The sequence below is a fragment of the Streptomyces atratus genome, assembly GCF_900119365.1.
In the GTDB taxonomy this organism is placed as follows: Bacteria; Actinomycetota; Actinomycetes; order Streptomycetales; family Streptomycetaceae; genus Streptomyces; species Streptomyces atratus_B.
Genome location: NZ_FPJO01000006.1, coordinates 1 through 230,686, shown reverse-complemented (window position 1 = coordinate 230,686; position 230,686 = coordinate 1). Strand labels below are relative to the sequence as shown.

General features: G+C 69.0%; 184 protein-coding genes and 17 pseudogenes (1 of these 201 cut by a window edge). 87 read left to right on the top strand and 114 right to left on the bottom strand.

Going from position 1 to position 230,686, the window contains the following annotated elements; genetic code table 11:
• Positions 1–5,942: the 5' portion of a type I polyketide synthase gene (locus tag BT364_RS13645; RefSeq protein ID WP_072485412.1), read on the bottom strand. Its footprint begins 2,425 nt before the window's first position; 5,942 of the gene's 8,367 nt are visible here — the first part of the coding sequence; its start codon is at positions 5,940–5,942; the stop codon falls past the left edge of the window.
• A 276-nt stretch (positions 5,943–6,218) separates the two neighbouring features.
• On the opposite strand from BT364_RS13645, the gene BT364_RS13640 reads away from it, so the two are divergent.
• The gene (locus tag BT364_RS13640) at positions 6,219–6,629 is read left to right on the top strand and encodes a RidA family protein (protein ID WP_107408234.1); all 411 of its coding nucleotides are present in this window, start codon (positions 6,219–6,221) and stop codon (positions 6,627–6,629) included.
• Between the two features lie 292 nt (positions 6,630–6,921).
• Positions 6,922–7,194 carry a hypothetical protein gene (locus BT364_RS42255; protein WP_218172429.1) on the top strand — a complete coding sequence of 91 codons (273 nt, stop codon included), beginning with the start codon at positions 6,922–6,924 and terminating at the stop codon, positions 7,192–7,194.
• Positions 7,195–7,312: 118 nt separating this feature from the next.
• Here the strand turns inward: BT364_RS42255 and BT364_RS13630 are convergent.
• The 3 genes and pseudogenes from BT364_RS13630 to BT364_RS13620 form a co-directional block, all read right to left on the bottom strand.
• Positions 7,313–7,749 (bottom strand): annotated as a pseudogene (locus tag BT364_RS13630) (hypothetical protein); the annotation flags it as partial.
• 111 nt (positions 7,750–7,860) lie between these two features.
• Positions 7,861–8,859 carry a type I glyceraldehyde-3-phosphate dehydrogenase gene (gap, locus tag BT364_RS13625; protein WP_072485409.1) on the bottom strand — a complete coding sequence of 333 codons (999 nt, stop codon included), beginning with the start codon at positions 8,857–8,859 and terminating at the stop codon, positions 7,861–7,863.
• A gap of 102 nt (positions 8,860–8,961) precedes the next feature.
• Positions 8,962–9,918 carry a GlxA family transcriptional regulator gene (locus tag BT364_RS13620; RefSeq protein WP_072485519.1) on the bottom strand — a complete coding sequence of 319 codons (957 nt, stop codon included), beginning with the start codon at positions 9,916–9,918 and terminating at the stop codon, positions 8,962–8,964.
• A gap of 245 nt (positions 9,919–10,163) precedes the next feature.
• Between BT364_RS13620 and BT364_RS13615 the strand changes: the two genes are divergently transcribed.
• A complete protein-coding gene (locus BT364_RS13615) occupies positions 10,164–10,622 on the top strand; it encodes a hypothetical protein (protein ID WP_072485408.1) in 459 nt (152 codons plus the stop codon).
• Between the two features lie 192 nt (positions 10,623–10,814).
• On the opposite strand, the gene BT364_RS13610 is transcribed toward BT364_RS13615, so the two are convergent.
• Both BT364_RS13610 and BT364_RS13605 read right to left on the bottom strand, forming a co-directional pair.
• A complete protein-coding gene (locus tag BT364_RS13610; RefSeq protein WP_072485407.1) occupies positions 10,815–11,840 on the bottom strand; it encodes an alpha/beta fold hydrolase in 1,026 nt (341 codons plus the stop codon).
• A gap of 10 nt (positions 11,841–11,850) precedes the next feature.
• Complete coding sequence (locus BT364_RS13605; protein WP_072485406.1) at positions 11,851–13,140, bottom strand: esterase/lipase family protein; 1,290 nt, start codon at positions 13,138–13,140, stop codon at positions 11,851–11,853.
• A gap of 223 nt (positions 13,141–13,363) precedes the next feature.
• Between BT364_RS13605 and BT364_RS13600 the strand changes: the two genes are divergently transcribed.
• Both BT364_RS13600 and BT364_RS13595 read left to right on the top strand, forming a co-directional pair.
• Positions 13,364–13,573, top strand: a complete 210-nt coding sequence (locus BT364_RS13600) for a hypothetical protein (protein WP_072485405.1) — start codon at positions 13,364–13,366, stop codon at positions 13,571–13,573.
• A gap of 166 nt (positions 13,574–13,739) precedes the next feature.
• Positions 13,740–14,045: pseudogene (locus tag BT364_RS13595) on the top strand (MMPL family transporter); the annotation flags it as partial.
• A gap of 186 nt (positions 14,046–14,231) precedes the next feature.
• Here BT364_RS13595 and BT364_RS13590 read toward each other — a convergent pair.
• From BT364_RS13590 to BT364_RS13580, 3 genes are all read right to left on the bottom strand, one after another.
• Positions 14,232–14,678 carry an SRPBCC family protein gene (locus tag BT364_RS13590; RefSeq protein WP_107408227.1) on the bottom strand — a complete coding sequence of 149 codons (447 nt, stop codon included), beginning with the start codon at positions 14,676–14,678 and terminating at the stop codon, positions 14,232–14,234.
• A 398-nt stretch (positions 14,679–15,076) separates the two neighbouring features.
• The gene (locus tag BT364_RS13585; RefSeq protein ID WP_072485404.1) at positions 15,077–15,319 is read right to left on the bottom strand and encodes a hypothetical protein; all 243 of its coding nucleotides are present in this window, start codon (positions 15,317–15,319) and stop codon (positions 15,077–15,079) included.
• Between the two features lie 190 nt (positions 15,320–15,509).
• Positions 15,510–16,079, bottom strand: a complete 570-nt coding sequence (locus BT364_RS13580; RefSeq protein WP_256259749.1) for an Lrp/AsnC family transcriptional regulator — start codon at positions 16,077–16,079, stop codon at positions 15,510–15,512.
• A 93-nt stretch (positions 16,080–16,172) separates the two neighbouring features.
• On the opposite strand from BT364_RS13580, the gene BT364_RS42895 reads away from it, so the two are divergent.
• Positions 16,173–17,039: an amidase family protein gene (locus BT364_RS42895; RefSeq protein WP_256259748.1), complete on the top strand. Its 867-nt coding sequence runs from the start codon at positions 16,173–16,175 to the stop codon at positions 17,037–17,039.
• A 234-nt stretch (positions 17,040–17,273) separates the two neighbouring features.
• Positions 17,274–17,837: a GNAT family N-acetyltransferase gene (locus BT364_RS13565; protein WP_072485403.1), complete on the top strand. Its 564-nt coding sequence runs from the start codon at positions 17,274–17,276 to the stop codon at positions 17,835–17,837.
• 615 nt (positions 17,838–18,452) lie between these two features.
• Here the strand turns inward: BT364_RS13565 and BT364_RS13560 are convergent.
• The 9 genes from BT364_RS13560 to BT364_RS13520 form a co-directional block, all read right to left on the bottom strand.
• On the bottom strand, positions 18,453–19,442 hold the full coding sequence (locus BT364_RS13560) for a terpene synthase family protein (RefSeq protein WP_072485402.1): 990 nt from the start codon (positions 19,440–19,442) through the stop codon (positions 18,453–18,455).
• Entirely contained in the window at positions 19,439–20,818 is a 1,380-nt protein-coding gene (locus BT364_RS13555) for a cytochrome P450 (RefSeq protein ID WP_177328117.1), read from the bottom strand. Before BT364_RS13555 ends, BT364_RS13560 begins: the two co-directional genes overlap by 4 nt.
• Positions 20,815–22,413, bottom strand: a complete 1,599-nt coding sequence (locus tag BT364_RS13550) for a prenyltransferase/squalene oxidase repeat-containing protein (protein ID WP_079179448.1) — start codon at positions 22,411–22,413, stop codon at positions 20,815–20,817. Before BT364_RS13550 ends, BT364_RS13555 begins: the two co-directional genes overlap by 4 nt.
• Positions 22,414–22,461: 48 nt before the next feature.
• Positions 22,462–23,487, bottom strand: a complete 1,026-nt coding sequence (locus tag BT364_RS13545) for a polyprenyl synthetase family protein (RefSeq protein WP_256259772.1) — start codon at positions 23,485–23,487, stop codon at positions 22,462–22,464.
• Positions 23,488–23,706: 219 nt separating this feature from the next.
• On the bottom strand, positions 23,707–24,999 hold the full coding sequence (locus tag BT364_RS13540; protein ID WP_072485400.1) for a cytochrome P450 family protein: 1,293 nt from the start codon (positions 24,997–24,999) through the stop codon (positions 23,707–23,709).
• Complete coding sequence (locus BT364_RS13535; protein ID WP_371268588.1) at positions 24,996–25,616, bottom strand: GTP-binding protein; 621 nt, start codon at positions 25,614–25,616, stop codon at positions 24,996–24,998. The genes BT364_RS13540 and BT364_RS13535 overlap by 4 nt, the downstream gene beginning before the upstream one ends.
• Positions 25,588–25,971, bottom strand: coding sequence for a DUF742 domain-containing protein (locus tag BT364_RS13530; protein ID WP_072485399.1), 384 nt, complete (start codon positions 25,969–25,971; stop codon positions 25,588–25,590). Before BT364_RS13530 ends, BT364_RS13535 begins: the two co-directional genes overlap by 29 nt.
• Positions 25,968–26,399 carry a roadblock/LC7 domain-containing protein gene (locus BT364_RS13525; protein ID WP_072485398.1) on the bottom strand — a complete coding sequence of 144 codons (432 nt, stop codon included), beginning with the start codon at positions 26,397–26,399 and terminating at the stop codon, positions 25,968–25,970. Before BT364_RS13525 ends, BT364_RS13530 begins: the two co-directional genes overlap by 4 nt.
• 2 nt (positions 26,400–26,401) lie before the next feature.
• Complete coding sequence (locus BT364_RS13520) at positions 26,402–27,688, bottom strand: ATP-binding protein (RefSeq protein WP_072485397.1); 1,287 nt, start codon at positions 27,686–27,688, stop codon at positions 26,402–26,404.
• Positions 27,689–28,462: 774 nt separating this feature from the next.
• Here BT364_RS13520 and BT364_RS39115 point away from each other — a divergent pair.
• Positions 28,463–28,978 (top strand): recombinase family protein, encoded by a 516-nt coding sequence (locus tag BT364_RS39115; protein ID WP_256259747.1) that lies wholly within the window; start codon positions 28,463–28,465, stop codon positions 28,976–28,978.
• Between the two features lie 6 nt (positions 28,979–28,984).
• Here the strand turns inward: BT364_RS39115 and BT364_RS13510 are convergent, their stop codons facing one another.
• The 7 genes from BT364_RS13510 to BT364_RS13480 all read right to left on the bottom strand — a co-directional run bounded on the left by BT364_RS13510 (position 28,985) and on the right by BT364_RS13480 (position 37,039).
• Positions 28,985–30,631 carry a pyruvate, phosphate dikinase gene (locus BT364_RS13510; RefSeq protein WP_072485396.1) on the bottom strand — a complete coding sequence of 549 codons (1,647 nt, stop codon included), beginning with the start codon at positions 30,629–30,631 and terminating at the stop codon, positions 28,985–28,987.
• A 77-nt stretch (positions 30,632–30,708) separates the two neighbouring features.
• Positions 30,709–31,341 carry a transcriptional regulator gene (locus tag BT364_RS13505; protein ID WP_072485395.1) on the bottom strand — a complete coding sequence of 211 codons (633 nt, stop codon included), beginning with the start codon at positions 31,339–31,341 and terminating at the stop codon, positions 30,709–30,711.
• Entirely contained in the window at positions 31,338–31,826 is a 489-nt protein-coding gene (locus BT364_RS13500) for a hypothetical protein (RefSeq protein WP_072485394.1), read from the bottom strand. Before BT364_RS13500 ends, BT364_RS13505 begins: the two co-directional genes overlap by 4 nt.
• A gap of 442 nt (positions 31,827–32,268) precedes the next feature.
• The gene (locus BT364_RS13495; RefSeq protein ID WP_072485393.1) at positions 32,269–34,089 is read right to left on the bottom strand and encodes a glycoside hydrolase family 15 protein; all 1,821 of its coding nucleotides are present in this window, start codon (positions 34,087–34,089) and stop codon (positions 32,269–32,271) included.
• A 103-nt stretch (positions 34,090–34,192) separates the two neighbouring features.
• Positions 34,193–35,410 carry a cytochrome P450 gene (locus BT364_RS13490; RefSeq protein ID WP_072485392.1) on the bottom strand — a complete coding sequence of 406 codons (1,218 nt, stop codon included), beginning with the start codon at positions 35,408–35,410 and terminating at the stop codon, positions 34,193–34,195.
• Positions 35,411–35,423: 13 nt separating this feature from the next.
• The gene (locus BT364_RS13485) at positions 35,424–36,815 is read right to left on the bottom strand and encodes an NAD(P)/FAD-dependent oxidoreductase (protein WP_072485391.1); all 1,392 of its coding nucleotides are present in this window, start codon (positions 36,813–36,815) and stop codon (positions 35,424–35,426) included.
• Positions 36,812–37,039 (bottom strand): ferredoxin, encoded by a 228-nt coding sequence (locus tag BT364_RS13480; protein ID WP_072485514.1) that lies wholly within the window; start codon positions 37,037–37,039, stop codon positions 36,812–36,814. The genes BT364_RS13485 and BT364_RS13480 overlap by 4 nt, the downstream gene beginning before the upstream one ends.
• A gap of 735 nt (positions 37,040–37,774) precedes the next feature.
• Between BT364_RS13480 and BT364_RS13475 the strand changes: the two genes are divergently transcribed.
• Positions 37,775–38,128, top strand: coding sequence for a hypothetical protein (locus tag BT364_RS13475; protein ID WP_177328105.1), 354 nt, complete (start codon positions 37,775–37,777; stop codon positions 38,126–38,128).
• Here BT364_RS13475 and BT364_RS13470 read toward each other — a convergent pair.
• From BT364_RS13470 to BT364_RS13460, 3 genes are all read right to left on the bottom strand, one after another.
• Positions 38,077–38,883, bottom strand: a complete 807-nt coding sequence (locus tag BT364_RS13470; protein ID WP_072485513.1) for an SDR family oxidoreductase — start codon at positions 38,881–38,883, stop codon at positions 38,077–38,079. The genes BT364_RS13475 and BT364_RS13470 overlap by 52 nt on opposite strands.
• Positions 38,884–39,395: 512 nt before the next feature.
• Positions 39,396–40,928 carry an alpha/beta hydrolase gene (locus BT364_RS13465; RefSeq protein ID WP_072485389.1) on the bottom strand — a complete coding sequence of 511 codons (1,533 nt, stop codon included), beginning with the start codon at positions 40,926–40,928 and terminating at the stop codon, positions 39,396–39,398.
• Positions 40,929–41,183: 255 nt separating this feature from the next.
• Complete coding sequence (locus tag BT364_RS13460; protein ID WP_079179447.1) at positions 41,184–43,139, bottom strand: carbohydrate-binding protein; 1,956 nt, start codon at positions 43,137–43,139, stop codon at positions 41,184–41,186.
• 237 nt (positions 43,140–43,376) lie between these two features.
• Here BT364_RS13460 and BT364_RS13455 point away from each other — a divergent pair, with 237 nt between their 5' ends.
• From BT364_RS13455 to BT364_RS42885, 6 genes and pseudogenes are all read left to right on the top strand, one after another.
• Positions 43,377–44,696: an ABC transporter substrate-binding protein gene (locus BT364_RS13455; RefSeq protein WP_256259744.1), complete on the top strand. Its 1,320-nt coding sequence runs from the start codon at positions 43,377–43,379 to the stop codon at positions 44,694–44,696.
• On the top strand, positions 44,693–45,619 hold the full coding sequence (locus BT364_RS13450; RefSeq protein WP_072485387.1) for a carbohydrate ABC transporter permease: 927 nt from the start codon (positions 44,693–44,695) through the stop codon (positions 45,617–45,619). The genes BT364_RS13455 and BT364_RS13450 overlap by 4 nt, the downstream gene beginning before the upstream one ends.
• Positions 45,616–46,482 (top strand): carbohydrate ABC transporter permease, encoded by an 867-nt coding sequence (locus BT364_RS13445; RefSeq protein WP_072485386.1) that lies wholly within the window; start codon positions 45,616–45,618, stop codon positions 46,480–46,482. The genes BT364_RS13450 and BT364_RS13445 overlap by 4 nt, the downstream gene beginning before the upstream one ends.
• 2 nt (positions 46,483–46,484) lie before the next feature.
• Positions 46,485–48,242: an alpha-galactosidase gene (locus BT364_RS13440; RefSeq protein ID WP_256259743.1), complete on the top strand. Its 1,758-nt coding sequence runs from the start codon at positions 46,485–46,487 to the stop codon at positions 48,240–48,242.
• Between the two features lie 23 nt (positions 48,243–48,265).
• Entirely contained in the window at positions 48,266–49,264 is a 999-nt protein-coding gene (locus tag BT364_RS13435; protein ID WP_072485384.1) for a LacI family DNA-binding transcriptional regulator, read from the top strand.
• Positions 49,265–49,458: 194 nt separating this feature from the next.
• Positions 49,459–49,608: pseudogene (locus BT364_RS42885) on the top strand (RacP protein); the annotation flags it as partial.
• A gap of 322 nt (positions 49,609–49,930) precedes the next feature.
• Here the strand turns inward: BT364_RS42885 and BT364_RS13425 are convergent.
• From BT364_RS13425 to BT364_RS13400, 6 genes are all read right to left on the bottom strand, one after another.
• Positions 49,931–51,232, bottom strand: coding sequence for an MFS transporter (locus BT364_RS13425; RefSeq protein WP_218172428.1), 1,302 nt, complete (start codon positions 51,230–51,232; stop codon positions 49,931–49,933).
• A gap of 246 nt (positions 51,233–51,478) precedes the next feature.
• Positions 51,479–52,210, bottom strand: a complete 732-nt coding sequence (locus tag BT364_RS13420; RefSeq protein ID WP_072485382.1) for an IclR family transcriptional regulator — start codon at positions 52,208–52,210, stop codon at positions 51,479–51,481.
• 169 nt (positions 52,211–52,379) lie between these two features.
• Positions 52,380–52,826 carry a MarR family winged helix-turn-helix transcriptional regulator gene (locus tag BT364_RS13415; protein ID WP_072485381.1) on the bottom strand — a complete coding sequence of 149 codons (447 nt, stop codon included), beginning with the start codon at positions 52,824–52,826 and terminating at the stop codon, positions 52,380–52,382.
• Between the two features lie 107 nt (positions 52,827–52,933).
• The gene (locus BT364_RS13410; RefSeq protein ID WP_072485380.1) at positions 52,934–53,800 is read right to left on the bottom strand and encodes a fumarylacetoacetate hydrolase family protein; all 867 of its coding nucleotides are present in this window, start codon (positions 53,798–53,800) and stop codon (positions 52,934–52,936) included.
• A gap of 42 nt (positions 53,801–53,842) precedes the next feature.
• A complete protein-coding gene (locus BT364_RS13405; RefSeq protein ID WP_072485511.1) occupies positions 53,843–54,880 on the bottom strand; it encodes a cupin domain-containing protein in 1,038 nt (345 codons plus the stop codon).
• Positions 54,881–54,900: 20 nt separating this feature from the next.
• Complete coding sequence (locus tag BT364_RS13400; protein WP_072485379.1) at positions 54,901–56,115, bottom strand: FAD-dependent monooxygenase; 1,215 nt, start codon at positions 56,113–56,115, stop codon at positions 54,901–54,903.
• 157 nt (positions 56,116–56,272) lie between these two features.
• Between BT364_RS13400 and BT364_RS13395 the strand changes: the two are divergent.
• Positions 56,273–56,794, top strand: a pseudogene (locus BT364_RS13395) (IS701 family transposase); the annotation flags it as partial.
• Between the two features lie 106 nt (positions 56,795–56,900).
• Here the strand turns inward: BT364_RS13395 and BT364_RS13390 are convergent.
• Entirely contained in the window at positions 56,901–58,100 is a 1,200-nt protein-coding gene (locus BT364_RS13390) for a sensor histidine kinase (protein ID WP_143166488.1), read from the bottom strand.
• A gap of 65 nt (positions 58,101–58,165) precedes the next feature.
• Positions 58,166–58,822, bottom strand: a complete 657-nt coding sequence (locus BT364_RS13385) for a response regulator transcription factor (RefSeq protein WP_072485377.1) — start codon at positions 58,820–58,822, stop codon at positions 58,166–58,168.
• A 167-nt stretch (positions 58,823–58,989) separates the two neighbouring features.
• Between BT364_RS13385 and BT364_RS13380 the strand changes: the two genes are divergently transcribed.
• From BT364_RS13380 to BT364_RS13360, 6 genes are all read left to right on the top strand, one after another.
• A complete protein-coding gene (locus BT364_RS13380; RefSeq protein ID WP_072485376.1) occupies positions 58,990–59,523 on the top strand; it encodes a hypothetical protein in 534 nt (177 codons plus the stop codon).
• Positions 59,524–59,525: 2 nt separating this feature from the next.
• Positions 59,526–60,662, top strand: a complete 1,137-nt coding sequence (locus tag BT364_RS13375) for a peptidoglycan-binding domain-containing protein (RefSeq protein WP_177328116.1) — start codon at positions 59,526–59,528, stop codon at positions 60,660–60,662.
• Entirely contained in the window at positions 60,662–61,387 is a 726-nt protein-coding gene (locus tag BT364_RS13370; protein WP_072485375.1) for an ABC transporter ATP-binding protein, read from the top strand. The genes BT364_RS13375 and BT364_RS13370 overlap by 1 nt, the downstream gene beginning before the upstream one ends.
• Positions 61,384–62,577 (top strand): ABC transporter permease, encoded by a 1,194-nt coding sequence (locus BT364_RS13365; protein WP_072485374.1) that lies wholly within the window; start codon positions 61,384–61,386, stop codon positions 62,575–62,577. The genes BT364_RS13370 and BT364_RS13365 overlap by 4 nt, the downstream gene beginning before the upstream one ends.
• A 352-nt stretch (positions 62,578–62,929) precedes the next feature.
• Complete coding sequence (locus tag BT364_RS44160; protein ID WP_331765610.1) at positions 62,930–63,421, top strand: helix-turn-helix domain-containing protein; 492 nt, start codon at positions 62,930–62,932, stop codon at positions 63,419–63,421.
• A complete protein-coding gene (locus BT364_RS13360) occupies positions 63,418–64,053 on the top strand; it encodes a hypothetical protein (RefSeq protein ID WP_072485373.1) in 636 nt (211 codons plus the stop codon). Before BT364_RS44160 ends, BT364_RS13360 begins: the two co-directional genes overlap by 4 nt.
• Positions 64,054–64,708: 655 nt before the next feature.
• Here the strand turns inward: BT364_RS13360 and BT364_RS13355 are convergent.
• Entirely contained in the window at positions 64,709–67,591 is a 2,883-nt protein-coding gene (locus tag BT364_RS13355) for a CHAT domain-containing protein (protein ID WP_143166487.1), read from the bottom strand.
• A gap of 243 nt (positions 67,592–67,834) precedes the next feature.
• Here BT364_RS13355 and BT364_RS13345 point away from each other — a divergent pair, with 243 nt between their 5' ends.
• The gene (locus BT364_RS13345) at positions 67,835–68,398 is read left to right on the top strand and encodes an RNA polymerase sigma factor (RefSeq protein WP_072485370.1); all 564 of its coding nucleotides are present in this window, start codon (positions 67,835–67,837) and stop codon (positions 68,396–68,398) included.
• Positions 68,395–69,540 (top strand): CU044_5270 family protein, encoded by a 1,146-nt coding sequence (locus tag BT364_RS13340; protein WP_072485369.1) that lies wholly within the window; start codon positions 68,395–68,397, stop codon positions 69,538–69,540. The genes BT364_RS13345 and BT364_RS13340 overlap by 4 nt, the downstream gene beginning before the upstream one ends.
• A 946-nt stretch (positions 69,541–70,486) precedes the next feature.
• On the opposite strand, the gene BT364_RS13330 is transcribed toward BT364_RS13340, so the two are convergent.
• Entirely contained in the window at positions 70,487–72,283 is a 1,797-nt protein-coding gene (locus tag BT364_RS13330) for a S8 family serine peptidase (RefSeq protein WP_072485367.1), read from the bottom strand.
• Between the two features lie 582 nt (positions 72,284–72,865).
• Positions 72,866–73,138, bottom strand: a pseudogene (locus BT364_RS13325) (transposase); the annotation flags it as partial.
• A 746-nt stretch (positions 73,139–73,884) separates the two neighbouring features.
• On the opposite strand from BT364_RS13325, the gene BT364_RS13315 reads away from it, so the two are divergent.
• The 3 genes and pseudogenes from BT364_RS13315 to BT364_RS42880 all read left to right on the top strand — a co-directional run.
• Positions 73,885–74,589, top strand: a complete 705-nt coding sequence (locus tag BT364_RS13315; RefSeq protein ID WP_072485364.1) for a hypothetical protein — start codon at positions 73,885–73,887, stop codon at positions 74,587–74,589.
• Positions 74,586–74,975, top strand: coding sequence for a GntR family transcriptional regulator (locus BT364_RS13310; protein ID WP_072485363.1), 390 nt, complete (start codon positions 74,586–74,588; stop codon positions 74,973–74,975). Before BT364_RS13315 ends, BT364_RS13310 begins: the two co-directional genes overlap by 4 nt.
• Positions 74,976–75,178: 203 nt before the next feature.
• Positions 75,179–75,518 (top strand): annotated as a pseudogene (locus BT364_RS42880) (hypothetical protein); the annotation flags it as partial.
• A 13-nt stretch (positions 75,519–75,531) separates the two neighbouring features.
• On the opposite strand, the gene BT364_RS13300 reads toward BT364_RS42880, so the two are convergent.
• The 9 genes and pseudogenes from BT364_RS13300 to BT364_RS41495 all read right to left on the bottom strand — a co-directional run bounded on the left by BT364_RS13300 (position 75,532) and on the right by BT364_RS41495 (position 84,495).
• Positions 75,532–76,218 (bottom strand): GNAT family N-acetyltransferase, encoded by a 687-nt coding sequence (locus tag BT364_RS13300; RefSeq protein ID WP_072485362.1) that lies wholly within the window; start codon positions 76,216–76,218, stop codon positions 75,532–75,534.
• A 207-nt stretch (positions 76,219–76,425) separates the two neighbouring features.
• Complete coding sequence (locus BT364_RS13295; protein ID WP_072485509.1) at positions 76,426–77,400, bottom strand: LLM class flavin-dependent oxidoreductase; 975 nt, start codon at positions 77,398–77,400, stop codon at positions 76,426–76,428.
• Positions 77,401–77,455: 55 nt separating this feature from the next.
• Positions 77,456–77,989: a hypothetical protein gene (locus BT364_RS13290; protein WP_072485361.1), complete on the bottom strand. Its 534-nt coding sequence runs from the start codon at positions 77,987–77,989 to the stop codon at positions 77,456–77,458.
• Positions 77,986–78,975, bottom strand: a complete 990-nt coding sequence (locus BT364_RS13285) for an alpha/beta fold hydrolase (RefSeq protein WP_072485360.1) — start codon at positions 78,973–78,975, stop codon at positions 77,986–77,988. Before BT364_RS13285 ends, BT364_RS13290 begins: the two co-directional genes overlap by 4 nt.
• Positions 78,959–79,804, bottom strand: a complete 846-nt coding sequence (locus tag BT364_RS13280) for an HTTM domain-containing protein (RefSeq protein WP_072485359.1) — start codon at positions 79,802–79,804, stop codon at positions 78,959–78,961. Before BT364_RS13280 ends, BT364_RS13285 begins: the two co-directional genes overlap by 17 nt.
• Before the next feature lie 65 nt (positions 79,805–79,869).
• A complete protein-coding gene (locus BT364_RS13275; RefSeq protein WP_072485358.1) occupies positions 79,870–81,171 on the bottom strand; it encodes a lanthionine synthetase C family protein in 1,302 nt (433 codons plus the stop codon).
• Positions 81,168–82,109 carry a thiopeptide-type bacteriocin biosynthesis protein gene (locus BT364_RS42875; RefSeq protein ID WP_256259771.1) on the bottom strand — a complete coding sequence of 314 codons (942 nt, stop codon included), beginning with the start codon at positions 82,107–82,109 and terminating at the stop codon, positions 81,168–81,170. The genes BT364_RS13275 and BT364_RS42875 overlap by 4 nt, the downstream gene beginning before the upstream one ends.
• A 108-nt stretch (positions 82,110–82,217) precedes the next feature.
• Positions 82,218–84,111: pseudogene (locus BT364_RS42870) on the bottom strand (lantibiotic dehydratase family protein); the annotation flags it as partial.
• A 213-nt stretch (positions 84,112–84,324) separates the two neighbouring features.
• Positions 84,325–84,495: a hypothetical protein gene (locus BT364_RS41495; RefSeq protein ID WP_177328114.1), complete on the bottom strand. Its 171-nt coding sequence runs from the start codon at positions 84,493–84,495 to the stop codon at positions 84,325–84,327.
• Between the two features lie 532 nt (positions 84,496–85,027).
• Between BT364_RS41495 and BT364_RS42865 the strand changes: the two are divergent.
• Positions 85,028–85,303, top strand: a pseudogene (locus BT364_RS42865) (IS5/IS1182 family transposase); the annotation flags it as partial.
• Positions 85,304–85,373: 70 nt separating this feature from the next.
• On the opposite strand, the gene dnaE reads toward BT364_RS42865, so the two are convergent.
• Positions 85,374–88,970 carry a DNA polymerase III subunit alpha gene (dnaE, locus tag BT364_RS13255; protein WP_072485356.1) on the bottom strand — a complete coding sequence of 1,199 codons (3,597 nt, stop codon included), beginning with the start codon at positions 88,968–88,970 and terminating at the stop codon, positions 85,374–85,376.
• Between the two features lie 353 nt (positions 88,971–89,323).
• Here dnaE and BT364_RS13250 point away from each other — a divergent pair, with 353 nt between their 5' ends.
• Complete coding sequence (locus tag BT364_RS13250) at positions 89,324–90,271, top strand: LysR family transcriptional regulator (protein WP_072485355.1); 948 nt, start codon at positions 89,324–89,326, stop codon at positions 90,269–90,271.
• 456 nt (positions 90,272–90,727) lie between these two features.
• The gene (locus BT364_RS42860) at positions 90,728–90,862 is read left to right on the top strand and encodes a hypothetical protein (RefSeq protein ID WP_256259740.1); all 135 of its coding nucleotides are present in this window, start codon (positions 90,728–90,730) and stop codon (positions 90,860–90,862) included.
• Between the two features lie 107 nt (positions 90,863–90,969).
• Here BT364_RS42860 and BT364_RS13240 read toward each other — a convergent pair whose 3' ends face one another.
• From BT364_RS13240 to BT364_RS13230, 3 genes are all read right to left on the bottom strand, one after another.
• Positions 90,970–91,866 (bottom strand): PaaX family transcriptional regulator C-terminal domain-containing protein, encoded by an 897-nt coding sequence (locus tag BT364_RS13240; protein WP_072485353.1) that lies wholly within the window; start codon positions 91,864–91,866, stop codon positions 90,970–90,972.
• A 309-nt stretch (positions 91,867–92,175) separates the two neighbouring features.
• Positions 92,176–93,024, bottom strand: coding sequence for an alpha/beta fold hydrolase (locus BT364_RS13235; protein ID WP_079179440.1), 849 nt, complete (start codon positions 93,022–93,024; stop codon positions 92,176–92,178).
• A gap of 20 nt (positions 93,025–93,044) precedes the next feature.
• The gene (locus BT364_RS13230) at positions 93,045–94,274 is read right to left on the bottom strand and encodes a saccharopine dehydrogenase family protein (RefSeq protein WP_072485352.1); all 1,230 of its coding nucleotides are present in this window, start codon (positions 94,272–94,274) and stop codon (positions 93,045–93,047) included.
• A gap of 86 nt (positions 94,275–94,360) precedes the next feature.
• On the opposite strand from BT364_RS13230, the pseudogene BT364_RS42855 reads away from it, so the two are divergent.
• From BT364_RS42855 to BT364_RS13215, 3 genes and pseudogenes are all read left to right on the top strand, one after another.
• A pseudogene (locus BT364_RS42855) lies at positions 94,361–95,047 on the top strand (flavin-containing monooxygenase); the annotation flags it as partial.
• Positions 95,048–95,707: 660 nt separating this feature from the next.
• Positions 95,708–97,027 (top strand): annotated as a pseudogene (locus tag BT364_RS13220) (IS630 family transposase); the annotation flags it as partial.
• A 404-nt stretch (positions 97,028–97,431) separates the two neighbouring features.
• Positions 97,432–97,917 carry a hypothetical protein gene (locus BT364_RS13215; protein ID WP_072485351.1) on the top strand — a complete coding sequence of 162 codons (486 nt, stop codon included), beginning with the start codon at positions 97,432–97,434 and terminating at the stop codon, positions 97,915–97,917.
• Between the two features lie 556 nt (positions 97,918–98,473).
• Here the strand turns inward: BT364_RS13215 and BT364_RS13210 are convergent.
• Positions 98,474–99,247 (bottom strand): annotated as a pseudogene (locus tag BT364_RS13210) (IS256 family transposase); the annotation flags it as partial.
• A gap of 122 nt (positions 99,248–99,369) precedes the next feature.
• Positions 99,370–100,608 carry an IS110 family RNA-guided transposase gene (locus tag BT364_RS13205; protein ID WP_072485350.1) on the bottom strand — a complete coding sequence of 413 codons (1,239 nt, stop codon included), beginning with the start codon at positions 100,606–100,608 and terminating at the stop codon, positions 99,370–99,372.
• A gap of 777 nt (positions 100,609–101,385) precedes the next feature.
• Between BT364_RS13205 and BT364_RS13195 the strand changes: the two genes are divergently transcribed.
• Complete coding sequence (locus tag BT364_RS13195) at positions 101,386–102,669, top strand: phosphatase PAP2 family protein (RefSeq protein ID WP_072485348.1); 1,284 nt, start codon at positions 101,386–101,388, stop codon at positions 102,667–102,669.
• 307 nt (positions 102,670–102,976) lie between these two features.
• On the opposite strand, the gene BT364_RS13190 is transcribed toward BT364_RS13195, so the two are convergent.
• Positions 102,977–104,713 carry an immunity 49 family protein gene (locus BT364_RS13190; RefSeq protein WP_072485347.1) on the bottom strand — a complete coding sequence of 579 codons (1,737 nt, stop codon included), beginning with the start codon at positions 104,711–104,713 and terminating at the stop codon, positions 102,977–102,979.
• A gap of 362 nt (positions 104,714–105,075) precedes the next feature.
• Between BT364_RS13190 and BT364_RS13185 the strand changes: the two genes are divergently transcribed.
• Positions 105,076–105,588: a DinB family protein gene (locus BT364_RS13185; protein ID WP_072485346.1), complete on the top strand. Its 513-nt coding sequence runs from the start codon at positions 105,076–105,078 to the stop codon at positions 105,586–105,588.
• On the opposite strand, the gene BT364_RS44155 is transcribed toward BT364_RS13185, so the two are convergent.
• Positions 105,501–105,914 (bottom strand): tetratricopeptide repeat protein, encoded by a 414-nt coding sequence (locus tag BT364_RS44155; protein WP_331734681.1) that lies wholly within the window; start codon positions 105,912–105,914, stop codon positions 105,501–105,503. The genes BT364_RS13185 and BT364_RS44155 overlap by 88 nt on opposite strands.
• Positions 105,915–105,979: 65 nt before the next feature.
• Positions 105,980–107,455 carry an ISL3 family transposase gene (locus BT364_RS13175; RefSeq protein WP_371268587.1) on the bottom strand — a complete coding sequence of 492 codons (1,476 nt, stop codon included), beginning with the start codon at positions 107,453–107,455 and terminating at the stop codon, positions 105,980–105,982.
• A 176-nt stretch (positions 107,456–107,631) separates the two neighbouring features.
• Here BT364_RS13175 and BT364_RS13170 point away from each other — a divergent pair, with 176 nt between their 5' ends.
• A complete protein-coding gene (locus BT364_RS13170) occupies positions 107,632–108,156 on the top strand; it encodes a P-loop nucleotide/nucleoside kinase family protein (RefSeq protein ID WP_072485344.1) in 525 nt (174 codons plus the stop codon).
• 222 nt (positions 108,157–108,378) lie between these two features.
• Entirely contained in the window at positions 108,379–109,050 is a 672-nt protein-coding gene (locus BT364_RS44150) for an IS3 family transposase (protein ID WP_177328113.1), read from the top strand.
• 153 nt (positions 109,051–109,203) lie between these two features.
• Here BT364_RS44150 and BT364_RS13160 read toward each other — a convergent pair whose 3' ends face one another.
• Together BT364_RS13160 and BT364_RS13155 are read right to left on the bottom strand one after the other, a co-directional pair.
• Positions 109,204–109,725 carry an LmbU family transcriptional regulator gene (locus BT364_RS13160; protein WP_072485507.1) on the bottom strand — a complete coding sequence of 174 codons (522 nt, stop codon included), beginning with the start codon at positions 109,723–109,725 and terminating at the stop codon, positions 109,204–109,206.
• A 278-nt stretch (positions 109,726–110,003) separates the two neighbouring features.
• Positions 110,004–110,726 (bottom strand): class I SAM-dependent methyltransferase, encoded by a 723-nt coding sequence (locus tag BT364_RS13155; protein ID WP_072485343.1) that lies wholly within the window; start codon positions 110,724–110,726, stop codon positions 110,004–110,006.
• A gap of 196 nt (positions 110,727–110,922) precedes the next feature.
• Here BT364_RS13155 and BT364_RS13150 point away from each other — a divergent pair, with 196 nt between their 5' ends.
• On the top strand, positions 110,923–111,126 hold the full coding sequence (locus BT364_RS13150; RefSeq protein WP_143166484.1) for a hypothetical protein: 204 nt from the start codon (positions 110,923–110,925) through the stop codon (positions 111,124–111,126).
• 51 nt (positions 111,127–111,177) lie between these two features.
• On the opposite strand, the gene BT364_RS13145 is transcribed toward BT364_RS13150, so the two are convergent.
• The 6 genes from BT364_RS13145 to BT364_RS13120 form a co-directional block, all read right to left on the bottom strand.
• Positions 111,178–112,098, bottom strand: a complete 921-nt coding sequence (locus tag BT364_RS13145) for an ornithine carbamoyltransferase (RefSeq protein WP_072485341.1) — start codon at positions 112,096–112,098, stop codon at positions 111,178–111,180.
• A gap of 4 nt (positions 112,099–112,102) precedes the next feature.
• Positions 112,103–119,224, bottom strand: coding sequence for a non-ribosomal peptide synthetase (locus tag BT364_RS13140; RefSeq protein ID WP_218172425.1), 7,122 nt, complete (start codon positions 119,222–119,224; stop codon positions 112,103–112,105).
• A gap of 118 nt (positions 119,225–119,342) precedes the next feature.
• The gene (locus BT364_RS13135; RefSeq protein WP_072485339.1) at positions 119,343–124,322 is read right to left on the bottom strand and encodes a non-ribosomal peptide synthetase; all 4,980 of its coding nucleotides are present in this window, start codon (positions 124,320–124,322) and stop codon (positions 119,343–119,345) included.
• A gap of 28 nt (positions 124,323–124,350) precedes the next feature.
• Positions 124,351–124,554, bottom strand: a complete 204-nt coding sequence (locus BT364_RS13130; RefSeq protein WP_072485338.1) for an MbtH family protein — start codon at positions 124,552–124,554, stop codon at positions 124,351–124,353.
• A 236-nt stretch (positions 124,555–124,790) separates the two neighbouring features.
• A complete protein-coding gene (gene sbnA / locus BT364_RS13125) occupies positions 124,791–125,804 on the bottom strand; it encodes a 2,3-diaminopropionate biosynthesis protein SbnA (RefSeq protein WP_072485337.1) in 1,014 nt (337 codons plus the stop codon).
• Positions 125,805–125,819: 15 nt separating this feature from the next.
• On the bottom strand, positions 125,820–126,194 hold the full coding sequence (locus tag BT364_RS13120; RefSeq protein ID WP_143166483.1) for a hypothetical protein: 375 nt from the start codon (positions 126,192–126,194) through the stop codon (positions 125,820–125,822).
• A gap of 296 nt (positions 126,195–126,490) precedes the next feature.
• Here BT364_RS13120 and BT364_RS13115 point away from each other — a divergent pair, with 296 nt between their 5' ends.
• The 5 genes from BT364_RS13115 (at position 126,491) to BT364_RS13095 (ending at position 131,344) form a co-directional block, all read left to right on the top strand.
• A complete protein-coding gene (locus tag BT364_RS13115; RefSeq protein ID WP_072485335.1) occupies positions 126,491–127,027 on the top strand; it encodes a GNAT family N-acetyltransferase in 537 nt (178 codons plus the stop codon).
• 35 nt (positions 127,028–127,062) lie between these two features.
• Complete coding sequence (locus tag BT364_RS13110; protein WP_072485334.1) at positions 127,063–128,172, top strand: DegT/DnrJ/EryC1/StrS family aminotransferase; 1,110 nt, start codon at positions 127,063–127,065, stop codon at positions 128,170–128,172.
• 85 nt (positions 128,173–128,257) lie between these two features.
• On the top strand, positions 128,258–129,652 hold the full coding sequence (locus BT364_RS13105) for an NDP-hexose 2,3-dehydratase family protein (RefSeq protein ID WP_072485333.1): 1,395 nt from the start codon (positions 128,258–128,260) through the stop codon (positions 129,650–129,652).
• Between the two features lie 39 nt (positions 129,653–129,691).
• On the top strand, positions 129,692–130,300 hold the full coding sequence (locus tag BT364_RS13100; RefSeq protein ID WP_072485332.1) for a dTDP-4-dehydrorhamnose 3,5-epimerase family protein: 609 nt from the start codon (positions 129,692–129,694) through the stop codon (positions 130,298–130,300).
• A 51-nt stretch (positions 130,301–130,351) separates the two neighbouring features.
• The gene (locus tag BT364_RS13095; protein WP_072485331.1) at positions 130,352–131,344 is read left to right on the top strand and encodes a Gfo/Idh/MocA family protein; all 993 of its coding nucleotides are present in this window, start codon (positions 130,352–130,354) and stop codon (positions 131,342–131,344) included.
• Between the two features lie 43 nt (positions 131,345–131,387).
• On the opposite strand, the gene BT364_RS13090 is transcribed toward BT364_RS13095, so the two are convergent.
• On the bottom strand, positions 131,388–132,869 hold the full coding sequence (locus tag BT364_RS13090; RefSeq protein WP_072485330.1) for an SDR family oxidoreductase: 1,482 nt from the start codon (positions 132,867–132,869) through the stop codon (positions 131,388–131,390).
• 147 nt (positions 132,870–133,016) lie between these two features.
• Here BT364_RS13090 and BT364_RS13085 point away from each other — a divergent pair, with 147 nt between their 5' ends.
• Genes BT364_RS13085 through BT364_RS13075 form a run of 3 tightly spaced genes read left to right on the top strand, consistent with a single transcriptional unit; the run spans position 133,017 to position 136,342 of the window.
• A complete protein-coding gene (locus BT364_RS13085) occupies positions 133,017–133,730 on the top strand; it encodes a class I SAM-dependent methyltransferase (protein ID WP_072485329.1) in 714 nt (237 codons plus the stop codon).
• Between the two features lie 48 nt (positions 133,731–133,778).
• Positions 133,779–135,089, top strand: coding sequence for an activator-dependent family glycosyltransferase (locus BT364_RS13080; protein ID WP_072485328.1), 1,311 nt, complete (start codon positions 133,779–133,781; stop codon positions 135,087–135,089).
• 8 nt (positions 135,090–135,097) lie between these two features.
• Positions 135,098–136,342, top strand: coding sequence for a flavin-dependent oxidoreductase (locus tag BT364_RS13075; protein ID WP_072485327.1), 1,245 nt, complete (start codon positions 135,098–135,100; stop codon positions 136,340–136,342).
• 91 nt (positions 136,343–136,433) lie between these two features.
• On the opposite strand, the gene BT364_RS13070 is transcribed toward BT364_RS13075, so the two are convergent.
• The 4 genes from BT364_RS13070 to BT364_RS13055 form a co-directional block, all read right to left on the bottom strand.
• Positions 136,434–138,161 (bottom strand): ABC transporter ATP-binding protein, encoded by a 1,728-nt coding sequence (locus tag BT364_RS13070; protein ID WP_079179459.1) that lies wholly within the window; start codon positions 138,159–138,161, stop codon positions 136,434–136,436.
• A 92-nt stretch (positions 138,162–138,253) separates the two neighbouring features.
• The gene (locus BT364_RS13065) at positions 138,254–139,798 is read right to left on the bottom strand and encodes an aromatic amino acid ammonia-lyase (RefSeq protein WP_107408223.1); all 1,545 of its coding nucleotides are present in this window, start codon (positions 139,796–139,798) and stop codon (positions 138,254–138,256) included.
• On the bottom strand, positions 139,795–140,928 hold the full coding sequence (locus tag BT364_RS13060; protein ID WP_072485325.1) for a class I adenylate-forming enzyme family protein: 1,134 nt from the start codon (positions 140,926–140,928) through the stop codon (positions 139,795–139,797). The genes BT364_RS13065 and BT364_RS13060 overlap by 4 nt, the downstream gene beginning before the upstream one ends.
• 108 nt (positions 140,929–141,036) lie before the next feature.
• Positions 141,037–141,555, bottom strand: coding sequence for a GNAT family N-acetyltransferase (locus BT364_RS13055; protein WP_072485324.1), 519 nt, complete (start codon positions 141,553–141,555; stop codon positions 141,037–141,039).
• 71 nt (positions 141,556–141,626) lie between these two features.
• Here BT364_RS13055 and BT364_RS13050 point away from each other — a divergent pair, with 71 nt between their 5' ends.
• Entirely contained in the window at positions 141,627–142,124 is a 498-nt protein-coding gene (locus BT364_RS13050) for a PH domain-containing protein (RefSeq protein WP_072485323.1), read from the top strand.
• Between the two features lie 116 nt (positions 142,125–142,240).
• Here the strand turns inward: BT364_RS13050 and ltrA are convergent, their stop codons facing one another.
• The 8 genes from ltrA to BT364_RS13010 form a co-directional block, all read right to left on the bottom strand.
• Complete coding sequence (gene ltrA / locus BT364_RS13045; RefSeq protein ID WP_107408222.1) at positions 142,241–143,605, bottom strand: group II intron reverse transcriptase/maturase; 1,365 nt, start codon at positions 143,603–143,605, stop codon at positions 142,241–142,243.
• A gap of 117 nt (positions 143,606–143,722) precedes the next feature.
• Positions 143,723–144,952, bottom strand: a complete 1,230-nt coding sequence (locus BT364_RS13040; protein WP_072485322.1) for a class I SAM-dependent methyltransferase — start codon at positions 144,950–144,952, stop codon at positions 143,723–143,725.
• A gap of 108 nt (positions 144,953–145,060) precedes the next feature.
• Positions 145,061–145,672 carry a dTDP-4-dehydrorhamnose 3,5-epimerase family protein gene (locus BT364_RS13035; protein ID WP_072485321.1) on the bottom strand — a complete coding sequence of 204 codons (612 nt, stop codon included), beginning with the start codon at positions 145,670–145,672 and terminating at the stop codon, positions 145,061–145,063.
• A gap of 62 nt (positions 145,673–145,734) precedes the next feature.
• Positions 145,735–147,606: an AfsR/SARP family transcriptional regulator gene (locus tag BT364_RS13030; RefSeq protein WP_079179437.1), complete on the bottom strand. Its 1,872-nt coding sequence runs from the start codon at positions 147,604–147,606 to the stop codon at positions 145,735–145,737.
• A 312-nt stretch (positions 147,607–147,918) separates the two neighbouring features.
• The gene (locus tag BT364_RS13025) at positions 147,919–149,001 is read right to left on the bottom strand and encodes an aminotransferase class I/II-fold pyridoxal phosphate-dependent enzyme (protein ID WP_072485319.1); all 1,083 of its coding nucleotides are present in this window, start codon (positions 148,999–149,001) and stop codon (positions 147,919–147,921) included.
• A 112-nt stretch (positions 149,002–149,113) separates the two neighbouring features.
• Positions 149,114–149,965, bottom strand: a complete 852-nt coding sequence (locus BT364_RS13020) for a class I SAM-dependent methyltransferase (protein ID WP_072485318.1) — start codon at positions 149,963–149,965, stop codon at positions 149,114–149,116.
• Between the two features lie 352 nt (positions 149,966–150,317).
• On the bottom strand, positions 150,318–151,610 hold the full coding sequence (locus BT364_RS13015; protein WP_072485317.1) for an activator-dependent family glycosyltransferase: 1,293 nt from the start codon (positions 151,608–151,610) through the stop codon (positions 150,318–150,320).
• Between the two features lie 18 nt (positions 151,611–151,628).
• Positions 151,629–153,128: an activator-dependent family glycosyltransferase gene (locus BT364_RS13010; RefSeq protein ID WP_218172423.1), complete on the bottom strand. Its 1,500-nt coding sequence runs from the start codon at positions 153,126–153,128 to the stop codon at positions 151,629–151,631.
• On the opposite strand from BT364_RS13010, the gene BT364_RS13005 reads away from it, so the two are divergent.
• Genes BT364_RS13005 through BT364_RS12995 form a run of 3 tightly spaced genes read left to right on the top strand, consistent with a single transcriptional unit; the run spans position 153,041 to position 156,543 of the window.
• The gene (locus BT364_RS13005; protein ID WP_371268586.1) at positions 153,041–154,114 is read left to right on the top strand and encodes an aldo/keto reductase; all 1,074 of its coding nucleotides are present in this window, start codon (positions 153,041–153,043) and stop codon (positions 154,112–154,114) included. The genes BT364_RS13010 and BT364_RS13005 overlap by 88 nt on opposite strands.
• 44 nt (positions 154,115–154,158) lie before the next feature.
• The gene (locus BT364_RS13000) at positions 154,159–155,163 is read left to right on the top strand and encodes an NAD-dependent epimerase/dehydratase family protein (protein ID WP_072485314.1); all 1,005 of its coding nucleotides are present in this window, start codon (positions 154,159–154,161) and stop codon (positions 155,161–155,163) included.
• A 42-nt stretch (positions 155,164–155,205) separates the two neighbouring features.
• On the top strand, positions 155,206–156,543 hold the full coding sequence (locus BT364_RS12995) for an activator-dependent family glycosyltransferase (protein ID WP_072485313.1): 1,338 nt from the start codon (positions 155,206–155,208) through the stop codon (positions 156,541–156,543).
• On the opposite strand, the gene BT364_RS12990 is transcribed toward BT364_RS12995, so the two are convergent.
• From BT364_RS12990 to BT364_RS39110, 3 genes are all read right to left on the bottom strand, one after another.
• Positions 156,519–158,042 carry a PH domain-containing protein gene (locus tag BT364_RS12990; RefSeq protein ID WP_072485312.1) on the bottom strand — a complete coding sequence of 508 codons (1,524 nt, stop codon included), beginning with the start codon at positions 158,040–158,042 and terminating at the stop codon, positions 156,519–156,521. The genes BT364_RS12995 and BT364_RS12990 overlap by 25 nt on opposite strands.
• On the bottom strand, positions 158,039–158,542 hold the full coding sequence (locus tag BT364_RS12985) for a PH domain-containing protein (protein WP_072485311.1): 504 nt from the start codon (positions 158,540–158,542) through the stop codon (positions 158,039–158,041). The genes BT364_RS12990 and BT364_RS12985 overlap by 4 nt, the downstream gene beginning before the upstream one ends.
• A 346-nt stretch (positions 158,543–158,888) precedes the next feature.
• Positions 158,889–159,113 carry a hypothetical protein gene (locus BT364_RS39110; RefSeq protein WP_079179435.1) on the bottom strand — a complete coding sequence of 75 codons (225 nt, stop codon included), beginning with the start codon at positions 159,111–159,113 and terminating at the stop codon, positions 158,889–158,891.
• 352 nt (positions 159,114–159,465) lie between these two features.
• Here BT364_RS39110 and BT364_RS12975 point away from each other — a divergent pair, with 352 nt between their 5' ends.
• Both BT364_RS12975 and BT364_RS12970 read left to right on the top strand, forming a co-directional pair.
• Positions 159,466–161,247: a pyridoxal phosphate-dependent aminotransferase gene (locus BT364_RS12975; protein WP_072485310.1), complete on the top strand. Its 1,782-nt coding sequence runs from the start codon at positions 159,466–159,468 to the stop codon at positions 161,245–161,247.
• Complete coding sequence (locus BT364_RS12970) at positions 161,244–162,047, top strand: phosphatidate cytidylyltransferase (RefSeq protein ID WP_177328111.1); 804 nt, start codon at positions 161,244–161,246, stop codon at positions 162,045–162,047. Before BT364_RS12975 ends, BT364_RS12970 begins: the two co-directional genes overlap by 4 nt.
• Before the next feature lie 298 nt (positions 162,048–162,345).
• On the opposite strand, the gene BT364_RS12965 is transcribed toward BT364_RS12970, so the two are convergent.
• Entirely contained in the window at positions 162,346–162,786 is a 441-nt protein-coding gene (locus tag BT364_RS12965) for a transposase (RefSeq protein WP_072485309.1), read from the bottom strand.
• An 84-nt stretch (positions 162,787–162,870) separates the two neighbouring features.
• Positions 162,871–163,158, bottom strand: coding sequence for an antibiotic biosynthesis monooxygenase (locus tag BT364_RS12960; RefSeq protein WP_072485308.1), 288 nt, complete (start codon positions 163,156–163,158; stop codon positions 162,871–162,873).
• A gap of 95 nt (positions 163,159–163,253) precedes the next feature.
• Between BT364_RS12960 and BT364_RS12955 the strand changes: the two genes are divergently transcribed.
• The 4 genes from BT364_RS12955 (at position 163,254) to BT364_RS12940 (ending at position 167,185) form a co-directional block, all read left to right on the top strand.
• Positions 163,254–163,823 (top strand): TetR/AcrR family transcriptional regulator, encoded by a 570-nt coding sequence (locus BT364_RS12955; RefSeq protein ID WP_072485307.1) that lies wholly within the window; start codon positions 163,254–163,256, stop codon positions 163,821–163,823.
• Between the two features lie 335 nt (positions 163,824–164,158).
• The gene (locus BT364_RS12950) at positions 164,159–165,433 is read left to right on the top strand and encodes a sulfite oxidase (RefSeq protein ID WP_072485306.1); all 1,275 of its coding nucleotides are present in this window, start codon (positions 164,159–164,161) and stop codon (positions 165,431–165,433) included.
• A 332-nt stretch (positions 165,434–165,765) separates the two neighbouring features.
• On the top strand, positions 165,766–166,218 hold the full coding sequence (locus BT364_RS12945) for a DUF5707 domain-containing protein (protein WP_072485305.1): 453 nt from the start codon (positions 165,766–165,768) through the stop codon (positions 166,216–166,218).
• Positions 166,219–166,768: 550 nt separating this feature from the next.
• On the top strand, positions 166,769–167,185 hold the full coding sequence (locus tag BT364_RS12940) for a hypothetical protein (RefSeq protein ID WP_072485304.1): 417 nt from the start codon (positions 166,769–166,771) through the stop codon (positions 167,183–167,185).
• A gap of 45 nt (positions 167,186–167,230) precedes the next feature.
• Here BT364_RS12940 and BT364_RS12935 read toward each other — a convergent pair whose 3' ends face one another.
• Complete coding sequence (locus BT364_RS12935; RefSeq protein WP_177328110.1) at positions 167,231–167,521, bottom strand: hypothetical protein; 291 nt, start codon at positions 167,519–167,521, stop codon at positions 167,231–167,233.
• Positions 167,522–167,855: 334 nt separating this feature from the next.
• On the opposite strand from BT364_RS12935, the gene BT364_RS12930 reads away from it, so the two are divergent.
• The gene (locus BT364_RS12930) at positions 167,856–168,272 is read left to right on the top strand and encodes a hypothetical protein (RefSeq protein ID WP_256259737.1); all 417 of its coding nucleotides are present in this window, start codon (positions 167,856–167,858) and stop codon (positions 168,270–168,272) included.
• 78 nt (positions 168,273–168,350) lie between these two features.
• Here the strand turns inward: BT364_RS12930 and BT364_RS40055 are convergent, their stop codons facing one another.
• Entirely contained in the window at positions 168,351–168,518 is a 168-nt protein-coding gene (locus BT364_RS40055; RefSeq protein WP_218172422.1) for a hypothetical protein, read from the bottom strand.
• A gap of 222 nt (positions 168,519–168,740) precedes the next feature.
• Between BT364_RS40055 and BT364_RS12925 the strand changes: the two genes are divergently transcribed.
• The 4 genes and pseudogenes from BT364_RS12925 to BT364_RS41490 form a co-directional block, all read left to right on the top strand.
• On the top strand, positions 168,741–169,547 hold the full coding sequence (locus BT364_RS12925) for a hypothetical protein (protein ID WP_072485303.1): 807 nt from the start codon (positions 168,741–168,743) through the stop codon (positions 169,545–169,547).
• A gap of 220 nt (positions 169,548–169,767) precedes the next feature.
• Positions 169,768–170,217, top strand: coding sequence for a hypothetical protein (locus tag BT364_RS12920; RefSeq protein WP_218172421.1), 450 nt, complete (start codon positions 169,768–169,770; stop codon positions 170,215–170,217).
• Between the two features lie 200 nt (positions 170,218–170,417).
• The gene (locus BT364_RS12915) at positions 170,418–170,750 is read left to right on the top strand and encodes a glyoxalase superfamily protein (protein ID WP_072485301.1); all 333 of its coding nucleotides are present in this window, start codon (positions 170,418–170,420) and stop codon (positions 170,748–170,750) included.
• Positions 170,751–170,776: 26 nt separating this feature from the next.
• Positions 170,777–170,890 (top strand): annotated as a pseudogene (locus BT364_RS41490) (IS630 family transposase); the annotation flags it as partial.
• Between the two features lie 77 nt (positions 170,891–170,967).
• Here the strand turns inward: BT364_RS41490 and BT364_RS12905 are convergent.
• The gene (locus BT364_RS12905) at positions 170,968–172,020 is read right to left on the bottom strand and encodes a carbon-nitrogen hydrolase family protein (protein WP_079179434.1); all 1,053 of its coding nucleotides are present in this window, start codon (positions 172,018–172,020) and stop codon (positions 170,968–170,970) included.
• Positions 172,021–172,949: 929 nt separating this feature from the next.
• On the opposite strand from BT364_RS12905, the gene BT364_RS12900 reads away from it, so the two are divergent.
• Together BT364_RS12900 and BT364_RS12895 are read left to right on the top strand one after the other, a co-directional pair.
• Positions 172,950–174,557 carry an FGGY family carbohydrate kinase gene (locus tag BT364_RS12900; protein ID WP_079179433.1) on the top strand — a complete coding sequence of 536 codons (1,608 nt, stop codon included), beginning with the start codon at positions 172,950–172,952 and terminating at the stop codon, positions 174,555–174,557.
• A gap of 42 nt (positions 174,558–174,599) precedes the next feature.
• A complete protein-coding gene (locus BT364_RS12895; protein WP_177328109.1) occupies positions 174,600–175,607 on the top strand; it encodes an NAD(P)-dependent oxidoreductase in 1,008 nt (335 codons plus the stop codon).
• A 79-nt stretch (positions 175,608–175,686) separates the two neighbouring features.
• Here BT364_RS12895 and BT364_RS12890 read toward each other — a convergent pair whose 3' ends face one another.
• Positions 175,687–176,322: a class II aldolase/adducin family protein gene (locus BT364_RS12890; protein WP_072485297.1), complete on the bottom strand. Its 636-nt coding sequence runs from the start codon at positions 176,320–176,322 to the stop codon at positions 175,687–175,689.
• Between the two features lie 67 nt (positions 176,323–176,389).
• A complete protein-coding gene (locus BT364_RS12885; RefSeq protein WP_072485296.1) occupies positions 176,390–177,361 on the bottom strand; it encodes a sugar-binding transcriptional regulator in 972 nt (323 codons plus the stop codon).
• A gap of 176 nt (positions 177,362–177,537) precedes the next feature.
• Between BT364_RS12885 and BT364_RS12880 the strand changes: the two genes are divergently transcribed.
• Positions 177,538–178,887: an MFS transporter gene (locus tag BT364_RS12880; RefSeq protein ID WP_072485295.1), complete on the top strand. Its 1,350-nt coding sequence runs from the start codon at positions 177,538–177,540 to the stop codon at positions 178,885–178,887.
• Between the two features lie 80 nt (positions 178,888–178,967).
• On the opposite strand, the gene BT364_RS12875 is transcribed toward BT364_RS12880, so the two are convergent.
• From BT364_RS12875 to BT364_RS42845, 4 genes are all read right to left on the bottom strand, one after another.
• On the bottom strand, positions 178,968–179,918 hold the full coding sequence (locus BT364_RS12875; protein ID WP_072485294.1) for an SDR family NAD(P)-dependent oxidoreductase: 951 nt from the start codon (positions 179,916–179,918) through the stop codon (positions 178,968–178,970).
• Positions 179,919–180,125: 207 nt separating this feature from the next.
• Complete coding sequence (locus BT364_RS12870; protein WP_072485293.1) at positions 180,126–181,457, bottom strand: alpha/beta fold hydrolase domain-containing protein; 1,332 nt, start codon at positions 181,455–181,457, stop codon at positions 180,126–180,128.
• A gap of 236 nt (positions 181,458–181,693) precedes the next feature.
• Positions 181,694–181,828 carry a hypothetical protein gene (locus tag BT364_RS42850; RefSeq protein WP_256259736.1) on the bottom strand — a complete coding sequence of 45 codons (135 nt, stop codon included), beginning with the start codon at positions 181,826–181,828 and terminating at the stop codon, positions 181,694–181,696.
• Complete coding sequence (locus tag BT364_RS42845) at positions 181,825–182,157, bottom strand: hypothetical protein (protein ID WP_256259735.1); 333 nt, start codon at positions 182,155–182,157, stop codon at positions 181,825–181,827. The genes BT364_RS42850 and BT364_RS42845 overlap by 4 nt, the downstream gene beginning before the upstream one ends.
• A 177-nt stretch (positions 182,158–182,334) precedes the next feature.
• Here BT364_RS42845 and BT364_RS42840 point away from each other — a divergent pair, with 177 nt between their 5' ends.
• The gene (locus tag BT364_RS42840) at positions 182,335–182,499 is read left to right on the top strand and encodes a hypothetical protein (protein WP_256259734.1); all 165 of its coding nucleotides are present in this window, start codon (positions 182,335–182,337) and stop codon (positions 182,497–182,499) included.
• 4 nt (positions 182,500–182,503) lie between these two features.
• Here BT364_RS42840 and BT364_RS12860 read toward each other — a convergent pair whose 3' ends face one another.
• Entirely contained in the window at positions 182,504–182,785 is a 282-nt protein-coding gene (locus BT364_RS12860) for an HIT family protein (protein ID WP_256259733.1), read from the bottom strand.
• Positions 182,786–183,031: 246 nt separating this feature from the next.
• Here BT364_RS12860 and BT364_RS12855 point away from each other — a divergent pair, with 246 nt between their 5' ends.
• Positions 183,032–183,691 carry a class I SAM-dependent methyltransferase gene (locus tag BT364_RS12855; protein WP_072485292.1) on the top strand — a complete coding sequence of 220 codons (660 nt, stop codon included), beginning with the start codon at positions 183,032–183,034 and terminating at the stop codon, positions 183,689–183,691.
• Between the two features lie 544 nt (positions 183,692–184,235).
• Here BT364_RS12855 and BT364_RS12845 read toward each other — a convergent pair.
• A complete protein-coding gene (locus BT364_RS12845; RefSeq protein WP_256259732.1) occupies positions 184,236–184,946 on the bottom strand; it encodes a poly(ethylene terephthalate) hydrolase family protein in 711 nt (236 codons plus the stop codon).
• 835 nt (positions 184,947–185,781) lie between these two features.
• Positions 185,782–186,429 carry a TetR/AcrR family transcriptional regulator gene (locus BT364_RS12835; RefSeq protein WP_072485288.1) on the bottom strand — a complete coding sequence of 216 codons (648 nt, stop codon included), beginning with the start codon at positions 186,427–186,429 and terminating at the stop codon, positions 185,782–185,784.
• Positions 186,430–186,542: 113 nt separating this feature from the next.
• Here BT364_RS12835 and BT364_RS12830 point away from each other — a divergent pair, with 113 nt between their 5' ends.
• The gene (locus tag BT364_RS12830; RefSeq protein ID WP_072485287.1) at positions 186,543–187,208 is read left to right on the top strand and encodes a hypothetical protein; all 666 of its coding nucleotides are present in this window, start codon (positions 186,543–186,545) and stop codon (positions 187,206–187,208) included.
• An 899-nt stretch (positions 187,209–188,107) separates the two neighbouring features.
• Complete coding sequence (locus BT364_RS12820; RefSeq protein WP_072485286.1) at positions 188,108–189,220, top strand: serine hydrolase domain-containing protein; 1,113 nt, start codon at positions 188,108–188,110, stop codon at positions 189,218–189,220.
• Here BT364_RS12820 and BT364_RS40935 read toward each other — a convergent pair.
• Positions 189,170–189,550: a hypothetical protein gene (locus BT364_RS40935; RefSeq protein ID WP_143166481.1), complete on the bottom strand. Its 381-nt coding sequence runs from the start codon at positions 189,548–189,550 to the stop codon at positions 189,170–189,172. The two genes, BT364_RS12820 and BT364_RS40935, sit on opposite strands and share 51 nt — an antisense overlap.
• A 409-nt stretch (positions 189,551–189,959) precedes the next feature.
• Positions 189,960–190,817 carry a class I SAM-dependent methyltransferase gene (locus tag BT364_RS12815; protein WP_072485285.1) on the bottom strand — a complete coding sequence of 286 codons (858 nt, stop codon included), beginning with the start codon at positions 190,815–190,817 and terminating at the stop codon, positions 189,960–189,962.
• A gap of 684 nt (positions 190,818–191,501) precedes the next feature.
• On the opposite strand from BT364_RS12815, the gene BT364_RS12810 reads away from it, so the two are divergent.
• From BT364_RS12810 to BT364_RS12800, 3 genes are all read left to right on the top strand, one after another.
• Positions 191,502–192,023 (top strand): MarR family winged helix-turn-helix transcriptional regulator, encoded by a 522-nt coding sequence (locus BT364_RS12810; protein WP_072485284.1) that lies wholly within the window; start codon positions 191,502–191,504, stop codon positions 192,021–192,023.
• A 96-nt stretch (positions 192,024–192,119) separates the two neighbouring features.
• Positions 192,120–192,584, top strand: a complete 465-nt coding sequence (locus BT364_RS12805; RefSeq protein WP_072485283.1) for a hypothetical protein — start codon at positions 192,120–192,122, stop codon at positions 192,582–192,584.
• Positions 192,585–192,639: 55 nt separating this feature from the next.
• Positions 192,640–193,506: an NmrA family NAD(P)-binding protein gene (locus BT364_RS12800; protein WP_072485282.1), complete on the top strand. Its 867-nt coding sequence runs from the start codon at positions 192,640–192,642 to the stop codon at positions 193,504–193,506.
• Positions 193,507–193,542: 36 nt separating this feature from the next.
• On the opposite strand, the gene BT364_RS41485 is transcribed toward BT364_RS12800, so the two are convergent.
• Entirely contained in the window at positions 193,543–193,695 is a 153-nt protein-coding gene (locus tag BT364_RS41485) for a hypothetical protein (protein ID WP_177328108.1), read from the bottom strand.
• Positions 193,696–193,736: 41 nt separating this feature from the next.
• On the opposite strand from BT364_RS41485, the gene BT364_RS12795 reads away from it, so the two are divergent.
• From BT364_RS12795 to BT364_RS12785, 3 genes are all read left to right on the top strand, one after another.
• Positions 193,737–194,042, top strand: coding sequence for a transposase (locus BT364_RS12795; protein WP_072485281.1), 306 nt, complete (start codon positions 193,737–193,739; stop codon positions 194,040–194,042).
• The gene (locus BT364_RS12790) at positions 194,039–194,236 is read left to right on the top strand and encodes a hypothetical protein (RefSeq protein WP_079179431.1); all 198 of its coding nucleotides are present in this window, start codon (positions 194,039–194,041) and stop codon (positions 194,234–194,236) included. Before BT364_RS12795 ends, BT364_RS12790 begins: the two co-directional genes overlap by 4 nt.
• A 246-nt stretch (positions 194,237–194,482) precedes the next feature.
• Positions 194,483–195,856, top strand: a complete 1,374-nt coding sequence (locus BT364_RS12785) for an alpha/beta hydrolase family protein (RefSeq protein WP_143166480.1) — start codon at positions 194,483–194,485, stop codon at positions 195,854–195,856.
• A gap of 421 nt (positions 195,857–196,277) precedes the next feature.
• On the opposite strand, the pseudogene BT364_RS12780 reads toward BT364_RS12785, so the two are convergent.
• Positions 196,278–196,397, bottom strand: a pseudogene (locus BT364_RS12780) (ATP-binding cassette domain-containing protein); the annotation flags it as partial.
• 23 nt (positions 196,398–196,420) lie between these two features.
• Between BT364_RS12780 and BT364_RS12775 the strand changes: the two are divergent.
• On the top strand, positions 196,421–197,050 hold the full coding sequence (locus BT364_RS12775) for a TetR/AcrR family transcriptional regulator (RefSeq protein ID WP_371268584.1): 630 nt from the start codon (positions 196,421–196,423) through the stop codon (positions 197,048–197,050).
• 3 nt (positions 197,051–197,053) lie between these two features.
• On the opposite strand, the gene BT364_RS12770 is transcribed toward BT364_RS12775, so the two are convergent.
• Positions 197,054–198,202 (bottom strand): SMP-30/gluconolactonase/LRE family protein, encoded by a 1,149-nt coding sequence (locus BT364_RS12770; protein ID WP_107408219.1) that lies wholly within the window; start codon positions 198,200–198,202, stop codon positions 197,054–197,056.
• A gap of 179 nt (positions 198,203–198,381) precedes the next feature.
• Between BT364_RS12770 and BT364_RS12765 the strand changes: the two genes are divergently transcribed.
• The 5 genes and pseudogenes from BT364_RS12765 to BT364_RS12745 all read left to right on the top strand — a co-directional run bounded on the left by BT364_RS12765 (position 198,382) and on the right by BT364_RS12745 (position 206,453).
• On the top strand, positions 198,382–200,196 hold the full coding sequence (locus BT364_RS12765) for a flavin-containing monooxygenase (protein WP_072485278.1): 1,815 nt from the start codon (positions 198,382–198,384) through the stop codon (positions 200,194–200,196).
• A gap of 165 nt (positions 200,197–200,361) precedes the next feature.
• Positions 200,362–200,448, top strand: a pseudogene (locus tag BT364_RS42830) (3-ketoacyl-ACP reductase); the annotation flags it as partial.
• A 536-nt stretch (positions 200,449–200,984) separates the two neighbouring features.
• Entirely contained in the window at positions 200,985–202,475 is a 1,491-nt protein-coding gene (locus BT364_RS12755; protein ID WP_218172420.1) for a Dyp-type peroxidase, read from the top strand.
• Between the two features lie 16 nt (positions 202,476–202,491).
• Positions 202,492–204,612 carry a flavin monoamine oxidase family protein gene (locus BT364_RS12750; protein WP_079179430.1) on the top strand — a complete coding sequence of 707 codons (2,121 nt, stop codon included), beginning with the start codon at positions 202,492–202,494 and terminating at the stop codon, positions 204,610–204,612.
• On the top strand, positions 204,609–206,453 hold the full coding sequence (locus BT364_RS12745) for an alpha-keto acid decarboxylase family protein (protein ID WP_072485277.1): 1,845 nt from the start codon (positions 204,609–204,611) through the stop codon (positions 206,451–206,453). Before BT364_RS12750 ends, BT364_RS12745 begins: the two co-directional genes overlap by 4 nt.
• A gap of 128 nt (positions 206,454–206,581) precedes the next feature.
• On the opposite strand, the gene BT364_RS12740 is transcribed toward BT364_RS12745, so the two are convergent.
• From BT364_RS12740 to BT364_RS12720, 5 genes and pseudogenes are all read right to left on the bottom strand, one after another.
• Entirely contained in the window at positions 206,582–206,767 is a 186-nt protein-coding gene (locus BT364_RS12740; protein ID WP_143166479.1) for a hypothetical protein, read from the bottom strand.
• A gap of 84 nt (positions 206,768–206,851) precedes the next feature.
• A pseudogene (locus tag BT364_RS12735) lies at positions 206,852–207,001 on the bottom strand (IS110 family transposase); the annotation flags it as partial.
• A 65-nt stretch (positions 207,002–207,066) separates the two neighbouring features.
• Positions 207,067–207,846: a hypothetical protein gene (locus BT364_RS12730; RefSeq protein WP_072485274.1), complete on the bottom strand. Its 780-nt coding sequence runs from the start codon at positions 207,844–207,846 to the stop codon at positions 207,067–207,069.
• 566 nt (positions 207,847–208,412) lie between these two features.
• Positions 208,413–210,605, bottom strand: a complete 2,193-nt coding sequence (locus BT364_RS12725) for an NACHT domain-containing protein (RefSeq protein ID WP_079179429.1) — start codon at positions 210,603–210,605, stop codon at positions 208,413–208,415.
• An 8-nt stretch (positions 210,606–210,613) separates the two neighbouring features.
• The gene (locus BT364_RS12720) at positions 210,614–211,402 is read right to left on the bottom strand and encodes a DUF6801 domain-containing protein (RefSeq protein WP_143166478.1); all 789 of its coding nucleotides are present in this window, start codon (positions 211,400–211,402) and stop codon (positions 210,614–210,616) included.
• 588 nt (positions 211,403–211,990) lie between these two features.
• Here BT364_RS12720 and BT364_RS12715 point away from each other — a divergent pair.
• Positions 211,991–212,869, top strand: a complete 879-nt coding sequence (locus BT364_RS12715) for an AraC-like ligand-binding domain-containing protein (protein ID WP_371268583.1) — start codon at positions 211,991–211,993, stop codon at positions 212,867–212,869.
• 381 nt (positions 212,870–213,250) lie between these two features.
• Here BT364_RS12715 and BT364_RS42825 read toward each other — a convergent pair.
• Together BT364_RS42825 and BT364_RS12705 are read right to left on the bottom strand one after the other, a co-directional pair.
• Positions 213,251–213,588 (bottom strand): annotated as a pseudogene (locus tag BT364_RS42825) (glycosyltransferase family 2 protein); the annotation flags it as partial.
• A 32-nt stretch (positions 213,589–213,620) separates the two neighbouring features.
• Positions 213,621–213,867, bottom strand: a pseudogene (locus BT364_RS12705) (IS6 family transposase); the annotation flags it as partial.
• Between the two features lie 441 nt (positions 213,868–214,308).
• On the opposite strand from BT364_RS12705, the gene BT364_RS12700 reads away from it, so the two are divergent.
• Positions 214,309–214,572 (top strand): DUF3761 domain-containing protein, encoded by a 264-nt coding sequence (locus BT364_RS12700; RefSeq protein ID WP_072485271.1) that lies wholly within the window; start codon positions 214,309–214,311, stop codon positions 214,570–214,572.
• Between the two features lie 316 nt (positions 214,573–214,888).
• Here BT364_RS12700 and BT364_RS12695 read toward each other — a convergent pair whose 3' ends face one another.
• The gene (locus BT364_RS12695) at positions 214,889–217,825 is read right to left on the bottom strand and encodes a SpoIIE family protein phosphatase (protein ID WP_256259731.1); all 2,937 of its coding nucleotides are present in this window, start codon (positions 217,823–217,825) and stop codon (positions 214,889–214,891) included.
• A gap of 540 nt (positions 217,826–218,365) precedes the next feature.
• Between BT364_RS12695 and BT364_RS44145 the strand changes: the two genes are divergently transcribed.
• Together BT364_RS44145 and BT364_RS44140 are read left to right on the top strand one after the other, a co-directional pair.
• Entirely contained in the window at positions 218,366–218,602 is a 237-nt protein-coding gene (locus tag BT364_RS44145) for a hypothetical protein (RefSeq protein ID WP_072485269.1), read from the top strand.
• Positions 218,603–218,620: 18 nt separating this feature from the next.
• A complete protein-coding gene (locus tag BT364_RS44140; RefSeq protein WP_072485268.1) occupies positions 218,621–219,058 on the top strand; it encodes an integrase core domain-containing protein in 438 nt (145 codons plus the stop codon).
• A 53-nt stretch (positions 219,059–219,111) separates the two neighbouring features.
• On the opposite strand, the gene BT364_RS12675 is transcribed toward BT364_RS44140, so the two are convergent.
• The gene (locus tag BT364_RS12675; RefSeq protein WP_072485267.1) at positions 219,112–220,446 is read right to left on the bottom strand and encodes a GH1 family beta-glucosidase; all 1,335 of its coding nucleotides are present in this window, start codon (positions 220,444–220,446) and stop codon (positions 219,112–219,114) included.
• A gap of 61 nt (positions 220,447–220,507) precedes the next feature.
• Between BT364_RS12675 and BT364_RS12670 the strand changes: the two genes are divergently transcribed.
• Positions 220,508–221,131: a TetR/AcrR family transcriptional regulator gene (locus BT364_RS12670; protein ID WP_177328107.1), complete on the top strand. Its 624-nt coding sequence runs from the start codon at positions 220,508–220,510 to the stop codon at positions 221,129–221,131.
• Positions 221,132–221,263: 132 nt separating this feature from the next.
• Here BT364_RS12670 and BT364_RS12665 read toward each other — a convergent pair whose 3' ends face one another.
• The 3 genes from BT364_RS12665 to BT364_RS12655 form a co-directional block, all read right to left on the bottom strand.
• Positions 221,264–222,517, bottom strand: a complete 1,254-nt coding sequence (locus tag BT364_RS12665; protein ID WP_072485265.1) for an MFS transporter — start codon at positions 222,515–222,517, stop codon at positions 221,264–221,266.
• Entirely contained in the window at positions 222,514–224,574 is a 2,061-nt protein-coding gene (locus BT364_RS12660) for an alpha-galactosidase (protein WP_079179427.1), read from the bottom strand. The genes BT364_RS12665 and BT364_RS12660 overlap by 4 nt, the downstream gene beginning before the upstream one ends.
• Positions 224,575–224,896: 322 nt before the next feature.
• Complete coding sequence (locus BT364_RS12655) at positions 224,897–225,277, bottom strand: hypothetical protein (RefSeq protein WP_072485264.1); 381 nt, start codon at positions 225,275–225,277, stop codon at positions 224,897–224,899.
• 66 nt (positions 225,278–225,343) lie between these two features.
• Here BT364_RS12655 and BT364_RS39100 point away from each other — a divergent pair, with 66 nt between their 5' ends.
• Positions 225,344–226,180, top strand: coding sequence for a UvrD-helicase domain-containing protein (locus tag BT364_RS39100; protein ID WP_256259730.1), 837 nt, complete (start codon positions 225,344–225,346; stop codon positions 226,178–226,180).
• A gap of 254 nt (positions 226,181–226,434) precedes the next feature.
• Here the strand turns inward: BT364_RS39100 and BT364_RS12645 are convergent, their stop codons facing one another.
• Entirely contained in the window at positions 226,435–226,671 is a 237-nt protein-coding gene (locus tag BT364_RS12645) for a hypothetical protein (protein WP_072485263.1), read from the bottom strand.
• A 199-nt stretch (positions 226,672–226,870) separates the two neighbouring features.
• Between BT364_RS12645 and BT364_RS12640 the strand changes: the two genes are divergently transcribed.
• Complete coding sequence (locus tag BT364_RS12640; protein WP_072485262.1) at positions 226,871–230,239, top strand: WD40 repeat domain-containing serine/threonine protein kinase; 3,369 nt, start codon at positions 226,871–226,873, stop codon at positions 230,237–230,239.
• A 155-nt stretch (positions 230,240–230,394) separates the two neighbouring features.
• On the opposite strand, the gene BT364_RS40930 is transcribed toward BT364_RS12640, so the two are convergent.
• Positions 230,395–230,686 (bottom strand): transposase (locus BT364_RS40930; RefSeq protein ID WP_143166477.1); only part of this gene is annotated, 292 nt, incomplete at its 5' end.

Sequence of the window (230,686 nt, the reverse complement as noted above, 5' to 3'; positions counted from 1 at the left end):
TGAACGAGCCTCAGCGCCCGGTCCGCTGCCCGCAGCAACCAGGCTGCCTGGTCCTCCTGCCCGCCGCCGGTCGTGTCCGGCGGCGGGCACGGTGCCACGACGACGGCCGACGACGCGTCGCACGCCGCCGGGCCGGGGTACACCGGGACGCCGGAACCCGGCGGCGCCAGAGCATCCACCAGCCGTGTGCCCGCCTCGCCCAGAACCCCCCAGCAGGGCATCACCACGGGTGCGGACGGCTCGGCCGTCGCCACCCAGTCCGTCCGGTGGAGAGCACCGGTGACCGCGTCCACCGTCGTCGATCCGGTACGCGGAAGAGGCCGGAGCACCAGCGAACGGACCGTCGCCACCGGTGAGCCCGTCTCGTCGGCCAGCTCCACCCCGGCCTGACCTTCCGGCCCGGGGGCCACCCGTACCCGCAAGCGCCGCACACCAGCGGTGTGCACACGCACCCCGCTGAAGGCGAACGGCAGGGACAGGCCGCCGTGCGCCGGACCGGCTGCCCCGGAACCGTTCGCGACAAGGCCGTCCAGGGCCAGGGCGTGCAGCGCCGCGTCGAGCAGTGCGGGATGCAGGACGAACTCCGGGCCGTCCGCCTCCCGGCGCGCAGTGCGGGCCGCTTCGGGCAGCGCGACGTCCGCGTACAGCTCCTCCCCGTGCCTCCAGGCAGCACGCATGCCCCGGAAGGCGGGGCCGTAACGCAGCCCGTCGGCGGCCAGTTGCTCATACGGTCCGGTGCCCGGACCATCGGCATGCAGGGGCATCGCCGCCTCCGGCGGCCAGGACGCGTCCGGCCGGGGCACGCCGCCGGTCCCGCCCGCGGCCGCTTCCCGGTCCGCGGGCGGCTGCGCCGGCGAAAGAGTGCCGGTGGCGTTCCGGAGCCAGGGCTCGTCACCCGCCGGAGTATGCGGCCGGGAGTGGAAGAGCACAGCCCGCCGCCCGGCCTCGTCCGCCCCCGCCACCCTCACCTGCACGGCGACGGCACCGGCGGAGGGCAGCGGCAGCGGCGCGGTCAGCACGAGCTCGTCCAGGACGGCTGCACCCGCCAACTTGCCTGCGTGGAGGGCCATTTCGACGAACGCAGTCGCCGGCAGCAAGATCTCCCCAGCCACCACATGGTCGGCAAGCCACGGCTGGTCCTGCACCGACAGCAACCCGCTCAGCAGCAGCCCGTCGTCGTCGGCCGTGCGGGTGCCCGACCGCAGGAACGGATGGGCGGGCCCGGCCGTCGGCGATACGGGCGGATGCTCCGGGTCGGCCTCCAGCCAGTACCGGCGGCGCTGGAAGGCGTACGTGGGCAGTGCGACGCGCCGCCCGCCGCACCCGGCGAAGACGGCCCGCCAGTCGACGGGGACGCCATGGGTGTGCAACGCGGCCAGCGTGTCGAGCAGGGCGTCCGCCTCCGGCCGCTTCCCGCGCAGTGTCGGCAGAACCAGCGGAACCGGGCCCCGCTCACCACCGCCCGCTTCGCCCGCGTCCGGGCCGTCCGCGTCCGGCTTGGACAGGGCGAGGCAATCGCGTACCAGGCCGGTGAGCACCCCGTCCGGCCCCAGTTCGACGTAGTGTGCCGCGCCCTGTTCACCCAGGTACGCCACCGAATCGGCGAAGCGGACCGGACGGCGGACATGGTCCACCCAGAACTCCGGCGTGCACACCTCCTCGGCGGTGGCCGCCCGGCCCGCCACAGCGGTGATCAGAGGCAGCCGCGGCGCGGCGAAGGACAGTCGCCGCACGACATCCGCGAACTCGGCCGGCACGGGCTCCATCCGAGCGGAATGGAAGGCATGACCGACCCGCAGCGGCGTCACCGAACGGCCCCGCTCCCGGAAGTACGCGGTCACCTCCCGCACCGCCGTCTCGTCGCCGGAGACAACCACCGAGGCAGGCCCGTTGACCGCGGCGATCTCCACCGCACCCCCGGTCCCGTAGAGGTGGGCAGCCACCTCGTCCGCGCCGGCGGCCACGGCCGCCATCGCGCCGCCCGAAGGCAGCGCGTCCATCAGCCGGCCCCGGGCCGCCACCAACGTGCACGCGTCCGCGAGGGACAGCACCCCGGCGACATGCGCCGCCGCCACCTCGCCCACCGAGTGCCCGGCCACCAGGGCGGGGCGTACCCCCCACGCCTCGAACTGCCGGAACAACGCCGTCTCCAGGGCGAAGAGCGCCGGCTGCGCGAACCGGGTCGTATCCAGCAACGCGCCCGTGTCCGTACCGGGCCCGGCGAACATGACGTCCCGCAGCGGCACCGGCAGCAGCGGGTCGAGGAGGGCACAGCATTCGTCCAGCGCACCGGCGAAGGCCGGATGCAGATCCCGCGACTCGTACAATTCGCGGCCCATGCCGACACGTTGACTGCCCTGACCGGTGAAGAGAAAGGCCGGCGAGCCGTGATGGCGGGACATGCCCGTGTGCACCCCGGACCGGCCGCCGCCCTCCGCCACGGCCCGCAGGGAGCCGAGCAGTCCGGCACGGTCCCGGGCCACCACCACGGCCCGGTGTTCCAGGGCCGCACGCGTGGTGGCGAGCGAGTACCCGATGTCCACCAGGGACGCGTCAGGAGCGGCGGCCACATGGTCGTACAGCCGTCGCGCCTGGGCCCGCAGCCCCGGCACGCTCCTCGCCGACACGGGAAAGGCCACCGCGGTCCGCCCGGGACGCGCCGCACACTCCGGCTCCACCCCTGGCCCGACAGCGCCCCTCGCCGCCCCGCCGTCCGCCGGGGCGCCCAGCGATGCGGCCTCCCCGTCACCCGGAGCCTCTTCGAGCACCACATGGGCGTTGGTGCCACTGATCCCGAACGACGACACCCCCGCCCGGCGCGGACGATCCGTCGCGGGCCACCCCACCGGCCGGGTCAGCAGCGCGATCCGCCCCGACGACCAGTCGACCCGGGGCGTCGGTTCGTCGGCGTGCAACGTACGCGGCAGCACACCATGCCGCATCGCCTGCACCATCTTGATCACACCGGCCACTCCGGCAGCGGCCTGGGTATGACCGATGTTCGACTTCACCGAGCCCAACAGGAGGGGACGTTGCCGCTCCTGCCGCCCGTACGTCGCGAAGAAGGCCTCCGCCTCGATGACATCGCCCAGCCGGGTGCCGGTGCCGTGCGCCTCCACGGCGTCGATGTCCTCGGGAGTCAGCCCCGCGTCAGTGAGCGTCTGCCGGATCACCCGCTGCTGCGCCGGTCCGTGCGGTGCGGTCAGTCCGTTGCTCGCCCCGTCCTGGTTCACCGCCGAGCCGCGCACCACGGCCAGCACCGGAAGCCCGGCGCGGCGCGCCTCGGACAACCGGCTCAGCAGCAGCATGCCGGCGCCCTCGGCCCACCCCGTGCCGTCGGCGGACGCACCGAACGCCTTGCAGCGGCCGTCCGGCGCCAGCGCCCGCTGGCGGCTGAACTCCACGAACGACGTGGGCCCCGACATCACCGTGGCGCCACCGGCCAACGCGAAGGCACACTCGCCCCGGCGCAGTGCCTGGGCCGCCAGATGCAGGGCCACCAGGGACGAGGAACACGCCGTGTCCACGGTGAGGGCCGGGCCTTCGAGGCCGAAGGCGTACGCGATACGGCCCGAGGCGACGCTTCCGGCGTTGCCGAGGCCGAGGTACCCCTCGACATGCTCGGGCGTCCTCGCCAGGCCGCGCGCGTAGTCGCTGTACATCAGCCCGACGTACACCCCGGTCGCCGAGCCGCGCAGAGTGCCGGGGACGAGACCGGCGTACTCGAAGGCCTCCCACGCCACTTCGAGCAGCAGCCGGTGCTGCGGGTCCATGGCCAGCGCCTCGCGGGGCGAGATACCGAAGAAGGCGGGGTCGAAGCGGTCCGCACCGGAGAGGAACCCTCCCTCACGCACATACGTCCGTCCGGACCGCCCGGGGTCCGGGTCGTACAGAGCCCGGACGTCCCAGCCCCGGTCGGTGGGGAAGGGGCCGATGGCGTCCTTCCCGTCGGCCACCAGCCGCCACAGCTCATCGGGAGAGGCCACCTCTCCGGGATAGCGGCAGGCCATTCCCACGATCACCACGGGATCGTCGTCCGACCGGGCCGCACTCCGGTCCACCGGCCCGGCGCCGCCCGGCGCGGCGGCGTTCCGTTCCCCGAGGTGGGCGGCGAGCGCAGCGGCCGTGGGGAAGTCGAAGGCGACGGCCTCGGAGAGCGGCAGACCGGTCACCGCCGACAAGCGCTCCCGCAGCACCGTCGCCGTCAGGGAGTCCATGCCCAGGTCCCGCAGCGCCGTGCTCGGCTCCACCGCCTCGGCCGTACAGCCGAGCACGGCCGCCGCCTCGCCCCGCACCAGGGCCAGCAGGTCCTGAGACGGCTTCCCGGCGGCCTCCGCGCCCAGCGCCCGGGCCGGCAGGCCGGCGAGGTCCCGCCGCAGGGTCTTCCCGGAGGCGGTACGGGGAATGCCCTCCACCTCGAACAGCTCGGCGGGCACCTTGAAGCCGGACAGCTCCGCACGGCAGGCGGCGAGGATGCGCCCCCTGTCCAGTACGACGCCGGGCTCGGCAACGAGGTAGCCGGCCGGCACCTCGCCGAAGGCGGGGTGCGGGCGTCCGGCCACGGCGGCGTCCGCCACCCCCGGCAACCGCCGCAGCACCGCCTCCACCTCCGAAGGATGGATGTTCACCCCGCCCCGGATGATCAGATCACTCGCCCGGCCGGTGATCGCCAGTCCACCGAAGGCATCGATCCTGGCCAGGTCACCCGTGCGGAACCAGCCGTCGCGCACGACCTCCGCGGTGGCCTCCGGCCTGCCGTGGTAACCGGCCATCACCCCGGGCCCGCTGACCCACAGCTCGCCCTCGCCCGTGTCCCGGCCGTCGGGCCCTCCGCCGACCCGGACCCGGACGCCGGGCAGCACCCGGCCGCACGCCCCGGACGCCGTCGCCTCGCCCGGCGCCGGCATGGTGACCGGTCCCACCTCCGTGCTGCCGTAGTGCTCCAGATAGGGCACCCCGCAGATCGCCTCGAAGGACTCGTGGAACCCGGGCCCCGCCGCCGCGCCACCACTGACACAACCCCGCAGCGCGGGGCCGCCGAGACCGCCGCCGGCCTTGCCGCTCTCCTCGCCCCGGACCGCGTCCAGCAGCGCCGAATACGTGGTCGGAACCCCGCCGAGCAAGGTGAACGAGGTGTCCCCACGGCGCAGTTCGCCGAGCACCCCCGCCACCGAGAACCGGGGCAGCAGCACCGCGCTCGCCCCCACCGCGGTCACCCCGAGGAAACACACGATCTGGCTCATCGCGTGATGGAGGGGCAACGGCCACAGCACACGGTCCCGTTCGGACAGGCCCAGGACACCGACCAGGCCCGTCGCGACCGGCGAGAGCCGGTTGCGCTGGGTGGACAGGACGCCCTTGGGCACACCGGAGGAGCCCGAGGTGTAGAGCAGCCAGGCCACTTCGTCCAGTGCGAGATCGTCCCGGGCCGACGTCCGCGGCTCCGTACCCGCCAACTCCTCGAACCGCAGAACCCCGCCCGCGACCTCGCCCGCGACCCCGGCGGGCCGGTCCCCGGCCTCGTCCTCGGCGCCGCCCTCGGCCACCACCACGGTCAGCCCGGGGCGCAGCGGCAGCGTTCGCCGTCGCGTCAGGCAGGCGTCGTCGGTGATGAGCACCCGTGCCCCGCTGTCGTCCAGCAGGCGGGTCAGCTCCTCCTCCGAGTTCCCGGGGTCCAGAGGCACGCCCACGCCGCTCGCCCGGGTGACGGCGAGCAGGCTCTCGACCGCCTCGACCCGGTTGCCGAGCAGTACGGCCACCCGGTCACCGCGCGCCACGCCGAGTCCGGCCAGGTGACCGGCCAGCCGTGCGGTCCTGCGTTCCAGCTCCCGGTAGGTCACCCGCCTGAGCCGGTCCTCGAAACAGACCTTGTCCCCGAGGCGCAGGGCGTGGTGCCCGAGCAGTTCCGGCAGTGGTGTGACGATGCCGGCGTGCCTACCCACCGCATGACCTCCTAGAGACGACCCGCCGTTGAGGACGACGGCGTGGTGCACCAGGTTGCCTCCCGGCGACGGGTCGACACCGACGGGGTACGACGGGCGCGCCGGGCGAGCGGTACGAGTGGGCAGGGGCACGCTCCCGTCACACCAGGACCGTGCCGGGGATCAGGGGCGCCCGTGGCGTTTCAAGTTTCAGGGAGCGCACAGACCGCGTCCACAGGGCCGGAGGAGAGGCGAATCGTGATGCGCGTCGGCGGCATTGCGACCAGACTTGCGGGCATGACAGCGAGGATCACCCGCATCAACCCCGAGCAGTTGCACGAAACGCCCGGCTACCACCACATCACCGTGGTGGAGACCGGCCGGACGGCCTACCTGGCGGGCCAGTGCCCGCTCGATCGGAACGGGTCACTCGTCGGCCCGGGCTCCGTCGAACTGCAGGTCGATCAGGTCGTCGTGAACGCGCTCGCTGCCCTGGGAGCGGTGGATGCCCAGCCGCGGCACGTGGTGCGTTCGGTGATCTACGTACGGAGTGACGACAGGGATGTCCTGGGCATCGCATGGCGCCGGCTCACCAGCTCGGCCCTCGGGCCGGCCTTCGCATCCGCCAGCACGCTCCTGGGTGTCGCACAGCTGGGTTTCGCAGGGCAGCTGGTCGAGGTGGACCTCACCGTCGCACTGCCTGACTGAGCCGCTCTGCCGGTCATCGTCGTGACCGGGCCTGGTCTAGGCTGAGCCAATGTCCGAAATCGGTGCGCCATCGAGCGGCTCGGGTGTTGAAGACCCCGGCGCTGACGCGGGGTTGCCCGCAACCTTGCATGTTGCCGGGCTTGCGTTGAGGCGGACGGAGAGTCCTCCGTCACTGGCCTGCTGGACCGGCTGCTTCCCGCGGCCGGCAGGCACGGACCCGGCCGGGGTAAGCCTGGTGATCGAGCCGGCCGCCCCGCCGGAAGAGTCCACCCTCCGACTCGCTCATGACGTTGTGAGCCGTTTCGACGTCTTCGTCGAACAAGCCCTGGAGTACTGCCGCACCCGACTCCGGGAACGACACTTCGAACTCACCGCCGAGGAACTGAGCTGGCTGGACCTTCCGGAGTTGCCACTGGCAGTTCCCGAAGCAACGGTGTGGGCGGACCAGACCTGGGCAGTCCGCTTCGCCGAGAGCAGGTTCCGACTGGCGGACCCCTACGGAATTCTCGTGACCTTCGACGGAGCACAGCCTGTCGACGTCCAGGGCCTCGACGACGAGCAGTGATCCGCTCGTTGCACCCTCGTGAACTCGGGCGTACCTGGGGCGGGGACACGGCGGCACCTGGCTGTGACCGAGTGCTTCAGCCGGCCGGGCCGAGCGCTTCAGCCGACGGGCAGAGCAGTCACAGCCGGGGCACCAGATCCGACATCACGGCAAGCGGCAGCGACGGGTTGGCGGCCGCGGCTTCCGCCACTGCCGGTCGGTGTCGGTGAGCAGCTCCGCGACGACTCGCGGCCAAAGGGCCGGATGGCGGGCGGCCAGGGGCCGCGCCTGCTTGTCCGCCAAGCAGTTGTGCAGTGCCGGACCCGTCGCATTGCGGTGCCGGGCGACCTCGCGGAACGCTTTCCGTACCGGGGGTTCGTGCCGGGTCAGGTCCTCCAGCAGCGCCGGAGTCGCGTCCGGGTTGGCCGCCACCTTGGCGATGACACGGACTCCGTGCCGGTCGACCATGGTGCGCAATTGTGCTTCGGAGAGGCCCGGGTGCGAAGCGATGGACTTGACCGCTTTCGCGTCGGGGTCGGTGGCCGGCGCGTCGCGGATCCCGGCCGGCAGATCGCGTACCGAATGGCTCGCGGATTTCGGAGCCACCGAGTTGTCGGCGGCACCCGGACACGTCCTGAGCGCCGACTGGAGCGCTCACAGGAGGTGGGGTGCCGCCCTGACGTCCGGTCAGCGGGTGGCGAGCAGCTGGAGCGTATCGATCACGCGGTTCGAGAAGCCCCACTCGTTGTCGTACCAGGCGACCACCTTGACGTGGCGCCCGTCGACGCGGGTAAGGGCCGAGTCGAAGATCGACGAAGCCGGATTGCCCGTGATGTCGGACGACACGAGCGGATCGTCCGAGTACTCGAGTACGCCGGCGAGCGGCCCCTCCGCTGCGGCGCGGTATGCGGCCAGGATCTCGTCGCGCGTCACGTCTCGGGAGACAGTTGTGTTGAGTTCGACGATCGAGCCCACCGGAACCGGCACGCGGATCGAGTCACCCGACAGCTTGCCGTCGAGGTTCGGCAGCACGAGGCCGATCGCCTTGGCGGCGCCCGTCGTGGTCGGCACGATGTTGACGGCGGCGGCACGGGCCCGGCGGGCGTCACGGTGCGGACCGTCCTGCAGGTTCTGCTCCTGCGTGTAGGCGTGCACCGTCGTCATGAAGCCGTGCTCGATGCCGGCGAGGTCGTCGAGCACCGCGGCGAGCGGCGCCAGCGCGTTGGTCGTGCACGAGGCGTTCGAGACGACGGTGTGCACGTCCGGGTCGTACGCGTCCGTGTTGACCCCGAACGCGAGCGTGACGTCGGCGCCGTCCGACGGAGCACTGACGAGCACCTTCTTCGCGCCCGCGTCGAGGTGGCCGCGGGCGGCCTCGGCCGACGTGAAGCGGCCGGTCGCCTCGAGCACGATGTCCACGCCGAGCTCGGCCCACGGCAGCTGCGCCGGTTCGCGCCCGGCGAGCACCGTGATGCGACGGCCGTCCACGACGAGGGTGTCCCCGTCGACGGTCACCGGGCGACCGAGCCGGCCGGCCGTCGTGTCGTAGGAGAGCAGCCGCGCGAGGGTGACGGGCTCCGTGAGGTCGTTGACGGCGACGACATCGAGGTCGGTGTCGCGCTCGAGCAGTGCCCGGAACACGTTCCGTCCGATGCGGCCGAATCCGTTGATGGCGATGCGAGTCATGAATGGTGTCCCTTCGTTCGCCATCAATTTCGCGTGCCGCGCCCGCCCGCGACAGCGGCATGATCGCCACGGTTCAAAAGGATCTCGCCACGTGGCAGCGGGCTACTCACCCCGGGTGAAGGTGCGCCGGTACTCGCTCGGTGTCGTGCCGAGGATCCGCTGGAAGTGCAACCGCAGATTGGCACCGGTGCCGAGACCGACATCGGTGGCGATCTGCTCGACGCTCCGCTCCGAACGTTCGAGCAGTTCGCGGGCCAGATCGACGCGGGCGCGCATGACCCACTGCATCGGCGTGTATCCCGTGTCCTCGGCGAAACGCCGCGAGAACGTGCGTGGCGACACCGCCGCGTGCCGGGCGAGCGCTTCGAGGGTGAGGGGCTCGCCGAGCCGGTGGAGCGCCCACTCGCGGGTGGCGGCGAACCGCTCGCCGAGTGGTTCGGGCACGCTGCGTGGCACATACTGCGCCTGACCGCCGCTGCGGTAGGGGGCCGCGACGAGGCGCCGGGCCGCGTGGTTCGACGCGGCCACTCCGAGGTCGCCGCGCAGGATGTGCAGGCACAGGTCGATGCCCGAGGCGGCGCCGGCCGACGTCAGCACGCTGCCCTCGTCGACGAACAGGACGTTCTCGTCGACCTGAACGAGCGGGTGCCGTGCCATCAGCGCCCGCGTGTAGTGCCAGTGCGTCGTGGCGCGCTTGCCGTCGAGCAGGCCCGTGGCGGCGAGTGCGAAGGCGCCCGTCGAGATGGCGGCGAGCCGAGCGCCCCGGGCATGGGCGGCGATCAGTGCGTCGAGGACGGCCTGCGGGGGGTCGTCGCGGTCCGGGAACCGGTAGCCGGGGACGAAGACGGTGTCGGCCCACTCAAGCGCGTCGAGGCCGTGGGCGACGCCGTACGACAGGCCGTCGCCGCCGGTCACGAGACCGGGTGCCGGCCCGCACACCCGTACCTCGTACGGCATGCTCGCGCGGGTCGCGAAAACCTGCGCGGGAATTCCGACATCGAGCGGCTTCGCACCTTCGAGCACAAGTACGGCGACGCGATTCAGGCGTGAGGATGGCACGGGAGAGAGGCTACGTGGGGTGTGCCTGCGATACGCCACCGCGTGGACCGGGCAGATGACACCGGCCGGTCGACGGCCCGCCAGTCCGCCGCGGTACGCGATCCCGGCCGGCTCGAAGGCGGACGACAACCGACTTGGCCGGTGAGCGGTCCAGTCGGCCGGGGCGCGGGTCGAGGAGTGGACGGGGCGTACGGCAGAATCCTGCTGTGGCGTCTTTGGGGGGCTCGGCGGAGCTGGAAGCGGGCATGGCAGAGCTGTCCACGCCGATGCGGGTGTACGTGGAGGCCGGGCGGTTCACCGAGCCGGAACCCGACTTGCCGGAGCTGGCGGCCCGTATCCGTGGGCTGCTGGCCGCGGTCGCGGCGGACGAGCCCTGGCGGCGCTTCCTGCCCGGATACACCCCGCCGTCCGTTCCGGAAATCTGTGCGGCGCTGGAGCCGGTGGAAACGCATGGTGCCGCCTCGTTCCTGGCCCGGGTCGCGGCCGTCGACCTGGTCTGGCCCAGCCACCGGCACCTGCCCGCCGAGGCCGCCGAGCGCGCGGCGGGCAGGGTGGTATCCCTGCTGGGACCGGAGGCCAGCTGGTGGACCAACCACGACATCGGCTGCGGCGCCGTGAACGGGCTCACCCCGCTGTTCGACAGCCTGATCGCAGGGACGAACGGTGAACACTTCGCGCTGGCCCTGCAGATCGCCGACGACTGAGAACTCCGACTCGCAGGAACGGCCACCGGTACCTCCGCGTACCGGCCTCCCACCCGGGCACAGCCCGGAGGGAGGCGGGGGAGGGCGGTGGCCGGGTGGTTGACGGCGTCGGGCAGTCCGGCCGATCGTGAGCCCGGGCGGAGGCGAGCATCCGGGCCCATGCCGGGGCGCCCGGACGCGTGGTGCACACTGTTATGCAGACAGGATCCCCAACAGTGCTGCGCCGAACTCCTCGGGGCGTTCCAGGTGTACCGAATGCCCCGCTCCGGGCACGGCGACCTCTCTCACCGAGCCGCCGGCCGCCGCGTACTGGTCCAGGACATGACGGGTCTGCGCCACCATCGGCTGGGCGGGGGTCCCGTCCCAGCCCGGCACCGCGCCGATCGCGCCCAGGTGTGCCAGGTCGAACATCGAGGTGTCGGAGACGATGACGTCGTCCTCGCCGCGTACCCACAACACCGGCGGTTTGGGATCGATCATGTGCAGGTCGCCGATGCGGAAGTACGTCGGCGCAAGGCAGTTGAGCACTCCTCGGGTGCCTGGCGCGATTCCCGGCCAGGCGGAGGACGGCGCGCTGTCGCCCGGGTAGTGGTCGTCACCGGTCCGTGTCGTGAGCATGGACTCGACGTACTCGTCCTCGTGCTCGGGGCGCATCGGCGGCTTGACGTAGCAGGTCGCCAGGACGGTGCGGGGCGAGAGCGGCGAGTCCTCGCCGCGGTCGCCCTCGGCGAGCCGTTGGACGAACTCGGGGTTGGCCGTGCCGCCGCCCGAGCCGGCCCCGTCGGGGGAGTTGAGGGTGCCGTCCGGCCCGTGCGTACCGCCGAAGCCGTACGGTGAGACGGGGCTGACCAGGGTCAGTGAACGCACCGCGGCCGGGTGGTCCCGCAGGTACTGCATGACCACCCCTCCGCCCATGGACCAGCCCACCAGATGTGCCCGGTCGACTTCGAGGGCGGCGAGCAGCGCGGCGAGATCGTCGGTGTGGTCGAGCAGTCCGCGCGTCGCGTCGACCGGCAGCGGGTCCGTGCCGCCGAAGCCGCGCAGGTCCACGGCGATGGGGCGGTAGCGCTGCGGGAGAGTGAGCAGGGCGGTGCGCCAGAAGGCGGAGGAGGAGACGTTGCCGTGGACGAAGACGACCGGTTCGCCCTGGTCCCGGACGTCGAGGATCTGGACGGTCAGCCGGCCCGTGGAGACGCGGCGGGTGCGGAGTGAGGCCATGTCGGTTCCTTCAGGAGAGCCAGGTGGCGACCTGGGAGGTGGCCGCGTTGTGCCAGCCCAGTTCGAGGTGGTTGGCGGTCGTGATGGTGGCCTTGCCGCCGACCGTGGGGATGCCGGTGGTGTCGAGCGCACTGGAGATGAAGACGACGCCGTCGCTGGGTCCGCGGTTCTCGTTGAAGATGCCGACGACGTCGGGGGATCCGCCGGCCAGCAGATAGGTGGTGACGGAGGCGGGTACTCCGGCGCTGTGCAGCGGTGCGATCAGCGATCCGGCGTCGATGGCGGCCTGGATGCCGCTGCCCGCGGTGTAGAAGCCCTGGCCGCCGTAGTAGGTCGTGTACCAGTCCTGTGCGGCGCCGTCGACTCCGTACGCGCCGTCCCAGCGTGCCAGCATCTGGCGCTGGCCGGGATAGTTGTCGTATCCGCCGGAGGGCGTCATCGAGAACTCGGGGTGCGCGGTGTACTGGCCGTAGCAGGTCATGTGGGAGTGCGGGGAGGGGGCGTTGATCTTTCCTCCGCACTCGGGCCAGATGGAGAAGTCGTGGGCCCAGCCGTGGGCGTACGGGTAGTCGTAGCCGCCGTTCGGACCACCGAGCGTGATCAGCTTCCGTACGTCGCCGGCGTACGCCCGCCCCCAGCTCGGCTTCACGGACGACACATACGCGCGGGTCGACATCTGGCCCTTGCTCCAGCCGACCAGATCGACCTTGCTCACGCCCAGCTTCGCCTTGATGACGGCGATGGCGTCGCCGACGATCTGCGCCTGCATCAGGTTGTCGCCCTGCTTGTGCGCGAAGCCGACGGCGAAGACGCGGTGGCCGCGCGCGGACAGGGACTGCATCAGCCCGGTGGACGGGCAGGACAGGGCTCCGCAGCCGTAGCCGCCCGACTCGCCCGGGTTGGCCCAGGCACGGTCCGCGGTGTCGTTCGCGCCGTGGACGAGGAGGACGGGCGTGGTGCGGGACCCGGTGTTCCAGCCGGGGGCGGAGTAGAGGAGGAAGCGGTCCGAGGACGGGCGGGAGACGCCGCCGAAGTAGGTGACTCGCTTGCCGTCCTGGTCGCCACGGCCGTCCGAGGGGTAGCCCTCGGCGCGGAAGCCGCTGGTGGTGTCGAGATAGCGGTCGACACGCTCCCAGCCGTTGGTGACGGTGCCGGCTCCGTAGCTCGCCTCAAGGGTGAGATACGCGGGTTGTTCGGCGGCCGCCGCGCTTCCGCCGGTGGCCGGCAGCCCGGCCACCACTGCCAGGAGCAGGGCGGGCAGCAGCCGCCACCGGCTTCCAGCATTCCGTCTGTACCGCATGTCCCTGCCTCCTTGGCCACGATGCCGATGCGACGCACACGCTAGGGAAGGGGGGACCGGGGAGGGGATGTGTGTGGGCCACACAAGGGGAGCGGTCCGTATAGGGGTCAGGTGTTGGACGAGGGCGATCCCCGGAAATGGACACCAGGGTTCATGAACGGGTGACTGCGCACGTGGCGTGATCAGCCGATACGCGAAATCTGTCGGGGTGAGGTGGCCGGACGTGGAGTGGCGGCGTTCGCCTGTCGTGCGGCATCCAGGCGAGCACCGCTTCCTGCGCGAGCACTGCAGCCAGGACGGCGCGGCATACCTCGGCGGTGACAACACCTTCGTCGCCGGGCCACGCAGCACCGTGGTGGCGTTCGACCCATCCGTCGACCCCGGCCCCCTCATCGACGGCCTGGTCGATCTGGTCCGGCACTACCTCGCATAGACCGGGTGCGGACGTGAAGGCCGCGCTCGCACAGCACGAGGAGGCCGAAGCCGCCGCGCCCGCCGGCCAGCGCGTCGGGCACACACAGACAACGTCGGCCCAGACCGGGCCGGGGGCCGTCTCACGCCGGGCGGCTCCGCCCCGTCCGCGCATGGACCGGGGCGGAGCCTGTTTCATGATCAGCGTCTTCGCCGGCTTCGTCGGCTCCCACGACGCCATGATCAAGGCCCTGGGCTTCGGACTCGCCATCGCCGTCCTCTTCGACGCCTTCGTCGTCCGCATGACGATCGTCCCGGCAACCCTCGCCCTCGTCGGCAAGCGCGCTTGGTCCCTGCCCGCCTGGATCGACCGCATCCTCCCCGACGTCGACATCGAAGGAGAGAACCTGGCCCGGCAGGCGGCGCCCCCGCTGCCCGCCCAGGAACAGCCCGAGCCCGTCGCCCCCGCGCACGACCACAGCGGACACCGCTGACACACCACCGGGGAGGCAGTACGCCCGTTGCGCGTACTGCCTCCCCGGCCGTCCCGCCGCGGCCCCCAGAATCCAGTCATGCTGGGAGTGCGGTGATGTGTCGGGACGCCGTGGCGGCGCCGGCGGACTGCCTGCCCGCCCGTCCGTACGGACGGGCCCTCAACCATGCCGGAAGTGCGGAGAGCCTCAGGCGTTCCCGCCATGCTCGCGCACCGCGATCCGGGCCAGCTTCGTCAGCATCCATCCGTTGCGGACCCCGACGACGTAATCCACCGGGAGTCCGTGCATCCGGGTGCCGGGGCCCCGCAGGGGGTGCCAGTCGAGAACGAAGAGGGTGTGCTCGCCCCAGGGGATCAAGTTCATGGCGATGCGGGCCGCGCCGAATGGACCTGCCTTCGCTTCCAGTTCGAGGCGGTGCTGCGGTTCACAGATGCGGACGACGCAGGTGTCGTCGAGGGTCAGGTGACCGGCTCCGACCCGGACTTTCAGGCGGGCGCCTACTTCGGGCCAGTGCGGGTCCGCGGCGAGGACCTGCTGGGTACCTGTCACCCACTCCCCGTAGCGGTGGCTGTCGGACAGCAGGCCCCAGACTTCGGACGGCGAGCTCAGGATCAGACGGCGGCTCCGGGCCATCCTGATCACGCTCCTTTTGGAGTACGAGGGATACGCGAGATGTGTAGAGACCCATGCCTGCTTCGTCCACATCCAGCGGCCCCGCTCCGTGCGGCTCGTCAGCGTGCTGTGCGGGCCGGGGGAGGCTGGGCCGTTCACTCGCCCCCTCTTCCGTGTTCACTGTTTCGGCGTGGGGGCAAGGGATGGCGCGCGGGGCGCGGGAATTGCCTCCCGGACTGCCGCGGCGCGCGTCGGCCTGAACAGCGACATCAAGGGAGGCGCTCGATGTCGCCAGGAATTGTTGTCGCGATCATTGTCGCGACTACCGCGCCGCCCACGAAGTCAATGCACGAGCCGGTGGTCAGCGGACGACCACCGAGGAAGGGTGCATCGCAGTCGGCTCCAGCGACCCGAGAGGTTCAGGCGTGATCCACGAGCTGGGACTGGGAAAGACCCGCCACACGCGCACAATGCGCGCAGCAGAAGAACTGCCCGTCGGCCTGCATGCCGTGGCCGAGGATGCGGCACTGGCAGTTGACACAGGTCGGGGCGATCTTCTGGGCGGCGCACTCGATGCTGTCGAAGACGTGGACCGCCCCGCCTGCGGCACGCACCTCGAACGCCAGCTCGTAGTCATTGTGGCAGACCTCGCACACGGCCATGGACGATCATCCCTTGCTGCTGGATTCGATGAGCTGGGGCTTCTGCGCGTTCGCTCGCCCGCGAAGGCCCGGTGCCCAGGACACTAGCGAAACAGCGCACCGATCCTCCGGCAGCGCGGGCACTGCGACCCGACCGATTTGTCGGAATCACTCACACAGCGTCCTCGCGCCCACGCTCGGGATCCCGGGGTCAGACCTGTGGCAGGGAGAAGGGGACGTGCCCGATGGCACGGCCGGTGGCGTCGAGGAGTCGGCCCATGCGTTTGCGGGAGTGGAGGAAGACGGTGCGGTCGTTGACCGTCAGATTCGGGAAGCGTTCCGCGAGGTGCGCTTCGAAGGGGTCGATGGCGTGCAGGCCGCGCAGCCGGACCATCACGAGCAGGTTGTCGGAACCACTGATGGACACGGCCAGGCGAACCTCTTCCATCCGGGCCAGCGCGTTGCCCGTGCCTTCGAGATGGGTGTGCGGGACCGCGGCGCGGTAGAGCACGACCGTCGAGAGCCCGGCGACGGGGTGGGCCAGGTCGCAGCGGAAGGTGATGTCTCTGTCCCGGATCATCCGCTGAAGCCGGCGTCGGGCGGTGTGTTCGCTCATGCCTGTCGCGGCGCCCAGGTCGGTGTAGCCGAGGCGCCCGTCGCGGCCGAGGGCTTCCAGGAGAGCCCGGTCCCCGGGCGGCGGCCGGTGATGCATGTGGGCGCTGTACACGGTCGGGCGTGAGGCGCGCGGGGTGGAGAGCTCCGCGTGGCCGGAGGGCTCCATGGCCCGCATCCGCCAGTCGCCGCCCTCGCTGTACAGCGTGATGCCGGGCCGCGTACGGGTGGACCGTACACCTTTCAGACCGCCGATCAGGCCATGGACCGAGCGGCCGAGGGCGGGCAGGTCGGCCGCGACGACCGACGCCAGGAGATCGAAGTCACCGGCAGCGAGGACTTCGGTGCCTTCGGCACGGCCCTCGGTGTCCCCTCGGTCTTCTGGCACTTCGGCGGCGCCGACCCGGCACTGTTCCAGCACATCGACCCCGGAACCCTGCTGACGGACGGTCTGCCCGACACGATCCCCGCCAACCACTCCCCGTACTTCGCCCCCGTTCCGGAGCCCACGATCCGGACCGGTGTGACGGCGCTGCTCGCGGCGGCCGCCCACTGGCTCGCCGGGCGCTCCCTCACCGAGGGCTCGCTCGTCGATGTCGGCAGCACAGCGACCGAGAACGCCCCGGTGATCGACCGCATCCTGGACGCCGGCGGCATCATCCACGCCCGCACCGCCACCCCCGAGTTCTCCATCGCCACCTTCACCCACAGCCGCCTGTGGGGCGTTACGCGCAATCCGTGGAACCCCGAGTTCACCCCCGGCGGCTCGTCCGGCGGCGCGGGCGCCTCCCTCGCGGCCGGCACCGCACTGCTCACCTCCGCCTCCGACATCGGCGGCTCCACCCGCATCCCCGCCGCCTTCACCGGCACCGTCGGCTACAAAGCCCCCTACGGCCGGATCCCCGGCGTCGCACCGCCTGCCGCGCCTCGGTCAGCACGCCCGCACTGGAAGGGACGGCAAGGCCGGCCTGCTGCCGCTGCGCGATCTGATCCGCGGTCCGTGCGGCGAATCGGAGATTCTTGGCCCAGGTGCCAATGGGGTATCCGCGTTCGCCGATTGGGGTGGCAGGCGGCAGGAGGTGGCCGTGCACGTTGGCCCAGGCGCGGGCGGCTGCGAGTCCTTCCGTGATAGCGGCATCGCCGTAGGCCGAAGACCCGAACGCCTTGGGAGATCGTGCCTTCGACACCGGCCCGGTGTGCGTACTGCTCCGTGAAGATCACCTCTTCGTTCGCCCTGTGTCGACCCGTGGCACGTCTTCCGCGGATCGGTTCCTCTTGTCGGCGTTCCGTTGATTGTGCGACCGCACGGATCACAGCTCACGGGATGAGAGATGATCAGGGGAACCGTTCGGGGAGGACCTTGATGAACGTCACCTTGCAGGTGGACGCGACGCCGTCTGCCTCTGCGCTCTTCTTACGCCCTTGGAATGATGGCGACGTCGAGCCGCTGGTGGAGGCGTATCGCGATCCCACGTTGCGTCGTTGGGCGGGGCCTCCTGTAGAGAGCATCGAGGATGCTGTGGAGTGGCTGGAGCTTCAGAGATGTGGCTGGGCGACCGGAGAACGGCTGAGCTTCGCCGTGCATGAAGGTCACTCCGGCACAGTCGAAGGTCGGCTGGCCGGCAACGTGGTCATGAAGCGGACCGGTCCCAGCCACGAATCCGCAGAAGTCGGCTACTGGACGGCAGCCCACGCCCGAGGCCAGGGGGTGGCCCCTCGTGCCCTCGAAGCCCTCACCAGCTGGGCCTTCGACGTCTTCGCGGGCGTAGGTCTGAAACGTCTCGACTTGCTGCATCAGGTGGACAACCTCGCCTCGTGCCGGGTTGCGGAGAAGGCCAGATACGGGTTTCACCAGGTCCTTCCGGCTCGGCCGCCTTTCCCCAGAGACGGCCATCTGCATATACGACGTGCCGACACTCCAGCCTGAGGCCGCGGAGTCGCTGCCTGCCCGCGTTGTCAGCTGCATGTTCCGATCACTGTGGTGCGGGCGCCAGGAAACCGAGTCACGGATGGCCGCGAGTAGTTTGTGCAGGCGCTCGGCTGGGGTTTCCCAGTCGAGCGTTTTGCGTGGGCGGCTGTTCAGCTCTGCGGCGCGCCGAGTCCGTCCAGCAGAACACCTCGAGCATGACCCTCGTCGAACCGGAGAACCCCGGCCGCCCGTACCGCACGCCGACCTGCGAGCACGCCGCGACGAGCTGCTGGACGAACTGGCCATCATCAACCAGCTGCTGAAGGATGGCCAGGGGCCGGGCGAGTCGGCCACCCGACCACGCTGCGGCACGGCGGGTCGACGCTCGTGCCCGCGGCGGCTTCGTCATCGATACCGGCACCGGTCATCACAGAGGTGCCGTCCCTGAGAAGCGCGCCGTCGGTGTCCCGACGGCGCGGTAGGCGTATAGAGAAGTGAGGACGAACCAGGTGGTTGACGAACGGTCGGCAGGGCTGACGAGCGAGGCCCGAGCCAAACCGCAAGTTCCACACCTGGCTCCACCGCACCGAGGGACAGCGCCCCCGTTGGCATCAACACCACGACCTTGACGACCTACTGCATGGCACCGACCTCGCCGAAGGAGTCGTAGCGGGCGTGTCCTATGTGCCACACGTAGGAGGCTGCGACGGCCTCCATGGCGCGAGCGTGATCCGCGAGGGCGTTCCCGCTGTTGGCGGCGAGTTCGGTGATGCGAAGGCGTGCGGTGGAGGCTTGGCCTTCACACATGCGGGAGGCCAGGCGGAACGCCTCTTCGAGGTCGCACTCGCGGTGTCGGATCAGCAGTGTTGGCAGGCTCGGAGGAGTCGGGCCACCGCGATCCGTCTCCTTCGCGTACGAGGCAAGGTCGTTGATCCACCCGGCAAGGTCGGCAACGGCCTTCTCTAGTTCCCGCACCGCTGTCGAGGTTCGCTGATCCTCTGTCAGTTCGTATCCGAGCGCGACTTCCGCGGTCGCCATGACGGTCCGGACGAAGACCGTGTGGGGGCGCATCGCGCAATAGTCGCTCAGGGTGACCTGGTCGGGTCTGTCGAGGTGATGGGCCTCCCAGAGGATGCCGAAGAGGTTGTCCCGCAGGTGTGCGGTGAGCCGCAGGTACTGCGCGGGCGTGGCCCGTTCCCGGAACCGGTGCAGAAGGTCCCGCAGGGCGGCGATGTAGGCGTCGTCATCGGCCGCCGGCTCGTCGTGGCCGGCCAGCAGATGGACACAGTGACTGATGCGGCGGACCAGACGGGCGGTGTCACGGCCTCCTTCGGCCTCGCCGTGTACGTCGTCGAACGCGGTGAGCCACAGAAAGAGATCGGCGCACAGGAACACGCCGTCCCGGTCCGCCGCGGGCAACACACGAGCCACCCCGTGGGCCGTGATGTTGCAGAGGGCCTTCGCCTCGCCGGGTGAACCGATCAAGGGGAAGGCCCGGAGCCAGTGGGCGGTCTGCTCCTCGATGGCGTCGGCATACGGGCTGGTGGCGAAGGGGCCGGGGAAAGAGCCTCGGAGGTCGGGCATCGGCAGGGTACGCGCGTCCGAGCTGCGGGTGTGGCTCATACGGCTGTCCTCGCGACGGCCCGCTGCCTGGTCTCGGCGACCATACGGGGGTCCGACGGGTGCACGGTGAGCAGCCCGATCGGCTTCACGGTGGCGCCGGGAACGGGCCGCAGCCGCCAGCGGGACGCGATGAACGCCGTGATGACGATCCCCTCCGTCCAGGCGAACGCGTCGCCGATGCACATGCGCTTTCCTGACCCGAAGGGGATGAAGGCTCCCCTCGGCGGCTGGGGGCGCTCCGGCAGCCAGCGGTCGGGGTCGAAGCGCAGCGGGTCGGGGTACAGGGCCGGGTCCCGGTGCAGTGCGTAGGGACTCCATAGCACTTGCTCCCCCGCCGGCAGGCTGACCTGCCCGAGGCGTACGGGCTTGGTGGCCTGCCGGGTCACCAGCCAGCCGGCGTGGTGCAGGCGGAGGGTCTCACTGACCAGTCTGCGGGTGAAGGAGAGTTGGGGGACGTGCTCGGCGGTGATCGGGCCCTCTCCGACCACGGAGTCGACCTCCTCGTGCAGCCTGCGCTCCAGCTCGGGGTCGCGGCCCAGCTCGTGGAACAGCCAGGCCAGCATGACTCCCGTCGTCTCGGAGCCTGCGGCCAGCAGCCCGATGATCTCCGACAGGATCTCGTTGTCGGGCAGTGGCGCACCGGTTTCGTCCCGGGCCTCCAGGAGCAGCGTCACGAGGTCGTCATGGGCGTCGGGGGCCGCCCGGCGCTCCGCGATGATGTCCGCCACCTCGCTGCGCAGCAGGCTGCGGGCGGCCTTGAGCCGCCGGTTGCTGCGGGTGGGGAGCCGTTCCAGCGAGGACACGGGCACCATGGTGCGCCAGATGGCGGCCGTGAAGACTGTGTCGACGGCGTCGAGGATCGCGCGCGCCCGCTCTTGTTCCGCGCGGAAGGAGCACAGCACCGACATGGCCACGTCCTGGGCCATGAGCCCCATTTCGGTCTTCAGGTCGAGCAGTTCCCCCTCACGCCAGCCCGTGATGGACGGCTCCACCGTTTCCCGCATCGTGTTGACGTACCCGCTGATCCGCTCGCGGTGGAAGGCGGGCTGGAGCAGGCGGCGCCGACGCAGGTGGGGCTCGCCTTCCGCGACCGGCAGGGCCGACTGACCGAAAAGCTTGAGCTTCTCGCCCAGCAACCCCTTGGAGAAGGAGCCGGACTTGCTGGTGAGCATCTCGTGGATCAGCTCATGCGAGTTGACCACGGTCACCTTCTTGGGGCCGACCGACATACGGACGATCGGCCCGTACGTGCGCAGGCGTTCGACGAACTCCAGGCGGTCCTTGATCAGGGGTACAACGTGTCCGATGAGCGGCAGCCGCCCCGGAGCGGTCGGCGGAACGTCCATGTCGGCAGTCACATCTATGTCGGCAGTCACGCGTCCGTCCTTTCCACATCTGCTTCTGTACATGCGGCTGCGCGACGTGCCCGCAGCAACTCCCGCGCAGCGAGCACCTCCGCTTCGATCACTGCGGTGGGCGCGTACAGGGTTTTGTCGTGCCACAGGGCGGGGTGCTGGTGGCTGGGGTGCGAGGCGGTGCGCAGGTATGTCTCGGCGAGGTCCAGGGCCCGGGTGTGCTGTGGCTGCGGTGTGGGGGTGGCGGCGCTCAGCAGGATTTTGACGGCGTATGCGGTCTCTTCGACGGTGCTGCCCCACACACCCCAGGAGCCGTCGGCGCGCTGAGTCTCAGTGGTCCACGCGGCGGCCCTCCGGACGGCCCTGGACGCTTGGTGGCCGCCGTACTGTGCGAGCGCGGTGACGCTCCGCGCGGTGGCGTAGTAGGGGGAGGCGTGCCACTTGTCGGTCCAGTGCCCTTCGGGCCGCTGCTGGCCGGTCAGCCAGTCGCACAGCTTCGCCGCTCGGGGGCCGTACGTATGCTCTGCCGTCGGGCAGCGCCGCAGGTAGCTCACCAGGGCCTGGAGGGCGTGGGCGTTCGCGGTGACCGATCCGGTGTCCTCGCCGATGTAGCAGTCGTAGTGGCTGCCGTTGTGGAACAGGTCCAGCGGTGCCGGGTCGTACGGCAGGCCGACGAGCGAGGCAACCAGCACCGCCATGGCGGTGTCGTCGGCATCGGTCATGAGGCCGGGCGCACCGCGCACACCCTGAGAGTCGTAGATCTCCTCGGCCCACCCGCGGACAGTGGGAAGAGCGGCAACGGGCAGGTGGGCGCGCGCCAGCGCGGCGGCGACCCATAGCCGTTCGACCACGCGGAGGGGCGCGGCCTCAGGGAAGAGACCGCCGTAGCGCTGCGCCACTGCTGTGAGATCGGCGACGGCCTTAGCGGTAGTATCAGGTGACCGCATTGCCCGCGCCGCGGTGGCGGCCGGCGAGCTGCCCAGCAGGCCTTCGACGTCAGGGACGAGAGCCGGCGGTATGTAGCTGTCTATGCCTTCGAACGTGTGGTGAAACTTGATGGGCAGGCTGCCCGCCGACTCGTACCGTCTGGCCACGGAAGCAGGTGCCGACTCATGAAAGCCGCCCGGAACCGCGAGCCGACGGCCACCGAAGCTTGGCATGTCCTCGCCGGTGGCCGGGGAGCCCAACTTCTCGTTGATCTTGGCTATCAGGCTGGGTACGAGTATTTCCGCTGCAGCCGTGTCCGGCCACGGGCCCACCGGTGGCAGTGATCGCAGTACGTCGAGGCCCCTGTTCACCGCGGTCGTGAGCCGGCCGGTACCCTCTGCGGACGCGGTGCCCCTTCGCAGGACCGCCAGTGCGGCCTCCACGCCGCTGAGTGTCGGCAGGAGCCGGTAGGGCAGCGGTCCCTCCCCCCAACTGCCGTCGGGTGCCTGCTGTTCCAGCAGGTACGTGATCCGCTGTGGCTCCCCGGGCAACCACGGTGCCGCCGAGAGGACGCGGGCCGTCTCGTACAGGGAAGGACGGACGCTTCCCCATCGGTCCTGGTCTGCCCTCGCGACCAGGCTGGTCGCTCGCTCGGTGTAGGACGTGCCGATGGGTGTGCTGATGCTCATGGGGCGACTTCCTCCTCGGGGTTCTGACTAGCGGAGTGCGGCGATGCCTTATGCCTGCCTGGCCGTTGCGTCCAGGGCGAGCCGGCGCAGGGAGGCTGTGGTACTTCCCGGGAAGGGGGCGTTGTCCAGGGCGGCGAGGGCGGCCGCCCGTCGCGTGGTGATCATTTCCTCCACGGTCTGCCGGGCGCCGGTGGAGTTCAGGATCGTGCGGACCGCGGCGGCATGTTCCTCGTTGAGGTCGCTTCGGCCGACGAGTTCGCGCAGTGTTTTCAGTTCGGCCGTGGAGGCTCGCTGGACCGCGAGTGCCATCAGGACGGTGGCCTTGCCCTCGCGCAGGTCGTCCAGTATTGGTTTGCCTGTCTTGGCGGGATCGCCGAAGACCCCGAGCAGGTCGTCCCGCAGCTGAAACGCTTCTCCTAGTGGTATGCCGAAGGCGGTGCATGCATCGAGTACGGGTGGGGTGGCTCCGGCCACAGCCGCCCCTATGTGCAGGGGCCGTTCTATGGTGTATTTGGCCGTCTTGTATCGAATGACGTGCAGTGCCGTATCCACGTCGCCGGTAAGACGGCCGGTGGTCTGCAAGTCCAGGAGCTGGCCGTACATGACCTCGCTCCGCATTTCGGCCACCAGGGGCAGCACCTGTGCCAGCCGCCCCGGGCTGAGGTCCGCTGTGCGGAGAAGTTCATCGGACCACACCAGGGCCAGGTCTCCGAGAAGGACGGCCGCGCCCAGACCATGCGCCTGGGCCCTGCTGCCGGGGCCGCCGCTGTCGGTATACGCGGTGGCCAGTGCACGGTGGGCGGACGGCCGGCCGCGGCGGATATCGCTGTCATCCATCACGTCGTCGTGTACCAGGGCGAACACCTGGAAGAGTTCGAGACTGGCGGCAGCGCGAACGGCAGCAGTCATGTCGCCTGTTGCTCCGGCGGCTTGCCATCCGTACAGACACAGCAGGGACCGAAGTCGTTTTCCGCCGGTCAGAAGTCCGCGCAGGGCGGTGGTCAGGTGGAGCAGCTCGATTCCTGGCGCAGCACGTTCCTTGGTGTCCAGGAATCCGGTCAGAGCCGCGCCCACCTTCTGTCGTAGGGAAGAGAGGTCGGGCAGTTTTGTGGGAAGGGCTTGTGTCACCGGCGGTTGATCCTCTTTCGTTCGAGAACCGTCGTTGCGGTTCCGTTCTTGCAGAGGACGGGGCCAACGGACCCGCGTCTCCTTCCTAAGGCTGTCGCGGTGGTGCCGGCCGGCTCCCGGGCGGCACCACCGCGACGCGACGATCGACGGCAGGTGATTCGGCTTCTACGCCTCAGACCTGCCTGACGTCGAGGCCGACGGCGTGTCCCGCTCGGGGCGGGAGGGGCTCCGGCTCCAGGGGGTGGCCCCCTCGGCGTCGGGGGTCAGCGGGGTGAATCGGGCCGGGAGCGTGGTGAGCGTCCGGTGGACAGCCCCGGGGCGGTAGGTCAGCCTGCCGGCGGGAACGTCCAGTTCGATGTCCGGCAGATAGGTCAGGAGCCTCTCGATGGCGGCCGTGGCGATCAGTGTGGCGACGTCACGGGCAGGACATGTATGGGGACCTGCGGCGAAGGCCAGGTGGGCCTTGTTCCCGGAGCGGTAGCCGTCCGCCGGAATGCCCGAGTGGGGACAGGTGTTGGCGGCTGCGTACGACACCATGACGGGCGAGCCCGCGGGGATGCGAGCGCCGTGGAAGGTCACGTCCTTCTTGGGGAAGTGGACGCTGTAGTTGGCCAGCGGCGCGTCGTGCCACAGCGCGTCGTCGATGGCGTTCTGGATGGGCAGGCTCCCGGTGGTCAGGGTGCCGAAATAGCGGTCGTCGCTGAGCATGCGGACGAGCGTGTTGGCGATGAGGTTGCCCAGCGGCTCGTTCCCGGCCCCGAGGGTGATGAGGATCTGGTTGACGGCCTCTTCCTGGCTCAGCCCATTGGGATGATCGATGAACCAGGAGGTCAGATCGTGGCCGCGCTGTGCCGCCTTGGTCGCGTAGAGCGTTTCGAGGTAGGCGCCGAACGACTGCCCGCCCGCTGCTTGCGTCTCCGGATCGCTGTCCATCATCGCCCCGAGCGCCCACACAAGCCGCCGGCCCTCCTCGTCCGGCATGCCGAACAGAGCGTTGAAGACCATCAGGGGCAGCTGCTGCGCGTACTGGCGGACGAGGTCGACCGTCCCGGTATCGGCGAATTCCTGGAGCAGCGTGTCGGCGAAGCGGAATGTCAGGGTGCGCACATCATGGGGATCCAGGAGACCGAAGCTGTCCGTGATCACACGTCGCAGGTGCGCGTGTGCCTCGCCGTCGGCGAAGAACAGACTCGGCCGCCACTCCACCAGGGGCCGGATCGGGCTGTCCTCCGGCACCTGCGGCAGCCAGCTCCGGGTGTCCTTGGTCCACGTATCGGTGTCCTGGAGGAGGTCGAGGGCGGCCCGGTAGTCGGTGACCAGGTTGACCACGACACCGGGGGCCACCTCGGCTACGCCGACCGGTCCCTGTCTGCGCAGCAGTTCATAGCTGCGCTGCGGGTTCGCGGCGTGTTCGGCCCCGTGCAGGGACACGGGGGCTTCGGCTGGTGTGAGCGTCACGAGGTTTTGACTCCGGCAACGGATATGGAATGGGCGGTCAGTTGGGCGAGGGCGTGCAGGCCGCTGTTCTTCTCTCGTGCGTCACAGGTGACCAGTGGTGTCTCCGGGGCGAGGTCGAGCTTCGAACGGATGAGCGCCAAGTCGTACTTGGGTGAGTCAGGGAAGACATTGACAGCGACGGCGTACGGCAAACCGCGCTCCTCGATGAGTTCCATCACTTCCCAGGAGTCCTTGAGCCGCCGGGTGTCGACCAGGATGAGGGCACCGAGTGCTCCGAACGCGATGCCTTCCCACAGCGGAAGGAAGCGGCGCTGCCCCGGAGTTCCGTACAGGTACAGAACGATCTTGTCGCCTGGCAGCGTCAGACGGCCGAAGTCGATGGCGACCGTGGTGGTGGTTTTGTCGCGCAGGACATCGTGGCTGAGGTCATCGGTAGCGACCGCCGCGTTCGTCATGACCTCGTCGGTGTGCAGTGTCGGAATCTGCGACAGCGACTTGACCACGGTCGTCTTGCCGATACCGAGCGGGCCGGCAACGAGGATCTTGATCCTTCGGTGTTCCCCCTCGGGCAGGTAGACGGGGGGCGAGCTAGGCGGCAAGGAGAGCGTGGAGTCCACTCAGAACCTCCTCCAGGACTTCTTTCGACGGTCGGCCATCGTTCGACGCGCGGAGGGCGTCCGGAAGCGGGACGGTGGCCTTTAACTGACCGTCACTGACAAGTTGTTCGGCGAGCACCAGAGTCACGCTGACCGGGAGGCCGAGGTAGCCGGCCAGTTCGACGACGCTGAGCGATCCGTCGGTGAGGAGCTCGATCACGCGCTGGTGCACCGCTGTGTGGTACCTCGCGAGGGGCAGACCACTGGCACGCAGAGCGGCCAGCGAATCGAGGGTGCCCGAGAGGCCGGCGCCGGGGCTGGTCCCGGTCGCGAGGTAGGCCGGCAGCAGCCGTCGCTGTTCCTGGCCCCGGCTCATGACGCCCCGTCGCCGGTACGGGCGGGAACGGACATTATCTGTTCCCCGAGTTTCATTGCCTGGCGGGCCATGGTGGCCGCGACCACTCCCATGGGCATGTCCTCGTCGCCCGCCGCCGCGATCAGGGTGTTGGTTCCCTCGCCGACCGGCATGACCATGTAGATGCCCCGGTCGTTGTGCGAGGTGACGGTCTTGAGCGGAGTGCTTCGAGGGGCTCCCAGAACGGCGTTGGTGGCGGCGCGGGAGGCGGAGTGCAGCGCTGCGGTCATCGCACCGATGCCGTCTGCCTCGTCCTTGGTGAGATCCTCGGAGATGGCCTGGACCATCCCGTCGAGAGTCATGGTCAGGGCGTGCCGGACACCACGGATTTCGGTGATGGGCTTCAGGACCCAGGCGGACGGGCCGGTCTCTTCGTGGGCTTCAGACATGGTCACAGTGTTGACTCCGAATCGGTGACGGACCGGTCGCTGGTGAGGCCACTTTGGAAATCGCTCCACATGGCACCGGTGTCTTCCGGGTTCAAGGGGCGGGGCGCTGCGGCGGCCTCATCATTGGTGGCTGTCGCCGAGAAACGGCGGCGGCGCTGCGGCAGCGCGGCCGCGCCGGTCGGCGCGGGCGAGTGCGCGGGCGAGTCGGCAGCGGCGGGCCGCTTGTGGGCCTGTGGCGCCACGGCAGGTTGGGGAGCCATGACCGACGGAGGTGTGGCGTATTCGTCGATCGAGGTCAACAAGTTCTCGGGAACGGACACCACAGCGCGCACCCCGCCATAGGGAGAGGAAGTGTCGATGGAGACATGGAGGCCGTAGTCGGCGACGAGACGGCCGATGGCGGCGAAGCCCATGGACGGCGGGTCGCCGAGCTCGAGGAGCATCACCTCCTGCTGTTCACCCGATATCAGACTTCGGCCGCGGGCGAGCGCTTCTGAGGTCATGCCCTTGCCGGCGTCGTCGATCGTGATGCACACACTGCCGTTGCCGGTCTGGATCAAGCCGACGTCCACCATGAGGTCGTCACGGGAGTGCTCCAGCGCGTTGGCCATCAGCTCGGCGCAGACCACGGCAACGGGCTCGGCCGCACGCCCGACCACGCCGATGTTGGAAAGGCCCAGCCGAGAAACGATGTTGATGCGGTCGAAGCCGCGCAGCCGGGAGGAGGCGCCACTGACGACCTCGCTCACATAGGTGTCCTTGCGGACGTGACCCGGCCAGCCTCCGCACACGATGGCGGATCTCTGCGTGAGGCGCAGGTTCTGCTCATTGATGTGGTCGGACTCAAGCAGACTCTGCGTCAGACGGGGCGGCGCGCTGAACTCGTGCTGTAGACCCACGATATTCGTCTGCAACCGGTAGGAGAGGGCCTGGGACTCCTGAGTTGCGCCACGCAGGGCAGCCCGGGCAGCGGCGTCGATGCGGCGCCTTTCCTTGAGGACGATGCCAGAAACCGCTTCGGGCAGGGCGTCGAGGAGCTGTGCAGCCTCGGACCCCGCGAGGTGCTTGTGCAGGAGTCCGGGGACGGGGTGATGAGAGCTGATCAGGTGCAGTGCGAGAGCGGGAAGCCGATCGGAGACGAGGTGACGCACTTCGTCGAGAAGCTCCGCCTCGCGGGTATTGAGCTCCGTCGTGCGGGACTCTGCGGCCTGCCTGTTCTGCACCTCGGTTCGGGCGCGACCCTCGGCAGCCTGCGCACGGGAATTGGCGGCCTGCGCCTCCGCGGACAACTCTCGCCCCTGTCGTACGTGTTTGCGGCGCGAGCGTGCCAGGAGCAGCGCCCAGACTGCTAGGAGGAGAGACAAGACGCCAAGGGCAACGGCGATTTTTGAGGACAAGGTCACGGAGGGTGGTCCTAGAGGTCGATCGAGCCTTCGAAGAACAGCGCAGCGGTTCACTCCCCCGTAGGGGGGTGCGCGCGGTCTCCGGAGAGCTGGCGGACAGGAGAAACAATGTGGCAAGTGAGCAGTGCATGGACCGTTCGTGCGGCGGAGAAGTGCCACCGCAGACAAACGACTGCCATGCCGAGGCGAGGTCCGGTGAATCGCCCGAGCCGGCCAAGGCCCCAGCGCCGCGATCCCCACAGGCGGCGACGGTCGCCCGGCCGGCCCTCGCGCAACTCCAGCCCCCGGAAACGATCGCAGGACGGGGGCGGAGCCTGCTGAACGCAAATGGACAAGTTCATCAGAGCTCCGTTGAAGACTGCGAACGTCGGCTACATCGGGTGCTTCCCGCTATCGCACGCAGTCGACTCGCGGCCTTGCCACTTCCTAAAACACGGTCAGCTTACTGGAGTTGATCAGTACACGCGGCCTTGGTGCCCCGCGCAGTTACGAACCGGACGAGGGTGGTGCTGGTGGCCGGGCAGGCTGTACAGCAGCAGCCCGACGCGGAGGCGGTACCTCGACAGCCGGGCGCGCAGGTCGACACATCGCAGCAGCAGCCGGTGGCGAAAGCCGTACCGAAGGAGCAGCGGGACGGGCCGACGGAGGGGATGTCCCTGGGTGGACCAGGTCGTCGCCGTCACCGGATGGACACGGGAGCGGGGCGACGCCGCTGTCGACTGGGCGACAGTCGAGTCCCGGCTCGGGACAGCGTTGCCCAGAGACTACAAGGAACTGGTCGAGCGGTTCGGCTACGGCGACTTCGACGACTACCTCGGCCTCCTGGTTCCCGACGGCCCGCCCGGCAGCCTCGACCTCGTCGAGTTCAACGAGTTCTGGGCCCGGGCGGCCGCAGAGGACGGCGGCGGGCCATGGGAGCCGTCCCGCCCCCGCGCGCTCGCCGTCGTGCCCGCACCATGCACCGAGCGGCCGATCCGGATCGGGTACGCGAGGACGTCGACCGCCCGGCAGGAGCTGGCGAGTCAGCTCGCAGCCCTTCGGTGGGCGGAGTGCCACAAGGATTTCTCCGAGCAGATCAGCACCCGGATCAAGGTACGGCCCGAACTTGAGAAGGCGCTCGCGCCGGCCCGCCGGTTCAAGGGTTCACGCCGACCGAGTCTCGCGCGCCCCGCATGAACGCCGTCAGCTCTCCGGTCCGTCGCCGGTCCGCCGGAGGGCGGCCTGTGCCGAGGTGAGGCGTTCGGATTCGCTGCGGCCCGTGGTCCTGTCGCCCGCGACGTCGTCGGCCCAGCTCAGCAGCCGGTGCAGCTGTGGATCGGTCGAGGACGCGGCGATGCGGGGCTCGCCGACGACGACCTCTCCGCCCGTTCCGTCAACGGCGATGAGGGTGCCTTCGGGCAGGGTGCGTCCGCCTGCCCGGACGCAGCCGTCGGCGGCGTCGACGGTGAGGTTCGCGGCCCCCACGACGGCGGGTTTCCCCATCGACCGCGCTACCACGGCCGCATGACTCGTCGGGCCGCCGCGAGCGGTGACCACCCCGGCGGCGGCGGCCAGGCCGTGCATGTCGAGCGGGGAGGTTTCGGGGCGCAGCAGGACGACCGGCCCTCCCGCGGCGAGCCGGGCCGCGCTGTCGGCGGTGGTCGCCACCTGGCCGACAGCGACTCCCGGGGAGGCGCCCAGCCCTCGGGTGAACAGGTCGCGGGGTTCGATCGCCGTGATCCGAGGCGTACGTATGTGGGTGAGGTGCTGCGGTGAAACGCGGAGCAGCGCCTCGTCGCGCCCGATCGTTCCCGCGTCGGCCAGGTCGACCGCGACCCGGACTGCGGCGCGCCCGACGAACCGCCCCCGGCGGACCTGCAGGATCCACAGTTCGCCCGCCTCGAAGGTGAACTCGACGTAGCACGCGTCGCGGTAGTTCTCCTCGAGCCGGGTCAGGGCGGACAGCAGGCGGGTCCACACCTCGGGTTCCCGGTCGGCCAGTTCGCTCAGGGGCTCGGTCAGTGACGATCCCGAGACGACGTCTTCGCCTTGTCGGCCGAACAGGGCCTCACCGAAGGGGACATGCTCGCCGGTGTTGGGATCACGGCTGAACGCGACGCCCGTTCCGCTGCGTTGGTCACGATTGCCGAACACCATCGCCTGTACGGTCACGGCGGTGCCGAGGTCGTGCGGGATGCCGTGCAGTTCGCGGTAGGTCTTCGCGCGCGGTGTGTTCCACGACGAGAACACGGCCTCGACAGCGAGCTCCAACTGGCGGGTGGCGTTCTCGGGCACGCTGTCGCCGCTGCGTTCTGCGATGAGCTGCTCGACGTCCCGGATCGCCTCGGCGAGGCGGCTCGTGTCGGTGTCCTGTCCGGCGAGCGCACGGTCGATGGCCGCCAGGCTCTCCGGGCCCACGCCGGCGACCTCGGAGGCGAAGCCGGTCAGAAACCTCAGCCGCGAGTCGAGTGCGAACCGCAGGTCGCCCGTCTCGTCGGCCAGGGTGGTGGTCGCCTCGGTGGTGAGCCCGAGGTTGAGGACGGTGCTCATCATGCCGGGCATCGAAACGCTGCCGCCGGAGCGGACGGACACCGCAAGCGGCCGCCGTGGACCGCCGAGCCTGCGGTGCGTGGCGGCTTCGAGGCCGGCGACGGCGGCCGCCAGTTCGGTGTCAAGGCCGCTGGGCAGCCGTCCGGTGCGGAGGAAGGCGCGGCACGCCTCCGTGCTGATGACGAAGCCCGGCGGCACGGGCAGTCCCAGACGGCGGAGCACGACGAGACCGAGTGCCTTGCCGCCGAGGACTTCCGCCGTCTCCTCGACCTCAGCCGAAATGGGGTGAATCCAGGTCATCGCGTGGTCATCTCTGCGTCGCCCTTGCTGATTCGGCTGCGGGTCCTGCGCCGTGCGCGGGGTGGCGGGCGGGGGATTCAATGGCGCGGGATACCGAGGGTGGCCAGCAGGTCCTCGTGCAGCTGGAACCACACGGTGTGATACGAGGACGTGCTGTCCGTCACGTACTCCAGAGCGCCGGCCCTCGCCCGGGCGAGCGCGTCGGCGAGCCGGACGGGGTAGCGCCGGAAGCGGAGCAGCGCCGCGGACAGCTCGGCGCAGAGGGGCTCGGCACGCTGGTGGAACTCCGTGAACCGGTCGAGCACCCGGGCGTCGTAGGAGGGGTCGCTGTGGTCGTTCATCGTCATGGAGCCGCCTACGGTGCGGGTCTGCCACGCCGTGCAGAGATCCAGCAGCTCGGGGTTGAGCACCAGGAACCGGTCGAACGCCGCGGTCAGTCGGGCCCGGGCTCCGGCTTCCTCCAACTCGTCGGCGATCCGCTCGGCGTCCGCGGCTCGACCCTCCTCCGTAAGGCCCCATCCGCCGAAGTCGCCCGCAGCATGGGTGACGAGTCCGGCCACGGCGAGGTCGATCAGTTCCGATTCGACGTCGGACTCGGGGAGTCCCGACGCCCTGGCCACCCCGGAGAGGCCGGAGAAGCCGATGCAGCGGAGGGTGTGAAGCACCAGGAGGTCGGTGCTGGTCGCGTGGGACGAAACAGGCTGGGTCATGGCGCGGCCCCAAGGGTTCCAGGTGTCGGCGAGGGTGAGCCCGCCCAGATGCGCGCAGGCCTGAACGATGTCGAAGGGGTCACCGAAGCCGAGCGCCGGATCCGCCGAGGCACCCGGGCCCCCAGCAGCCTCAGGACCAGCTGGGCCCGCCGGACTTGACGCACGGACGGGGCGTCGGCGGGCGCGTGCGACTCGAGCGCGAGTGCCAGCAGCAGAGCCTCGAGGTGGGTCACCTGTCCGAACGCGTCGCGGATCGGTTCGTCGTCGAGAACCCCGGCCGGCGAGCGGAGATGCACCCGGCCGAAGGAGGGGGTGCCGTCGGCCAGGGGCATTCGTTCGAGCCAGGTCCGGGCGAATGCGCCCAACGCGTCGGCGATGGATCCCGCAGACGGTGTCGGAGGCTGCGGGACCGCGCTGGTGGTGTGGGACTCCGCGGTGCCGCTGTGCTCAGCCGTGGCGGCACGCTCGCGGGTCAGACGCACCATCCGCGACACCTCCCTGTCCGGTCGCCGCCGTTCACAGCAAAAGATACAAGGAACATCCTGATGATTGGACCATCCGAGTCCGGGACGACGCGAAGCGGGACGGCTGTCGGCCGACCGGTTCGGGCTGCCGGTCGCTCAGGCCCGTAGGGGCCGACCGGGCGCGCCGTCAGAAGGCGCCGACCACCGATGAGCCGGCGGTGCGCGCCGTGGCCCGCCAGGCCGTCCGCGACATCCGCACCGGACCGCCCCCGCCTGTTGCCGATCCGCCGGCAGGCGGGGGCGTTTGCGGATGTCAGCTGTGGTGGCTCGGCGACGACCTGGCTGTCCGGTTGCCCTGGGCGACGCAGTGCGCGCGAGAGCATCCTGCGGTACAGCACATCGAACTCCGCCGCGGTCAGCTGTGGGCCGCCTGCCGGACGCGCATGCGTGACCGTGGGTCGGCTCAGCGCCCGTTCTCCGCGTCGAGCGCCTCGTCGAGGGTGGTGGCAGCCATGATCAGGGACAGATGGGTGAACGCCTGGGGGAAGTTGCCCAGTTGCTCCCCGCTCGGACCGACCTCCTCGGCGAACAGTCCTACGTGGTTGGCGTAGGTCTGCATCTTCTCGAAGGTGTAGCGGGCCTGGGGCAGCCGCCCCGCCCGGGCCAGTGCATCGACGTAGAGGAAGGTGCACAGACTGAAGGTGCCCTCCGAGCCGCGCAGCCCGTCCGGCGATGCCGCCGGGTCGTAGCGGTAGACAAGGCTGTCGGAGACAAGTTTGCGGTCCATCGCGTCGAGCGTGGAGAACCACGCCGGGTCCCGAGGAGCGATGAACCCGACCCTGGGCATGAGCAGCAGCGAGGCGTCCAGGACCTTGCCGTCGTAGTGCTGGACGAAGGCGCGCTCCTTCTCGCTCCAGCCGCGCTCCATGATCTGCTCGAATACGGCGTCCCGCGCCTTGCGCCACCGCTCCAGGTCGGCGGGCCTGCGGAAGTACTCGGCCAGACGCAGCCCGTGGTCGAAGGCAACCCACGACATCACCCGGCTGTAGGTGAAGTCCTGGCGACCGCCGCGGGTCTCCCAGATGCCCTCGTCCGGCCGGTCCCAGGCGCCAGTGAACCAGTCCAGCGTCCTGGTGAGCGCCTGCCATCCCTCGAAACTGGCCTGCTGCGCGATCTCGGCACCCTGGGACACCGCGTAGAGGGCTTCGCCGTAGATGTCCAGCTGGAGCTGGTCGGCGGCGCCGTTGCCGATGCGGACGGGATAAGAGCCGCGGTAGCCCTCGAAGTGATCGAGTGTCTCTTCCGGCAGGTCGGGGCTGCCGTCGATCCGGTACATGGTCTGGAGCGGCTCGCCCTCCTTGCCCTTTCGCTCCCGCAGCCTGTCGACCAGCCAGTGGACGAAGGCGGTGGCCTCCTCGACGAAGCCGAGGTCCAGCATGGCCCGCACGGACAGCGAGCCGTCGCGTACCCAGGTGAACCGGTAGTCCCAGTTCCGCTCTCCGCCGACCTGCTCGGGCAGGCCCGTGGTGGCCGCCGCGATCAGCGCGCCGGTGGGGGCGTAGGTGAGGAGTTTGAGGGTGATGGCCGAGCGGTGCACCAGCTCGGGCCACCGTCCCCGGTAGTGGGACCGGCTCAGCCAGTGCCGCCAGAACTGGGCGACTTCGTCGAACTGCCCGTTGAGCCCGTCGACCGTGGGGGGTGTGGGCGTCTCGCCGTCGGACGCGCAGACGGTGAAGACGGCGCCGCCGGACTCGCCGGCGTTCAGTGTCACCTTTCCGCGTACGTCCCGGCCGTCCCGCTCCAGCGGAAAGGTGGCCTGCAGGTGCCCGTCGATCCCGGGGGCCCGGAACAGAGCGCCGCTCTCGCCGAGTTCGAGCTCGTGCTCGGCCCGGCCGTAGTCGAAGCGCGGCCGGCACTCAAGCGTGAAGTCGACGGTCCCCCGCACGGCACGGACGCCGCGGACCAGGGTGTGCCGGTCGGTGGCGGCGCGGGTCCGGTCCGGGGCCATGAAGTCGACCACCTCGCCCACTCCGTCCGGCGACAGGAACCGGGTGACGAGGATGGCGGTGTCGGGGTAGTAGAGCTGCTTGCAGGTCCCGTCGGAATGCTCGGGGGCCAGCCGCATGTACCCGCCGCGGTCGTGGTCGAGCAGGGCCGCGAAGATGCTGGGCGAATCGAACCGGGGAGCGGCGAACCAGTCGACGACGCCCTGCGACGAGACGAGCGCGGCGGTCTGCAGGTCGCCCACCAGGCCGTGTTCGGCGATGGGAGGGTAACGGTCCATTGCGGCTCCGAGGTCTCGGAAGGGATTGTTTCTCCAGGTAGAGGTCACCACTGAGGTGAGCGAGGCTGGCGCGCATTGCTGCTGACCTCGGCTGCCGCGTTCATCACTGGCTCTGCTCGATGTGCAGATGGATGGGACCTCGCAGGATGGGGCTGGGCCGGTACGGTGGCGGGTCGGCGACCAGCCTGGGCCGGTCCAGGCGGCGTACCAGTTCGGTCAGTGCGATCTGGGTTTCCAGTCGGGCCAGCGGGCCGCCGAAGCACAGGTGGATGCCGCTGCCGAAGCCCAGGTGCTGGTTGTCCTGGCGATCGGGGTCGAAGCGGTCGGGATCGTGGAAGCGGTCCGGGTCGCGGCTGCCCGAGGCCAGCATGAGCATGATCTGCGAGCCCTTGGGGATGACGGTGTCGGCGACGGTGATGTCGCTGTACGCCGCCCGCCAGGGAATGATGTGCACGGGGGGTTCGTAGCGCAGCAGTTCCTCGACCAGCGGCACGATCAGGTCCGGTTCGTCGCGCAGCCGCTGCAGCACCCGCGGGTGGCGCAGGAGCGTCAGCATGCCGTTGGTGATGAGGTTGACGGTGGTCTCGTGGCCGGCGATGAGCAGCAGATTCGCGGTGCTGACGATTTCGTCGTCGGTCATCCGCCCGTCGGGCCCGTCATCGTTGGCCAGCCGTGTCAGCAGGTCACCGCCGGGCCGGCCGTGGCGTTGCTCCAGCAGCCCGCCGAGGTACTCGCGCAGGTCTGTGGTGGCCTGCATGCCGTTGTCCAGTTTCTCCTTCGGGTCGGTCTTGGGGTCGTAGTCGAGCGAGTCGATGACGGCATTCACCCACACGTGGAACTGCGGTTCGTCCTCGCGCGGCACGCCGAGCAGGTGGCAGATCACGGTGACGGGGAACGGGTAGGCGAAGTCGTCGACGATGTCGATCTGCTGTTTGCCCGCGAAGTGGTCGATCAGGCCGCTGACGATGGCGGTCAGGTCGGGTTCCATGCCGGTCACCAGACCCGGGGTGTGCGGGGGGCCGAAGTGACGCATCGCCAGGCGCCGCAGGCGGTCGTGCTCGGGCGGGTCGAGATTGATGAACGACGGCGTGGTACGTGCCTCGGCCGCGGCCATCGGCCGCGACAGGTGGCGGACATCGGAGCTCAGGTGCGGGTCGTGCAGTATGCCGGTGAGCTCGCGGTAGGCACTGATGACGTAGCTGCCATCCTCCTGCAGGGCCACCGGCGTCTCGCGCAGCTCGGCGTAGAGCGGATACGGGTCGGCCCGGGCGGAGTAATCGAGGATCCGGTGCAGGATGTCGGGCGTCTCGGTCGTGGTCATGTCGCTTTCCCTCCTACCGGTGCTGCCACGCGGCCGTGACGCGCCGCTCGCCCGGGTCGTGGCCGGTGACGACCACCGTGGCGCCCTGGGCGAGCAGCCTGGGGCCGGGGAAGTCGACAGGAACCGGCTTCGCGTCGGCGGGTTCGTCGGGCGTGGGGCAGGGCGGCGGGAAGGGCGCGGCCGTCTCGATCAACTGCCGGTAGTGGTCCAGCCACTTCGCGTTGTTGAAACTGACCGCCGCGGTGACGCGGCCCTGGTAGCCGTACGCGGCGACGAAGCGGTGGTCGGGCACCGACCCCTGGGTGACGACGACCTCGTCGGCGAAAGTCGGTACGCCGACGGACTTGATGTTGACGCCGAACTGGATCGACCAGAACGTCGGGATGGACAGGTGCGGCCAGCGGTCCGCCTGAGCGCTGACCATGTTGTGCGCCGCGACCTGGGCCTGCTCCACGGCGTTGACCCAGTGCTCCAGCGAGATGAGCCGGTACTCGTAGATCGGGTTCGGGCAACGTGCCACGTCTCCGGCGACGAAGATGTCGTCGGTGATCAGGCCGTTGAGGTCGAGGGCGCGGCAACCCGTGTCGCAGGCAATACCCCATGGGCCTGCCGCCAGTCCCGAGTCGCGCAGCCACTCGGTGTTGCGGATGCCGCCGAGCGCCACCACCGCCACGTCGGCGTCGATGGTGCTGCCGTCGTCGAAGTGGGCGCGGTGAAAGCGCCCCTGCGCGTCGCCCTCCAGCTGGGTGACCTTGACACCGCAGCGCAGGTCGACGCCATGGGCGCGCTGCATGTCCGCCGCGACATCACCGATCACGGCGCCGAGCGCCCCGACCAGCGGGGCCGGCGCGAGCTCGGCGACGGTCACCGGGATATCCCGCTCGCGGCAGATGGAGGCGATCTCGGAGCCGGTGAAGCCCGCGCCGATGACCAGTACGCGGGAGGGTCCGGCGGCGAGGGCTCGCTGCAGGCCCTCGGCGTGCTCGCGCGTGCGCACGACGAACACCCCGTCCAGGGCCGCTTCGGTCTCGACGAACCAAGGCCGGGCCCGTACCCCGGTGGAGATCAGAACTCGGTCGAAGGGAACCTCGCGGCCGTCGGCGAGATGCACGTGGTTGGTCGCCAGGTCCAGCCCGTCGGCGGGCACGCCCAGCAGCCATTCCGCATTGATGTCACGACGTCGCGGCAGCGTGGTGCCCCCGGCCGGCACCCACCCGGTCAGCACCTGCTTGGACAGCGGGGGCCGGTCATAGGGCTCACCCAACTCGTCACCGATCATGGTCAAGGATCCGGTGAACCCCTCATCGCGAAGAGTCTCCGCGGCTCGCAGTCCCGCCAGTGACGCCCCGACTATCACGACACGGCCGTCGCTCTTGAACCTCTTCAAGGTATCGGCGCTGGTCATGACTGCGCCGTCCCCACCGGCGAGTCCCGCCCCTCCAACCGGTCGACCAGAATCGCCTGGAGCGGGCAGGCTGCCGCGGCACGCAGCACCTGCTCGCGCTGAGCATCGTCGGGGTTCGGGTTGTACATCAGCGCTTCTTCACCGTGCATCCGGAACACGTCCGGAGCCAGGAACGCGCACTGCGCATACCCCTGACACCGGGAAAGATCAACGACAACTCTCATCCCGAGCTCCATTTCAGGGACACGAAGCTGCGGACCCTGAGGCTGCACCACCACGGCGCCCAAAGCGCGAGGCGCTCCTTCGAAGAAGGGAATCGGCTGTTGCTCGCTCCTGCGCATACGAAGGAGCGCACCACGCCCGTCAAAGGTCTCCGCAGGCAGAATTTGATCATCGCGAATGCGGACCGGGCGTCTGCAAAACCACCCGGAGAGCCTGACCTTGCCCTCAAAAGGGTATCCCGCGCGCACGTCGTCCGCACCCCGGAGAAAGGGACGAGCGGGCGTCCGTCTCCCCGGCGTCCGAGGGCTGACCGAGTAGGAGGAGTAAGCCTCTGAGCTGGGCGGACGGGGCTTGCCGAATGGCCGGTCCACTGCGGTCCAGGAAGCACTCCCGGCGGCCTCTGGCATTGCGGGTCACTGCCGAGCACGCCCCCTGGGCGCCATCGTGCGGGCCCGCAAGGAGGTCTACCGAACGACGTGCGACTACGGGGCCCCCTTGGTTCGCCCGGCCGAGGTCCTCGGACGTGGGCGTGATGGTGGCCTGTGGTCTTGGCCTACTCGTTGGAGCGTGCGGCTCCGCGCCGGCCCGGTCAAGCGCGACACGTTCCTGCCGACCCGATCGCCCGGCACGTTCGCCGACCGGGGCCACAGGCAGCGGAGCAACCGCTCCGCCCGGCTGCGAGGTCGGCTGCTCGGGGCACGCGATGTGCCCCTCCTGGACAGGAGGGCGGCTTCAGGATGCTCGGCAAGTCGGACGCCGACCAGATCCACGGCGAGGCGCCACGCTGGGCCGGTGCGGCCTCGCCCGACATGCCGTTCGAGATGCTGGCGCACCACGCCGTCGACTTCTGGCTGTGCGGGAGGACCTCCAGCTTCTTCCCAAGCATCGACGCGGTGAACCCCTCGCTCACCGCCGGCGCGCGGCGGTCGACCACGGTCACCGCGACCGGTGACCGCCGCAGCGCGCGAGCGGCGAACAACCCGGCGAAACCCGCCGAGGATCACCACCCGGCGGGCGTCACATGGTCTTGCACAGGGGATCAGCCTCCGGTGGCGAAGCCGGGGAAGAGCGTCATCCCACCGTCGACGTAGAGCGTGCTGCCGACGACGTAGTCGAGCAGGTCCGAGGACACGGCGACGACGGCGTTGGCGATGTCTTCCGGGTCGCCCACGCGGCGGTACGGAATCAGCCGCAGGAGGTCGGCCTCGGCCTCGGGGGTTGACCAGGCGTCGCGATTGATCGGCGTGCGGATCGCGCCGGGTGCAACCGCGTTGACCCTGATCCGATGGGGGGCCAGCTCCTGGGCGAGGGTCTGCATCAACATCCCCACACCACCCTTGGAGGAGGCGTAGTTCACGTGCCCCGACCAGGGGATGATCTGGTGGACCGAGCTCATGCAGATGATCTTCCCTGCCGACCGGGACACCTCTTCCACCACGCCGCGCCGCATGAACTCCTTGGCGGCCTCCCGAGCGCAGAGGAACTGCCCGGTCAGGTTGACGTCGATGACCTTCTGCCACTGCGCGAGCGTCATCTCCGTCACGGCCGAGTCCCGCTGGAGGCCGGCGTTGGCCACCAGGATGTCGATGGTTCCGAACTCCTCGACCATCCGGGCGACCATGGCGACCACCTGGTCCTCGTTGGACACGTCGGCCTCGTGGGCGTAGGCGCGAACCCCGAAGCCCTCGATCTGCGCACAGACCTTCTCGGCCTCGTCCGCACCGACGACGTAATTCACCACCACGTCCGCTCCGGCCCGGCCCAGAGCAATGGCAGTCGCCTTGCCGATACCCGAGTTGGCACCGGTCACCAGTGCCTTCTGGCCCCGGAGCAGCTGCGCGGACATCGCCCCACTGTTCTCGTCGGCGTTTCCTGCCACCACGACCTCATCCTTTCGGCGTTTCGGACGGCACGCCCTCAGGGAACGGGCGAGCGCCTGGGGAAGGCCAGGCGTCGGCCGGCCCGCCAGGACAGACCCAGGAGCCGTCGCACATCCGGCCCCCAGACGAAAGCACCCTGCGCCGAAGGCGGGACAGACCGGCGCGCGACGCAGCTGTATTTCGGCCGGGCACCTCACACGGCCGGGCTACGAACTGCCCCCGAACCTTCCCCTGCAGACCCCGTGCGGCCCGCCCGGGCCACCTGTGAGAGTGCCGGCTTGTATGCCGCCGGCCCGAATGCTGGCGAGCCCGGATCCATGCTCAACTCCAGCTGCCGCCCCCTGTCCACACCACCCCAGGCGCCCGCGGATTCCTCCCGGATCTGCGCCGTCGCCGTCACCGGCATCGTGAGCGCGCTGAGGGTGTGCGCCTCCGGCGACGCCGGCACCGCCCGCGTCGCCGGGTACCGCTGCCAGGGCTACGCCTGGCAGGTCAGGTCGTGCGCGGGGAGCCGTCCCGTGCGCAGGTAGGCGTTGATGCGCTCGTCGACGCAGGCGTTGCCGTACTCGCCGTACAGGCCGTGCTGGCGGGCGCCCTCCACGGTGAGCAGCCGGGAGCTCGACCACTGCTCGCGCATGGCCTCGGCGCCGGCGTAGAGGGTGCGGGGGTCGCCGGTGGCGTTGACGAGCAGGGCCGGGACGTCGTTGCCGAGCACGGTCGGCGCCTCGGCGGGCCGGTCCCAGAACTCGCAGGGGGTGATGTTGTTGGCCAGCGGCCCGGCGAGGGGGGACCGCTGGCGGGACTCCTCGACCGCGCGCCAGTAGCTGCCGACGCCGCGCCGCTCGGCCACGTCGCCGCAGATGATCGCGGTCATCTGGCTGGAGGAGGCCGCGCCTGCCCCGGTCAGCAGGAACTCCAGCTGTCCGGCGAGTGCTTCGGACGGCTCGACCGGCTCCCGGTCCGCAGCGCGCGCCAGGAGGCGTACGGTCGCGGCCAGGTCGGCACGCCGCTCGTCGAGGTCGCTGCCGAGGCCGCCGATGAAGACGGAGGGGAGCACGTGCTCGTCCAGCAGGTACGCCTTTCCGATCCGCAGCGGCTTTTCCGCAGCGGCGTCGAGGATGTGTTCCACCGTCGCCAGGACCTCGCCGCGCGTGGCGCCCAGCCCGTAGGTGCCGTGCCGTGCGGCGGCCCACGACGCCCACGCGCGCAGGGCCGCCTCGTTGGCCGCCTCTGCGCCGCGCAGCAGGGTCTGGCTGTAGTGCTCCGGGGAGTTGACGCCGTCGAGCACCATGCGGTCGGTGCGGCCGGGGAAGAGCTGTGTGTAGACCTCGCCGAGGTAACTGCCGTAGGAGTAGCCGAGGTAGGAGAGGACGTTTTCGCCGAGGGCGGCGCGGATGACGTCCATGTCGCGGGCGGTGTTGCGGGTGGTGACGTACGGCAGCACGTCACCGTGGGCGCGCTCGCACCGCCCGGCCAGCTCGCGCGCGACGGCGACCTCCTCGCGGTACGCCGCCAGGTCGGCGCCCGCGGAGCGGACGAGGGCGGAGCCGAGGTCCCAGCCGCAGTCCAGCGGGGTGCTCCGGCCGACGAAGCGCGGGTCCATGCCGATCAGGTCGTAGCGGTCGGCGACCTCTCCCATCACCTTCGACTTGGGCAGTGGCATGTGGAGGCTGGGGCCGGCCGGCCCGCCGTCGTTGAGCAGCAGCGGGCCGACGCGGTGGGCGGTGTCGGTGGCCTTCAGGCGGGATATGGCGACGGTGATGGTGCGACCGCCGGGGTCGGCGTAGTCGAGCGGCACGGTGATGTCGGCGCAGTCGGCGCCGGCGGCGTCCAGCGACTGGCCGAGCTCGTCGTCGGCGCCGAGGGCGCAGGCGTGCCAGTCGACGTGCTGGTTGTGGAAGCGGGCCAACGGGTCCGGGTCAGCGGCTGTGGCGGTGGCGGTGGTCGTCGCGGTTGCGGCGAGCACCGCCGCGCACGCCGCGAAGGCCTTGATGCGTCGGGAAGTTGACATGCCCGCACGCTAGGGCGGCGGACACCTCGGCAGACTCCGGGAAAACCCCCGAAACCGGGTGGGGTTGTCCCTCAAAAAAACTCCGCCCACAACCCTGAGAGTGAGAGGCGTGCGCGGGACGCCGGCACCGCGCACGCGCTTGCTCAGCCGCTCGTCGGTGCTCCAGATCGTCCAGGTGTACGAGGCCACAGCCCACGAACTGCGACCTCGTCACCTCAAGCACTGCTGCAGTGCCTAATTCATGAAACTCCCTCGTTACGAGACTTGCACAGTGGCCTTTTGTCCGGGTGCGACGGACACCTTTGCGTAGGTGCAGGTCTTTCCGTTGACGGTCTTCGTCTTGACTGCTTGGGGGACGCCGTTGACCTTGATCGTCGAGTGGCTGCCGGGGAAGCGGGCCTCCCACTTGTAGCGGGCCGAACCCGTGGCGTTGGTCAGGGTCGACTTGGTGGCACCGTCATGACGCAGGGTGAAGGTGTTGCCGCCGATCTTGATGTCCTTGATCTGCAGCCAGCTCATTCCGGCGGGCATGCGGGACTGGGTGCTCAGGGCGCGCCCCGGGGCGTTGGGCTGCACGCCCATGAGGCCCTCGACGGTCTGGCTCAGCAGGGTGTAGGAGACCTCGGGGTAGTCGCCGTTGGGGCCTTGCTTGGACACCGGGTGCTGGTCGTTCCGCTTGTCGTAGACGTACTGCATCCACTTCCAGGCCGTGTCGTTGTGCTCGTAGGCGAAGAAGGTGTCCGGCAGGTAGCTGATCGCCTCGATGTTGGACGGCTTGCCGCTGCCGCTCGCCTGCTCGTCGACGTAGTCCAGGTAGGCGTCGGCGCGTGCCCCCGGATTCATGATCTGTTTCATGGGCATGAACCAGCTGTTCTCCTTGCCCCAGCCGGTGAGCGCCTTGCCGTCGGTGGTGTAGCCGCGGACCATGTCGGCCCCTGAGCCGGAGCCGCTCCAGGTGTCGTTGAAGTACGCCTTGAGGCTGTCGGCCCTCTGCTGGAACTCCTTGGACAGGGTTTTGTCGCCCTTGGCGGCGGCCAGGTCGGACATCGCCCGGTAGGCCTGGTACTGGGATCCGATGGAGTCCCCGGATTCGGCCAGGTGCTCCTCTCCGACCTCGTTGTAGCTGGCGGCGCCCGCGAAGATGCCGTTGCCGGTGCCTTCGGCGACACCGTTCGGCTTGTTGGCGTCGTGGAGTTCGACGAATTCCTTGGTCGCGTGCTTGTAGAAGTCCCAGAGCGTGCCCTCGTTGACGTAGGCGCTGTCGCCACTCCAGCGGTAGGCGTGACGGGCTTTCTCCACCAGCTCGAACGTGGCCGGGACCTCTCGGACGAAGGAGGTTGGGCTCCGGTAGTCGATCGAGAGGTATGTCTTGTTGTCGAAGTTGATGGCCCATACGGGGTAGTACTTGTGCTCGGGCGTCGCGGAGCCGGCGAAGGCGCGCAGCATGGCCTTGTTCGCGTCGTTCAGTCCGAGGATGGAGGCACCGGCGAGCTGGTGGGCCATATCGCGTGAGTAGTAGCCGCTGCGATGCGCATACCCGGCCCAGTAGGACGGGCCGTAGGTCCCGGTCCCGGTGCCGGACAGGTGGTTCTCGTCGACGTTCAGCGGACCGGTCGCGCCGGGCATCTGGACCCAGCTGTTGGCCTTGCGCTTCGACCAGTTGAACATCTCGACGATCTTCGGGTCGGAGGACGAGATCTCCGGGTCGACCGGGGCCGCGGGGGAGACCATGACGTCGTCGGCGTTGACCCAGCTGCTGCCGGACTCGAAGGCGAGCTCCAGCTGGTCGCCGCTTTTCAGGGACACCCGGCTGATCGTGTACCGGGCGTAGCCGGACCGGCTGGGCAGATCCACCGCACCGGACTGCGCGCCGTTCACCCGGGCGACGAACCTTCCCCCCGGGCCGCCGGTGGCGATCCAGGCGGAGAAGTCGTACGTACCGTCACCGGACGCCGTGATGGTCTGCGCCACCTTGTTGCCGCTTCCGGCATCCAGGTACGCGAGCTTTGCGCCACCGTGCGGTGCGTTGGTGGCGACTCCGGTGCCGGAAGTGAACGTCCAGCCCGTGGCGCCGTCCTCGAAGCCGGGATTGCTGAGGGTCAGCGCTGAGGTGGCTGCGATGGCCGGACTGCCCAGGGTCAGTGGTGTGAGCGGGGCGAGTGTGGCGAGTGTGGCTACGGCTGCCAGGCGGGCAGGACGGCGATGCCTCATGGCGTACTCCAGTGCGGGGCTCGAGTGAGTGGCCGCAAGCTAGCAGCGGCGCTCGACGGGTTGCAATAGTCCTGCAGACCTACGTTGCGGAATCGATCAGAAAGTTTTCAATCGACCATTGCAAGTAAGTGTGACTGGTTGCTAACTTCCCTGCAGTCGACCCGACGTTCGGTCGATGCCCGAGCCGCATGCAGAGGTGGTCATCTCATGGACATGAGTCGTCGCAGAGTTCTTGGAGTGGGCGGCGTACTTGCCGCAGGAGCGGGCCTCGGCGGCCTGACCGCCTGCTCCGGCACCGGCAGCACGGGCGCTCAGGGCGGCGATGTCGGTGACGCCACCAAGGGCTCGATCACGGTGTGGAGCTGGCAGGGCCCGGCGGCGGAGTTGCGGGCGCTGGTTCCGGCGTTCAACAAGAAGTACCCGGACATCAAGGTGACCGTGCAGGACATCGGGAACCCGGCGATCTGGGACAAGATCACCACGGGCATGGCGGCCGGAGGGGCGGGCCTCGCGGACGTACTGCACATAGGCGTCGACTACCTGCCCGGATACGTGGACCGCTTCCCGGGCCAGCTTGCCGATCTCGGCAAGCTGGGAGCCCACAAGTACCGGGACTCCTTCGCGAAGGGCCTGTGGGAGACGGTCTCGCCCAAGGGCGAACAGGTGAACGCGCTTCCGTGGGAGGCGAACTCGGCCGGGTTCTACTACCGCGCCGATGTCTTCGAGGAAGCCGGTGTCGATGTCGGAGCGCTCGACACCTGGGACGACGCGATCGAGGCCGGCAAGAAGATCAAGAAGAAGACGGGCAAATACCTTCTGGGGATCGACAAGCCCGCCTCGCAGCAGGACTCGGCGAACTTCTTCCAGCTCCTGCTCCAGCTCCAGGGCGGCTTCTATTTCAACACCGACGGCGACATCACCCTCGATTCCGCCGAGGCCGTGCGTGCCATGTCGCTCATCAAGAAGATGAACGACGCCGGGCTTGTCAGCGACATCTCCGGCGGCTGGAACGCGCTGATCAGCTCGATCAAGAAGGGGACGGCGGCGGTCCTGCCGTGGCCGACCTGGTTCGGCGGCATCATCGAGGAGACGGTCCCCGACCAGGCGGGCAAGTGGGGTGTGCGTCTGCCCCCGTCCGTACGCCGCGGCGGGGCCACCGCCGCCACCGTGAACTCCACACACCTGGCCGTTGCCGGTACCAGCAAGCACCAGGCCGCGGCCTGGAACTTCGTGGAGTTCGCGCTGACGCGGCCCGAGTCGCAGGTCGAGATCTACCGGGGCAAGGGGATCGCCCCGGCCCTGTTGAAGACGTACGACGATCCGGTCTTCCACGAGCCGTCGAAATTCTTCGGCGGTCAGAAGAAGGGTGAGATTTTCTTCGGTGCCCTCAAGGCGCCCTCGCCGGCGTTCAACTACACCTCCGACTATGCCCGAGCGCTCAAGGTGGTCACCGACGCCCAGACGAAGGTGCTGCTCAAGGGCGCCGACCCGGCCAAGGTGCTGCATGCGGCGGCGGACCAGCTCGCTTCCCAGACCGGGCGCAAGGTCGCCCGATGAGCGTTGTCACCTCCCCGACCCGTACGGTGCGATCGGCGGGTGTGCGCGACTCCCGACCACCGCGCTTGAGCGCCCGCCGTCTCGCGCCGTACGCTTTCGTCCTGCCCGCCGTGTTGCTGTTCGCCGCCTTCAAGCTCTACCCGATCGGCTGGTCGTTCGTTCTCAGCCTCCACAAGACGGTCGCCGGCGTCGACACGTTCGTCGGAGCGGACAACTACGTGCGGCTGCTGGACGACCCGCTGTTCTGGACGGCACTGAAGAACACGGCAGTCATCCTGGTGGTCCAGGTGCCGATCATGCTGGCGCTTGCCACTGGCCTGGCCGTCGCTTTCAACTCGGCTTTCCTGCGGGCGCGTTCGGTGTTCCGGCTCGGATTCTTCATGCCGATGGTCACCGGCCTCGTGGCGTACGGTGTCGTCTTCTCCGTCCTGCTCAACGAGAAGTACGGGCTGGTCAACTGGTTGCTCTCGCTCGTCGGAATCGGCGAAGTGCCGTGGCTGACTGATCCGCTGTGGGCAAAGATCTCCCTCGGTCTGGCACTGACCTGGCACTACACCGGTTACAACGCGGTGATTCTGCTGGCTCGTCTGCAGACCATTCCCAAGGAGCTGTACGACGCCGCCTCGGTCGACGGGGCCGGAGCCTGGCAGTCCTTCCGTCACGTGACGCTTCCGGGACTGCGTCCGGCGATCCTCCTCGCCACGGTGCTCTCCACCATCGGCACCCTGCAGATCTTCGACGAGCCGTACATCCTCACCCGCGGCGGCCCCGACAACGCGACGCTGACCATCGGCGTGTACCTGTACCAGAACGCCTTCACGTACTTCGACTTCGGCTACGCGTCGGCCATCGCCTACGTCCTTGCGGTGCTGATCGGAGTCCTCGGTCTGATCCAGTTCCGGGTCCTGGGAGACAAATCATGACGACCCCCGCACGTGGTGCCTACCGCGCACCACGCACCGGCCTGCACCGCCCGGGCCGCGGCATCCTGCTGACCTCGGGGCTGGCCATCGTGCTCGCCGCCGTACTCCTTCCCTTCTACTGGCTCGTCATCGCCAGCACCCACAGCACTGACGAGATCTTCGACTCCACGCCGCCACTGCTTCCCGGCGGGGATCTCGGCAAAAACCTCTCCAGCCTGCAGGAGACCGCGTCCTTCGGGCAGGTCGTGCTCAACTCTCTGCTCATCGCGGTCATCTACACAGTCTGTGCAGGAGCCGTCTGCACGCTGGCCGGCTACGCCTTCACCAAGTACCGCTTCAAGGGCCGTGATGCGCTCTTCGGCATGCTGATGCTGGGGCTGGTCATCCCGACCCAGGTCACACTGGTTCCGCTGTTCAAAATGATGGCCGAGCTGCACTGGCTCAACACGTATCAGGCCGTGATCATGCCCAATCTGGCGCTGCCGTTCGGCATCTTCCTCATGCGCCAGTCGATGGCTGCGCTGCCCGACGAGCTGCTCGACTCCGGCCGCATGGACGGCTGCGGCGAACTGCGTCTGTTCCTGCGGGTCGTCCTGCCGCCGATGAGACCCGCCCTGGCAGCACTGGGCATCTTCCTGTTCCTCTACCAGTGGAACGACTTCATCTGGCCCCTGATCGTGCTGCGCGACGATGCCTCCCTCACCATTCCCGTCGCACTCGCCTCGCTGCAGGGCGTCGACGACACCGACTACGGGGCCATCCTCACCGGAACGGCCGTCGCCGCCATTCCCATGATCATCGTCTTCCTGGCCCTTCAACGCCACTTCGTCTCCGGCCTGCTCGCCGGTGCTGTCAAGGAGTGATCGTGAGCACCCAGTCCACCGAGGCCGTCACCACTGCGGAACTGGCGCCCGCCACCTTCGAGCCACTGCTCGACACCGTGGAGATCGCCATCCTGGCCCCGGGCGCCGACCCCGCCTGGACACTGTCCGAAGTGCCCGGCGGCCTGAGAATGCTGCAGGTCGAAGCCCCCGGCTCACCGGTGGAGATCCGGCTCTCCGCCCCGCTCGGCGATACGGCCGGCTACTGGCACCCGAAGGCAGGCTGGAGCCGGACCCTGGTGGCCGACTGGGAAGGCAGGTCCAGGGTCAGCCTCATCGACGGCCTCGCCGCCGGCTGCCTCTACGACCACTCGGGCGCCACACTGCTCGCATTCGCCGCAGCCGACCCCGTCCCCGAGGTCGCCCTGCGCTTCGGAGTGTCCGAGGAGAACGACACCCACGTCGTCCACCTCGAACTGCCGCCTTCCACCACACCGCACCGCATCCTCTTCGTACCGCACAGCCCCTCAGTTGCCTGGGCCATGCGCCTGCTGCGCGGCTGGTACGAAAAGCAGACCCCGGCTGCCATGCCAGTTCCCGAAGCGGCCCGACTGCCTCTGTACTCCACTTGGTACGCCTTCAACCAGCAGGTCGATGCGACAGCCGTCGAGCAGCAGGCCGCACTCGCCGCGGACATGGGCTTCGGCACGCTCATCCTGGACGACGGCTGGCAGCGTTTCGGCAGCGGCCGCGGATACGCGGGGGTGGGGGACTGGCTCCCCGACCCCGACAAATTCCCCGACTTCGCCACTCACGTCGCCCGCGTACGCCGACTCGGACTGCGCTACATGGCCTGGGTCGCGCCTCTGCTCCTGGGCCCCCGGACCGACTGCTACGAGCAATGGGCTTCCTACGCCCCGGCCCTCGCCAAGGTTCCCGGTGCTCACGTCCTCGACCCCCGCAGCCCCGAAGTCCGCTCCCACGTCGTCCGCCTGTGCGTCCGCCTGGTGCGCGCCTACGGTCTCGACGGACTCAAGGTCGACTTCCTCGACGAAGCCATGGCCTACGCAGGCGACGGCAGGGGCGATGTCGGGCAGGCACTCACACTCCTGCTCACCGAACTGCGCACCGCGTTGCTCGCCGAGCGGTCCGATCTGCTACTGGAACTGCGTCAACCCTACGTCGGTCCGGGCATGGCCGCGTTCGGCAACATGCTCAGATCCTTCGACTGCCCGGCCGACTCCACGGCCAACCGCGTCCGCACGATCGACACCGCGCTGCTCGCCGTTGGCGGTGTCGTCCACTCCGACCCCTTGCTGTGGGACACCACGGCCCCCGCGGCGACCGCCGCACGGCAGCTCATCGGGGCACTTCACTCCGTTCCGCAGGTCTCCGTGCGCCTCGATGCACTCCCCGAGGACCACGCCGAAGCGGTCCGCTTCTGGCTCGCCCAGTGGCGCCGCCTGCGCCCGCAACTGCTCGACGGAACGGTCGAGCCCGGACGCCCTGACGATCTCTACACTCTGGTGCAGGCCGGAGCGGACGGGATGAACGTGGTGTCCGTGTTCAGCGACCGGACCGTACCGGTGCAGCCTGCGGTCCATCGCGAGACGGTCCTGATCAACGCGACTGCCGAAAACCGGCTGGTGCTGGAGGTCCAGGACGAGGGAGCGCAGGTGGAGGCCGAGATCCGTGATCCCTCCGGCCGTATCATCGAGCGGACCCGGATCGCACTCACCCCCGGCCTGCACAACCTGCCGGTGCCGAACATGGGGCTGGCCCTGATCCGGAAAACTGCATGACCCTGCCAGCGAAAAGGGGACGAATGAAGGTCGGCATCGTTGAGATCGCTGCCCGGGCGGGTGTGAGCGAGGCCACCGTCAGTCGGGTTATCAACCGGCGTCAAGGAGTGGCGACGAAGACCAGGGACGCCGTCGAAAAGGCCATGGCAGAACTTGGCTACGAAAGGCCCGTGGAGGGCCAATTGGTCACGGTGATCACCGAGCACGTCTCCAACCCCTTCTTCGCCGATGTCGCCGAACGCATCGAGGCGGCACTGGCACCACACGGACTCAAGGCCGTGTTGTGCCCGGCGTTTCCCGGAGGGGTCCAGGAACGGGAGTTCATCGCCTCGATCATCGACAAGGGCATCGCGGCCGTCGTGTTCCTGTCCTCGTCCAACACCGTGGAGGGTGCCGACACCGAAACCTACGAGATGCTTCGCTCCCGGCGTATCCCGTACGTCGGTGTCAACGGGGGGTTCGCCGACAACGTTCCCGCGCCCGTCTTCTCCACCGACGACGCGCTGGCAGCCGAACTGGCCGTGGACCATCTCCACCGTCTCGGCCACCGCGCCATCGGCATGGCATCCGGGCCGGCCGGCAACCACCCGGCCGACCGGCGTGTGCAGGGCTTCCTCGACGCCATGGCCAAACGGGGCAGCCAGGACGCCGAACGCTGGGTGATCAGGCAGTCCTACACCGTCGAAGGTGGTCAGGCAGCCGCGCATACCCTGCTACAGCTCGGTGCCACCGCCATCGTCGCAGCCAGCGACTACATGGCCCTCGGCGCAATCCGCGGTATCCGCCGACAGGGATTCTCGGTCCCTGGGGATGTCTCCGTCGTGGGCTACGACGGGTCCATGATCACGGAGTTTGTCGATCCGCCCCTCACCACCGTGAGGCAGCCGGCCGACCGGCTCGCCCTCGAAGTCGGCCGCAGCGTCCTGTCGCTCGTCAGCAACCGCGAAGTACCGACGGGAGAACTCTTCTTCGATCCCGAACTGGTGATCCGCTCCACAACGGGGCCCGCGCCGCAGAAGTAACTTGGGTGCGGCTCGGTTCGAGCGACGGTGATCGCGAGGAGTTTCGCGTTCCGGAAGACCGGTAACGACCTCGGGGGCGATTGAGTCCGGGACGTGCCGGCCTGGTGGGTCGGCCGATGGGTGATCAGCAGGTGGCTGGCAGGCGAGTACCAGTTCGGTGCCCGGCTTGCGGTGGGTGGCTCGCTGGGCGGATCGGGACGGCCCCGCTGATCTGGACGCGGGCCGACGGCTACCAACTCGGCGCGGAACGTGCCGCGCTGGAGAAATACGAGCGGGCCGTGATCAAGGAGAGGCTCACCGAGATCCGCCGGTTCGCCACCGGCACGGTCGCACCCCACGCTGCCGACTCCGGCCTGCGAGACTTCCCGCGGGGGTCGGCCGGAGAAAGCTGGTCACCGAGGCGGTGCGGGCCGTGCTGGAAGAGACCGCCAGTGCTCCCCGCACCTGCAGCACGTGTTCCCGGCCATCGCCGTGAACATCGAATATCTCAGTGGTTCGCCGTCGACCGGCGCGACGTCCTCACCTCGGCCGCCGACTGGCCGGCTCGGGCCTGTGGGACCGCCGCTTTCGTCGCGCTCCGCGTGCTCATCCGCGCTCGACGAGCCGCTGTCGCTGGGGCGGCCGTCCCACCACCCGACGCCGCAAGTGATCCATCTGCCGGTCGGTCTACATCGTAGCGGCGGCCTGGTCGGCGGTTGTGACGGCGGGCCTACTGCCGGACTGCATGAAGAACAACAGCAGGCCGGCAGTCGCGAAGATCACGCCGACGGCGATGTAGAGGGCGTGCGGTGTCCAGCCGGCGTCCAGCAGCCACCCTGCGGCAGTGGGGGCGACGATGGCGCCGACGCGGCCGACACTGATGGCAGCACCGACTCCCGTAGCGCGCAGACGGGTGTCGTAGATGGCTGGGGTCAGCGCGTAGAGACCCGCGATGCACCCATTGACGGCGACACCGACGACTGCACCGAAACCGAAGGCCAGGGCGAGATTCTCGGTCGAGACCGCGAACGCCACCACGAGCAGACCGGAGGCGAACAGATAGCCACGGTTCACCTTCACCAGTGCGTAGCGGGCAGCCAGTACACCAAGGAGCGCGGTGCCGAACATTCCGCCTAGATTGAGCAGAGTGCCGCCGGTGAGTCCCTGGGTGGAGGACAGGCCGGCTTCGACGAGCAGGGTGGGCGTCCAACTGGTCACGAAGTAGAAAGCGGCCATCACCAGGAAGAACGCAGACCACAGCACGAGCGTGACGCGGCGCAGGCCCGGTGCCAGCAGGAGACGGAATCCCGCACCCAGCCGGTGAGCAGCGGCAGCGGGGGGAAGCGAGTCGAGTTCCGCATGTCCCATGCGCCGGGCAAGGTTGTTGATTCTGGAGAGAGCCCCTGGCGGCCTCTGCGTGATGAGGAAGTCGAGAGACTCCGGCAGCAGGAACATCACCACGGGAATGACGACCACGGTGGCTATGCCGCCGGCGAGGAAGACCGAGTGCCATCCGAAATGGTCGATGAGGGTGACCGACGCGAGGCCGCCGACTGTCGCGCCCACCGCGTAACCGGTGGAGTTCAGGCTGACGGCCAGGCCGCGCCAGCGGCGGGAGGCGAACTCGCCGGCGATGACGTTGCTGGACGCAAGTACAGCGCCGATGCCGATGCCCGTGATGATGCGCAGCAGTCCCAACTGCTGCCAGTTCTGACTTGCCGCGGACAGCAGCATGCCCGCAGCCGCCAGCGCCAGACCGCCCAGTATGACGGGCTTTCGTCCGATCCGGTCTGCCCAGGGTGCCACGAGCAGTGCTCCCACAGCCATACCGATGAGGCCGCAGCTGAGGAGGAGCCCCAGTGTGCCGGAATTCAGATTCCACTCACTGGAGACGGTCTTCCCGGTGAAGGCCATGACCAGGACGTCGAACCCGTCGAGCGTATTCAGCAGGACACACACGCCGATCGCAGTCCACTGAAAACGGGTCATGGGCCCGTTGTCCAGGGCCTCGCGCAGGGGCGCGCTCACCGGACGACTCGCTGGGTGGCATGGAACTCGAAACGCATGAACATGAGAGCACTCCGTCGTCGACTGCGATATGACCGACGCCTTTGAACCAGCTCACACCCGGTGGCTCGCTCCAGCAGTCGGCGCACACATGGTCTGAATCCGGCGCGGCTGTAACCAGCCGCTTTTCCGTATGCCGGGAAACCATTTGCTTCGCAAGAGAGCCGGTCAGGAAACGGGCATGTGAAGTGCGCGGTTGATGGCACGGGCGCTGGAAAGGACAAGGTCGGCCAGGGCAGCCGGGGTGGCAGAACTGCAATGCACGACAAGTGAAACGGCCGCGACGACCTCTCCTTGCGGGGACCGCACCGGCGCGGCCACCGAAAGCGTGTCGAGCGACAATTGTCGGTCGCTCACCGCGTAGCCGCGTGCACGAACCTGTGCCAGCACCCCTCGCAGCCGGTTGGCATCGGTGATCGTATAAGGCGTGTTACGTATGATGGGCCGTTCCAGCACGTCGTTCTGGACGGCGGCCGGTGCGTGGGCGAGCAGGGCCAGCCCCGCGCCTGTCGCGGTGATGGCGAGCCGGCCGCCTACACGTGTGAGTGTCGGGACTGCGCAGCTTCCCCCGATCCGTTCGATGAACACCGCCTCCGTGCCTTCGCGCACGGCCAGCTGCACATTTTCGCGGGTGACCAGCGAGAGATCCTCGAGGTAGGGCAAGGCCCGCTCGCGCAACCCCTGACCGCGTGGTGCCAGGGAGCCGAGCTCCCACAGGCGCAGCCCGATGCGATAGCGTCCCTGGTCGTCACGCTCCAGTGCTCCCCAGGTGAGCAGTTCTCCCAGCATCCGGTGGACGGTTGACACGGGCAGTTGCGCTTTTCGTGCCAGCTCGCTGAGTGACAGGTGAGGGGACTGGGCGCTGAAGGCGTCGAGGATCTGTAGGGCGCGGCTGATCACCGGTCCTGTACCGGAGGCGCCTTGGGCCTGTGCTACTGGGCTGTGTTCCGGTCCGTCGTCCCTGGTGGCGCGAGAGCGGTCTTGCAGCATTGGCTGACTCCTCGGACAGATACAGAGTTCACAAGTCGTCCTGATCCGGCCGGTGGAGGAGCCGCAGTGCAGGAGGCTGTCAACTGCCTATTGGCGACGTGACTTCCATGTCGGCGATGGTGCGCAGGACACTCACGGCCGAAGCGCGTTCACTGGCGGGCAGAGCCGACAGAAGCTGTTCGTTGACGCGTCGCGCGGGCGGGATGAGGGAGCTCAGAAGGCGGTCGCCATTGTCGGTCAGACTCAGCAGAGTGCGTCTGCGGTCTGCGGCGTCCCGCACCTGAGTGACGTACTGCTGGTCGGTGAAGCGGCGGACAATGAGATTGACGGTGGAGCGGTCCAGCGAGGTGACGGAGGCGAGAGTGCGTTGATCGATACCGGGCTGCTGCCGCAGAGCGTTGAGAACGGCGAATTGCTGAGAGGTGACCTCTTGGGAAACCTGAGCAGCCCACATCGCGGTATGCACTTGCTCCGCTCGGCGGATCAGATGCCCGATGTAGTTCTCCAGGTTCAGTGCGCGTGCCACGGTGTTTCATCCTTCTTCTGCTGAGGTGGCGCCCTCCTCCCGGACGGCAGGCCCATCCGGGAGTCTACGAGCGAGCGGCATTGCCTCGGTGCGCGCTGTCCCGCCCGTCAGCGGGAGTGGTACCCGGGACGTTGAGCGTAGGCAGTGGCCCCCGACCCGTCCACGCCGACTTCGAGGCGTCCGACGCGCTCGATCTCCAGCACCACGCGATCGCCGTGGCTGAGCGGGCCGACACCCGCTGGGGTTCCGGTTGCGATCACGTCACCGGGGTGCAGTGTCATGACGGAACTTGTGTAGGCGATGAGCTCTCGCACGCCGAAAATGAGATCTGCCGTATTGGTCCGCTGCCGTGTGGTCCCGGCGACGTCACAGCGAAGGTCCAGTGTGTCCGGATCCGGGATCTCGTCCGCGGTCACGATCCAGGGTCCGATGGGAGTGAAGGTGTCGAAGGACTTGCGGGTGGAACGGTCTTCGCCGGAGCGGACGGTGATGTCCAGGACGCAGGTGTATCCGAAGACATGGTCGAGAGCGTCGTCACGTGAGACGTGGGAGGCGGTGCGTCCGATGATGACGCCCAGCTCACCCTCCTGGTCGGTCCGCTTGTCGGTGTAGGGCAGGAGGATGTCCTGACCTGGCCCGATCACGGAGGAGTTCGCCTTGAGGAAGACGCCGAGGTCGGCGACCGAGGTGGTGTACTCCATCTCGGCCTTGTGGTCGAGATAGTTGACGGGAGCGCCGATGATCTTCCCCGGGCGGGGAAGAGGCGCTTCGAGTGTTGCTTCGGCCAGAGGGGTGTGGGGGGCGCCGGTGAGGTCCAGCGGGCCGGTACGGCCGTCGGCCAGGCGCTCGATGTGGCGGTGCAGCGGGCCTTCGGGCCCGTAGGGGCCGGTGCCGGCGAGCTGTTCGGTCACGTCGACGATGTCGTTGCCGTCGACGAGTCCGAGTCGGCCCTGGTCGAAAAGAGTCAGACGCATGTCATGTTCCTTGCTGTGGTGAGCGGTTGGACGTCCGGGATGTCAGGCGCCGGGGTCGGACGCCTCGGTGCGGTACAGGCCGAGCGAGCGCATCACCGGTTCGTCACTGTAGGAGAAGAGGACGGCATCCTGAGAGGCGGACGTGTTGAGGTGCCGGTACGAGGCCCAGCCGGGGACTGCGAAGGTGTCGTGCTCGGACCAGTCCAGCCGTACGCCGTCGACCACGGTGGCACCTTCGCCGCGGACCACGTTGAAGATCGTGGACGCTGTGTGCCGGCGGCCCGCTCCATGGAACCCGGGGCGCAGACGCTGCACCCGGCAGCCGATCGTCGGCATCACCGGGCCACCGGTCCAGGGGTTGGTGTATTCCAGCACGATGCCGTCGACGTCGCTGCCCTCGGCGGTGTCCGCGACGGCGTCGAGGGCGCGTGCGGTCTCCTCCCAGGTGTAGCGGGTGACGGGTGAGCTGGGCCCGTCGGGGGTCAGCCAGGCCGGTGTGAGCCGGCCGTGCAGGAACTGCCGGCTGCCCGCGTCGTCGGGTCGGGTGACCGGCTGCAGACGCTGCGGGTACTGCTCGTAGAAACCCGCCTCCAATGCGTTGACCAGGGGGTAGTCCAGGGCGTCCAGCCAGATCATGGGCGCGTCACCCTGGTGGGTGTGGTCGTGCCAGTGCCAGCCGGGGGTCAGTAGCAGGTCGCCGGGGGCCATGTGGACGCGTTCCCCGTTGACGGTGGTCCAGGCGCCGGTGCCCTCCAGGATGAAACGGAACGCATTGGAGGTGTGCCGGTGGGCCTGGGCGGTCTCGCCGGGGAGGATGATCTGCAGCCCGGCGTACAGGGTATTGACGGTGGCCGGCGGGTCGATGAGACCGGGATTGACCAGCATCAGTACCCGGCGCTCGGCCTCGTCGAGGGACAGCGTCCGCGAGAAGTGCAGCAGGTGAGGGCGCAGGTCCTGCCAGCTCCAGCTATGGGGGACCGCCCGGCTGCGGGGCTCGGCGGGGAAGAGGTTGCCGTAGAAGCGCCACAGCGGGGCGGCGCCCAGGTTCTCCAGGGCCTTGTAGGAGGCGTCGTCGGTCATGGTGTTCTCCGTACGGTCGGTCAGGCGGCGGAAACGGTGTCGGGGGCCGGTGTCCACACCCAGGAGATGTCGTCGAAGTCGTGCGAGGAACGGGTGGCGAGCAGGGCGTTGCGGACGGCGGCGCCCATGCCCTCCAGGTGGCACAGTTCCCCGAAGCTGCGGGCCGTGGTCTGGATCAGGGACGCTCGTGCCTGGCGCCGCTCGGCATAGGAGGCGAAGGCGTCGGCCGCGTCTGCGGACTCGACCAGCGCACGGCCGAGGGCTACGGCGTCCTCCAGGGCCTGGCAGGCGCCCTGGGCCAGGTACTGGAGCATGGGGTGTGCCGCGTCGCCGAGCAGGGCGATGCGTCCGTATACCCAGGTGTCGACCGGTGCGCGGTCGAACAACGGCCAGCGACGGTCGCGGGAGACCAGCGGCAGTGCGGCACGCACGGCCGGGCACGTGCCGGCGAACCGCTCCTCGAGTTCGGCCTCCGTGCCCCAGTCGTCCGAATCGGGCCGGTAGTGGTCGCTTTCGAAGACCGCGACCTGGTTGTACAGCTCGCCACGGCGCACGGGGTACTGGACGAGGTGCATACGGGGGCCGGCCCACACCATCACCGCCTCCGAGGCGGCAATCTCCGACATACGGCCCGTCATCCGGTCGGTGGGCAGCGCGCCGCGGAAGGCGACGTAGCGGGAGCAGACCGGATCACCGTCGCCGACCAGCGCCTGGCGCAACACGGAGCGCAGCCCGTCGGCGGCCACCATCGCGTCGGCCTCCAGGACCTCCGTGGTCTCCGCGAAGTGCAGGCGGACGCCGGAGCCGTCCTGCTCGACGCGGACGACGGTGCACCCGGTGTGCAGGGTGATGGCGGGATGTGTCCGGCAAGCGGTCAGCAGGGCCGCGTGCAGGTCCGTACGATGGGTGACCAGGTACGGGTGACGGAAGCGTTCGCGGAACGCTTCGCTGTGCAGGTCGAGTTCGGTGATCCGGTCGCCGTTGAGGGCATCCATCATGACCAGCCGGGGCGGCACGACGGCCGTCTGCCGCACCTCGGCCAGGACGCCCAGCTCTTCCAGCGCGAGAGATGCGTTGGGGGCCAGCTGCAGGCCGGCTCCGATCTCGCCGAACTCGGCCGCGCGTTCCACGAGCGTCACCTGCCTCCCCGCGCGGGCGGCGGCCAGGGCGGCGGCCAGCCCGCCGATGCCTCCGCCGACCACGGCGAGTTGCGGGGATGTAAAGGACGACGGCATAGGGCCTCCTCGTTGAGACGGGGGATGGGCGGCGAGCGGAACGCGGGGCGGTTCCTGCAAGCCGGCCAGCAAGTAATCAGTACACCAATGATTGGTGTACTGACTATATTGCCGCGGGTTGCAGGAGGCAACAGGGCCGAGGAGGGTTTTCCGCAGCTTGCGCGGTGTGATCTTGCTGGTCGAGCCGGTGTGGGCCGGGGAAGCAAGTCCGCACGGCATGCAGTATCTGCTGTGCCGGGCCGCCTGGGATGCCGATGCCATCCGGGACGATCCCTGTGAGTACGTCGTCGAGCACCTGCACGACGAGGAGGCGGTGCTGGTCGTGGACGAGACCGGCGATGTGAAGAAGGGGGTCCACACCGTCGGGGTCCAGCGCCAGTACACCGGCACGGCCGGGCGGATCGAGAACTCCCAGGTCGCCGTCCACCCCGTCCGTGCGGGCTGCCCGAGGCCATGCGGCGGTGGACCGGGAACTGTACGTGCCCCGTTCCTGGACCTGCGACCAGGACCGCTGCCGGGCGGCGGGGCTGGGCGAGGACATTGTCTTCGCGGCCAAGCCGCAGCCGGCTCGCACGATGATCGAACGTTCCTGGACGCCGGACACCGCGTCGGCCGGGTCGCCGGCGACGAGGTCTACGTCGGCAACCCGAAGCTGCGGTCCGCACTGGAGAAAGCGGGTGTTGAGGTGATGGGCGCAGATCTCCGCGTTGGGTACCGACCGGCTGTGGATCGTGGTCGGCACTCTGATACCGGTTCGGGACCGGAAGGCCGGTGCTGGCCCTGGCTCATCGGTGTGCCTTTCCCGGAAGGCCGCCGCCGGAAGCCGCGCCCTCGGAGGCCGGGCTCTGTGGGGCCTGTTCCGGGGGAGCGGTGGGCAGCTCGACTCGGACGGTGAGGCCGCCGCCGGGGCGGGGGGTGGCGGTGAGCTCGCCGTGGTGGGTCAGGGTGATCGCCCGGACCACGGCCAGTCCCAGCCCGGACCCGTCGCTCCGGTGTTCCCGACCGCGCTGGAACGGTTCGAAGAGGGCGGGAATTTCGTCCGGGTCCAGCAGACGGCCGGTGTTGCCGACCTCGATGAAGGCAAGGCCGCCCGCGGCGCCGGTGGTCAACGTCACCGCGCCGTCACGGTGGTTGTGCCGTACAGCGTTGGCCAGCAGGTTCAGTGCGATCTGCCGGAGCAGCGAGGGGTCGCCCGCGACCGGGGCGGACCCCGGGTCGGCGGTGATCCGGATGCCCTCCGTCCGGGCCTCGTCGGCCAGGTCCGCCAAGGCGTCCCTGGCCGCGCACGCAAGGTCCACCGGATGCGGCGTCAGCTGTGTGCTCTCGCCACGTGCCAGTGTCAGCAATGCCGCGATCAGGCGTTCACTGCGAGCGTTGGCGTCCAGCGCCCGCTGGACAGCGGGTCTCAGGTCGGCCGGGACCCGGCCCTGGGCCAGGGGGATCTCCAGAGCGGTGCGCTGGAGGGTGAGCGGGGTGCGCAGTTCGTGCGAGGCGTGGGAGGTGAAGCGGCGCTGGGCGGTGAAGCTGCGGTCGAGGCGGTCGAGCATGGCGTCGAAGGTGTCGCCGAGTTCGCGGACCTCGTCGTGCGGGCCGGTCAGGCCGAGCCGTTCGTCCAGGGTGCTGCCGGTGCCGATCCGCCGGGCTGCCGCGGTGACCTGGCTGAGGCGGTGCAGTGAGCGGCTGCTGCCCCACCAGGCGAGCAGCGCGGCGAGTGCGGTGAAGACGGCGAGCAACAGCAGGGAGCGCAGCAGCAGGTCGTTGAGGACGGTGTGCTGAAAGTCCTCGAAGCGCTGGGCGGGACTGGCGAGTGCCGCGGGCATCAAGGGGCCTTGCGGGGTGGCGATGGGAATCGGCTCCGTCTGGGCGGGAGCCGCCACGCTCGCGGGGTCGACGAGGTGGCGGTTGTCCTTCAGGAGTTGACGGGTGCTCAGCCAGTTCAGCAGGAGCAGCCCGCAGCCGAGGACTGCGGAGACCGTCGTGGTCATCAGGGTCAGTCGGCCGCGCAGGGGCAGTCCGTGCAGCGAGAGGCGGCAATCGGTCCGGGCTCGGTTCACAGTCGGTACCCGTAGCCGGGGTCGTTGGTGATCAGTGGCGGTTCGCCGAGTTTGCGGCGCAGCGAGTGCACGGTGACCCGGACGGCGGTGGTGGCCGGGTCCAGCGCTGCGTCCCACAGGCTGTCCCGCAGCTGCTCGGTGGGGACCGGGGCGCCGTCCGCGGCCAGCAGCAGTTCCAGCACTCCGAGCTCCTTGGGTGTCAGCTTCATCGGCCGGCCGTCGCGTTCGGCGACCCTGCGCACGGTGTCCAGGTTGACGCCGTGCCTGCTCAGCACGGTGGCGCTGCTGCCGGCAGGGGAGCGGCGGCCCAGCGCGCGCAGCCGGGCGATCAGTTCCAGGTACGAGAAGGGTTTGGCCAGGTAGTCGTCGGCGCCCTGGCCGAGGCCGTCGACCAGGTCGGCGAGGGCACCGGCGGCGGTGAGCATCAGGATTCTGGCCGGGTAGCCGGCTGTGTTCAGGGCCCGGCAGACGGCATCCCCGCTCAGCTTGGGCAGGTGCCGGTCAAGGAGCAGGACGTCGAAGTCGGCGGCAGCCGTCATTTCGAGCGCGCGAGCGCCGTCGTGGGCGACCTCGCAGACCATGCCCTCGGCGCGCAGGCCCTCGGCGAGCATCGCGGCCAGGTCCACCTCGTCCTCGACGATCAGCACTCGCATTCTCTTCCACTCCACTCGCCGCGCTCTGCGCCCTGCCCTGTCCCGTCCTGGTCAACGATGCCTCGGCAGGCGTTAGCCAGCGGTTAGGCACACACTCACCCGTGCATAACTCGTCGGTCCGTAGAAATGCCGAGGTCGATGTCGACATCCAGCAGGGAGAGCAGGAAATGCCTACCAAGACCATACGAACCGTACTGGCGGCGACTGCCGTGACCGCGGCGCTCATGATGACCGGCTGCTCCTCCGGCGACGCGGCGCCCAACGTGGCCGGAGGCGACGGCACGGAAAAGAGCAAGCCGCAGGACGACAACGCGGTCCGACGGGCCTGGGTGGACTGCATGCACAAGCAGGGGCAGACCAGCGTCGAGCAGGACAAGGACGGCAACATCACCTTCCCGGCCTCGGGCACCGATGCCGAAAGTCCCGGCTCGGCCAACGGCCTCGACGTGGCGAGCAAGGTCTGCGACGCCAAGGTCCCCGGCATCCACCAGGTCCAGCGGAAGGGCGACGAGAAGGCCGTCGAGCAAGCGCGCGCCTTTGTCGCGTGCGCGCGGAAGAACGGCTACGCGGACATCCCTGACCCCGACCCCAAGACCGGCATCCTCACATTCCCGGCGAAATCGCTCAACACCGCCAAATGGGACGCCATCCAGCCGGCCTGCGGCAAGCTCCCGATGCCCGGCTACTCGATCGGTCAGTGATCATGAACCGTACTGTTGAGACCCCCGCCCCCGCCGGCACCTCGCCCGCCCCCGCGCGAAAGAAGCGCCGTAAGGTCGTCGTCGCGCTCGTCCTGGTCGCCGCGCTCGGCGGCTCGGGTGCACTCGCCGCGATGCGCCCCTGGGAGCACCACGGCACCGCCTCCCCGCAGCCGCCCGTCAGCCACGGCACCGTCGCGGTGCAGAAGGGCTCGCTGTCCACCGGCATTCAGGTCGGCGGCGCGCTCAGCTACAACACCCCGACTCCCGTCATCGCCTCCGGCCACGGAACCATCACCGCCCTGCCCGCCGTCGGCGCCGTCGTCAAGGCGGGAGCGAAGCTCTACGAGGTCGACGGACGGCCCGTGGTGCTGCTCACCGGGGACCGGCCGATGTGGCGCGACCTCGGCCCCGACATCAGTGACGGACCCGACGTCGAACAGCTCAAACGCAACCTGATCAAGCTCGGCCACGCCGACGGACTCGGCCTGACGGCCGATCAGAAGTTCACCCCTGCCACCGTCACCGCCGTCAAGCGCTGGCAGAAGGCCCTCGGTGAGAAGCAGACGGGGACGGTCACGCTCGGCAGCGTCGTCATGCTGCCACAGGCGGCCGTGCGGGTGCAGCAGCTCGGCGCACAGCTCGGCTCGGCCCTCGGGTCCACCGCGGTCATGACCGTGTCCGGCACCGACCTGGTCGCCACCGTGCAGCCCGCCGACAACCAGCTCTCCCAGTTCAAGCCCAACGGCCGGGTGACGGTGAAGCTGGCCGACGGCAGCACCATCGACGGACGCATTCGCTCACTGGTCCGCGGCGGTTCCGGCGACGGCGGGGACAACGGCTCGGACGGCTCCGGTGGCGCGGACAAGACCACCGTCACCATCGCGCTGGACCACCAGCGGCAGGCCAAGCAGGCCGGGCCCTCCTCCGTGACCGTCACCGTCGTCGGCGAGACCGTCAGCGATGCGCTCATCGTCCCCGTCACCGCGCTGCTCGCGCTGGACGGCGGCGGCTACGGAGTCCAGGTCGTCAGCGGCACCACCACCCGGCTCGTCAGGATCCAGCTGGGACTGGTCGCCGACGCCAAGGCGCAGATCACCGGGGACGTCCGAGCCGGCGCCCAGGTGGTGATCCCGAAGTGATGCCCCATCAGCCACCCGGCAGGGCACCCGTGCTGGAACTCTCCGGCATCACCAAGGAGTACCCGGGATCACCGCCGCTGCGCATCCTGCACGGCATCGACCTCACCGTCGAAGCCGGAGAACTCCTCGCCGTCGTCGGCCCCTCCGGCTCCGGCAAGTCCACCCTCCTCGCGCTGCTCGGATCGCTCGACCGGCCCACTGCAGGAACGCTGCACTTCGAAGGGCGCGACCTGTCCGCGTTCTCCGACCCCGAACTGGCCGCCCTGCGCGCCCACCGGATCGGCTTCGTCTTCCAGCAATTCTTCCTGCTGTCCGGACTCACCACGGTCGAGAACGTCGCCACCGGCCTCCTCTACAGCGGCGTCCCCGCCTCACTCCGGCGCGCCAGAGCCGCCGAAGCCCTGCACGAGGTGGGCCTCGGGCACCGACTCCGCCACCATCCCGACCAGCTCTCCGGTGGCGAGAAGCAGCGCGTCGCCATCGCCCGCGCACTCGTCGGCCGCCCCGCACTGCTGCTCGCCGACGAACCCACCGGGGCCCTGGACAGCGTCTCCGGCGCCGCCGTCGTCGAGCTGCTGCGCACCCTGAACGCCAACGGCACCACGGTCGTCGTCATCACCCACGACCGCGAGCTGGCCACCTCCTTCCCCCGGCGAATCGCCCTCCACGACGGCCGCATCGACTTCGACGAACGCGGCCCGCACCCCGCAGGAGCTGTCCGATGACGCCACCCCTGCGACGCACCCGGCTACGCCCGACGGACACGCTGCGCCTCGGCATGATCGGACCGCGCACCCGCAAGATGCGCTCCGCCCTGTCCGCGCTCGGCATCTCCCTGGGCATCGCCGCAGTCATCGCCGTGACCGGGATCTCCGCCTCCAACCAGGCACACCTGCTGGAGCGCCTGGACCGGCTCGGCTCCAACCTGATCACCGTCGCCCCCGGCAACGGCGCCGACCAGAAGCCGGTGCCGCTGCCACCCACGGCCGAGAAGATGCTCGCCAACATCGCCCCCGTGCAACAGGTCACCGCGACCGGGGCCACCAAAGCCCAGGTCTACCGCAACGACCTGGTCCCGGCGCAGCAGACCAACAGCCTCACCGTGCTGGCCGCCCGGCTCAACCTGCTCGACGTCCTGCACGCCACCCTGCAGAGCGGGCACTGGCTGGACAAGGCGAGCGAGAACCTCCCGATGACCGTGCTCGGCGACCAGGCCGCACTCCGGCTCGGCGTGAGCGCGCCGGGTGAGCGGGTCTGGCTGGGCGGACAGTGGTTCGTCGTCACCGGAATCCTGGCCCCGAACGAGCTCGCACCCGAGCTCGGCACCGCCGCCCTGGTCGGCTGGCCCGAGGCCACCGCCCGCCTGGGCGCGGACGGCACCGCCGCCATGGTCTACCTCAGGGCCCACCCCGAACGCGTCCCTGACGTACAGACCGTTGCCGGAGCCACCGCCGACCCCGCCAACCCGAGCACGGTCGCCGTCAGCCGCCCTTCCGACCTGTACACGGCACGGGCCGAGACCAAGAACTCCCTCACCGGGCTGGTCCTCGCCCTCGCTGCGGTCGCCCTGCTCGTGGGCGGCGTCGGCATCGCCAACACCATGGTGGTGGGAGTGATGGAACGCCGTGGCGAAGTCGGACTGCGCCGCGCGCTGGGCGCCCGAGGCGGCCAGATCGCCGTTCAGTTCCTCATCGAGGCCGTACTGATGGGCTTCATCGGAGGAGTCGGCGGGCTGTTCGTGGGCGGCCTCGCGGTCTACGGCTACGCCCTCGCGCAGGGCTGGCCCGCCTCCATCCCGCTCTACACGGTCATCGCCGGACCCCTGGTGTCGGTACTGGTAGCGGCCGTCGCCGGAATCTACCCGGCACTGCGCGCAGCCAGGGTGTCCCCGACAGACGCCCTGCGCTCGGCCTGACCGACGCGCCGGAGCCGCCGACTGGCACACCGCCACGGCGGCCGGAGAGATCTGACTTTGAGTCGGACATGCCACGGACCCCGGGGAATCAGCCTTGACATCCCCGGGGCCCGTGGCATGGAGTCGCACAGTTCAACGACGACCTGGCCCCCGGCGTCACACGAACCGGGCGCAGTGCAGCTCGGGCTCTTGACCCCCGGCGCCACGTCGCGGGACGGTCGGTGTGCAACTACGCGCAACGACCCCAGCGCGATCAAGCTGTGCGCCGAGGCGTTCCGGTCCGTGTGGGAACTGGCCGTCCCGCACACCGACTACAGCATCTGACCGACGCACACCCAAGGGCCGCCACCTCATGACGACCGCCTCCCCGTCCTCGGCCGCGCAAGCCGCCCGCACGGCCCTCGCCCGGCGCCTGACGGGGCTGCGGAAGGACGCCGGCCTCAAGTCGTTCGAGGTGGCGGACCGGTGCGGCGGGCACAAGTCCAAGGCGTCCCGCATCGAGAACTGCCGCACCCTGCCCTCGGACGCCGACGAACACACCGCGGACCTGATCGCCCAATCCCGCACAGCCAGCGAGATGTACCAGGAATGGAGACGCCTGCACCGAAGCGGCATCAAAGCGGTCCAGGAATCAGCCACCGAAGGCGGAGCCCGGTTCGCCGGAGCTGAGGAGCCGTGTTCAGCGCGGTGGCGTCGCCATCGCTGCGGTGATGGGGAAGAGCCACGCTGTGCCACGAAGCGGATTCGGGCCGCACCCGGGGTTCGCCGGGGATGTTGCCATGTCGTCCGTTTGTCAACTACCAAGGGAAGCCAGGTGAAGGCGGGTACTACGATGTCGGCGTGACCAACCCCTTGTCGGCTGCGCCGAGCCGCAGACTGCGCATCGCCCTGACCGTGCTGGCGGCCGGAATGAGCGTTGTAGCCGCAATTTGGCTTGAGGACCTCTCCCATCAGGTCGCCTTTCTGCGAGCCGCGCGACGGCAGTGGCACGATACCGGCTACCTGATGGTGACGCTTTTCGCGGTCGGGGTACCAGTCGGCACTTTGCTGCATACAGCTTCGGCTGCGACTGCTGGGCGGCAGGTCGGGCGAGCGTGGCGCAACACGGGAATCTTGATGGCCTATGGTGCGCTGGTCGCGGTGTTGGCTTGGCTTGTGGCACCGTCCGGTTCCGGCAACTTGACCAGCGGCCGGGGTGGAGGCTCGGCAGGGGCATACCTGGCCTGGCTGACCTTCGTGCTACTGCCCTTCGTCGTGCTGGCTTGCGCCGGCGGACTCTTCGCGCGTGGTCATGCGCCAGTTGTCACCCGAAGCGCGGAAGGTCGCCAGGATGACATGGCCGGGTCCGAACGCCCAAAGCAGCCTGTAAAGATCCCCGATGCGCTGGTCCTTACCGGAATGCTGGGGTGGGGCTTCGGCGCCATCCCCTTCATCCTCCTGGTTGTGGGCAGCCTCGTTGGGGTCGCCACAAGGTGATGAGGTTCGCCTCCCGGAGCGGTGTCCAGCCGCCCCGTTCGGCGCGTAAGGGAACGGCTACCCGGCGCGTCGCCGGTTCCGGGAGCCCACGGGTGGTCTGGCGAACGATCGCCTCGAACCGATCACACCGCCGACCTTCGCCCGCCGCAACGGCTTCGACCCCGCCCGCCCCGTGCAGTGGGAGGTGGAAGCGCTGGAACCGGTCGAACTGAAGCGCCTGGTCCTCGCCGCCGTCTCCCCGTACACCGACCGCGACGTCCTCGCCCGGCAGATCGCCCGCGAGGAAGCGCAACGCCGCGCCCTCGCCGCTTTCCTGGACCGCTGGGACGCGGCGGGCGGGGGCAGCACCGTCTTGGCGCTGCCAGCGCGCCTGGAGGCTCATGCCGTCGCCGGTGGCAGTGTCAGGACCGCCACCGGGCCGACGCCCTGTTTTCGCCGATCGCCGCCGTCGTGGAGGACTACGGGGGTGAGACACGGCCCGGTGACGGCGGGCACGCTGAGCCGAGGAAGCACCCCGAGGTGCCCGCTCATGCCCCGTAGTGGACGTGGCATGCCCATCGGGTTGGGGTACGAGGATTGCGGTCGCGGGCGGCACGCACCGCTGCGTGCAGGGCTTGAGCGGAGCTGTCCGTGCGAAGGCCGCCATGTCCGGACGTCATGCTCCTATGGACGGCGTCCGCGAGTCCGGGGCGTCCTCGTCCCAGACGTCCCACAACGTGCCGATCACATGAGGAAACCCGGCGAGCTGGAAGGCCGAGGCGAGGTGGATGGACTCATCCGTGAGGCCAGCGGCTGGGCTCCACGCCGTACCGCAAGCCGACAGATAGGCGAGCCGGGCCTTGCCCAGGCGGTGGCGGGCCAGTTCGGCGACCGTGAGGGGGGCTGTCCGGTGGTCCTCCAGCAGGAGCCGGTCACTGGACGGGTTCAGCGGGTCGCTCTGGCCGTGACAGGCGAAGTGAGCGACCGCGCACTGCGGCAGTTCGTCCATGACGTGGCGCTTGACGGGGCTGTGCTCACCGCCGGCCGAGGTGCCGTCGCGACGGATCAAGAGCCGCGAGTCGGGGTAGTGGAGCCGGACCCGCTCGGCCTCGGACTCGGCGAACACCAAGGGGCCGTGATCGGGGGTGGTCGGCATGGCGACGATCAGCGCACGGTCCGTGGCGGCTGGGGTCGCGGCACGTTCGCGCGAGTGGGCCAGGGCGCGCACGGTCGGTGTGTATGAAGAGATCACCCGGTCCATGACCGTGTGGCGGGAGCACTCCTCCGGCGGCCCGGTGGGGCGGCCCGCGGCATGGACCGGCAGGAGGCTCAAGGGTCCGCCCAGGATCCACCACATCCGGGGCAGCGGGCCGTCCCTGTGCCGCGGAGCCAATCCGAGTTCGTCCAGGACGGGGCCGGCGGCCTCGTCCCACAGCCACTCCAGGACGGTGCGGACTGCGCGCTGGGCGGTGATCCTGCGAAGCGGGTCGAGGCTGTCGTCGTGCGCGTCGGAAAGAGCAGTGTAGAAGGCGTCGGCCTGCTCCATGACCGTCGGCACGGTCAGACCGGGAAGGGCCAGTGAATGAATGCCGTCCTTCGTGACCAGGATCGCGTCGCTGCGGTAGCCGCTGACGTTGATGTGCACGATCGGGCCCTCGACCGCCTGTCGTGCCAGGGCGTCAGCATCCGGCGGCAGCAGGAAGGCCTCGTGACCGGGCAGCTCCCGGATCCGCGCCACCGTCTCATCCAGCGCGGTGGCGATACGCGCTCGGCGGTCGTGCGGAGCGGGCGCGAGCGCGAAGTCCGGGCTGCCTCCCGTGCCCGGTCGCGGCGGCAGCGCCAAGCCGTCCGTGTCGTCGATTGCGTCGAGTTCGTCGCGCAGTGTCTCGAACTGTCTTGCGAGTTCAGTGTGTCGGGCTTTCAGCTCGGTGAGATTGCTGCGGGTGTCCAGTGCCTGGCCGATCAGGATGCCGCGGCCCTGTTCGAGGAGCTGCAGGGCTCGGGCGGCCGCCTGCTGGGAGGGAGCGCCCGGGGCGTTCAGCGCGAGTGCGGCCGCATCGGCGGCCAGCCCGGCGAGGGAAGCGAGGCTGGTCTGCTGGTCCCGGCGCCCGAGCCGCCGTGGTGCCACCGTCGGCAGTCGCCGTACCGCTGCTTCGAGCAGGTGGGCGGCCCGCTCCCATGAGGCGGGGTCGGTGTCCGTCGGACGGATGAGCAGGGAAGCCGCCATCCGCGCCGCTCGGATGGCCGGGGCGGCGGCCGCCGCGGGCGCGTCCGCCGCCTCGGCCAGCACGCGGGCCGCCTCCATGCGGTCCTGCGCGCAGTCGTTCCTCTCGGCCCGGGACCGCAGCGCCACACCGAGGCCGTACAGCACCTTCAGCCGGTCCGGATGACCGGGTGCGACGCCCTGGACCGCCTGCCGTGCCAGAGTGATCGCCTCGTCCAACGAGCCGGTGTCGCCGGTGGCTTGATGGCGCAGCCGCAGCACTGCGCCGAGATTGGAGGCGCAGAGGGCGACCGCGGCGAGGTCGTCGTCCGCCGTCAGCTCACCGAGGGCGGCGCGCACGAGGTCGATGGCCTCGTCCAGGTCCGCCAGGTCCCGGGTGTCCTCGTACCGGGCCCACAGCATGAGGCTGAGATTGGACCTACCGCCCGCGCGCAGGGGGCTGGTCGCCGGAGCCGACGCCAGGACCGCGCGGGTCATCATGATGGCCTCGGTCAGATCGCCGGGCGTTCCGGTCTTGGCACGCCGGTAGAGGGCGACGCTGAGCCGGCTCACCGTGAGTGGCCATGCGGCGCCGTCCCTGGCGGTGGCGGCCACGGCCCGGCGGCCCAGGGCGATGGCCTCGTTCAGGTCGGCGCGCGACCCGGTGAGCTCACTGCGGGCGCGCAGGCATTCGCCGAGATCCGACAGCAGGGTCGGCAACAGGCCCACTGCCTCGCCGGACGACTGCGCACGGGCCGCGTCGACTGTCGACCGGCCCATGGCCACGGCCTCGTCCAGGTCCTCCACCCGTCCCTCCCGCACTCCGCGCCCGTGGAGGACGTCCGCGAGGAGCTGCCGGCATTTCAGAAGTTCGGGATGGTCCTCGCCCATGGCGCAAAGGGCTGCGTGGCCGTGGCACACGGCCCGGTCTATGCCAGCCGGGTCGCCGGTGAGTCCGAAGCGGCTTTGCAGGGCGGCGCCCAGGTTGGCCAGGACCGCGGGCCGGTCCCCGTGCTCCCCGTCCAGGAGTTCGGCCGCCGCCTCGCCGTGTTCGACGGCCTCGTCCAGGTCGGCCGCGACCGGCTCCGCACCACGGCTTCCCGCACGGTGGTCGGCGCGCCGTCGGAGCGCGATGGCGAGACGAGCGTGGTGCAGAGCCCGATCCGGTGAGTCGGGCTCGTCCACGCGCAGGGCCTCACGGCGCAGTCTGATCGCCTCGTCCAGATCCGGGCACTGCCCGTGCGAGGGGTCCGACTCGGTCGGGGGCCGGTCTTCTCGCAGCCCGTGCCGGGTCTCCAGAGCCGCGGCGAGCAGGCCACTGCAGTCTGGCGTGCCGTGAGGCCGCCGGGCTGCCACTGCTGTCGCCCCGCCGCGCGTTTCACCCCTGACCTGCGGTGATGCCTCAGAAGAGGCTCCTGGCGCCCGTGTTGCGCCTCGCGTCACCTCCGACCGCCGCACCCTGCGCGGCGGTCTTGCGGACCCTGATGTGACGTACGCCTCGTCTCTCGGCCGTGTTTTCCGGCATGGCGCTGTAACGATCAGCCCGTTCGGCCCACTACCCAATGACAGAACACACCAGGAGGGACAGGAGGTGCGGCAGTGCCCGACTACGACGCGGATCGTTTCACCGCCATCTATGACGGCTGTCGGCAACGCGTGTGGGCCTACGTCGTCAGCCGTGCGGGACGGCAGATCGCCGACGAGGTGGTGAACGAGACGTTCACCGTGGCCTGGCGCAAGCTGGACGACGTCCCCGAGCCGCCGCTGCCATGGCTGCTCGGGGTCGCCCGCAACATCCTGCGGGACAACATCCGGGCGGAGGCCAGGCGCGCGTCGTTCGCCGCCGAAATGCGCTCCTGGGCAGAACCCGCCGAGGCGGACATTGCCGAGGAGGTATCCGAGCGAAGCGCGCTGCTCAAGGCGCTGGCCACGCTGCCGGAGGACGATCGGGAACTGCTGATCCTCTCCGCGTGGCAGGGCCTGACCCCGGCACAGGCGGCCGCGGTGGTCGGCTGCTCGCCCATCACCCTGCGGGTCCGTCTGCACCGGGCGCGCAAACGTCTCACCGAGGCCGCTTCCGCCTACCCGCTCATGGAGGAAGCCGCAGCCGCGCGGCGCGTGTCCACCCGAGTCCGGATCACTGTAGGAAAGGAAGCCCGGTGAAGAACGACATCCTGCACCGTCTGACAGCCGCCCGCCCCGCCCACCTCGACCCCGGCCGCCCCACGCCGTCACCGGTTCGGGAAAAGGAGCTCGCAACGGTCATGACCCGTCCGCGCGCGACGCGCAGGGCTCGCGCCACCGCCCAGCCGCGGAGGGTGAGCCGCCCTCTCCTCTCGGGTCTCGCCCTGGCCACGGCGACGGCGGTGGCGGCTGTGGTGATCACTGGCACCGCGCCGGAGAAGCCAGGACCTGCGCACTCCGCGACATCGGGCTCCGGCAGCCAGATCCTTCTCGCTGCCGCCTCCCACGTCGAGCAGCAACTGGCCGGTTCCGGCACGTACTGGTACGTGGAGGAACACCTCGGTTCCCTCCACAAGGTCCCCGGCAAGAACTACACCGTCGCCGTGCGCACCGAGCAGCGCTACTGGACGGCCGCCGCCAAGAACAAGCAGTGGTCGCAGCTCCTGGACCTGGGGGCCCGTCCGGCCACGAAAGCCGACGAGGCGGCGTGGAAGGCGGACGGTTCCCCCGCGTCGTGGAACCTGAGGGGTGAGACCGTCACCTACGCCGGCAAGGGCGAGATCCAACACGACGCCCCCGGCGGAACCGCGGACATCGGCACGATGGGCGACCTCCCTCTCCGCCTCCTGGCCACGCTCCCCACCGATGAACAGGCCCTCCGCAAGCGCCTTTTCGCCCTGGTCGACAAGGACTACAACGCCCCCGAGAAAATCCTCGACCGGATCGTCGTCGACACAGCCGTCCGACTCGCCACGACCCTCCCGTCCACCCCGGCCCTGCGCGCCGCCGCCTACCGCCTCCTCGCCGCCGAACCCGGCGTGCGCTCCCTCGGGGACGTCAAAGACCACACAGGCCGCACCGGCTACGCTGTCGCCCTCCCCAGCCCCCACGAGCCCGCCGAACTCCGCCTGATCTTCGACAAGTCCACGGGCATGCCACTCGGCATCGAGAAGGTCGCCACCCGGAGCGGTGACGGTGTGAGCAAGGGCGAGCTGCAGGACTACACGACGATCACCTCGATGAAGTGGACCGAGGACGCACCGCCGTTCGACACCGATACCGAGGACCCGGGCCCGATTTCCGCTCCGGGCGAGGAGCCGGATGCCGAGCCGGCCCGCTGAGGCTGTTCTCGCCTTTGAAGGCACATGTGATCAACTGGACCAACCCACCGCATTCGAGGGCCAGTTCGAATCCAGTGTGGAGAATTTGCTGTGGACAGGTGAGTCTGGAGAACCATTCTGCTGCCGACGGTGGCATGTCTGTCGCTGACCGGCTGCGGGGCGCAGGAGCCCTCTGGCCGGACCCCTTCTGCGGCAGGATCCAGTTCCGCAGCCGTGGACGCTGCGGCTCCTGAAGTCCCGAAACTTCCCGCGACTCCGGAGGACTCCCACCCTCTCACGACAGCCGGGCCCGGCCCTCCCTCCGGAGGACCGGGCATGGCGTGTTTCTGGCGCTGTCACCGGGCGTTGCCCTCGGCTTCCACGCGATAGCCGTGGGAGAGGCTCAGGGCATCCGGCAGGCGGCGGGTCAGTAATCGGGTCAGCGGGATGATCCTGGAGGTATGGCTCGTGTGCGATCTTCGCGTCGTGCGGGGCCCGGCTGCCGAGAAACGCGGCCGTCCGGCGCGACGGTGCGCAAGGGACGCGTCGTGGTGCGCAACGCACCGCGGGCAACCGCACGAGGCCGCGCCCCGGCGCGCGCACGCGCCGGGGCGGACCGCTCGGTGCCGCCCGCCGTCAGCGGTACCTGCCCCTGACACACGCGCGACCACTTACTCATCGACCGGACACGCCGATCCGATCCACAGCTCAGGCGACGCGCCCGGGAGCCCTGCATCGACGGCCTTGCCGCGGAAGCGCATACGGCGGCCTGACAGTGACGCGAGCGTGTCCTCGACTCCCGCGGCATACACGTCCACGGCACCGCCGGGCGTTCGCAGGACGAATGACAGCGTCGGCCGGTTGCCCGGGCCGGTGACCCTCGGCGCGGACTCCAAGGTGCCGAGGACGTCCAGCTCGGGCTCGGGTCGCTCCACGTACCACGGCTGGGAACCGTGTACGTCGATCATCAGACGCCCGGGGTGTAGGCGGACACATAGACGGTTTGCGGTCCGGAGGGCACGTTGTATCCGGTGATGCGTACCTTCCAGACACCTGCTGCGATCGGGGTCGTCGCCCTGCACCGCTCGAAGACGCTGGAGATGGAGATGCTGGACGCTCGGACGACGCCCGACGGGTCCACCAGGGCGACGTCGATGTCGCTGTGCACGGAGCCGTCGGGCCACCAGATGGCGGCGTCGATGAAGGGTGCCGCGCTGCTGATCGTGCCGAAGTCGAGGTCGATCGTCGCGTGGTGAGCGATGGCCATCTTGCCGAAGGTCTGCAGTCCTCCCCAGGGCAGGCGCACGTGTCCGGCTCCGGAAGTGTTGTTGAACGACGGCGACTGACCGGACAGGATGAGGGACGCGTAGACCTGTCCGGGATCGATGGTGCCGGTGCCGCCTCTCAGCCAGTTGCGCAGCAGCCCGGCCGCGCTCGCGGCGAACGGTGTGGCACAACTGGTCCCGCCGAAGACCTGTGTCGCGGTGTCGGTGGTGTTGCTCGCCGTCGTGACGTTCGTCGGGGTCTGTATGTCGGGCTTGGTGCGGCCGTCGGCGGTGGGGCCGCGGCTTTGGAAGTTGCTCTGCTGGCCGGTCTGGAGGTCGAAGCACCCCACTCCGATGGCCCGGCGGGCATTGGCCGGGCAGTTCACCGTCCCGGCGTTGGGGCCGTTGTTGCCGTTGGCGGCGATTACGACCGCCCCGGCATTGAACGCCGCGTCGGCCGCCTGCGCGATGGCACTCAGGTGGTCGCCGCCTCCCTGCATCTCCGCGACGATGACCGGCTGCAACGCCGCTACCGCCGCCTGAAAGCCCCGCACCGCCGCTGCTTGGTCGAGCCCCTGGCACGGGTTGCCCGTGGCGTAGACCTTGTAGCTGTCCAGCGTGATGCTGCTGACGCCACGAAGGTTGTTGCCCTGGTTGGCGTTCGCCGTGATGATCCCCGCCGATGAGGTGCCGTGGTTCCAGCAGTCGTCGTTGGGGTTGAGGCCGGTGCCCGTATTGCAGTTCGCGCCGCCGTTGTTGCAGTCTCCTCGGAAGGAGACGTGCGAGGGATTCGTGAACTGGGTGTGAGAGAACCGCACTCCGGTGTCCAGCAGGCCGATCCTGCCCCCGTTGCACGGTGGGGTCGTGGAGTTGAAGTAGGGCTCGGACGCCAGACTGGTGCGGCCGTCACCGACCTGCGGGCTCTGCGGTGGCTGCTCGCCGGAGAACCGGGGCTCCACGGAGACCACGTCGTCCCGCGCCGCCATGCGCTCCACCGACGCCAGGGGCATGTCGACCACGGCACCGTTGATGAGCCAGAAGCGCTCCACCGGTTCGGCTCCGTATTCTCCGAGCCAGGCCTGGAACCGTTCGTACCCTGCCGCTCGCTGCTGCTCGATCGCGGAAATGATGTCCCGGGCCTGGTCCAGGAGCGCGCGGTTGCGGTCCGACTCCGGCGGCTCGTCCGTGGCAGGTTCCGGGAAACGCGGTATAGGCACCGAGTCGTCGAGAACGACGACGACCTCTTCGCGTTCGTTCGCCGACCGGTTGTCCAGCCACTCGCGCAGAACGGGGTGAACCTTGTCCCGCTCGCGCTGCGGCCGGGGTTCGTCCGTTTCCTTGGGCTCCGGCTCCACGTGGCGGGAGGTGGCGACGTCCGCGAGCGCGTGAACCTCTGCTCGGTATGGCATTCCGTTGCGCTGCTCGACGCGGTACACGGTGTTCTGAGGGTCTGCGTCCTTCCGGCCCGTGGGGTCGGGAATGCTCGGTCCGGTGTTCATCACTGCCCCTGTTGTCTCTCGGCTCCCTCGATGAGGACGCCGACGGGTCCGACCGGCGGTGCCCCGCAACTGCGGCCTCGGAGTCGCATATCCGATGCCGCCGTTCCTTCGCCGTCCCGCGAAGGAGCCCTGATGAGCGTGGCGAGAAGCCCTGATTCGCCTACGTGACCACAGTCCTGTCCGGGGCCGTACCCCAGTCGTCGGGCCACAGGACCCACCCAATACAGCGCCGGGGCTGGGCGCATTTCGGCAGGGGTGACGCAACCGCCGAACGGGTGAAACCCGGTGGGTAGGGCATTGGCTACCGTCTGTGGTGGGCACGGTCCTGCCCGCGGTTTCCTGCGCGATTCGACCGAAGGCCCTTTCCTCTGACTGGAATTGATGATCAATCAGGTCATGAGTCGCGGAGCGGGAGACCTTTCGCGGTAGAGGTCGACGCGGCAGAATGTGAGGGATGCGTCACAATGCGCAATGAGAGGCGGGTGGTTCGCGGCTCGCTTCTCCGCGTGGTCTTGCGTGTGGGTGGCAATCGGGATCCGACCGAACAGCTGAACGTGTCGAACGCGGTACGTTCTGTCACCTCTAACTCAATATGAGGTCCTGGCAAAGGCGTTGGACGTGTCGGTGGGTGATGAGGCAGGTGGCGAGGCCGAGGAAGGCTTCGTGGATGTCGTCGCGTCGTTCCCGGTGGACGCGGAGACGTCGGAAGCCGTGCAGCCAGGCGATCGTGCGCTCGACAACCCAGCGGTGAACGCCGAGGCCGGAGCCATGCGGGACTCCGCGGCGGGCGATCACCGGTTTGACGTCCGCGGCCCAGACCGGACGGCGGTACTCGTCGTGGTCGTAACCGCGGTCGCCGAGTTGGGGCGAGACCCGATACCCTGCGCGCAGAAAGCGCCTTCCGCTTGGACCGACAGAATCCCTCGACAGGGTTCATCGTCCCAGCTCAGGAGGTACGTTCGTATTTCCTCCCCGCTTCCGGCCTCATCTCGACCGAAACAGCGTGGCTATGCGGCTGGTGAGGGCGTATTCGATGTCGTTCCGGACCCTGTCTCGTAAGCGATCGGGCTGCGGCGCCCGAGACATGAGTGACGGCGTCGGGTGTTGTAGCGGTGCAGTCGGCAGAACGCGTCGAGGCGGGCCTCGCGCTCACTGGACCGGCCCTTTCGGCCCTGGAGCGTCTCGTGTTTGGACATCGCGTTGAGGCCGCGGGGCGTGCAGGGTGCCATGACACCCACTCAGCACCCCAGGCACGGAAGGACGGACAGATACGAGAGGGGCCCGGATCAGCATCGGATGCGAATGTCTCGCGCGCCAAGACCTGACGCGGGCCTGGCCGGACGGAAAAGCTGGGCCAGAACCGCTGGAAGTGAACGAAGCCAGGGTGAGAACGGTCAGTGGGCCACCTCTGGCGCCGTGGGACCACGGAGCAGATGAGGGCGGCTGATGCCGGGCGGGCCAAGTGTGTTACTTCCTTGACACACTTCAATCCGCTGGGGCAGTGTGTCACATAGTTGATACACGTCGTGGGAGGGAACGGGGTCGGCATGTTTGCTGCCGCAGGAACGGACAGAGCGTGGCGGGCGAGGCTTGACACTCCCATGCGCTGGGCAGGTGCGGCGACCGGCCTGACTGTCAACGCCCTGGTCTCCTTCAGTCCCGAGTCTGACGTGGATCTGCTGTACGGGTTCCCCGTGTTCGGTCTGTGTGTCATGGGCGGCGTGTTCGCGGCAGATGCAATCGCGCGCCCGAGTCCTGGCCGACTACGAGTAGCCGAGGTTGTACCGCGCCGGATCCGTGATCAATTGCCCCGATTCCTGACTGCTGTGCTGGCTACGCAGGCCGGTGTCCTGCTGGTCCTTCTGATCGTCGCAGCCACAACGGGCTCGGCGGACGCCGACGGTCGTTCAGGACGCGCTCTGTCCGTCGCGTGCCCGGAGGGCACCCAGTTGCTCTCGCCCTGGCCAGGCCCCCACTACGCCTGGCCGGCCCTCGGCGGTCTCGCCCTCGGCACCGTTGCCTGCGCGTTGCTTCTGCGCCGTGTCACCGCGCGGTGCGGGAGCGACGATCAACGCCGCACGAACGTCCGGGCGGCGGTCGGCGCATGGGGAGTGCTGGTGACCGCCCCACTATTCGCTGTCTCCTTGACGATGGGCGTTGTGGTGCTGAGCTTGTCCTGCGCGGGCGGGATGAAGGACGTGGCCTTGTGGGGGCTGGCCGTCACGGCCCTCACCTCTGCACTGACCGCGTGTCACTGTCTGGGTGTCCTGTTGCTGCCGCAGGCCTACATCAAGGGTCGACCATGACAACAAATGGCATCAGCATCAGCGTCAACCACGCTTCCCCTGTCCCACCGTACGAGCAACTCCGCGTACAACTGGCGGATTTGATCTCCATCGGCCGACTGACTCAGGGGGACAGGCTGCCGTCCGTACGCCAGCTTGCCTCGGACCTCGGGCTGGCCAACAACACCGTTGTGCGTGCATACCGCGAACTGGAGACCGCGGGCCTGGTAAAGAGCCGCCGAGGTTCTGGTACCCAGGTCGTCGCCCCTGCGGCCACTACCGACATCAAGGCGAAGCTCGCGGAACACGCAAGCAGTTACGCGGCCGCCGCCAGGCAGCTCAATGCCACTGACGAGGAAACCCTCGCGGCAATCCGGCATGCTCTCGCATGCCGCGATACACCGTGACCTCAGAGAGAACCACTCCGCACCTTTGCCCCCGCCGATTACCGGCGCATGCCGAGTCGGTCGAGGTCTGTGCGGCGTTGTTCGGTGCTCGTTTGCGGGTGCTGTCGAGCCAGGTGCCGAGCTTGACCACCACAGGCCCTCCAGCACCTGCCTGACGGCCCGACGGGCCTGCCGTACCCTCCGCCACGCCCCCCAGGCGTTCGATGTGCTTACGAGGCACTCTCAGGTGTCCTTCACGGGCGTGGAACTGCCGGGCCGCCGCCTTCCCCGTCACCCCCGGCACTTCGTTGGCCTGGCACCGCAAACTGATCGCCAGGAAGCGGGACTACCGCGGCTCTCGCACCGGACGGCCGCCGACGGCGGCCGCGCTCAAGAGTCCCGTGCTGCGCCTGGCCGATGAGAATCCCCGCTGGGGTCACCGCCGCATCCAGGTCGAAACTGGCCCGACTCGGGCACCCCATCGCGGCCTCCACGGTCTGGGAGATCCCGCACGCAGCAGGCATCGACCCGGCCCCGCGCCCCTCCGGCCCCACCTGGCGCGACTCCTCACGGCGCACTACGGCATCCGGACGAGCTGTCGCATCAGGTGGATGGATGTTCGGCTGAAACCTGTCACCCGGTACAGATTGGTGGCCCGTGTGTTCTCCCTGAACACTGTCAGAGCCAGGTCGGTGTTCCCCGTGGACGCGGCATGATTTTCCGCCACCTGGAGCAGCACTCGCCCATGCCCTCGTCCCTGATGCTTCTTCTCGACTTCTACGTCGTGGACGAATCCCGTGCGGCGGTCCGCGCTCCTGCCGAGGCATAGGCGCCCGACGTGCTCGCCCTGATGGAAAAGGTCCTGGAGCTGGTAGGACCCCGCTGCTCCGCCCGGTCGCGCGAGGGAAGTGAGGGCCTTCCGCGCGCTGGACTCTGCGTAGCCACCGGGCATTCCCAGGTTGCGCAGCACTGCCGCGTACCCGCGCAGGAACCCTCGCTCCCACGACTCCCGCCCGGCCTGCGACGTGCACACGGTCGCATAGCCCTCGCCGAGTTCCGTGCCGACCCGGTTGCCCGGGCCGACCCGCTTGCCCAGGTCGTAGGCGAACTCCTTGTATCCGGCCCGCGACAGCATCGGGAGATCACCGAACCGGAAGGAGGGAAGCGTCAGGAGAACATGATCGCATCCGGCGCTGAACAGCACTCGCTCCGCTGCGCGCACCGCCCGGAGGGCGAGACGGCGTTCGTGATCGTCGTCCTCCACCTGGAACGAGTGGATCCTGCCGACGGGTGCTCTACCGCCCGTGGCCAGACGAAGGGATCCGACATCCCGTGCCCCCACTCGCAGGACGTACTCCTCGACCGTCGGATCCGCGCCTGGCGCACCCTCGGATGTCGCCTCCACAAGACGGAGATCCCCCGACCGCTCCATGCCCCTCCTTGGTTGTCGTCCCGAGCCGCATGCGATCGGTCAGACCGCGGGACACCCCAACGCAGCCAGTAGTGCCTGCGCCTCCGAAAGACCGGCTCGTGGCCCCTCGAGGGCGACCACACCGCCGGCGCTGACCACGACTTCGTCCACTCCGGCCGCCGCGTACTCAGCCACGCGGTCCTTCAGCTCGGCCGCGTCCCCGTACAGGAAGACACCACCGTCCACGAGGGCCCTCGCCGCCTTCACCGGGTCCGCGTCTACATCGGTGTCCATGCCGGCCTGCCTCAGCATGTCCCGGTAGTGAGGCAGACCGAGATGGGCCCGGTTTCCGGCGAGGACGATTTCTTCCGCCGCCCGACCGGCCCTTTCGAGCGCGGCAGGCACCATCGCGACGACGCGCGGGACCGGACGACCGCGAGTGGCCGCCCCCTCTCGCAGCGCCGGCAAGATCACGTCACGGATGTATGCGGCAGGCGCCAGCCAGGTGATCGCGACATCGGCCACCTCTCCGGCAAGCCGCGCCATCCCGGGTCGGAGCACGCCCAAGCCCACCTCGACCCGGGGACGAGTGACCTTGGGGAGTCTGCCGTGAAAGGAGAAGTACTCGCCCGTGACGGCCACCTCTCCCCCCTCCAGCAGCCCTTTCAGGATGCTCACGTACTCCCGCACCGCCCCCAGCTGGCTTCGATAGGGTGCGCCCAGAAGCCTCTTCTGGAACGAGACGCTGCCGGGACCGTAGCCGGCGACGACCGGGTGCCCGGTCGCGGCGGCCACCGACTGGGCCTGGACAGCCGCGTCGTAAGGATGCCGCAGCGGCATCAGCGACACACCGATGCCCGCGGGAACCGGAAATCCGGCCGCCGCCGCGTGAATGAACGGATGGTGTGTGTCGCCGCTCAGTACCTGGCCGAGCCAGAGCGTGCGCCCGCCCCTTGATTGAGCGAGCGCGGCGTAGGGCAGCACGGCCTGCATCCGCGCGCCTCCGACGGGCATCATGAGCGCGATGTTGGGCATCATCGTGTTCCTTTGCACATCAACCCCCATACGTACAGGAGAAATCCGGCCGCGATCACAGCGGAACGGACGGCGAGGAGAAGATGAACTTGGGCTTGACGCCCGGATCGTAGCCACCGCTCTTGACGACGACGAACTGGAACGCCACAGCATTCTCCCGCTCGCTCGCGGGGTACGACGCGATCTCGGCGCGGACGTACTCCCGGAGGATTCGGTACAGATGGTTCTCCGTGACCCCCTGGACACCGGCGGACGCGACGACCCCGCTCAACTTGCCGCAGACCATGAGAACGGACTTGACGTGCCGCCGCTGCGGGGACCACAGGACGGAGGTCCAGCCCCTCTCGCACGGTTGCGACGGCCGCTGCCACCCGCCGGTCGAGCGGTCGGCGCGCACGAGGCGGTAGAGCACGACGTAGTCGTGCTGTGCGGGGATGGGCGCGAAGAACCGCCAGTTCGGGATGAGGCCGAGACGGTCGAACCGCCGCAGCCCGTCGAACACCCGGTGGGGGTGCTGGCTGAGGACCGTCGCGGTGAACCAGCCCGCGAGAGCGACCCGAACGGAACGGTCGAGAACACTGCGGCTCAACGGTCGGCCTCCGCCTCGTAGAGGTCATGCAGAAAGCGTCTTGTCCCATGGACGATCTTCTTCGCTCCTTCCTGGTACGGCACTGCTTCTCGCCTGACGTCGTCGAGGACCGTGGTGCCGGCGAAGTCGGGCAGGTCCATGAGCTCCGCGTGCATCTCCTGGTATGCGAGGCTCTCGGCGTTCCTGGGGCTCGACATGAGCAGGGACACCGGGACGGGGACCTTCGGGATCGTGGCCGGCTCGGCCAGTTCACGATGTGCGGCCCGCCACTCGCGTTCCGCCGCGGTCCAGGTCGAGGCCGCACGGTACTGATCCAGGCAGAGCGACCTCACACGTCGGGGGACCTGCTCGATCCACGGGGGCGCCAGCAGCAGCGGGGAGAGGCCGGAGCGCAGAGACTGCGGCATCAGGGTGAAGCCGAACCCGGTTTGCTCGGAGAGCGATCGAAGCAGCTTCGACCGATGCAGCTCGCCCGGGTACCGGGGATCGATCACCACCACTCCGTCGACCAGCTGGGGCGCGTCCGCCGCGGCCCGCAGGGCGAGGAGCCCGCCGAGTCCGTGGCCGACCAGCACCACGCGACGGCCCCCGCAAGTCACCCGCACGAGGTCCACGGTGTCCTCCACGAGCAGGTCGAGGGTGAACGCGGCGGTGCTCCCGAGACGGCTCCTGCCATATCCGGCGCGGTTGGCCACCAGGACCGAGAAGTCCTCGCCGAGCGCGGCCTCGACCGCGCTCCATCGCTCCACGGTGTCGCCCAGATCCGGCAGAAGCACCACCACAGGATCTGTGGCGAGCGCCGGGCGAGGTGTACGCCGGAATCGATACGCGATGGTGCTGCCGCTTCCGGTGCGTACGAATCGCTCCGAACCGGCTCCCCACGCGACCCGGCGGGCCGTCCGCCGCTGCACGACCGCTCCTGTGAGCAGAGCAGTACCGAACACCGCGGCAATCAGGCGTGGCAGCGCGTCATCCCTGGTGTCCACGGAGTCCCTCCGCTGTGCCGATCCTGTTCGGCCGCGTCACGTAAAGGACCGCGGGATAGGTGGAGAAGAAGGCCCACACGAAGCGCGAGAGCCCCATGACCCGGGCATTGACCAGGTGGAAGGAGCCGGAGACGGCCAGCATGAGAGGAGCCGTCCTCCCCTTCGCCACGAAGATCACGGGGAACGCACACTCGAACAACAGCACCCCGTGGCTCACGTACTTCGACAGCTCCGGGAAACGCTGCGTGAGCCGGTACGCTCCCTCGTCGCCGTAGATCTCGGTCCGGAGGATGCCAGGCAGCGCTTCGCCCGAACGCCAGCCCGGCCCGGCGAGCTTGGTGACGCCGGCGGCGAAGTACGACAGGGCCGACTGGAGTGCGATGAACCAAAGACAGGCGTCGACCACCTTCGGCTGCCGCTCGCTCAGCCGGGCCACGGCGGCGACCCCCTGCACCGTGAAGGCCACCTGGTCGGATCCGTCCGTCCCGAAGTGCTGGCGAGGGTTGACCACCAGGGAGGACAGGGCGAGGAAGGACCCGGCGGCCGCTCTGGTCCGGCGCCCTGTCGACGGCACCAGAAGCGTCGCCGCCGCGGCCACGCGGGCGATCTGAATCGACCGGCTCACCCGCGGCCGGCCGACGAAGTCCAGGACCCGTTGTACCGGGGGAGGCGCCCACGCGAACTCCTCACGGACCAGGTTCCAGTCCACGAGGGGCGCGTTGTGCGCCCGGCGCTCGATCGTCAGCGACTCGAGAGCTGCGACCAGGTGCGTGATCGCGCTGATCTGCTCGGTCGTCGTCAGTGCGCGTGCGCGGCCCGGCCGCGGCACTCGAAATCTCCCTGACCACCGCATGTCTGATTTCCCACCTGTTCCGATCGTCCGCCGGGCTGCTGTCAGGCCAGCAGGAGCGCCGCATCCCACGGCGCCGCCTCGGTATTTCCCGAGGCGTAGGCGTCCAGTGCCAGGACGACACCGGTGGCGCCGTCGAGGAAACCCGGGAGCGCGAGCGTCGTCCGTTCGTCTTCGTCCGGGTATCCGAACCCGAAGGGTTCCCGTTCGTCGTAGAGCCGGAGAACCACATCAGCGATCTCTTCACGAACGTGGTTCACCTCCTCGGCAAGTGGCCCCGTCGCGAAGAACTTGAGGCAGTTGAGCGCACCGGCCCAGCCGTGGCAGAGCCCGGCGCTCCGCACCGGCCATCGGTTCAGCGGTACGCGGACCATGGATTCCACGGCCGAATGGGCCAGCAGGCGCAGTTCATCCTGACCGGTCGCGTCCGCCGCGAGACGCAGCGCCGAGGCGATACCGAGACTGCCGTAACACCACGCCGTTCTTCCGCTCTCCTCGTCGCCGTCGCCGGAAAGCCACGCGTCCCACGAGATGAAGTCGGGCCAGAAGACACCGTGTTCCCCCATCCGGGCACGATCCCGGTAGACGGCGGCCAGCGTCTCTATCGTCTTCAGCTGACCGGGTACGGACACCCCCTGCTTGTGGGCGAGGGCCAGAAGTGCCAGCGGGCCGGCGATGCCGTGCGACATCCCGAGGTTCAGGTTGCCGGCGCGTGGCGAGGCGACGAGCCCGCCGCGCGGTCTTGTCAACGTCCAGTAACCGGGGAGGTGGTGGCCGTCGACGGAACGACTCGTTCCGAGAGCGACCAGGGCCTTCAGGACCGACACGAGGGTGTCCCGCATCGGGGCGCCCCTCAACAGGGCGTACCGGCCCACGCCCGCCAGACCGCTGATGGCGTCGAAGCGGGCCCGGTCGCCGATGGGATCGCGTTCGACGGAGGTGTACACCGCTGCCACGGTGGCGCCCAGGGAAGTGTCGAGCCGCTGCAGGGCCCGTCCGTACCCGCTGCCGCTCCCGCGGCACAGAAGGAGCGACAACGCCAGGCCGCTGAGCCCGGAGTGAAGGCCGGGGTCACTGGCCGGACCGCGCTGCAACAACTGGACGGCCACGCTGAAATGCCGGTGTGACACGCGGTCCATCCGCAGGCCGGGAGGTGCGCAGTCGCCGAAGAGGAGGGCCACGCCGGGCAGCCCGCTGCCCAGGCTCCGCGTCTGTGCCTCCAGTTGTGCCGGGGTCGCGCCGTCGCCCAGCGAGTCCGTGAACGTCCTCACGACGGGCGCGGGGTCGACGAGCCTGGCCGAGACGTCCTGGCAGACTCGGCGCACGCGGCTGGTTCTGTCGGTCATCGGTGTCGCAGCCTTCGCGCCGCATGGCCGAGCAGGATGAGGCTCCGTTCCTCGTTCTCCGGGTTCACACCGACGAGACGGTTGTGCTGCATGTGGAGAAGGCTGGAGATGGCGTAGTTCTGCTGCTTCTCGGAGAACCGGGACGGATCCCGCGAGATGCTCTCGCCGTAGCCGCGCGCAGCAGCGTTGTCTCCCCAGGCCCGTACCAGGTCGAGCGCCGGAAGGCTTTCGGTGACGCTTCGTGCGACGTCCTTGGCCGTCACGATCCGGCACACCTCGTCGATCTGGTCACGCCCGACGGCCCCATCCCTGGACTTCATGAACCGTTCCGCCGCCCACGTGGTCCACTCCACCCCGAGGGCCTCCAGCAGGGACGCGTAGCCGGCCACCAGGACAGTGTTCGCGGCGACACCGAGGGCCTGGCCACGGTTCAACAGACGGATCTGGTTGACGGCGACCTGACTGTCGACGCAGAAGATCCTCTCGGCGAGCGACAGCGCCTCGGGCCCGCCGTAGCGCTCGGTCTCCGGCTCGTAGGACTCCGCACTGACGCGGCGGAGGAGACCCTTGCGGATGAGTGCCCGCAGGTTCTCGTGCAGCCGCTCGTGCATCCGTCCCGTCGTCCTCGCGTCGGCGCTGTGCAGACGCAGGCGGATATGCGGTTCCGGATCGTTGAAACGGATGAAGAACCACTGGTCGGCCAGATCGGCCATCTCTCTTATCACTTGAGGCAGATGGCGTGCGATCAGCTCGTCATGGGTGTCGAGGTCGGCGTACAGCCGTACGTACGCCCAGTCGCCGCCGAGACCGTGGTGCACGGGCTCGATCACTGCCGGCGGGTGCGGGGGCCGGGGATCGTCTGTGCGGGCCCTCCCTCGCAGCGGAACCACGATCTCGTTGGACCGGCCCTGGAGCCAGCCGAAGTCCTCCTCGCCCATGCCCGGTCCCTCCATCAGGGTGATCCCGCCCTTGAGCAGGTCGCGACGGAGGATCTCGCGATGGAAGGCGTCGTCGAGGTCCAGCACGTAGACGCGGTCCTGGTCCACGACGCCGACCCGTCGGTCGACGTGTGACGCATCTCGCCACCGCAGGACCGCCTCGTGCCAGGCCGAAGGGTCCCCTGCGGCCTGGCGCAAGGCAGGGGTTGCACGCCAGGTCTTGGGGAAGGCGACGACCTTGCCGATACGGACGCGCGGCAGCATGGGCAGCGCGTCGTACCCCTTCCAGTTCCATTCGCGCCAGGCCTTCCGGCCGCTCGTGTACCGCAGTTCGCTGAGAAACCTCGCCAGGTTCGGCGCGCCCCCCTGCAGCGCGAGCATGTGCGGGACGAAGGGATGCACCTCCGTGTCCTCACGCGGCCAGTGGAGGCGGAGCCTCGTTCCGTCGGAGTGGACGACGAGTTCTCGCCAGTCGATGGGGCGGCCGCCGTCCTCCCTGCCGACGAAGGTGCCGATGGGGAGGGTGAAGGGGACGAGGCGCGGCGTGCGCATCACGTTGCGGGCGCGCGCCGAGGTCGGCTCGAAGAAGACCTGCGCGTGAATACCGGAGGAGTGGCCGGATGGGTAGAGCGCGGCAAGCCGGTCCACACTGCCGGTCAGTTCCGCGAACCGCCCCATGGTGGCACCCATGACACGCGCGCCCACAAGCGGTGACGAGGCCAGCTCGAAGGCACCGGCGTTCAGGGCGTCGGTGTCCCGGGCCCTGAGCTGGAAGCAGAGATCCATGTCGTACGGGGGTGCCTGTGTCCGCGAGCAGTTCCACATCGGACTCGTCCAGGACGACCTCTCCGTCCGGGTGTGTCAGTCCGCTGTGCAGCAGCACGGCCACGTGTTCCTCGCGCCGCGCCTGGCGGAGCTCGTCCTTCGTGCCCGTGACGTCGGGGAAGACCCGGGAGTTGACGAGGGGGTGGCGGTAGCCGGTGGGGAAGCCCAGTCCTCGGTGCGAGTCGATGAGCTGTTCGAGCCGGACCGCCCCGTACTTGCCGTAGCGGTCCATGAACGCGTAGAAGTACGACACCATGTGCGGGTGCGAGGGCTCGTCGGGGGTGATGCGCCACATCGAGGACGCGTACGACTCGATCTCCGCGAGCACGCCGGGCGGGACAGCGGCCCGGATCCCCAGATCCAAGTCCACCTGGATGGCGCCCTTGGCCGTCTCGGCGAGACCCTTGGCCGTACGGGAGGCCGTCCTGAGCTCCTCGATCCCTTCCGCCGAGTCCGGGCGCTCCTCGTAACGCCGCAGGCGGGTGCGGAGCTCCCGCATCGTGTCGGACTCCGGACAGGTGCCGTCGTGCGGCAGCTCGTCGAGGAGGTCGGAGCGCAGCGAGGTAAGCAGGACGCCGTTCTGCACGAGCCCGAGGAGGTAGCGGTCGACCTGCTCGGCCGGGGTCTCGGGCAGGGTGCCGGCCAGCCGGTCGGCCAGCTCCGCGTACCGGATCGGCCTCGCCGCCGTCTCACGGACGGTGGCCAGGAGCCGGGTCATGCGGATGCTCGCCTGGCCGCTGCCCTTCTCCCCCGTGCCGTCCGGGGCTTGCGTGCTGGGCAGCACGAGCCTGTCCCCGCGGACGTAGCCGAGGTTGGTGACGACGACGGTCAGCGAGTGACGCACGCTCGGGTACGTCAGCAGGGTCCGCGCCACCTCGGAGAACCATGCCTCGTCGAACCGTGCTCTCACACGGCGCTCCGTGTGCTCCACGCGCGCAGTGCCCGCCGTCTCCAGAACAGAGACTCCGGCGTGCAGACCGAAAGGTGTCGGCCGGCCGGCTATGCGCAGGGCGTACTTGGTGAGCGAGACGGCCGTCTTCATCAGGCGCTTCCGCGGCAGTTCCGCGCCCTCGAGCAGCCGTTCCAACGTCTTGTCGAGAGACGGGCTCGACACCGCCACGGCGTCACGGAGGCGTCGGTCCGATGCCAGGAGCCGGATCTGAGCCAGGAGATCCATGTCGCAAAAGCCGTACGTTGCGCTCGCCGGAGGCGAGGGAATTTCGGCCGGGCTTTGAGAAGTGGCCACCGCACGAAGCATCAGCGGTTCCCGTGACGTGAAGTAACCCGTCTTCATCCCCTGCCTCCATAAGAACGAGCCGCCAGGCCCGTGAAAAGAAGACTGAGCTTCTTTTCACAGGCCTGGCATTTCCGAAGATCCCTCACGGGATGATTACGCGCAGCAGGTGCGCCAACCGTTGGAGGTGCTGGATCCGTTGCCCATACTGTCGACCGCGCAGCTGTACATCTGGTCGGCCACGTCGCCACTCGACATGAAATGGACGTCGAGGTCGAGGTCGCTCAGTTCCTCGTCAGCCGCTGCGATGAGGAGATCCGTGCTCATGATGCAACTCCTGTTCATAGTCAGGGCGTGCATGGAAAGTAACGGATATTTCCCGTGGCCCAATGGCCCGGCTCTTGCGAGGAAGAAATATCTGCTACAGGTTTCCACGCCGAACGCCAGAACTTACCGCTCAGGAACCTAAGTGCCGATGATCATACGTGTCAACAGCCCCTCAAAAGGAAGGAGAGGTTCTCCGGACTATGTCCCATATGCGAACATTGATCACATGGGCTGTATTGCGCCAATCTTCCATCAAAATTCATTGAACACTTGACACTCGACCTCCCCTGTGAAAAGCGCCTCCGCCGTGACTCTCCTTGCTCGGGCCATCATTCATAGGGACAATTCCGTCACTTCGGTCTTCGCACTGGCAAGCCGGAGAATGAAACGCTATTGCAGCCCGAGGTGGGAGCGGTTTCCGGCCAGAAAAGATGCCCCCATCCCCACTGAGAACGTAAAGGCCCTGGCGACCGGGAATGGTTCCTGTACGGCTAGAGCGTGTCTCTTTGGTGGGTTGGTCGGTTGATCGGATGTGCCTGTCCGATCAGTGATCACCGATGCGATGTGGGACCGGATCGAGCCGCTGATGTGGCGGGACGTTCCCGACGAACTCGGTTCGTTCCGGACCGTCCACAAGCGCCTGATCAGGTGGGCCGTCGACGGAACCCGGGAGAAGATCCTCGCAGCCCTGCTCGTGGCGGCGGATGCTCTCGACGACATCGACTGGACCGTGTCGGTCGACTCCATCGTCGTACGGGCTCACCAAGACGCTGCCGGAGCACTCAAAGAGGGGCCACGGATCGAACCGCAGTGTGGGCAAGGAGGGGCCGTCCTGGAGGTCCGTAGTTCGACAGCGGCACTCTCGCCGGTCCCCGGCATCATGCCAAGCCTGCCCACGCGTCAGCTCCGAACGTGCCCTTCACGTCGGAGGCGACGGCGGTGGCGTCCACCTTGGCTTGCAGGGCGTACACGGTCGTCTTGCGTGCGCTGCGGACGCTGAGGTGGACTGGGCTGTCGCCTGGGTGGTCCGCAAGGATGCGCTTCAGTTCTCTGACGGACTGTTCGGTGATCCGGTGGGCGGGGAGGGCAAGCCGCACGGGGGGTTTCCCGCCGTGCTCGGCGGAGGACACGTCCAGTACCGCGAGTTCTCTGCCGAAGATGTTCACGGTTCCGTCCCGGTCTTCGATCTTGCCCTTGACGGAGATGACGTTGTCTTCGGCCAGTGCGTGCTGCACGAGCTGGTAGGCAGCGGGGAAGAAGAGGACCTCGATGCCGGCATCACGGTCCGCGAGGTTCACGATGGCCCAGGCGTTGCCCTGTTTGGTCATCTTGAGCTGGATGCCGGTGATCAGTCCGGAGAGCTGCACGTCCCCGGTGGTGCGGCCGGAGGCGAGCAGTTCGGCGATGGAGCAGTCCCGTGCGCCGGAGAGGATGTGCTCGGCGCCGTCCAGCGGGTGGGCGGAGACGTAGAGGCCGAGCATTTCGCGTTCGGTCGCCAGGAGCTGTCTGCGGGGCCACTCCGAGTCGTCGATGGGGAAGTCGAGGCCGAAGGCCGGTTCGCCGCTTCCTGCGCCGCCCAGGTCGGCGAAGAGATCGTCTTGTCCGAAGCTTGCCGCTTTCTTCACAGGGGTGATCGCGTCGATGGCGTCCTCGTGGATGGCGGTGAGGCCCTTGCGGGAATGCTCCAGGGAGTCGAAGGTGCCGGCCTTGATCAGGGACTCCACAGCTCGTTTGTTCAGTGCGGGCAGATCGGCCTTGTCGAGGAAGTCGGAGAAGGAAGTGAATTTCCCTTTCCGGCGGCGGGCATCGACGATGGCCTCGATGACGTTGTCGCCGACGTTGCGTACGGACCGCAGCCCGAACCGTACGTCGTCGCCGACGGCGGTGAACTCGGCAACGGACTCGTTCACGTCGGGCTGGAGGACCCGGACGCCGTTCTTGCGGGCGTCGGCAAGGTAGATCGCGGCCTTGTCCTTGTCGTCGCCGACCGAGGTGAGCAGGGCGGCCATGTACTCGGCCGGGTGGTTGGCCTTGAGGTAAGCGGTCCAGTACGAGACGAGGCCGTAGCCGGCGGTGTGGGACTTGTTGAATGCGTAGCCGGAGAACGGGAGCATGACGTCCCACAGGGCCTTGATGGCTTCCTCGCTGTACCCGTTGCCCCGCATGCCGTCGTGGAACTTGTCCCACTCCGCGGCCAGCACCTCCGGTTTCTTCTTGCCCATCGCACGGCGCAGCAGGTCGGCGCCGCCGAGGGTGTACCCGGCCAGTTCCCGGGCGATGGCCATGATCTGCTCCTGGTAGACAAGCAGGTGGAAGGTGTTGCCGAGGATCGGGTCCAGTGCGTCGCGCAGCTCGGGGTGGATCGGGGTGATCTCCTGGCGGCCGGTCTTGCGGTGCGCGTAGTTGGTGTGCGCGTTGGCCGCCATGGGGCCGGGCCGGTAGAGGGCGTTGACCGCGGCGATGTCCTCGAACCGGGTGGGTTCCATCTGCTTCAGCAGGACGCGCATGCCGCCGCCGTCGAGCTGGAAGACACCGAAGGTGTTGCCCTCGGCCAGCAGCCGGTACGTCTTGGCGTCGTTCAGAGGGATCACATGGGTGGACGGGTCGCCGTCCAGGGGATCTACGGTGGCCAGGCTGATGCCCCGGTTCTCGCGGATGTTCTCGATGGCCTGGTCGATGACCCCCAGGTTCCGCAGCCCCAGGAAGTCCATCTTGATCAGGCCCATGGCTTCGCAGGACGGGTAGTCGAAGCCGGTGATCTTCACGCCGTCCGAGGCACGCATGTGCAGCGGGATGCGGTTGGTCAACTTCGTTGTGGAAAGGATCACCGCCGCGGCGTGCACGCCGGTGCCGCGAGTGAGGCCCTCCACCCCGCGGGCGGTGTCGATCACCCGCTTCACATCCTGCTCATTGTCATACATCCGCCGGATCTCGCCGGCCTCGCCGTACCGCTCGTGGGAGGAGTCGAAGATGGCAGCCAGCGGGGCGGACTTGCCGTTCTGGTCCGGGGGGAGCGCCTTGGTGATCCGCTCGCCGTGGGCGTAGGGGTAGCCGAGGATGCGCGAAGAGTCCTTGATCGCGTTCTTGGCCTTGATCTTGCCGAACGTGTTCACCATGGCGGTGTACTCGTCGCCGTACTTCTCGGTGACGTAGCGGACCATCTGATCGCGCTGACGGTCGTCGAAGTCGAGGTCCACATCCGGCGGGTTGATGCGCTCGGGGTTCAGAAAGCGTTCGAACAGCAGGCCGTGTTCCAGGGGGCACAGCTCGGTGATGCGGGTGGCGTAGGCAACGATGGAACCTGTCGCCGAACCCCGTCCCGGGCCGAGCGGAATCTTGTTCTCCCGGGCGTGGCGGCAGATGTCCGCCACGACGAGAAAATAGGAGCTGAAGCCCATGGGGCCGATGACCGTCATCTCGGTCTCGAAGCGATCCAGGATGTGTTGGGGGACCGGTGCCCCATAGCGCATCGCTAGACCCTTGAGGACTTCCTTGCGCAGCCACGACTCCTGCGTTTCGCCTTCGGGCACGTCCGGGAACTGCGGCATCTCGTCGACGTAGTCGAAGACCTCGTCGTAGGACTCGATGCGCTCGGCGATCAGCAAGGTGTTGTCGCACGCTTCCGGCAGTTCCGAGAACAGGCTGCGCATCTCGGCGGCTGTCTTGAGGTAGTAGCCGGATCCGTTGAACCGGAAGCGGCCGGGGTCGTCCTTGTTCTTGCCGACACCGATGCACAGCAGGCTGTCGTGGGCATCGGCCTGGTCCTCGGTGACGTAGTGCGCGTCGTTGGTGGCCAGGAGAGGGATGTTCAGTTCCCTGGCCAGGCGCAGCAGGCCCTCACGGACCTCACGCTCGATGTCCAGGCCGTGGTCCATCAGCTCCAGGAAGTAGTTCTCGCGTCCGAAGATCTCCTGGCAGGCCGCGGCTGCAGCCTTCGCCTCGTCGTACTGGCTCAGCCGCAGGCGAGTCTGGATCTCGCCAGAGGGGCAGCCGGTGGTGGCGACGATGCCGTCCGGCCGCTCAGCGATCAGCTCCCGGTCCATACGCGGCTTTCCGGCAGGAAACTGACCCTCATAGCTGGCCTGCGTGCTGAGCCAGAACAGGTTCCGCAAGCCCTGGCTGTTCCGCGCCCACATGGTCATGTGAGTGAAACGGCCGCCACCGGAAACATCCTTCGCCCCCTCACCGTCCTCACCCGTCGCGCGACGCCCTCCCGGCCCCCAGAACTCCTGCTTCCGGACGAACCGGGAGGAAGGCGCCACATACGCCTCGATGCCGATGATCGGCCTGATCCCCTCGAAACCCTTCGCGACCTGTGCGAACTCGTAGGCGCCGAACATGTTGCCGTGATCGCTCATGGCGATCGCAGGCATCCCCTGCCGGGCCACCTCGCCGAACATGGGTTCTAGCTTCTGAGCGCCGTCCAGCATCGAGTATTCGGTGTGATTGTGCAGGTGAACGAAGGAATCCGGCACGGGTAGGTCGCCTCCGGGGTGAGTAGGAAGCCCCACCCCGACCAGAGACGCGATGGTGGCCTTGACGGTGGCCGACCACACCAGCATCGGCAGATGGGCTGACGGTTGGACCCATCGCGGTGTGGTCACGCCGAGGGAACGGCCAATAGGCCGCACCACCCGTGAACACGATCAGCCCGAGCCATTGAAGTGCAGACCCGGCAGTCACCTGGCGCCAGCAGCACTCCTCCTGCCGCTCTGCTTGCCAAACCGCACGTTGACCAGAGACATCAAAGCGAGCATGGCGCACCGGAATCAAACAACCATTTCGCCGATCAGGCTCAACTATTGGTTGTCTACCTAGGATGGTCAGCATGGACCTCACCGCCGTGCGCACCTTCGTCACCGCCGTGGACGCAGGACAATTCCAAGAAGCCGCAGTCAACTTGTCGATCACCCCACAAGCCGTGTCAAAGCGCATCGCCGTGCTGGAGAGGGACCTCGGTGTGCAGCTGTTCAGCCGTACGGCCCGCGGGGCCCGGCTGACCATCGACGGGCAGGCGTTCCTGCCTTACGCCCGGGCTCTCCTCCAAGCCGAGGAACGGGCAGCCGCTTCCGTGCGGCCAGGGCGCCGGGCGTTGCGCGTCGACGTGATCGGCCGTCGGCTCTCACTGGCGGGTCTGCTGCGCGACTTCCACCGTGCGTATCCCGAGACCGATCTTGATGTCGTGACCCTCTTCGACTCCGACACGGCCATCGCCGCCGTCCGGTCCGGGACGATCGACGCGACCTTCCGCGCCGTGACCATGCCGGGCCGGCAGCTCCCCGGCGACATCGAGGCCACTCCGGTCTTCGATGAACCGCTGTACCTGTTCACCGGGCCGGCTCACGAGTTCGCGGCCGTCCGCGCGATCGCTCCCGCCCAGCTCGCCGGGCGCCGGATCTGGATGCCCGGCAACATGCCTGGCACCGAGTGGGCCGCCTACTATGACGAACTCGCCGCCACGTTCGGTCTCACCATCGACTCGGTCGGCCCCGACTTCGGTATCGAGCCCCTCCTCGACACGATCGCGGGCTCCTCGACATTGGCGACCTTCGTCAGTGAGCAGACACCGCTGGTCTGGCCCGCCGGCCACGACCTGCGGCGCATCCCCCTGCACGACCCGACCCCGGTCTACCCCCACTCACTGATCTGGCGCACCGACAACCCGCACCCCGCCCTCACCGCACTGCGTAACCACCTCATGTCTGCATACCCCGGGCGCCCCGACAGCGGGATCTGGATACCGAAGTGGGCCCAGCGCGCCACACCTCCGAGTTAGACCGACCGGCAATTGGGGGGTGGGTGAAGGAGCGGGGCTGGGTGCGTGCAGTTGCAAGGCGGAGGATTGAGGCAACGCAATGGGGTCTCCCCTGCTCGAGCGAAGCCGAGAGCTTGGGGAAGTTGTTGATTGACGACAACGCGGCAGATGTGCGTGCCCAGCCCCGCGACGCCGCCCCCCTATTGCCGGTCGGTCTTAGCCCGGAGAAATGCCGGGCGCACCTCATCTCGTCGTCCCCGTCCGGGCTGGAGGAGGTCCCGTAGTGATGGTGGAGCCCGTCCTCTTGATCACGTCGTTGCGATCCTCAACCATCCCGAAGGGCGGTCGCCACGGCCTCCTCCCCCGGGTGAGACCGGGGTATGTGGCGTTGTGACCCTCGGTTGCCACGTTGCGATCCTCGGTCATCTTCGGCGCCCGTTCTTAGCTTCGCCAGGATGAGGGGAGGTGTGGCTGCCCGTGACGGTGGTTGCCGGACTGCTGGGTGCCGTGCTGCTGTGCGCCGCCGGCCTCGTGCTAGTGGCAACGGTGTTTCTGGCGCCGCTGGCGCTGGTGCTGGCAGTGGCTGAGCGGCCCGGGCGGCGTCCCGCGTAGTTGCGGTACAGCCTCAGACCGCCCGTGGGCCTGAGTGAGGCGGAAGCACCGTTGCCGGCCTGCATCCCATGCCGGGGGCCTGTCCGAGCCAGTCGGTGCAGCGGGCCTCAGTTGTCGGCAGCTGCTGGGCGGATCACGTCGCGGTAGAGCTGGAAGAGGCTGACTCGCTCGCTCTCCTCTGTGTACTCGCCCAGGAGCGACCAGCACTGCGCGACGAGTTCACGGGCCTGTGTGCCGGGCCAGGGCTGGGGCAGCAGTTCCGGCGGCAGGAGGGGGTCGGGCTCCATGGCGCGGGTGAATTCGGCGGCCAGTTCGACCGCGATCGTCAGCCGCTGGGGGCTGGGGAGGTGGGTGTCTTCCTGGAGTCGGCGCAGCCGCGGTCGGGCGACGGAGGCGAGTCGCTGGTAGCGGTCGGCGATCTCGTCCTGTGGCCATAGGGTGCGGGCGATTTCGGCGGGGTCGTTTTCGTTGCCGTGGCGCAGGTTGTCCGTGGTCAACAGCGTGAGGTGGTCGAGGACATCGAGGTGACGGGCTTGGTCTTCGACGTAGGGCTCCCAGGCGTTGGCGCTGATGTAGAGGCCGCCCTGCACGGGTGCACCGCCGAGCCGGGTGAGAGCGGCTCGCAGGGCGTCGCGTGCGGAGCGGGCGGTCTCGGGGACCGCGAACGCGACGAGGTGCCAGGTACCGTCCCAGGGGGCGAGGCCCGCGTCCTGCCGGAAGGCGTGTGTGACGAACTCGACGTCGGGCCCAAGAGTCTGCTCGGTGGCGCCGGTGGCCCGCAGGACTGCTTTGCGTCCCCTGCCTTCCTGGGTGAACCGCCCTTCGGTGACGAGCCGCTTGACGCACAGCCGCACCTGTTGGTCGGTCATGCCGAGCAGAGGGGCGATGGCGTAGAGCTCGCCGGTGTCAACGGTGTGGTCGGTGCGGATCAGTGCCTCGACGAGTGTCCGGGTGGGGACCTGGACGGCTGGTTCCGGAGTGCGGGGTGAATCCGTTCCAGGCATGGAGTGGTGAGCCTTTCGGGCGTCGTCGAGGTGGTTGATCAAGGTGCCGCGGTGGGGTGCTGAATCGAGGAGCGATCGGAATCGATTCGATCGTTTACGGAATAGATTACCTTCGGCTCATGGGCACTGGGAGTGATGCCGACTACCTCGACGAGGTCCTGGTCGGGGGCCGCGAGGCGAGGCCGATTGTTGTGGTCGCCCCCGATCCGGACTGGGGCGACCAGGCGGCCTACCGGCAGGCGTGCGTAAGGCGATCCGGGGTCGGGACCTGGGCGTTGCACCCGCCGCCAATTCCTCGCGCGACGCGCTTCACAAGTCGCTCCAGAACGAGCTGAGCAGGGCGGCTGTCTCTTCAGCGCGCTCGATCTGTGGCAGGTGACCGGTTCGCGCGAAGAGGTGGGTGCGTGCCCGGGGCAGGGCGGACGCGGCGTTGATGAGATGGCGGGCTGGGAGGATGCGGTCGTGGGTGCCCCAGACGACCAGTGTCGGGGTAACGAGCGCCGAGACCTCAGCGAGCAGCTTCGTGCGCCAGCTGGAACGTACGCCGCGCCAGGTACCGAGCTCGCGGGCCACCTGTCGCAGTGTCCGGGCGGCTCCTTCGCGGCGGGCGAGAGCGAGTGCCGCGGCGATCCGTTCGGGGGTCGCGAAGTCCGGATCATGGAAGAGGGAACGCTCCGTCAGCCGTGCGTTCCCCTCATCGGGGCGCAGAAGCAGCCGCCAGAGCAGCGGCAGGTCGAGGATACGCAGCGCCCAGGTGACCTCGCGGCCGAATCCAGCGCTGCTGAGCAGCGTCAGCGAGGACACGCGCGCGGGGGCATGTGCGGTGAGCTGCATCGCGATGGCGCCACCGAGGGAATTGCCGACCACGTGCACGGCGGACGTGAGGCCGAGTCGGTCGAGCACCCGCTCGACGTGCCCGGCCAGTGAGGCGAGCCGGCACTCCGGCAGGGGCTGCGACCGACCGAACCCGGGGATGTCGATTGCGATGAGCCGGTGGTCGGGCAGGGCGGCCTGGAGCGGTGCCCAGTCCGCCAGGCTGCGGTCCAGGCCGTGCAGCAGGAGCACCGGGGGGCCATCGCCCGCCGCGGTGTAGTGGACGGCACGTCCCGCGACGTCGATGAACTCGGTGGGGGGTGCGGTGGCTTCTTTCGATGGCACGTCGTATCTCCTGTTGCGCTTCACTCGGCCGGGGTCACGTCGATGATCACGCCGTCGCGAGGGCCGTCGCCGTCGGGAAGGCCGGGCACGTGGCGTGCCAGGTCGAGGAAGAAGCGTTCGGCGTCGATGGCTGTCTCCGGCGGGTGGACGCCGAGGTGGCCACCGGTTCCGTCCAGTAGTTGTGCGAGCCCCAGCGCCAGAGGCAGGCCGGTTGCCTCCGCCATGTCGTTGAGCAGCGCCGAGGCGCCGGGTGTATCGGCGAGCCGGGCCAGAGCGGTGACGCGGCGGCCGTCGCGGATGCCCGTGGCGGTGGCGAAGAACGGGGGCAGTGACCCGGGCCCCTTGCGGGTCATGGCACCCGCGGTGGCCCGCAGCGCGCGGGACATCGACGGCTTGGCCAGATCGGCCGCTGCGGTCTCGTTGGTGAGTTTGCCGGCGTCGATGTCGCGGCGCAGGACGTCGAGGTAGGCCACCGTGCCCGGGGTGACGACCATGAGGTTGGCGGCCTCGCCGGCCGGCCGGAAGCTGCGGTGGAGGGTGACCGGCTCGGGGTGGCCGACGGTGTAGGCCGTGCCGGTGTGTCCGGCGGATACGGAGAGGGCGACCGGCCGGAGCGGCCGCCGGTGGACGAGCCGGCCGTCGCTGACCACCGCCACTTTCCCGCTGATCTGCTCCATCCAGTGCACGGCGGCCGCGCTGGGGCGCCCGTCGGGGTCGCTCAGCTGCTCGTCGTCCCCACCGCTGCCGGAGACGTCGACGGGCCATGCGGTGTACAGGTCCTGGACATGGTCCAGCTGCCGGACGGCGCGTGTGGCCAGCAGATTGCTGACACCGGGGCTGGCACCCATTCCCACCACGGCACGGACCCCGGCGGCCCGGGCCTCCTCATTCAGGCCGAGCATCTGCAGGGTCGGCTCCCAGTCGTCGCAGATGTCCAGGTAGTGGGTGCCGGTCGTGATCGCGGCACGCAGCACGGTCAGACCGAACCGGTAATACGGGCCGACGGTGTTGAGCACGACATCGGCGTTGTGCAAAGCGGCGTGCAGGGCGCCGCTGTCGGTCGCGTCCACCTTGAGCGCCCGCATCGGCGCGCCATCCGTGCCGTCCTCAACGAGCCGGCGCACCAGAGTCCGGGCCGCCTCCAGGTTCCGGTCGGCCACCACGATCTCGGTGACGCCGGGGAGTCCGGCCGCCACACGTACCGCTACGGCGCCCATCGCTCCGGGGCCGCCGAGAGCCAGAATCCTCATTCGCCTACTCCATCCATCGAGTGAGTTGCGATCGTAACGCATACGATCGTAACGCGTATGAGCACTCTTTTGGGTGGAGGAGGATCATGACCGACCCGCACACCACGAACCCGGCCCCGCACGAAGCGGCCGACGCCTCACCCGGACACGTATCCGTCGTCATCGTCGGCGCGGGATTCGCGGGCCTCGGCACAGCCGTCCGGCTGCTGCAGGAGGGCTACCGCGACCTGCTGATACTGGAGCGGGCCGATGAGGTCGGCGGCACGTGGCGGGACAACGCCTATCCCGGATGCGCCTGTGACGTGCCCTCGCGCCTGTACTCGTTCTCGTTCGCACCCAACCCCACCTGGAGCAGGCGCTTCGCGCCTCAGGAAGAGATCGAGCGGTACCTGAAGCGCTGCGTCGACCGATACGGCCTGACGCCCCGCCTTCGGCTCGGCTGCGAGCTGCAGCGCGCCACCTGGGACCCTGAGCGGCTGCGCTGGGACCTGGACACCAGCACCGGACCGCTCAGCGCCGGGCTGCTGGTGATGGCCCAAGGGCCTCTTTCGGAGCCGGCCATCCCCTCGCTGCCGGGTCTGGAGGGTTTCGCCGGAGAGGCGTTCCACTCCGCCGGATGGAAGCACGACCTGGACCTGTCGGCCAAGCGGGTGGGCGTGATCGGCACCGGCGCGAGCGCCGTCCAGTTCATTCCTCACCTGCAGCGCACGGCCCTTCAGGTGACTGTCTTTCAGCGCACTCCATCATGGATCGCCCCGCGCCAGGATCGGCCGGTCCCGGCGTGGCAGCGTCGCCTGTTCCGGCTGGCCCCGCCGGTGCAGCGACTGGCGCGAGGCTGGGAGTACATGACTCGGGAGACGACTTTGCCGGCACTGCTCGGCAACCGCACCATGGCCGCGCTGGGGCGTCGGGAGGCACTGGCCCACCTGCACCGCCAGGTCAAGAACCCCGAGCTGCGGTCCAAGCTGACCCCGGACTACGCACTGGGCTGCAAGCGGGTCCTGCTTTCCGACAACTACTACCCGGCACTGGTTCAACCCAACGTCCGCGTCGTCACCGACCCGATCGCGAGCGTCGGACCGAACACGGTCCTCACCACCCCGCGCGGCGGCGCGCAAGCCTCACCCGGTGGCGCCGCATCCGCCGGCGCCACGCATCCAGTGGACGTACTGATCTTCGGAACCGGATTCCGTGTCACCGACGCCTCCTACGCGCAGCGCGTCATAGGTGGTGACGGACGGTCCCTGAAGGAGGTCTGGCAAGGCAGCCCGCAGGCACACCTCGGTACGACCGTCGCGGGATTCCCCAACCTGTTCCTGATGGCAGGACCCAACACGGGCGTGGGACACACCAGCCTCATCTACATGATCGAGTCGCAGATCAACTACTGTCCTGCGCCTGAAATCCTGGCGTTAAGTTGCTACGGTTTCAGGATGTCGTTTCCGGGGCGCCCTTCCGTCGAGTTCGTGTTGACCGCTGACGAGCGTGACCAGCTGGTCGGCTGGTCACGGGGGACGTCGAGGTTGGCCGTTCGGGCGCGCATTGTGTTGCGGTGTGCCGAGCCGGACGTTGTGTACGCGCGGGTTGCCGATGACTTGGGTGTGTCGGCTATGACGGTCGGTAAGTGGCGCAAGCGGTTTGCGGAGTCACGGCTGGAGGGTCTGGCGGACACCGACCGGCCAGGGCGGCCGAAGACCGGACTGTCTTTGAGCGATCTTGAACGGGAACAGTTGACGCGTTGGGCCCGTCGGGCGAAGTCCTCGCAGGCATTGGCGTTGCGGTCGAGGATCGTGCTGGCGTGCGCCGAAGACATGTCGAACAAGCGGGTCGCCAGCCGGCTGGGGACCTCAGTGTCCACGGTGGCCCGGTGGCGGCGCCGGTTTGTTGAGCTGCGGCTGGAAGGTCTGGCCGACGAACTGCGGCCGGGCCGGCCGCCGTCGATCCTCCTCGACCGGGTCGAGGAGGTTGTCGTCGCCACGCTGGAGACGTCGCCGCGTGATGCCACGCACTGGTCGCGGGCGTCGATGGCCGAGCGGACCGGCCTGTCGAAGTCGACGATCGGACGGATCTGGCGGCAGTTCGACCTGAAGCCGCACGTCCAGGACACGTTCAAGCTGTCCACGGATCCGCAGTTCGTGGAGAAGGTCGTCGATGTCGTCGGCCTCTACCACCACCCGCCTGAGAAGGCGGTGGTGCTGTGTGTGGATGAGAAATCCCAGGTCCAGGCCCTGGACCGGTCACAGCCGGTCCTGCCGATGATGCCCGGTATGCCGGAACGGCGCACCCACGACTACCAACGGCACGGCGTGACCAGCCTGTTCGCCGCGTTCGACATCGAAGACGGAAGCGTCATCAGTTCCCTTCATCGTCGTCATCGGGCCGTGGAGTTCAAGAAATTCCTGGTCAAGATAGACAAGGTGGTGCCGGCTGAACTCGATGTCCACCTGATCTGTGACAATTACGCCACCCACAAGACGCCCGCGATCAAAGCCTGGCTCGGACGGCACCCCCGATTCCACATCCACTTCACACCGACTGGTTCCAGCTGGATCAACCAGGTCGAGCGGTGGTTCGGACACCTCACCGACAAGCTCATCCGCCGCGGCACCCACCGATCGGTCCAAGCCCTTGAGGCTGACATCCGCACCTGGATCCAGACCTGGAACGAGGACCCCAAACCGTTCACATGGACCAAGAGCGCCGACGAGATCCTCAACTCGTTAGCGAAATATATTGCCAGGATTTCAGGCGCAGGACACTACCTCGTCAGCACCCTGCGGCTGATGCGGAGCCGCGGTCTGGGCTCCGTGGACGTGCGCGCGGAGACGCAGCACGCGTACAACGCCGAACTGCAGAACCGGATGGCCCCCACCGTCTGGGCCGCGGGCGGTTGTTCCGGCTGGTACCAGGACCGCACGGGCCGTGTCACCACCATCTGGCCCGCGTCGACCTGGCAGTTTCGCCGTCGCACCCGAGCCATCGACCCGGATGAGTATGTGCTGACGGCGTCGCGCGTCGCCCCGGACCAGTACATTTCCGACGGTTCCGACCGCGTGGGCGTCGGCGAAGCGCAGCCGGGGTCATGACGAATTCACGCCGCCCCCGAGCGATCGGCTGCGCCTGCGGCCACCGCAGACCTCTGCCCAAGGAGTCGCTGGTGTCCACAGTACTGAACCGTAACCCGGCCACCCGGCTCTTCGCCTTCGAGGCGTTGGGCACCGTGCTGTGCGCGGTGCCCATGCTGATGGTCACCGCATCAGGCCATCCCAGAGTGCCCGAATGGGCCCAGTTACTGGGGCTCGCCCTGCTCCTCACGATGATCGGGGCGCTCACGCATACGTGTCGGCTGACCATCGCCGACGGGCTGAGACTGATCACCTGTGGGGCTACCGGGCAGGGGGAGGGGGCAGCCAGGCGGCTGCACCAACAGTCCGGAGCGGAGCGGCGGTTGGGGTGGCTGCTGGTCCTGTATCCGGTCGTGCTGGCGATCCTGCTGCCTGTCCCCGATACATGGGTGCGTTTCTGGTTCTGGTCCACACTGCTGCTCAGCCTGTCCGCGATGCTCTCACTCGGCTTGCTGCTGCGCGGCGCGGGCCACGCGGACTGCCGGCAGGAAGGACTTCTGAAGGCCGCGGGCCCGTAGCGCCGGATGTCGGACGATGTCACGGTGTCAGGACCTCGTCGCCGCGTGCCGCCTGGCCGATCACGCGGGCGTCGAACTCGCCGAGACACCGCGCTGAAGTGAGCAGTAGTCCGGTTCTCGGGGGTGGCGCCACAGGCCGGCGGGTGAAGGAGAGGGCGGCGTCGGTGACTCAGGCCGCCGCCGAGGAGGGCGTAGGTGTCGTGCACGGTGTTCTCGTCGGCCGCGGTGATGCCTTGCTCCGCGCACAGGAGGCCGCGGTATGGGTGAAGAGTTCAGTGCGGCAACCAGCGGGAGCCGAGCCAGGACCGTGGGAGGCTGACTTGAGCAATTGTCAAGATCTGTGGATGGGGCCGCGGCCTTGTCAGCGGGGCGGGTTAGGGTGGGCGGCGCCCGCTCGGGTTTCGGCCCGCAGTGTCTGCCATGGGCGGCCTGGGGCAAAGGGGGGTGGCTGGACGGTCCCTCTGGTACGCCTCGGGGATCGGAGTAGACGCCCGATCCCACCCCCCTTCACCCTCCTCGGCACGCCGTACCCGGGGCACCGCACTCGGACGCGTGCTCATGCCGCCAGTTCGTCGCGCTCGACCAGGACGCCGTTCTCGAACCGGGCGCCGGCGCGGACCAGGGCCACGAGGTGGGCGCCGCTGATCGCGCGCCAGCGGGCCTGGGCGGACTCGACGAGCTTGAACACCATGGCGAGCGCGGCGGCCGGGCTGCCCGCGCCGCGGGTGACTCTGGTGCGGAGCTTGACCGTGGAGAAGGTTGACTCGATGGGGTTCGTGGTCCGCAGGTGGATCCAGTGCTCGGCCGGGAAGTCGTAGAACGCCAGCAGTTCCTCGCGGTCGTCGGTGATCTTCGCGACGGCCTTGGGGAACTTGGCGCCGTAGGTCTTCGTGAACGCGTCGATCGCTTGCTCGGCGTGGGCACGGTCCTCGGCGTTGTAGATCTCCTGCATCGCCTTCGTCGCGCCTGGCTGTGCGGACTTCGGAAGGGCGTTCGTGACATTTCGGGCTTTGTGAACCCAGCACCGCTGGTGCCGGGCGCTGGGCAACACCTCCGCGAGGGCCTTCCACAGGCCCATCGCGCCGTCGCCGACCACCAGCTCGGGGTCGCGCATACCGCGCCTGCGGCAGTCGCGCAGCAGGTCGGCCCACGACTCGGTGGACTCGCGCAGCCCCTCGGCGAGCGCGATCAGCTCCTTGGTGCCGTCCAGGCGCACGCCGAGCAGGATCAGCACGCACGAGTGCGCCTGGCCGAGCCGGACCTTTGGGTGCACGCCGTCGGCCCACACGTACACGTAGTCGGTCTGCGACAAGTCGCGCTGCTGGAAGGCGGCATCCCGACCCGCGCTGCAACGCGGGCCTACTCGGTGACCATCAAAGGATCATTCGGGAAGGTACGCCTTCCGCGTGCCCTCCCGGAACCGATCCACAGACATCCGAGCTTGGTATGAAGTCAAGCCGCGAGCCTCACCGGCGCCGTGGACGCGGCGGGGAACGCTTTGCCGGGATCGAACTTCTGCCCGGTCTGCGGGCAGTGGTAGAGGCACCCCAGGAAGCGGTTGAAGACGTTGCGCATGGCGGCGGTGTGCCGGTCCCCAAGGTCCCGGCGTCGGTCGTATTCGGCCTTGACCTGTGGGGAGGGCAGTGCCCCGAAGATCCATACGTAGCCTGCGGCGGCCAGCCGCTGGTTCTTCACCCGCCGGTGGCGCACGAGGTGGCTCTTGCCGCTGGCGATGGTGACCGGCGCCGAGCCGGCATACGCCTTCAAGGCGCGGGCGTCGGCGAAGCGGGTGCGGTCGTCACCAATCTCGGCCAGAACGCGTGCGCCGGTGAGCGGCCCGATCCCGGGGAAGCTGCCCAGGATTTCGGCGTCCGGATGCGTGGCGAACGCCTCGGCCGCAGCCTCGGCGAGGTCGTCGGCCGCCCGGCAGGCGGCATCCAACTGGGCTACCAGCGCGAGGGTTTGCCGCCCCATTGCCTGCTCGATGAGCGGCGGCTGGTGCAGGTAGTCGCCGGTGAAAATGGTGCGCAGCCGTTCCGCCCAGACCTCGATGTTCCGCTGCCGTCCGGATCTGCGCAGGGCGGCCCGCAGTTGGGCACGGGTCAAGCGGGCGGCGGTGTGCGGGTCGGGTGCCACGGCGAGGACCGCGCGGGTCTCCCGGGAGTCCAGGCCCACGCCGCGGACGGCGAACGCCGCGAGGGCGGCTGGGTAGTACTGCTTGAGGTGCGAGCGCAGTTGGTTGTTGAGCTGGGCGCGGTTCCACACCGTGTCCTGCTGGGCGCGGGCGAGAACGGCGTTCGCCCGTACCAGTTCGGAGTCGGCGGGCAGGGGCCGGTGCACGTCGGCGTCGGTCCGCAGGATGTCGGCCAGTGTCATCGCGTCGGCGTGGTCGGACTTCGCGCGGGCGCTGCGGTGCCGCTCGCGGTAGCGTGCCACGGCCATCGGGTTGATCGAGTACACCTTGCGGCCGGTGGTGCGCAGGCAGGCGAACAGCAGGCCGCGGGCGGTCTCCACCGCGACCGGTATCGGGGCTTGAGCGCAGTCACCGGCTTCAGCGAGCAGGGCAAGCAGCTGGCGGAAACCGTCCGCGTCGTCCTTGATGCGCTGCTTGGCGACCAGTTTTCCCGTCTCGTCGACCAGCGCCACGTCGTGGTGGTCTTCCGCCCAGTCGATCCCGCAGGTGATTGTCAACTTCAAGCTCCCTACTCTTCGTGCTCGTCCTGGTGTGAGCCTGCGCAGGGCGCGCCGCGACCTAATAGGAGGGCTCGATGGCCCGACATCCGATGAGCAGTTCGCAGCCCCAGCTTCCCGCACGGTCCCCGGTCTCTGGAAGGAGCTCGGCGGCTCGCGTGGTGAGGGAGAGGTGGCCGTACGGACGGCTCAGGTCACGATCATGACGTCATCGTGGAGATGTTCGATGTGCTTCGGCAGGTGCACGGTGACGGGGCCCTCTGCCTGTGGAGAGGAGTCCGGCTCCAGGTCTTGAGTAGGGGTCACCCGTCACCGTGCACAGCTATTAGGTCTTGAGCATTGCTCCCTTCTGTCACCCATCCCCGCATCTCGGGGGAACCCCAGCCCCTGGTGTGGCTGAGCGCTGTAGGTGGCCAGTCTGAGCACTCTCGTTGGCGACTATCCGCTGTCGGCGTCGCTCGCGCTGCCCTCGACCGCCACTGTCGCCGTCGAGCTCGCCCCGACACCCGCCCTCCCGTCCACCGAGCCGCCCCAATCCGGGGCCGCGCGGGGCTTGCGGCGTTTCATGTCCGCCGTGGCTGCGGGGAAAGGGGAGCTGATCGCTGTATTCGGCGTACCTGTGATCAGCGAAACCCACCCGTTCCGTTAGCATGTTCGAGCTCGCAACGATCGCATTGAAATATGACAAAGCGGCTGAAATTGATATCTAGGGTAACGCGAATGTTTTCGCGAATAGACGGCAGAAATAGGTTCGCTGCATGGCGTCAACCACGCGTCATGCTGTGGGTCGCGGTGAGTGTGGTGGCCCTCGGATTCCTCATTGCACTGGAGGTCGCCGCGCGTCGGTACGGCGAGCCGGGGCCGATCACCGACCAGGCGCGAGAGGTGATATTCGCCCCCAAATCGGGGACGGTGTTGTACGTCAGTATGGCGTTGATGATGGTGGTGCTCACCTGGCGGCAGCGGTTCGTCGCGGTCGGCGCCGCGATCGGCATCGATGTCGTCTTCTGGCTCGTGCGGTGGGCGGTCGACGCCGAGATGATGTTCGGCAACGGCGCGTTGTGGGTGACTTTGGCCTGTGCCGTCATCGCTGTCACGCGCCGCACCGGCCGGGACCGTGTCCTGCTGCTGAAAGGCGTCGGACTGGCCCTGCTGCTGGTGGCCGGCCGCAAGACCGGCTACACCTGGCTGCTGATCACGTCGAAGACCCGCCCGGCGGTGCTCGACCAGTACGTGGCAACCGCCGATCATGCGTTGGGTAACCCGTCGTGGCTGGTAGGCCGGATTGTCGAGGCTACTGGCACGGTCGGCGCCCACGTTCTCGACTGGGTCTACATTCAGCTCGCGGTGGCCGCGGTCGTCGTCGCGCTGTACCAGCTGCGCAACGTGGCGGTCGAGCGCCGCTTCCCGGGCCATCATCTGGTGCGTACCTTTTTGGTCATCGGCCTGCTCGGGCCGGGCATCTACATGATTTTCCCGGTGGTCGGACCGATCTTCGCCTACGGCGCGGACGGGGGCCACTGGGCGGTGGCCAACCTGTGGCCCGACACGCCGCCGCCGGTCAGTACCCCGCACCCGATGCTCTTCGACGAGATCACCCCGCGCAATTGCATGCCCAGTCTGCACACGGCGTGGGCTACCGCGATCTTCATTCATTCCCGCAAGGGCCCGCGGGCTCTGCGATTCGCAGGCGCGTTCTGGCTGATCGCCACGCTCGGTGCAACGCTGGGCTTCGGCTACCACTACGGCGCGGACATCGTCGCCGGTGTGGTGTTCACGCTCACGATCGAGACGGCGCTGCGCTCGCTCGACCGCGGCTGGGACCGGTCGGGAATCCAGCTGGTCGTCTACGGCGCCGCGGTCTTCGCTGGGCTCTTGGCGTCGTATCGCTATCTGTCGGTGGAGATGGCCGGACATCCGTGGGTGTTCGGGCCGCTGCTCATTCTGGCGATGACCTCAGTGGTCTACGGCTACGTACGGACCACCAAGCTGTGGGACCGGAAGGCCGCGTCGACGCATCTGCCGGAACCGCGACGCGAACCGCAGCCCGAACTGGTTTGAGTCATGTTGCAGCGGGTCGTGGGCTGAGCGCCTCCCGGGTGGGGCCGGGAGTGTGGCTGAGCGCTGTGGTTGGCCAGTCTGAGCGCTCTCGTCGGCGACTGTCCGCTGTCGGCGTCGCTCGCGCTGCCATCGGCATCGCCTCGGTCGCCGTCGATGGAGGCCCGGACGCATGGGGCATGGGGCTGGTGGTGGGGACCCGTCCGGATGCTCCTGTTGCCGGCCTGTGTGAAGTCAGCGCGCGGCGGGGCTCCTGCGGGCCCCGCCGCGGAGTCGGGGCCCGCAGGAGCGCTCCGTTGTTGACGTGTCCCTAGAAGGGCTCCGCGGCCCGGAGGAGACCCTGCGGAAGGTAGGGGGATTCGACGCGGATGCCCCACCCGCGACGGCGAGCGTGGCAAGCCAGGGCGAGGATGTCGAGGTTGACGGAGGCGTCCGGATCGTCGGCGCGGTCGGCGACCTGGTAGTAGTCGCGGTGGGCTTCGAGCGCGTCGGCCAGGGCCAGGTTGAAGCTCTCCTCGTCGCCCTCCACGAGCTGCGACAGCAGCACGGCCGGCGGCATGGCGAAGCCCCAGTCCTTGGCCTTCTCGGCCTGCTGCAGCGCCCGCTTCGCGGCCGGTTCGGGATCAGTGCCCTTCAGATAGGCGTGGAGGGCTTCGCGGTACGCGCTGAAGGCGGAGCCGTCCGGCTGCGCGAAGGCAGGACCGGTGAGGACCAGCGGTGCGAGGTCCTCGCGTGCGCCGGTGATGAGGGCGAAGGCAGTGGCCTTCTGCCAGGTGCTGGCGCCGGCCTTCTCGCCGCGCTCGGCCCGGTAGCGCAGTGCGCGGCCGTCGACGGTCACCTCGGCCTCGGTGCCCGGCTCCGCAAAGGCGATGTGAAACAGGGCCGCCCCCGTCCGGGAGGCCAGCTTGAGGTTCGCGAGCTGAGGGTCCGTCACGTGGCCGGAGTCCTCCGCACGCCACTTGAAGAGTCGTTCCTGGTCGCTCATGACGCTGTTGAGCCGCCAGACGTCGAGGGATTCTCCGTCGACGGCGGTGAACGCCTCCTGGACGTGCTTCTCGTACAGGGCCGCCACCTGCGGGGGCACCGTCCGCTCGCAGGCCGGCCGCTCCACCACCAGCGGGCCCGCGGCAAGCGCGGCCACGGCGTCCGGCCGCCGATCCCTGCCGAAGCCCGCCACCCGGGGGCCGCGGCTCTCGAAGCCGGTGATCAGAGCATGCGGGAGGTAGCCGGTGCGGACGGCCGGTGCCCAGCCCAGGGTGTGGTAGGCGAGTGCGGCAAGGGCGATGGGGACAAGCGGGAGCAGAGTGCTCGGGGCGGCCGCAGGGCCGTGCAGGGTGGCGTGCCTGGCCAGGAGGTCGGCCAGCGCGGTATCGAAGGCATCCCGGTCCTCGGCGGCCAGGGCGCGCAGCGTGCGCAGCGCCACGCTGTCCGGCCGGTCCAGGAGGGCGTCACCAGTCTCCCCGGCGCGGGTACGGATGCGGTCCAGGGCCGCGTCGATGGCGGCGAGCTTGACCTGCGCGCTCGGCGGGTACTCCTCGTCGTCGCCGGTGTCGTCCAGGACCACGGCCATCAATCCCGTGGCCAGTTCGCCAACAGGCGTCCCCTGCGCCTGCTCGGCGAACTTCTTCCGGGCGAAGTGGAAGGCCTCGCCGTGCCACCTTGCTTTGTCTCTGAGGACCGACAGGCACAGTGCGTCGGTCCACTCCCCGGGCGTGATGCTCTCTGCGGGGGCATCCTCGCCCGGGTCGTAGCTCATGCCGAAGTTCACGTACTCCAGGAAGACCTGGAAGCGGCAGTGCGGGTGGTATGCGGCGTAGGCGACGGCGCCAGCAGCGGCTTCGGAGGCGTCCTTGAGGGCGGCCTTGGCCTCCGGGGTGTCGAGGTCGGGTATCTCGACGGAGAGGGCACCCAGGTAGTCGAGGAACGTGTCGGCGATCGACTGCCATTCGCAGGTGGTCATCCGGCCGGCCCGCGACATGGACCGCACCTGGCCCCCGATCCGGTTGGTGAAGTCCTCGCGCGCTGCCGACACGACGGCCTCGCCCACCTGGTGACGCTCTATCCGCACTGTCCTGCTCCTTGATCGAATCTCTGCGGACAGCCTAGGTGCGGGATCTGACAGGCCACGGCTGCCGGGTACGGGGGCTCCAGCCGGGCCGGGCCGAGGGTCTTGTGGCGGTGCGGGGGCGGTGATGCGGGCCGGCGCCTGGACCGAATGAATCCGAAGCATGCCACTGCCGTGACACGCCGCCGCCAGCATTGCCGAGAAACCAGCACACCCACCATCCCGTCAGCCACCACATGGGACCGATCACATCGGACTCATTCGTCTAGTGCCGCATCAGGCAACGTTCGTCCTGCAGGAAGCCCTGCCTGTTGACGGTTTCGGACGCTGGCGATAATCAACCGATGAGCGCTATCGATCGTCCTATGCCGCCCCTGAACAGCGACGAGCGCACGACGCTTGAAGGCTGGCTCGACTTTCACCGCATCACACTCGCCATGAAGTGCGAGGGGCTGGACGAGGAGCAGGCCGCCGTCGCGTCCGTGCCGCCGTCCGGCTTCACGCTGACCGGCCTGGTCCAGCACATGGCGGAGGTGGAGCGGAACTGGTTCCGTCGTGTGTTCGCCGGAGAACAGGCTCCGCCCATCTACGAACCGCAGGCCGACCCGGATGGCCCCGACGGTGGCTTCGATGTGGCTGCGGGCGCCACCCTGAGCGATGCCCTCGTCACCTGGCACACGGAGATCGCCCGCGCCCGTGAGCACTGCGCCGACCGTGCTCTGGCCGATACGGGTCGCTTCATGGAGCAGGACGTCAGCCTTCGCTGGATCTACGTCCACATGATCGAGGAGTACGCCCGCCACAACGGCCACGCCGACCTGGTCCGGGAACGCATCGATGGCACCACTGGCGTATAGCGCCCGAGGCCCGCTGCACGCGACCCCCGGCGGCCGGGGCGGTGGTGATGCGCTGCCCGTACGATGACCGGCGTGACCGTCCGCCGCGCCCTTGGCGCGGGCCCCAGGCAGGCGTAGGACGCGAGCATGCGCCTGCTGTAGCGAGTGGCGGAGTGGTCGGCGCCGAGGACCCGCGCCCGGTCCGCGACCACTCCGGCCATCAACCGCGCCGCCTCCGGGGACTCCCCGGCGATGTCGAGGTAGAACGCACGCATGTGGCGGCTCTGGACGGTGTCGGGATGGTCCGGGCCGAGGATCCGAGCCTGGTCAACCGCCAGCTGCTCCATCAGCCGCGCCGCAGTCGACGGATCCAGATCGCGCTCGGTCTCCCGCACCCGGGTGTAACGAAGAGTCAGTTCCTCATGGGTCGGCGGGACCTCTCCGGCCCGCTGCGGACCGGATTCAGGGAGTCGGCGACGGGGTAGCAGCAGGGGCACGGGAGGGGGGCCAGGGGGAGGCCGGCGTTGACGGCGGCTCGGTCGAGTTCGAGGCCGTTGCAGAAGCTGGAAAGGTGGGGCAGGTCGGTGGCGCGGACGGAGGTGATCCACTCGGTGAGCCGGGTGTCGTTGCCGGAGGCCGGGGTCAACAGCTCGGCGAACTCGCTCACGTATCTGGCGAGTTCGGTCATTTCGGGGCAGGTGGCGGTGAGGGCGGCCAGGAGGGTGGTCTCCTTGTCACGCAGGCGTTCGGGGTGGGTGAGCAGGAGCCGGGTGGCGCGGCGCGGGGTGGATACTGGCCTGTCGCCTTCGGCGCGGCCCTGGTTGAGGTAGCGGTGGAGCAGGTTGGGGCTGCCGGTGTATCCGAGGGCTTTGATCTCGCGGAAGAGTTGGGTGACGGGCACGGCGGGGTCGGCGGCGCGGCGGGTGCGGAGATGGTCTCGGTAGGGGTCTACGAGGGTGGGCCGGTACTGGGGGGCAATGCGCTGGGCCGTCGGCTCGGGTGAGCGGGCGTACCGTTTGGCGGTGTTCAGGGCCAGGCCCAGTCTGCGGGAGCAGTCGAGCAGGCCGACGCCCTGGGCGAGGAGGTCGTGGACCTTGTGCCAGCGTTCGCGGGTGGTCTGCTCGCGGACGCCGCCGGGGCGGGGCGGGTTGGCGGTGCCCCAGCAAGGGGCGTGGGCGCGAACCTCGGCCAGGGGCTTGGTGCACAGGTTGCTCCGCAGATGCCAGCGGTCGCTGACCTGCGCCGCGTCGGGAAGGGCCCGGCGTATGGCCTCGGCGTAGGTGGCCGAGCCGTCCCGGCACACGACCTCGATTCCCTCCTTCCCCCGCAGCCAGATCTCCAGGGTGGCGGCTTCGCGGTCGGGGAGCACGTCGACGCGTTCCCCGGTCTCGGCGTCGATGATGATCGTGGCGTAGCGGTGGCGGCGGCGCAGAGCGAAGTCGTCGACACCGATCACCCGTGGAACGGGCACCGTCGGAGTGGGGATGCGCCGCAGCAGGCGCAGGGCGGTGGCGTAGGAGACGGGCGCGGCCAGGACCCGGGTGAGGCGAGAGGCGGCCCGGCCGCATAACTCCTTGACCACCCCCGAGATCTGGCCGGTCAGACGCGTGGTGCGGCGTTGATGGCGCTCCAGCAACCCGGGAACCTGCTCGCGGAAGGTCTGCCGCCGGCAGCCCAGAACCGGGCAGACCAGGCGCCGCACCCGAACGCGGACCACCACCCGGCGGCCGTCAACTGGCACATCCGCCACCGTCCGGCCGTGATACCCGTGCACCCTCCCCGTCGCAACCCCGCACACTGGGCAGGGCGCGGGGGCGTCCCGGGTCCGGGCGGTGACTCGGATCACCGCGCCGCCGTCCGCCACATCTTCGATGACCAGCGCCGACAATCCGGAAACACCACGCCTGCGAGGAAGTTGATGTCAGTCATGTCTCATGGTGACAGGCAAATACTCAACGTCACCACCGACTACGGAACAGAGCCGATCGTTTTACAGTCCCAGCCCTGGCGATCTCGGCAGAGAATGCAGTTGTCCTCCACGTGGTTTCCATGAACGATCCGGGTGTGACCATGTTGTTTCTGACAGTCGGCCTGCCGGGGGCCGGAAAGACCATAAGGGCTCGGCAGCTAGCCAAGGAGCACAACGCGCTTCGGCTGACGCCTGATGAGTGGATGATTCCTCTGTTCGGCGAGCCGGAGGCGGACGGGAAGCGCGATGTCCTGGAAGGACGGCTGTTCTCGCTGGCCCTGGAGACGCTGAGGCTTGGAACAAACGTGGTCCTGGATTTCGGATGCTGGTCTCGTGACGAGAGGTCCGCGATCCGCTGGTTGGTGGAGTCCGTAGGCGCGTCCTGCCACCTCGTGTACGTGCCGGTGGACCATGAGACCCAATGCGCTCGGATCGCCCATCGCCAGTCGACCACTCCGGATCAGACCTTTCCGATGAACGAGGCGGACCTCTTGCACTGGAGGACGCTGTTCCAGGAGCCCAACGCCGCGGAACTCGGCGGGCACGAAATCGGCAGTCCGCCTCCTGGTTGGCCGGGCTGGCCCGAGTGGGCTGCCGATCGGTGGCCGTCTTTCACGTGACTGTCCGGCCCCACCTTGGTCAGGCCTCATCCGGGAGCCTGATCGACCGGCTACTCGCATGCTTCCCCTGTACACTCGCTCGTAGCGTTCATCGACGAGCACAAGGGCCGCTTCGGCGGCTTCGAGCCGATCTGCAGGACGCTCACCGAGCACGACTGCAAGATCGCCCCTTCCTCCTACTACGCCTACAAGAAACGGCTGGCCTCTCCGTCAACACGTTCGGTGCGGGACGCGGAGCTCAAGGAGCTGATCAGCCAGGTCCACACCGCCAACTACCGTGTCTACGGGGCGCGGAAGATCTGGCGCGCGCTGAACCGGCAGGGGCATACCGTGGCCCGCTGCACCGTCGAGCGTCTCATGCGCGAACTCGGCATCCAGGGCGCGATCCGCGGCAAACGCGTGATCACCACGCTCCCCGGCGGGCAGGTCGACCGGGCTCCGGACCGTCTCGACCGTGATTTCGTCGCCAGTGCCCCCAATCGCTGCTGGGTCGCGGACTTCACGCACGTCGCCACCTGGAACGGGGACAGCCACGGTCGACACGCCGACTTCCGGAACCAACCTGGCCGGGACACGCCTCTGTTGAGTCAGACCGCGGACGGACACCGGACCGGCGACATACCCCGGGAGAGCCAGCCCCGAAGAGCGGCAGACGGTTCACGAGTCACCCGGACCGGCGTCCTACGGCACGCTACGAGCGGCCAACCCGACCGCGTCCCGCTTTCTCCATATAAGTCGGCGGTTCAGTCAAGCGGTGCCCCGAAGCCCGGTGACACCCCCCCGAGGTCATGTCTTCGACAGGGGGCAAAAATCATGCCGGGCCCGGAGGCCAGCGGCCCCGTTGCAGGACCGCGAAAAACACAACGGGGCGACGAACCTGTAGGCCCCGGCTGAGCGCATCCTTCAGCGGGTCCGAACGGGGCGCGGGAGGGCGGGCTGTGTCCCGCCGGCGGGACCGCGCCGGAGCTTCGACCTCCGCGACATCCCACCCGTCAGTCCCGCCGAGGTCCCGTCCCGGTGCGACCCGGGCGGGTCCGCGGATACCGCTCATTCACCCTCTACCACAGTGGTTGCCGCGCCATCGAGTACGGCCACCATCCAGGCAAGTAAGTCCTTGTCGGCGCTCTCCGCCGCCCTTTGCCAGCGCTCTTTCTGCTGGTCCCTCAGCTCCAATTGGACGCGGACGACTGACTTCCCGCCGGCTAACTCTCGGCTGCCGCGGATCTGGCGCCGGAGCTCGTTGCGGGACCAGCCGAGCAGTTCCGTCTGGGTGAGCCAGTTGTCCTGCTCGGCCTCGGTGAGACTGGCGACCTCGGCGTGGTGCTGGAAGCTGAGCTTCGCCCGGCGCCGCTCCGGGCTGAACCGCCGGGCCACCCAGGCGTAGTTGCGAAGGGTCTGGTAGTCGAGTGAGGTCTCGACGATTGCCTCTTTGTACCGGTTTGGGTAATTCGACTGCCCGAAGATAAGCCAGTCTCCCAGCCACCAGGCGGAGGAGTCGGAGATCACGTGAATCTGCCGCCCCAGATTGCGCCATTCATCGATGGTCATGCTCTCCGATATGGAGAGCATGACCCTCTTGGTGATGGCCCTGCCGCCGACTCCGAGACGTTCCTGTGGGGACCTCGTCGTCGACACAGTGTTGTTCCGGCCCGACACTGTCGCTGTTCTGTGGCCAATGTCTGACATAGATCCTTTGCCTTGCCTTGGACTTTCGCTGCCTGATTGCGGCACGAGATTGCCAGGGTCGGCTAAATATTGACTATACGAAAACTTGACGTAATTTTTTGGTAGAGTTAAATTTTCGAAAAGGCCTTCACGGTCGTGGATTCCGGCTCCTCGCTGTCGAGTCAGTGGAGGCGTTGCGCGATCCAGACGCTGCGGGGAAAGTGTTCCAGATCGACAAGCTCGGCCGCACACCCTGCCGCGGCGAAGGCATCCCGGTACTGGGCATCGGTGAACAGTGACATCCGCACGGTTTCGGCGATATGTCGTATACCTCCGTCGGGGGTGGCATCGGCATAGTGCACGGTCATTTTCACTCGATTGTCGCAGTCTCTCTCCAATGCCGAGTGGGAAAGTCGATGGATTACCCGATCTTTCCGTCTGATCACATCGCTGGCCAAATATCCGGGAATGAATTCAGCCGGACGGAACCACGGTTCTATCAGGAGGATCCCTCGCGGGGTCAAATGATGCACCAGGCGATTGACGGCCGTCTGCAGTTCCTGGTCCGAGCGCAGGTGAGAGATGGCAAACATACAGATCACGGCATCAAATCGCGCCCTAATTTCAAAATCGCATATGTTGCCTGTGTGAAATTGGACACCCGGAATCATGTTCCTGGCGAACGTGAGCATGTCCCCGGACAGATCTAGCCCTTCGACCCGTTCGAAGAGGTCCACCAGGAAGCGCAGATGCAGGCCTGTCCCGCAGGCTGCGTCGAGCAGCGAGGAGGCTCCAGGTTTCCGTTCGCGGACCAGCCTCCCCACTTCCGCCGCCTGATTCTTGTAATCCTTCCCCCGGCTGCGCATGAGGAGGTCGTAGACTTCGACGTAATCCAGCTCGTACACAGAATCCCGTCCCTGCTTTCCATTTCGAATGTTACGTTTCAGATCTTCTTGTCCGGACCGGAAGTTTGGCGGAAGTTGTTACTCTTCGAGTGTGGATGGGTAGCTCTGGTATGATAGGTGTGCTGTTTTTGAATACGGAGGGGCGTTTGTAGTGAATGATTCAGGGCAGTCAAAAGTCTTCGATGTGGTCCAGACCGTGGCTGTGCTGGCCGCGATTCCGCTCGGTGTGATCCCCCTTGTTCAGTACCTCGCGAGCAGCGATCACGGCCGTCTGTTCCGCGCCCTGTTCGGGGAACAGACCGGCTCGATGGCCCTGTTGCTGCCTGGCCTGGTCATCGCCGTGGCGGTGGTGATCGTTGGAGTGGCGGAGGTCGGAAAGAAGCGCGGCGGCGCGTCGTAGCGAGGAGAGTGTCGCGGGCCCAGGGCCGACAGGCCGCCGGGCCCGCGACTGCTATCGGGCCAGGCACCACTCCAGCACCGCCATGGCGCTGTGCAGTTTGAACCGCGCCTGCTCGAAGGCGATGCTCGCAGGCCCGTCCAATACGTCGGCGGTGACCTCCTCCCCTCGGTGTGCGGGGAGGTCGTGCATGAAGAAGGCACCCGGACACCGGGCCATCACTGCGGCGTTCACCTGGAACGGTGCGAAGTCCCGCCGCCAGTTCGGATCGGTTTTGCTGGTCCCGGTGGTGTTCCATCGGGTGCCGTAGACGACGTCCGCCTCCGGCAGTGACTCCATGTCATGGCGCTCGCCGACCCAGCTGCCGTAGCGGCCGGCCAGGGTCCGCGCCTCGGCCAGTACCTTCGGCGCCAGACCGTAGCCCTTCGGCGTCCGGAATTCGATCGCCGTCCCGGGGAACCGGGGCAGCGCCAGAGCGAGCGCCGCCGCCGTGTTGTTGCCCTCTCCGACGTAGAGCAGCCTCAGACCGTTCAGCCGGCCGAAGCGGGCCCGCAACGTGGCGAGATCCGCCAAAGCCTGGGTGGGGTGCTCGTCGGCGCTCATCGCGTTGACGACCGCCGGGCAGTACTCGGCGATCAGGCGCATCTCGTCCGGGTCCCCGGCGGTACGGATCACCAGCCCGTCCAGCATTCCGCCCAGCACCCGGGCAGTGTCCTCAAGTGATTCTCCGGTGTTGAGCTGGAGATCTCCCGGGCCGTAGGTGATCACGCGGGCGCCGAGGCGCAGCGCCCCAGTGGTGAACGAGGTACGGGTACGGGTCGAGGTCTTGGTGAAGTACACGCCGATCACCCGTCCCCGCAAAGGCTCGTGCCGGGCCGTCGGGTCCACGGCGATCTCCCCGGCGCGCCGCACCATCCAGGCGAGGTCGGCGTCGGTGAGGTCGCGCAATGAGATGACATGGCGGGTGTCGGCCATGGGTTCACTCCTCGGAGTTGGGGAAGCGTGCGATGACTTCGTCCAGCCGGGCCGCCAGGGTGGATACGTGGGGCGGGAAAAGGGCGCTGCGGTGGTCGCCGGGAATCCGCCCGGAACGGACTCCGCCGGTTGCCAGCCGCCGCCACTGGTCCAGGTATCGGTCGAAGGTCCGGCCGATGATGTCCTCGTACCCGCCCTCCGCGAGCTCCTGGCAGACCAGCACGTCCACCGAGCCGGCGTACTGCGGGAACCGGTAGGTCAGCCGCAGCTCGGCCATTTGCCGCCATGACTTGATCCGGTGGGTCCAACCGTGGACAAGGTCGAGGTCATGACCCTCTTCCGCGAACACGGTGGCCCCGTCGTCGACAATCGCGCTCAGCACCTCCAACAGCCGGCTCCGGACCCGGGCGCGCTCCGGGCCGTCCGGCAACTCCCGCAGCCGGGTCAGCAGCGCATCGGCCCGGCGCAGCTGTGCCACGTTCGCAGCGAGCGGGTTGACGCCAGTGGAGGGGTACTCGATCGGGTCGATGAGCATCAGCCGGGGGTGCTCTCCGTCCGCACGTAGCTTGCGTGCCATCTCCCAGGCGATGCCACTGGAACCGCACCAGCCGAGAATGTTGTACGGGCCGTGTGGCCATGCCCGCTTCAGCTCGGCGACATACGTCGCCGCGACCTCCGCGAGGCTCTCCGGGTGCAGGGCGTGGCCGTGCAGCCCCGGCCATTCGAACGCCGCCACCGGACGTGTGCCGGCGTAGGTCTCGGCCAGCTCCCGGTACCAGTGAGCGCTTCCGCCACCGGGGTGCACGCAGAACAGCGGCTCGGCCGCACCGGTCTCCCCGAGCCAGATCAGCGGGGACGATTCTCCTCCGGTGTCCCGACGCGAGGACGCCTGACGCGCCATCGCACGCACCGTGCGGTGCTGGAGGAAGTCCCGGAAGGTCAGCTCGACGGAGTGACCTCGGGAGAGCCGGGCGATGATGCGCATGGTGAGCAGGGAATGACCGCCGAGCGCGTAGAAGTCGTCCTCCCTGCCTACGCGTTCGACACCGAGGGCCTCGGCCCAGGTGGCCGCGATCGCCTTCTCGACCGGCCCGACGGGGGGCTCGTACTCCGTGTCGCCCGGCGGCATTCCGGACTCGGGCGCCGGCAGCGCGTTACGGTCGACCTTGCCGTTGGCGAGCCGAGGGAACGCCTCCATGGCGACGAAGTGCGTCGGCACCATGTAGCCGGGCAGGGTCTTGCGGGCGTACCGCACCAGTTCCCCGAGCGGGAGCGCCTCCTGGCGCAGGATGACGTAGGCCGCGAGCTGCTGTGTCTCCGCCGGGCCGGGAACCGGACGCACCACGGCCGAACGGACCTCCGGATGCGTGGTGAGCACCGCCTCGACCTCGCCCAGCTCGATCCGGAATCCGCGGATCTTCAGCTGATGGTCACGGCGGCCCAGCACTTCGATACGGCCGTCCGCCAGCCGTCGCCCGATGTCGCCCGTCGCGTACATGCGGCTGCCCGGCACCGTGGTGTAGGGGTCCGGCAGGAACACGTCCGCGGTGCCGGACGGACGGCCGAGATAGCCCTGAGCCAGCCCGCCACCACCGACATGGATCTGGCCGGCCACCCCGAACGGCACCGGTTCCAGCTTGTCGTCGAGCAGGCGGCAGGCGGTGTCGCGGGGCAGGACCCACCGCGGAGCCGTGTTCGGGGCGTACCGGCTGCCGAAGCAGTACACGGTGGCCTCGGCCGGACCGTACATGTCCCACACACCGGCCTCGGTGGACCCTAGGCGCTGGGCCAGTGTGGCCCCGAGCGACTCCCCGCCGGAGACGCGGTGGAAGCCCGGCGGCGGAGTCCATCCGGTCTCGTCGAGCATCCTCCAAGTCGTTGGTGACGCCTGCATCAAGGTGGCGCCGTGCGCGCGGAGCACGTCGGTCAGCGAGACGGGGTCCTTGGCGTAGTCGTTCCCGGCGAGGATCAGCCGGCCACCCGCGGCCAGCGCGACGAAGACGTCCAGTTGCCAGACGTCGGTGGTGGTCGGCACCACGGTGGCCACGGCGTGGTCGGGGCCGAGACCCATGTCCTGGATCATCGACAGCACACGGTCGGACAGGGCCGAGTGCCGGACCATCACGCCCTTGGGGCGGCCGCTCGATCCCGAGGTGTGGACCACGTAGACCAGTTCCTCGGCGTGCGTCGGTCGCGGCGCCATCGCGGCGGGCAGGTCGCGTACCTGGGCGGGGAGCACGGCCTGGAGCGGGCCGGCCTGTGCCTCCGTCTCGGCTATGACCGTACGCACCCCCGCCTCGGTCAGGATCGCCGTGTTGCGTTCGGCGGGATGCGAGGGATCGACCGGTACGTACGCGGCGCCGAGGCCGACGACACCGATTACCGCCGCCACCAGGTCGGGCAGGGAGGCGGGCAGGCACACGCCGACCAGATCACCGGCCCGGACGCCCGACGCCCGCAGCGCGGCCGACCAGGAGCCGGCTCGTTGCCACAACTCCTCGTAGGTCAGCCGGTCCGCACCGAATTCGACGGCCACGGCTCGGGGGGTCCGCCGCGCGTGCTCGAAGACGAGCTCGTGCACCGCGCGGCCGGGGCCGGCGGCCTGACCGGGGTCGTTGCCCTCGGCGAGCAGCCGCAGACGCTCCTCGTGCGGCAGGAGGGAGACCTCGGCGCTGCCGTCCGGATCAGCGGCCATCAGGTCGAGCACTGAGCGGTACATGTCGGCGAGCAGCGCCGTGTGCCGCTCCCCGATCCGGCTGGACTTGGCGACCAGGACGAGGTCGCCGGCCTCGGTCAGCACGCACAGCGGGAACTCGTTCAGGCTGATGTCGGTGGTGTCCGAGGTGTCGACGGCCTCGCGGTCTAGCACATGGAAGTCGAGATAATTGAACGCCACGTCGAACAGCCGGTCGCCGTGGCCGAACTCCTGCTGCATCCGCGGCATCGGGAAGCGTCGGTGCGGCCACAGCTCGACCTCCCTGGCGAACACCTCGCTGACCAGATCCCGCCAGGTTTTCGCCCCGCCCGGGGCGACCAGTGGCACGGGGTTGAGGAACATGCCGCGGACCTGATCCCCGCCCTGAACCTCGGTGCGCCCGTTGCACACCAGCCCGGAGTAGAAGGCGTCGCCCTCGGCGAACGTGCGCCACACGGCGACATGGGCGGCGAGCAGCACGCTCTTCAGAGATGCCCGGGCCAGCCGGGCGAGGTGCCGCAACCGCTCCTCCATGTGCCGGTACGGGACCCGCAGGTGGTAGTCGCCCGGACCGTCCGGATCCGCCCAGGCGGGCGGAATGGTCAGTCGTACGGCGCTCTCCAGGCGCCCCGCCCAGAACTCGCGGTCCTCTGGGCCGTCGAGACTGCGCCGTTCCTGTGCGATGAAGTCGGCGAACCGGACCGCGGGCCGTGGTGCGTCCGGCGGTGTCCCTTCGGCGCGGATGGCCCGGTAACACGCGATTATCTCGGTGAGGACCGAATTGTGGCTCCATCCGTCCAGCACCGCGTGGTGTTCGGTGAGGGAGAGGTAGAAGCGGTCGTCCGCGACCCGATGGGCGTTCACCCGGATCAGCGGAGCCTCTCCGTGGGCGAACAGCCGCTCGCGTTCCCGTTGCCGGAACCCATCCATGAAGGACTTCTGGTCCTCGGCGGGCCGGTCCCTGAGGTCGGCGTGGCCGAACTCGGCCCGGGCGGCGGCGTACACCAGCTGGAGCGGCTCGGAGAACGTACGCAGATCGAAGGCGGTACGCAGTACCTCATGGCGGTCCACCACCGTGTCCACGGCCGCGGCGAGGGCGGGGGCGTCGAACGGGCCGTCATCGCGGATGAGGTAGCTCGTGATGTTGTGGTACAGGTTCCGCTCGGAGTCGGCGAGCATCTCGTAGACCATGCCAGCCTGCACTCCGGCGAGCGGATAGGCGTCTGACACTCCGTCCGGGACCTTGGCGCGGTCCGCCTCACCGATCAGCGAGAACGGAGGGACGCCTCCCTCTTCCGCCGGTGAGGCACCCCGCGAGGCGGCCAGCTCGGCGATGGTCTGATGCCGGAAGAGGTCCTGCACGGAGTAGGGGAGTCCGCTGGCGCGCAACAGGCCGACCAGGCGAACGGCACGGATCGAGTCTCCGCCGAGGGCGAAGAAGTTGTCGTGCACCCCGATCCGCTGCCCGCCGAGCACCTCCGCCAGCGCCGCGGCCATGGTTTCCTCGTCCGCTGTCCGCGGTGCGACGTAGGCCTCCGACCGCTCCTGCCGGGACCGTTCCGGGCTGGGCAGCGCGCTGTGGTCGAGCTTGCCGTTGGCCGTGAGCGCCAGCTTCGGTACGGATATGAAGACCGCCGGGACCATGTAGCCGGGGAGCCGCGCGGCCAGGTACCGGCGCAGGTCCGCCGTCGCCGCGGCGGAACCGTCCTTGGGGACCACGTAGGCGACGAGCTCCCGGTCACCGGGCGCGGCCTCGTGGACGGTGACGGCTGCGGCCGTCAGGTCCTGATGACCCGTCAGGCAGGACTCGATCTCTCCCGGCTCGATCCGGAACCCCCGGATCTTGACCTGCTCGTCCGAGCGTCCGAGGAAGCCGATGTCCCCGCCCGGCAGCACACGGGCCTGGTCCCCCGAGCGGTACAGCCGCGCACCCGGCGGGCCGAAGGGGTCCGGTACGAACCGCTCCGAGGTCCGGGCCGGCCGGCCGAGATACCCACGGGTGACCCCCGGGCCACCGACGTATATCTCGCCGGTCGCTCCGGCCGGAACCGGTCGCATCCGCCCGTCGAGGATGTGCAGGGTGAGGTCAGGCAACGGGGTGCCGATCGGACTGCGGTATCCGTCGAGGTCGTCGCGGCTCAGCGGCCGGGAGGTGACGTGCACCGTTGTCTCGGTGATGCCGTACATGTTGACCAGTAACGGAGTGTGGTCGCCGAACCGGTCCCACCACGGCCGGAGCATGCCCACATCGAGCATTTCCCCACCGAAGATCACCAGACGCAGCCGGAGGCCGTCGAGCAGCGGCTCGTTCCGCGCCGTCAGTTCCACCAGGTTGCGGAACGCGGACGGGGTCTGGTTCAGCACGGTCACCCCCTCGTCCGCCAGCAGCCGGACGAGATCCCACGGCGAACGCGCCACCTCCTGCGGTACGACCACGAGACGACCGCCGTGGAAGAGCGCGCCCCACATCTCCCAGACGGAGAAGTCGAAGGCATAGGAGTGGAACAGCGTCCACACGTCGTCCGTACCGAAGCCGTACACGTCCTCGTCGGCGTCGAGGAGCCGGACCACGTTGGCGTGGGTGACCTGCACGCCCTTGGGGCGGCCGGTGGATCCCGAGGTGTGGATGACATACGCGAGGTCGTCCACGTGCGCGTCACTCGCCGGGGCGTGGACGGGTGAGGCGGCGAGCAGGGCGCGTTGTGCGGGGTCGTCGAGCACGATGATCCCGCCGGGCACCGGGGCGGCCGAGACCCGCTCGGCCAGGGTGCTCTCGGTGACGATCACTCGCGCGGAGGCGTCGCGGATCAGGTGGTCGATCCGTTCCGCGGGGTGTGCCGGATCGAGCGGGAGGTAGGCCGCGCCCGCCTTGAGCGTCGCCAGCACGGTGACGATCAGATCTATCCCGCGCCGCAGGCAGATACCGACCAGGTCCTCGCGCCCGGCGCCGGCCGCGCGGAGCACGTGCGCCAGGCGGTTGGCACGGGCGTCCAGCTCGCCGTAGGTCAGATGCTCGCCGTCGCAGGTCAGCGCGACGGCATGGGGACGCTGCGCGGCCTGCTCCGCGAACCGCTCGTGAAGACAGGTGGCGGGGGCCGGTCCGGTCGGCCGCCGCGCCTCGTCCTGACTCACCAGGGGCAGTTCACTGATCCGGGTGCCGGGCTGTCCTACGGCCGCGTCGAGCAGGCGCACATAGTGTTCGCCCATCCGCCGCACGGTGCGCGCGTCCGTCAGGGAGTGGGGAAAGGTCACCGAGCACGTCACCGAACCGTCGGCGTGTTCCTCCAGTGCCCAGGTGAGGTCGAATTGGGCGTGCCGCTGTTCCAAGGGGATCAGCTCCCCGGTGAGGGCACCCGCCTCGAACCGGAACGGCTCGTTGTTCTGCAGGACGAAGTTGACCCCCACCAACGGATGGGTGGCGAGGTCACGGTCGACCACCAGCGCGTCGACGACGCGCTCGAACGGCACGTCCTGATGAGCGTAGGCGTCGACCGCCGTGACCCGGGCACGCCGGAGCAACTCGGTGAACGACGGGTCGCCGGACAGGTCCGCGCGCAGCACCAGCGTATTGAGGAACAGGCCGATCAGATCCTGGGTGTCGGCATGGGTCCGTCCCGCGATCGGGGACCCCACGGCGAAGTCGCTCTGGCCGGTGTACCGGTGCAGCAGAGACCAGAAGACGGCCAGGTACACCATGAAGGGGGTCGCCCGCTGGGCACCGGCCAGCGCGCCGGCGCGCCTGGCCAGTGCGGCCGGGATCTCGAAGGTGACCGTCGCACCGGAGGGTTCCCAGAGCGCGGGGCGGGTGCGGTCGGTGGGCAGCTCGAGCGCCGGCAGGTCGCGCAGCTGCCCGACCCAGTACTCCAGCTCCCGGTCCAGGCGCTCGTCGGAGGCGTGGGCGCGCTGCCAGGCGGCGAAGTCGGCGTACTGCAGCCGGGGTTCAGGCAGTGACTCCCCGGCGCACAGAGCGGCGAGTTCACGGGCGAGCAGACTGCCGGACCAGCCGTCCACCGCGATGTGGTGCACGGTGATCGCGAGGACGTGCTCCTCGGGCGCCAGCCGGATCAGCCGGGCCCGCAGGACCGGGCCGGTGGCCAGATCGAACGGTCTGCTGCTCTCCGCGTACAGCAGGTCGTCCAGTTCCGAGGGGCTCGCACCGGTGAAGTCATCGGTCAACAGATCGACGGCGGACGGCGGATCGATGGTCTGCGCCGGTTCCCCATCCTCGTCAACGGTGTACCGGGTACGCAGGATCTCCTGGCGGCGCACCAGTTCGTTGAGTGCGCCCCGGATGTCGGCCTCGGCCGCCGGGCCCGTCAACCGGAACACCAGCGGCACCAGGTACTCGGTGCCTCCGGGGCGTAGCTGGTCCAGCACCCACAGACGGCGCTGGGCGAAGGAGAGCGGCAACGATCCGTTCCGAGGTGCCACGGGAATGTCGAGGCCGTGTGCCGCCTGTTCCGGTGCACGCTGACGCAGACGATCGCGGAGCAGCTGAGCGCCACTGCTCGACGCATGCTTCGGCTGATCAAGGCTCATGTTCTCGTCCCTAAGATCGTGTGACGGCTGGGTCGGCGTGGGCCGGTGCGCTGTCGGCTTCCGCCAACCGGGCGAGCGCGTCCGTCTGGGCGGCGACGGTGGTCGCCTCGAACAGCAGACGGAGTGGGATGTCCATCCCGAACAGGTCCCGCAGCCGGGTCGCCAGCCGCGTCGCGAGCAGGGAGTGGCCGCCGAGGTCGAAGAACTCCTGGTCCACTCCCACCCGCTCGATCCCGAGCACCGCGGCCCACGCCTCGGCGACGGCTTCCTCGACCTCGTCACGGGGAGCGGTGAATCGCTCCTCCTCAGCCTGGGGGCCGGGCGGCGGCAGCGCCTTGCGGTCCACTTTCTCGCTCGCTCCGAGCGGCAGTTCGCCGAGCCGCACGAAGGCCGCGGGCACCATGTATTCGGGGAGCCGGTCCCGCAGATGGGCGCGCAGGTCGGCGCCCGTCACGTCGGGTGCGTCCGGGTGGGGCACCACGTAGCCGATCAGCCAGCGGTCACCACCCGGTGCGCTCCGCATCGCTACGGCGGCCGCCCGCACGGCCGGATGCCGGGCCAGGGCTGCCTCGATCTCACCGAGTTCGACCCGGAAACCGCGGATCTTGACCTGTGCGTCCGTCCGGCCGAGGAATTCGAGGGCACCGTCCGCGCGGCGGCGGGCCAGGTCCCCGGTCCGGTAGAGCCGTTCACCCGGCTCGTCGCCGTACGGGTCCGGTACGAACCGGTCGGCGGTGGCGCGCGGTTGCCGCAGATAGCCCCGGGCGAGTCTGACGCCGCCGAGGTGCACCTCCCCGGCCACCCCGGTCGGCACAGGCTGCATCCGCTCGTCCAGTACGTACACCCGGGCTCCGGGAAGCGGCTGTCCGAGCGGCACGCTCCGGTCCAAGCCGCCGGTGGCCAGGTCGGCTTCGCCGACCTGCTGGGTCAGCGCCGCGACGGTGGCCTCGGTCGCGCCGTAGAGGGTGACGAAACGGGCGTCCAGCCCGGTGGCGAACCAGCGTCGGGCGTCCTCGAGGGTGACCACATCACCGGCGACCACCACGTTCCGCAGTGTGGTCGGCCGTACGCCGCGGTGCGTGACCGCGGCCGCCACCTCACGGTAGAGGTGCGGGACGACGGCCAGTTGTGTGACCCCGGTCCGTGTGATCAGCGCGGGCAGTTCGGCCGGGGACACCGGACCGGGATCACCGACCACCACGGTCGCCCCCAGCAGAAGCGGTGCCAGCATCTGCTCCAGGGCCGGATCGAAGTGCGGCGGCGCCAGGAACAGCACCCGGTCGTCGGACCGGTAGCCGAGTCGCGCGGCCATCACCCTGGCATGGTGGGTGAACGCCTCGTGCGTGATCATCACGGCCTTCGGGCGTCCGGTCGACCCGGAGGTGTGGACGACATAGGCCAGGCGGCCGGGGTCGCCGGGGGACAGTTCCACCGGTGGGGCCTGGTTCGGCGCGTCGACCAGTACCGCTGGCGCGGGCAGCTCTCCCAGACGGGAGAGGGCCTTGGCGTCCGTGAGCACGGCCGACGGCCGCAGCTCGTCGAGCATCGCCGCCAGACGCTCGGCGGGCTGCGCGAGGTCCAGCGGCGCGAACACGCCCCCGGCCCGGAGAACCGCCAGCAGAGCCGTGACGGACGCCGTGGACCGGTCCAGCACAACGGCCACCGGGGATTCCAGCCGGGTGCCCGCGGCGACCAGCCGCCGTGCCAGCGCGTCCGCCCGTACGGCGAGCTCGGCGTAGCTGAGCTGTTCGCCGTCCCCGGTCACCGCGACGGCCTCGGGGGTGCGGGCGGCCTGGGCGGCGAACGCCTCGTGGGCACACTCCGGTTCGACGGGCGTTCTCGGTGGGTTCCAGCCGTGGAGCAGCCGTTCGCGTTCCGGTCGGTCCAGCATGGGCAGCCGGCTCAGTGGGCGGCGGGCCCCGGACCCCATCGCCGTGGCGAGGGCGCGGAAGTGGTGGGCGATCCGGCGCACCGTGGCCTCGGTGAACAGCTCGGTGGCGTACTCCAGCTCCATCCGATACCCGCCGTCGGGCTGGGCGGTCAGCAGCACGGTCAGGTCGAACTTGGCGCCGGTGTGGTCCGTCTCGAAGGGCTGAACGTCGACTCCGGCCAGTGTCAGGGGCCGCGACGGCGATTCCCGTACCCCGAAGGTTACGTCGACCAGGGGCGACCGGGAGAGGTCACGCTGCGGGGCGAGCTCGTCGACCAGCCTGTCGAACGGGAGCCGGTCGTGGCCGAACGCGTCGAGGGCATGGTCCCGCACCCGGCTGATCAGCCGCTCCGGCGTCGGGTCGTCCGAGAGATCCACCCGCAGCACGAGGGTGTTGACGAAACATCCGGCGACGTCCTCGATCTCCGGGTGCCCACGTCCGGCGACCACGGTGCCGACGGCCAGATCGCTCGCACCGGTGTAGCGCCCCAGCAGGGTGTAGAAGACGCTCAGGAGGGTCATGAAGGAGGTGGCGCCCCGCTCCCGGCCCAGGCGCAGCAGCGGCTGGGCCTCCGCGGAGGACAGCGTCTCGCGCACGACGCCGCCGACACCGTCCCGTACCGCCGGCCTCGGCCGGTCGGTGGGCAGGTCCAGCGGCCGCATCCCGCTCAACCGCTCACGCCAGTACGAGAGGTCGGCGTCCAGCGCCGGGCCGGACAGCTGCCCGCGCTGCCAGGCGGCATAGTCCACGTACTGCACGCGGAGGGGCTCCAGCGCCGCCGGCTGCCCGGCGGCATGCGACCGGTACAGCTCCGACAGCTCACGTGCCAGCACGTCCTCGGTCCAGTCGTCCGTGAGAATGTGGTGCATGAGCACGACGAAGACATGGTCGTGCGCCCCGATCCGGATCAGACGCGGGGCGAACGGTGCTCCTGCCGAAAGATCGAACGGCTGCTCGGCCAGCGAGCGGATCAGCTGCCGTACGTCCCGCTCTCTCTCCTCGCCGGTGAGCGCGGTGACCGGCAGCGGGAAAGGCCCGGCGGGGGCCACGGTCTGGCCCGGCGCTCCTTCCGGGCCGGTCACGTAACGGGTGCGCAGGATCTCGTGGCGGGCCACCAGGTCGCGTACGGCGGAGCCCAGGGCATCGGTGTCCAGCGGCCCGCGCAGGCGGAACCCCCAGGACACCCGGTACTCGGGGCTGCCGGGGTTCAGCCGGTCGAGGAACCACAGCCGCTGCTGGGTGAAGGAGAGCCGCGCCGGACCGGACCGTTCCTGTGGGTCGAGTACCTCGATGTGGTCGGCCGTCTCCTCCTCGCCGAGGTGCGCCACGCGCTCGGCCAGCGCCGCCACGGTGCGCGCCTCGAACACCGTCCGTACGGACACGGGGACGCCCAGGGCGGCGCGGAGCTTTCCGGCGACCCGGATCGCGAGCAGGGAATGACCGCCCAGGTCGAAGAAGTCGTCGTCGGCGCCGATGGTCTCAAGCCCGAGCACATCGGCCATGAGGTCGGCGACCAGCTTCTCCTCCGGTGTCGCGGGTGCGGGCCCTCCGGTGCCGCGGGTGCCGGAGGGGGCCGGCAGGGCGGCCCGGTCGGTCTTGCCGCTGCTGGACAGCGGGAGGCCGTCCAGGGGAACGAAGAGGGACGGCACATAGGCTTCCGGGAGCCTGTCCAGCAGATATGCGCGAAGATCCCGGTGAGCCGGCGGCTCGGCGCGTGGCACCACATAACCGACGAGCCAGGGTTGGCCGTCCGGTCCCGGGCGGGGGACGACCACTGCCGCGGCCACGGCGGGGTGCCGGGCCAGCACGACTTCGACCTCACCCGGTTCGACCCTGATACCGCGGATCTTCACCTGGTGGTCCATCCGGCCGGTGAACTCCAGCACTCCGTCCTTGCGGCGGTGTACCCGGTCCCCGGTCCGGTACGCGCGAGCGCCCGGTGGGCCGTACGGGTCCGGGACGAACCGGTCGGCGGTCAGCCGGGGGTTGCCGAGGTAACCACGGGCCAGACCGGCTCCGGCCACCCGCAGTTCGCCAGTGCGTGCGCGGGAGCCGTCCGGGGCGAGCACCTCCGCCCGCGTGCCGTCCAGCGGCAGACCGATGGGCACGGCTCCGGTGCCCGGGCCGTCGAACTCCCATGAGGTGACGTCGATCGAGCACTCGGTGGGCCCGTAGGTGTTGACCAGAAGCGCGGGGAGCCGTGTGGTCAGCCGAACGGCCAGCTCGTCGGTGAGCGGCTCACCGGCGGAGAAGAGCAGCCGCAGCGACGTGCAGCCGTCCAGACCGGGCTCCTCGGCGAGGGTCCGCAGGAACGTAGGCACACCTTGCAGTACGGTGATCCGTTCCCGTGCCAGCACCTCGACGGTGAGCGCGGGGTCGCGCTCGGCGCCGTCGGGTGCGAGCACCACCGTTCCACCGGTGACGAGCGGCCCGAAGAACTCCCAGACAGAGGCGTCGAACGTGACGGACGTCTTCTGGAGCACCCGGTCGGCGGCGGTGAACGCGTAGCGGCCGACGGCCCAGCGGACCCGGTTGAGGATCCCCCGGTGCACCACGGCCACCCCTTTGGGACGACCGGTCGAGCCGGAGGTGTACATGACGTACGCGAGCCCGTCCGGGTCGGTCGCGCCCTCCACCGGCGTGGCCGGGCGGGCGTCGATCGCGGCATGCCCGGCGAGGGGCAGTACCGGCACTTCGGGCAGTACGACCGGCGCCTCGGCGTCAACCAGCAGCAGGCGGGCGCGCGCGTCCCGCAGCATCCACGCCAGCCGCCGCGACGGATGGGCGGGGTCCAGCGGCATGAACGCGGCTCCCGCTCGCAACACCCCCAGCAGCGCCACCGCCAGACGCGGCCGCCGCGGCAGACAGACGGCCACGACCTCGTCGCGGCGCACACCGCGGGCGCGCAGTTCGTGAGCCAGCCGGTTGGCCGCCCGGTCCAGTTCCCGGTAGGTCAGCCCGCCCCCGGCGGACTCGACCGCCAGGGCGTCCGGGGTCAGGCGAGCCTGACGGGCTACCAGTTCCGGCAGCCCGGGCTCGTGGCACTCTGGGTGGTTCATGGGTCACCTCGACTCGATCAGTCGGTCGTCAACTGGCCTGGCCGGCCATTCGCTGCCGCAGGCTGAGCGGCCGCATATCGGTCCAGACCCGCTCGATGTGGTCGAGGCACTCCTCGCGGGAGCCGGATGTTCCCTCGGCTCGCCATCCGGCGGGGATCTCCCGGTCGGCGAACCAGACGGAGTACTGCTCCTCGTGGTTGATCACCACCAGGTACTGGTCGTGCGTGGACATGCTGTTCCCTTCTCGTGACTGGTCCGGCGTCTTCGGTGCCGCCGTTGACCGTGGCGAGGACTGTTACGCCGCGAGGTCGCGGCCTTCGCGCCGCGCGACCGGCCGGCACCGGTGGCGGGGTGGGGCTCCGGTGCCGAGGCGGCCGACGAGTCCGGACGGTGCCGGGCCCGGCCCTGACCGAAGGCGGCGTTCGGGCGCGACTCGTGCCGCGGCGCCGACGTCGCCGCGGCGCGGGGTCAGCATGCCGCTCTCGCCTTCCACAGATGCTGGATGTCACCGAACTGCGCGTTCACCCAGGTGTCGGAGTAGATGGTGTCCAGGTAGCGCTCGCCCCGGTCGGGCAGCAGCAGGACGCAGTTGGCGTCCGCGGGCAACTCGCCGAGTCTGCGTTCCACGGTGCTGACCACCGCGCCCGAGGAGCCTCCGCCGAGAATCGCCTCCGTGTCCACCAGCCGGCGGCAGCCGACCACGCAGTCCTGATCGGTCATTCTCGCCACCGAGTCCGCCATGCCGTCGAAATGGAGTTCAGGGCGGACGGCCGCGCCATGGCCGGGAACAAGGCGTTGGCAGCCCGCTTCACCGAAGATGGCGCTGCCCTCGGCGTCCACCGCGACGATATGGGTCGCGAGCCCGTTGCGCGTGATGAATTGAGAGCAACCGTGGATCGTTCCGCAGGTGCCGGTGGCGACGAACAGGTAGTCCACTGCTCCGTCGAGCTGCTCGGCCACCTCTCGCATGATGGCTTCCTGGGCCTTAGCGTTGCGCACGTTGGCGTACTGATTGGGCCAGAAGACATGCGGAATGTGCTGGCGAAGTTGCTGTACTCGCCGCAATCTGGCGGGCAGGAATTCTCCCGTCCTGCTGTCCCGTTCGGTGACCATGCTCAGTTCCGCGCCGTAGGCCCGGAGGATTTCTCTGTTCTGCGTGGTCGTCTTCGGGTCCACCACGCAGATGAAACGGAGTCCGTACAACCGGCAGACCTGGGCCAGGCCGATCCCGAGATTCCCCGAGCTCGACTCGACCACCACGGAGATCCCCGGTGTCAACTCCCCGCTCTCGATCGCACCGAGCACCATTCCGATGGCTGCCCTGTCCTTGACGCTGCCGCCCGGATTCAGCGCCTCCAGCTTCGCGTAGAACCTGGCCTTCGAATCCGGGAAAAGCCGCTTAAGCGGCACCAGTGGAGTGGATCCGACAGCCGAGAGAATACTGTCGTGGGCACCACCCCCTGCGCGCAGGTTCTTCACCATGTCGGAATCTCCCTATCAGGCTGATCCTGCCTCACCGGGCGCAGCGGTCGGGCGGTCCGGTGACTTCTTCTCGGCCGCGAGACGCAACAACCGGTCCACGAGGGCGTCGAGTTGATTCTTCTGTTCCGCGATGACGAAAACGTGCTCTGCCATGTCGCCGAAGGTCTCGCCCCGGAAGTAACCCACCTCCTCGAGGAGCATTACCTCGGTCGACTTCTCCAGCTCCAGCATCAGCTGGACCGAGGAGAAGGAGTCGAGATCGGTGAGCAGGTTCGGCCGCGGCACCCCGGGCTGCTCCCCGCAGATCATGTACGCGGCGTCCCGCACGAGTTCGGTCAGCGCGCCAACCACCACGGGATCTCTGTCTGCGGCCACTGTCCCGTTCGACATGATTATTGCCCACGCTCCTTTTCCCGTAACAAGATTATTTCGGCCTGTGCGGCCAATAAATCAAAACACCCGGCGGCGACGAGAGCCGTCGGCCGGTCACCCGACAAGACGCCCCATCGTTTCCACAGCGGGACGGACGTGTCCAGTCCATGTCCCGCTGGCGGGACAACGCGGAAGGCGTCACCGTACCGCCGCAATGGAAGACGCTTGACTCCGGGGCAGCTCTATTATTAGTTTCCCTGAGGTTTTCGGTGATTGAGCGCACCGGAGGAGTCCCAGAAAGAGGGCCGTCAATCATGTTGTATCCGCACACCGAGTCGGGGCAGGTAGTTCTGCGTCCTGCCAGAGAATCCGACGCGGCGGACGCCTACGAGATTCTGTTTCAGATCGGGTACTGCGGGCTGCCCACGATCGACGAATATGTCGCCTCCTTCGGGCGTGGAGCGTCCGCAGTCTTCCTCGTGCACCGCAAGGGCGGTGAAGAACTGGCCGGCCTCGCCACCATCTCCGACCTGAACCCGGCCGGTCACGTGAAGGTCGAAGTCAATATGGCCGCAGATCAGCCGATCGAGCTGCTTCGGGATGCGAATGTGCTCTGCACCAACTTCGCGTTCTCGATGTGGCGGACGCGGAAGGTGTACTTTCACACCACTCGGACGAGCGCGGAGGCGCTGGCCTTCGGCGACGAGTACTCGGCGATGATTCGCGCGGAAGCGGTGCTGCGCAACTATGTGTTTTTCCAGGGCCGTACCTGGGACGTGAACGTCTTCTCCGTCCTGCGGGAAGAATGGGATGAACATGGCGTTGAGTTCCTGAATGTGATCGCCACCTGAATCGAAACTGTACGTTCTACCGGAGGTGACGCGCCATGCCCCTTTCCGTCTGGGGTTACCTGTCCGAGTACGAGAAGGAGCGGGATGAAATCATCGAGGCCGTCGACTCGGTCTTCCGTTCCGGGCGGCTGATTCTCGGCGAAAGCGTGGCGTCTTTCGAGCGAGAATACGCGGCGTATCACGGAGTGCCGCACTGCGTCGGGGTCGACAACGGAACCAACGCCATCGTGCTGGGCCTGCGGGCGCTCGGTGTCGGCCGCGGCGACGAGGTCATCACCGTCTCGAACACAGCGGCACCGACGGTGCTGGCGATCGAAGCCGTAGGCGCTCGGGCGGTGTTCGTCGACGTCCACCGCGACAGCTACCTCATGGACGTGGATCAGGTGGAGGCGGCGATCACCTCCAGGACCGCCTGTCTGCTGCCCGTCCATCTCTACGGTCAGTGTGTGGACATGGGGCCGCTGGAAGCCATCGCCGCGCGGCACGGCCTTCCGATCCTGGAGGACTGCGCGCAGGCCCACGGGGCCACCCACCATGGACGCGTCGCGGGCTCGATGGGTAAGGCGGCGGCGTTCTCCTTCTACCCCACCAAGGTGCTCGGCGCCTACGGGGACGCCGGGGCGACGCTCAGCCGCGACGCCGAGGTCGACGCGCGGCTGCGGCGGCTGCGGTACTACGGCATGGAGGAGGTGTACTACGTCGTGGAGACGCCGGGCTACAACAGCCGCCTCGACGAGGTGCAGGCCGAGATCCTGCGCCGCAAGCTGACCCGCCTCGACGAGTACATAGCCAGGCGCCGCGCCATCGCGGCACGGTACGCCGAGGCGTTCCGGGGCACCGAGCTGCTCACCCCGCGGGTCGCGCCCGGCAACACACACGTCTATTACGTGTACGTCGTGCGGCACCCCGAGCGGGACGAGGTGATCGCCAGGCTCAAGCGGCAGGACATCCTGCTGAACGTCAGCTACCCGTGGCCGGTGCACACCCAGTCCGGATTCGCTCATCTCGGCTACGGCACGGGCTCCCTGCCGGTCACCGAGGAACTGGCCGGCCAGATCTTCTCACTGCCCATGTACCCCTCGCTCACCGAAGCCGAGCAGGAACGGGTCATCGACGCGACGCACAGCGTGCTGGCCGAGCTCTGAGCATGACGCCCCGCCGGACAACCCTTCCGTGCCGACCCGCCACGGTGCCGCGACGACAGGAGGACTCATCGTGAGGGACCGACTCATGACCGCACCACACCGGGCCGGGGGCCGGACAGCGAGATCCGGGCGGCACTCGGCCGGCTCGTTGGAGGAGTTCCACGAGTGGTGGGCCGACCGGCATCTCCAGGGCCGTTTCCACGTCGAGCAGATCCCGTTCTCCGAACTGGACTCCTGGTCCTTCGAAGCCGATACCGGCAACCTCGCGCACGTCAGCGGCCGGTTCTTCACGATCGAGGGGCTCCAGGTCCGGGACAACGGCCGGGATATCTGGTCGCAGCCGATCATCAACCAGCCGGAGATCGGCATCCTCGGCATCATCGTCAAGGAGTTCGACGGTGTACTGCACTGCTTGATGCAGGCCAAGATGGAACCCGGCAACATCAACACACTGCAGTTGTCCCCGACGGTGCAGGCGACCCGCAGCAACTACACCCAGGTCCACCGCGGCATGTCCACACGGTACTTGGAGTACTTCATCGGCCCCGGTCGTGGCCAGATCCTGGTGGACGTCCTCCAGTCCGAACAGGGTGCCTGGTTCTGGCGCAAGCGCAATCGCAACATGGTGGTCCTCGTGACCGACGACATACCACCGCACGACGACTACCGCTGGCTGAGCCTGGAACAGATCCGCGAGCTGAACCACTCCGACCATCTCATCAACATGGACGCCCGCACGGTGCTGTCGTGCATGCCCTTCCCGCTGCCGGACGAGTCCCAGCTGCCCACCGGGGACCCCTTCCGTGACGCGCTGATCCGCTCCTGCCAGTACCAGCAGGACGGGGTCGAGACCCGGCACACCTCGGGGGAGATCCTGAGCTGGTTCACCGAGGCGAAGACCCGCTGCCACTGGACGGCGCGGCTGACACCACTGGCGAAGGTCAGCGGCTGGACCCGCGACGACGTGGAGATCGCCGATGAACACCGCCAGCACTTCCGCATTGTCGCGGTGAGTGTGGAAGCCGGGACCCGCGAGGTACAGCGATGGACCCAACCGCTGCTCTTTCCCCGGGGGGAGGGGCGGGCGGTCTTCATCGTCCGGATCATCGACGGAGTGCTCCACGTGCTGGTGCAGGGCCGTCCCGAGTACGGCCTCATGGACCTGGTGGAGATGGCACCCACGGTGCATCTCTTGCCGGGAACCGGGGTCTCGGCGGTGGAGGACCCCTTCCTGCGCGAGGTGCTGGTCTCCAGGACGGCGACGGTCCGTTACGACCAAGTCCTCTCCGAGGAGGGCGGACGGTTCTACAACGCGCTCACCCGGTACCAGATCACCGAGGTGGGCGAGGAAGTCCCGCTCGACCCGCCGCGCAACTACTGCTGGATGACCGTCCGCCAACTGATGGACCTGCTTCGGCACGGTCACTACCTGAACATCGAAGCCCGTAGCCTGCTGGCCTGCCTGCACAGCCTCTACTGACCTGTGCGGGCTCGATCCACCTTCGGAGTCCGGTCGGATATGAACACGGCGCACATCACCGATCTCTCGTTGCCGAATGCCCATCAGATATCTCCCGTCCGCCATGTCGACAGGCGGGGCTTCTTCTACGAGGCGTTCCGCACCGAGACGGTCAGCGAGGCCATCGGCTACCCGTTCCGGGTCCGCCAGTTCCACTGTTCCGTGAGCCGCCGCGGCACGATCCGCGGCATTCACGGCACCCTGCTGCCGCCGGGCCAGGAAAAACTGGTGACCTGCGTCCGCGGTGAGATCATGGGCGTGGCCGTGGACCTCCGGCTGGGATCACCGACCTTCGGCCGGCACCAGACGCTTCACCAGGTGGCCGGCAACGGGGTCTCCCTGTACCTCGCCGACGGTTTCGGCCACGCATTCCTCGCGCTGACGGACGACGCCTGCGTCACCTTTCTCTGCTCCGAGGAGTACCGGCATGGCACGATGCTGCACGTCAACGCTTTGGACCCGGACATCGGCATCCCGTGGAACGTAACCGGGCAACCGGTCATGTCGGTCAAGGACGCCGCCGCGCCCACCCTGGCGCAAGCGGCGGACATGGGTCTGCTGCCCACCTACCAGGAGTGCCTCGCGCATTATGAGGCCCGGCGGGCCTGAGTCCGCACCGCCTTTCCGCCCCACCCTGCACCGAGCGGAGCCGACTGCCGTATGAGCGCTGAAGAGACCCATCCGCTTCGCATGGGGGTGATGGGCTGCGCGGACATCGCCTGGCGGCGGACGCTGCCGGCACTGGTCGCCGACGCGGCGATCGACGTCACCGCCATCGCCAGCCGAAGTCTGGGGCGTGCCACCGAGTTCACCGACCGGTTCGGCGGTGTCCCGCTGGCCGGTTACGACGTGCTCCTCGCCCGGCCGGACGTGGAAGCGGTCTACATCCCGCTTCCGGGGATGCTGCACGCCGAATGGGTGGAGCGCGCACTGGAGGCGGGCAAGCACGTCCTAGCCGAGAAGCCGATGACCGCGAGCCCCACCCTGACCGCCCGGCTCATCGAGGTCGCTCGGGCGCGCGGGCTGGTGCTGCTGGAGAACTACATGTTCCTGCATCACTCCCAGCACGCGGCCGTTCGGGAAGTCATCGATAGCGGCGTGATCGGCGAAGTCCGCGGCTTCTCCAGCGACTTCACCATTCCCCCCAAGCCGGACGGTGACATCCGGTACCAGCCGCAGGTGGGCGGAGGCGCCTTCCTCGACTTCGGCGGCTATCCCGTTCGTGCGGCACTGCACTTCCTCGGCGGTGAACTCGACGTCGTGGGAGCCGTCTTCCGCCAGTACGGCGCCCGCGACGTGGTGATGTCGGGCAGCGTGCTGCTCTGTACGCCCCAGGGAGTTCCGGCGCAGCTCACCTTCGGCATGGAGCACTCGTACCGGACCAGCTACGAAATCCGGGGGAGCGAAGGGCGGCTCTTCCTCGACCGCGCCTTCACCCCGCCGGAGAGCTATCAGCCGGTGCTGCGCATCGAGCGCCAGAACCACCGTGAGGAACGTGTCCTGCCCGCCGACCACCAGTTCGCCAACGTCATCGCCTTCTTTGCCGATGCCGTACGCCGCGATGACGAACTGCGCCTCCAGCAGCAGGAGACACTGAAACAGGCCTGGCTGATCGAGCGCGTCGAGCAGGTCGCCACCGTGGTCAAGGTCTGAACCCCGTACCGGGCGGTGACGGACGCGCCGCCCGGTACGGGGTTCAGGTGGTCCACTCCGTGAGCGCCCGCGGCGACAGCACGGTCAGCCCGGACTCGTCTGCGGGGACCCGGCCGAGCACCCAGCCGACGATTGCCGAGGCCACCTGGGAGGTCGGCACGGTCCCGTGGCCGCCGAGCGGCCCGTTGGACAGATCGGTCCACATTTTGGGGGCCCTGGCCAGCAGGACGCGCATTCCGTGCCGGGTCGCGCAGAACCGTCCCAGCGCCTCGACGGCGGTTTTCCCCAGGTAGTACTGCGGGTACCGCGCGGGTACGTCCTCCACGGCCCCCGAGGACAGCAGAACGATCCAGCCCCCCTCCTTGAGCAACGGCAGGGCCGCCGTGAGCGGCCGCAGCGCGAGAGTCAGGCTGGTGTCCACGAACTCGACGACATCGTCCACGGTGTCCGGGTGCAGGCTGGATGGCAGCACGGCCGGGCCGGCGCTGAGCACCAGTCCGTCGAGCCGGACCCCGGCCTCGGCCAGGGCCTCCACCCCCGCGGTCATCTGCTTGGGGTCCCGGGCGTCCAGCAGCAGGGGGCGTACCCGGTCGTCGCCGAACTCCTCGCGCAGTGCCTCGGCCGGGCCCGGAGCCCGCTGGGTGGCCCAGACGCTCGCGCCCTGGGAGGCGAGTACCGACACGATCGCCGCGCCGATGCCCCGGCTGCCACCGACGGCGAGCACCTGGTTCCCCGCCAGTGCGTCGCCGGCCGGGAGGACGCTCGTCGCCGAGGTGTGGTTCGGAGCCGGGACGGCGCGTCGTTGGAAGGTACGCAGCTCCATCTCGAGCCCACGTCCATCACCGGTGCAGTCGGCCCGTACGACCAGGGTTCCGCTGCGGGCGTCGGCCGTGGCCACCGAGGCGGTGAAGCGCGGCTCGTCGTCCGATGCCCGGTGTCCCGCACGCACCTGCAGGCCGGAGAGAATCATGTCCTTGCCCGGCACTCTCATGCCGGTGAACCAACTGGCCCAGCCGAGAGCGCCGAGCAGCGCGTCGGGAAGGGAACGGGCACCGAGCAGATCGGCGAGCGCGCGCAGTTCCTCGGGAGCGGGCAGACCGTACGCTCCGTTCCAGCTCTGGCCGCGTGAGCGCTCCCTGGACGGCTCGGGTTCCACCGCGGCAGGTCGCTTGCCCGGCACGACGGCGTGCTCCAGGCCGTCGCCGGGGAGCAGATCGCAGTGCAGCACCGACGTGGTGCCCTCCCGGACCACCACCGTGACACCGCCGTTCTCCTTCTCGGTGACGGTGGCCCGGTACGTACGGCCGGGAAAGAGCGGGCTGGTGAACCGGGCACCGAGCACGGAGGCGGTACGGAGCCGCTGGGCCGGGACCGCGGCCAGCGCCGCGATCACGGCCAGCGCGCCGGGCACCACGCAGGCGCCGCTGTACGTGCGCCGCGCGTAGGCGGGGTCGCCGTACTGCGGATTACGGTCACCGGATGCCGCGGCGAATTTTTCCATGTCATCCGCATTCAGGCGCAGCAATAATTCGTCCAGCAATTCCCTCTACTCCTTTTCCTGGTCCGGCCGAGGAATGAAACGATATCGCATTGAACAGCCAGACCGGTGGACCGGTCATTTTCGAAGCATTATACTTTCCGCAGCAGATTGCCGATCCCAGTGAGGTTTTCCATGTTCACCGAAGATCATGCAGATGTTTTCGAGAGTATTTACCGCAGTCGTGGAAAGGACTGGCGGGAAGAGGCGAGGGATGTCTCCGCGCAGATCTTCGCCCGCGTGCCCGACGCGACGTCACTGCTCGACGTGGCCTGCGGTACCGGCGCTCACCTCGCCTCCTTCCGCGAGGATTTCGGACAGGCCGAGGGGGTCGAGCTGGCGGAGCCGATGCTGGAGCTGGCCAGGAAGCGGCTCGGTGGAATCCCGCTCCATCAGGGTGACATGCGCGCCTTCGACCTGGGCCGCACCTTCGACGCCGTGGTGTGTATGTTCTGCTCCATCGGCTACCTCGACAATGTGTCCGAGCTGCGGGACGCGATCCGCTGCATGGCCCGTCACGTCAACCCGGGGGGCGTTCTCGTCGTTGAGCCGTGGTGGTTCCCCGAGCAATTCATCGACGGCTACGTCGCCGGAGATCTGAGCAGCGAAAAGAGCCGCACCATCACGCGTATATCGCACTCCATCCGGCAGGGCGACAAAACCCGGATGGAGTTGCGGTACGTGATCGGCGAGCCGAGTGGTATCACCGAATTCACCGAAATCGAACTGCTCAGTCTGTGGCGGAAGGACGAGTACCTCGCGGCCTTCGCCGACGCCGACTGCCCCGCCGAGTATCTCGAATCCGGCCCGACCGGCCGCGGTCTGTTCATCGGTACCCGGAAGCGCTGACACAACAACGCCCGTCCCGCCGGCGAGACGTCACCCGACTGGAGAAACATGCGTGTCCTGTTCGCCACGTACTCCGAGAAGACCCATTTCCACGCCATGGTCCCGCTGGCCTGGGCGCTCGCCGCCGCGGGACACGAGGTACGCGTGGCCAGCCAGCCCGCTCTGACGGAGGTGATCACCCGGACGGGACTGACCGCCGTCCCGGTGGGCACCGACCACAACCTCTGGCGGATCTCGGAGCGGTTCCTCACCCAGCGGTTCGCCGAGGCGAACCCCGTGGCGTACAACAGGATCCGAGGCGTTGATCTGCCCCCGTTCGCCCGGTCCGACGAACCGGCGGAGAGCGTCGGCTGGGACTATCTGCGCTCCGGCTACGAGGACGTACTCGGCAGCTGGTACAAGATCATTAATGATCCCCTGACCGAGGACCTGATCGGCCTCGCCCGTGAGTGGCGGCCGGATCTGGTGCTCTGGGAGCCGACCACGCACGGCGGGCCGATCGCGGCCGAGGCGGTGGGCGCCGCGCACGGCCGTGTGCTCTGGTCCCTGGACATCTTCGCCAGGACCCGGCAGAACTATCTGCGGCTTCGACGGCGACAGCCGCCCGGGCAGCGCCAGGACCCGTTCGGAGAGTGGGTGGCCGCCCAGGCCGCCGCCCACGGCGTGGAGTTCTCCGAGTCGCTGATCACCGGCCGGTTCACCGTCGACCAGTATCCGGCTCCCCTGCGGCTGGACACCGACGTGCACCACATACCGATGCGGTACGTGCCCTACAACGGAGCCTCGGTGATCCCGCGGTGGCTCCGGGAACCTCCCGGCAGGCCTCGCGTCTGTCTGACCCTCGGCCTGTTCAGTACGGACAGGTTCGGCGGCTATCCGATCAGTGTGCAGGAGGTCCTCGACTCCGTCGCCGACCTCGACATCGAACTCGTCTGCACGCTCGCCGAGGCGGAACGGAGCAGGCTGGCCCGGGTACCGGACAACACCAGGCTGGTGGAGTTCGTGCCCTTGCAGGCGCTGGCTCCCACTTGTTCGGCGGTCATCCATCACGGCGGCTTCGGCACGACGAACACCGTCGCGGCGGCCGCCGTGCCCCAGCTGGTGATCTCCGAGCAGCACGACACCCCGATACTCGGCCGGCGGCTGCGGATGTGCGGCGCCGGACTGGACGAGTACTACACGGACATCACCGGCGAGCGAGTCCGCGCGCACCTTGTGCGTCTGCTCGACGAGCCGTCCTTCGCCGCCGCCGCCGACGGGCTTCAGGACGCCATGCTCAGCATGCCGACGCCCCGGGAGCTGGTACCGGTTCTGGAGAAGCTGACAGCCGACCACCGCACAGGGGCGACGACGTCCTGAGGAGCGACATGCGCGTCATCATCGCCGGCGGCGGTATCGCCGGCCTGGCCACGGCACTGAGCCTGCACGCCGCAGGCGTCGAATCCATCACCGTCACCGAGGCGGCCACCGAGATCAAACCGCTCGGAGTGGGCATCAACCTGCTCCCGCACGCCGTTCGCGAACTCACCGAACTGGGTCTTGGCGACGAACTGGCCGCCGTCGCGGTGGCGACCAGAGAACTGGCCTACTTCAATCATCACGGGCAGCTCATCTGGTCCGAACCGCGCGGCCTGGGCATGGGGTACCACTGGCCGCAGTACTCGGTGCACCGCGGCCGGCTTCAGCTCATGCTGCTCGCCGCCGTACGCGACCGCCTCGGCGCCGGCGCGGTGCGGACCGGTCACCGGCTGACCCGCTTCGCCTCCGGTCCTGGAGAAGTGACGGCCCGTTACGGGGGGTCCGAGATCAGGGGCGATCTCCTGATCGGTGCCGACGGCATCAGGTCCACCGTCCGCGCGCAGCTGTATCCGGCCGAGCCCGCACCGCTGTGGAACGGCCTGGTGCTGTGGCGCGGCACGACCCGGGCCCTGCCCTTTCGCGGCGACCGTTCGATGATCATGGCCGGGAACCACGACCAGAAGTTCGTCGCCTACCCGATCACCGCCCCCGACGCCGACGGGAAAGTCGAGATCAACTGGATCGCGGAGCGGCCCTTCGACCGCTCGGCCGCCGGTCGTGGGGACTGGACCCGCCCCGTCCGGGTGGCCGAGTTCCTGCCCTACTTCGAGGACTGGCGGTTCGACTGGCTGGACGTGGCCGCGACCATCCGGCGGGCCGGGGCCGCGTACGAGTACCCCATGGTGGACCGGGACCCCCTGCCGGGCTGGACACACGGGCGGGTGACGCTGCTCGGCGACGCCGCCCACCCCATGTACCCCATCGGCTCGAACGGTGCCTCGCAGGCCATACTCGACGCCCGGGTGTTCAGCGACGCCCTCGCCAGAACAGGGGAGCCGGGCAGGGCATGCGAGATATACGAGGCCGAACGCAGGCCCGCAACGAGTGCGATCACCTTGGCGAACCGGCAGATGGGGCCCGAGCTGGTGCTCAGGCGAGCCCACGAACGGGCGCCCGAGGGCTTCACGGACATCGAGCGGGTGCTGCCGCTGGCCGAGCGCGAGGAGATCGCCGCCCGGTACAAGCGGCTGGCCGGGTTCGACCCGGTACTGCTGAACGAGCGGCGCAGCTACGATGCCACGCTGTCCACCTGACCCGGCTCCGGCCGGAACGCCGCTAAGGGTGGCCCCGGAACCGGTGGTGGCCCGCCCGTGGTCGACGGGCGGGCCACCACCGGTTCCGTGCTCAACGCGCGGTGGCCGCCCCGGCCCCCGGTGCGCCCTCCGGCGCGTCCGGAACCAGCAGCTGGGTGGCGGCCAGTTCCTGGTACAGCATGTCCTTCCTGACCAGTTCCTCGTGCGAACCCGCCGCCCGGACCCGGCCTGCCTCCATGACCACGATCCGGTCCGCCCTGGTCACCGTGGACAGCCGGTGCGCCACCACCAGCACGGTGAACTCCCGCGCCACCTCAAGGACGACGTCACGGAGGGACGCCTCGTTGACCGCGTCGAGCTGGGAGGTCGCCTCGTCGAGCAGCAGCAGCCGCGGCCTGCGCAGCAGCGCCCTGGCGATCGCGATGCGTTGCCGCTCACCGCCGGACAGGGTGCTGCCCCGGTGCCCCACCGGTGTGTCGACGCCGGCGGGCAGACGGTCGACCACCGCGCTCAGCCGGGTGCGGGCCAGCACCGCGTGGATCTCCTCGTCCGGCACCTCCCGGTAGATGCCGAGCAGCAGGTTCTCCCTGAGCGTCCCGGCCAGTACGGGGGCATCCTGCTCGACGTACCCGATCGCGGCCCGGAGTTCCTCCAGCGGCCAGTCGCGGACATCCGTGCCGTCGACCAGGACGGAGCCGCCGACCGGGTCGTAGAAACGTTCGATGAGGGAGAACAACGTCGACTTGCCTGCCCCCGACGGGCCGACGACGGCGGTCATCCCCCGTGGCGGAATGTCGAGATCAACCCCGTGGAGCACCCTCGGGGTGTCCGGTCCCGGATAGCGGAAGCGCACCCCGCGGAAGGCGAGCCCGACGGGTGTACGGACCGCTTCCCCCGGGGACACCACCGCTTCCCCCAGCACCGGCTCGACATCGAGTTCCCGCACCTCACGGATGCGCCGTACGGCTGCGACCGCGGTGCCGAAGGTGGACGCCGCGGCGATCAGTCCGGCCACGGGCTCGATCAGCGCGAACAGGTAGAGCAGGAACGCGATGAGCGTGCCGACCGGGATGGCTCCCGACGCCACCCGGCCGCCTCCCACCCCCAGCACCACCAGGAACGACAGATGGACGGCGAGCAGCGCGCCCGCGCTGACCACGCCGCCGAGCCGGGCCAGCCGCAGCCCGAAGGACCACGCCTGAAACGTCGCGGCGTCCAGCTTTTCGGCCTCCTGGCGCTCCGCCCCGGAGGCCTTGACGGTGCGGAAGCCGCCGAGCATCCGTTCCAGTACCGCGGTGAGGTCCCCGATCGCTTCCTGCACCTTGGTGCTGTACCGGCGGAAGAGCGGCACCACACAGCCGATCAGCACGGCCGCCGCCAGGAGCACGGCAAGGGTCAACGTCAGCAGGAACAGGTCCAGCAGCCCCATCAGCACCACGATGGCGACCAGCATCAGTACGCCCTTGAGCGCGTCGACCAGCGTCTGGCCGGCCGCCTGCCGCAGCAGCGTCGTGTCCGACGCGACCCTGGACATCAGGTCCCCCGGGCGGATGCGGTGGGTCTCGCCGATCCGCATCCTGAGGATCCGTGACACCATCTCGCGCCGGGACGTCAGCACCACCGTCTCCGCCACCCGGCCGAGCAGGTAGTAGCCGACGGCGTTCAGCACCGCACCGCCCACCAGAGCAGCGGTGAGCAGGAGCAGCGGGCCGGTCAGCGCACCGCCCCGGCCCAGGGCGCCGATGATCCATTTGGTCATCAGCGGCTGGCTCAGGCCGATCAGCGCACCGCAGAGGGTGAGTACCGTGGCGAGGACCATCGGCTTCCGATGCGGGGTCAGGTATCGCACGATCTCCCGCCAGGCCGCCGCTTCCAGCACCGACGCCTTTTCCGGCCCGGCCTCGGACGCTGTCACCCTCGCGTCTCCGGCTCCGCCGGTCGCGCGCCGGGGGCGGCCTCGGCGGCCAGCAGTTCCCCGGCCGTGGTCCGCAGGACGTCACGGGCCGCTCGGACCTCGGCGGCCAGCGGCCGGTCCGCGTCCAGCGGCGGGGATATCTCGGCGAGCCGGGCCCACGGGCCGCGAGCGTCGGCACTCCTGCCCAGCATGGAGGTCAACTGGGCGACGGTCACCCCGAGCGAGCCGATCACCAGCCAGCCCAGTTCCAACGCCTCAGCGACCGAGTTGGCGCCGTTGAGTGCCATCGGCACGTGGTCCTGATTCCAGCCGTTGGTGGGCAGGGTGGTCAGCGAGGCGGGGTAGGCCAGCTGGCGGATGCGGGAGACGAACGACGTGGCGCTGAGCTGCACTCCGGCCAGTCCCGCACCACGGCCGGGCCGCGGGGTGAGCATCGGCGGCAGATCGCCGTTGGTCACCGGACTTACCAGCAGGCCCAGTTGACGCTCGGACAGATAGACCGCCGAGTGCATGGCCAGACCGGTCTGTTCGGAGGCGAAGCCGACCGGCATGGCGTGGAAGTTGCCGCCGTGCAGGATCGAGCCGTCGAAAACGATAGGATTGTCGGTGCAGCCGTTGGCCTCACGGCGAAGCAGGTCACCGGCGAACTCCAGCTGATCGTGAACCGCGCCGAGGACCTGTGGCCCGCAGCGCAGGCTGTACGGCTCCTGCAGCGGACGCGCGGGATCACGTTCGGCCCCCACCGGAAGTTCCTCGCGGATCCAGGCCGCCGCGCGCGACTGCCCGAGTTGACCGCGTGCGATGCTCAGACCCGGCTCGTAGTGCTCGGGGTTGGCACCCAGCAGCGCGCTGATCCGCCCGGTGAGCAGCGCGGACGCGCGCACCAGGGCCAGCGCGGACTGTTGGTTCACGATCGCCAGGGCCAGGCCGACACCGGTGCCGTTCACGAACGCGAGGGCCTCACGGACCGGCCAGACGAACGGCTTGAGTCCCAGGGCGGCGAGCGCCTCCGCGGCGGGCCGGGTCTCCCAGCGCCCCTCCGCGTCCCTCATCCATGCCTGGCCCACCCCGGTGTGGCACAGTGCCGCATGCGCGAGCGGCTGAAGGTCACCACTGGCGCTGACGGTGCCGTGCCGTGGAATGGCCGGTACGAAGCCGGCGTTCCACGCGTCCGCCAGGGACTGCCAGAGTTCCGGCGAGACGGCGGAGAAGCCCTTGCGCATGCTGTTGAGCCGCAGCCAGACGATCAGCCGGCACACCTCCGGCGGTAGCGGCTCACCCTGGGCGGTGCCGAGGTGGGAGATCAGACTGTCGCCCTGCTCCAGCTCCGACTCCGCCTCGAACAGCACCAGCGGGCCGAATCCCTGAGTGAGGCCGTATATCGGTTTGTCGGCGGCGAGTTCCTTGGCCACGGTGGCGGCGCAGGCCCGCATCCGGGCCAGGTCCCCTTCGGCCAGCGGCGCCAGCTCGGCGTCCCATCCGGCACGGTGGAGGATGTCGCCGAGCGAGAGATCGGCTTGGGCGTGGGTGGAGATGGTCACGATGTTGCTCCTGCGTCGATCGTTTCGATGGTCTGGACGCGGCGGAATTTGCCGATTTCGGTGCGGTCGATGCGGTCGACCGTGCGTACTTCACGGGGCCGCAGGCCCATACGGGTGAACGCCGCGTTCAGGTCGAGGTCGCCCAGCTCGGTCCCGGGCTTCAGCACCACGAGCAGTTCGATGTGTTCACCGATCATCGGATCGGTCACCGGGCGCACGGCGTGGTCCACGCAGTCGAGCACCGGCCGCAGCACATCCTCCAGCCGGTCCAGGTTGAGTCTGCGGCCGTTGACATTGACGAGCCTGGTCCTTCGCCCGGTGAACCGGAAGGCATGGCCGCCCAACCGCTCGACGTGGTCGTCGAGTTCACAGCTGTCCGGTGCGTCTTCGCCGTTGAGGAAGGCCAGCCGGGGACTGCGGATCTTCAGCGCCACCTCGCCTTCGTCCGGTTCGACCGGATCCGCGAAAGACACATCGTCGATCAGGTTCCAGTCCGGTGGGGCGCCCTCGGACCACTGCCGCGTGGCCACCCCACCGGACTCGGTGGCGCCGAAGACTTCCACGATCCTGGCCCGCTCCGCGCCCGCCTCGGTGAGGAAGTCCGCGGAGGCGTCGGGAATCATCCCGCTGGCGTGCAGCACGGTGATCCGGTCGGTGGCGTGGACCCAGGACATGTGACGCCGGAGCAGCGAGAAGATCCACGGAATGGCCATCACCGCCCAGCGCTGGTGCTCCCCGGCCGGGGGCAGCTGACCGGCGAACTGCGGGCGGTACCAGACCGGAATTCCCAGCCTGGCCGGCACCAGCACGCTGGTCAGTGCGCCGTAGAGGTGTTTGGGGTGCACGAAGGAGAGGGCCGCGTCCGGCCTGCGCGGAGCGAGCAGCCGGGCCAGCATCCCGGCCTCGCTCCACAGGAACTCCTTGGACCGGTACCAGGTCTGACTGGCCCCGGTGGTGCCGGAGGTCTGGAATGCCACCTTCGGCGGCAGCGCGTCGAGCACCAGGCCCTCGATGGCCGCGAGATCACCGCGGAACGTGTCCCAGCGCACGACCCAGGGCTCCTCGGTGATCCTCGGCGAGGTGAATCCCTCGCGCAGCAACTCCTGCGGTGTGAGTTCCGGGTAGGCCACAGAACGCTCCCTCAAAGGTGTCGGCCCTTCGGCAAGCGACAGCGGCGGGCCGGTGCGGGCAATGGAAAAGGTTCGGGACGGGTCTCGCCGGCGGGACGTGGGGAGACGTCAGGCGTCCTCCACCCATTCACTCCGCTCGACCTGGAATCCATAGAGATTCCAATACCGGCCACGGAAGTACAGGTGGTCCTTCAGAACGCTGAGGATCCGGCTGTCGTCGGGCCTCATTCCGAAGGAATCCAGGCTTGCCTCGGTGGTCTCGGTGATGACCCGGTCCACATTGAACATGGCGAACGCGTAGTTGATGGTCAACCCGATGGCTTCGGAACCGGTCCCGAGCCGATTGAGCTCCGGGTCGAGATAAGTCCCGCAGCGGATGTGTCCCGCCTGGTCGAGGGCGAACAGCATGCTGAAGCCGAGCACGTTTCCGTCAGCCCTGTTGACCACCTGGAAGGCGGCGTTGGGCCTGGGCGGCGGCCCCTGCCGCCGGCCGGCCGGCAACTGGACACTCTCCACGCCGGTCCGCAGCACCGTGCGGCTGAACTCCGCCTGGTCGGCCGATGTGGCCGGGCGGAGCAGGATCCTCCGGGAGGAAGTCTCCGGGTAGATCACCCTGTTGTCGTTCACCCTTTTACCTCATCCGTCCTGTCTAGAGTGGAAGTTGACACGATTACCGATTCATCGGCAGGAGTTGCCACATGACGCAGGCGCAGTCCGGGCCACCGAGAAACAGGTTCGACCGACCTGCGGTCGGCTGGTGGAGAGCCCGGTTAGCGGCTCTCTTCACCGCCGCGATCGCGATTCTGGTCCTGCACGCAGTGGTGCCGGGCCTGTTCAAATTCGGTGGTTACTGGCTCTTCGTGCCCGCTGCCGCGGTGACCGTTCTGGCTGTGCCCGCGGTACTGCTGCTGCCGAGATGGTGGTTCGAAGTCCACCGTTGGGAAGTCACTGACCTCGCCGTGTATGTGCGCACCGGATACTTCTGGCAGCAGTCGCGCATGGCACCGCTGTCCCGGATCCAGAGCGTCGACACGGTCCGCGGCCCGCTGAGGAAACGCTTCGGCCTGGCAACGGTCACGGTCACCACCGCATCGGCGAAGGGCTCGCTGAAGATCGAGGGACTGGGGGAGGAACGGGCTGCGGCCGTGGCCGAGCAGATCACCCGGGCCACCCGCGCCCGCACCGCCACCGGCTGACGGCCGGCGCGGGACAGCGGGGCCGGGGAATGGCGCGGTGGCAGATGCTCCGTTTCCAGTCCCCGCCGCTTCAAACCGTGCATGCAGTTCTCCCGCACACGGCTTTCCGACATCGTTCACCGACTGGCATGCGCCGTCGCCCAGCGTACGCCTCCGGTGAGGCGGTAGACCCCGAGCCGGGTGATCCATCCGTATGTATATCGGGTGGCCCAGTTCCGGCCCACTTGGCCGTGTTTCCGGCTGGTGAAAATCGCCAGCCGTTCGTGGACGTATCCGTCGATCACGTTGAACTTCCGTCCGGAGTTCCCGTTACGGAAGTACGCTGCCCAGCCTCGTAGGACCGGGTTCAGATCGGCGACCACGGTGGACACCGGCCTCTCGGTCTTCGAGATTGCGGTTGCAGCACGGACTTTCTCCCGCAGCACTCGCATCGCTCTGACCGAGGGCCAGCGACGCAGGTAGAACCTGCCCCGCCATTTCCACGATTCCGCTTTCCGGTGGTGGAAGCCGAGGAAATCGAAGCCCTGTCCGCCCCGAGTGAGACAGACAATGCCGGTACTCTCCGGATGCAACCGCATCCCGAGCTGTCCCAGCACCTTCGCCGCCAATTCCCGGGCCTGCTCGGCCCGGTGCTCGGGCGGTGACAGAACCACGAAATCGTCGCAGTACCTCACCAACACTCCCAGCCGGCGGCCCTCGACCTGCCACGCCTCATCGAGGACATGCAGCGCGATATTTGCCAAGAGTGGGGAGATCGGTGAGCCCTGCGGGGTTCCCGCCCCGGTCGGGGAGGTCACCCCGCCCTCCAGAACGCCCATCCTCAGCCAAGCCCGGATCAGCTTCAGGAACGGCCGGTCCACCACATGTCGGGCCACCTGGGCCATCAACGCGTCGTGGTCGATCGTCCCGAAGCAGTCCCGGATATCGGCCTCGAACACCCACTCCCGCCGCTGGCTCGCCGCGACGCGCACGGCTTCACACGCGTCGATCGCGGACCTTTTGGGCCGGAATCCGTAGCTCGACTCGGTGAATTGGGCCTCGAAGACCGGTTCCAGGACCAGTTTCGCGGCCGTCATCACCACCCGGTCCGCCACGGTGGGAATCGAGAGCGGCCGGAACTCCCCCGGCCGCCCCGGCTTGGGAATCCGGACCCGCCGCAGCACCGACGGACGATACGTATACGTCCGCAGCCGCTCGGCCAGATCCTGGAGGAATGCATCCACCCCCGAGGCCGCCACCGCGTCGACAGTCAAGCCGTCCACGCCCGGGGCTCCTCGGTTCGCGCACACACCGGTCCATGCCCGCCGAAGAACGTCCATGCGGTGGACATGGCTATACAGGGCATGAAACCGGCGTTCGGGTTCTTGCTTGGCACAGCGGTAAAGCGTCCGCTGCAAGGCTCGGACTTTGTCCAAAGGACGGCCGTCCAGTCCCGCGGCGCCTTCCTCCCGGCGCATGGAACCAGCCGAAACGGCACTCATCCGGGTCCCTCCCTGATCGCGGATCGCGTCGATGAAGCAGGGGCCCTTCGAACAGGCCTCTGTACCGACGGAATGCGCCCCGACCGCAGGAGAAATGGCGCCCGTACCGGCGGGGCACTACACGATATGAACCTCGGGGACGTAAAGGATCCACCGGCCTCCGGCCGCGCTGAATTCCTGTTCCTTCGCCATGATCTCGTCGGCGTGGTTCCAGGCGAACAGCAGTGCGTAATCGGGGTACGGATCGGAAAATGCCTCGGGATCACGTACCGGAATATGGACGCCCGGCGTCAGGCGCCCCTGTTTCGCCGGAGTGCTGTCCGAGACGAACGGAATCAGATCGGGTCCGATTCCGCAAAAGTTGTTCACCGTCGCGCTCTTCGCGGTGGCACCGTACCCGACCACCGTCGCGCCTTCTTCGCGCAGCCGGCTCAGCAATGCGACCAGATCCTCGCGAATGTTGTTGACACGCTCCCCGAACTTCTCCAGTGTCGCGAGTTCGGCGACCTGGTTCCGGGCCTCCTCGGCGAGCAGTTCCGCCACAGCGTCGGACGGCGTTCTGGCCCCTGAAGGGGCGAGGGTGTAACGGACCTCGCCGCCGTGCACCGTGAGCCGTTCGACGTCCACCAGCTCCAGACCGTGCAGGGCCGCCATCGCTTGTACCGACCGGGCAGTGAAGAAGAAGAAGTGCTCGTCGTAGATCTGGTCGAAGGAGGTGCGCTCGAGGATGTCCCCGAGGTACGGATCCTCGAACACGAAGACGCCGGTGGGCGTCAACAGTGTCTTCACTCCGCGCAGGATCGAATCCATGTAGGGAATGTGGCACAGCGTGTTGGCCGCGTAGACGACATCCGCCGGCCCTTCCTCTTCCAGGATTTCCCGCGCGGTGGATTCCTCGAAGAAGGACTTCCGCACGCGGATTCCCTTGGCAGCGGCCACATCCGCCACACCGCCGGAGGGTTCCACACCCAGATGCCGGACACCGGCCGCGGCGAGGGTGCTCAGCATGACGCCGTCATTGCATCCCATTTCGACGACGAAGGGGTCGTCGGTGGCCAGTTCTGTCGCCAGCAGACGCTTGGCGAAGTCCTCGAAGTGCGCCCGCATGAAGGTGGATCCCGAGGAGTGGTACGGGTAATCCTCGTGGAACATGCTGTCGCGCTGGACCTCCTCCGTCAACTGCACCATCGTGCAGTTCTCGCAGATCCCGGTGGCCAGCCGGAAGAAGAACTCCTCGCGGCTGTCTGCCTCCGGAACCGTAAAAGCATCCGAGAGCGGCTGGCGCCCGAAATCAAAGAACTCATGGACCGTATGGCCGCATATGCGGCACAGGGACTCGGTCGACATCACTACTCCTGACCGTGCGTACCGAAATCTGGCGGGGAGCCGAAATCTGACTGGGAGAAACACCGGCCGGAACACCGAATACTGTCCCGCCGGCGAGACGGAACTCGCTCACGCTGCCGCAGTCGACCGGAGGGACCGGTAGTACTCCAGGCATTCCTCATAGCTGGGCAGTACTCCCGAGGCCGCCGCGGTGGCCAGTCCGGGCGCTGCGGCATCTTTGTCCGACATGATCGGCGTACCGTCCAACTCCCACGGAATGCCGATGTCGGGATCGAGCGGATTGATCTCGATCATAGTTCCGTGCGCGTATTTCTCCGAGCACAAATAGTTGACACAAGCGTCGTCGGTCAACGCGACGAAGGCGTGGCCGAGGCCGTCGGACAGGTACACCGAGACCCCGGTCTCGGCGTCTTGCCTGGTCATCTCGTACTTTCCGAAGGTCGGGGAACCCACCCGCAGATCCACGGCTACATCCAGCACCGACCCGCTGACACAGGTGACGAGCTTGGCCTGGCCGGGAGGCAGCGTGGTCGCGTGAATACCGCGGATGGTGTTGCGGCTGCTCAGCGAACAGTTCGCCTGGCCGATCCCGAACGGATAGCCGATGGCCTCGGAAAGTACACTGGAACGGACCAGCTCCGAAAAGGAACCCCGTTCGTCCTCATGGATTTCCGGGACGATCCGGAAAGCGTTCGGTATCGACATCTCGGTAATCTTCATCGCACCGATGATGAGCGGACGGCTTGTCCCGCCGCAACCCCCGAAACCCGCGTATGAGATTGTCAGCAGGAGACCGTCGGAGTTGCTCCGAGGGTCATGTCGGGATTCAGGTGCCGCGCATAGGCGAAGATCAGCGGGTTCATCCGGAAGCGGTCGTAAACCGGCTCCTGGAGCAGGCTGGCCTCCACCAGGACGTCCAGCCCGCGGCGGGCGAGCCGTGGGGTGATGCCCGCCAGCCGGGCGGCTGCTCTGAGACTCACACGGGGGTTGGTGTTCGCGCCCAGTGAGCGGAACAGCAGGCGGGCATCCTCCGGCAGCGCGTTGTAGGACCACCCGAAGACGGTCTTCAGAGAGGAGTGGTTGTCGCCGAGCACATCCAGCCGTCCCAGGAGATCCCCTTCGCCGAACCGGGCGAGGGCCCGTTCGGGGGAGGGGTGCATCCCGATGCGGGTGCCCGCGATGCGCAGGGCCAGGGGAACGCCACCGCATGCCTCGACCAGCCGCCGCACCGCGGGATGGGTGCCGTCTCCCAACGGCCGCCCCACCATGCGGCCGAACAGCTCGACACCGTCCTCCGTCATCCCGTCCACGGTGATACGTCGCGCTCCGTCCCGCACGGTGAGTCCCGCGAGACTGTTCCGGCTGGTGACGATGACCAGGCAGGACGAAGTGCCCTGCAGGAGCGGCCGCACCTGCTGCACGGAGGCGGCGTTGTCCAGCAGGATCAGCAGCCGGCGGCCGGCCACCAGGCTGCGGAACAGGGTGCGTTGCCGCTCGATGCCCATGCCCACTTGCGGTGTGGAGCCCAGGGTGTCCAGGATGTGGCGCAGCGTCTCACCCAGCTTCATCGGGCCGGGCCCGTCGCCGTGGCCCCGCAGGTCCAGCTGCAACTGCCCGTCCGGGAAGCGGGCAGAGAGGGTACGCGCGATCCGGACCGCGAGCGCCGTCTTGCCGATTCCGGGCGCCCCGGTGATCAGGATGACGGGACTCTCCCCCGTACGGTCGGCGGACTCCACCAGCTGGTGGAGTTGCCGGAGTTCGGCGACGCGGCCGGTGAAGTCCGGTATATCCCGTGCCAGTTGTGCGAGTCCCGCCGGCCGGGCCGACGCGACCGGCGGCCCGGCGGGTCCGGCCTCGGGCAGGGGCAGTGACATCCTGCTCGACGGCCCGCCGCGCAGGATGTCCTCGTAGAAATGCTGAATCCGCTCGCCGGGCTCCAGCCCCTGTTCCTCGGCCAGCTTGGTCCGCAGGTCATGGTATTCTTCAACGGCTTCGGCCTGTCTGCCGATTCGGGCATAGCCGAGCATCAGTAAGTGGCGCAGCCGTTCGCGCAAGGGGTGTTTCCGCGCCAGGAGAGCCAATTCGGTCAGTTCGCCACTGAAGTCGGCATGGTGATCCAGTTGGTGCAGCAGCTCCATCCGGTCCTCGATGGCGGTCAGTCGCAGCTCGGCTAGTGCCCTGCGCTCGGCCTCCGCGAAGGGCCCTGTCGTTCCGCCGTAGGGAGTGCCGCGCCACAGTTCCAGCGCGTCATTGATCTCCTTGACCGCCCGCTCCCCGGTCTGCGCGCTCTTCATCCGCCTGGCGGACGTGAGATGTGCCTTGAACTTCTGGAAGTCGACCTGATTCGCGGGCAGGCGCAGCATGTACCCGAGGCTGTCGGACACCAGCAGATCGGAGGGCCCCCGCTGGGAACGGGCCGGCTCAAGCTGGCGGCGCAGCCGCGCGACGTAGGTGTACACACTGTTCATCGCGGTCGCCGGAGCGTCGATTCCCCATACGGCGGTCACCAAGTCCTCGCGACTGATGACCTGATGGGCGTGTGCGGCCAGTACCGCGAACAAGGTGCGTTGCCTCGGTGAGCCGAGCTCTAACTCCTGTCCGTCCCTGACGGCCGCGACCGGTCCCAAGAGGACGACGCGAGTAAAATCCCCCATACCCTGCACTTTCCACTTCGTACACTCCCCCGTTGGAGTGTTCTCGCGGCTCCTGATCACCTCACCCTGACCGGGCAATCAGGACCGCAGAATTTCGATGTGTGGGATTGCGTCGGCTCGCCTACGGCGTTGCACCTGCCACGCGCGATGCCTGGCTCCCCCTTGCACAGCAGTCATCCTACGTCTCATGCGCACCAACTCAAGGGACTTTTACGGTCGCAAGCGTCACTTCCAGTCAGGGGCCGCGGTGGCGAACCACGCCCGTGGCCAAGGGTTCGGTACGTCTCTTCCGGGTGCGTCGGCGGGCGGTCCTCAGCCGTCGGCCCGGCCGAAACCCCGTGCCACTGACAGCAGCAGCCGGTGAGCGTTCTCGTCCCCCACGGTGACGCGCACACCGTGCCCGGGGAACGCACGGACCTTGACGCCCGCCCGGGCCGACTCCTCTGCGAAGGAGGCGCTTCGGGGACCCAGGGGAATCCAGAGGAAGTTGCCGCGCGAGGGCAGCGGCGCGTGGCCGGCGGCGGACAGGAGCCGGAAAAGGCGCTCACGCTCTTCGCGGATGTGAGCTGTCCGATGCCGCAGGGCGTCCCCCTCCCTCAGCGAGGCGATGGCGGTCTGTTCGGCACCGCGTGTGACGGAGAACGGTATGGCCGTCTTACGGGCGCGCGCTACGACGGGGGGCGCCGCCAAGGCGTATCCGACGCGCAGTCCCGCCAGTCCGTAGGCCTTGGAGAACGTACGCAGCAGAACCACATCTGCGTGCCTGTGGAGGAGTTCCAGGTCCTGGGGGTCGATCGCCTCGTCGAACTCGACATAGGCCTGATCGATGATCGTGATCACACCGGGCGGGAGGCCGACGAGGAATTCGCCGAGTTCGGACGGCGACAGGGACTTCCCGGTCGGGTTGTGGGGAGAGCACAGGATGACCACGCGTGTGTTCGCGGTGATGCCGGCGCGCATGCGGTCCAGGTCGTGATCCCCCGCCGCCGTGAGCGGTACGGGTATCCCGCGGGCGGCGGAGGTCGCGATGAGGAGGGGGTAGGCGTCGAAGCCCGGGGTCGCGTAGAGCACGTCGTCCCCGGGGCCGCACAGGGTCAGCAGGAGTTGCTGGAGAACGCCGGCGCTGCCCGGGCCCACCAGGATGGATTCTCGGTCGACCGCGAAGTGCGTGGACAGCGCGTCCACCAGGAAACGGGCGCGCGGGTCGGGGTAGAGGTGGACCTGTCCGCTCTCGCGACGCAGGATCTCCCGGACCCGCGGCAGCGGAGGCAGGGAGATCTCGTTGTTGGACAGGTCCCACAGGCCCCCGGGGGAGCCGGCGTACGACGCGTCGTCTTCGCGATAGGAGGGAAGCGGGGCTGTTGCCGCCGCTCTGGGTGGCAGGCCAGGTGGCATGGTGAGTACCTCCGTTCATGGGCGCGCGCCCGCGGTGCGGGATACGGGCCAGCGGGGGCGCGCGAGGTTCCCGCTGCGGACACCGGGGATCCGGCGTCGGTGAGCGGGATGGTCACGCGGCCCCGTCGTCCGGCCGCAGCACCCAGGCGTAGCTGTTGGGGACCGCGAGTGTGATCTCACGCAGGCAGCGGTAGCCGGCCTCGGCGAAGACTCGCCGGGCGGCCTCGCGCGTTCGAGGCTCCATGCCTTGCAGCGCGTGGATGTAGTCGAAACCCGGCGCGAACAGCTCCGGCGACGACGCGGATGTGGAGGCGGGGGCGACGGTGTCGAAGACGACCAGGTAACGGGCGCGCGGGAACCGTACCCGGTAGGAACGCAGAACGTCCGCGCAGTGGTCGTCGGGCGCTATGTGGTGGGTCATGAACGCCTGGGTGACGATGTCCACATCGGGCCAGGTGTCCGTCAGCATGGTGACGTCGGCCTGCTGGATCTCGAGATCGACACCCAGTACGCGCGCGTCCCGCACGGTGTTCTGCGCCGCGTCGACCGCCGTGCTGGAGATGTCGAAGCCGATCCCGGGCTGTTCGGCGCGCGTGCACATGGCGAGCAGCCGGGACCCCGTACCGCACCCCAGGTCGCAGACGCGTCCCCGCGGTGCCAGGGAGGCGACCAGGTCGAGAAGCGTCTCGTCCAGGTACTGGGCCCCGACGCGGCTCGACGACTCCGCGACGACGGCGCCTCTGACCAGGGTCGCCGGGTCGGGGACGCCGGCGACGGCGTCGGCCAGGACAGAGGCGTAGGCGCCGAACCACAGCTTGAAGATCGGTGCCTGCTGATGCAGGTCCGATCCGAGTTCAGTGAGCTCGTAGGAAAAGTCCCGGTGTTCGACCGCACCTGCCCGGCACAGCGCCTGAAGAACTCCGGTGATTTTTATTCTGTGCGCGGACCATGGATCCTTTTCCAAGTCGGATTCCTTGATTCGCTCTTTGGCGAGCCTTTCGAAGAGCCCCAGGTCGTCTGCGAGGACGGTCGCATGGGCTGCAACGGCGCTGGTGAACAGCGGTGCGAGTTGAGGATGAACGAAGTCGGTGCTGGCGATGATGCTCTCCTGAGCCGAAATTCCGTGGATGGTGGTGCAACAGTGCCAAGTGCTACGGATTGAACGCTAGTTACGCCCGTTGGCCGGGTCAAGAATGTGTGAGACCGCGCCCTTCGAATAAGGCAGCCCGGGGTATTGTCTGTCCGGGCCGGGATCATTTCCGTGCGTATTGCGTGAGTGATATCCCGACCCGCTTGTCGTGCAGGAGGCCGACCCGTCACGGCGTAGGGGCCGTACGGGAGGGCGGTGATCCCCGGCCGGCCGAGGCCGACGATGTCGCGAGATCCTCCAGGACGGGCACCAGATCCAACGGTGTGGGCCGCGTCCTCATCTCGTCACGCAGCCGTACCGCGCCGTCCCGGAACGACCGCTCTTCGAGCAGCCGCAGCAGGTTCTCCCGGACGGTGCGGGCGTTCACCCGGCTTGCCTCGACGGAGATTCCCGCGCCCTGGGCGGCGAAGCGCCGCGCCAGTTCGGGTGCGTCGAACTCCCACGGCAGCACCAGCTGGGGAACGGCGTGCCGGGCCGTGGTCAGCAGGGTGCCTGGCCCGCCATGCTGAATGAGCGCCGAGCAGGTCGGGGCCAGGGCCTGCAAGGGCACATAGGGGACGAGCCTTGTGTTCCCGGGGACACTGCCCAGCTTGCGCTGCTCCTGCTCGGTGATCGTGGCGACGATCTCCATGTCGAGATCCGCCAGTGCGTCGAGGAGCTCGCGCACCTCGATGTTGTAGCTGCCGAATCGGGCGATGTTCGTGATGCCGAGTGTGAGCCCGACCCGGGGGCGGGCCGGCGGAGTCCGCAGCCACTCCGGTACCGCGGCGGGGCCGCCGTACGGCATGTACTGCATGGGCAGGTAACGGAGTCGCGCCTCCATCCGCATCGAATCGGGAAGCTGATCGATGGTGAACGAACCGGTGATCAACTCCTCCGAAAAGGCGAAGCCGTAGCGTTCGGCATAGGTGCCGAGCCATTCCGCCAGGGGATCGGGCGCGTCGGTCCGGCCGGCCTTCAGACGCAGATAGTGCTCACGGGTGACCCCGAAGACGTCCAGACTCCACAGCAGCCGTCCGTGCGCGGCGCCGCTGGCCTCCGCCGCGATGGCACCCGCGAAGGTGGTGGGTTCCCACAGGACCAGGTGCGGCCGCCACTGCCGGGCGAAGTCGACCAGGTCCGGGATCATCGGAACATTGGCCATCCTGTGCCACCAGGGGACGACGGACTCGTAACCCGCGTGCAGGTACTCCCATGCGGCGCGTTCCGGAGCGGCCGCCACGTCGTACGGCTGGAGCAGACCGGTCAGCAGGGAAGCGGGCTTGCCTCCGAGCATGCGGGAGAAGCCGTCGTCGCGGCCGACCGGCACCGCGGGCAGGCCCGCGTTGGTGATCACCTCGGTGAGGTTCGGGGTGCTGGCGACCCGCACGTCATGGCCCGCGCTTCGTAGCGCCCACGCCAGCGGCACCATGGACAGCAGCAGGCTCCGGTCGGAGTAGGTGGTGAAGAGGATGCGCACGACTGCTCCAGATCGCGTTCAGGGCCGGTACTGGGCAGCGGCCTCGGTCAGCCGGGGAACCAGGTCACGCGGGGTCGGCATGGCCAGCATCTCCTCACGCAGGGCGGCCGCGGCCGTGGTGAAGGACGGTTCCTCCAGCAATCGGAGGAGGTGGCCGCGAACCTTCTCGCCGGTAACGTCCGTGTAGTACTCCGTCAGCCCGGCGCCGTAGTCCACCAACCGGTCGCAGACCGGGGGATTGTCATGCTGCTCGGGGATGGTCAGCTGCGGAACTCCCGCCAGTGCCGTGGTGTTGAAGGTGCCGAAGGCCCCGTGATTGATCGATGCGACGCACGTCGGCATGAGCGCGCTCAGGGGGACGAAGGAGACGAGCCGGATGTTGTCGGGCACCCGTTTCAGTTCGCTCTGCGTTTCCTCGGACACCGTCGCCACGATTTCGGCGTCCACATCGCCCAGCGCGTCGAGGAGTTCTCCGACGCCGACCGGGTATCCGCCGAACCGCTGCGTCGCGGAGACACCCAGGGTGAGGCAGACCCGCGGTCGTGTCGGGGGCGCCCACAACCAGTCCGGGATGACGGAGACCCCGTTGTACGGCACGTACCGCATCGCGAGGTACTCGATGTCCGCCTTGAGCTGTAGTGGTGCCGGATACTGATCGATGGTCGCCTGACCGGTCGTCATGTCCTCGGAGAAGTCGACCCCGGACCGGTCGCAATTCTCGGCGAGCCATTCTCCGAGTGGATCTCGTCGCGCGTCCGGGGGCCGGGTTTCGCGTAGCCGCAGAAAATTCTCACGGGTCTTGCCGAAGATGTCCAGGCACCACGGCATCCGAATATGGGCGGCACCCACCGCCCTGGCCGCGATCGGGCCCGCGTAGGTGGCCTGCTCCCATATCACCAGATCCGGTTTCCACTGCCGTGCGAAGGCGACCAGATCGCTGGTCATCGGATCGTTGATCATCTTGTACCAGTTGCGGACGACGGTCTCGTATCCCGACTGCAGGTAATCCCAGGATATGTCCTCCAAGGAATCGTCCGCGGTGTCGAACGGTGGCAGGTCCACGGCGCGGATCTGTTTGTACATCTCGGGATTTGCCGCGGCGAAGCGCGGATTCAGGAATCGCTCCAGCACCCGCCAGAGGTGGTGATCGGAACCGACGGGAACCGCGGTGAGCCCGCTGCGGGTAATCACCTCCGTGAGCGCGGGCTGACTGGCCACCCGCACCTCGTGGCCAGCGCCCATCAGCGCCCAGGCCAGCGGCACCATCGCATGGAAGTGGGTCTTCTCCGAGTAGGTGGTGAAAAGAATGCGCATACCTGCTCCACGGTCGACGGCGGGTTGCGGGGCTCCATCGGCGATTTGGCTGACCGCCGCTGCTGCTGGGGTCCGTCCCGCCGGCGGGACGGACCCCAGCAGCAGCGGGATTCTGGATGATCCTGGATGTCGCCGATAATGTACTGCCAGTTTTCCATTTGATGCTTCGACACCGCCTCGCACTTGCCGCATCTGAGCAGCCAAGGCCAGGATGGATAATCATGCGTAGAGTTCTCATAGATGATGATTCCAAAGAGATCAGAGTAGGACTCGGCTGTACTTCGCTTTCACACGGATACAGTCCGGTCCAACAGGACGAGGAGGACTCTGTCCGAGTTATTCATCGGGCGCTTGAACTTGGCATCAGAATTTTCGACACCGCGGACATCTATGGGCCCTACAGCAACGAGCGGCTGCTCGGGCGCGCGCTGAGGAAGCATCGGGACCGCGCCGTGATCGCCACCAAGTGCGGCCTGGTCACGAACGCCGACGGCACACTCAGCCGCGATGGAAGTCCTCAGCACATCCAGGCAGCCTGTGAGGCGTCGCTGACCCGTCTTCGGACGGACGTGATCGACCTCTACCAGTTGCACCGCGTCGATCCGAAGGTGCCGCTCGAGGAGACCTGGGGCGCCATGGCCGCGCTGGTGCAGGCCGGGAAGGTCAGGTCACTCGGCGTCTCCCACGCCAGCATCGAGGAACTGGACCGGATCCACGCGCAGTTCCCCATCGGCGCCGTCCAGTACGAGCTCTCGATCCTGGCCAGGCACACACTGGAGGACGTGCTGCAGTGGTGCGAGAAGACGGACACTCCCTTTCTCGCGTTCTCCCCCCTGGGCCGGGGCTTCCTCACCGGACAGGTCGACTACGCGGCACTGGGCGACAAGGACGCGCGGTCCCGTGATCCTCGGTTCGACGAACAAGCCTTCACCGCGAACCGGACGATCGTCGACGGTCTGACAAAAGTCTCCCGCCGGCACGGGGCGACCCCGGCACAGGTCTCCATCGCCTGGGTACTGGCGCAGAGCGATCTGGTGATACCCATCCCCGCGACCAAACGACTGCGCTGGCTGGAGCAGAACGCGGCCGCGGCAAAGCTCGAACTCGGCGACGAGGACCTGCGCGAGCTGGCGCGGCTCCCCGAAGTCGTCGGGCGGATGCGCTGGGACTACGCGCGTACCAGTAGCTGACCACCTCGACCGGTGAAGGAAACCCGCTCTGCGAAGGAGAGACCATGACCGACAGCCCCGCACTCCCCCTGGTCGTCGTACTCGGTGCCTCCGGCCTGCTCGGCACGGCGGTGACCCGTGAGCTGGCGGGCCGTCGGCTGCGGCTGAGGCTGGTCGGCCGACGCCCGGTCACGGTGCCCGAGCGGCACCGTGCCGAGGTGGAGGTCCGCCGGATCGATCTGACGACGCCCGGTGCGGTGGCCGAAGCCGTCGAAGGGGCCGACGCGGTCGTGCACCTCGTCGCGCATGTGGCCGGTGCGGCGACCTGGCGGGTTTCCTCGAACGACGCCCTGGCCGAACGGGTCAATCTCGGGCTGCTGCTCGACGTCATCGACTCGCTCACCGCTCAGAGGCGTACCGAACCGCCGGTGGTGATCTTCGCCGGCTCCATGTCGCAGACGGGCAAGTTCACCTCCGAGCGCATCACCGAGAGCACCCCGGACCGGCCGCTGACCACGTACGACCGGCAGAAGATGGACGCCGAGCTGGCCCTGAAGGCCGCGACCGCCGAGGGCGCCCTGCGCGGGACGACGCTACGGCTGGCCACCCTGTTCGGGCAGGGCAGGGCGGCCAGAGCGTTGGACAAGGGGCTGGTCTCGGTGATGATGCGTCGCGCTCTCGCCGGTCAGCCGCTGACCATGTGGCACGACGGCAGCATCACCAGGGACCTGGTCTGCATCGAGGACACGGCACGCGCCGTGGTCGCGGCCCTCGACCACGCCGACCGGCTGACCGGGCGCCACTGGTTGGTGGGAACGGGGCGGGCCACCACCATCGGCGAGCTGTTCGCCGGGATCGCCCGGGCGGTGTCCGAGGCCACCGGACAGCCCCCGGTACCGGTGACCTCGGTGCCCCCGCCGGACCAGTCGAGCCCCACCGACTTCCTCGACTTCGTCATCGACCCCTCGGCCTTCCAGGAGGCCAGCGGCTGGCGTCCGCGGATCCGCTGGGAGGACGCGGTGGCCCGCACGGCCGCCGAGCTCGCGCTCACACCGCCCGGGCAGCCCTGAACCAGGGCGACGCCCGCTTTCCCCAGACGGAAGGAACCTCCGGTGCGCATCCTTTTCGCCACCTACTCGGAGAAGACGCATTTCCTCAGCATGGTGCCGCTGGCCTGGGCACTGCGATCGGCCGGACACGACGTGCGCGTCGCGAGCCAGCCCGAACTGGTCGACGTGATCACCACCGCCGGACTTCCGGCCGTGCCGGTGGGCGAGGACCACAAGCTCTGGGCGACCGCCCAGCGCATCCTCAACGAGCGTTTCGCTCAGTTCAACCCCCAGCTCTACCGGGAGACCCGGCTCGGCAGGACTCCGCCGTTCAATCTGCCTCGGCAACGGCATCTGATCACCTGGGAGTATCTCCGCGCGGCCGACGAGGACGCCGCGGCCATGGCGCGGATGATCAACTCGTCGATGCTCGACCAGCTGGTCGAGTTCGCCCGCCACTGGCGGCCGGACCTGGTGATATGGGAGCCGACCAGCTATGCCGCCCCGATCGCCGCGGAGGTGGCCGGCGCGTTCCATATGCGGTTCATGTGGGGTCCGGACCACTACGGGGCGCTGCGCGGGCACTTCCGCCGGGTACGGGACGAACAGCCCCCGGCCGAGCGGAAGGACGCACTGGCCGCCTGGGTCGGCGAGCAGGCCGCTCGCCATGGGGTCCCCTTCGGGGAGGATCTGATCACCGGCCGGGCGACCCTCGATCAGCTGCCCCCCGCGCTCCGCCGCAGGGGGGACGAGGTGGAATACCTGCCCATCCGGTACGTGCCCTACGGCGGTGCCGCGGTGCTTCCGGACTGGCTGCGCGAGCCTCCCACTCGTACCAGAGTGGCGCTCACCCTGGGACTGAGCGCGGCCGAGCGCTTCGGCGGCTACGTGCTGTCCGTCCGCGAAATCCTGGACGCCCTCGCCGATCTCGACATCGAGGTGATCGCCACCATCGCCGAGCAGGAGCAGAAGAAGCTCGGACCCGTGCCGGACAACGTGCGTCTGGTCACCTTCGCCCCGTTGCACGCGCTACTCTCCACCTGCACGGCGGTGATCCACCACGGCGGCGCTGGCACCGTGGCCACCAGCAGCCTCCTCGGCCTGCCCCAGCTGATTGTGCCGGACCAGGGCGACGGGGAGTACGCGGCGACGCGAGTGGAGGAGCACGGCGCCGGAATACTCATACAGCCCGGGGACGCCGACGGCCGGACCGTACGGGACCGGGTAGTGCGGTTGCTGCGGGAGCCGGGGTTCGCACCGCGCGCCGCGGAACTGCGCGAGCAAATGCTCGCTCTGCCGGCCCCGCACGAGGTGGTCGGCCATCTTGAGCGACTCCTCGCGCGGCGAAGGCCGAACGCGCACCGGGAACCGGGCCGTCACCCGGTCCGATCGAGAAACTGATCCAGCAGACCGGGTACGGCGGCCTCGGCGAAGCCGATCCCGTCGGCTTCCGCCGTGTCCCGTACCGTGTACGCACCGGCCCCCGCGGGGGTGACGGCGGTCACTGATACCAGGCCCGCCCTGCGCTGGAAGACCGACTGCCTGATCCGCCATCCGATGACCCCGGACCGCTGCAGTGCGACGGTGTGCCGGGTGAGGGTGCCCGAGCGGATGACCACGTACGCCCCGGTGAGAGCGTGACCCAGGCTCCGGTACGCATCCAGCCCGAGCAGCACCGCGGCCGGCAGCAGGAGTGCTCCCGCGGCAATCCACGCGGGATGCGGCAGCGCCCCGGTGAGGACAGCGGTGCCCACCGACGACACCAGACTCAGTGTCAGCACCGCGGCCACCGCCCACACCACGCGCTTGCGCCGCGCGGCCGGGGGGTGCGCACACAGCGTGACGGCCGTGGGGCTTGCTTCCTCCCGCAGTATCCCGGCAGCCACCCGGTCGGCCGTCCCGCGCGGAGCGGCAGGCAGCAAAGTGCTGTAGCCGACCGCCTTCTTGTCCCCCTCCGCCTTGCGTATCCCGGTGCCCACGGCGTCCACCCGGGCCGCCCCGAACGGCCGGCTGCCCAGTGGTTCGGCCAGGTCGACGCCGCGGAGGCGCCGCTGTTCGATGGAGATCGACCGGGTGGTGAACAGGCCGCGCCGGCAGTGCAGGGTGATTCCGCTCGGTTCCTCCTCCAGCCGGTAGTCCCACCATTGCTCGACGAACCAGACCAACGACCCGAGCATGCCGACCGCGAGCACGGCGGCCGACACGACCGGGACGGCCAGCCAGAGCCTGCCGTCGCCGAACACCCCGATGACGTACTCGAATGCCGTTTTCTCCAGATCGAACCGGTCGACCAGCTTCAGTACGAGGCCGAACAGCGCGGCGCCGATGGCAGGCGCCGCGAACGACACCGGGGCGTAGCGCAGCCAGCTCCAGTCGATGGCGGCCAGGACAGTGGAGTCCGTCCGAGGGGCGTCCGGTTCGGGCCGGCCCAACAGCAACCGCCGCAGCCGCTCCGCCTCGTGCCGGGGCAGTGGCGCCAGCTTGACCCGTTCCTTGTCGTCTCCGCCCTGCCCGGTTCCGGCGGTCAGTTCGGCCATCCCGAACAGCCGGTGTAAGGGACTGGCGGTCACATCCACGGTGCGCAGCCGTTCACGGCGCAGCCTGCGCCCTGAACTGAGGACGAGATCGACGCGGAACTCGACGAACTCCTCGCAGACCCGGTACCGCACGGACCGCCGGTGCAGCAGACCGGCCAGTGGACTCAGCAGGATCAGCAGCGCGACCACGGGCAGCACCCACGACAGTGCGCCGCCGACACCGATTTCCCGGGCGAGCAGCACGGTGAGGGGGATCGCGGCCATGCAGACCGCCCCACCGGCCAGCACCGCCGTGAACCAGATGGTGCGCCGGTCAAGCCGCCGCCAGTCGTCCGTGGCGTGTGCGTCGCCCGTACGAGTCATGTCGCGTCCCCCGGCGTGGCGTGGGCGAGGATCAGCAGCCGCTCGGCGAGTTCCGCGGCCGTCGTGGCATCGAGCCCGTGGAGCTTCAGTTCTCCTTTGGCCGAGGCGGTGGTCACCAGCACCGTGGCCAGGCCGAGCCGCTGCTCCAGCGGCCCTCGCCGGATGTCGACGGTCTGGACGTGTGACGTCGCGGTGATGCCCCACTCCCGGCGGAGGTAGCCGGCGCGCACGTACACCGCCGTGCCGGTTACCTCCCACCGGTGCAACCGGAACCACCAGGGTGGCAGCAGCAGGACCGCGGCGACGGCCGTGGCCAGCAGCGCGCCCGAGCCCACCCACGGCCAGGCCGAGGGGACGGTCGTCTGGACGGAGCTGAGCAGCCCGGCACCGATGACGGCGGCGACGCTGCTGACGGCCAGACGGACGCGCCACATGACAAGGGACCTGCGCTCGACGCGATGTGCGGGCGGCCGGAGTTGAGCTGTCGTGATCTGTGTCAATCTCTCCTCCTCGGGATACGGAGATCCTAATCCCGTGCTTTTGTGAGCCGGAGCGGCTGACGGGGGTCAGCTACCCCCTGCCGCGGCTTACCGGCGTCCTACGGCACGCTACGAGCGGCCAACCCGACCGCGTCCCGCTTTCCCCATATAAGACCGACCGGCAATTGGGGGGCGGCGTCGCGGGGCTGGGCACGCACATCTGCCGCGTTGTCGTCAATCAACAACTTCCCCAAGCTCTCGGCTTCGCTCGAGCAGGGGAGACCCCATTGCGTTGCCTCAGTCCTCCGCCTTGCAGCTGCACGCACCCAGCCCCGCTCCTTCACCCACCCCCCAATTGCCGGTCGGTCTAAGTCGGCGGTTCAGTCAGACCGGCGATGACAGCATCGAGATCACGTTCAATGCCGTTGACGAAGGTGTGCAGGCTGGGCAAGTCGTCGGCACGGACCGCCGTGATCCATTCGAGGAATCGGTCGCCCTGGAGCTGGGTGAGGATCTGCGCGAAGTCACGGACGTGCCTGCAACGGTCCCGGTCAGGACCTCGACGGGAGTGCCCAACACCCTTGATGGTCATGGGATTCCCGGCAGGCAGGGATCCGATCGTGTCTGCGGTGCCAGGGAGCGACGGAAAGCAAGTTCCCACCCGTTGCCGCACCACCACGACAACTACTCACGTACTCAAGTACGCGTACTCATGTGCGGCCGCAGGGCACCCCCAAAGATGTGCTCATGGCGCGAACTTCCGGTGAGGAAAGGGCGAATGCCCACCTCCGGCGAGCTGCGCTCCGGCCTTCTCCGCCCGCTCGTGGCGGGCCCGGCGTCCAGTCGTCGCCCTGTTCGCCACAGCTGCTCCTCAGGGGCAGAGCGCCCGGGCAAGTCGGCCTCCGTACCCCCAAGGGGACTCCCCTTTGCCGAAAGAGACATGTATGAGTCGCGACCTGCACATACGAGCTGCCACTCCCGAGGACCTGGTCTGGATCCACGAGTTGAGGCACCGCGTGTACGCCCAGGAGCTCGGTCAGCACACGCCGCAACCGGACCGACGGTTGTACGACGCACTGGACGGCGACAACGTCTACCTCGTCGCGGCCCGGGGGCCGGTCCGCATCGGCTTCGTCAGCCTGACCCCGCCGTGGCTGGGCCACTACGGCTTGGACAAGTACCTGACCCGCGACGAACTGCCGCTGTTGTCCGAGGGGGGACTCTTCGAGGTACGCATCCTCACCGTGGAGCCGCGCTGGCGCGGCACCGCGGTGGCACCACTTCTGATGTACGCGGCCCTGCGCTGGATCTCTTCCCGGGGAGGCCGCACGGTGGTGGCGATGGGCCGCACCGAACTGCTCGACATGTACCTGGCAGTCGGCCTGCGGCCCGTCGGACGCACCGTCCGCAGCGGTGCGGTGACCTTCGAGGTACTGACAGGCGAGGTGGCCGGGCTGACGCAGGTCGCCACCACCCGGTATCGCACCGTCCTGGAGCGGTTCGGCTCCGTGGTTGACTGGCAGTTGGACATGGAATGGGCGCCCGGGCCGGACGGCTGTGAACACGGCGGCGCCTCCTTCACCGCTATTGGAACGGACTTTCGCACCTTGCACCGGCGCCATGAGGTCGTCGCTGCCGACGTGCTGGACGCCTGGTTCCCGCCCGCTCCCGGGGCAGCTGCGGCGCTCGTGGAAGACCCGGCCTGGTCCGCAAGAACCTCGCCTCCCACCGGCGCCGAGGGCCTGCTGTCGGAACTCGCGATGGCCCGGGCGCTGCCGGTGGAGACGCTCGTGGCCGGGGCCGGCTCGTCGGACCTGATCTTCAGAGCGTTCGACCGGTGGCTGACCCCGGAGAGCAGGGTGCTTCTGCTGGACCCGGGGTACGGCGAATACGCCCATGTCACCGAGCGCGTGATCGGGTGCCAGGTGGACCGCTTCCGGTTGCACCGGAGGGACGGGTGGCGGATCGACTTCGCCCGGCTGGCCTCTGTCGTCGGGGCGGGTCGTTACGACCTGGTGGTCGTGGTCAACCCGAACAACCCGACCGGGCGCCACGCATCCGCCGCCGAACTGCGCACCCTGATCGCGGCCGCCCCGGCCGGGACCCGCTGGTGGATCGACGAGGCCTACCTCGGCTACGTGGACCTGGCGGAGTCGCTCGCCCCACTGGCCGCGGTGGACCCGCGGGTCGTGGTCTGCACCTCGCTGTCCAAGATGTACGCGCTGTCCGGCGTGCGGGCGGCCTTCCTGGTGGCCGAACCCGCCACCGCGGCACTGCTGCGCCGGTGGACGCCGCCCTGGGCGGTGAGCCTTCCCGCACAACTCGCCGCCGTGGCCGCCCTGCGGGACCCCGCGCACTACCGCTCCTGCTGGCTCCGCACCCACACCCTGCGCCGTCAACTGGCCGCCGACCTCGCCCGGGTGGCCGACACCACCGTGGTCGAGGAGGGCGTTGCGAACTTCCTCAACATCACCCTGCCGTACGACGGACCGAGCGCTGCCCGCCTGGTGCGGGAGTGCCGCCGGCACGACGTCTACCTGCGCGACCTGTCGCCCCTCTCGCCGCAGTACGAAGGGCGTACCGTACGCGTCGCGGTCAGGCACGCGGCGGAGAGCGCGCGCATCGTAGCGGCGTACGGAGCCGCGCTGGAGACGCTGCGACCCGGCTCGCTCTCGCGGCAGCCCGCCGGGTTCCCGGCCGACGTCGCCGCAGGCCACGCCCGGTGATCAGCGTCGCCTCCCTCGCGCCCTTCCTCGGCGGGGCCCTGGCGCTCGGCGGGATCGCCGCGGCACTCTCCAGGCGCCGCGAACTGTTGGTCCGTTGGTGTTGCTGGGCGGTCGGAGTGCCCCTGGTCGCCGGAGCGTTCTGGTGGGGCAGCCCGGGGGTGACGGCCCTCGCGGTCGTGGTCGGGGTGGTCGCGGCGATGGAGTTCGGCGGGCTGATGGGGCTGTCCCGGCCGGACAGGGCGGTACTGGCCGCGGCCGTCTCCGGCGTGGTGCTGACCTTCTGGCTGGCCCCCGGACACGGGGTGCGGGCGGTGGCGGTCGGCGCGCTGGCCATCGCCGCGGTCCCGCTGCTGGCCGGTGACTCCACCCACGGTCTGCGCCGGCTCGGGGCCGGTCTGCTCGGGCTGGTCTGGCTGAGCGTGCTCGCCGCCCTGGCACCGCTCGGCGCGACCGCGCTCGCCCTGTTCGTCGCTGTCTCGGTGGGCGACATCGTCGCGTACTTCGCCGGTCAACGGCTGGGCGGGCCACGGCTGTCACCGCTCTCCCCGGCCAAGCGGTGGAGCGGAACCCTCTCCGGTGCCGCGGCCGCCCTCGGTGTGCTCGCCGCGCTGTCCGTGCTGAGTCTGCCTATGGCGGTCGCGGTGGCGGTCGGCGCCCCAGCGGGGGACCTCCTCGAATCCATGGTCAAGCGAGGAGCACAGGCGAAGGACTCCGCTCACTGGCTGGCCGGCTCCGGGGGCCTGCTCGACCGAATCGACTCACTCCTCCTCGCCCTGGCCGTCCTTCTCCTCCTGCGCTGACTCAGGGGTTCAGGAACTTCGGCTGGAGTACGGCCTGCCCGCCGCACACACGCCTCACTCGCCCGGGCTCTGCCGCAGGAACTCTCGTACCAGATAGGCGATTTCACCTCCGTGTCGAAGCCCGCGCGGATCGCGCGGATCGGGGATGACAGCGAGGTACGACAGCAGGTCGACCGCGTCGGGCAGCGGTGCCGCACCGGGAGCCTGGGCCAGTTGGTCCAGCGCGGAGGGTATGGGAGGAAGATGTGGGGCCAGGCACGGACTCGCTCGGCGTTCAGGGGATTCGACACCCACGTGATCACCGCGGCCGTGCCTGCACTGCTTCCCGGACTCCCCGACCGTGAACCGGACATGGCGACATGTCACCGATATCCCGGATGAACCCGATCAACCCGCCACCTTGCAAAGGGCCTTGTACCTGAAGGACGGACGCGAGGCCACAATCGAGGCCCTCGAACACGCTTTGCAGCACGATGTCGGCGCCATCGATGACCAGCTCGCCGACGTCGCCGCAGACCGGGGCTCTCGGCGGCGGCAGAACCGCGCTCGTCAGCTCGCCCGGCGCCCCCTGCCCGCGGTCGATCGTGTCCTGCTTGACCCAGTTCCGCAGTCCCTCGGCGCTGACCCCGATCTTCCGGGCCACCTCGGTGACGGTCTTGTCGGAGGACCGGACCAGCGCGACCGCGTCGCGCTTGAACTCCTCCGTATACCGCCTACTGCGGTTGCTCTTGCTTACCACCTGGCACTACTTCCTCTGGAACCTCACGTCCCAGCCACCAGGTGTCCAACATCAATGGGAAGCTTCACATCACAGCCTGCCCCGTCACCGCGACAGCAGGGTGTGGATCTGGCGAGGTTTGACCTCGCGCTCGTCGGAGTCGACGGCAGCGCCCAGCTCCCGGCTCACAGCGGCGAACGCCGCCTGGAATGCCTGCTGGGACTCGAACTCGCCGGTGGTGACGACGGCGTCGCCCTCGGGGGTGACCCAGGGCTCGGCGCGCAGGAATCCCGGCTGCAGGGCCAGCACCTCGCGGACCTGATGGCAGCGGTCGACGAACTCCTCGACATGCTCGGGGCTTGGGTAGTGAAAGGCGACGAAGCCGAACGACATGACGATCCCCTTATTCAGTTATACGCTTACGTATAACAGGAGGTTAGGCCTGTTATACGGTTCCGTACAACAAGCGGAGGAGTGAGGCGGGTCACATGGGTTCGTTGCGCACACCGCGCGAAAATTGGGTCGAGGAGGGCCTGCGGGCACTGGCGTCAGGCGGCGTGGACGCCGTACGCGTCGAGGCCCTGGCCAAGTCCCTCGGCGTGACCAAGGGCGGGTTCTACGGCTACTTCGCCGACCGCGACGCGCTGCTGAAGGAAATGCTGGACACCTGGGAACGGGAGGCCACCGATGACGTCCTCGACCGGATCGAGCGCGATGGTGGAGACATCATGGACAAGGCCTGCCTGGCCGGGCAGCTCACCTTCTCCGACCGCCTGCGCCCCATCGATCTGGCCATCCGCGACTGGGCCCGCCGCGACCAGGCCGTCGCCGAGCGCTTGCGCCGCGTGGACAACGCGCGCATGGGCCTGCTGCGCGAGGCGATCGGAACCGTCTGCGCCGACCCGGACGAGATCGAGGCCCGCAGCGTGCTGGCGTTCTGCGCGGCCATCGGCAGCCACTTCCTTGCCGCCGACCACCCCGGCCGCACCCGCGCCCAGGTTCTCGCTCGCGCCAGCGACCTCATTCTCAACCGCCCGCCCAGCAATCCCGCCCAGTGATCACTCCCCAGCCGCCAGCCACGACCCCATACAGGCTGCGGGCAAACCGGCCAGGATCCGCGCGGCGCAAGCCTCAACGGAACGAACCACAGTCGCCCGCTGCTGTCACTACCTGACGAGCTCGGGTACATCAACCGCGAAGAGGCGGGGATCGCCCCGTTGACGCCTTCTCGCGCCGCGTGCTTGCATCCCGCCATGACGCCACTGGAGCCTCTGGTGCGCCGCCGAGCCCCCGCACTGTGGACCTCGGCCGCCTTCCCTGCGCGCCGCCCGGTGCGCCGGCTCGCATTGTCCTCTCCCATGTCTGTCTGCTGTCTCAACGACGAGGAAATGCCATGCCTTCACCCGTCTCCGCCAGCCGCCACGACGAATCCGCGTACGACCGCCGCAGGCTGAGCCAGTGGCTTTCCGGGGAGGCAAGGGCGGACGGGGTCACCCGCCGCCGGCTGCTGACCCTGCTCGGCGCGACCGCCGCCGGGGCCGCGCTCCCCCCGCCGTACCTTGCCCATGCCACCGATCCCACGATTGTCAAGCCGCTGCCGCCTGAGTGGTTCATCCGGCGCGACACCAATGCCGAGACCCGCTGGGAGGCGTTACGCGGAACCGGCCACCACACCCCCAACGAACTGTTCTTCGTGCGCAACCACACCGCCACCCCTGTCCTGGAAGCCGCCGACTGGCGGCTGAGGCTGTGGGGCAGCGGGCTGCATGGCGCGCCCCGTGAGGACAGGCCGGTGGAGTTCGGGTACGACGATCTGCGCGCCCTGCCCGCCGTGACCCGTACAGCGTTCGTCGAGTGCGCCGGAAACGGCCGCAGCTACTTCACGACGCAGCAGGGCGAGAAGGTCACAGGCACCCCGTGGACGCTGGGGGCGATCGGCGTCGCGCGCTGGCGCGGGGTACGCCTGGCAGATGTCCTGCGCAAGGCCGGGCTGTCCTCGTACGCCATGGATGTGCAGCCCCGCGGTCTGGACGCCGAGTTCTTCAGCGGCGGCGAGAACCTCGGGCGGGTACGCCGTCCGCTGCCGCTGGCCAAGGCGCTGGACGATGTGCTGCTGGCGTACGAGATGAACGGCGAACCGCTTCCGTACGACCACGGGTATCCGGTGCGGGTGCTGGTGCCGTGGTGGGTGGGGATCGCTTCGATCAAGTGGGTCGGCGACATCGAGGTGTCCACGCAGCCGCTCTACTCGCCCTGGAACACCATCTTCTACCGTCTGTTCGGCCCCGCATACCCGGAGGAGGGCAGCGCGCCGCTGAGCCGGCAGGTGGTCAGGAGTGCCTTCGAGCTTGCGAGCGGGGCGAGGTTCACGGTGGAGAAGGGGCAGGTGCTGCACGGCCGGTCGTGGTCGGGTGCGGGGGCCATCGCGCGGGTCGATGTCAGCACGGACGGCGGGGCGAGCTGGCGGCCCGCCCGCCTCCACGACCGGCCCCGTGCTGGCACCTGGACTCGCTGGTCCCTGACCTGGAAGCCCGACACAGTCGGCGACACTCACCTCCTGGCCCGCGCCACCGACACGGCCGGTCACGCCCAGCCGGACACCGCCGTGGCCAACACGCAGGGCTTTCTCTTCGACGCAGTGGTGCGGCACCCGGTAACCGTGATCTGACCACCATCACCGCGGGCAGTTCACTCCCGGCCGGGCGTAGGCCTGTGGCCGGTACACGGCCGACCCTCATCCTCACGATAAGTCAGCCGGCCCTGCCTGCTTCTTCCAGATGTGGATGGCGGCGGCGGCATCGAGGACGTTCAGTACAGCCCTGTACCGCGTGGACTTCACAGCTGTGTGGCGTAAGAAGGGTGTGATCCGTTCGGTCCACTCAGGTCGGGTTGAGTATGCGCACTCATGTCCGACGAATCCTCGCGCGGGGAGTATCGGTGCAGCGTCGCATCAGAGTGACGCCGACCCGATTCAGTGCTGAGACAGTTACGGAGAATTCCATGTCCCGACGTGTCGCTCTGTCCGTTGTTACCGGTGTCGTTCTTCTCGGTGGTGCCGATGCCTTCGCTTTTGCCCAGGCCGCAGATCAGGCTTTGGTACTGACGCACGGCACTGCCCGCTACACCGCTCCCGACGGGGACCGAAATGGCTCGCTGGTTTTCGTCACCGATGTCACGGCGTCCTCCGGTGTCAAGAACGTGAAGGTGCTGGCCTGGCCGCAGGACTCGTCCTTCGCCAAGAAGGGGCTGACCGCCAAGGACATGGCCGCAGTGGAGTCGGCCGACTGCAAGCCCTCCGGGCAGGACACCGTGCGCTGCACCTACACCGCCGAGGTCACCGGTAACGACGCCGAGTCGTCCCCGCGCGGTGCCTGGCACGTTGCCGTTCTGGCCACCGCGCTGGACGGCACCACGACCTTGGACACCGAGGCGGCCGGATTCACCGTCCGGTGACCCGGACCCGCAGTTGGCCGAGAGTGCGGCCGACGACGCGCGCCAGTCCGCACTCCTCCGGCAGAGGCAAACAGGTTGCGACGCCGGACGGCGAATGGCAGATGACAATGGGCGGTGAGGAGTTCGAAGCCAGCCAGGTGCACGACAGCCCCTCTCCCGAGTGCGGTGGCGGTTTCTGATCGCCCTGCCGGTCTGCCCGGCGGTTACTGCCGGATTGGGGCCGGAGTTTTGTGGGTGGGTTGAGAACCAGCCGGGAGGGGACTTGTCGGGGTGGTGGGTGGTCTGGCCTGGGAGTTTTCATCTTTGTCAGAGGACTCGGGATTACCGGGCCGGTGCGTCGAGGGCGTGGGGTGCAGGCCACTGCCACTTCGCCGCCGAGCTGTTCCAGGTGCCATCGCCCCGGTCCCGCTCGGCTGTTACAAGACAGCGACACTGCCCCAGTGAACGTCAGCCTCCGCTGTGCCGTCGTTTCTAGTGACTACGCCAATCGGTATGTAGGTGCCCTTTGGCGCGAAAGGTTGTTCTCAACATCGAAAGGGGCAGATCTGTGATGGTCTCGAAACGGCGCTCCCTGCGTATTGCCGTCGTCGGTGTCCTCGGCGCGGCCTCCCTTGCCCTCGCGGGCACCGCAATGGCAGCCACCCCGGCTACGGACACTGCAACCCCGGTCGTCGCGCAGAAGGCCGTGCTCGCCAAGGCCGACATCACGGCAAAACCGTCGGTGTCCTCCGTCCGCGCCTGGCAACTGTTCCGCGTCACGGGCCGGACCACTGGTCTCAAGGCGGGCAGCAAGGTGACCCTTCAGCAGAAGCAGCACGGCAAGTGGGTCAGCCTGCCCGCATCCACGAACATCTCGCGGGACGGCTCCTACTCACTCGGCGTCAAGCTCGGGCTGAAGGGCAAGAACGACCTGCGCATCGTCAGCGGCACCACGGCCTCGCCGGTCTTCAACGTGACGGTCCGCTGAAACGCACCGCCACCGCAGCAGAGTCTTGTCGGCACCGGGGTGGTCTCACCTGCCCCGGTGCACGTGCCGGACACGATCTGCGCCGACATCGCTGCGTAGTTCGTCCCAGCCGTGTAGGGCCGCCGTGGTGGACGGTGTGGTGCTCACCGTCGCGGCGTACGGCGCCGGGGCGGGGCTGGAGGTGAGCTCGTCCAGGAGCGCCCATGTCTGCCCGGCGTCGCCGGAGGCGGGGGAGAGGTCGAGGTGTGGGCCGTCGAGGTGGGCGATGACGATGGCGGTCCAGTCGGCGGCGTGGTGGATGCCCAGCGGTTTTGGGGCCGGTGCGCCGGGGAACAATTGTCAAGAGTTGTGGGTCAGGTGATGCGTGAGGGTGGCGGTGTCTCACTGAGGCTTGATGAAAGCCTTGTGCTCGAGCCTGGCATGCCGGCTCGGAAGGGCTTGGCGACGGGACGCGGGGCTTCAGGGGTCCGACGGCGGTGTCTCGTATGCTCGGCCCATGAGAGAGCCTCATCCGGTCGAGCTATCCGGGACGTTTGTCACCAGGCGCGATGATCGTTGGTACGGGCGGTTCCGGTTGCGTTTTCCTCAAGTGTCGCTGTGGCCCGACCTATACAGGACGTTTGTTCGAGTACGTCCGGGGTGGCGGTCTTTGGTCGAGGAGACGCTCTCGGTGGTGGCCACCGAGGTGCCCAGGCAGAAAACCTGGCCGGTCCATCTGCTCAACCAGAAGGTCCATGGGAGAGGATGGGAATTCGACCTGGGGCCACCGGAGGCTGACTACCTCTGCCTGGAGCAGCTGTCGGACATCTGCTACATCGACATACGCAACCTTCACCAGCTCATCGACCTCCTGGCACCGGCCATGGAGGACGCGCACTTCTTCGTCTACTCGATGGGCGACGGCCTCGACCAGTGGGTTGACGAGGCGCGCATCCACGACGGGCGGAGCAGCTTTGTGCGGTGGGCCGTCGCGGGCGATGCGTGGGCCGAGTTCCCTGTGCTGTGCGCGGAGCTCGGCGACAGTCGCGCCGTGGACGAGACCTTTGGTCGTTTCGTCGCGTTGATGAGTGATCGGCGAGTCATTTGATCGGCAGGCGCGAGGGGGCCGCGGGCCGGAGGGGCGGATCTCCAGCCGTGCCAGGCAGAGGTCGGCCGGGCGGTGTGGTCATGCCGCCACGTCGGCGCGCTCAACCAGGACGCCGTTCTCGAAGCGGGCACCCGCGCGCACGAGGGACACGAGGTGGGCTGCGGTGATCGCGCGCCATCGGGCCTGGGCGGACTCGACCAGTTTGAACACAGTCCGCCACGAAGCCACGGTGCTGGTCGCCGCCATCAACGAATGGCTGTGACCAGCACTTCCGAAACCCGCCCCAGTGCTTCAGCTGGCACCGGAGCGGTGCAGTCGGCGAAAGTGAGTCCTCACGCGATGGAACGATCAAGCCGCGGAAGACTTCGTCGGCGACAGGGAAGGGAGCCGTGATGGTGGACGATGGTGCTGCAGCGGCCACCGGTGCCCCACGGTCGGCGCATCCGCAAGTGAAGGTGGGGAACCGAAATGAGTCTGCGCCTCTGTCTGGACAGCGCCCGGCAGCCCCGTACGCCGGACGGGTCGGCGGGTGAATGGGGCGATTTCTTCGACGGGGCGATGGAACTGGAGGCCAAGAACTGGCCGCCGCTGCTGTGGTGGGCGATGTTCAGCTCCGGAGACCTCGTGGAGGCGAGGATCGCCGACACCGAGGACGCCGGTACCGATGAGCACGCGGAGTTGCTGAGCGAGTGGGGCGAGGCCACCTACCCGTACCTGGTGGTCGACCAGCGGACGGCGCTGTCGCGACTGCACGTCCGGCGGCAGGGACTGACCAGTCGGCTCGGCGCGCAGTTCTCGCCCCTCTACGATGAGTTCGTTGCGCTCATCGACGCCCGGTTCGGCCCCTACGTGCTGCTGCGGACCGAGGCGTTGGCCGATGGCGGTGAGGGCGGCATCCGCATGCTGTTCGAAGAGACCCTGGCCGACTTGGAGCGCCTCGACGCCGGTCATGCCACAGCGGCCGGCGGGCGAGTGGACAGCCTGATCTCGGATTTTCAGCGGTGGCAGCACACGGATCCGGTCTGGCTACTGTCAGGTGTTGGTGACGGATGGCCGAGCGTCGCGCTGCGGGAGCGCTACGCTGCCACTGCGGTCAGGCGGTCATCCAGCCAGAGTGCCGAGCGGTCCACCGCAGTGGGCTGGGTGTGGGGCGTTCTCGTCGTGGTCTGCAGCATCGGTGCGTACTGGCTCACCGGGAGTGTCTGGCCGATCGTCGTCGCGTTCGGCGTGGTCCTGGCCGTGCTGGTGGCAGGTTTCGTCCGGCGGTGGGGGTGAGCGGGCAGGCAGGCACGATGGGTCAGGTGACCAGCACGTGATCATCGCACGACCTTGATCCACGTCTGAAACACGCCCTAACGCAACGGTGTTGAAGTCCTAGAAGTCAGTAAACGCCAAGCTATCTCCACGAGGTCACGTAGCGCCGCGAGGGGCGGAGCTGCGCCTGCGCTACCGGTCTCGGCGGCCTGTAGCCAAGCGATTGACTATGGAGGAAGCCGTGTCCGGTAACCCGCCGACCCTCATCGCTATTAATCATGACGACTACCATGCCCAGCATGTGGGGCGTACGGCGGACGAGCGGCAGTTCTTCCTCACCACGCCCTTCGTGCCGGCCATTGGTGCGGAGGTGGGCGGCGAGTTTGTGGCACTGTTCCTGTTCAATGCTGCTGGTCAGTTGATCGATGCGGTGATCGACCGTTTCGGTCCACGCGCCACCGTGGACGACGATGCGCGTCGCGAGGTGTACGAACGGCTTCTTCGCGAACTCGGCCCGGTTACCTTTGAACGAATCGAAGTCGCGCCATTCGCCGTCGAGCGCTTCGGCACGACCTTCGGCCTCGTCATTCGTGAGCCCGACGACGAGGCCGACGAGTGGGCAGTCGAACTACAGCCGGGAGACTATATGGCCTTCTTCGAGCCCTGGGACAGTGGCGAATACGATACCTGACTGCTACTGAACTTGAATGTGTGATGTCAGTGCTGGCCAGAATTTCAGCTGCACGACTGTCGCGAACGTCCTAGGGTGCATTTCGAAAGTGCTGGTCACAGCCACTCGTTGATGTCTGCGACCAGCACGGTCGCCTTGTAGCGGACGGCTAGTGCCGCATCAGGCAACGTTCGCCCTGGGCGGTCTGCGACGATGGCTCCATGGACGAGGAAGTCATTCCCATTCTTCGCGTCGAGGACGCTGCGGCGGCGGTCGCGTGGTACGAGCGACTGGGCTTCGCCAAGCAGTGGGAACACCGCTTCGAACCGGGACTTCCCGCGTTCGTTGAGGTCGCCCGGGGCGGGGTGCGGTTGTTCTTGTCAGAGCACAAGGGCGACGCCCGCCCCGACACGTTGGTCTACCTCCGTATTCGTGATGTCGAGGCCATCGCTTCCGAGTTCGGTGTGCAGGCGAAGGACGCTCCGTGGGCGCGTGAGATTGAGCTGCGCGACCCTGACGGCAACCGCCTTCGGATCGGCACGCCGATGGAATGACACTCGCCGGCAGGGAAGCTGTGCTGGTGGCTGAGCGAGTACGCGTCCGCGAGATCGATGACGACGAGGGGCAGCGCCTGCTGCGGATCATCCGCCGGGGCAGCGGGTCGGTGGTTACGTGGCGGCGCAAGCACAAGGTCTTCGGCTACCTCACGCCGGCCGAGACCAGGCAGCGCCATCAGCAAGCCCTCGCGGCATAGAGATCGAGTGTCCAGGATTACGGGGAAACTTCAGTTCTCGGAGAATCCCGGCAGTCCGTTTCCGTCGCTGGGACGGTGGTGCTGTTGCTCGGGGCGGCAGGCCACTCGCGGCGTCCCTCGTCGTGCCAGAGCGGGCGTCGGTCGACCCGTAGGCCGAGGATCTCCGGTCTCGCGTAGTGGCCGCGGGAGTCGACCCAGACCTTGACGGCGTTGATGTCGGCGAGGTCGATTTCGGCGGTGACGAGCTTTTCCTCGGGGCCGGTGTGCGGGCCGGCGAGGTACTGGTTGAAGGGGTGGATCACGGCAGACCAGCCGCCGCCCGCGGTGATGTGCTTCTGCGGTCCGATGGTGGACTCCATCCACCGCAGGCACGTCTCGTCCACCGGGTTTCCTGCGGAGACGACGAATGTCTGGGCCGTGAGCGCGTGGGTCTTCATCATGGCGTCGATCTGGATGTCGGCGACAGCCTCGAAGCCGGTCATGGTGGACAGACCGGGCCATGCGGCGGCGTGGATCTGCTGGCCCTGGGTGATCAGGGACTGCCGGGCCAGGTTCATGGTGTGTTCCCAGCAGGCCAGGCCGCCTATCAGGCCCAGCGCGCTGTCGAAAACCCTGAGGGTGGCGCCGCCGCCCTGAGCCCACACGATCCGTTCGGCATAGGTGGGCTGGAGCTTGCGATGCACGCCGAGGAGAGTCCCGTCGGGTTCGATGAAGACCTGGCTGTTGAAACACGTGCGGGTGCCCGCGAGCCGTTCGCTGACACCGAGGACCGTGCCGACCCCGGTGCGGGCACAAGCGGCCTGGACCCGGGCGATCTGCGGGCCGGGCACCTCGATGGACGCCTCGGCGTAGGCGGCGTTGGCGGCCTGCTGATCCAGCGGGGCGTACGCCTCGATCCAGTAGGGGTAACCGGGCACGAAAGTCTCGGGGAACACCAGCAGATCGATGCTCTCCCGGCCGGCCTGTTCGATGAACGAGATGACCTTGTCGACGGTCGCCTCGGTGTCCATGAACACCGGGGCGGCGTGCACCGCCGCGACAGTTCGTTTCGTGGAAGCGGGAGATGACATCGGAGCCCTCCTCGGAGGCGGGGTGCACCGGCGGGGATCAGCCGTCGAGTCGAGAGGTGTCCGGGGTGCATGGTCCGGATGCAGATGAACAAGATCCGAGCACGTACGACATCTCCGCGCAAGGGCCCATGGCGCCGTGCGGATCGATGCCGCCGTGATTACGGGGCTCACGCTCTCACGATGTCCTGGTCCGCACGGCCGGGACCTGTGCGGCTGCCGTTCGGGGCATCTCGGACTTCCGCGCCGCGAACGGTGCGCGGCGCGGAAGCTCACACGTGCTTCTCGTAGGCGTGGCGGGCGGGGTGTTTTCCTGCCGAACCCGGAACGATTTACCCGTTCGCGACCCGACCGACACGACCATCTGCTGCGACGCCCCCTGAATCCGCCCGGCAGATCCTGGACACCTGGCAGGCCGGCGAAGAGTGGGCCCGCCTGTGGGACAGCTGCGCAGCGCGGCCCATTGCTCGTCTGTCAGATCTCCACGCGCCACGAACCAAGATCATCCTACGATCAAGATCCACTTTCGATACACGCCCTAACCCCGAGGGCTCCACCGATTCCGAGGGGCTCCACTGGTCCCACGGGCTCCCTTGAGCCCCTGGGCTTCGCCGATCCCGCGGGCCGCGGCTCCAGACCCCGTCCCATGGGGCGTCGTCGGCCGTGGCGTACGGGCAGCAGCGCGGACGCCACGGCCGAGGCAGCCCCGAGCGCCCTGCCCCTTGAACTGAGCCGCACGCGAGGACCCCGCCCCCGGGCGGGGTCCTTTGGCATGCCCGGGCCTCGGCGCCGCCGCCCGGACCTGCCGAAGGGGCCGGCCGGGTTTGCCCGGGCGGGGGCGGTTGACTGTGGCAGTCCGCCCGCCTAAGTTTGCTGCACTTTAGATCGTTCGATGAACCAATGTTCATAATGCGGTTGCGGGAGGTTCATCAGTGGCTCGGCAGGCAGTGGTCGGTATCGACGCGGGCACCACCGCGGTCAAGGCCGTCGTCCTCGCGCGGGACGGCGGGCAACTCGGCTGGGCGCGCGCGCCGCTGGGGGTGACACACCACGGCGACCGGGTCGAACAGGACATGGACGAGGTGTGGTCCGCCGTCCGCGACACCGTCCGCTCGGCGGTCCGGCAGGCGGGCGACAGCGTCGAGATCGCCGCCGTCGGGGTCACCGGACAGGGCGACGGCGCGTGGCTCGTGGACGCCGATGGCCGCCCCTGCGGCCCCGCGCGGATCTGGATGGACGGCGCCGCCGCCGACCGGGGCGCGTGCTGGGAGGCCGACGGCCGGGGCGCGCTGGTCCACGAGGTCACCGGCTCGTCCCTGTTCCCCGGAGCGCTGCCGGTGCTCCTGGAACAGCTGGAGGCGGACTACCCCGAGCGGCTCGCACAGGCTGCCCACCACCTCAACTGCAAGGACTGGATCCGCTTCCGGCTCACGGGCGAGGTCGCCACCGACGCCTCCGAGGCATCCCGCACCTATCTCGACGTGGCCGCCGGGAAATACTCAGACGCCCTCATCGAAGGGCTGGGGCACCAGCGCTTCCGCCGGCTGCTCGCCCCGGTGCGGCCCCCCGCGTCCCCGGCGGGCCGCATCACCGCCGAGGCCGCCGCCGCCACCGGTCTGCCGGTCGGCGTCCCGGTCTCCGCCGGTCTGGTCGACGCCGCCGCGGGCGGGGTCGGCCTCGGGGCGGTCCGGCCGGGCGACGCCTACCTCATCGTGGGCACCACCGCGTTCACCGCCACCGTGCACCGCGACAGCCGGGACCGCCGTGCCCAGGGCCAGATCACCCTGGCGACCGGCCTGGACGGACAGGCCCTCGCCTGCCTCGCCCCCATGACGGGCGCGCCCAACCTCGACTGGGTGCGCCGGGTGACCGGGCTGGAGGACAGCGACTGGCCCGAGGTGGAGCAGGTCGCGCGCACCGCGGGCCCCGGCGCGGGCGGTGTCGTCTATCTCCCCTACGGCTCGCCCAGCGGGGAACGTGCCCCCTTCATCGACAGCGCGGCCTCCGCGTCCTGGGTGGGGATGAGCGTCCGTACCACGGCCGGGCAACTGCTGCGCGCCGTCTATGAGGGCATCGCCTTCACCCTGCGCGAGTGCCTCGGCGCGCCCGTCCCCGGGCGGGTGCTGCGGATCGCGGGCGGCTCGGCCTCCTCGGATCTGCTCTGTCAGGTGCTCGCCGACGTCACCGGCGAGCCCGTGGTGCGCTCCACCGCGCCCGAGCTGGGAGCCCGGGGCGTGGCCGCCCTCGCCATGGTGACCGGCGGGGTGGCCGAGGACCTCGACGCAGCGCTCACGGCGCTGGCCCGCCCCACGGACGCCTTCCGCCCCGACCCCGCCCTGCGGGAACCGTACGACCGGCAGGCGCGGGTGTTCGCCGCCGCCCGGGACGCGCTGCGACCCGTCTGGTCCGCGCTGCGGGAACTGCGGACCGAGGCCGAGGCCCCGCCGTCCGTCTCCCCTGCCACAAACACCTCCAGCACCTCTGACCTCTCTGACCTCTCTGACACCTCTGACACCTCCGACACCTCTGAACACCTCTGACAAGGCTGAGTCGGCGTATGACGCCGATGGATGGGAAACCCTGTGACCAGTGCGTCGCCGCGACCGCGGCTGCTCATCACCGCACCGTTCGATCCCGCCGCCGCCGCGCGGCTGGCCGATCTCTTCGACATCGAGACCGTGGAGCCGTCCATGGCGGGCGACTCCCTCGCCCGGCCCCGGCTCGCCGACTGGCTCGCGGCGGCCGACGCGGTGGTCTGCGAGGTCGACCGGGTCGACCAGGCCGCCCTGGACGCCGCTCCGGCGCTGAAGTTCGTGGTCACCTGCCGGGCCAGCCCGGTCAACGTCGATCTCGCCGCCTGCACCCGCCGGGGCATACCCGTGGCCACCACTCCGGCGCGCAACGCGGAGATCACCGCCGATCTGGCCTTCACCCTGATTCTCTCCACCGTCCGTCACACCAGCGCCGCCGAGCGGTGGACGCGCGCGGGCAACTGGACGGCGGACGACGTCTTCGAGCCGTACGCCCGGTTCCGCGGGATCGGTCTGGGCGGCCGGACCCTGGGCATCGTCGGCGGCGGCGCGATCGGCCGCCGGGTGCTGCGCCGGGCGCTGGCGTTCGGCATGGACGTCCTGGTCTACGACCCCTATCTGGAGCCGGGCGCGCTGGGCGTCGACGCCGAGATCGTCGCCCTGGACGAACTCATGCGCCGCTCCGACGTCATCACCGTTCATGTGCCCCTCAACGACGCGACGGTGGGGCTGATCGGAGCGCCCGAGATCGCCCTGATGCGCCCCGACGCCTATGTCGTCAACGCGGGGCGGGCCGCCGTCGTGGACGAGACGGCGCTGCTGTCGGCCCTGCGGGAGAAGCGGATCGCCGGGGCGGGCCTCGACGTCTTCTGGACCGAGCCGCCGCCCGCCGACCACGAGCTGTTCCGGCTCGACAACGTCACCCTCACCCCGCATATCGGCGGCGCGTCCGACGATGTGGTCACCGAGCACTCCCGCATCGCCGAACGGGCGCTGCGGGCCTGGGCGACGGGCGCGGAGCCCGCCGCGGTGGCCAACGCGAGGGAACTGGCCTCCTGAACTCCCCTCCGCACAGACTGTGGGCGGGCCCCGACGGGGCCCGCCCACAGTCTGTGCGGAGGGGAGAAGGAAGCAGAGGTCACGCGTGGTGCAGCGCGGCCAGGGCCGAGGACGGGAAAGCGGCGGTCGCGTTGCCCAGCGTCAGCGCGCGATAGGTCGCCACGGCGGCTTCCTCCAGGTTCATCGCGCGGCGGAACGCCATGCCCACATCCGCACCCAGCGAGGAACTGCCGTGGTGGGACAGGACGACGCAGTCGTGCGTCAGCGCCTGCTCGGCCGAGGCGTCGGCGAGTTCGTCCGACCCGTTGGGATGGTACGGCACCGTGCCGATGGAGCGGACGTAGTAGGCGTGGTCGAGGGTGATCAGCCGTATCGGCTCGCCGACGGCGTCGAGCAGCACCGCGTGCTGCGGGTGCAGATGAACCACGCAGTTCACATCCGGCCGCACCTGGTACGTCCGCTGGTGCAGCTTCCACTCGCTGGACGGCCGCTCCGCGCCCCCGGTCCGCTCCCCGGCGAGGTTCATCACGGTGAAGTCCGCGACCTCCAGACGGTCCAGCCAGGTCCCCGCGCCGGTGACCACGTACTCGTCGGAGCCGGGCAGCCGCGCCGACAGATTCCCGCCGCTGGCGAGCACCAGTCCGCGCTCCACGGCGAGTCGGCCGACCTCGGCCAGTTGCTCACACAGCTCCTCGCGCGTTTGTACGGGCTTCACATCGTGTCCTTTCGTAGCGTCGCTCGGATGCCCCTGAGGGCGTCGCCGCGGAACTCCCGGCGGCGGCTCATGAAGGGGCCCCCTCGGGGGCGTCGGCGTCGGCCAGCAGCGCCTCGGCGGTGCTGACATCGGTCACCAGCACATTGATCAGGCCGTGGCGCAGCGCGACCGCCAGGGCCCGCCGCTTGTCGGCCCCGCGCGCCACGCCGATGCGGACGGGGACCGCCCGCAACTGCTCCAGGCTCAGCCCGATGAGCCGCTCGTCCACCTCGCCCGGCACGGCGGCGCCGTCCGCGTCGAAAAAGCGCCCGGAGATGTCGCCGACCGCGCCCCGCTCCCGGATGCCCGCGAGTTCCACGGCGCTCAGACCCTGGACGAGCAGTCCGGCGTCGGCGGCGGTGCCGCCGATTCCGGCGATCAGTACATCCGCCGATACGGCCCGCTCCAGCGTCTCCTGGACCGCCGGGTCCTCCCGCCACACCCGTGCGGCCTGCGCGTTGCGCGCGAGCAGCGGAGCGGGCAGGTGGTAGGCCCGCCCGTCCACGGCGGCGGCGAAGGAGAGGGCCAGCTCATGGGGGCTGGCCGCGCGGGAGACGCCGCCCTTGCTCCCGGTGAGCGGGACGATGCTCAGATCCAGCCCGGTCGCCTTCCGCAGATGCCCGGGGATCGCGGCGACCGACCCCGACAGGCCCACGGCGACGGTGGTGCCCTCCGTCAGGAAGGCGGTGACGCAGTCGGCGGCCACCGCCCCCAGGGAGTGGAGCGCGCGGCCCTCGTCCTCGAAGGCGGGGCCCACCCATGCCTGGCGGAGCGGATAGGCGTGTCCGAGGGCCGATTCCAGGCCCACGAACAAATGGTCGTCGCTGTGCACCGTGATCTCGACGATCCCGACCAGGCGGGCTTCCGCCAGCAGCCGGGTGACCTTGATCCGGGACAGCCCACAGAGATCGGCGATCTCCTGGTGGGTCAGACCATGCTCGTAGTACAGCCGCGCGATCTTGCCCAGCGGCGGTTGTTTCTGACCATTTGTTCTCTCCATTGATCCTCCGTTCGGATCCTGTCCTCGCCGCCCTCCGCCGGTCAAGGCCCGGCGGACCGGACAACGCGCACCCCGGCCAAGGGTTGACACCCGCAGAGGCGCCACTCATATTACATGCACTTTGGTTCGAATTTTGATCAGATGTTCACGCATCTGTTGTGTACGCCGGAGGACACATGCCCACCTCGCCTCATACCGCGGCCGACGCCGCCGTGCCCCGCCCCGGACTGCTCGAACGGCAGGGGATCGTTCGCCCTCTCGCCTTCGGCTACCTCGCCGTCATGCTCTTCATGGTCGGCGACGGCATCGAAGTCGGATTCCTCTCGCCCTATCTGGAGTCGCGCGGGCTCTCCGGCAGCGAGGTCGCCCTGCTGTGGAGCGTCTACGGCTTCGTGGTCGCCGTCGCGGCCTGGCTCTCCGGTGCGCTCGCCGAAGCCTGGGGTCCACGTCGGGTGATGCTGCTGGGCCTGGGGATCTGGGGCGTCTTCGAGGTCCTCTTCCTGACCGTCGGCGTGGCCGCCGGAAACTACCCGCTGATGCTGCTGACGTTCGGCATCCGGGGCCTGGGCTACCCCTTCTTCGCCTACGGCTTCCTGGTCTGGATCGCGATGGAGACCCCGAGCGAGAAACTCAGCCGGGCCGTCAGCTGGTACTGGTTCGCCTCCACCGCCGGACTCGGCGTCATCAGCTCCTACTTCGCGGGCGCGGTCATCCCCGTCGTCGGCGAGATGGCCACCCTCTGGCTCTCCCTCGCCTTCGTCGCCGCCGGCGGCGCGCTGGTGATCTTCCTCGTCCGGGCCCGGGTCACCAAGGGGCCTCCGGCATCGATGAAGGACTCCATGTCCCAGATGGTCAAGGCGCTTACCATCGTCAAGACGCACCCCCGCGTGGGCGCCGGAGGCGTGGTCCGACTGATCAACACCCTGTCCTTCTACGCCTTCGTGGTCTTCCTGACGACCCATATGGTCAACGAGGTCGGCTTCTCCACGGCGCAGTGGCAGACCATCTGGGGCACGATGCTGCTGGCCAATGTCGTGGCCAACCTCCTCTCCGGCTACGTCGCGGACTGGATCGGCGGCGTCAACACCGTCGCCTGGGTGGGCGGGCTCGGCTGTTTCGTGACCGTGCTCGCGCTCTACTACGTGCCCGAGGCGGTCGGCCCCAGCTTCGGCATCACGCTCGCCGTCGCCGTCGTCTACGGGCTGGCCCTCGGGGCGTTCGTACCGCTCTCCGCGATCATGCCGCTGCTCGCGCCCCGTCATATCGCCAGCGCGGTCGCCATCCTCAACCTGGGCGCCGGCCTCAGCCAGTTCGTCGGCTCGGCCGTGGCCGGACTGGTCGGCCCGATCGGCATCGAGGGCACCGTCTGGGTGATCGCCTCCGTCTATCTGGTGGGTCTGGTGCTCACCTTCACCCTCAAGGAGCCGAAGTCCGCCGCGGACGACGCGGTGGCGGACGGGCTGATCCCTCCGTCACCGGTCAAGGAGCCCGCCGGGGCGGCGGTCGTCGCGCGATCGGGGGAGTGAGCGGGACGCAGACCGGGCCGCCGACGCCCGCCGACCGCCGCGACGGTCGGCGGGCGTCGGCCGCAGGCGCGGGCCTGGGACTATCCGGGGACGGTACCGAGGTCGACGCCGGTCAGATCACAGCTTGCGTCCCACAACCGCGCCGCGACGGAGGTGTCGGTGAGGTGGTTCCACACCGGTTCAAGTCTGGGCTCGCCACGCAGGCCGAGGACGCGCGGTCCCCACAATTGGCCTCCACGCACAGCCGGGTCGAGCACCGCCCGGGCCGCAGGCCATGCCCCGGCGTGCTTGCCCTGGACGAGGAGGGCTGCGGGTGCCGCGCTCAGCCGTGCGCCGGTAGTTCGCACATGGACCGGCGGCCGTGACGGAGTGAGGGAGTCCAGCGCGCCGCCGGGATGGACCACCACGCTCTCCACCGTGCTGCCGACAGCGCGCAGGCGGCGGTCGAGTTCGACGCCGAAGTACATCTGTGCCAACTTGGAGCGTCCGTAGGTGCGCTTGGGCCGGTAGTCCTTACGGGACTGCAGGTCGTCCAGGTCGAGCCGCTCGGACTTCGCCGCGAAGCTGCCCATGGTCACAATGCGGGCTGCCGGCGCAGCCGACAGTAGCGGCATCAGCCGCTGGGTCAACGCGAAGTGCCCGAGGTGGTTCGTGCCGAACATGAGCTCGTGACCGTCCCCGGTCTCTCTGCGCGGCGGGTCGTCAAGCGCGACGCCAGCGTTGTGGACCACCGCGTCGAGCCATTCCACCTCCAGTGATTCCACCGCTGTTTCGAGCGACGAGAGGTCGGCGAGGTCCAGCCGTACGGCCCGCACCCGCGCGCCAGGGACACACGCACGGATCGAGGCCATTGCGACCTCAGCCTTCGCGGGATTCCGGCTGCCGAGTGCGACAGTGGCTCCGGTTGCCGACAACTGCTCCGCGACGAAGTACCCGATGCCGGCGTTGCCGCCGGTGACCAGGAAGACGCTGCCATCAGCACGCGGCAGCCGTTGGACATCCCAGGGCAGGGTGGAGGGCGTGGACGACACGGCGACGGGGCTCCCTTGCTGTCAAAAGCGGCTGCGGCTGCTCTGCTGGGCAACTCGACACCCACCGTTCCAGCAGCCACCGACACATCGCCCATGGATCACCGACGGCCCCGCCAGACGGCCGACATCCCGCCGACGCGGTGCTGGCCCGTCGCCGCACCGTGCCGCTGAGCGTCACGTTGGCCAACCGGAGCACTCAATGGCGTATCAGTGGACGATTCGCTCCATGATCCAGTCGACCAGTGGCTTGGTCACCTGGCTGTGCTCGGTGTTCTCGCTGTCGCACTTGAACTCGTCGAGCGCGCTCTTCTCGTCGGCTTCCTCGACCTTCTCGTACGGGTTGACGTCCCACTTGGCCGGGTCGTAGTCCAGCGCGACCGCACTCACGGAGGGGACGAAGCAGCTGAACTTGTACTTCTCCGGGATGTCAGCCCCGAGTGCCGCAGCGATCTTGCCGAAGGAGCCGAGGGTGCCACCGGGCGTGCCGTCAAGGCCGGGAACGTACGAGGTGAAGCCCCGTCGGACCTGGCCGACGGCCCGCATCTCACCGATCGGCTTGCGCGTTCCGCCGTTGGGCTGGAAGTTCGCCTGGGCGTAGACGACCAGCGGCACCTGCCGCTTGAACACCTCCGTGCCGGCCGGCAGGTCGCGGCCGGTGCCGTTGCCGGTGCCGTTGGCCACGCCCAGCTTGCGCGGCCGTTGCGGGAACTGGCCGAGGTCGCGCAGTTCGGCCAGGAACTGCGTGCGCAGTTCGCTGGAGGTGGCGACGGGGCCTTCGTACTTCGCGTCCGGGATCCATGCGTACAGCAGCTGCTGCGCGGCGGGGCTCCTGATCAGCTCGGCCTCTTTGACCTTGCCGGGCTTGGCCGGCAGCGACTCGAAGAAGTAGGCCATCTGCTGGAGGATCAGCGGGATCCAGGCGCCGTTGTGTGGGGAGTCCCAGGAGAGGTAGGTCGCGGTCTCGTGGTCCTGGTGCTGGTTCTCCATCTCGGCGAGGGCGTACCGGGTGATGATGCCGCCCATGCTGACCCCGCCGACGATCAATGGCTCACCGCCCTGCCTCTCTTGGATGACCTTGTTGATGGCGCTGATCACCACCCCGGCGTTGGCCTGGATGTAGGTGTGGCGCTCCTCGAAGCCGACCAGGACAACGTCGATGCCCGCGGTGAGCAGCTGCTCGAGGAAGCCCACGTTGCTGCCCGGGTAGGGCGCGTTGAAGTGGGCGAACAGCCCCGGCAGGTCACTGCGGCCGTAGTTGAAGCCGTCCGCGAAGATGAACGGCCGCTCCAGCTCGTCGTGGCCGTCGGCGAGGTAGACCGCAGCCTCGCCGACGGCCACCTCCCGCCGGTACGGTCGGGCGGACCGAAGCGGCCAGGTGTGCTTCGGCTGCCGGTCGCTGTCGCGCGCCACGCCCGTCGGGGTGCCGAACCAAGGGCCCTGCGGCAGGTTCTTGGCGAACTCCGCCACCTTGTCCGCCGAGGACTTCTCCTCGGCCTGCTTCCACGTCAGCTCGACGTCGATCCTGGCTTCCTGTGCCATGGGACAGCTACCGCCTCTGCGTAGGTGTTGTTCACGGGCCCGCCACAGCCCATCCCTGATCACGTGCGAGAGGGCGGGCAGTGCACGGGATTTGTCACAACTCCGGGCAGAGGATGAGATCCGCCACCTGCCCTCAAAGTGACCAATTGCAACCATGCCATTACTCAGCGTGTCGCGCAAAAGTGGACCGTCTCGTCGCCCGGGCATCCTTCGGCAGTCAGCCAGCGACCGAGGAACTACCGCAACGGCTCGCCGGCCTCCTCACGTCCGCCGGCGGGGATGGGGCACGGTGGCCAGAGCTGTTCGACCGGGTGCGTGGTGCCGTCGTCGTCCTCGCTGGCCTCGGTCTCGTACAGGGCCAGGGTGGTCACGCGCTCACCCCCGCGAAGGCGTCGGCCAGGAGCGCGGCGGCATCGGCGCCGTGCGGGTCGGTACAGCTCTCGTGGTCGCTGACGTCGAACGGCGCGTCCTTCGCCGTGACGGTGAAGCCGGGGATGGCGGTGACCGCCTCGCCCTCCAGCTCGGTGCTGAGGCGGTCGGCGTCGTGGCAGGCGAGCCAGGTCTGGGTGCAGGGCCCGAGGCGGAGCAGCGTGTGGCCGGTGCCGTCGCTGTGCTGGGCTTCGACGTGGACGCCGTAGTGGGCGGGGTTCATGCCGATGTCGTCGGGGAAGGGCAGGTTCGCGGCGGCGTGGGTGAGCATCGCGTAGGCCGGCTGCCAGGTGCCGAGGATCGCGGTCGTCTCGCAGCGCAGCCAGCCCTTGCCGGTGTAGCCGAGCTGGTGGCCGTGGAGGTAGGCCGCGGGGTGTCGGGGTGGACCAGGGCGACGGCGATCTGGTCGGTGCCATGGTCGTCGCCGGGTCGGGGGTGTGCGCGTTCGATGAACGGCCCGACCTCGACGGCGACGTCCTGGCAGCGGTCCGGCGTCCAGGGTTCCGTGGTGCGCAGGGCGGCGAGCATCGAGCGGAACGCGTCGACGGTGGCCTGGTCCTCAGGGGTGAGGGGGCCGGGCGCGTTGGCACAGCGGCGGCGGAAGAAGGAGTAGCGCTTCATCGGGTGGGCTCCTGTTCGCGGGTGGGGTGGGTCCAGGGGAGGGCGAGGCCGCCGCCGGCGGCGCGGGGAACGAGGTGCCCGTGGAGGTGGAACACGGTCTGGGTCGCGTCCGGGCCACAGGAGGTGGGGTAGTTCCACTGGCCGCCGATCTGCCCGGCGAGTTCGGCGGCGCGCAGCTGCACGGTGGCGGAGACGACAGGGTCGGTCGTGAAGTTGGCGACGTGGTCGCGCGGCAGGACCAGGAGGTGACCGTCGGTGCAGCCGCAGCTGCGGGGCACGATCGCGAGGGCATCAGCCCATTCGTGGACGATCGTGGCGGGCGCTCCGGGGGGATCCGGCAGAACGGGCAGTCGGGGCGTGGGTGTTTGCGGGGGACCGGCGGCCGGTCGATGTGGTGGTGGGTGACCTGGACGCGGGCTTCGGCCGCCCGCATCCGGTGGCCGATGGCGTCGGCAATGGCGGGTGCGCTCTTCCGGACTGAGAAAGTGATCACGTGGGCTGCGGGCCCTCACTAGAGTCGCCTCATGCCTGATCTCTCCTACCTCGCCGCCGTCCGGGAGTCGTACGACACGGTCGCCTCCGACTACTTCGAACAGGTCCAGCCTCCGGCGGAGCTGGATCCGCTGTCACGGGGGATGCTGAACGTCTTCGCAGAGGTGGTGCGAACGGCCGACCTCGGGCCCGTCGCAGACCTGGGATGTGGGCCCGGCAAAGTCACGGCTTACCTTGCCGAGCGGCAAGTGCCTGCGTTCGGCATAGACCTATCGCCCGCCATGGTCGAGCTGGCCCGTAGTGCTTACCCAGATCTGCGTTTCAGCGTCGGTTCGATGACCTCGCTCCCGATCGAGGACGAAGGCCTCGGGGGGATCCTCGCGTACTACTCCACCCACCACACACCGCCGACGTTGCTGCCGGTGGTGTTCGGCGAGTTCCACCGAACTCTCGCGCCTGGCGGCTGTTTGATGCTGGCCGGCCACGTAGGGGCCGACCAACATCTACGTCCCACACAGGCATACGGCGGTCATCCGGTGTCTTACGAGTCCTACCTGCTGCCGCCTGATCGGATTGCCGCGCTCCTGAAGCAGGCCGGGCTCGTCCTCACCGCACGTCTGGTGGAGGAACCCAGCGAAGGGGCTGAGAGGACTTTCGCTACCTTTCTTGCCCACAGGCCCGAACGGCCATGAGGTTCGAATCCGTCTGGGGTGGTGAAGCGGATTCGGTGAAGACGGGCATGCCGAGGTCGACCAGCTGTGGCCGGCCGTCCGTAGGGGTGCGCTTGAGGCTGTGCAGCTTGGCGTTGGCGGCATCGAGACTGACCTGGAGCCCTTCGACTTCACCGAGCCAGCCGCTGCCGCGGGCCTCGCGGACGCGCTCGCGGAGGTTCTGGATGATCTCGACGAGTCGAGATCGCCCGGCGCACGGCGGAGGGCAAGACCAAACAAGAGATCATCCGCTGTCTCAAGTCACAGTCGGACGACGGGGACAGCCACGGTCGACACGCCGACTTCCGGAACCAACCTGGCCGGGACACGCCTCTGTTGAGTCAGACCGCGGACGGACACCGGACCGGCGACATACCCAGGGAGAGCCAGCCCCGAAGAGCGGCAGACGGTTCACGAGTCACCCGGACCGGCGTCCTACGGCACGCTACGAGCGGCCAACCCGACCGCGTCCCGCTTTCCCCATATAAGTCGGCGGTTCACACCGCGCTGAACCGGGGCCTGCCCCTCAGGTCGTCGGGCCGGAACGCTGCAGGGCCGCGGCGTTCCGTTTCCAGCCGGACCACAAGGTGGCATCCGCGCAGTAGCCGCAGTCCGGGCCGAAGAACATCCGGCCAGCCGCTTCATCGCCCATCAGCCAATAGCGGAACCAGGCGGTGGCCGGGGCACGGAAGTCCCCGCCGTCGCCGATCGAGTCGAGATGGCCGGCGCCCCGGACCTCACCGTAGACGGCAGGGACGTGGTCGGAGTCCTGGTACATCGCCTTCACCAACGCCGGCCACACGATGTGGTCCTGCTGCCCGGCCAGATAGAAGACGGGCTCGTCCATCAGATCCGGATCGGTCAGGGGACCCGGCTGGATGGGCACAGCGGTGATCACCCGTGGATCGATCGCCGCATTGACGGCGGCCGCGCCACCCTGCGAGTGACCGGCGGAGCCGATGTGCGCCAGATCCACCTTGTGGTAGTAGGGACTTGAACTGTCTGCGTTCCGTTGCTCCAGCACGTCGATGCCCAGGCGCATACTGATCGCGTAGTTGGAGGTCGGCGTATTGGCGGCAGCCACGATGAAGCCTTGGCTCGCCCAGTGCCGCAGCAGCGAGCTGTACACCCCGGGCACCGCGCCTGTGCCGTTCCCCCAGATGATCACCGGGTGGGACTCGCCCGACTGCCCCAAATTCTGCGGCCGGTAGAAGGTGTGCACAAGCCCGACATCCACACTCACGGCGTACGGCCCCGGTGCACCCCAGTCAGTGCCGACGGACGGGATACTTCCCGCGGCCGCTGAAACCGCCGACGGCGACCGAGCCGCGTCACTCGCCCCGACGGCGCCTGCGGACGCCCCAGGCGCCGCACCTACCATCAACACGACGGCGGCCAGAAGCCCGCCAAACGTACGCCGCCTTCTTATGCCTGACATGGCAACTCCTCCACGGATACGGCACGTTGCGCGTCCTCGCATCGTGACCAGAGCCATGATGGGATCTTGTGTTGCTCCTGTCTGTCTACAGGCGCCCAGTCGTCACGCCAGATTCCTGGGCGTCTGCACAACGCCGCTCCACGTAGTTCAGGGGCGGGCGTTGCTCTGGCTGCCTGGCCCAGCGGCCGTCGCCATAGCGCCCGGGCCACTCGTGCTTTTGCTCGCAGCTACTCAGTCGCGTACGACTCTGCGTGCTCAGCTGCGGCCGGGTGGCGAGGCCGGCGGACGAAATGGGACGACGTTGTCGGCTGCCGGCGCCTCCGACGTGGAGGAGCGCGGTGGTTCCCGGCCGCGGCCGGGCCGGTGACGATCAGGGAGGGCCGTGCGGTCGTCGTCTGGCGGCGGCCGAGGATCACCAGGGTGCGGACGCTGGTGGCGAGGGTGTCGATGACCGGGGTGCGGAGGGTGACGAACGCTGACTGCCTGGGGCCCGCTGTGCGGGCAGAACGGCGCGCCTGCCGCGCCTCTCACCCCTGTTGGGAGCGCCGTGCCGCCGGGCTCGGGCGGCGCCTTCTTTCTGGCAGCGGGCAGATACCTGCCCGCGCGGGAGGGCGGCGTGCCGTGTCGCCGGGGTTCAGCCGGCGGTGGTCGGGCGGGCGGCGGCGGTGATGAGGTCGGCGAACGTCAGCGGGACGCCCGGTCCCGCGGTGGCTGCGGGCTCGTCCGAGGACGCGGCGGTCAGGCCGTCGAGGGCCAGGTCGAGGTGGCGGTGGAGAAGGGAACCGTCCGGGTCGAGGCGGTCCAGGCCGCCCGGCAGGGGGCGGGAGAGCCGGATCGAGAGCAGGACGAGGTCGCCCATGCCTACGTCGCGGCGGAGCCGGCCAGTCTCGTGTGCGGCCTGGATCAGGGTTTCGACGGTGTTCGCGGCCCGAGTGCGGATGAGTACCAGCTCCTCGTCGACCACAAGGCCTTCGAGGAGCACGAGGATGGCCGCGCCCATCCGCAGGTCCGCCGCCGCGTGGACGAAGCGGCGTACCGCCGCGAAGGCGTCGTCATCCACCGCCGCAGCTGTTTCCGCAGCACTCTCCAGTCGCGTGAGCAGGTCGCCCGTCAGGTCCCTGACGAGCGCTTCCCGGTCCGGGTAGCGCCGGTAGAGCGTGGCCGGTCCGACTCCGGCCCGGCGCACGATCAGATCCAGCGGCGCGTCGAGGCCGCGTTCCAGGAAGACCTCACGGGCCGCGTCGAGAATCCGTCGCCTGCTTCGTACCGCATCCGCCCTCATGGCACACCACCTTTCGTCGCCCAACTAAATCGGAGAGTTTCTCTCCGCTATGTTATCGTCCTGAAAGCGGAGAAAATCTCTCCGCTTAAGGTTCATTGTGAAAGGGGCATGCCATGAGTGGCGCGCTGACTGTCCGGACCGTGATCGACGGCACCGAGTACTCACAGGACGACATCCGCCGATGGGAGCTGGACCGCGCCCGCACCGCGCTCACCCTCCTCAAGAACCGGATCGGGGACGAGCTGATGCGGGAGCTGCTCACCGAGGACCTCCGGGCGGCGGACCGGGCGATGGCACCGCTGCCGGGCGCCTCGGACGGAGCATGGCGGTCCGCCGTCACCGAGATGGAAATCGACGGGATCGACGCCGACGGATTCCTGACCTGGTGGCAGGGCCGGCTCGCGAGCGCCGACCGGGGTGCGCTGCTCGCGGCCAACCCGGAGCACTACCTCGCAGACTCCGCCGACGGCGTGGTCGAGATCATCGAAACCATCGGCTCCCGACCGCTGCGCTTCTTCCTCACCTTTCACGAGGGCGTCGCGGTCGAAGGCGAAGGCCACGAGACGTATCCCGTCCGGATCGGCGGCACCGGCAGGCTCGCCGACGGAACCGAGGTCGCGCGCGTCATGCACGAGTTCGGGGACGGTCCGCGCGGCCTGCGCATCCGGCTGACGATCCAGTTCCCCGCGAGCGCGCCGGAGCACGTCTTCACCGGCCACAAGTGGCACTTCGCCTGCGAGTTTCTCAACTGGCTGGAAGCCGCACACGCAGCCCAGTAACGACGGCCGAACGGCGGTGGGGAACCCTTTGCGCTGCCGGGTTCCCCACCTCGCGGTCCCAAAGGCACGCTCACACCAACGAGGTCATCCCTCATGCGGACCAGAAAGCCGCCCACGGATCCGGGCACACCCCTCTCGACGACAACCATCCCGATACGAGCGACCGCCGCCGGTCGAACCCCCACCGCCGACCTGCCTGTGCGCATCCTGTGCACCGACATGGAACGCCACCGCAGTGTTCACGGCAGAGGCCGGAGCCATCGTCGCCGTGACGCTCATGCTCGGCGCCTTCCTCAGCCGCCCCTCCACCCGACGGCTCCTGCCGTACGCCGTGGGCCTGGCCACAGCACTCGTCATCGCGCCCCGCCATCCCGCTGCTCCGCGCCCGCTCGCCCGGGACGCTGCTCCGCGCTTGCCGTGCCGTCGGGATGATTCGATGGCTGCATTCCTGACCAGCACGCCAGTTCCGGCTCTGGGTGCGTGGTTTGGAGTCATCTGGCTGTGCGGATCGGGAGGTTCGGGGGTGAGGCGGGGAGGGAGAATGGGGCCATGGCGGTGTGCAAGAAGTGTGGCGTGCGGAAGCGTCGTTGGCCTCGTTCCTGTTCCCAGTGCCGTTCCGGGCCGGACCGGGCGGAAGCGGCCGGGGATGCCGCCGAGCTGGCCGTGGAGACAGGACTGCTCGGGTGGATCGGGCGAGGGACCATGGGAGTTGTGCGGCTGGTGCTGCGCGCGTTCGACTGACCGGGCCTACGCGGGCGTAACCCCCAGGGCAGATCGGGGGTGGCTCCGGGGTGGATCAGGGTGGTCACCGATGATCACCGGGGGCTGTCGGGCGGAGAGTTGGTCCAGCGCGAACACCGCGCCGATCCGAGTCGCCTTCGCCGCCCCTGGAGCTGTCGATGACCACACGTCCCCGCGCTCTCCGCCGTCGCACTGTCACCGCCTTGGCTCTGGCCGCACTCACGTCCGGTCTGGCGGCAGCGCCCGCGGCCACGGCCATGCCTCGCGCGGTCACCGCCCACAACTCCTCCCCATACTCGACCGGCACCCGCGACCCTGCCGCCGTGAGAACGCTGCTGGCCACCCTCCCCGACGGAGTGACGGACGCGGCTCTCGTACGCGTTGCCGGCCGGGGCATGCGCACCCCGTTCACGGGGACGGCCGGACCAGTGGCGACGGACGCCCGGTTCCCGGTGGGCAGCGTGACCAAGATCTTCACCGACGCGGTGGTGCTGCAGCTGGTCGCCGAGCACAGGATCGGCATCGACGAGCACGTCCGCCCCCACCTGCCCGGACTGATCCCCGCCGCCTACGGCGACGTGACCGTACGCCAACTCCTGGACCACACCAGCGACCTGCCCCGACCGGTCCGGGTTCCGCTCGATCCGCACGGAGTGGTGGCCGCCTCCTTCGAAGCGGACGCCTCGGCCCGCCCGGGCCATATCCCGGCCCCGGGAGACGTCCAGCAGTACAACGGGCTGAACAGCTTCGTTGCCGGGTTGCTCGTGGAAGAGGTGACCGGCCGGCCCTTCGTCCATGAGCTCGACCGGCGGATCCTGTGGCCACTGGCCCTCCGCCACACCGCGCTCTCCGAGGACCCGACGATCGCCTGGGCCTGGGCGGAGGGCGGGCTGTCGTCCACCGCGGCCGATCTCGACGCGTTCCTGAAGGCCCTGCTGGACGGACGGCTCCTCCCGCCGACACAGCAGAAGCACCTCTTCGAGGTACCTGCGGTGTCCAGCGCCGGCGAGAACACCAGCTGCCCCACGTCCGCGGCATGCTTCAGTGCCGGCGGCCTGATGAGAATCGAACTGAACGGCACCAAGGTCTGGGGCAAGACCGGTTCCAGTGGCGGCTGGACCAGCGGCGTCTTCGCGAGCACCGAACACCACCTCCGGACGGTCTACACCCTGCGGCCCGACGCCCTGGCCACTCCCGCGCAGCAACGTGCCCGGGTCGAGTCAGTGGTCGAGGCGGCCCTCACCACCACGAGGCCACTGGCCGGCTACTGAACTCGATCGGGCGCTGTCGGGCTGTACCTCGGACAGCGCGCAGATGGCTTCGGTGGTCCTGGCGCGGTGAGATATTCGCAGGGTGCGGGTGTTGTCGAGCCATGTGCCGAGCTTGACGACCACGATCCCGTCGGTACCTGTCTGACGGCCCGACGGGTTTGTCGTACCCTCCGCCACGCCCTCCAGGTGTTCGACGTGCTTACGAGGCACTCTCAGGTACCCTTCCCGATCGCGGAACTGCCGGGCTGCCGCCAGATCGACCGCCCACATATCGTCTTGCGTCCGTTTCACCGGGCGTTCGTCGTCCCCGGCCGCCTCGATCCCGATCACGTTCTCCAGCAGCCTCGAGCGTCCCCAGGCGCTACCCGGTGTCCCGGCGCCCCCGTATCGCGGTGGAGCGCCTCTGTCTCGTGCTCGCCCGCCTTCTCGGCGTGCTCCGTCTCGCTGACTCGGTCAGCTGGTCAGTCGTGTGAGGGGCGTGAGGGAGCGCGCGGGGCGCGGCGGCGAGCGGGGGAACGAGGGGCGGCAGGGAAGAGGTGCGGGTGCGGGCCCGGGCTGGGGAGTTATCGCCCACGCCGAACCCGGCCATGTCCCCGAAGACGCACCGCACGGCACCGACCTCGCAGCCGCACTGCTGATCACCCGCGATCAGGACCAGGAGGGCGTCGCCGAACCGGCGCGGCCAGCCGGTTCGGTTTCGGTGACTGGCTGGTCGACGACGGACACCCGGGAGCCGCTGTCAGAGGGACTTCACGGCGTTGACCATGGTGTATCCCATCTTGTCCCGGCACAGGGCGAGGATGCGCGGGTAGACGGTGTCGAGCTGCGCCATCGCGTCGGTGCCCACCAGCTCCGCGATCTGGGCGCGCCTCGCGGCGAACAGGCGGGGGATGAGCTCATAGGTGGGCTTGAACTCCCGGGACATGTCGCGCGTGCCGTGGATGGTGAAGCCGGCCTCGCCGAGCATGCGGGAGTAGTCCTCGGGCCCGGCGGGAAGGCGGGAGAGGGCGAACGCGGCCTGGAAGAGCTGGACTTCCTCGGGCGTGAAAGGCTTGGCTTCGTAGCAGTCCGCGAGGACGAAGCGGCCCCCGGGCCGCAGCACCCGCCGGACCTCGCGGATCGCGGCGGGCCGGTCAGAGAAGTGCGCGAACGACTCGATGGCCCACGCTGCGTCGAAGGTCTCGGACTCCTGGGGCAGGGCCATGGCGTCCGCCTGCTCGAAGGCGACGCGGTCGGACAGTCCTGCCTTCAAGGCGCGGTCGCGGCCGGCCCGGACCTGCGCGGCGCTGACCGTCACGCCGAGCACGCTCGCGCCCGACTCGGCACCGATCCGGACGGTGGGCCGGCCGGTGCCGCAGCCGACGTCCAGCATCTGCTGTCCCGGCAGCAGCCCGACCTCGTTGATGAGGCTGCCGGTCCAGGAGTCCTGGGCCCGGGTGAGTTCCTCCCACATCTCGTCGGCCGTCAGCTCCCCCGTCTGCGTCCGTACGCCGCCGGACCACATGCCCAGGTGCATGCTGTCGCCCATGGTCAGGCCGTACAGGCCTCCGAAGCGGTCGTACCATTCGCCGACATCCCGGGCCGATGGATCGCTCATGTCCAAGTCCTCGCTTCCGCGCGGCCCACCGGGTGGGGTGGTGCCGCCGGGCCGACCCGGCCGATCGACCCCTCTGCCCCCACTACTTCCCCAAAACCGGCGAGCAGTGCGGCCACACGGCGGGGCGCACGGAAGCACGAATGGAGTGTGAGGTGTGAGGCTCACCGGTGGTGTCGCTGGGGTGTTCGGCTTGGTGCGTCGTTGACGTGCAGGCGTGTCCGGGCTGTTCAAAGGGCGGTTGATTACTGAGGTTGAAATCGTGGTGTCGTAGAGGCTGACGGTTGGTTGTCCGCTGCGGTATCACCGGGGCATGCGGTATCCACAAGGGGGCGGGCTGACCGCCGAACGGCAGCAGTTCCGCGAGGGGTTACGGCCCGCCGGTCCGCGACCGCGGCCAGCGCTGCGAAGCCGTCCGGAACACGTCGTTCGCTGACTACCTGCCGCAGGTTCTGCGACTGGCGCGTCATCAGCCACTCCAGCTGGGACGAATTACATCAACGCAGACCAGCGTGAGCGCGCCCGAGGAAAGCTCGGCCCAGTCGCCCCTCCCGTAGCGGCCGTCGCTGATCGCCGCGACCAGGTGATCGCGCCAGCCGCGGCCCAGCCCCGGGGAGTCGGTGGGGTGGCCGTCGTGGCGGCGTCACGTGGCTTGACCGGTATGTAGTTAGCTGCCATATTAATTTTATGAGTGACGAGGATGCGAACCCCGGCGCTGTGCCCACGCTTGATCAGGCGCGGCGCCAGATCGCGCGGTATGGGCTTGATGCCGACCCGCAGGCGGTGCTTGTGGCGGTGCGCCTGATGGCTGCCGGGGTGCGGCTGGACCGTGCGTCCGAAGTGCACTTCTCTCGTTTCGGGCTGTCGACCGGGCGCTACCGCCTCCTGGTGGACCTCGAGGACAGCGACGGAGAGAAGTCGCCGTCGCGGCTCGCGAAGAGCCTTGGCGTCTCGCGCGCCACGGTGACCGGCCTGGTGGATGGGCTTGAGCGCGAGGGCCTCGTGACCCGCCGCGCGTCCACGGAGGATGGGCGGGGTGCGGTGGTCGTGCTTACGGCGCGCGGTGCCCAGCGACTGCGTGATATGGCCGCGGACCACTTCGCGCGCCTCCAGGCGCTGGTCGGCGGACTGACCGCCGACGAACGCGGGCTGTTCCTGGACCTGCTGGAACGGATTACGCAAGGGATCGGTGCACTGACCGCCGAGTAGCGTCCCGCGCCGCACGAGAAGCGGCCGCCTTGTCTGGGTGGCAGTCCCTCTACGCCCAAATAGTTAGGCCCCTAATAATTCTTTTGAGGAGTGCACGTGAGCCTTACCCGCAACAAGGCCGCCAAGCGCGGTTTCGCTGCACGTCCGTTCACGCTCTGGAAGGAAGTTGCAGTCGCCTACCTGGCCCCCGCGCTCACAGCCGGGCTCGGCGGAGTCCTCAGCGGGCAGCCCGAACTGACGACGGCCGCCTTCACCTCCATCGGGGCCACATCGGCCGTGGTGGCCTTCATCGTCGGCGGGTGGCTGCACCGCCGGGGCCAACCGCGCCGGTGGACGACATCGGTGCCGCGTCCGGTGATCACCATCGGACTCGGCACTGCCGCTGCCGGAATCGCGGGCCTGGCCGGGTGGTTCGCGTCCGGCTGGTTGCCGGCACACACGTCGCTGCCCGATGCCGGGTGGCCGGAGCGGCTGCGGATCGACCTGCCGTTGTCGGCCGCCCTGGCGACCACGATCGTCACCTGGCGATGGCACGGCATGGCATCCCGGCAGCAGAAGTGACCCGGCCGATCTCCACCCGTTTCCCTGGACCCACCAAAACCACGAAAGGCACACTGTGATCACCATCATGGGCGCGACCGGCGCCACCGGCGGCGCGCTGCTCCGGCGCCTGATCGAACTGGACATCCCCTGCCGTGCCGTCAGCCGTACTCCGGCCAAACTGTGCGCCGCGATTGGTGTGGAAACGCCGGTCGAGGTCGTCGGTGCGGACGCCGCGGATCCTCGCGCGCTCCGCACCGCGTTCGACGGCTCCACACAACTGTTCCTCGCCATGGCCAACAGCCCGCGTCAAGTCGCGCTGGAGATCAACGCGATAGACGCCGCAGTCGCGTGCGGGGTACGGCACGTCGTCAAACTCTCTGCCCCAGCAGCCGAGCCCGACTCACCGGTCGCCGTCTCGCGCGGGCACTGGCGGGTTGAGGCACACCTTGCGGCAACCGGCTTGGTGGCCACGCTGCTTCGGCCGTATGCGTTCATGCAGAAGCTGCTCCTGAACGCTCCGGCGGTCGCCCAGGGAGTGCTCATCGGGGCGATGCGCGACGTGCCCTGCAACTACATCGACGTCCGGGACGTCGCCGACGTCGCCGCGGAGACCCTCCTCCGCCCCGGCCTTGACGGGGCCACGTACGCGCTGACCGGCCCGCAGGCCTTCAGTCATCCGGAACTCGCTCGTCTTCTCGGTGAGCTGACGGGTCGGCCCGTCCGCTGCATCGACCTGCCACCGGACGATTTCCACGGCCATCTCGTCCGAACCGCGCACATGCCGGACTGGCTCGCGAGCCATGTCGTGGAGATCCAGCAACTGGCCGTCGCGCGTCCGGAGTCCCCGAACGACACCGTGGAGACCATCCTGGGCCGGCCCGCCCGGACACTCGACGCCTTCGTTCACGAGCATCTCGCCATGTTCGCGCCAGTCGCCTGACCGGCATCTGCTGGTGGCCGGGCGAGGCAAGGGCGGTCAGTGGATCCCGGCTGTGGTCCACGCGGCGTGGATCCGTTCGTAGGCGGTCTGGACGTGAGTGTCCTGCGGTGTGTTGAGGGCGGTGGCGGTGGCGAGTGTGCGGACGGCGGGGACGTCGAGCAGCTGAAGCTTCTCCTTGATGTTGGACACCTGGAGGCTGGGACGTGAGGTTCCAGAGGAAGTAGTGCCAGGTGGTAAGCAAGAGCAACCGCAGTAGGCGGTATACGGAGGAGTTCAAGCGCGACGCGGTCGCGCTGGTCCGGTCCTCCGGCAAGACCGTCACCGAGGTGGCCCGGGAGATCGGGGTCAGCGCCGAGGGAGTGCGGAACTGGGTCAAGCAGGACACGATCGACCGCGGGCAGGGGGCGCCGGGCGAGCTGACGAGCGCGGAGCGGGAAGAGCTGCGGCGGCTGCGGCGGCAGAACCGTGAGCGGGCCGAGACGATCGAGGTGCTGCGAAATGCGGCGGTCTTCTTCGTGAAGGAGAGCGATCGATGAGCGAGGTGTACGCGTTCATCGAGGCGGGGAAGACCACCCGCGGAGTCGCTCTGTTGTGTCGGCAGCTGAAGGTGGCCCGGTCCTCTTTCTACGCCTGGTTGGCCAGCGAGCAGGCCCGCGCCGCCCGCCGGGCCGCCGACGACGCCCTGGCTCACGAGATCACCCTCATCTGCTACCGCAGACTCGCCAAATGAGATGACGTCCAAATGAAATCTGTTGTGGGGCTTGGCAGTCGGCCCGTAAGCCCACGCTGACACGAGCACAGCGCAGATTTGGGGGTTATCCCCACCTCTGGAGGGGGCCCACCCACCTCGACGCCCGGCGTGGTGGCAACAAGGATCTGGATCTCCAAGGACTCGCACGTCGCGGCTGCTGGCCGGCCGGAAACCTGGGGGATCGACATGAGACTCGCACGTGGGCTCTGCCCTCGCAGACTGCTGTTGCTGCTGTCGGCATCCTGCGTCGCCCTGATGTTGCTGTCACCGACGGCTGCGGCTACCCCGACAGACGACCGACCCGCGTCGACTGAGGTGTCGTTCACAGGCGCGGACGGTGTGCGCCTGTACGGGACGGTGTTGAGCCCCACGGCAGTTGGCGGGGATCGGCCCGCGCTGGTGATGGTGCCGGGTGCGGGTCCCGGTGGCCGGTCGGAGTTGCGGGCCGCGGCCGAGTCGTACGCCCGGCATGGCATCGTGGCCCTGATCTATGACAAACGCACCACCGGGTACTCCACTCTGCACCGCGACTACTCCCTGCTCGCCGATGACGCGCTCGCTGCGCTTCGCTTGCTGCGTGACCGGCCCGGCGTCGACCGGGCCGGGACTGGGATGTGGGGACTGTCCGAGGGCGCGTGGGCGGTGTCTTTGGCGGCGAACCGGTCGGCGGACGTGTCGTTCGTGATCACCGCGGGGGCGGTCGGCATGGAACCTGCCCGGCAGCAGGCATGGGCCTACGGTGAGTACCTGGCTCATGCGGGTGTCTCCGGCTCGCTTCCGCACACCATGCAGGGTTCCTTCACCCGGCAGCTCGTCGGCGCGGGCCTGTTCCCGGAGGCCGACTACGACCCGGTGCCGACGTGGCAGCACGTCCGCCAGCCGGTGTTGGCCGAATGGGGCACCCTCGACCGCGAGGCCGCTCCGCAGGAGAGTTCTCGGATCATCGCCCGCGCACTGTACCGGGGTGGCAACAGGCATTACACCATTCGCTTCGTGCCGGACGTGCGGCACAACCTCAACGCGACCCGCGACCACGGTTTCGACCGAATCTCCCGACTGCCGTCCGACTACGCCGACTTCGAAACGGCATGGATCGAGCGGCTGAGCCGCGGACTGCCGCCCCGGAGCATCGACCCGGCACCGCACCAGCAGCGGCAGACCCGGGCCCTGCCGTCGCCGGTCTGGTACGACGCCGGCCAGGTCCAGCTGGCGGCCCTGTGTGTCCTCGCGATCGGTTTCGTCGGGTATCCGCTGTGCGCGCTCGTTCGCCGCGTCGGCAAAGGGCGCGGTCGGGTTCCGTCTCTGCGTGCCGCACGGTGGCTTTCCGGGACCGGCCTCGCGGTGATCGTGGGGATGCCCATCTATCTGCTCTTCCTCGCGCTGACCGCCGCGGGTGTCACCGGTCCTGTCCTCCTGGGGCGCACACTGCCCTGGCTCGCCCTGCAGCTCCTGGCCGTCGCCGTGGTGGGGGCAACCGTGTGGACGGGGGTGTCGTGGTGGCACGGGCGAGGGAGGGCCGGCCGAGCCGAGAGTGTCCGCCTTGGTCTTCAACCGCCAACGGTGTACCACCGGGCGCGTACAGGATCTGATGAACCATGACGCAGTGGCCCGGTGGCGCGCCCCCTCAGCGGAGCTCAGGGGAACTCAAGGGATGTAGCGCACACTCTGCAGCCCGGATCACCGCCCGCCGAACCTGACAGCAACGCCAGTTTTCTGCGCCGTTCCTACCGGCCCTCCGACTCCTCTGTCACCGCATCGGCTAGCCCGCGGAGATCATCGGTTGGGCGCGGGAGTGTGCCCAGTACGGCGATGCCTGCCGCCAGTGCTGCACGCGCGGTTGCAGACAGCCCCGTCGCTCCTGCGGTGCGCGCGACAAGGAAGTGCTCCTCAGCAGCCCTACGGCCAAGCTGGAGGCCGCGCCAGGCAACGGTGCGGCGCTCCTGCTCGTGGAGGTTCAGGTCCAGTGCGAGTTGGTCGGCAGGGGGCGTTGGCGGAGGACCGTCGAGGTCCGCGACGGCACGTGCTTGGCGCGGGCGTCGAGCGCGGCGGTCGGTTCGTCCATGACGAGGACGGGGGCGTCGCGGTGGAAGGCGCGAGCAACGGCGATGCGCTGTCACTGTCCGCCGGACAGGTCGTGCCCCGCGGTCGTACTACGCTTCCCAGGTGACGAAAGCCACCGAGTCCCAGGACCCGCGACCTGCCGCCCGGGGCCCGGCCGCCGTGCAAGGAGGGCCGCCCGACCAGGGCCGTCCGGCCAACCAGGGGCGCCGGGTCGCGGCCCGCAACCGGACCGCCCTCATCGCCGCCGCCCGCGAGGTCTTCGCCGAACAGGGTCTGAACGCACCTCTGTCCGCTGTCGCCCGCCGTGCCGGGGTGGGACAGGGCAGCCTGTACCGGCACTTCGCCGACCGGCTCGCGCTGGCCTCCGCCGTTCTCGACGAGAACGTCCGGCAGATCGAGCGGGCCGCAGCCGAGCCCGGCGGGAGCCTGGCGAGCGTCCTGGGTGTGATCACCTGGCACCTGAGCCGCTCGACGGCGTTCGTCGACCTCCTGCGGGTTCGCGGCGAGCAGGCCCGCACCCTGTCCGAGCGCGTTCGCACCGCCCTGAGCGGGTGCCTGCCCGTCGACCATCGCTTGTCGGCCGACGACGTCATGCTCGCCGTGGCCATGGTCTCTGGAGCCATCGGCGGCCCCACCCCGGCGGAACGAGAGCGCTTGGCCCTGCGGGCCTGGCGGCTGCTCGGCGTCGAGGTGGGACCGTTGCAGCCCTTCGAGGCGGCCGTCGACGAGTAACGGTCAGCCGCCGTTGGACTGGCGGATGCCCTCAGCGAGCGCGGTGAACCTGTAGACGTACCCGCCGTCGGAGCCGCTGACGGTCATGTAGGCCGCCTTGCCTCCCTGGGCGATGGCGACGTTTGTCGCCGACTGCAGACCGCCGGCGTCCTCGGCGGGGACCTCGACAGTGGCGAGGCGCTCCCCGTACTTGCTGTAGACGGCCATGGCCGGCCGGCCGTGCAGCGCCTGGTAGAGGTTGCCGGCAGCGTCCACGGCGATGGAATCGGTCTGGGCCAGGCCGCCGTCGACATGGATGGCCCTGTGCTGCGAGGTCACGGCGGTCTTGTCGGCGTCGAGCGACAGGTAGGAGATGGTGTCCTCGGTGAGCTCGCTGATCCACAGGCCGCGCACCTCGGGGTCGAACATGATCCCGTTGGGGTGGGCGAGCCCGTCGGCCAGGACGGTCGTTCCCGTGCCGTCGCGTTCGATGCGCACGATGCGCCCCTCGGTGTCGCCGGGCTCGGTGCCGTGCGAGTCGCTCACGTACAGGTTGCCCTCGTCGTCGAAGGCGATGTCGTCCGGGGTCATCCGAGAGCCGTTGACCTCGCCGGAGAAGAACGTGCGCGGGTCCGAGCCGTCCCGCTCGACGCTGACGACGGAACCGGTGGTGAAGTCGGTGAGGTACAGACGCCCGTCGTACGGGCTGACCTGCGCGGAGGTGTAGGCACCTGTTTTGTCGGTGTAGATGCCCTGGCGCTCACCGGTGGCTACGTCGACAGAGATGACCTTGGGTTCGCCCGGGGGCGCGGTGACGTCCACGACGTACAGGTCGCCATTCTCCATCAGGACCGGGCCCTCCAGCAGGGTCATGCCAGTGGCCTCGTGCACGTCGGTCACGTGCGCGACCTGGGTGGCCCGGATACCTCTGCCCTCTCCGGACGGTGAGGAGTTCGAGGCCGGGTCGGCGCCGGCCTCCGTGCCGCATCCGGTCAGTGCCAGGAGTCCGACGGCTGCCAGACCTGCCAGGGCTCGGGGTGTGCGGTACGTGGTCACGGGGGCGAGGGCCTGTTCGCTCTGTCCTTCCGAAGCCAGCAGACCGCGCAGGACCTGCCCTGCGGCAGGATCCGCCAGCCAGTCGCGCAGCGGTGAGGCGGGGGTGGGGTTCGACATCGCGGGCCTCTCGTGTCGTGGTGCTCGGGCAGGGCCGCGTATGCCCGGGCCCGCCCCAACCGGACAGTGTTGTCCGGTACTTGGGTTACGGTACCCGTGACCGCGCGGGATGCCGCGAGGAGACTGCCCCACCCCACGCGGCCGGCCAGCGCACCTCCCCCCGAGAGAGGAATCCCCCCATGACCCTGCCGCAGTGCGACACCCCGCCCACCCCGCAACGGACCGCCGACCTGCGCGAGCGCTACCGCATCGAGCGGGAGCGCCGCGTGCGCCCCGAGGGGCCGGGCCAATACCGGCCGACATCCGCGGAGTTCGGCTACTTCGCCGCCGACCCGTACATCGGCGCGGTGCCGGAGCGCGAACCGCTGCACGACACCGTGGACGTCGCGGTCGTCGGCGGCGGGTTCGGCGGGATCCTGGCGGGCGCGCGCCTGCGCCGACAGGGTGTGGCAAGGGTGCGGGTCGTCGAGAAGGGCGGCGACTTCGGCGGCACCTGGTACTGGAACCGCTACCCGGGCATCCACTGCGACATCGAGTCGCACGTTTACCTGCCGATGCTCGACGAGACCGGCTACGTACCCGAGTGGAAGTACGCCCCGGGCGAGGAGATCCGCAGGCATGCGGTGCGTATCGCAGAGCAGTTCGGCCTGTACGAAGACGCTCTCTTCTCCACCGCCGTCACCTCCCTTGCCTGGGACGAGGCAGCGCAGCAGTGGGTGGTCGCCACCGACCGCGGCGACGAGTTCCGCGCCACCTACGTCATCACCGCCACCGGCACCCTCACCGAGCCCAAGCTGCCCGGCATCCCCGGCATCGAGGAGTACCGGGGCCACACGTTCCACACCTCCCGCTGGGACTACGGCTACACCGGTGGCAGCCCCGAAGGTGGGATGACGGGCCTGGCCGGCAAGCGGGTCGGCGTCATCGGCACCGGCGCCACCGGCGTGCAGGTCATCCCCATGCTGGCCGAGGGCGCCGGACACCTGTACGTCTTCCAGCGCACCCCTTCCTCCGTGGACGTTCGCGGGCAGCGGCGCATGACGCCGCAGGAGGCCGGGGCGGACCGTGGGGGCTGGGCGGCCGAGCGCCGGGAGAACTTCCTGCGGATCGTCTCCGGGGAGCACGCCGAGCAGGACCTGGTCGCCGACCGCTGGACGGAGTCGGCCGCCCTGCTTGAGAAGCTCCTGCCAAGCTTCCGCCGCGACGGCGAGCCGGACTTCGAGGTCGCCTACGAGGCCGCTGACCACACCACGATGAACGCCATCCGGGACCGCGTGGCTGCCGAGGTCACCGATCCCGCCACGGCCGCGGCCCTCCAGCCCTGGTACCGGTACGCGTGCAAGCGCCCCACGTTCTCCGACCGGTACCTGCCCACGTTCAACCGGGACGACGTCACGCTCGTGGACACCGCCGACAGCCACGGCATCGAGCGCATGACCGCGCGCGGCGTCGTCGCGGGCGGCGTGGAGTACGAGCTCGACTGCCTGGTGTTCGCCACCGGGTTCTCCGTCGGTGTCTCCGGCATCACCTCCGGAGGGCTGCCCGTGATCGGCCGCGACGGGGTCCGGCTCCTCGACGCGCGGGCGCAGCACGGCCCGCGCACCTTGCACGGCTTCACCAGCAACGGGTTCCCGAACCTGATCCAGATGGGCTCGATGCAGAACGCCAGCAGCGTGAACTTCACGCACATCCTGGACGAGCAGGCCGTGCACGCCGCCGCCCTGGTCGGCGCCGCGGAGGAACACTGCGCCGTCGTGGAGCCCACCCGCGAGGCCGAGGACACCTGGATCGGCATCTGTGCCCAGGGCGCCCCCGACCACGAGTGGTTCCACGCCGGGTGCACCCCCGGCTACTACAACCGGGAGGGCCGCGGCCGCCCGAACGGTCCCCTCGCGTACCCGCACGGGGCCGTCGCCTTCCACGACCTCCTGCGCCGCTGGCGTGAGGAGAACATCACCGAGGTGCTGCAGGCCAAGGCCTCCGCCTCGGTCTGACGCCCGCCCAGCGTGCCCCGCCCGGGGCACGTCGGGTGGGCCGGGAAGGCGTCAGGTCTTCCGGCGACCCGTCACCTCGACGACGCACGTGATGAACTCACCGGAGTCGGTGCTGGAGCCATGCCTTCGTCCCAGTAGTAGGGGAGCCGCGCGGCGTTCCGGACCGACATCGCGGAGACCGTCGCCTTTCTCGCCGGACCCGCCCGCTGGATCAACGGTGAGACTCTGTTCGCCAACGGCGGCCTGGCCTGACGCCTCCATCCCGCCGGAAACTGCTCATTCTCCCGCACCACGCCGAAAAGACATGGCATCCATGCGCACTGCTCGGACCATCGTCATCACCTGTGCCTTCAGCGGCTTCGGGCGGGAACCGGCATCCGGTCGTAGTCATGGGTGGCTCCCGGCAGTGATGAGTCTGAACGCAGGGGGAGTTGACGGCGCACGTATGGCCTCGGCGCCTTGGCGTACGGCCTGGCGGCCATAGTCGACATCTGCTGGGCATACCCCGGACGCCGCCTGGTGCGACGACTGCCTGGTGCCACTCACTGCGCTGGTGGTCCTCGCGGGTCGGCGGTCTCTCCTTCGCGCTCGCCCGTCCGCCTGCGCGGGGACGCTCCGTCCGGCGACGACATGTGACCCGTCGAGGGGCCGGCCTCCGTTTGACAGGGCTCACGGCAACGGTTTACCTACTGTGAGTAGCTAACTAATCACTCTTTGTGATTAATGGTGATTGTGTCATCCCCATACGAATCCGTCGCCGCCCTCCACCCCACGCGAGGAGCCTCACCGTGACCACGACTCCCATCCGTCCCACGGCCGTCCCGTCCATCGAGCAGCTGCCCCAGCCGGAGCTGCGCGGGTCCACCGACATCCAGGGCAACATCCTGGCCGCGTTCAACAAGGACTTCATGGACTTCCGCTACCTGCGCTTCCCGGACGCCGCCAAGGGCCGCGGCTGGCTCTCCGCGATCCTCAACACCGTCGCGACAACCAACGAGACGGAGGACTTCAACGAGCAGTTCTCGCTGGCCCGCCGGGCCTTCGGCCGAGACCCGTCGATCACCACTGTCCGCTGCGGGGTCTCCCTCACCTTCGAGGGCCTCATGATGATCGCCAACAAGCCCGATCAGATCAAGAAGGACCTCAGCACCTTCACGTCGTTCTGCGCGGGCGCGGCCGCACGGGCCGAGGATCTCGGGGACACCGGCGAGAGCGACCCGAGGACCTGGTTGTTCGGGGCCGGGACCGGCGACAAGGTTGTGCACGCCGTCCTCATCGTCGCCGCGGACACCGAGGCGCTGCTGAAGGAGAAGCTGAAGAACCTCGACACGGTCGAGCAGACCCACCAGATCACGCGCGTCCATGTGGACGAGGGACGCACCCTGACGGGCGATCTGAACGGGCACGAGCACTTCGGCTACAAGGACGGCATCTCCCAGCCCGGCGTCAAGGACTTCCACCGCGAGGATGCCGGCCGCAAGGGCTTCCGCGACAACCACGCCGGGACCGAGCTGATCGAACCCGGCGAGTTCGTCTTCGGTCACAAGAGCGAACAGGGCGACCGGAAGGCGCCGGCGTGGATGAAGAACGGCTCCCTCCAGGTGGTGCGCCGCCTTCGCCAGGATGTCGCCGGCTGGAACAAGGCCGTGGTGGACGGCGTCAAGAACTTCACCGGGAACATGGACGCCAACCGGCTCGGTGCCTGTCTGGTCGGCCGGGCCAAGGACGGCACACCGCTCGCCCCGCCGTGCAGCGCCGTGACCGGCCTCGGCTCGGACCGGAACGACTTCGACTACGCGAACGACCCCATCGGCCGGCACACCCCCTGGGCCGCGCACATCCGCCGCACCCATCCGCGCGTCTTCGCCGGAATCGTCGACAAAAAGCCGAGGAGCCACCGCCTGATGCGCCGCGGCATTCCGTACGGCCCTGAGTTCAAAGGCGGCCCGGACGACGGCAAGGACCGCGGGCTGATGTTCGTCTGCTACGGCACCTCGCTGGAGGAGCAGTTCGAACTGGTCCAGCGGCACTGGTCCAACGACGACACGTTCACCCCCGGGGAAAGCCGGTCCGATCAGGTGGTCGCCAACGGCTTCGACAAGGTCACCGGCCTCGCAGGCAAGGCCTCGGTCGAACTCGCGGACGGCACCCTCGGCACGATCGACATGAAGCGCTTCGTCCGCACCACGGGCGCGCTCTACGCCTTCACCCCCTCGATCAGCACGCTGCGGCTGCTCGCCGAGGGCGAGGACCTCCCCAACAAGCCGGTCGGCTCCTGAGCGGCGAGGAGAAGCCATGAACGAGAACCCCACCGTCGAGGGCACGGTCAACGACCGCGCCCGCCGGCGGACCTGCCAGCAGCTGGCCCGCGAGCTGCTGCTGGTCGGTCCGGACGACAAGGACCTGAAGCTGCGCTACCTCGACGTCCTGATCAAGGAGGGCATCCCGGAGACCGACGAGCCCAAGGACGTGCTGATCGTCGGCGCCGGGATCGCCGGTCTGGTTGCCGGGAAGCTGCTCAAGGACGCCGGGCACAACGTCACCGTCCTGGAGGCCAACGCCAACCGGGTCGGCGGGCGGATCAAGACTTTCCGCTCCACCGACGACGAGCAGGACGGTCCGTTCTGCGACCCGGAGCAGTACGGGGAGGCAGGGGCGATGCGCCTGCCCAGCTTCCACCCTCTCACCCTGGCCCTGGTCGACAGCCTCGGCCTGAAACGGCAGCTGTTCTACAACGTCGACGTCGATCCCGACACCGGCAACCAGAACACGCCCGTCCCGCCGGTGGTCTACGAGTCCTTCGAGGACGGCAAGGTCTGGAAGTACGGCGAGGACAGCCCGGACTTCCGCGAGCCCGTCAAGCGCTTCAACAGCTGGATCCGCACCAACCGGATCCAGGCCCGCCGCAGCGAGTACGCCGCCGACCCCAGCAGCGTCAACGAGGGCTTTCACCTCACCGGCGACGAGGTGCGGATCACCGCCGCCGAGATGGTCAACCAGGCGCTGGAGCCGGTCCGCGACTACTACTCGTACATCGAGAACGGCAAGCGGGTGCGCAAGCCGTTCGCCGACTGGCTGGACGGCTGGGCCCGGGTGATCCGCGACTTCGACGGCTACTCGATGGGCCGATTCCTGCGCGAGTACGCGGGCTTCAGCGATGAGGCCATCGAGGCGATCGGCACGATCGAGAACATGACCTCGCGACTGCACCTGTCCTTCTTCCACACCTTCCTGGGCCGCAGCGACATCAACCCGGACGCCACCTACTGGGAGATCGAGGGCGGCAGCTGGCAGCTGCCCTACGCCCTCGCCATGGAGCTCCAGGGGGAGCTCGAAATGGGCGAGCGGATGGTCCGGATGGAGTACTGGGACCCGCGCCGCGACGGCGAGGCCGGCGAGGACGTCGGACCGAACGGACCGCAGGTCGCCGTTCACACCGTGCCCGAGGACGATCCAGAGGCCGAACCCACGGTCTGGAAGGGTGACTTCGCGATCGTCACCGTCCCGTTCTCCGCGCTGCGGTTCGTCCAGGTCTCGCCCCCGTACTCGTACAAGAAGCGCCGGGCGATCATCGAGACGCACTACGACCAGGCCACCAAGGTGCTGCTGGAGTTCTCCCGCCGGTGGTGGGAGTTCACCGAGGCGGACTGGAAGGACGAGCTCGACTCCATCGAACCCGGCCTGTACGAGTACTACCAGCGGGCCGGCGAGGAGGACGCCGAGGCGGCCGCGACGGTTGCTTCGGCCGCGCACAACGGGCACCGGCCGCCGCTCGATCCACCGAGGGTGCTGCTCGGCGCCCACCGGAGCGTGGACTCCAGCCGGATCAGCCAGGAGCAGTTCGAGGTCTTCCGGCACACCCCGCTGCGCCGGGCGAGCGTGCGCCCCGCCACCAACTGCTTCGGCGGCGGTTCGACCACCGACAACCCGAACCGCTTCATGTACTACCCCTCGCACCCGGTGCCCGACAGCGACGGCGGCGGCGTGGTGCTGGCCGGCTACAGCTGGTCGGACGACGCGGTGCGCTGGGACTCGATGGCCGACGCCGAGCGGTACGTGTACGCGTTGCGCAACCTCCAGTCGGTGCACGGCCGGCGGATCGAGGTGTTCTACACCGGCTACGGCCAGACCCAGAGCTGGCTGCGCGACCCGTACGCTTTCGGCGAGGCGGCGGTGTACACCCCGCACCAGATGACCAGCTTCCACCTCGACGTGGTCAAGCCGGAGGGCCCGGTGCACTTCGCCGGCGAGCACGTATCGCTCAAGCACGCCTGGATCGAGGGCGCTGTGGAGACCGCTGTCCGCGCGGCGATCGCCGTGCACGAGGCACCCGCGCCACCGCCCCGCGCCAAACCGGAGATCCGGCCCGAGGCGCGGACCGGCCGCGCACGCAGAGCGGAGGTACTGAGCAGATGAACAGCAACGACGAATGGACGGTGGGTCGTTACCTGGCCACCAGGCTGGAGCAGTTGGGCATCCGGTACCTGTTCGGGGTGCCGGGCGACCACCTCGGCCCCTTCCTGACGATCATGCACGCCACCACCGGGGTGCGCTGGGTCGGCACCCCGACCGAGATCGGCGGCGGCTACGCCGCCGACGCCTACGCCCGGGTGCGAGCCGCCGACGCCGACCTCGCCAAGGGCGAGCAGGGCGTCGCTGCCGTCGCGGTCACCTATGGTGTGGGCGCTTTCAGCCTGCTCAACCCGATCGGCGGCGCGTACGTCGAGTACGTGCCGGTGATCGCGATCAACGCGGCGCCGTCGTACGAGCAGTGGCTCAACTACCAGGCGGTCGGTCTGCTCACCTCGCACATGAGCCAGCGCCGGGAGAGTAATCTGGAGGTCTACCGGCAGGTCACGGTGGACGCGCAGGTGATCTCCAACCCCGGACTCGCGCCCTCGCAGATCGACAGCGCGATCACCGCCGGCCTGACCGAGCGCAGGCCGGTCTACCTGGAGGTGATGGACGACCTCTGGAATGCCCCGTGCGCCGCACCGCAGGGCGAACTCCGTCGCCAGGAACGACCGTTCACCAAGAAGCACGAGGAAATGCTCGCCAAGGCGGTGGAGGCCTCGGTGAAGCTGGTCGAACGGCTCGGCACGCCGGTGCTGTGGGCGGGGGAGGAGATCGAACGCAATCGGCTGGAGCGGGAACTGGTCTCGCTGGTGCAGCTGACCGGCATCCCGTTCTGCACCACCGTAGGCGCGAAGTCCGTGGTCTCCGAGAACACCCCGGGCTTCACGGGCGTCTACAACGGCAAGGCGAGCCTGCCGGAGGTGCGCAAGGCATTCATGGCCGCCGGGTGCCGGATCGGCCTGGGCACCTGGTCGACGTCGAAGAATCTCGGCGGCGAGAAGTCGATCGGCGACGACTGGATCGTGGCCGCCCGCGAGGGCGTCAGCGTCGGCGCGCAGTACTTCCCGGACGTCCAGCTGGCGCGGTTCGTCCCGGCGCTGCGGGACGCGCTGGGTGTCGCTTTCGGCAAGCGGGCGTTCGAGACCGACCTCTACGCGCTGGCACATGCCAAGGACCGGCAGGTCCCGGCGAACACGATCGCCTTCCTGACCGGCCTGAGCGGCACGGACTACCCCGAGGAGCTCACGTACGACGGGTTCTTCCAGCACATGAACGCTTTTCTGCTGAGCCAGGCGCAGGGCGACGGCCCGGAGGCCACCTCGCCGTTCACGGTGGTCTCGGACGCGGCGTTCGCACTGCTGGGCTCGATGAATCTGCGGATGGCGGAGCGGGCGAGCTTCGTGGCGCAGAACAGTTGGCTGTCCATCGGCTACTCGGTCGGCGCGGCCACCGGGGTGGCGCTGGGCCGCCAGCAGCCGCTCAAGCGGCCGCTGGTGTTCGTCGGGGACGGCTCGTTCCAGGAGATCTGCCAGGAGCTGTCCACGCATGTGCGCCACCACCTGCGGCCGGTGGTCTTCGTCCTGGACAACGAGGGCTTCTACGGCATCGAGCAAATGCTGGTCAGCCCCTGCTACTACAAGGAGAAGCCGTCCGACGGGGCCGACTTCTACAACGTGCTGCACTCGTGGCAGTACGAGAAGCTCGCGGAGGTCTTCGGCTCGGAGAAGGACCGGATGCACGGGCGGGAGCTCACCACCCACACCCAGCTGGAGTCACTGCTGCTCGACATCGCCGATCCGGGCAATGACATCAACCGCGCCCCGATCCTGGCCCGGGTCCGGCTCAGCCGGCACGACTACCCGCGGGCACTCCAGTACAAGATCGACGAGAAGTGCAAGTAGCCGCCGTACGGCCCCCCGCCCCCCGCCCCCCGTCCGAGGGCCGGGGGGGCGGTCTTCTGGCCAGGCGTGAGCCCGAGCTTGTGGGTGTGGGCGATTGCGGTGAAGCCGGTGACGATCACGGGGTCGTGTCAGTCGTTGTCCAGGTCGCCGAAGCCAAGGTCCGTGAGGGCCCCGATGAGCAGGAGGGTGGCTCTGCGGGTGTTTCTGTTGCGCACGTGATGCTCGACGACGTCGTCTTCCGCGAGGTCACCTTCTGCGCATTCATCGCCGGGCAGGTCGCAGTGGATGACGCGTGCACGTCCGCGTTCGGTCATCACCTCCGTCAACTCCCGTGCTTCCTGCACGGGTAGGGACCAGGATCTACTGGAACTCCAGTCTCGGAGACAGGGGGGGTGTTGTCAGGCGGCGAGGTCGACGTCGTCGGGGGCGCGTGGTTCGTAGAGGGCGCCGGTGCGGATCATCGCGTGGATGACGTTCACGCGCTGGCGGGCCAGGCGGAGGATGGCCTGGGTGCGGGTCTTGCCGCGTGCGCGCTGACGGTCGTAGTTGACGCCCCTGCCGGGCAGGGACGTCAGGAAGTGGACGGTCTTTCGACGCGGTCCGCGCACGTCGCCTACCGCACGGCGACGTGATCCCCGGTCGACGACTTTGCCCCGGAGGTGGAGTTCCCGTAGTACGTCCACCGCCATGTCCCCGGCCCGGTGGCCTTCACCGTGGTCTTGAGCGCCCCCGTTTTACTCGACGTCGCTTTCTTGACCGTTGTGTACGAGGAGGCGCCCGCCGCCTTGAACTGCAGGCTGACCGTTCGGCCCGCGTACCCCTGGTACGTGTGGGTGTCCCAGTTCGCCCGTGTGACCCGCCCGGTCACGGTGATCGTCTTCCCTTTCGCGACCGGCTCCGGCGAGGCGTTGACAGTGACGCGTGTGGCCCGCTTGACCTGCAACGGGAGGTCGTTGTCATCAGTGTCGTGGGCGTCGCCGGCGAGAAAGACCCGAGCAGCAGTTCGCCAGGTGCCGGCGTCCTCGTTCCCGAAGTCATGGTTCTGCGGGTCGATGTACAGCCATTCCTCGAAGTCGCAGATTCCTTTCGCCCTGTCCACGACCTTGCAGTCGCTGGTGATGATGGAGCTGTGCAGGGTGTCCCCAGTGTCGGGCTTCCCCCGGTAGGGGAACACCGTCGGCCCGAAGTCGTATCTGAGTTTGGTCGTCATCCGGAAAACCGCATGCACCTCGACCTCCTCCTTGACCCCGATCACGATCGGCTTCCCGCCGTTCACCGAGACCCGGGTGAAGGAGACCCCGCCCTCCGCCGCCCCAGCCGGCACCGCCGCCACCCCTGTGAACACGACCGCCGCTCCACCGGCCACCACCGCTTTCCACATCGTCTTCCCCATCTTCGAGCTCGCCCTTTCCCCTGCAGCCTGGACCGAACGCGTAGGCGCCCCGGAGCCGGAGGCTCATCCTCGCGGCTGACTGTGGGACAAGAGAGGGCTGTACGGGGTTGTACACGGTGCGGCAACGATTTGATCACCACGGCACCGCTTGGGGCCGATCCCCGACGCTGAGCGGGTGGCCTATGCCTGGGACGGCGTCGCCGCCGCGATCGGCAATCACCCGGCTCTTCGAGCTGCAGCTCGACATCGACGACGCAGAGCACGAGCGCCGTCGCGCCGTCGGCCTGACCGCCGCCACCGGCCACGGCTTCGGCGGCCTGGACGTCCTGATGGCACTCCCGCACGGCTTCCCCGTTCTTGTCGCAGACCTCACCGATCACCAGCGCGCGTATGTACGGGGGCCCCGGCGGGGATCTGCACGGTCAGCGGCGGGAACGTCACCAATCACATCTACTACAAGCGGTGAACATCAGGTCCCGGGAGGCGGCGGACACGTCCGTCACGGTGCGTGCGGGAACTGAGCGGGCACCGGACCGCACCCTTGTGACCGACCAGCCACCCGGGGTTCACGCGGACACGGGGCCGCCCGGCGGGTCGTGGCGGATGTCGCCGCGGGCGAGAAAGTCCTGGAGCTCGCGGTGGCGGAACTGGTAGGCGATCCCGGCGGTGCGCATCAGCCCCGCGTCGCAGCACCAGTCGAGGAAGCGGCCGAGGCGCCAGGGCAGTGGCTGGTCGGACCACCAGCGGCGAGTACAGAGCAGGAGAGCCACGTAGCGGACCCCAGCCGCTCCGAGGGCCGGGCCGGCGCCTGTCCTGAACAGGGGTCCGAACGCGCGCCAGGGCCTGAACAGCACGTCGAGCGCGCCCCGGTAGCCGCATCTGAACAGGCGGTTGTAGACCAGAGCGAGCACCCGCCCGCCACCGAGGCCGAACAGGGCCATGTAGATGAACACCGCCCCGAACGCGAGGACGGGGCTCAGGGCGAACCAGTAGAAGGGGACGAACCCGAGCCCGACCACGAGGCCGGTCACGAGCCCGGTCACCAGGTCGTCCCGCACCATGCGGCGCGGCGACGCGAGCCCGTGCGGCCTGCGGATCTCGGGTGCGTCCGAGAGCACGCCCGCCAGTCCGGCCCCGACGGTCGCCCCTCCGACGAGTCCCACCACCGATCCGTACACGAGCCCGATCACCAGTCCGACGACGTTCCCGATGTCGAGCACGACGACGAGCCCTCCCCAGAAGAGCCCGCCCACGAGCCCGTTCACGAGCTGGCGTCGTCCGACACGCGTTCCGACCGTGGTGCGTTCCAGCCGGGACGGGATCGGCCAGGGAGGGATTCCCACGAGAAGGCTGCCCGCCGCCATGAGCGTCACGTTCGTCACGTACACGCTCCACGCGTCGAGCAGGCCCGCGGGCAGGTCGGCAACGGCCCACACCGCGATGGTCAGGAGGACGTGGACGGTGCGAGCGCGGCGGTGGCCGGTGAGCGGCCACAATTCGTGGAGCACGAGGTCGGTGTTCGACAGACGGCGTCCGGCCACCTCGCGGGCACCGGTGTTGGTGCGCAGGTGGCGGGCGAGGACCGTCATCCAAATACGCACCTGCTGCCGCGTGTAGGGCGCGGTGGTGTCGTCCATCGGGGAGGCACCGCGGATGTACAGATCCAGCAGGTGGTCCCGGATCTGCTCGGGGGTTCGCAGGCCGCGTTGACGGAGCTCCGCGGGATCACGAACCCAGCCGTGCTCGGGGTCGCGCTCGTCGTAGACGGCGAGCGCCAGGGTCAGCCGCCAGGGGGTGGACAGGCCCCGGGCCAGCGGGCTGTCCGGGGCGGCGCGGAGTGCGTCCAGGACGGGTGCCCAGCGGTCCGGGTCGATGGCCCGGGCGGTGACGAACGCCTCGGCCGCGGCTGGGCTGACAGGGGCGATGTCGATACGGGAGGCGTCCTGCGCCCACAGACTCACGTGTTCGAGAGCGGCGTACGGGGTGCTGCGGCAGGTGAGGACGAGCTGGCCCTTGGCGGTGCCGTGGAGGTAGTTGTTCATGGCCTCCAGGGCGGCCGCGGCGCGGGAACCGAGCCCGGGATCCTCCCTGGCGTCCATCTCGTCGAGGCCGTCGAGCACCGGAAGGACCAGACGGGCTCTGACGAGGGCGGCTGCCGCGGCGGGGCGTAGCCGGTGTACGCGGGCGAGCTGGTCGGCTAGCCAGTCGTCGAGCTTGGTCGGGCCGGGGTCGAAGGTGGACAACGACAGCCGTACGGGAACGGGGCCGCCCGGCGTTCGGTCGGCGAGCAGAAGCAGCATGAGGTGGAGGGCGAGCACCGTCTTACCGGCTCCGGGCGCGCCGGTGATGACGAGTCGGCCGGACCCAAGAGCGCGGTAGTAGGCGGCGACTTCCTCCAATGTGCCGTGGGGTGCCGCGTCCGCGGCCTGGTGGGCACGGGAGGGCAGGTGGACGAACTCGATGTCGATGGTGCGGTCGCTGCCGCCGAGAAGTCTCTGGCGGGCTTCCTCCTCGCGTTGCCTGATGTCGACGGCGAGGCGGTCGGCGAGCCCGGCGGCGTCGGTGTCCTCCCGGGCCTGGGAGGACCTGGCCTGGTCCAGGCCCGCTACCGTCAGCATCAGACCGACCATCCCGACCGCCAACCCGCCTGGGTCCACGTCCCCGGTTCCCGCCCGGACGGCTATGGCGACCGACACCACCAGCGCCGACACCGTCAGCGCCGACCAGCCCCACCGCGTGGGGCGTACGGTGTCGGACATTCCCCTGGTCACCTGCCGCGTGAGCGGAAGCGGAAAGCGGCGGCCACGGCGAGGGTGCCCAGGACGGCGGACCCCGCAGCCAGCGGAACCAGACTCCTGGTGCCCCGGCTCCCGGTCTCGGCCATGGTGCCGGAGGGGTCGGCCGAGCTTTCCGGGGTCGTGTCCGTCCTCGCGTCGTCGCTCGGGTTCCGTGACCCGGCAGTGCCCGAGGTGGCCGTATCAGCCGTTCCGGACGGGGCCGGACCGGTCGTCGTTCCCGCCCCGGTGACGTCGAACGACGCCACGACGTTGTTCTGCCCGGGATCCAGCCCGCACGACAGGTCGAGTTTGACGGTCACGATGCCGCCGCTCGCGGTGACGTGCGCGGTGAGGTCGCCGACGGTGATTCTCGCCCCGCCCGGTCGGGTGAAGGCGCGCGTCGGTGCGACACCGGTCGCCTTGACCTGGAACGGTCCGGACGCCGGAACGCTGGTCCTGGCCACCTGGAACGGCACGCCGAGGTCGGTCTCGAGGCCCGGCGCCGTCACATGCACCTTTGCGTCCACCGTGCCCGTGATGGTCTTGATGCCCGCCTTCCGCAACTCTCGCGCGTCAGCCGCGTTGACCGGCACCGCCGCACGGATGACGAACTTCGGTGTGGGCATGCCGACCGTCGCCGACTTCGGGACGTCCGAGTCGATCTTCACGGTGCCTCGCCGCTCGTCGGCCATCGGAACCGAGCAGGTGTACCGCAGTGTGCGCGACACAGGCTCTGCGGCCGCGGGTACGACTCCGAAGACTCCCGTGCTCGTGCCCACGACCCCTGCGGTCACCACAAGTCCCCAGGCCCCACGGGCCACCGGACCTCTCAGAACGGAGCGGGATGCCGCTCGCTGCTCACACGGGTTCTGGATCAGTTCGACGTTCGCCATCTTGTCCCTCAGTCAGGTACTCGGGCCTCCGGCACGCAGCCCACGGATTCCTCCACCAGGTGGAACGGCCGCGGGGCGGCCCCCTCTCGGTCGCGAGGACCCGCCCCGCCCGAGCGCACAGCCGGGTCCCGCAACCAACCGTAGGACTGGATCGCACGCCCGGAATTGCGCGTGCGCGTAGGAAAGTTGACACCACGCGCAACACAACGAGTTTCACGCACACATGTGCGTATCGAGCCGCTGACGCACTGCCTGTATCGCACCGCCGTCCACTAAACTGTTGCGGCACTACCGGGGCCTCATGCCATGAGCGTGAGACCCGAATCCGGTTGTGCGCACTGTGAGAAGGCCGCGGTGAAAGGTGTTTCGATGGCCTTGGAAACCTACACGGTGATTTCATGCACGACCCGGGACGTGACGTCGCGTGAGCGCGCCAAATTCTGGGGCGAGCACGTGACGTCGTATCAAAGCCAGATGGGCTACGGATACCCACGCACCGACGACTTCCGCGCGGGAACGATCCGCCAGCGCACCGCCACCTATCAGCTCGTCCAGTGGTGGTCGGACACGATCAAGTACACCCGGACCACGAGCCAGGTACGGCTCAGCCCGGACGAGGACTACCGCTTGGTGCTGCCGGTCGCCGGAGAGATGCTGCTGCGCCAGAACGGCCAGGAGCTGCGACTGGTCCCGGACGCCGGGTGCCTGCTCACCTTCGGCGCGCCGTTCGAGGTCCTGCAGGCCGCCTCAACGCGGGCGTTCATCATGTCGATCCCCGCCCAGGAGGTGAACGGGCGGTTGAACCGGTCGTCGCCGCTCACCCTGGGCCTCGACCTCCGCTCGGGTCTGGGCCGGGTGGTGGGCGACATGCTGACCGGCCTGCACGAGGAGCGCGACGCCCTCACAAGCGGCCAGTTCGACGCGGTGTCGGAACGCCTGGTCGAGCTGTTGTGCATGCTTGCCGCGGGGGACGACCGCCCCACCCCGCCCGGTCACCTGACGGAGGTGGAGACCGTGGTCCGCCGGTACGCCCGCGAGCACGCTGCCGACCCCCACCTGACCGGCGCCACCATGGCGCGAGCCCTGGGCTGGTCGCTGCGCCAGGTACAGCTGGCTCTGCAACAAGCCGGGACGACCCCCCGCGCACTGATCCGCGAGGAGCGGCTGCGATTGGTACGGGACCGGCTGCGGGCGCCCGCGTACCGGCACATGACCATCACCGAGCTGGCATATGCGTCGGGATTCTCCTCCTCCAGCGCGCTCAGCACGGCATTCCGGCAGCGCTTCGGGGTGTGCCCGCGCGAAATGCGTCACGCGGGATTCCCGTCCGCCGGTGATACACAACGGAGCTGACCGAAATCCGTTGGACTTCCGGTCTGACCGGCAACAGCGGCAGGTCCACGGACGTAACGATAAATCATGGTGCCCAACCGCTTTTCGGATAGCCGGAGCGGTCTCGAACCGGATGCCTCCGAAGCCCGGTAATCCCTACACGAAAACGATCACGGGAGAATTCCACAATCCCGGACCCCAGCATCTCGGCGTCGGATCGTCCCGCCCAGCTCGCGCCACGGCCCGGGCGGCTTCGCCGCGTCGGGGCGGTGGCGGGGCGCAGTGCGCCAGGTGGCGTCCGGGGGCAGAACGACCTGCCGGCCTCGGGGCTCGCCGTGCGAGAGAGGTACTTCGCACAGCGACACGGTCGTAGGGAGGATCTCCGGCGACGGAACAGGCCGGTCAGCCGACGTAGCGCCTTTTGCGGTGCCCTTCCGCTGGGCGGCCTCCAGCGCCGCCAGCCGCGCCTCGATCGCGGGAGGTACTGGTCGCCGCTGGCGCAGCACCCACGGCAGTCCGCCCGCCGCGAGCAGAAAGGCACGGAAGGAGGCACGGTCCCTCGGTACCGTGGTGAGCAGGTACACCGTGCGTTTCAGGGCCGACCCCGCGAGACGCCGAAGCCAGGTGAACCACAACGTGTTGCGGGGCCCGACGACGCGCCGGGCGGTGCTGTCGCGCACAGTGGAGGCCGCGTGGTGGATGACCGCTTCCGGCACATAGGCCGGCCGCCAGCCGGACCGGCGCTGTCACGTTGTGGAGCGTGTGGGTGCCCGACCTCGTCCATGTGCCACTTGTCACCCCGGCCGTGGCCGGCGTCGGCGCAGCTCATTCGCATAGATCTGGCCGAACTTTGCGCACCAACGCCGGATCGTCTCGTACGAGACGATCACATCGCGCTCGAGCATCAGCTCCTCCACCTCACGGAATGACAGCGGGAAGCGGAAGTACAGCCACACGCAACGGGAGATCACCTCGGCCGGGTACCGGTGCCCCTTGTACGACGGCGGAGTACTGCCCACGGACAACCCCTCCCAGCATGACCAACCCGAAGATCACCCACCCTGTCAGCCAACGTGACAGTGCCTCGACCACGTCAACAAAGCGAAGGGTGACAAGGACCCGGGGAACTGGAAGCCGCCGCTGCAGTCGTACTGGTGCACCTACAGCCGGGCCTGGATCAGCGTGAAGGCCAACTACCAGCTCACCGCCAACCCTGCCGAGACCGAAGCCCTGTCCGAGATGCTCGACACCTGCAACACCTGACACCACCCGGCGGCACCGGCCGGGAGCCCCGCCCGGTAGGCCGCCGGAGTACCGGACGATCCCGTCCGCGCCCCGACTCGCCGCGGGGGAAGAGCAGGACCCCTCCGCCCAGGCACTCTTCCCCCGCGGCGACCCCACCACCCCGACCCCCAACCCCACGACAACGACACGGGGTTGAACCAGGAAGGCCCCGCATCGTGATCCGCACTCTCCCGGCACCGGACCGGCGCAGCATCGCCCGCAGCACCCTCACCGCGCTCGTCGCCGCCGAGCTCCTCGCCCCGGCCGTCCAGGCCAAGGCGACCACCACGTGCGCACCGCACACCACCGGCGTGTGCAGGGCCGCAAGTCCGCACCCGGCAGGTGCGACCGCCGAATGCAAGGACGGGACCCTCAGCTACGCGGCGAAGTTCCGCGGCACCTGCAGCCACCATCGCGGCGTCCGCTACTGGTACAAGTAGGCCGCGCCGGCCACCCCGCCTGGCGCCACCAGCCTGCACGTGTCCCGGCAGTGCGTTGACCCTTGTGGCCCTGGCAGTGAAGGATTCGAGCATGCTGCTTCTCTAGACCAGCGCCAGCAGCGCAGGCCGCAGCCCCGGATCCAGGTCCACCGCCCGCTTGCGGCCCCCGCCGACCCGACGGACCCGTCCCAACGGCGCCTAGGAAGAGAGCGTCTCGCAGAGGGAGCATCGCTGCTTGCCGTAGTCTCGGCTGTCGGCGGACATGTTGATTGCTTGCTGACTGACCCAGGCCCGTCCTGCGCTGCGGCCAAGTGGTTCAGTGGGCGGGGTCGTCGAACTGATCGAGGAGGACGTCGGCCAGTGTGTCGCCTGTGGCGGCGGCTGCGGCGCCGTCGTGGAGAGGTTGTTCGGTCCAGATGACTTTGCCGCGGGGCGTGTATCGGGTTCCCCAGCGCTGCGTGAACTGCGCCACCAGGAACAGTCCGCGTCCGCCCTCGTCGGTGGTCTTGGCCAGGCGTAGGTGCGGGGACGTGCTGGAACCGTCGGACACCTCGCAGATCAGGCTGCGGTTGTGCAGCAACCGGGCCCTGATCGGCGGGGTCCCGTACCGGATCGCATTCGTGATCAGCTCACTGAGGATCAGCTCCGTGGTGAAGCCGATGTCCTCAAGGCCCCACTCACGCAGTCGTACCGCGCACTCCGCGCGCACCGTCGCCACCGCTGCCGGATCCGGCGGCACGTCCCATTCCGCCACCTTCGACGGAGCGAGCAAGCGGGTCCGCGCCACCAACAGGGCAATGTCGTCCGACGGGTGCGTCGGCAGCCTCGCCTCGATCGCCGCCCGGCACGTCTCTTCCGGAGTGCGCCCCGCCCCGCCCTCCAAGGCTCTGCGCAGCTGATTCAGCCCGGTCTCGATGTCCCGGTCCCGGCTTTCCACGAGACCGTCCGTGAACAGCACCAAGTGCGAGCCCTCGGGCAGACGCAGCTCGGCGGTTTCGAAGGGATGGCCGCCCACACCGAGCGGCGGCGAGGCAGGCACGTCCGGATACGTGACGGTGCCGTCCGGATGCACCACCGCCGGGCCCGGGTGTCCGGCGCGGGCCACTGTGCACAGTCCCGTTACCGGGTCGTAGATCGCGTACAGGCACGTCGCCCCTGTCACCGCCTCGCCTTCTCGGTCTTCCGAGCCTTCGCCGGTGCTCTCCTCGCTGTCGATCCGGGTGACCAGGTCATCCAGGTGGGCCAGCAACTCGTCCGGCGCCATGTCCAGGGCCGAGAAGTTGTGTACCGCGGTGCGCAGCCGCCCCATCGTCGCGGCCGCGTGCAGGCCGTGGCCGACCACGTCTCCGACCACCAGGGCAACCCGGGCCCCGGACAGCGGGATGACGTCGAACCAGTCCCCGCCCACCCCCGCCTCCGCTGGCAGATACCGCCAGGCCACCTCCACGGCGTCCTGCTTCGGCAGGCCGCGGGGCAGCAGGCTGCGCTGCAACGTCACTGCCATCGCATGCTCTCGCGTGAACCGACGCGCGTTGTCGAGGGCCACCGCCGCGCGCGCCGCCAGCTCCTCCGCGAAGGACAGGTCCTCTTCATCGAATGCCGGCGAATTCCCCGTCCGCCAGAAGCTCACCATCCCGAGCACCACACCCCGGGCTTGCAGCGGCACGGTCACCAGCGAATGGAACCCGTACTCCAGCGTCCTCCGCGCCCGGTCGGGATCCTGCTCCTGCCAGCCCCTCGCCTGCCGCAGGTCCGCCTCAAGGACGGCCCGCCCCGACTCCATCGCCCGCATCTGCGGTGTCATCGGCAGAAAGGTGATCAGCTCTCCGACCGGGTACAGAGTGCGTGCCTCCGGCTCGCCGTCGATCGCGGTGCGCCGCATCTGCCGCCGCGTCTCCCGCGCCGGTTCCTGCCCCCGTACCACCGAGTCCAGGAGGTCCACCACAGTGGTGTCGGCGAACCGCGGCACCGCCACCTCCGTCAACTCCTCTGCGGTGCGCACTACTTCCAGCGTGGTGCCGATCCGCACCCCAGCGTCGTACAGCAGCTTCAGTCGCTCCCGCGCCACCTCGGCCCGCCCGGTGAGCGCCGCCAGTTCCGTGGTGTCCCTGAGCGTCACCACACTGCCGGACGGGCCGCCGGCCAGGGCTGTGGGCCGGATGTTCACCGCCAGCAACCGGTCCCCTGTCAGATGCACCTCATCCGTGATCGCTTCGCCAGACGACAGCACCCGCGCCATCTCGCCGTCCAGACCCAGGTCCCCCACGTCCCGCCGCTCAGCATCCGCCGGAAGGCCCAGGAGCCGCCGCGTCTCGTCGTTGGCCAGCAACAGCCGCCCGTCGGCGTCGATGATCAGCACGCCCTCCCGCACGGAGTGCAGCACCGCGTCGTGGTGCTCGTACATCCGCGTCATCTCCACCGGGCCCAGGCCGTGCGTCTGACGCCGCAACCGCCGACTCACCAGCGCCGACCCGCCCGCGGCCAGGATGAGAGCGCCACCCGCGGCACCGAAGAGCATCGGCAGCTGCCGCCCCACCTCTTTGTTGACGTTCTCGAGCGTGATCTCGGGGTACACGATGCCGGCGACCGAGCCGTCCGGCCTGAAGACGGGGACCGCCGCATATACGTATACGGACGGGCCTACCTCGACGATTTCTGTGAAGGCCTTGCCCTTCGCCGCTGCCTTGTACGGGCCGATGACATGCTTCCCGATCAGGCCCGGGTCGGGGTGCGCGAGGCGGATCCCGTCCGGCGTCGACACCACAATGCCGTAAAGTTCGGACCGCTGCTGGACCTTCTTGGTCAGCGGCTGCAGCTCCGCGGTCGGGTTGGGGCCGTCCAGTGCCTCCACGACCCCCGGGGAGTTCGCGAATGCCTCACCGACGGCAAGCACCTCTTCGCGGGCGTGCTCCGTGCCTTGGCGCCCGGCCTGCACCACCAGCGCCGCCACCGTCGCGGCGACGAGCAGAACCACCACCGCCAGCTGCAGGAGGAACACCTGGCTGGCGGCGCTCCGCGGGCTTGGCAGAAAGCACCAGCGCCGCCCCGGCGACCGGTGCGGGACCTCCCGCTCGCCCGCGGACGGAGTCGGCTGCCCAGTTCCCGGATGCGGAACCTCACGCCGACTCCGCCTGTGCCAGCCACTGGGCAGGAGGGAGGACAGTACGGATCTCCAAAATTTGGACATATCCACATTCTCATTATTCACAGCTCTGGCGAGGCCGGACCGAGAAGCGTCTGATGTCGTGGTCATCTCAGCCGCGTCGGCAAGCGCAAGTGCCCCTCTTGTACTTTGTGACCTGGTCGACGTCACTGACGTGGGTGCCTGTGGGGCTCGTAGAGTCATCGCTGCTGGTCAGCACCCACCTCTCGGTGGGGACTTGTCATGCTGCCCTGATGATCGTGTCCCTGCTCCACCGCACCGCCCGCGCGCTGCTGTCCGTCCCCGCGGTCCTACTGTGCCGAGACACCTGCTGCGGCACGAGAATGCCATCCTGCGCAGGCATGTGAAGGGCGGGGTGCTCTATGAGCCGGCCGACCGATTCCGGCTCGCCGCCCTCAGCTCGCTGATACCGCGTGGCCGCTGGGCCGCCGTCTTCCCCGTCGCCCCGGCACTTCGTTGGGCACCCCATCGCGGCCTCCACGGTCTGGGAGATGCTGCACGCAGCAGGCATCGACCCGGCCCCGCGCCCCTCCGGCCCCACCTGGCGCGACTCCTCACGCGCAGGCTCAGGGGATCCTTGCGCGGACTTCTTCCCTGTCGACACGGCCCCGGAGCAAGCGCCTGTACGCGATGGCGTTCATCGAGCACCGCACCCGGAGACTGCACATCACCACGGTGACCACGCACCCCACCGCGCAGTGGGCGGTACAACAGGCCCGGAACATCGCTGCCGACCTCGGCGAGCGGGGCGCCGTGCCACGGTTCCTGCTACGCGACCGCGACAGCAAGTACACCGACGCCTTCGACGCCGTCCTCACCGCCCAGGACACGGAGGTGCTGCTCAGCGCGCCCCGGGCACCGCGCTGAGACGCGCCTTGCGAACGTGTGATCGGCACCATCCGCCGCGAGGCCCTCGACCACGTCCTGATCCTGGGCGGGAACCACGCCAGGAAGGTCCTGACTGACTACCAGGACCACTGCAACGGACACCGGCCGCACCGATCCCGGCAGCGGCTACCGCCCAGCGCGACCGAGCAGCCCGCAATCGTGCGCGATCTCGACGGCCGAAGCATGCTCCGCACCAGGGTCCTCGGCGGCCTCATCAACGAGTATCGATACGCCGCGCGAACTGCAACGACTCGACTTCACGCGCGTCGGCCAGGAGGCCTGGAAACTGGAGGGTCCGCCGGTGGTGATGCCGTCGCGGGCGACCTTCTACTGCCTGTTCGAGCGAATGGAGGCGGGTCGGCACACCACCGGCTCGGCCCGCCCCCGTCGCTCGCTGGCCGACCAACCCGACGGAGTCTTCGGCGTCCCGGCTGACAACTCCCGCCTGACGTCGCCTTGAGGCAGAGGGATGTGATGCTCCTGCCGATTCATCCGCGCTGAGCGCGGATGAGGTCGCGGTACCACGCGAAGGACGCCTTCGGGGTGCGGACCTGGGTGTCGTGGTCGACGTGGACGAGACCGAAGCGCTGGTGGAAGCCCTCGGCCCATTCGAAGTTGTCCATCAGGGTCCAGGTGAAGTAGCCGCGCACGTCCACGCCCTGGGCCACGGAGGCGTCGACGGCCTGGAGGTGGGTGTCCAGGTAGTCGATGCGGTCGAGGTCGAGGACGGCGCCGTCCGCGTCGACGACGTCCTCGACCGAGCAGCCGTTCTCCGTGATGTAAACCGGCGGGAGTGCCGGGTAACGCTCCTTGAGGTCGACGAGCAGTTCCCGTAGGCCGTCGGGAACGACGGGCCAGTCGAATGCGGTGCGGCGGTAGCCCTCGATGGGGGCCTCTTCGAACGGCAGCCCCTCGGATGCCGGCGCCTGGATCCGGGTCGGGTTGTAGTAGTTGATGCCGAGCGCGCTCAAGGGGGCCGAGATCAGTTCGAGATCGCCGTCCCGGACGGAGCCGCCGAGGGTCGCGTCCGCGCCGAAGGCCGACAGGTCCGGGTAGGTGCCCGTGAGGATCGGGTCGTTGAACAGGCGGTTGTGCAGGTTGTCGTAGGCTCGCGCGGCGGCGCGGTCGGCGGGGGAGTCCGAAGCGGGCCAGACCGGGGTGCAGTTGTTGGCGATCAGCACCTGGAGGCCGCGCGCCCGCAGCTCCCTCAGCGCCAGGCCATGGCCGAGCAGTTGATGGTGGGCGACCGGCAAGCAGTCCAGGAACAGGGTGCGGCCCGGCGCATGAGTGCCGAGACCGTAGCCCCAGACCATGTGGATGAACGGTTCGTTGAGCGTGATCCACTTCTGGACGCGGTCGCCCAGCCTGTCGGCCATGATGGCGGCGTACTCGGCGAAGCGGTGCGCGGTGTCGCGGTTCAGCCAGCCGCCGCTGTCCTCGAGGCCCTGCGGGAGGTCCCAGTGGAACAGGGTCGGGACAGGTTCGATGCCGCGGGCGAGCAGGCCGTCGACCAGCCGGTCATAGAAGTCCAGACCCCGAGTATTGACCTCACCTGTGCCGGTCGGCTGGATCCGGGGCCAGGCGATGGAGAAGCGGTAGCCGGTGAGGCCCGCCTCGGCCATCAGCGCGACGTCCTCCTCGTACCGGTGGTAGTGGTCGCAGGTCACGTCACCGGTGTGCCCGTCGCGGACTGTGCCGGGCCGGGCGGTGAAGGTGTCCCATACCGAGGGTCCGCGGCCGTCCTCCTTGGTGGCGCCCTCGATCTGATACGACGCCGTCGAGGCACCCCAGATGAAGTCCGCGGGGAGATGGTTCAGTGTCACGCCTAACCTCCTGAAACATGAGCAGGGCTCACGTTAGCCTGTTCGATGGGATGATGGAAGCGTGAATCAAGATCGCACCGCAGGGTCGCTGCGCCGAATGCCGGTCCAGAAGCGCAGCGCCGAACGCTTCGAACGGCTGCTGGACGCCTGCGCCGAACTCCTGGACGAGGTCGGCTATGCAGGGCTGACCACCAAGGAGGTGGCCCGCAGGGCCGAGGTGCCCATCGGCACCCTTTACCAGTTCTTCTCCGACAGGGAGGGGCTGATCGGTGCGCTCGCCGCCCGCAATCTGGAGTCCTTCTTGGGGCGGGTCGCGGACCGGCTGGAGCGAGAGGAGCCCGAAGGCATCTCGGGCATCGTGGATGTGACCGTCGACGAGTTCGTCACCATGCGCCGGACGATCGCCGGTTTCGGCGTGGTCGACTTCGGCGCGGCGGGACAGGACCACATCCTGGAGCCGACCCTGGACAACAACACCGCGGTCGCCGGAAGGCTGCGCTCACTGACCGCCTCTCTGACCGGGACCCAGGACAACGCCGAATTCGAGGTCGCGGTGCGGGTGGCTCTGGAGTGCGCGGACAGCGTGCTGAAACTCGCCTTCCGCATCGATCCGCAGGGCGACGCCCAGTTGATCGCTGAGTGCAAACGAGTCCTCAACAGCTATCTGAACGATCGACGCCGGTGACTGGCAACTAGTAGTGGTCAAGGGGTGCTTCGGGGCCGGAGGCACGAATGGCTGGAGCCGCCCGGGTGCTGTTGCACGCCACGTCGGGTGATGCCCTGAATCTGCCGGAGGACGCCGCCGTCCTCCTGAGTGCTAGCGGACGGCCTTGACCTTCCAGACCAATACCGCGCCCAGCGCGGACATGACCGCGGAGCAGAGGAACAGCGAGCGGTATCCCCCCGGACTGCCGAGCACGACCGAGGCGATCGGGGGAACGAGAACGTAGGGCAGGGAGGTCATCAGGTTGGCCAGGGCCATGTCCTTGCCGCGGTCCGCCGAGGCGGGGAGCACCTCGGTGACCAGGGCGGTGTCGACGGCCAGGTACACGCCGTAGCCCAGGCCCAGGATGACGGCTGCGACCAGCGTCATGGTCCACGTGGGCGACAGCGCGAGTGGGACCGCGGCGACGGCCATCGTGACGCCGCCGAGGAAGACCAGCATGCGTCGCTTGCCCAGCATGTCGGAGAGCCAGCCGCTGAGGACGACCGTCGAGATCGTGGCCAGGCAGTTGACGCCGATCACGATGAGCAGGCCGTCCTCGGTCGACTGGCCGGGGAACAACTGCTCGTAGTGCAGTACGTCGTCCAGGAAGTACGGCAGGTAGAGCGTGCCCATCCCGTAGCCCAGCCCCATGATGAACCGGGAGCTCATCGCCCAGACGAAGTCGGGGTGTTCGCGCGGGTTGATTCGGTAGCCGTCCAGGAAAGTACGCAGAGAGAACGGATCGCGCTGCCGGCGGGGTAGCGGTGGATCCTTCATGGTGGCCGCGAACAGCATTATCAGCAGCGGCAAAGCGGCCATCAGCATGTACTGCGCGGAGAAGCCCGTGACCAGCCCGAGCAGTAGCCCACCCGCGATCATGCTGCCGGCCTGCGGGACCATGGCCCAGCCCAGCACCACACCGCGCTGGGCGACCGGGACCTGGTCGGGCACCACGGGGGAGAGTCCGGCACCGATGATCATGAAGCTGGCGGACAGCACGAGGGAGCCGAGCGCGACCCCGGCGACGGTCGTCTGGATGCCGATGCAGACCAGTGCCACCATGCAGACCAGCGAGCCCGCGATCATCCACGGTCGGCGGCGGCCGAACCGGCTGGTGGTGCGGTCGCTGAGGGCACCGGCCAGCGGCGCGAGGACGATTCCCGAGATTGCGCCCATCATGCTGACCCAGGCGTAGCTGCCGACCTTCCCCGCCGGGTCGATCTGGGCGATCTGCTCGGGCATCAGGAATGTGGTCGGCGCCTGAAGCGGGATGAACATCCCGACGTTGGCCAGGACGTACAGGGCGACCCAGCCGGAGCCGACCTTACGGGTCGGCTCGGCGAGGGCCTCGGGGGCGAGGCTCATCGGGGCACCTTCTTGAGGTGGACGAGCTCGCTCGTCCAGTCGAAGGACAGCAGCGGCGGGAGACCGTGGCTGAGCAGGACGGCGCCCTCGTGGACGGCGCCGGTGGTCTCGTCCCGGTAGCGGGCGTCGGGGTCGAGGCCCTTCAGCCGGGTGCGGGCGACCGAGCGGGCCGGCGCGGACGGCTGGAACTGGAAGACGACGACCTCGTTCTCGGTGAGGTACTGCACGGCGTCGTGCTCCAGGCGGTACTGGACGCCGCCGTGCACCGCGGGCCGGATCCGCTTGTACTGCTCGACCAGCATCCGGGCCCAGGCCAGATCCTCCTCGCTCCAGTTCCGCAGGTTGCCGCCGATGCCCATCGCCCCGGCCATCGAGACATGGAAGCGGTACCGGATCGAGGTCGGGCGGGCGGTGAAGCTGTGCGGGCTGTCGGTGACCCAGGCGCCCATGGTCCGGGCGGGCAGCAGCTGGCAGTGGCCGTGCTGGATCGCGACCCGGTCGGCGGCGTCGGTGTTGTCCGACGTCCAGACCTGGTCGGCGCGGGCCAGCACGCCCAGGTCGGCCCGGCCGCCGCCGCCCGCGCACGATTCCAGGTACAGGCCGGGACGGGCGGCGCGCAGCCGGTCCATCACCTCGTAGACCCCGCGCGTGTGCTCGATCCAGACCCGGTCGGGGTCGGCGGCCCCAGGCTGCCCTGCCTCGCTGAAGGGCCGGTTCATGTCCCATTTGAGGAAGGCCACGTCCAGCTCGGTGACGGTCCTGACCAGCCAATCGACCGCCCATTCCCGGACGTCGCGGCGGGCGAAGTTCAGCACGTGCTGGTGGCGGCGCTGGGTGCGGGTACGGCCGTCCTGGCAGAGGATCCAGTCGGGGTGCGCACGGAAGAGGTCGCTGTCGGGGTTGACCGCCTCGGGCTCGACCCACAGACCGAAGCCCATGCCCAGCGCGCGGACGTGGTCGGCGAGCGGGCCCAGGCCGTTCGGGAAGCGGTCGGGGTTGGGCCACCAGTCGCCGAGCCCGGCCATGTCGCTGGTGCGGGCGCCGAACCAGGCGTCGTCCACGACGAAGACCTCGACGCCGAGACCCGCGGCCAGGTCGGCCAGCTCGGTCTGCTGCTTCTCGCTGATGTCGAACTCGGTCGCCTCCCACGAGTTGAAGATCAAAGGGCGTTCGGCAGGACGGGCGGGCAGCACCTCGCGTTCGACGTAGGCGTGCCAGCGGCGGCTGGTGCCGCCGAAGCCGTCGGGGGCATACAGCCCGGTGAAGACGGGGGTCTCCAGACGCTCGCCGGCGGCCAGCTTCCAGACCAGGCCCTCGTGGCCGAACCCGCCCGTCCAGGAGGCGCGGCCGTAGGCGTCGCGGCGCAGGGTGATCCGGCGACTGCCGCTCCAGGACAGGGCCGCGCTCCAGACCTCGCCGTGTTCCTCGGCGGCGTCCTGCGCGTCGAGCATCAGCCACGGCCCGGCGTGCTGTCCCGTGATGCCGAGGCGGCTGGTGAACACGGTCTCCCCGACGGGCACCCGGTCGCGCCGGAGTTGGAACTCCCGACCCCATTCCCCCACCACATGACTGACCCGGTAGTCGTCGCGGGCGGGCAGCGTCCAGGCGGCGGAGTCGAACCGCAGGACGTCAACCGGCTCGTCCGCGGTGAGGACGGCCCAGCGCTCGATCTGGTCATGGCCGTCCCGGAGCCGGTAGTGCAGGTCGAGACCGAGGGAGCGGACACGGTCGGTGAAGGAGAGCGTGAGCAGGTCGTCCTCGACCGTGTGCGAGAGGAACCGCCACTCGAAGCCGCGGACACCGTCGTCGAACCGTACGGTCAGCGAGGGCGCCCCGAACCGCAGGCCGCCCTCGACCACGTACTCCTCACCCCCCGGGTCGTCGCTGCCGGGGTCCTCGTCGGGCAGGTCGGCCGCGATCACGACGGCCTGCTCCAGGGTCAGCGGCCGGCCCCAGTGCACGTGCCGGGGGACGTCGTCGGCGTCCAGCTGGAAGGCGTAAGAGGTGCCGGGAGTGCTCAGAAGCCAGAGGCGGGCTTCGGAGTGGTGAGTGATCACGCAAATCCTCAAACGTGAGTAGGGCTCATGTTCTGCTCATACGTTAGGCACACGAGCCCGCAACGCCAAGCCCCTGGCGGGGGGCTGTCGAATTTCGCGGCGTGTGGTTCCCTGCGCTCTGCGCGGCTCGGTCGGCGAACGCGTCGGAAAGTCAGCCGGGGCCACCGCAGCGCCGCCTATGGTGGCGGGCAGCGTGAGCCGCCACCTGGCAGACGTCCATGGCGCCTGACGTTTCCTTCTGATCACCGAGTCGCTGATCACGTATCAGACCGGATGCCAGAGAAAGGGCCCCAGCCCCGCCCACGCCGGCGGGCACATTGGTCTAGACGGCCGCGGCCACGGCGAGGCCGCGCTGGGACAGCCGCGCGGCCCTGCGGAGGGCGACATGGTGTCCGGCGAGGCCGGCGAAGGGCGGGAGCGGGCAGCCGGGGCGGGATGAGGGCACGGCCCGGCCCTGTTTGCCCGCGCCGGAGCGCACCGCGGTCTCGATGAAGACGGCCATCAGCCGGCGCCCGCCGCCGGCCGCGGCAAGGGCGCCTGCGCCGATCGCCCCGCAGCCGCCGGGCAGGGTGAAGATGTCCCCGATCGGCGTGTGGTTGAGGAACAGCGCGGTGCCCAGGTCCGTGACGCCGCCTTGTGCAGCCCGTCCTGAATTCGGCCAGAACTGGCTACCGAACGTATGGTTGTATTGACGGTTGGTCATCAGCTGGTCCAGCCTCTGGGGCTGCGGTACATGAAGCCGCGCTTCCCCAGAGAGGAATTCACGGCCATGGAGCCGACGAAGGAGCAGCAGGCTGCCCGTGAGGTGTTCGCCTCCGGCCGGGACCTGGCCCTGGTCGCCGGAGCGACTCACGCCGCGCGTCTGGTGATGGGCATGGTCCGCAAGTTCTGCTACACCACCGACCGGCAGGTCATGGCCCGCCATATGGAGCCGGTCAACGGCCTCGACGGTCCTGGCCAGGACTATCTCGCCCGCACTCTGCTGCCCTACGCGCATCGTGCGTGGGAGGACATCTGCTTGCCCGCGGGCCGGCTGCGGTTCGAGCACGACCACTGCATGAAGTTGTGGGCGATGACCTCCCCGCAGCTTGGGGCGGACTTTGTCCTGCTGGACGAGGCCCAGGACACCAACCCGGTACTGGAGGAGGTCTTCCTCGCCCAGGACGCACAGCGGGTGTGTGTCGGGGATCCGGCCCAGCAGATCTACGGCTGGCGTAACGCGCGCGATGTGATGACCGGCTTCCCGGCCGAGCAACTGCGCCTGACCCAGTCCTTCCGCTTCGGCCCAGCCATCGCCGAGGTGGCCAACCGGTGGCTGGGACACGCCGAGTCGGAGATGCATCTGACCGGCCACGGCCCCGGCTCCCGTGTGGGCGAGGTGGCGCAGCCCGAGACGGTCCGGTCTTCGCCGGCAGCGGCGACATCGGCGGCGCCGACGCCGACTACATCCTCGGCGGCCTCCTGCTGGACTGCAAAGCCACCAAGGACCCCCGCCGCCTGGGCCGCGAAGAGATCTATCAGCTCGCCGGATACCTCCTGCTCGACTACGACAACCAGTTCGGCATCGACCAGGTGGGCCTGTACCTCTCCCGACAGGGCGGCCTGATCACCTGGGATGCCGCCGACTTCCTGCGGCGGCTCGGCGCGAGCGTCCCTCTGCCGCAACTGCGCGCACAGCTGCGCCGGCACCTGCACGGGGCAGCCCGCCGCTGAAAGCCACGGCCGGCGACAGCCTGGGACCGGCTGGAAGAGCCGACTGGAGGCCGCCGCTCAGTCCGTCAACTGTCGTTCAGCCGAGCGCGGGGGCGGGAAGGGTGCCGGCCCCCGCGGCTCTTCTGCGAAAGTGCAGGGCGTAGACGGTCAGTTGTCGCGGCGCGGGGCGTGGTCGAAGAACCGGTTGTCGGTGTCGATGTGGATTTCACGCACGCCGGGATAAGAGCGGGGGAGGGGGTCGTTGGCGGCGGCGATGATCTGCAGGCCCTCGCTCCGGGCCCGGTCGACCGGCATCGCGACGAGCTGCTCGTCCGACGCGGCTGCGGGCATCCCACCGCTGGTCGGCTCCTCCACGGACTCGTGCTCGATCGTCGTCTCGCTCACGTGGCGTCTCTCCCTTGATCAGCAGATCCGCCGTTGATCAGACACTCCCCCGGACCAGCCGGACCGTCTTCGAATGCTGTGGAAGTCGTCAGGTGGCAGCGCCCCGGGAGTGTTCGTGCAACCGCCGGCCGTGCTGTTCGCGTGGATCGGTACAGGGCGAGTGTGTGTCTGCGGGGCAGAGCGGGTTGGGAGGTACGGCGTGGGCGGGGTTTGGCGCACGGGCCAGGTCGTCGACGGGCGGTACGAGGTTGTCGAGGTACACGAGGACGGCGGCATGGGTCTGGTGTACCGGGTGCGTCACCTGGCATGGGGCACAGACCTCGCCGTCAAGTCTCCACGGCCGGAGCTGTTCCGGACAGCGGCGGATCAGGACCGGTTTACCGCCGAGGCGGAGATCTGGGTGTCGCTCGGCCTGCATCCGAACGTGTGCGGCTGCCACTATGTTCGCGTTCTCGACGGGCTGCCACGGGTGTTCGCCGAGTACGTGACGGGAGGCAGCCTGCGTGACTGGATCGGCGATCGACGCCTGTACGCCGGCGGCCGTACGACTGCGCTGGGACGCATCCTGGATGTGGCGGTGCAGTGTGCCCGGGGGTTGCAGCACGCGCACGACCAGGGCGTCGTTCATCAGGATGTCAAGCCCGCCAACATACTGCTGGATGTCAGTGCGAACGATCTCGTTGCGAAGGTGACCGACTTCGGGCTCGCCCGTGCTTGCGCCACAGCCGCAGCCACGGACACTGTCCCGGTGACGGCGTTCGCGCACCCCGAGGCGAGTGCTCTGGTGTCCAACGCGGGACTGACGCCTGCCTACGCCTCGCCCGAGCAGATGACGGGGCAGCCGCTCGGTCGGCGTACCGACGTCTACAGCTTCGGGGCGTCCGTGCTGGAGATGTTCGCCGGCGGGATCACTTGGGTGTTCGGCGCGGTGGCCGGTGAGGCGCTGGCCGCCCTGCGCGAGCAGCCGACGCCGGGTCTGCCCGAGCTTCCACCGGCGCTCGCCGCCCTGCTGGAGCGTTGCCTGCGCCTGGATCCGGCGGCCCGGCCGGCGTCGATGGCCGAGGTCGCCGCTGAACTCACCGAGATCCACCGGCGCCTGACCGGAACGCCGTACCGGCGTGTGCTCCCGGCTCCGGCGGATCTGCGGGCCGACGAGCTGAACAACCGTGGCATCTCCATGCTCGACCTCGGCCGCCCGGCAGAGGCGGGCGAGATGTTCGCCGCAGCTCTGGGTGCCGATCCGCAGCATCTGAACGCCACCTACAACGCGGGCCTGCTGGCGTGGCGCCGTGGCGAGCGCACCGACGAGGACGTCCTCGTGACGCTGGACGCGGCGGCCTCGGTGGGCGCTGATGCCGACGAGGCCCGTCGACTGCTCGCCGAGGTGCACCGGGAGCGCCGCGACCAGGACCAGGCGGACGCGCTGCTTCACCGGGAGATCACGTCCGGGACCGGGCAGCCGAGCGGTACGCGCCGCATTCCTTGGTACGACGTCCGACAGCGCGACGGCGAGTACGACCCGTCGTTCGGCATGTGGGTCAGGCCGGCTGATCCGTCGCTGCGGATCCGCTTCACTGAGGACGGCACCCGCGCGGTGTCCGTGTGCGACGGGTTGCTTCGGGTGTGGAACGTCCGCGAAGGACGGCTCCTGCGGGAGTCGGCGGTGCCCATCGGCCCGCACGACGGGATCGTCCAACTCGGCATCAGCGCCGACGGCCGGTTCGCGGTCACCGCCGCGTTCTGCACGGTGCGTTTCTGGGACCTGGAAGAAGGGCGCTGCCTCCGCGTGTTCGACGCGGTCTTCGGCCGTCACCACACGGGGCTGGACCGGATTCTGCACTGGCCGAATTCGGTCCACCTCAGCGGCGACGGACGGGTTGCCGTCGTTGCGTATCACGGCGGCGTCGTTCTCGTCTGGGACTTCCCCAGCGGTTCGCTCCGGCAGGTCATCGACGGGCACGACAACCATGCGACGGCGGCGGTCAGCAACGACGGGCGGCTGGTGCTCGCCGCGGGCCGCTACGACGCAACGGCCCGTCTGTGGGACGTCGACAAAGGCCGCCTCGTCCAGGTCCTCGACGACTGCGGACGCTCCACCTCGGCCTTTCTCAGCGCCGACGCGGATCTAGCAGCCGTTGCTTCCAACGGCCGGATCCGGGTCTGGGAGTTGACCGAGGGCCGTGACCGGACACTGGACGGCGTGGGCAGACTGCCCCAGGTATCGGTGACCGGCGGCTATGTGGTGTCCACCGACGTGGACGACACCGTCCGGCTGTGGCCGCTCGCCGAAGGACGGTGCCTGCGCACCCTGCGCGCGGACGGCGCCCGGGTACTCGCGGTCCACCTCGACGCGGAGTCGGGAGTCCTGCAAACCGCGTGGCAGGACGGCCTTTTGCGCTGGTGGACGATGACGGCGCCGTACGCCGCCCCGTCCCGGCTGAGCAGGCCGCGTGAGCACGGGGAACTGGCCCTCCGGGCCGCCGAGGCGGCCGGCCTGCTCAACCGGGCCCTGCGGGCCGATCACCCCCGTGCAGCCCTGGACCTTCTCGCGGAGGCAAGGGCGGTGCCCGGACACGAGCGCGAGCCCCGGCTGCTCGCGGCATGGCGGGAACTCGGGCAGTCCGTGGTACGGGTCGGGCTGCGTGCGGCCTGGGCCGCAACGGTCTACGACACCGGCACGCTGGTGGACTCGCTGGACATGAGCGCGGACGGCCGGTTCGCCGCGTCGAGCGTGCGCGATGGCACCGTCCGGGTGTGGGACCTGGACAAGGGGACCTGCCGGCAGGTGGCGGCCGCGCAGCCGCACCACGCTGTCGGCCCGGTCGGCATCAGTGACGACGGAGCACGCGTGATGTACCGGACAAGCAAGGCGGTGACCACATGGTCGGTCGAAACCGGTGACCGCACCACACTGCTCGGCGGACCACCGGTTCTGGGGGCGTTGGCGTTCGACTGTGACCGGAGGCTGGCTCTGATCGCCCAGCACGACGCGATCAGGCTGTGGAACTTGGAGACGGGCGCCTGCGAGCGGCAGCTGCCGCTCCGCCAGGAGGCCAGGGCGGTCTGGCTGGGCCGGGACCTGGCCGTGTCCGCCGGGCGGGACGGCGTGGTGCGTCTGTGGGACCTCGAGACCGGGCGATGTCGGCACACGCTCCGCGGCCACACCCACTGGGTACTGTCGGTCTGCCTGAGCCCGGACGGCCGCCAGGCCCTGTCCTCCGGCGGATACTCCGACCGTACGATCCGCCTGTGGGACACCGCCACGGGCGAGTGCCTGCGCGTCTTCGGTGACGAACCCGACAGCCCGCGCGGCGTCAACTCGGTGCCCCAGGTGCAGTCCAAGCAGATCCGGTTCACCCCCGACGGCCGGTTCGTCGTCTCCGGCGGATCCGACACCACCGTAAGGATCTGGGATCCGGCTACCGGACGGTGCCTGCGAGTCCTGGAAGGCCATCGGGGTGCGGTGTCGGCTCTCGCGATTGCTCCGGATGCCCGGTTCGTGCTCTCCGGAGACACGGACGGGACCATACGACGCTGGGAAATGGACTGGGACTTGGAGACGCACTGACAGCGGCAGGAGGTAAGGCAGCCCACGGCCGACTGTCGAGGATGAACCCGGTCACCGGCCCGCCCGGACGTTCGACTCAGCGGTGAACCGGTGCCCTGACAGCAGCGTGACCGCATAGTTCGCCTTCTCCGCGTGGATGAACCGGCATATCTTGCTCACCGGTCGCTCTCCTTCACGAAGAAGGCAGTCGCTTTTTTCAGGATCTCGATCGTCTTCGCCTGCTCGGCGGTCAGCTTCCGCAGCCGCTTCAGCTCCTCGTCCCGATCGTCGGCGGCCCGCCCCGCTCGCACGGAACCAGGTCCCGATCCGGTGTCCTGGGCAGCGCGGGCCTTCTTCACCCAGCCCCGCAGTGACTCCGAACTGACGCCGAGCTCCCGGGCAACCTCGGTCACCGTCCGTCCCGACGACCGCACGAGTTCGATCGCGTCCCGCTTGTACTCCTCCGAG

Bases quoted from the DNA above. Each gene is read 5' to 3' on its own strand.
- BT364_RS13560 (WP_072485402.1), bottom strand. From the start codon at position 19,442: ATGAGCCACACCCGCAGCTCGGACGCGCGTACCCTGCCGATGCCCGAC.
- BT364_RS13590 (WP_107408227.1), bottom strand. From the start codon at position 14,678: ATGGCCCGGAGCCGCCGTCTGATCCTGAGCTCGCCGTCCGAAGTCTGG.
- BT364_RS12955 (WP_072485307.1), top strand. From the start codon at position 163,254: ATGGGTTCGTTGCGCACACCGCGCGAAAATTGGGTCGAGGAGGGCCTG.
- BT364_RS12790 (WP_079179431.1), top strand. From the start codon at position 194,039: ATGAGCGAGGTGTACGCGTTCATCGAGGCGGGGAAGACCACCCGCGGA.
- BT364_RS12725 (WP_079179429.1), bottom strand. From the start codon at position 210,605: ATGTCCGACACCGTACGCCCCACGCGGTGGGGCTGGTCGGCGCTGACG.
- BT364_RS13605 (WP_072485406.1), bottom strand. From the start codon at position 13,140: ATGCGGTACAGACGGAATGCTGGAAGCCGGTGGCGGCTGCTGCCCGCC.
- BT364_RS12950 (WP_072485306.1), top strand. From the start codon at position 164,159: ATGCCTTCACCCGTCTCCGCCAGCCGCCACGACGAATCCGCGTACGAC.
- BT364_RS12740 (WP_143166479.1), bottom strand. From the start codon at position 206,767: ATGACCGAACGCGGACGTGCACGCGTCATCCACTGCGACCTGCCCGGC.
- BT364_RS13550 (WP_079179448.1), bottom strand. From the start codon at position 22,413: ATGAGCATCAGCACACCCATCGGCACGTCCTACACCGAGCGAGCGACC.
- BT364_RS12835 (WP_072485288.1), bottom strand. From the start codon at position 186,429: ATGAGGGCGGATGCGGTACGAAGCAGGCGACGGATTCTCGACGCGGCC.
- BT364_RS13330 (WP_072485367.1), bottom strand. From the start codon at position 72,283: ATGAACACCGGACCGAGCATTCCCGACCCCACGGGCCGGAAGGACGCA.
- BT364_RS13460 (WP_079179447.1), bottom strand. From the start codon at position 43,139: ATGAGGCATCGCCGTCCTGCCCGCCTGGCAGCCGTAGCCACACTCGCC.
- BT364_RS12665 (WP_072485265.1), bottom strand. From the start codon at position 222,517: ATGAGCCTCGCCCCCGAGGCCCTCGCCGAGCCGACCCGTAAGGTCGGC.
- BT364_RS13585 (WP_072485404.1), bottom strand. From the start codon at position 15,319: ATGGCCGTGTGCGAGGTCTGCCACAATGACTACGAGCTGGCGTTCGAG.
- BT364_RS13120 (WP_143166483.1), bottom strand. From the start codon at position 126,194: ATGTCGAACGGGACAGTGGCCGCAGACAGAGATCCCGTGGTGGTTGGC.
- BT364_RS12975 (WP_072485310.1), top strand. From the start codon at position 159,466: ATGAGTCGCGACCTGCACATACGAGCTGCCACTCCCGAGGACCTGGTC.
- BT364_RS13385 (WP_072485377.1), bottom strand. From the start codon at position 58,822: ATGCGAGTGCTGATCGTCGAGGACGAGGTGGACCTGGCCGCGATGCTC.
- BT364_RS13005 (WP_371268586.1), top strand. From the start codon at position 153,041: ATGATCCTGGATGTCGCCGATAATGTACTGCCAGTTTTCCATTTGATG.
- BT364_RS12715 (WP_371268583.1), top strand. From the start codon at position 211,991: ATGGGCTACGGATACCCACGCACCGACGACTTCCGCGCGGGAACGATC.
- BT364_RS13480 (WP_072485514.1), bottom strand. From the start codon at position 37,039: ATGAGAGTTGTCGTTGATCTTTCCCGGTGTCAGGGGTATGCGCAGTGC.
- BT364_RS44160 (WP_331765610.1), top strand. From the start codon at position 62,930: ATGACGACCGCCTCCCCGTCCTCGGCCGCGCAAGCCGCCCGCACGGCC.
- BT364_RS13310 (WP_072485363.1), top strand. From the start codon at position 74,586: ATGACAACAAATGGCATCAGCATCAGCGTCAACCACGCTTCCCCTGTC.
- BT364_RS12855 (WP_072485292.1), top strand. From the start codon at position 183,032: ATGCCTGATCTCTCCTACCTCGCCGCCGTCCGGGAGTCGTACGACACG.
- BT364_RS13275 (WP_072485358.1), bottom strand. From the start codon at position 81,171: ATGACCGACAGAACCAGCCGCGTGCGCCGAGTCTGCCAGGACGTCTCG.
- BT364_RS13080 (WP_072485328.1), top strand. From the start codon at position 133,779: ATGCGTGTCCTGTTCGCCACGTACTCCGAGAAGACCCATTTCCACGCC.
- BT364_RS13505 (WP_072485395.1), bottom strand. From the start codon at position 31,341: ATGACCCAGCCTGTTTCGTCCCACGCGACCAGCACCGACCTCCTGGTG.
- BT364_RS12870 (WP_072485293.1), bottom strand. From the start codon at position 181,457: ATGGCACAGGAAGCCAGGATCGACGTCGAGCTGACGTGGAAGCAGGCC.
- BT364_RS13115 (WP_072485335.1), top strand. From the start codon at position 126,491: ATGTTGTATCCGCACACCGAGTCGGGGCAGGTAGTTCTGCGTCCTGCC.
- BT364_RS13490 (WP_072485392.1), bottom strand. From the start codon at position 35,410: ATGACCACGACCGAGACGCCCGACATCCTGCACCGGATCCTCGATTAC.
- BT364_RS13485 (WP_072485391.1), bottom strand. From the start codon at position 36,815: ATGACCAGCGCCGATACCTTGAAGAGGTTCAAGAGCGACGGCCGTGTC.
- BT364_RS12925 (WP_072485303.1), top strand. From the start codon at position 168,741: ATGAGTCTGCGCCTCTGTCTGGACAGCGCCCGGCAGCCCCGTACGCCG.
- BT364_RS13380 (WP_072485376.1), top strand. From the start codon at position 58,990: ATGCCTACCAAGACCATACGAACCGTACTGGCGGCGACTGCCGTGACC.
- BT364_RS12765 (WP_072485278.1), top strand. From the start codon at position 198,382: ATGACCCTGCCGCAGTGCGACACCCCGCCCACCCCGCAACGGACCGCC.
- BT364_RS12810 (WP_072485284.1), top strand. From the start codon at position 191,502: ATGAGTGACGAGGATGCGAACCCCGGCGCTGTGCCCACGCTTGATCAG.
- BT364_RS13000 (WP_072485314.1), top strand. From the start codon at position 154,159: ATGACCGACAGCCCCGCACTCCCCCTGGTCGTCGTACTCGGTGCCTCC.
- BT364_RS42840 (WP_256259734.1), top strand. From the start codon at position 182,335: ATGAACGGCCCGACCTCGACGGCGACGTCCTGGCAGCGGTCCGGCGTC.
- BT364_RS13295 (WP_072485509.1), bottom strand. From the start codon at position 77,400: ATGCCCAACATCGCGCTCATGATGCCCGTCGGAGGCGCGCGGATGCAG.
- BT364_RS13640 (WP_107408234.1), top strand. From the start codon at position 6,219: ATGACAGCGAGGATCACCCGCATCAACCCCGAGCAGTTGCACGAAACG.
- BT364_RS13095 (WP_072485331.1), top strand. From the start codon at position 130,352: ATGAGCGCTGAAGAGACCCATCCGCTTCGCATGGGGGTGATGGGCTGC.
- BT364_RS13035 (WP_072485321.1), bottom strand. From the start codon at position 145,672: ATGAAGATTACCGAGATGTCGATACCGAACGCTTTCCGGATCGTCCCG.
- BT364_RS13435 (WP_072485384.1), top strand. From the start codon at position 48,266: ATGAAGGTCGGCATCGTTGAGATCGCTGCCCGGGCGGGTGTGAGCGAG.
- BT364_RS12770 (WP_107408219.1), bottom strand. From the start codon at position 198,202: ATGTCGAACCCCACCCCCGCCTCACCGCTGCGCGACTGGCTGGCGGAT.
- BT364_RS12655 (WP_072485264.1), bottom strand. From the start codon at position 225,277: ATGACCAACCGTCAATACAACCATACGTTCGGTAGCCAGTTCTGGCCG.
- BT364_RS41495 (WP_177328114.1), bottom strand. From the start codon at position 84,495: ATGAGCACGGATCTCCTCATCGCAGCGGCTGACGAGGAACTGAGCGAC.
- BT364_RS13450 (WP_072485387.1), top strand. From the start codon at position 44,693: ATGAGCGTTGTCACCTCCCCGACCCGTACGGTGCGATCGGCGGGTGTG.
- BT364_RS13030 (WP_079179437.1), bottom strand. From the start codon at position 147,606: ATGGGGGATTTTACTCGCGTCGTCCTCTTGGGACCGGTCGCGGCCGTC.
- BT364_RS13040 (WP_072485322.1), bottom strand. From the start codon at position 144,952: ATGTCGACCGAGTCCCTGTGCCGCATATGCGGCCATACGGTCCATGAG.
- BT364_RS12820 (WP_072485286.1), top strand. From the start codon at position 188,108: ATGACCACACGTCCCCGCGCTCTCCGCCGTCGCACTGTCACCGCCTTG.
- BT364_RS13425 (WP_218172428.1), bottom strand. From the start codon at position 51,232: ATGACCCGTTTTCAGTGGACTGCGATCGGCGTGTGTGTCCTGCTGAAT.
- BT364_RS13390 (WP_143166488.1), bottom strand. From the start codon at position 58,100: ATGACCACGACGGTCTCCGCAGTCCTCGGCTGCGGGCTGCTCCTGCTG.
- BT364_RS12940 (WP_072485304.1), top strand. From the start codon at position 166,769: ATGGTCTCGAAACGGCGCTCCCTGCGTATTGCCGTCGTCGGTGTCCTC.
- BT364_RS13610 (WP_072485407.1), bottom strand. From the start codon at position 11,840: ATGGCCTCACTCCGCACCCGCCGCGTCTCCACGGGCCGGCTGACCGTC.
- BT364_RS42845 (WP_256259735.1), bottom strand. From the start codon at position 182,157: ATGCTCACCCACGCCGCCGCGAACCTGCCCTTCCCCGACGACATCGGC.
- BT364_RS13110 (WP_072485334.1), top strand. From the start codon at position 127,063: ATGCCCCTTTCCGTCTGGGGTTACCTGTCCGAGTACGAGAAGGAGCGG.
- BT364_RS13145 (WP_072485341.1), bottom strand. From the start codon at position 112,098: ATGGCCGACACCCGCCATGTCATCTCATTGCGCGACCTCACCGACGCC.
- BT364_RS13400 (WP_072485379.1), bottom strand. From the start codon at position 56,115: ATGCCGTCGTCCTTTACATCCCCGCAACTCGCCGTGGTCGGCGGAGGC.
- BT364_RS13160 (WP_072485507.1), bottom strand. From the start codon at position 109,725: ATGCTCTCCATATCGGAGAGCATGACCATCGATGAATGGCGCAATCTG.
- BT364_RS13195 (WP_072485348.1), top strand. From the start codon at position 101,386: ATGCTGTGGGTCGCGGTGAGTGTGGTGGCCCTCGGATTCCTCATTGCA.
- BT364_RS13465 (WP_072485389.1), bottom strand. From the start codon at position 40,928: ATGTCAACTTCCCGACGCATCAAGGCCTTCGCGGCGTGCGCGGCGGTG.
- BT364_RS44145 (WP_072485269.1), top strand. From the start codon at position 218,366: ATGGCGTTCATCGAGCACCGCACCCGGAGACTGCACATCACCACGGTG.
- BT364_RS39110 (WP_079179435.1), bottom strand. From the start codon at position 159,113: ATGACCATCAAGGGTGTTGGGCACTCCCGTCGAGGTCCTGACCGGGAC.
- BT364_RS13075 (WP_072485327.1), top strand. From the start codon at position 135,098: ATGCGCGTCATCATCGCCGGCGGCGGTATCGCCGGCCTGGCCACGGCA.
- BT364_RS13105 (WP_072485333.1), top strand. From the start codon at position 128,258: ATGACCGCACCACACCGGGCCGGGGGCCGGACAGCGAGATCCGGGCGG.
- BT364_RS13375 (WP_177328116.1), top strand. From the start codon at position 59,526: ATGAACCGTACTGTTGAGACCCCCGCCCCCGCCGGCACCTCGCCCGCC.
- BT364_RS13445 (WP_072485386.1), top strand. From the start codon at position 45,616: ATGACGACCCCCGCACGTGGTGCCTACCGCGCACCACGCACCGGCCTG.
- sbnA (WP_072485337.1), bottom strand. From the start codon at position 125,804: ATGGTGAAGAACCTGCGCGCAGGGGGTGGTGCCCACGACAGTATTCTC.
- BT364_RS13025 (WP_072485319.1), bottom strand. From the start codon at position 149,001: ATGCCACCTGGCCTGCCACCCAGAGCGGCGGCAACAGCCCCGCTTCCC.
- BT364_RS13525 (WP_072485398.1), bottom strand. From the start codon at position 26,399: ATGTCTGAAGCCCACGAAGAGACCGGCCCGTCCGCCTGGGTCCTGAAG.
- BT364_RS13405 (WP_072485511.1), bottom strand. From the start codon at position 54,880: ATGACCGACGACGCCTCCTACAAGGCCCTGGAGAACCTGGGCGCCGCC.
- BT364_RS12750 (WP_079179430.1), top strand. From the start codon at position 202,492: ATGAACGAGAACCCCACCGTCGAGGGCACGGTCAACGACCGCGCCCGC.
- BT364_RS12730 (WP_072485274.1), bottom strand. From the start codon at position 207,846: ATGGGGAAGACGATGTGGAAAGCGGTGGTGGCCGGTGGAGCGGCGGTC.
- BT364_RS12745 (WP_072485277.1), top strand. From the start codon at position 204,609: ATGAACAGCAACGACGAATGGACGGTGGGTCGTTACCTGGCCACCAGG.
- BT364_RS13365 (WP_072485374.1), top strand. From the start codon at position 61,384: ATGACGCCACCCCTGCGACGCACCCGGCTACGCCCGACGGACACGCTG.
- BT364_RS13510 (WP_072485396.1), bottom strand. From the start codon at position 30,631: ATGACCTGGATTCACCCCATTTCGGCTGAGGTCGAGGAGACGGCGGAA.
- BT364_RS13475 (WP_177328105.1), top strand. From the start codon at position 37,775: ATGCTCGGCAAGTCGGACGCCGACCAGATCCACGGCGAGGCGCCACGC.
- BT364_RS12885 (WP_072485296.1), bottom strand. From the start codon at position 177,361: ATGGAGAGAACAAATGGTCAGAAACAACCGCCGCTGGGCAAGATCGCG.
- BT364_RS12960 (WP_072485308.1), bottom strand. From the start codon at position 163,158: ATGTCGTTCGGCTTCGTCGCCTTTCACTACCCAAGCCCCGAGCATGTC.
- BT364_RS13250 (WP_072485355.1), top strand. From the start codon at position 89,324: ATGGACCTCACCGCCGTGCGCACCTTCGTCACCGCCGTGGACGCAGGA.
- BT364_RS13500 (WP_072485394.1), bottom strand. From the start codon at position 31,826: ATGGTGCGTCTGACCCGCGAGCGTGCCGCCACGGCTGAGCACAGCGGC.
- BT364_RS12945 (WP_072485305.1), top strand. From the start codon at position 165,766: ATGTCCCGACGTGTCGCTCTGTCCGTTGTTACCGGTGTCGTTCTTCTC.
- BT364_RS12815 (WP_072485285.1), bottom strand. From the start codon at position 190,817: ATGAGCGATCCATCGGCCCGGGATGTCGGCGAATGGTACGACCGCTTC.
- BT364_RS12905 (WP_079179434.1), bottom strand. From the start codon at position 172,020: ATGTCATCTCCCGCTTCCACGAAACGAACTGTCGCGGCGGTGCACGCC.
- BT364_RS13530 (WP_072485399.1), bottom strand. From the start codon at position 25,971: ATGAGCCGGGGCCAGGAACAGCGACGGCTGCTGCCGGCCTACCTCGCG.
- BT364_RS12695 (WP_256259731.1), bottom strand. From the start codon at position 217,825: ATGACCACGACATCAGACGCTTCTCGGTCCGGCCTCGCCAGAGCTGTG.
- BT364_RS12830 (WP_072485287.1), top strand. From the start codon at position 186,543: ATGAGTGGCGCGCTGACTGTCCGGACCGTGATCGACGGCACCGAGTAC.
- BT364_RS13185 (WP_072485346.1), top strand. From the start codon at position 105,076: ATGAGCGCTATCGATCGTCCTATGCCGCCCCTGAACAGCGACGAGCGC.
- BT364_RS13470 (WP_072485513.1), bottom strand. From the start codon at position 38,883: ATGTCCGCGCAGCTGCTCCGGGGCCAGAAGGCACTGGTGACCGGTGCC.
- BT364_RS40055 (WP_218172422.1), bottom strand. From the start codon at position 168,518: ATGGCGGCGACCAGCACCGTGGCTTCGTGGCGGACTGTGTTCAAACTG.
- BT364_RS13085 (WP_072485329.1), top strand. From the start codon at position 133,017: ATGTTCACCGAAGATCATGCAGATGTTTTCGAGAGTATTTACCGCAGT.
- BT364_RS13230 (WP_072485352.1), bottom strand. From the start codon at position 94,274: ATGAGGATTCTGGCTCTCGGCGGCCCCGGAGCGATGGGCGCCGTAGCG.
- gap (WP_072485409.1), bottom strand. From the start codon at position 8,859: ATGACTCGCATCGCCATCAACGGATTCGGCCGCATCGGACGGAACGTG.
- BT364_RS13050 (WP_072485323.1), top strand. From the start codon at position 141,627: ATGACGCAGGCGCAGTCCGGGCCACCGAGAAACAGGTTCGACCGACCT.
- BT364_RS42895 (WP_256259748.1), top strand. From the start codon at position 16,173: ATGGACCGAGCGGCCGAGGGCGGGCAGGTCGGCCGCGACGACCGACGC.
- BT364_RS13135 (WP_072485339.1), bottom strand. From the start codon at position 124,322: ATGAACCACCCAGAGTGCCACGAGCCCGGGCTGCCGGAACTGGTAGCC.
- BT364_RS13100 (WP_072485332.1), top strand. From the start codon at position 129,692: ATGAACACGGCGCACATCACCGATCTCTCGTTGCCGAATGCCCATCAG.
- BT364_RS39100 (WP_256259730.1), top strand. From the start codon at position 225,344: ATGGAGCCGACGAAGGAGCAGCAGGCTGCCCGTGAGGTGTTCGCCTCC.
- BT364_RS44155 (WP_331734681.1), bottom strand. From the start codon at position 105,914: ATGGAGCAGCTGGCGGTTGACCAGGCTCGGATCCTCGGCCCGGACCAT.
- BT364_RS13615 (WP_072485408.1), top strand. From the start codon at position 10,164: ATGGCAGAGCTGTCCACGCCGATGCGGGTGTACGTGGAGGCCGGGCGG.
- BT364_RS13565 (WP_072485403.1), top strand. From the start codon at position 17,274: ATGAACGTCACCTTGCAGGTGGACGCGACGCCGTCTGCCTCTGCGCTC.
- BT364_RS13240 (WP_072485353.1), bottom strand. From the start codon at position 91,866: ATGCCTGGAACGGATTCACCCCGCACTCCGGAACCAGCCGTCCAGGTC.
- BT364_RS13410 (WP_072485380.1), bottom strand. From the start codon at position 53,800: ATGCGTCTGACTCTTTTCGACCAGGGCCGACTCGGACTCGTCGACGGC.
- BT364_RS13495 (WP_072485393.1), bottom strand. From the start codon at position 34,089: ATGGACCGTTACCCTCCCATCGCCGAACACGGCCTGGTGGGCGACCTG.
- BT364_RS13580 (WP_256259749.1), bottom strand. From the start codon at position 16,079: ATGGAGCCCTCCGGCCACGCGGAGCTCTCCACCCCGCGCGCCTCACGC.
- BT364_RS13315 (WP_072485364.1), top strand. From the start codon at position 73,885: ATGCGCTGGGCAGGTGCGGCGACCGGCCTGACTGTCAACGCCCTGGTC.
- BT364_RS13070 (WP_079179459.1), bottom strand. From the start codon at position 138,161: ATGGTCCTCGCCACGGTACTCACCCTCTGCGGTGCGCTGATCGGCCTG.
- BT364_RS13130 (WP_072485338.1), bottom strand. From the start codon at position 124,554: ATGTCCACGCACGACCAGTACCTGGTGGTGATCAACCACGAGGAGCAG.
- BT364_RS12915 (WP_072485301.1), top strand. From the start codon at position 170,418: ATGGACGAGGAAGTCATTCCCATTCTTCGCGTCGAGGACGCTGCGGCG.
- BT364_RS12990 (WP_072485312.1), bottom strand. From the start codon at position 158,042: ATGACTCGTACGGGCGACGCACACGCCACGGACGACTGGCGGCGGCTT.
- BT364_RS12880 (WP_072485295.1), top strand. From the start codon at position 177,538: ATGCCCACCTCGCCTCATACCGCGGCCGACGCCGCCGTGCCCCGCCCC.
- BT364_RS42875 (WP_256259771.1), bottom strand. From the start codon at position 82,109: ATGGGCGAGGAGGACTTCGGCTGGCTCCAGGGCCGGTCCAACGAGATC.
- BT364_RS13370 (WP_072485375.1), top strand. From the start codon at position 60,662: ATGCCCCATCAGCCACCCGGCAGGGCACCCGTGCTGGAACTCTCCGGC.
- ltrA (WP_107408222.1), bottom strand. From the start codon at position 143,605: ATGAGTGCCGTTTCGGCTGGTTCCATGCGCCGGGAGGAAGGCGCCGCG.